The 230,686-nt window shown below is 41.5% G+C and carries 204 protein-coding genes, 1 tRNA gene, 4 pseudogenes and 2 other annotated features (2 of these 211 only partly in view); of the genes and pseudogenes, 94 read left to right on the top strand and 115 right to left on the bottom strand.

Features of this window, described 5'->3' with window-relative positions; translation table 11 throughout:
- The 3 genes in view from thrC to thrA are tightly spaced (at most 46 nt apart) and all read right to left on the bottom strand, a layout consistent with a single transcriptional unit that may run on beyond the window.
- Positions 1–1,226: the 5' portion of a threonine synthase gene (gene thrC, locus HNW13_RS01705; RefSeq protein WP_192114410.1), read on the bottom strand. It extends 58 nt beyond the left edge of the window; only the first 1,226 of its 1,284 coding nucleotides appear in the window; it begins with the start codon at positions 1,224–1,226; its stop codon lies off the left edge, out of view.
- A gap of 46 nt (positions 1,227–1,272) precedes the next feature.
- Positions 1,273–2,232, bottom strand: coding sequence for a homoserine kinase (gene thrB, locus HNW13_RS01700; protein ID WP_192114409.1), 960 nt, complete (start codon positions 2,230–2,232; stop codon positions 1,273–1,275).
- Positions 2,229–4,697, bottom strand: coding sequence for a bifunctional aspartate kinase/homoserine dehydrogenase I (gene thrA, locus HNW13_RS01695; protein ID WP_192114408.1), 2,469 nt, complete (start codon positions 4,695–4,697; stop codon positions 2,229–2,231). The genes thrB and thrA overlap by 4 nt, the downstream gene beginning before the upstream one ends.
- 62 nt (positions 4,698–4,759) lie before the next feature.
- Positions 4,760–4,882, bottom strand: a sequence feature (Thr leader region).
- Between the two features lie 543 nt (positions 4,883–5,425).
- On the opposite strand from thrA, the gene slyD reads away from it, so the two are divergent.
- Both slyD and HNW13_RS01685 read left to right on the top strand, forming a co-directional pair.
- Entirely contained in the window at positions 5,426–5,992 is a 567-nt protein-coding gene (gene slyD, locus HNW13_RS01690) for a peptidylprolyl isomerase (RefSeq protein WP_011638355.1), read from the top strand.
- Between the two features lie 247 nt (positions 5,993–6,239).
- Positions 6,240–6,617 (top strand): hypothetical protein, encoded by a 378-nt coding sequence (locus tag HNW13_RS01685; RefSeq protein WP_101086366.1) that lies wholly within the window; start codon positions 6,240–6,242, stop codon positions 6,615–6,617.
- Positions 6,618–6,890: 273 nt separating this feature from the next.
- Here HNW13_RS01685 and trpR read toward each other — a convergent pair whose 3' ends face one another.
- On the bottom strand, positions 6,891–7,169 hold the full coding sequence (gene trpR / locus HNW13_RS01680; RefSeq protein ID WP_101086365.1) for a trp operon repressor: 279 nt from the start codon (positions 7,167–7,169) through the stop codon (positions 6,891–6,893).
- 315 nt (positions 7,170–7,484) lie between these two features.
- Between trpR and HNW13_RS01675 the strand changes: the two genes are divergently transcribed.
- Complete coding sequence (locus tag HNW13_RS01675) at positions 7,485–7,934, top strand: cytochrome c (RefSeq protein ID WP_101086364.1); 450 nt, start codon at positions 7,485–7,487, stop codon at positions 7,932–7,934.
- A gap of 103 nt (positions 7,935–8,037) precedes the next feature.
- Here HNW13_RS01675 and HNW13_RS01670 read toward each other — a convergent pair whose 3' ends face one another.
- Positions 8,038–8,703 carry a cytochrome b/b6 domain-containing protein gene (locus tag HNW13_RS01670; RefSeq protein WP_192114407.1) on the bottom strand — a complete coding sequence of 222 codons (666 nt, stop codon included), beginning with the start codon at positions 8,701–8,703 and terminating at the stop codon, positions 8,038–8,040.
- A gap of 495 nt (positions 8,704–9,198) precedes the next feature.
- On the opposite strand from HNW13_RS01670, the gene raiA reads away from it, so the two are divergent.
- Together raiA and pheA are read left to right on the top strand one after the other, a co-directional pair.
- Positions 9,199–9,552: a ribosome-associated translation inhibitor RaiA gene (gene raiA / locus HNW13_RS01665; RefSeq protein ID WP_101086362.1), complete on the top strand. Its 354-nt coding sequence runs from the start codon at positions 9,199–9,201 to the stop codon at positions 9,550–9,552.
- A 123-nt stretch (positions 9,553–9,675) separates the two neighbouring features.
- Positions 9,676–9,797 (top strand) — a sequence feature (Phe leader region).
- A 58-nt stretch (positions 9,798–9,855) separates the two neighbouring features.
- Positions 9,856–11,802 carry a prephenate dehydratase gene (gene pheA / locus HNW13_RS01660; protein ID WP_192114406.1) on the top strand — a complete coding sequence of 649 codons (1,947 nt, stop codon included), beginning with the start codon at positions 9,856–9,858 and terminating at the stop codon, positions 11,800–11,802.
- 106 nt (positions 11,803–11,908) lie between these two features.
- On the opposite strand, the gene HNW13_RS01655 is transcribed toward pheA, so the two are convergent.
- From HNW13_RS01655 to ffh, 8 genes are all read right to left on the bottom strand, one after another.
- Positions 11,909–12,253: a hypothetical protein gene (locus tag HNW13_RS01655; protein WP_011638362.1), complete on the bottom strand. Its 345-nt coding sequence runs from the start codon at positions 12,251–12,253 to the stop codon at positions 11,909–11,911.
- Positions 12,254–12,383: 130 nt separating this feature from the next.
- Positions 12,384–13,523, bottom strand: coding sequence for a bifunctional chorismate mutase/prephenate dehydrogenase (gene tyrA / locus HNW13_RS01650; protein ID WP_162023684.1), 1,140 nt, complete (start codon positions 13,521–13,523; stop codon positions 12,384–12,386).
- Positions 13,524–13,534: 11 nt separating this feature from the next.
- On the bottom strand, positions 13,535–14,626 hold the full coding sequence (locus tag HNW13_RS01645; RefSeq protein ID WP_011638364.1) for a 3-deoxy-7-phosphoheptulonate synthase: 1,092 nt from the start codon (positions 14,624–14,626) through the stop codon (positions 13,535–13,537).
- 714 nt (positions 14,627–15,340) lie between these two features.
- Complete coding sequence (gene rplS / locus HNW13_RS01640; RefSeq protein ID WP_011638365.1) at positions 15,341–15,694, bottom strand: 50S ribosomal protein L19; 354 nt, start codon at positions 15,692–15,694, stop codon at positions 15,341–15,343.
- Between the two features lie 33 nt (positions 15,695–15,727).
- A complete protein-coding gene (trmD, locus tag HNW13_RS01635; protein ID WP_192114405.1) occupies positions 15,728–16,474 on the bottom strand; it encodes a tRNA (guanosine(37)-N1)-methyltransferase TrmD in 747 nt (248 codons plus the stop codon).
- 15 nt (positions 16,475–16,489) lie between these two features.
- Positions 16,490–17,020, bottom strand: a complete 531-nt coding sequence (gene rimM, locus HNW13_RS01630; RefSeq protein ID WP_011638367.1) for a ribosome maturation factor RimM — start codon at positions 17,018–17,020, stop codon at positions 16,490–16,492.
- Positions 17,021–17,041: 21 nt separating this feature from the next.
- Complete coding sequence (gene rpsP, locus HNW13_RS01625) at positions 17,042–17,293, bottom strand: 30S ribosomal protein S16 (protein WP_011638368.1); 252 nt, start codon at positions 17,291–17,293, stop codon at positions 17,042–17,044.
- A gap of 229 nt (positions 17,294–17,522) precedes the next feature.
- Positions 17,523–18,896: a signal recognition particle protein gene (gene ffh / locus HNW13_RS01620; RefSeq protein ID WP_101086359.1), complete on the bottom strand. Its 1,374-nt coding sequence runs from the start codon at positions 18,894–18,896 to the stop codon at positions 17,523–17,525.
- A 281-nt stretch (positions 18,897–19,177) separates the two neighbouring features.
- On the opposite strand from ffh, the gene ccsA reads away from it, so the two are divergent.
- The gene (ccsA, locus tag HNW13_RS01615; protein WP_101086358.1) at positions 19,178–19,966 is read left to right on the top strand and encodes a cytochrome c biogenesis protein CcsA; all 789 of its coding nucleotides are present in this window, start codon (positions 19,178–19,180) and stop codon (positions 19,964–19,966) included.
- Positions 19,967–20,118: 152 nt separating this feature from the next.
- A complete protein-coding gene (locus HNW13_RS01610) occupies positions 20,119–21,399 on the top strand; it encodes a CNNM domain-containing protein (protein ID WP_192114404.1) in 1,281 nt (426 codons plus the stop codon).
- A 61-nt stretch (positions 21,400–21,460) separates the two neighbouring features.
- Here HNW13_RS01610 and HNW13_RS01605 read toward each other — a convergent pair whose 3' ends face one another.
- The 12 genes from HNW13_RS01605 to rpoE all read right to left on the bottom strand — a co-directional run bounded on the left by HNW13_RS01605 (position 21,461) and on the right by rpoE (position 32,395).
- Complete coding sequence (locus tag HNW13_RS01605) at positions 21,461–21,985, bottom strand: Mpo1-like protein (RefSeq protein ID WP_162023685.1); 525 nt, start codon at positions 21,983–21,985, stop codon at positions 21,461–21,463.
- A 304-nt stretch (positions 21,986–22,289) separates the two neighbouring features.
- The gene (acpS, locus tag HNW13_RS01600; protein WP_192114403.1) at positions 22,290–22,670 is read right to left on the bottom strand and encodes a holo-ACP synthase; all 381 of its coding nucleotides are present in this window, start codon (positions 22,668–22,670) and stop codon (positions 22,290–22,292) included.
- On the bottom strand, positions 22,670–23,407 hold the full coding sequence (gene pdxJ / locus HNW13_RS01595; RefSeq protein WP_162023686.1) for a pyridoxine 5'-phosphate synthase: 738 nt from the start codon (positions 23,405–23,407) through the stop codon (positions 22,670–22,672). Before pdxJ ends, acpS begins: the two co-directional genes overlap by 1 nt.
- A gap of 109 nt (positions 23,408–23,516) precedes the next feature.
- On the bottom strand, positions 23,517–24,230 hold the full coding sequence (gene recO, locus HNW13_RS01590; protein WP_192114402.1) for a DNA repair protein RecO: 714 nt from the start codon (positions 24,228–24,230) through the stop codon (positions 23,517–23,519).
- A 45-nt stretch (positions 24,231–24,275) separates the two neighbouring features.
- Complete coding sequence (gene era / locus HNW13_RS01585; protein WP_101086352.1) at positions 24,276–25,280, bottom strand: GTPase Era; 1,005 nt, start codon at positions 25,278–25,280, stop codon at positions 24,276–24,278.
- On the bottom strand, positions 25,277–25,957 hold the full coding sequence (gene rnc / locus HNW13_RS01580) for a ribonuclease III (protein WP_101086351.1): 681 nt from the start codon (positions 25,955–25,957) through the stop codon (positions 25,277–25,279). The genes era and rnc overlap by 4 nt, the downstream gene beginning before the upstream one ends.
- Positions 25,957–26,871 (bottom strand): signal peptidase I, encoded by a 915-nt coding sequence (gene lepB / locus HNW13_RS01575; RefSeq protein WP_192114401.1) that lies wholly within the window; start codon positions 26,869–26,871, stop codon positions 25,957–25,959. Before lepB ends, rnc begins: the two co-directional genes overlap by 1 nt.
- A 450-nt stretch (positions 26,872–27,321) precedes the next feature.
- Positions 27,322–29,112 carry a translation elongation factor 4 gene (gene lepA / locus HNW13_RS01570; protein ID WP_101086349.1) on the bottom strand — a complete coding sequence of 597 codons (1,791 nt, stop codon included), beginning with the start codon at positions 29,110–29,112 and terminating at the stop codon, positions 27,322–27,324.
- Between the two features lie 417 nt (positions 29,113–29,529).
- Complete coding sequence (locus tag HNW13_RS01565; protein WP_192114455.1) at positions 29,530–30,000, bottom strand: SoxR reducing system RseC family protein; 471 nt, start codon at positions 29,998–30,000, stop codon at positions 29,530–29,532.
- A gap of 199 nt (positions 30,001–30,199) precedes the next feature.
- Entirely contained in the window at positions 30,200–31,132 is a 933-nt protein-coding gene (locus HNW13_RS01560) for a MucB/RseB C-terminal domain-containing protein (RefSeq protein ID WP_192114400.1), read from the bottom strand.
- Positions 31,133–31,172: 40 nt separating this feature from the next.
- Positions 31,173–31,790, bottom strand: coding sequence for an anti sigma-E factor RseA C-terminal domain-containing protein (locus HNW13_RS01555; RefSeq protein ID WP_162023688.1), 618 nt, complete (start codon positions 31,788–31,790; stop codon positions 31,173–31,175).
- A gap of 26 nt (positions 31,791–31,816) precedes the next feature.
- On the bottom strand, positions 31,817–32,395 hold the full coding sequence (rpoE, locus tag HNW13_RS01550) for an RNA polymerase sigma factor RpoE (RefSeq protein WP_011638383.1): 579 nt from the start codon (positions 32,393–32,395) through the stop codon (positions 31,817–31,819).
- Between the two features lie 234 nt (positions 32,396–32,629).
- On the opposite strand from rpoE, the gene nadB reads away from it, so the two are divergent.
- Positions 32,630–34,246: an L-aspartate oxidase gene (nadB, locus tag HNW13_RS01545; RefSeq protein ID WP_101086345.1), complete on the top strand. Its 1,617-nt coding sequence runs from the start codon at positions 32,630–32,632 to the stop codon at positions 34,244–34,246.
- A gap of 30 nt (positions 34,247–34,276) precedes the next feature.
- On the opposite strand, the gene HNW13_RS01540 is transcribed toward nadB, so the two are convergent.
- From HNW13_RS01540 to nhaA, 5 genes are all read right to left on the bottom strand, one after another.
- The gene (locus HNW13_RS01540) at positions 34,277–34,750 is read right to left on the bottom strand and encodes a protein YgfX (RefSeq protein ID WP_192114399.1); all 474 of its coding nucleotides are present in this window, start codon (positions 34,748–34,750) and stop codon (positions 34,277–34,279) included.
- Positions 34,731–34,979 carry a succinate dehydrogenase assembly factor 2 gene (locus HNW13_RS01535; protein WP_192114398.1) on the bottom strand — a complete coding sequence of 83 codons (249 nt, stop codon included), beginning with the start codon at positions 34,977–34,979 and terminating at the stop codon, positions 34,731–34,733. The genes HNW13_RS01540 and HNW13_RS01535 overlap by 20 nt, the downstream gene beginning before the upstream one ends.
- A gap of 29 nt (positions 34,980–35,008) precedes the next feature.
- Positions 35,009–35,932 carry a transcriptional activator NhaR gene (nhaR, locus tag HNW13_RS01530; protein ID WP_101087191.1) on the bottom strand — a complete coding sequence of 308 codons (924 nt, stop codon included), beginning with the start codon at positions 35,930–35,932 and terminating at the stop codon, positions 35,009–35,011.
- Positions 35,933–36,116: 184 nt separating this feature from the next.
- Entirely contained in the window at positions 36,117–36,503 is a 387-nt protein-coding gene (locus tag HNW13_RS01525; protein ID WP_101086342.1) for a hypothetical protein, read from the bottom strand.
- Positions 36,500–37,675, bottom strand: coding sequence for a Na+/H+ antiporter NhaA (nhaA, locus tag HNW13_RS01520; protein WP_101086341.1), 1,176 nt, complete (start codon positions 37,673–37,675; stop codon positions 36,500–36,502). The genes HNW13_RS01525 and nhaA overlap by 4 nt, the downstream gene beginning before the upstream one ends.
- 216 nt (positions 37,676–37,891) lie before the next feature.
- On the opposite strand from nhaA, the gene HNW13_RS01515 reads away from it, so the two are divergent.
- Positions 37,892–38,743, top strand: coding sequence for a thymidylate synthase (locus HNW13_RS01515; RefSeq protein WP_101086340.1), 852 nt, complete (start codon positions 37,892–37,894; stop codon positions 38,741–38,743).
- A gap of 81 nt (positions 38,744–38,824) precedes the next feature.
- Here HNW13_RS01515 and HNW13_RS01510 read toward each other — a convergent pair whose 3' ends face one another.
- The 3 genes from HNW13_RS01510 to rppH form a co-directional block, all read right to left on the bottom strand.
- On the bottom strand, positions 38,825–39,625 hold the full coding sequence (locus HNW13_RS01510) for a sulfite exporter TauE/SafE family protein (protein ID WP_101086339.1): 801 nt from the start codon (positions 39,623–39,625) through the stop codon (positions 38,825–38,827).
- Between the two features lie 87 nt (positions 39,626–39,712).
- Positions 39,713–41,953 (bottom strand): phosphoenolpyruvate--protein phosphotransferase, encoded by a 2,241-nt coding sequence (gene ptsP, locus HNW13_RS01505; RefSeq protein ID WP_162023690.1) that lies wholly within the window; start codon positions 41,951–41,953, stop codon positions 39,713–39,715.
- Positions 41,954–41,977: 24 nt separating this feature from the next.
- Positions 41,978–42,496, bottom strand: coding sequence for an RNA pyrophosphohydrolase (gene rppH / locus HNW13_RS01500; protein ID WP_192114454.1), 519 nt, complete (start codon positions 42,494–42,496; stop codon positions 41,978–41,980).
- Between the two features lie 762 nt (positions 42,497–43,258).
- Between rppH and mutH the strand changes: the two genes are divergently transcribed.
- Positions 43,259–43,927 carry a DNA mismatch repair endonuclease MutH gene (gene mutH / locus HNW13_RS01495; protein WP_192114397.1) on the top strand — a complete coding sequence of 223 codons (669 nt, stop codon included), beginning with the start codon at positions 43,259–43,261 and terminating at the stop codon, positions 43,925–43,927.
- 525 nt (positions 43,928–44,452) lie between these two features.
- Entirely contained in the window at positions 44,453–45,475 is a 1,023-nt protein-coding gene (locus HNW13_RS01490) for an adenylate/guanylate cyclase domain-containing protein (protein ID WP_174839649.1), read from the top strand.
- 201 nt (positions 45,476–45,676) lie between these two features.
- Here HNW13_RS01490 and oxyR read toward each other — a convergent pair whose 3' ends face one another.
- The 3 genes from oxyR to HNW13_RS01475 all read right to left on the bottom strand — a co-directional run bounded on the left by oxyR (position 45,677) and on the right by HNW13_RS01475 (position 48,419).
- Positions 45,677–46,594: a hydrogen peroxide-inducible genes transcriptional activator OxyR gene (gene oxyR / locus HNW13_RS01485; protein WP_101086335.1), complete on the bottom strand. Its 918-nt coding sequence runs from the start codon at positions 46,592–46,594 to the stop codon at positions 45,677–45,679.
- A gap of 194 nt (positions 46,595–46,788) precedes the next feature.
- Positions 46,789–47,154, bottom strand: coding sequence for an Hpt domain-containing protein (locus HNW13_RS01480; RefSeq protein ID WP_101088857.1), 366 nt, complete (start codon positions 47,152–47,154; stop codon positions 46,789–46,791).
- Positions 47,155–47,450: 296 nt separating this feature from the next.
- Complete coding sequence (locus tag HNW13_RS01475; protein ID WP_162023694.1) at positions 47,451–48,419, bottom strand: TIGR01212 family radical SAM protein; 969 nt, start codon at positions 48,417–48,419, stop codon at positions 47,451–47,453.
- A gap of 522 nt (positions 48,420–48,941) precedes the next feature.
- Between HNW13_RS01475 and gltB the strand changes: the two genes are divergently transcribed.
- Together gltB and HNW13_RS01465 are read left to right on the top strand one after the other, a co-directional pair.
- Positions 48,942–53,390 carry a glutamate synthase large subunit gene (gene gltB, locus HNW13_RS01470; protein WP_192114396.1) on the top strand — a complete coding sequence of 1,483 codons (4,449 nt, stop codon included), beginning with the start codon at positions 48,942–48,944 and terminating at the stop codon, positions 53,388–53,390.
- A gap of 5 nt (positions 53,391–53,395) precedes the next feature.
- On the top strand, positions 53,396–54,802 hold the full coding sequence (locus HNW13_RS01465) for an FAD-dependent oxidoreductase (protein WP_182744272.1): 1,407 nt from the start codon (positions 53,396–53,398) through the stop codon (positions 54,800–54,802).
- Positions 54,803–54,994: 192 nt separating this feature from the next.
- On the opposite strand, the gene HNW13_RS01460 is transcribed toward HNW13_RS01465, so the two are convergent.
- Positions 54,995–55,663: a flagellar brake protein gene (locus tag HNW13_RS01460; RefSeq protein ID WP_101088853.1), complete on the bottom strand. Its 669-nt coding sequence runs from the start codon at positions 55,661–55,663 to the stop codon at positions 54,995–54,997.
- A 726-nt stretch (positions 55,664–56,389) separates the two neighbouring features.
- Here HNW13_RS01460 and HNW13_RS01455 point away from each other — a divergent pair.
- Positions 56,390–58,318 (top strand): cytochrome c/FTR1 family iron permease, encoded by a 1,929-nt coding sequence (locus HNW13_RS01455; RefSeq protein WP_243756155.1) that lies wholly within the window; start codon positions 56,390–56,392, stop codon positions 58,316–58,318.
- Between the two features lie 128 nt (positions 58,319–58,446).
- Here HNW13_RS01455 and HNW13_RS01450 read toward each other — a convergent pair whose 3' ends face one another.
- Positions 58,447–58,860, bottom strand: a complete 414-nt coding sequence (locus HNW13_RS01450) for a hypothetical protein (RefSeq protein ID WP_101088851.1) — start codon at positions 58,858–58,860, stop codon at positions 58,447–58,449.
- A gap of 320 nt (positions 58,861–59,180) precedes the next feature.
- Here HNW13_RS01450 and HNW13_RS01445 point away from each other — a divergent pair, with 320 nt between their 5' ends.
- From HNW13_RS01445 to HNW13_RS01380, 14 genes are all read left to right on the top strand, one after another.
- Positions 59,181–61,472, top strand: coding sequence for a TonB-dependent receptor (locus HNW13_RS01445; RefSeq protein ID WP_243756203.1), 2,292 nt, complete (start codon positions 59,181–59,183; stop codon positions 61,470–61,472).
- A gap of 11 nt (positions 61,473–61,483) precedes the next feature.
- Positions 61,484–63,637 carry a bifunctional TVP38/TMEM64 family protein/FAD-dependent oxidoreductase gene (locus HNW13_RS01440; protein WP_192114393.1) on the top strand — a complete coding sequence of 718 codons (2,154 nt, stop codon included), beginning with the start codon at positions 61,484–61,486 and terminating at the stop codon, positions 63,635–63,637.
- 295 nt (positions 63,638–63,932) lie between these two features.
- Positions 63,933–64,679, top strand: coding sequence for a DUF547 domain-containing protein (locus tag HNW13_RS01435; protein ID WP_243756202.1), 747 nt, complete (start codon positions 63,933–63,935; stop codon positions 64,677–64,679).
- A gap of 115 nt (positions 64,680–64,794) precedes the next feature.
- Positions 64,795–66,087, top strand: a complete 1,293-nt coding sequence (locus tag HNW13_RS01430) for an ABC transporter substrate-binding protein (RefSeq protein ID WP_192114453.1) — start codon at positions 64,795–64,797, stop codon at positions 66,085–66,087.
- The gene (locus HNW13_RS01425; protein ID WP_192114391.1) at positions 66,084–67,796 is read left to right on the top strand and encodes an ABC transporter permease subunit; all 1,713 of its coding nucleotides are present in this window, start codon (positions 66,084–66,086) and stop codon (positions 67,794–67,796) included. Before HNW13_RS01430 ends, HNW13_RS01425 begins: the two co-directional genes overlap by 4 nt.
- A gap of 2 nt (positions 67,797–67,798) precedes the next feature.
- Positions 67,799–68,467: an ATP-binding cassette domain-containing protein gene (locus tag HNW13_RS01420; RefSeq protein ID WP_243756154.1), complete on the top strand. Its 669-nt coding sequence runs from the start codon at positions 67,799–67,801 to the stop codon at positions 68,465–68,467.
- 167 nt (positions 68,468–68,634) lie between these two features.
- Positions 68,635–69,300: a CDP-alcohol phosphatidyltransferase family protein gene (locus tag HNW13_RS01415; RefSeq protein ID WP_192114390.1), complete on the top strand. Its 666-nt coding sequence runs from the start codon at positions 68,635–68,637 to the stop codon at positions 69,298–69,300.
- A complete protein-coding gene (locus HNW13_RS01410; RefSeq protein ID WP_101088846.1) occupies positions 69,297–70,109 on the top strand; it encodes a sterol desaturase family protein in 813 nt (270 codons plus the stop codon). Before HNW13_RS01415 ends, HNW13_RS01410 begins: the two co-directional genes overlap by 4 nt.
- Positions 70,110–70,326: 217 nt before the next feature.
- Positions 70,327–71,412, top strand: a complete 1,086-nt coding sequence (locus tag HNW13_RS01405) for a methyl-accepting chemotaxis protein (RefSeq protein WP_192114389.1) — start codon at positions 70,327–70,329, stop codon at positions 71,410–71,412.
- Positions 71,413–71,744: 332 nt separating this feature from the next.
- A complete protein-coding gene (locus HNW13_RS01400) occupies positions 71,745–72,437 on the top strand; it encodes a 5'-methylthioadenosine/adenosylhomocysteine nucleosidase (RefSeq protein ID WP_101088844.1) in 693 nt (230 codons plus the stop codon).
- Positions 72,438–72,521: 84 nt separating this feature from the next.
- The gene (locus HNW13_RS01395; protein WP_182744261.1) at positions 72,522–73,529 is read left to right on the top strand and encodes a cobalamin biosynthesis protein; all 1,008 of its coding nucleotides are present in this window, start codon (positions 72,522–72,524) and stop codon (positions 73,527–73,529) included.
- 198 nt (positions 73,530–73,727) lie between these two features.
- Positions 73,728–74,117 (top strand): DUF2721 domain-containing protein, encoded by a 390-nt coding sequence (locus HNW13_RS01390; protein WP_101088842.1) that lies wholly within the window; start codon positions 73,728–73,730, stop codon positions 74,115–74,117.
- Positions 74,114–74,740: a trimeric intracellular cation channel family protein gene (locus HNW13_RS01385; protein WP_101088841.1), complete on the top strand. Its 627-nt coding sequence runs from the start codon at positions 74,114–74,116 to the stop codon at positions 74,738–74,740. Before HNW13_RS01390 ends, HNW13_RS01385 begins: the two co-directional genes overlap by 4 nt.
- A 67-nt stretch (positions 74,741–74,807) precedes the next feature.
- Positions 74,808–75,218, top strand: a complete 411-nt coding sequence (locus tag HNW13_RS01380; RefSeq protein ID WP_081430168.1) for a nuclear transport factor 2 family protein — start codon at positions 74,808–74,810, stop codon at positions 75,216–75,218.
- Between the two features lie 95 nt (positions 75,219–75,313).
- Here the strand turns inward: HNW13_RS01380 and tyrS are convergent, their stop codons facing one another.
- Positions 75,314–76,510 (bottom strand): tyrosine--tRNA ligase, encoded by a 1,197-nt coding sequence (tyrS, locus tag HNW13_RS01375; RefSeq protein ID WP_192114388.1) that lies wholly within the window; start codon positions 76,508–76,510, stop codon positions 75,314–75,316.
- A 125-nt stretch (positions 76,511–76,635) separates the two neighbouring features.
- On the opposite strand from tyrS, the gene HNW13_RS01370 reads away from it, so the two are divergent.
- From HNW13_RS01370 to HNW13_RS01355, 4 genes are all read left to right on the top strand, one after another.
- On the top strand, positions 76,636–78,174 hold the full coding sequence (locus HNW13_RS01370; protein WP_101088839.1) for a peptidoglycan DD-metalloendopeptidase family protein: 1,539 nt from the start codon (positions 76,636–76,638) through the stop codon (positions 78,172–78,174).
- A gap of 36 nt (positions 78,175–78,210) precedes the next feature.
- Positions 78,211–79,323 carry an anhydro-N-acetylmuramic acid kinase gene (locus HNW13_RS01365; protein ID WP_192114387.1) on the top strand — a complete coding sequence of 371 codons (1,113 nt, stop codon included), beginning with the start codon at positions 78,211–78,213 and terminating at the stop codon, positions 79,321–79,323.
- 114 nt (positions 79,324–79,437) lie between these two features.
- Entirely contained in the window at positions 79,438–79,824 is a 387-nt protein-coding gene (locus HNW13_RS01360) for a DUF2750 domain-containing protein (protein WP_162023702.1), read from the top strand.
- Positions 79,825–79,830: 6 nt separating this feature from the next.
- Positions 79,831–80,295, top strand: coding sequence for a hypothetical protein (locus tag HNW13_RS01355; protein WP_182744259.1), 465 nt, complete (start codon positions 79,831–79,833; stop codon positions 80,293–80,295).
- Positions 80,296–80,437: 142 nt separating this feature from the next.
- Here the strand turns inward: HNW13_RS01355 and erpA are convergent, their stop codons facing one another.
- Positions 80,438–80,788, bottom strand: a complete 351-nt coding sequence (erpA, locus tag HNW13_RS01350) for an iron-sulfur cluster insertion protein ErpA (protein WP_011638424.1) — start codon at positions 80,786–80,788, stop codon at positions 80,438–80,440.
- Positions 80,789–80,809: 21 nt separating this feature from the next.
- Positions 80,810–81,583: a DUF6776 family protein gene (locus HNW13_RS01345; RefSeq protein WP_101088835.1), complete on the bottom strand. Its 774-nt coding sequence runs from the start codon at positions 81,581–81,583 to the stop codon at positions 80,810–80,812.
- A 322-nt stretch (positions 81,584–81,905) separates the two neighbouring features.
- Here HNW13_RS01345 and HNW13_RS01340 point away from each other — a divergent pair, with 322 nt between their 5' ends.
- The 4 genes from HNW13_RS01340 (at position 81,906) to nhaD (ending at position 88,048) form a co-directional block, all read left to right on the top strand.
- Positions 81,906–83,630, top strand: a complete 1,725-nt coding sequence (locus HNW13_RS01340) for a chloride channel protein (RefSeq protein WP_101088834.1) — start codon at positions 81,906–81,908, stop codon at positions 83,628–83,630.
- A gap of 514 nt (positions 83,631–84,144) precedes the next feature.
- Positions 84,145–85,164: an aspartate carbamoyltransferase gene (locus HNW13_RS01335; protein ID WP_101088833.1), complete on the top strand. Its 1,020-nt coding sequence runs from the start codon at positions 84,145–84,147 to the stop codon at positions 85,162–85,164.
- A gap of 26 nt (positions 85,165–85,190) precedes the next feature.
- A complete protein-coding gene (gene hemL / locus HNW13_RS01330) occupies positions 85,191–86,477 on the top strand; it encodes a glutamate-1-semialdehyde 2,1-aminomutase (protein WP_192114386.1) in 1,287 nt (428 codons plus the stop codon).
- A 323-nt stretch (positions 86,478–86,800) separates the two neighbouring features.
- A complete protein-coding gene (nhaD, locus tag HNW13_RS01325; protein WP_192114385.1) occupies positions 86,801–88,048 on the top strand; it encodes a sodium:proton antiporter NhaD in 1,248 nt (415 codons plus the stop codon).
- Positions 88,049–88,127: 79 nt separating this feature from the next.
- Here nhaD and HNW13_RS01320 read toward each other — a convergent pair whose 3' ends face one another.
- Together HNW13_RS01320 and HNW13_RS01315 are read right to left on the bottom strand one after the other, a co-directional pair.
- Positions 88,128–89,297, bottom strand: coding sequence for a general secretion pathway protein GspB (locus HNW13_RS01320; protein ID WP_192114384.1), 1,170 nt, complete (start codon positions 89,295–89,297; stop codon positions 88,128–88,130).
- The gene (locus tag HNW13_RS01315; protein WP_192114383.1) at positions 89,297–90,964 is read right to left on the bottom strand and encodes an ExeA family protein; all 1,668 of its coding nucleotides are present in this window, start codon (positions 90,962–90,964) and stop codon (positions 89,297–89,299) included. The genes HNW13_RS01320 and HNW13_RS01315 overlap by 1 nt, the downstream gene beginning before the upstream one ends.
- Positions 90,965–91,094: 130 nt before the next feature.
- On the opposite strand from HNW13_RS01315, the gene HNW13_RS01310 reads away from it, so the two are divergent.
- Both HNW13_RS01310 and HNW13_RS01305 read left to right on the top strand, forming a co-directional pair.
- Positions 91,095–92,339, top strand: a complete 1,245-nt coding sequence (locus HNW13_RS01310) for a multifunctional CCA addition/repair protein (RefSeq protein WP_192114382.1) — start codon at positions 91,095–91,097, stop codon at positions 92,337–92,339.
- A gap of 268 nt (positions 92,340–92,607) precedes the next feature.
- A complete protein-coding gene (locus HNW13_RS01305) occupies positions 92,608–92,874 on the top strand; it encodes an Lpp/OprI family alanine-zipper lipoprotein (RefSeq protein ID WP_011638433.1) in 267 nt (88 codons plus the stop codon).
- A 586-nt stretch (positions 92,875–93,460) separates the two neighbouring features.
- Here HNW13_RS01305 and HNW13_RS01300 read toward each other — a convergent pair.
- The 4 genes from HNW13_RS01300 to folB all read right to left on the bottom strand — a co-directional run bounded on the left by HNW13_RS01300 (position 93,461) and on the right by folB (position 96,156).
- The gene (locus HNW13_RS01300) at positions 93,461–94,309 is read right to left on the bottom strand and encodes a putative RNA methyltransferase (protein WP_101088827.1); all 849 of its coding nucleotides are present in this window, start codon (positions 94,307–94,309) and stop codon (positions 93,461–93,463) included.
- Positions 94,310–94,414: 105 nt separating this feature from the next.
- Complete coding sequence (locus tag HNW13_RS01295; protein ID WP_101088826.1) at positions 94,415–95,215, bottom strand: undecaprenyl-diphosphate phosphatase; 801 nt, start codon at positions 95,213–95,215, stop codon at positions 94,415–94,417.
- 34 nt (positions 95,216–95,249) lie between these two features.
- The gene (gene folK / locus HNW13_RS01290) at positions 95,250–95,765 is read right to left on the bottom strand and encodes a 2-amino-4-hydroxy-6-hydroxymethyldihydropteridine diphosphokinase (protein WP_162023710.1); all 516 of its coding nucleotides are present in this window, start codon (positions 95,763–95,765) and stop codon (positions 95,250–95,252) included.
- 37 nt (positions 95,766–95,802) lie between these two features.
- Complete coding sequence (folB, locus tag HNW13_RS01285) at positions 95,803–96,156, bottom strand: dihydroneopterin aldolase (RefSeq protein ID WP_011638438.1); 354 nt, start codon at positions 96,154–96,156, stop codon at positions 95,803–95,805.
- 251 nt (positions 96,157–96,407) lie between these two features.
- Here folB and plsY point away from each other — a divergent pair, with 251 nt between their 5' ends.
- On the top strand, positions 96,408–97,028 hold the full coding sequence (gene plsY, locus HNW13_RS01280) for a glycerol-3-phosphate 1-O-acyltransferase PlsY (protein WP_192114381.1): 621 nt from the start codon (positions 96,408–96,410) through the stop codon (positions 97,026–97,028).
- A gap of 75 nt (positions 97,029–97,103) precedes the next feature.
- Here plsY and tsaD read toward each other — a convergent pair whose 3' ends face one another.
- A complete protein-coding gene (gene tsaD / locus HNW13_RS01275) occupies positions 97,104–98,120 on the bottom strand; it encodes a tRNA (adenosine(37)-N6)-threonylcarbamoyltransferase complex transferase subunit TsaD (RefSeq protein WP_101088822.1) in 1,017 nt (338 codons plus the stop codon).
- A 695-nt stretch (positions 98,121–98,815) separates the two neighbouring features.
- Between tsaD and rpsU the strand changes: the two genes are divergently transcribed.
- The 5 genes from rpsU to HNW13_RS01250 all read left to right on the top strand — a co-directional run bounded on the left by rpsU (position 98,816) and on the right by HNW13_RS01250 (position 103,546).
- Positions 98,816–99,031: a 30S ribosomal protein S21 gene (gene rpsU / locus HNW13_RS01270; protein ID WP_006080725.1), complete on the top strand. Its 216-nt coding sequence runs from the start codon at positions 98,816–98,818 to the stop codon at positions 99,029–99,031.
- A 7-nt stretch (positions 99,032–99,038) separates the two neighbouring features.
- On the top strand, positions 99,039–99,482 hold the full coding sequence (locus tag HNW13_RS01265; protein ID WP_192114380.1) for a GatB/YqeY domain-containing protein: 444 nt from the start codon (positions 99,039–99,041) through the stop codon (positions 99,480–99,482).
- Positions 99,483–99,571: 89 nt separating this feature from the next.
- Positions 99,572–101,299, top strand: coding sequence for a DNA primase (gene dnaG / locus HNW13_RS01260; RefSeq protein WP_192114379.1), 1,728 nt, complete (start codon positions 99,572–99,574; stop codon positions 101,297–101,299).
- A 150-nt stretch (positions 101,300–101,449) separates the two neighbouring features.
- Positions 101,450–103,285: an RNA polymerase sigma factor RpoD gene (gene rpoD / locus HNW13_RS01255; protein ID WP_101088819.1), complete on the top strand. Its 1,836-nt coding sequence runs from the start codon at positions 101,450–101,452 to the stop codon at positions 103,283–103,285.
- A 184-nt stretch (positions 103,286–103,469) separates the two neighbouring features.
- A tRNA-Ile gene (locus HNW13_RS01250) sits at positions 103,470–103,546 on the top strand.
- Positions 103,547–103,838: 292 nt separating this feature from the next.
- Here HNW13_RS01250 and HNW13_RS01245 read toward each other — a convergent pair.
- On the bottom strand, positions 103,839–105,497 hold the full coding sequence (locus HNW13_RS01245; RefSeq protein ID WP_192114378.1) for a sensor domain-containing diguanylate cyclase: 1,659 nt from the start codon (positions 105,495–105,497) through the stop codon (positions 103,839–103,841).
- A 393-nt stretch (positions 105,498–105,890) separates the two neighbouring features.
- Between HNW13_RS01245 and HNW13_RS01235 the strand changes: the two genes are divergently transcribed.
- Positions 105,891–106,922 carry an IS630 family transposase gene (locus HNW13_RS01235; protein ID WP_124013279.1) on the top strand — a complete coding sequence of 344 codons (1,032 nt, stop codon included), beginning with the start codon at positions 105,891–105,893 and terminating at the stop codon, positions 106,920–106,922.
- Positions 106,923–106,931: 9 nt separating this feature from the next.
- Here the strand turns inward: HNW13_RS01235 and HNW13_RS01230 are convergent.
- Positions 106,932–107,252 (bottom strand): annotated as a pseudogene (locus HNW13_RS01230) (DUF599 domain-containing protein); the annotation flags it as partial.
- Between the two features lie 55 nt (positions 107,253–107,307).
- On the opposite strand from HNW13_RS01230, the gene HNW13_RS01225 reads away from it, so the two are divergent.
- Positions 107,308–108,738, top strand: a complete 1,431-nt coding sequence (locus HNW13_RS01225) for an IS4 family transposase (protein ID WP_192114377.1) — start codon at positions 107,308–107,310, stop codon at positions 108,736–108,738.
- A gap of 5 nt (positions 108,739–108,743) precedes the next feature.
- Here the strand turns inward: HNW13_RS01225 and HNW13_RS01220 are convergent.
- The 14 genes and pseudogenes from HNW13_RS01220 to HNW13_RS01155 form a co-directional block, all read right to left on the bottom strand.
- Positions 108,744–109,103 (bottom strand): annotated as a pseudogene (locus HNW13_RS01220) (DUF599 domain-containing protein); the annotation flags it as partial.
- An 85-nt stretch (positions 109,104–109,188) separates the two neighbouring features.
- Complete coding sequence (locus HNW13_RS01215) at positions 109,189–109,848, bottom strand: RluA family pseudouridine synthase (RefSeq protein ID WP_101088815.1); 660 nt, start codon at positions 109,846–109,848, stop codon at positions 109,189–109,191.
- A gap of 94 nt (positions 109,849–109,942) precedes the next feature.
- Complete coding sequence (locus HNW13_RS01210; protein WP_192114376.1) at positions 109,943–112,060, bottom strand: methyl-accepting chemotaxis protein; 2,118 nt, start codon at positions 112,058–112,060, stop codon at positions 109,943–109,945.
- Between the two features lie 132 nt (positions 112,061–112,192).
- A complete protein-coding gene (gabT, locus tag HNW13_RS01205; RefSeq protein WP_192114375.1) occupies positions 112,193–113,467 on the bottom strand; it encodes a 4-aminobutyrate--2-oxoglutarate transaminase in 1,275 nt (424 codons plus the stop codon).
- An 11-nt stretch (positions 113,468–113,478) separates the two neighbouring features.
- Positions 113,479–114,927 (bottom strand): NADP-dependent succinate-semialdehyde dehydrogenase, encoded by a 1,449-nt coding sequence (gene gabD, locus HNW13_RS01200; protein WP_192114374.1) that lies wholly within the window; start codon positions 114,925–114,927, stop codon positions 113,479–113,481.
- 84 nt (positions 114,928–115,011) lie between these two features.
- The gene (locus HNW13_RS01195; RefSeq protein ID WP_192114373.1) at positions 115,012–116,298 is read right to left on the bottom strand and encodes an FAD-binding oxidoreductase; all 1,287 of its coding nucleotides are present in this window, start codon (positions 116,296–116,298) and stop codon (positions 115,012–115,014) included.
- 207 nt (positions 116,299–116,505) lie between these two features.
- A complete protein-coding gene (locus tag HNW13_RS01190) occupies positions 116,506–117,321 on the bottom strand; it encodes an ABC transporter permease subunit (RefSeq protein WP_101088810.1) in 816 nt (271 codons plus the stop codon).
- Positions 117,318–118,217 (bottom strand): ABC transporter permease subunit, encoded by a 900-nt coding sequence (locus HNW13_RS01185; RefSeq protein ID WP_101088809.1) that lies wholly within the window; start codon positions 118,215–118,217, stop codon positions 117,318–117,320. Before HNW13_RS01185 ends, HNW13_RS01190 begins: the two co-directional genes overlap by 4 nt.
- Positions 118,214–119,350 carry a polyamine ABC transporter ATP-binding protein gene (potA, locus tag HNW13_RS01180; RefSeq protein WP_101088808.1) on the bottom strand — a complete coding sequence of 379 codons (1,137 nt, stop codon included), beginning with the start codon at positions 119,348–119,350 and terminating at the stop codon, positions 118,214–118,216. Before potA ends, HNW13_RS01185 begins: the two co-directional genes overlap by 4 nt.
- 160 nt (positions 119,351–119,510) lie before the next feature.
- Complete coding sequence (locus HNW13_RS01175; protein WP_192114372.1) at positions 119,511–120,611, bottom strand: polyamine ABC transporter substrate-binding protein; 1,101 nt, start codon at positions 120,609–120,611, stop codon at positions 119,511–119,513.
- 257 nt (positions 120,612–120,868) lie between these two features.
- Positions 120,869–122,269: an aspartate aminotransferase family protein gene (locus tag HNW13_RS01170; RefSeq protein ID WP_208062785.1), complete on the bottom strand. Its 1,401-nt coding sequence runs from the start codon at positions 122,267–122,269 to the stop codon at positions 120,869–120,871.
- A gap of 97 nt (positions 122,270–122,366) precedes the next feature.
- Positions 122,367–123,722 (bottom strand): glutamine synthetase family protein, encoded by a 1,356-nt coding sequence (locus HNW13_RS01165; protein WP_101088806.1) that lies wholly within the window; start codon positions 123,720–123,722, stop codon positions 122,367–122,369.
- Positions 123,723–123,724: 2 nt separating this feature from the next.
- The gene (locus tag HNW13_RS01160; protein WP_192114371.1) at positions 123,725–124,489 is read right to left on the bottom strand and encodes a gamma-glutamyl-gamma-aminobutyrate hydrolase family protein; all 765 of its coding nucleotides are present in this window, start codon (positions 124,487–124,489) and stop codon (positions 123,725–123,727) included.
- Between the two features lie 445 nt (positions 124,490–124,934).
- Positions 124,935–125,483 (bottom strand): cupin domain-containing protein, encoded by a 549-nt coding sequence (locus HNW13_RS01155; protein ID WP_101088804.1) that lies wholly within the window; start codon positions 125,481–125,483, stop codon positions 124,935–124,937.
- 233 nt (positions 125,484–125,716) lie between these two features.
- Here HNW13_RS01155 and HNW13_RS01150 point away from each other — a divergent pair, with 233 nt between their 5' ends.
- Positions 125,717–127,024: an FAD-binding oxidoreductase gene (locus HNW13_RS01150; RefSeq protein WP_192114370.1), complete on the top strand. Its 1,308-nt coding sequence runs from the start codon at positions 125,717–125,719 to the stop codon at positions 127,022–127,024.
- A gap of 362 nt (positions 127,025–127,386) precedes the next feature.
- Here the strand turns inward: HNW13_RS01150 and HNW13_RS23605 are convergent, their stop codons facing one another.
- The 7 genes from HNW13_RS23605 to HNW13_RS01120 all read right to left on the bottom strand — a co-directional run bounded on the left by HNW13_RS23605 (position 127,387) and on the right by HNW13_RS01120 (position 134,568).
- Positions 127,387–127,509, bottom strand: coding sequence for a hypothetical protein (locus HNW13_RS23605; RefSeq protein WP_279575192.1), 123 nt, complete (start codon positions 127,507–127,509; stop codon positions 127,387–127,389).
- Positions 127,510–128,173: 664 nt separating this feature from the next.
- Positions 128,174–128,899 carry a hypothetical protein gene (locus HNW13_RS01145; protein ID WP_182744196.1) on the bottom strand — a complete coding sequence of 242 codons (726 nt, stop codon included), beginning with the start codon at positions 128,897–128,899 and terminating at the stop codon, positions 128,174–128,176.
- A gap of 258 nt (positions 128,900–129,157) precedes the next feature.
- Positions 129,158–129,487 (bottom strand): hypothetical protein, encoded by a 330-nt coding sequence (locus tag HNW13_RS01140; protein WP_182744195.1) that lies wholly within the window; start codon positions 129,485–129,487, stop codon positions 129,158–129,160.
- Between the two features lie 415 nt (positions 129,488–129,902).
- Positions 129,903–130,619, bottom strand: a complete 717-nt coding sequence (locus HNW13_RS01135) for a hypothetical protein (RefSeq protein ID WP_182744194.1) — start codon at positions 130,617–130,619, stop codon at positions 129,903–129,905.
- Positions 130,620–131,527: 908 nt separating this feature from the next.
- Positions 131,528–132,361 carry a sulfurtransferase gene (locus HNW13_RS01130; RefSeq protein ID WP_192114369.1) on the bottom strand — a complete coding sequence of 278 codons (834 nt, stop codon included), beginning with the start codon at positions 132,359–132,361 and terminating at the stop codon, positions 131,528–131,530.
- A 50-nt stretch (positions 132,362–132,411) separates the two neighbouring features.
- Positions 132,412–132,834, bottom strand: a complete 423-nt coding sequence (locus HNW13_RS01125) for a VanZ family protein (RefSeq protein WP_101088799.1) — start codon at positions 132,832–132,834, stop codon at positions 132,412–132,414.
- Positions 132,835–133,071: 237 nt separating this feature from the next.
- On the bottom strand, positions 133,072–134,568 hold the full coding sequence (locus HNW13_RS01120; RefSeq protein WP_101088798.1) for an aldehyde dehydrogenase: 1,497 nt from the start codon (positions 134,566–134,568) through the stop codon (positions 133,072–133,074).
- 312 nt (positions 134,569–134,880) lie between these two features.
- Here HNW13_RS01120 and HNW13_RS01115 point away from each other — a divergent pair, with 312 nt between their 5' ends.
- The 4 genes from HNW13_RS01115 to HNW13_RS01100 all read left to right on the top strand — a co-directional run bounded on the left by HNW13_RS01115 (position 134,881) and on the right by HNW13_RS01100 (position 139,016).
- Complete coding sequence (locus HNW13_RS01115; protein WP_182744192.1) at positions 134,881–136,233, top strand: aspartate aminotransferase family protein; 1,353 nt, start codon at positions 134,881–134,883, stop codon at positions 136,231–136,233.
- 53 nt (positions 136,234–136,286) lie between these two features.
- Complete coding sequence (locus HNW13_RS01110) at positions 136,287–137,786, top strand: CoA-acylating methylmalonate-semialdehyde dehydrogenase (protein WP_101088796.1); 1,500 nt, start codon at positions 136,287–136,289, stop codon at positions 137,784–137,786.
- A 12-nt stretch (positions 137,787–137,798) separates the two neighbouring features.
- Entirely contained in the window at positions 137,799–138,173 is a 375-nt protein-coding gene (locus HNW13_RS01105) for a cupin domain-containing protein (protein ID WP_101088795.1), read from the top strand.
- A 120-nt stretch (positions 138,174–138,293) separates the two neighbouring features.
- Positions 138,294–139,016, top strand: a complete 723-nt coding sequence (locus HNW13_RS01100) for a TorF family putative porin (protein ID WP_101088794.1) — start codon at positions 138,294–138,296, stop codon at positions 139,014–139,016.
- Between the two features lie 128 nt (positions 139,017–139,144).
- Here the strand turns inward: HNW13_RS01100 and HNW13_RS01095 are convergent, their stop codons facing one another.
- The gene (locus HNW13_RS01095; RefSeq protein ID WP_101088793.1) at positions 139,145–139,324 is read right to left on the bottom strand and encodes a hypothetical protein; all 180 of its coding nucleotides are present in this window, start codon (positions 139,322–139,324) and stop codon (positions 139,145–139,147) included.
- Between the two features lie 406 nt (positions 139,325–139,730).
- On the opposite strand from HNW13_RS01095, the gene HNW13_RS01090 reads away from it, so the two are divergent.
- Positions 139,731–140,075, top strand: coding sequence for a DUF3634 family protein (locus tag HNW13_RS01090; protein ID WP_011638471.1), 345 nt, complete (start codon positions 139,731–139,733; stop codon positions 140,073–140,075).
- 186 nt (positions 140,076–140,261) lie between these two features.
- Here the strand turns inward: HNW13_RS01090 and HNW13_RS01085 are convergent, their stop codons facing one another.
- The 13 genes from HNW13_RS01085 to HNW13_RS01025 form a co-directional block, all read right to left on the bottom strand.
- The gene (locus tag HNW13_RS01085; RefSeq protein WP_243756201.1) at positions 140,262–140,762 is read right to left on the bottom strand and encodes a DUF3833 domain-containing protein; all 501 of its coding nucleotides are present in this window, start codon (positions 140,760–140,762) and stop codon (positions 140,262–140,264) included.
- A gap of 143 nt (positions 140,763–140,905) precedes the next feature.
- Positions 140,906–141,598, bottom strand: coding sequence for a chalcone isomerase family protein (locus tag HNW13_RS01080; RefSeq protein WP_192114368.1), 693 nt, complete (start codon positions 141,596–141,598; stop codon positions 140,906–140,908).
- Entirely contained in the window at positions 141,595–142,125 is a 531-nt protein-coding gene (locus HNW13_RS01075; RefSeq protein WP_192114367.1) for a DUF2878 domain-containing protein, read from the bottom strand. The genes HNW13_RS01080 and HNW13_RS01075 overlap by 4 nt, the downstream gene beginning before the upstream one ends.
- Positions 142,126–142,205: 80 nt before the next feature.
- Positions 142,206–143,444 carry a cyclopropane-fatty-acyl-phospholipid synthase family protein gene (locus HNW13_RS01070; RefSeq protein WP_182744208.1) on the bottom strand — a complete coding sequence of 413 codons (1,239 nt, stop codon included), beginning with the start codon at positions 143,442–143,444 and terminating at the stop codon, positions 142,206–142,208.
- Between the two features lie 100 nt (positions 143,445–143,544).
- Positions 143,545–144,366 carry a DUF1365 domain-containing protein gene (locus HNW13_RS01065; RefSeq protein WP_192114366.1) on the bottom strand — a complete coding sequence of 274 codons (822 nt, stop codon included), beginning with the start codon at positions 144,364–144,366 and terminating at the stop codon, positions 143,545–143,547.
- A complete protein-coding gene (locus HNW13_RS01060) occupies positions 144,363–145,631 on the bottom strand; it encodes an FAD-dependent oxidoreductase (RefSeq protein ID WP_192114365.1) in 1,269 nt (422 codons plus the stop codon). The genes HNW13_RS01065 and HNW13_RS01060 overlap by 4 nt, the downstream gene beginning before the upstream one ends.
- A 54-nt stretch (positions 145,632–145,685) precedes the next feature.
- Positions 145,686–146,435, bottom strand: coding sequence for an SDR family NAD(P)-dependent oxidoreductase (locus tag HNW13_RS01055; protein ID WP_192114364.1), 750 nt, complete (start codon positions 146,433–146,435; stop codon positions 145,686–145,688).
- Positions 146,435–146,833, bottom strand: a complete 399-nt coding sequence (locus tag HNW13_RS01050) for a nuclear transport factor 2 family protein (RefSeq protein WP_192114450.1) — start codon at positions 146,831–146,833, stop codon at positions 146,435–146,437. Before HNW13_RS01050 ends, HNW13_RS01055 begins: the two co-directional genes overlap by 1 nt.
- Positions 146,834–147,164: 331 nt before the next feature.
- Positions 147,165–148,490 carry an ammonia-forming cytochrome c nitrite reductase subunit c552 gene (locus tag HNW13_RS01045; protein WP_243756200.1) on the bottom strand — a complete coding sequence of 442 codons (1,326 nt, stop codon included), beginning with the start codon at positions 148,488–148,490 and terminating at the stop codon, positions 147,165–147,167.
- 190 nt (positions 148,491–148,680) lie between these two features.
- Entirely contained in the window at positions 148,681–149,892 is a 1,212-nt protein-coding gene (locus HNW13_RS01040; RefSeq protein ID WP_192114362.1) for an NnrS family protein, read from the bottom strand.
- A 313-nt stretch (positions 149,893–150,205) separates the two neighbouring features.
- Complete coding sequence (gene phrB, locus HNW13_RS01035; RefSeq protein ID WP_192114361.1) at positions 150,206–151,639, bottom strand: deoxyribodipyrimidine photo-lyase; 1,434 nt, start codon at positions 151,637–151,639, stop codon at positions 150,206–150,208.
- 11 nt (positions 151,640–151,650) lie between these two features.
- Complete coding sequence (locus tag HNW13_RS01030) at positions 151,651–152,604, bottom strand: DUF523 and DUF1722 domain-containing protein (protein WP_192114449.1); 954 nt, start codon at positions 152,602–152,604, stop codon at positions 151,651–151,653.
- A 269-nt stretch (positions 152,605–152,873) separates the two neighbouring features.
- Positions 152,874–153,764, bottom strand: coding sequence for a DUF368 domain-containing protein (locus HNW13_RS01025; RefSeq protein WP_101088862.1), 891 nt, complete (start codon positions 153,762–153,764; stop codon positions 152,874–152,876).
- A 178-nt stretch (positions 153,765–153,942) separates the two neighbouring features.
- On the opposite strand from HNW13_RS01025, the gene HNW13_RS01020 reads away from it, so the two are divergent.
- From HNW13_RS01020 to HNW13_RS00990, 7 genes and pseudogenes are all read left to right on the top strand, one after another.
- The gene (locus HNW13_RS01020; RefSeq protein WP_101088780.1) at positions 153,943–154,419 is read left to right on the top strand and encodes a hotdog fold domain-containing protein; all 477 of its coding nucleotides are present in this window, start codon (positions 153,943–153,945) and stop codon (positions 154,417–154,419) included.
- 45 nt (positions 154,420–154,464) lie between these two features.
- Positions 154,465–155,352: an SPFH domain-containing protein gene (locus HNW13_RS01015; protein WP_101088779.1), complete on the top strand. Its 888-nt coding sequence runs from the start codon at positions 154,465–154,467 to the stop codon at positions 155,350–155,352.
- A gap of 217 nt (positions 155,353–155,569) precedes the next feature.
- Positions 155,570–156,718 (top strand): DUF418 domain-containing protein, encoded by a 1,149-nt coding sequence (locus HNW13_RS01010; protein WP_192114360.1) that lies wholly within the window; start codon positions 155,570–155,572, stop codon positions 156,716–156,718.
- Between the two features lie 119 nt (positions 156,719–156,837).
- Positions 156,838–157,188, top strand: a complete 351-nt coding sequence (locus HNW13_RS01005; protein WP_192114359.1) for a DUF1294 domain-containing protein — start codon at positions 156,838–156,840, stop codon at positions 157,186–157,188.
- Between the two features lie 102 nt (positions 157,189–157,290).
- Positions 157,291–157,761 carry an FKBP-type peptidyl-prolyl cis-trans isomerase gene (locus HNW13_RS01000; RefSeq protein ID WP_192114358.1) on the top strand — a complete coding sequence of 157 codons (471 nt, stop codon included), beginning with the start codon at positions 157,291–157,293 and terminating at the stop codon, positions 157,759–157,761.
- A gap of 165 nt (positions 157,762–157,926) precedes the next feature.
- Entirely contained in the window at positions 157,927–158,958 is a 1,032-nt protein-coding gene (locus HNW13_RS00995) for a DUF4062 domain-containing protein (protein ID WP_192114357.1), read from the top strand.
- Positions 158,959–159,009: 51 nt separating this feature from the next.
- A pseudogene (locus tag HNW13_RS00990) lies at positions 159,010–159,252 on the top strand (FKBP-type peptidyl-prolyl cis-trans isomerase); the annotation flags it as partial.
- A gap of 431 nt (positions 159,253–159,683) precedes the next feature.
- Here HNW13_RS00990 and HNW13_RS00985 read toward each other — a convergent pair.
- Positions 159,684–160,898 carry a Xaa-Pro peptidase family protein gene (locus HNW13_RS00985; RefSeq protein ID WP_192114356.1) on the bottom strand — a complete coding sequence of 405 codons (1,215 nt, stop codon included), beginning with the start codon at positions 160,896–160,898 and terminating at the stop codon, positions 159,684–159,686.
- Positions 160,899–161,169: 271 nt separating this feature from the next.
- Here HNW13_RS00985 and HNW13_RS00980 point away from each other — a divergent pair, with 271 nt between their 5' ends.
- Positions 161,170–162,957: an aminopeptidase P family protein gene (locus HNW13_RS00980; RefSeq protein ID WP_192114355.1), complete on the top strand. Its 1,788-nt coding sequence runs from the start codon at positions 161,170–161,172 to the stop codon at positions 162,955–162,957.
- Positions 162,958–163,516: 559 nt separating this feature from the next.
- Positions 163,517–164,875, top strand: coding sequence for an NCS2 family permease (locus tag HNW13_RS00975; protein ID WP_192114354.1), 1,359 nt, complete (start codon positions 163,517–163,519; stop codon positions 164,873–164,875).
- Positions 164,876–164,943: 68 nt separating this feature from the next.
- On the opposite strand, the pseudogene HNW13_RS00970 reads toward HNW13_RS00975, so the two are convergent.
- Positions 164,944–165,087 (bottom strand): annotated as a pseudogene (locus HNW13_RS00970) (transposase family protein); the annotation flags it as partial.
- Between the two features lie 466 nt (positions 165,088–165,553).
- On the opposite strand from HNW13_RS00970, the gene HNW13_RS00965 reads away from it, so the two are divergent.
- The 5 genes from HNW13_RS00965 to purT all read left to right on the top strand — a co-directional run bounded on the left by HNW13_RS00965 (position 165,554) and on the right by purT (position 171,051).
- Positions 165,554–166,048, top strand: coding sequence for a type VI secretion system amidase effector protein Tae4 (locus HNW13_RS00965; protein WP_182744178.1), 495 nt, complete (start codon positions 165,554–165,556; stop codon positions 166,046–166,048).
- Positions 166,041–166,403, top strand: coding sequence for a hypothetical protein (locus HNW13_RS00960; protein ID WP_182744177.1), 363 nt, complete (start codon positions 166,041–166,043; stop codon positions 166,401–166,403). The genes HNW13_RS00965 and HNW13_RS00960 overlap by 8 nt, the downstream gene beginning before the upstream one ends.
- A gap of 1,069 nt (positions 166,404–167,472) precedes the next feature.
- Positions 167,473–168,774: a DEAD/DEAH box helicase gene (locus tag HNW13_RS00955; protein ID WP_059744719.1), complete on the top strand. Its 1,302-nt coding sequence runs from the start codon at positions 167,473–167,475 to the stop codon at positions 168,772–168,774.
- Positions 168,775–168,899: 125 nt separating this feature from the next.
- Positions 168,900–169,535 (top strand): peroxiredoxin-like family protein, encoded by a 636-nt coding sequence (locus HNW13_RS00950; protein ID WP_192114353.1) that lies wholly within the window; start codon positions 168,900–168,902, stop codon positions 169,533–169,535.
- A 325-nt stretch (positions 169,536–169,860) separates the two neighbouring features.
- On the top strand, positions 169,861–171,051 hold the full coding sequence (gene purT, locus HNW13_RS00945; protein WP_192114352.1) for a formate-dependent phosphoribosylglycinamide formyltransferase: 1,191 nt from the start codon (positions 169,861–169,863) through the stop codon (positions 171,049–171,051).
- Between the two features lie 71 nt (positions 171,052–171,122).
- On the opposite strand, the gene HNW13_RS00940 is transcribed toward purT, so the two are convergent.
- The 5 genes from HNW13_RS00940 to HNW13_RS00920 all read right to left on the bottom strand — a co-directional run bounded on the left by HNW13_RS00940 (position 171,123) and on the right by HNW13_RS00920 (position 175,327).
- Positions 171,123–171,581 carry a hypothetical protein gene (locus HNW13_RS00940; RefSeq protein ID WP_192114351.1) on the bottom strand — a complete coding sequence of 153 codons (459 nt, stop codon included), beginning with the start codon at positions 171,579–171,581 and terminating at the stop codon, positions 171,123–171,125.
- 190 nt (positions 171,582–171,771) lie between these two features.
- On the bottom strand, positions 171,772–172,725 hold the full coding sequence (locus HNW13_RS00935) for a D-2-hydroxyacid dehydrogenase (RefSeq protein WP_192114350.1): 954 nt from the start codon (positions 172,723–172,725) through the stop codon (positions 171,772–171,774).
- 46 nt (positions 172,726–172,771) lie between these two features.
- The gene (gene djlA / locus HNW13_RS00930; protein WP_011638516.1) at positions 172,772–173,545 is read right to left on the bottom strand and encodes a co-chaperone DjlA; all 774 of its coding nucleotides are present in this window, start codon (positions 173,543–173,545) and stop codon (positions 172,772–172,774) included.
- Between the two features lie 58 nt (positions 173,546–173,603).
- Positions 173,604–174,302 carry an N-acetylmuramate alpha-1-phosphate uridylyltransferase MurU gene (murU, locus tag HNW13_RS00925; RefSeq protein ID WP_192114349.1) on the bottom strand — a complete coding sequence of 233 codons (699 nt, stop codon included), beginning with the start codon at positions 174,300–174,302 and terminating at the stop codon, positions 173,604–173,606.
- On the bottom strand, positions 174,299–175,327 hold the full coding sequence (locus HNW13_RS00920) for a phosphotransferase (RefSeq protein WP_192114348.1): 1,029 nt from the start codon (positions 175,325–175,327) through the stop codon (positions 174,299–174,301). Before HNW13_RS00920 ends, murU begins: the two co-directional genes overlap by 4 nt.
- Before the next feature lie 143 nt (positions 175,328–175,470).
- On the opposite strand from HNW13_RS00920, the gene lptD reads away from it, so the two are divergent.
- The 7 genes from lptD (at position 175,471) to HNW13_RS00885 (ending at position 184,455) form a co-directional block, all read left to right on the top strand.
- Positions 175,471–177,771: an LPS assembly protein LptD gene (lptD, locus tag HNW13_RS00915; protein WP_101088758.1), complete on the top strand. Its 2,301-nt coding sequence runs from the start codon at positions 175,471–175,473 to the stop codon at positions 177,769–177,771.
- A gap of 144 nt (positions 177,772–177,915) precedes the next feature.
- Entirely contained in the window at positions 177,916–179,220 is a 1,305-nt protein-coding gene (gene surA, locus HNW13_RS00910; protein ID WP_101088757.1) for a peptidylprolyl isomerase SurA, read from the top strand.
- A gap of 9 nt (positions 179,221–179,229) precedes the next feature.
- Positions 179,230–180,213: a 4-hydroxythreonine-4-phosphate dehydrogenase PdxA gene (gene pdxA, locus HNW13_RS00905; protein ID WP_162023751.1), complete on the top strand. Its 984-nt coding sequence runs from the start codon at positions 179,230–179,232 to the stop codon at positions 180,211–180,213.
- Between the two features lie 9 nt (positions 180,214–180,222).
- Positions 180,223–181,029 carry a 16S rRNA (adenine(1518)-N(6)/adenine(1519)-N(6))-dimethyltransferase RsmA gene (gene rsmA, locus HNW13_RS00900; RefSeq protein WP_182744170.1) on the top strand — a complete coding sequence of 269 codons (807 nt, stop codon included), beginning with the start codon at positions 180,223–180,225 and terminating at the stop codon, positions 181,027–181,029.
- A 48-nt stretch (positions 181,030–181,077) separates the two neighbouring features.
- Positions 181,078–181,458 carry a Co2+/Mg2+ efflux protein ApaG gene (gene apaG / locus HNW13_RS00895; RefSeq protein ID WP_101088754.1) on the top strand — a complete coding sequence of 127 codons (381 nt, stop codon included), beginning with the start codon at positions 181,078–181,080 and terminating at the stop codon, positions 181,456–181,458.
- A 3-nt stretch (positions 181,459–181,461) separates the two neighbouring features.
- Positions 181,462–182,280 (top strand): symmetrical bis(5'-nucleosyl)-tetraphosphatase, encoded by an 819-nt coding sequence (locus tag HNW13_RS00890; RefSeq protein WP_192114347.1) that lies wholly within the window; start codon positions 181,462–181,464, stop codon positions 182,278–182,280.
- A 153-nt stretch (positions 182,281–182,433) separates the two neighbouring features.
- On the top strand, positions 182,434–184,455 hold the full coding sequence (locus tag HNW13_RS00885; protein WP_192114346.1) for a methyl-accepting chemotaxis protein: 2,022 nt from the start codon (positions 182,434–182,436) through the stop codon (positions 184,453–184,455).
- Positions 184,456–184,936: 481 nt separating this feature from the next.
- On the opposite strand, the gene HNW13_RS00880 is transcribed toward HNW13_RS00885, so the two are convergent.
- The 7 genes from HNW13_RS00880 to rplU form a co-directional block, all read right to left on the bottom strand.
- Positions 184,937–185,323, bottom strand: a complete 387-nt coding sequence (locus HNW13_RS00880; RefSeq protein ID WP_101088751.1) for a DUF3718 domain-containing protein — start codon at positions 185,321–185,323, stop codon at positions 184,937–184,939.
- 97 nt (positions 185,324–185,420) lie between these two features.
- A complete protein-coding gene (gene folA / locus HNW13_RS00875) occupies positions 185,421–185,903 on the bottom strand; it encodes a type 3 dihydrofolate reductase (RefSeq protein ID WP_192114345.1) in 483 nt (160 codons plus the stop codon).
- Positions 185,904–185,922: 19 nt separating this feature from the next.
- Positions 185,923–186,393: a threonine/serine exporter family protein gene (locus HNW13_RS00870; RefSeq protein ID WP_101088749.1), complete on the bottom strand. Its 471-nt coding sequence runs from the start codon at positions 186,391–186,393 to the stop codon at positions 185,923–185,925.
- A complete protein-coding gene (locus HNW13_RS00865) occupies positions 186,393–187,151 on the bottom strand; it encodes a threonine/serine exporter family protein (protein ID WP_101088748.1) in 759 nt (252 codons plus the stop codon). Before HNW13_RS00865 ends, HNW13_RS00870 begins: the two co-directional genes overlap by 1 nt.
- A gap of 20 nt (positions 187,152–187,171) precedes the next feature.
- Complete coding sequence (cgtA, locus tag HNW13_RS00860) at positions 187,172–188,338, bottom strand: Obg family GTPase CgtA (protein WP_011638530.1); 1,167 nt, start codon at positions 188,336–188,338, stop codon at positions 187,172–187,174.
- A 200-nt stretch (positions 188,339–188,538) separates the two neighbouring features.
- Positions 188,539–188,793, bottom strand: a complete 255-nt coding sequence (gene rpmA, locus HNW13_RS00855; protein ID WP_011638531.1) for a 50S ribosomal protein L27 — start codon at positions 188,791–188,793, stop codon at positions 188,539–188,541.
- A gap of 16 nt (positions 188,794–188,809) precedes the next feature.
- Positions 188,810–189,121: a 50S ribosomal protein L21 gene (gene rplU / locus HNW13_RS00850; RefSeq protein ID WP_101088747.1), complete on the bottom strand. Its 312-nt coding sequence runs from the start codon at positions 189,119–189,121 to the stop codon at positions 188,810–188,812.
- Between the two features lie 403 nt (positions 189,122–189,524).
- Here rplU and ispB point away from each other — a divergent pair, with 403 nt between their 5' ends.
- Positions 189,525–190,496 carry an octaprenyl diphosphate synthase gene (gene ispB, locus HNW13_RS00845; protein WP_101088746.1) on the top strand — a complete coding sequence of 324 codons (972 nt, stop codon included), beginning with the start codon at positions 189,525–189,527 and terminating at the stop codon, positions 190,494–190,496.
- Between the two features lie 159 nt (positions 190,497–190,655).
- On the opposite strand, the gene ung is transcribed toward ispB, so the two are convergent.
- On the bottom strand, positions 190,656–191,318 hold the full coding sequence (gene ung / locus HNW13_RS00840) for a uracil-DNA glycosylase (protein ID WP_101088745.1): 663 nt from the start codon (positions 191,316–191,318) through the stop codon (positions 190,656–190,658).
- Between the two features lie 80 nt (positions 191,319–191,398).
- On the opposite strand from ung, the gene HNW13_RS00835 reads away from it, so the two are divergent.
- Positions 191,399–191,959 (top strand): prepilin-type N-terminal cleavage/methylation domain-containing protein, encoded by a 561-nt coding sequence (locus HNW13_RS00835; RefSeq protein WP_101088744.1) that lies wholly within the window; start codon positions 191,399–191,401, stop codon positions 191,957–191,959.
- Between the two features lie 71 nt (positions 191,960–192,030).
- Positions 192,031–192,357: a DUF3144 domain-containing protein gene (locus tag HNW13_RS00830; protein WP_101088743.1), complete on the top strand. Its 327-nt coding sequence runs from the start codon at positions 192,031–192,033 to the stop codon at positions 192,355–192,357.
- Between the two features lie 195 nt (positions 192,358–192,552).
- Here HNW13_RS00830 and HNW13_RS00825 read toward each other — a convergent pair whose 3' ends face one another.
- Positions 192,553–193,170, bottom strand: coding sequence for a LysE family translocator (locus tag HNW13_RS00825; RefSeq protein ID WP_101088742.1), 618 nt, complete (start codon positions 193,168–193,170; stop codon positions 192,553–192,555).
- Positions 193,171–193,304: 134 nt separating this feature from the next.
- Here HNW13_RS00825 and HNW13_RS00820 point away from each other — a divergent pair, with 134 nt between their 5' ends.
- Positions 193,305–193,838, top strand: a complete 534-nt coding sequence (locus HNW13_RS00820) for a thioredoxin family protein (RefSeq protein WP_101088741.1) — start codon at positions 193,305–193,307, stop codon at positions 193,836–193,838.
- A gap of 125 nt (positions 193,839–193,963) precedes the next feature.
- On the opposite strand, the gene HNW13_RS00815 is transcribed toward HNW13_RS00820, so the two are convergent.
- The gene (locus HNW13_RS00815) at positions 193,964–196,570 is read right to left on the bottom strand and encodes a TonB-dependent receptor (protein ID WP_192114344.1); all 2,607 of its coding nucleotides are present in this window, start codon (positions 196,568–196,570) and stop codon (positions 193,964–193,966) included.
- Positions 196,571–197,029: 459 nt separating this feature from the next.
- Between HNW13_RS00815 and HNW13_RS00810 the strand changes: the two genes are divergently transcribed.
- Entirely contained in the window at positions 197,030–198,628 is a 1,599-nt protein-coding gene (locus HNW13_RS00810; RefSeq protein ID WP_162023758.1) for an AMP-binding protein, read from the top strand.
- A gap of 221 nt (positions 198,629–198,849) precedes the next feature.
- Here HNW13_RS00810 and HNW13_RS00805 read toward each other — a convergent pair whose 3' ends face one another.
- Positions 198,850–200,670: an ABC transporter transmembrane domain-containing protein gene (locus tag HNW13_RS00805; RefSeq protein ID WP_192114343.1), complete on the bottom strand. Its 1,821-nt coding sequence runs from the start codon at positions 200,668–200,670 to the stop codon at positions 198,850–198,852.
- A 172-nt stretch (positions 200,671–200,842) separates the two neighbouring features.
- Here HNW13_RS00805 and HNW13_RS00800 point away from each other — a divergent pair, with 172 nt between their 5' ends.
- Positions 200,843–201,325, top strand: coding sequence for a prepilin-type N-terminal cleavage/methylation domain-containing protein (locus HNW13_RS00800; RefSeq protein ID WP_192114342.1), 483 nt, complete (start codon positions 200,843–200,845; stop codon positions 201,323–201,325).
- 28 nt (positions 201,326–201,353) lie between these two features.
- Here the strand turns inward: HNW13_RS00800 and HNW13_RS00795 are convergent, their stop codons facing one another.
- Positions 201,354–201,764 carry a hypothetical protein gene (locus tag HNW13_RS00795; RefSeq protein WP_101088737.1) on the bottom strand — a complete coding sequence of 137 codons (411 nt, stop codon included), beginning with the start codon at positions 201,762–201,764 and terminating at the stop codon, positions 201,354–201,356.
- A 332-nt stretch (positions 201,765–202,096) separates the two neighbouring features.
- Here HNW13_RS00795 and HNW13_RS00790 point away from each other — a divergent pair, with 332 nt between their 5' ends.
- A complete protein-coding gene (locus HNW13_RS00790; protein WP_192114341.1) occupies positions 202,097–203,275 on the top strand; it encodes a methyltransferase in 1,179 nt (392 codons plus the stop codon).
- A gap of 1,010 nt (positions 203,276–204,285) precedes the next feature.
- Here HNW13_RS00790 and HNW13_RS00785 read toward each other — a convergent pair.
- Positions 204,286–205,026 carry a FadR/GntR family transcriptional regulator gene (locus HNW13_RS00785; RefSeq protein WP_101088735.1) on the bottom strand — a complete coding sequence of 247 codons (741 nt, stop codon included), beginning with the start codon at positions 205,024–205,026 and terminating at the stop codon, positions 204,286–204,288.
- 847 nt (positions 205,027–205,873) lie between these two features.
- Between HNW13_RS00785 and HNW13_RS00780 the strand changes: the two genes are divergently transcribed.
- The 6 genes from HNW13_RS00780 (at position 205,874) to HNW13_RS00755 (ending at position 214,011) form a co-directional block, all read left to right on the top strand.
- Positions 205,874–208,165, top strand: coding sequence for a polysaccharide lyase 6 family protein (locus tag HNW13_RS00780; RefSeq protein WP_192114340.1), 2,292 nt, complete (start codon positions 205,874–205,876; stop codon positions 208,163–208,165).
- Between the two features lie 32 nt (positions 208,166–208,197).
- The gene (locus tag HNW13_RS00775) at positions 208,198–210,444 is read left to right on the top strand and encodes a heparinase II/III family protein (RefSeq protein WP_243756199.1); all 2,247 of its coding nucleotides are present in this window, start codon (positions 208,198–208,200) and stop codon (positions 210,442–210,444) included.
- Positions 210,445–210,475: 31 nt separating this feature from the next.
- On the top strand, positions 210,476–210,823 hold the full coding sequence (locus HNW13_RS00770) for a cupin domain-containing protein (protein WP_162023764.1): 348 nt from the start codon (positions 210,476–210,478) through the stop codon (positions 210,821–210,823).
- Entirely contained in the window at positions 210,820–212,106 is a 1,287-nt protein-coding gene (locus HNW13_RS00765; protein ID WP_101088732.1) for an MFS transporter, read from the top strand. Before HNW13_RS00770 ends, HNW13_RS00765 begins: the two co-directional genes overlap by 4 nt.
- Positions 212,107–212,108: 2 nt before the next feature.
- Positions 212,109–213,050: a sugar kinase gene (locus HNW13_RS00760; RefSeq protein ID WP_192114338.1), complete on the top strand. Its 942-nt coding sequence runs from the start codon at positions 212,109–212,111 to the stop codon at positions 213,048–213,050.
- Positions 213,051–213,237: 187 nt separating this feature from the next.
- The gene (locus tag HNW13_RS00755; RefSeq protein ID WP_192114337.1) at positions 213,238–214,011 is read left to right on the top strand and encodes a class I SAM-dependent methyltransferase; all 774 of its coding nucleotides are present in this window, start codon (positions 213,238–213,240) and stop codon (positions 214,009–214,011) included.
- A gap of 30 nt (positions 214,012–214,041) precedes the next feature.
- Here HNW13_RS00755 and HNW13_RS00750 read toward each other — a convergent pair whose 3' ends face one another.
- Together HNW13_RS00750 and HNW13_RS00745 are read right to left on the bottom strand one after the other, a co-directional pair.
- Positions 214,042–214,920 carry a sterol desaturase family protein gene (locus HNW13_RS00750; protein WP_101088729.1) on the bottom strand — a complete coding sequence of 293 codons (879 nt, stop codon included), beginning with the start codon at positions 214,918–214,920 and terminating at the stop codon, positions 214,042–214,044.
- Positions 214,921–215,143: 223 nt separating this feature from the next.
- Positions 215,144–216,169: a DUF2804 domain-containing protein gene (locus HNW13_RS00745; RefSeq protein ID WP_192114336.1), complete on the bottom strand. Its 1,026-nt coding sequence runs from the start codon at positions 216,167–216,169 to the stop codon at positions 215,144–215,146.
- A 281-nt stretch (positions 216,170–216,450) separates the two neighbouring features.
- On the opposite strand from HNW13_RS00745, the gene HNW13_RS00740 reads away from it, so the two are divergent.
- The 6 genes from HNW13_RS00740 (at position 216,451) to HNW13_RS00715 (ending at position 222,600) form a co-directional block, all read left to right on the top strand.
- Complete coding sequence (locus HNW13_RS00740; RefSeq protein ID WP_011638554.1) at positions 216,451–217,017, top strand: YajG family lipoprotein; 567 nt, start codon at positions 216,451–216,453, stop codon at positions 217,015–217,017.
- Positions 217,018–217,077: 60 nt separating this feature from the next.
- A complete protein-coding gene (locus HNW13_RS00735; RefSeq protein ID WP_192114335.1) occupies positions 217,078–217,662 on the top strand; it encodes a peptidylprolyl isomerase in 585 nt (194 codons plus the stop codon).
- Between the two features lie 405 nt (positions 217,663–218,067).
- Positions 218,068–218,400 (top strand): hypothetical protein, encoded by a 333-nt coding sequence (locus HNW13_RS00730; RefSeq protein WP_162024390.1) that lies wholly within the window; start codon positions 218,068–218,070, stop codon positions 218,398–218,400.
- Between the two features lie 128 nt (positions 218,401–218,528).
- On the top strand, positions 218,529–219,893 hold the full coding sequence (locus HNW13_RS00725) for an MFS transporter (protein ID WP_101088725.1): 1,365 nt from the start codon (positions 218,529–218,531) through the stop codon (positions 219,891–219,893).
- Between the two features lie 412 nt (positions 219,894–220,305).
- A complete protein-coding gene (locus HNW13_RS00720; RefSeq protein WP_192114334.1) occupies positions 220,306–221,577 on the top strand; it encodes a GGDEF domain-containing protein in 1,272 nt (423 codons plus the stop codon).
- Between the two features lie 135 nt (positions 221,578–221,712).
- Positions 221,713–222,600: an IS982 family transposase gene (locus tag HNW13_RS00715; protein WP_192116090.1), complete on the top strand. Its 888-nt coding sequence runs from the start codon at positions 221,713–221,715 to the stop codon at positions 222,598–222,600.
- A gap of 243 nt (positions 222,601–222,843) precedes the next feature.
- On the opposite strand, the gene HNW13_RS00710 is transcribed toward HNW13_RS00715, so the two are convergent.
- Entirely contained in the window at positions 222,844–223,329 is a 486-nt protein-coding gene (locus HNW13_RS00710) for a YajQ family cyclic di-GMP-binding protein (RefSeq protein WP_101088723.1), read from the bottom strand.
- Between the two features lie 336 nt (positions 223,330–223,665).
- Between HNW13_RS00710 and HNW13_RS00705 the strand changes: the two genes are divergently transcribed.
- Positions 223,666–224,022, top strand: coding sequence for a VanZ family protein (locus HNW13_RS00705; protein WP_101088722.1), 357 nt, complete (start codon positions 223,666–223,668; stop codon positions 224,020–224,022).
- A gap of 6 nt (positions 224,023–224,028) precedes the next feature.
- Positions 224,029–225,006 carry a 2-dehydropantoate 2-reductase gene (locus HNW13_RS00700; protein ID WP_192114332.1) on the top strand — a complete coding sequence of 326 codons (978 nt, stop codon included), beginning with the start codon at positions 224,029–224,031 and terminating at the stop codon, positions 225,004–225,006.
- Between the two features lie 94 nt (positions 225,007–225,100).
- On the opposite strand, the gene HNW13_RS00695 is transcribed toward HNW13_RS00700, so the two are convergent.
- From HNW13_RS00695 to prfA, 7 genes are all read right to left on the bottom strand, one after another.
- Entirely contained in the window at positions 225,101–225,973 is an 873-nt protein-coding gene (locus HNW13_RS00695) for a DMT family transporter (protein WP_101088720.1), read from the bottom strand.
- A gap of 169 nt (positions 225,974–226,142) precedes the next feature.
- Positions 226,143–226,994, bottom strand: a complete 852-nt coding sequence (gene kdsA, locus HNW13_RS00690; RefSeq protein ID WP_011636211.1) for a 3-deoxy-8-phosphooctulonate synthase — start codon at positions 226,992–226,994, stop codon at positions 226,143–226,145.
- Positions 226,995–227,011: 17 nt separating this feature from the next.
- A complete protein-coding gene (locus HNW13_RS00685; protein ID WP_101088719.1) occupies positions 227,012–228,259 on the bottom strand; it encodes a DUF819 family protein in 1,248 nt (415 codons plus the stop codon).
- Positions 228,260–228,452: 193 nt separating this feature from the next.
- Positions 228,453–229,241, bottom strand: a complete 789-nt coding sequence (locus HNW13_RS00680; protein ID WP_101088718.1) for a tetratricopeptide repeat protein — start codon at positions 229,239–229,241, stop codon at positions 228,453–228,455.
- A 10-nt stretch (positions 229,242–229,251) separates the two neighbouring features.
- The gene (locus tag HNW13_RS00675) at positions 229,252–229,647 is read right to left on the bottom strand and encodes a SirB2 family protein (protein WP_011636208.1); all 396 of its coding nucleotides are present in this window, start codon (positions 229,645–229,647) and stop codon (positions 229,252–229,254) included.
- 124 nt (positions 229,648–229,771) lie between these two features.
- Positions 229,772–230,626, bottom strand: a complete 855-nt coding sequence (gene prmC, locus HNW13_RS00670) for a peptide chain release factor N(5)-glutamine methyltransferase (protein WP_059744790.1) — start codon at positions 230,624–230,626, stop codon at positions 229,772–229,774.
- Between the two features lie 9 nt (positions 230,627–230,635).
- A protein-coding gene (prfA, locus tag HNW13_RS00665; RefSeq protein ID WP_101088717.1) for a peptide chain release factor 1 crosses the window boundary here: on the bottom strand, positions 230,636–230,686 show its end. The gene runs 1,035 nt beyond the window's last position; 51 of the gene's 1,086 nt are visible here — the last part of the coding sequence; the start codon falls outside the window, past its right edge; it ends in the stop codon at positions 230,636–230,638.

The raw sequence follows: 230,686 nt of genomic DNA, 5'->3' as shown, positions 1-230,686 counted from the left end.
GCTGACAGAATCGTTTTGTGTGCCACTGCAGCTAATTCAGGAGGTAACGGCAAATTAATGGCCAACTCACGGTCAACCACATCTTTAAACTTCGCAGGATGCGCTGTACCTAGAAATACACCAGTTTCGTTACCTGTTAGGCCAAGCGTTAATGCATGAGCTGCAATCGCCGCATGAGGCTCTGATTGATAACCCAACTGATAAAGTTCTGCTAAAGCGCCAGCGGTATCATCTTCAGAAAGAGCCACGCCAGCTACCAATGATAACGGCCAGCCCATTTGCTCACAAATCGCTTCAACACGAGGCCAATTACTTGGCTCTGACACATCCATAGCATTTGACATAGTCGCTACCGTTTTATGTGGCTGCCATTCTCCACCAGTGAGATAACGCGGTACAGTGTCATTGCTATTGGTTGCTGCAATAAAACGTTTAATAGGTAACCCCATGGCTTTAGCAAATAACCCGGCCGTTAAGTTACCAAAATTACCGCTGGGTACAGACATCACAAGCTCATTATGTCCAGCTTGCTTTGCTTGCGCTACCGCTTCAAAGTAATAACATATCTGAGCTAATAAACGGCTGATATTAATCGAATTAGCAGAATTTAACGCTAAGCCATCGCGAACATCACTGTCATCAAAAGCTTGTTTTACCAGATGCTGACACGCATCAAAGTCAGACGTTACTGCCACAGTATGAATATTTTTACCTAAGGTGGTAAACATCTTCTCTTGTAGTTCGCTAATTTTACCTTTTGGGTATAACACCATTACATTAACGTTATCTAAACCGTAGAATGCATCCGCTACTGCAGCGCCAGTATCACCCGATGTTGCGGTTAAAATGGTCAGTTTTTTATTGCCAGCAAGTAAATCAACACATTGGGCCATAAACCGTGCGCCAAAATCTTTAAACGCTAATGTAGGGCCATGAAAAAGCTCTAAACAAGCGCGTTTATCATCAACCTTAACGAGTGGTACATCGAAGGTAAATGCTTTATCAACAAGCTTATCAACATTCTCCTGCCCGAGTTCATCCGCTAACCAAGCACCCAAGACTTTTTTACTTCGCTCAGCAAAGGGTAATGCCAGTAATGCATCAATATTGGATAGTACTGGAATGGACTTTGGGAAAAACAATCCTCTATCTTTACCTAAACCCAGCTGAACCGCTTGACTGAAGTTAACTACCTGCGATGGGTGTTTTAAATTATATAATTCCATTGCGACTGCCTTTTAAATTTCAATATCAATAATGTGAAAGAGAGCGTTACACGCAGCGCGTGCCAAGTTTATCTAATTTACAAACGTGAGCAAAACCACCTTGCTCCGAAATATAATGTTGCATCAGCCAGTTTTTGGCTTTTTCTGCGGTGGCTAAATCGTCGGTTACACTAAACAATGTTGGGCCGCTGCCAGAAATACCACTAGTCAGCATGCCTAATTCAGCTAATGCTGATCGCGCTTCGGTATAACCAGGAATTGCGGATGCACGATAAGGTTCAGCCAAAACATCTTTTAGCATCTCAATCGCTAATGCGGCATCTTGCTGATAACTAGCGTGAACAAATGCACTTAAGTAACGTCCAAAATCGATGGCAACAGACTTATCATATTGCTGCGGCAGTAATTCGCGCATTTTGGCTGTAGATAATGAAATCCCAGGATAAGCGACTACCCAGTACCAGTTATCAAAACTTGGAATAGCAGCACATGCTTGGTCACGAGAGTTGAGCATTAGCTGCATGCCGCCTAAATAGCATGGCGCTACATTGTCATAATGCACGCTGCCAGATATCTTCCCTTCAAACTCGCCCATCAATGCTAATAAAGCTTGCTGGTTAAAAGGCTGTCCAAAATGTTCATTTAAAGCATATAACGCGGCGACAACTGAACTGGCACTAGAGCCTAAACCACTGCCGACTGGCAGGTTTTTCTCTAGACAAACAGTGACACCATCTTGTCGTTGTAATTTATCTAAAAAAAACTCAGCGCATTGGTAAACAATATTGTCCTTACCATCACTTGGTAATTTATGTGCCCATTCACCTGTTTGGCTATATTCAACCCCGCGGGCAGCAGCGCTAATCATCACTCTATCGCCCAATAATGAGCCGTCAATCGGCGCCAATGCAGCGCCTAGCAAATCAAAGCCAACACCAACATTACCCATAGACGCTGGAGCATACACAGTAAGCGTGTCTTGGCTTACTTTTAACGTTTGATTCATAACCCAACCTCACGAGTCCAGTTTAAGGTTCTTAATACGTCAGCAAAAGCCCCGGCAGCAGTAACATCGGTACCAGCACCATAGCCTCTTAATACAAAGGGAATTGGTTGATAATAACGGCTATAAAATGCCAGCGCATTCTCGCCACCTTTAACACTGTATAATGGATCCGTTGCATCGACTTCAACAATTCTGACATGGCATTGCCCATCTTCAATTTGGCCAACATAACGCAGCACTTTACCTTCGGTTTTAGCCGCCGCGACTCGAGCAGAGATAAGGTCATCTAATGAAGCAAGATTGGCCATAAATTGATTAACATCGCCTGAGTCATCAAAATCAGCAGGCAATACAGATTCAATATTAATGTCTTCAAGCTCTAATGGCAGGCCAACTTCACGAGCAAGAATGAGTACTTTACGAGCGACATCCATACCACTTAAATCATCACGAGGATCGGGTTCAGTAAAACACTTGTCACGCGCAATCGCAGTCGCTTGCGATAAGCTCATACCGTCATCTAACATACCAAAAATGTAGGATAATGACCCAGACAAAATACCATTAAACTTATGTAGCTTATCACCGGCGTACATGAGTTTTTTCAAGTTATCGATAACCGGTAAACCAGCTCCTACCGTCGTTTCATACAAAAACTGTCGACGCTGAGTTAAAGCCGTTTTACGCAATGCTTGATAGTAAGCATAATCACGAGTGTTCGATTTTTTGTTTGGGGTAACAACATGGAAACCGGCATTCATCACATCAAGGTAACGGTCTGACACTAACTCGCTTGATGTACAATCAACCAGTACAGGATTAAGTAATTGCTGCTCTTGTCCCCACTCAAGTAGCTTAGCTAAATCATACGTTTGGCCCTTCTCGGCCAGTAATGACTGCCACTCGCCAAGTTCAATACCTTCACTATTCAACAACATTTGGCTCGAATTAGCGATCCCACATACACGAATACTAATGTGTTGTTCTTTTAACATCGCACTTTGCTGCTTGATTTGATCGAGTAATCCAGCCCCCACATTACCGCTACCGACTAAAAAAACATCAAGATACTGCTGAACATCGAAAAATGCTTGATGGCATGCTCCAATAGCATGTTTGGTTTTTTTCTGTTGAATAACAGTAGAAATAGAACGCTCAGATGACCCCTGCGCAATAGCAACGATGTTGACACTGGCTTTAGCTAGTGCTGTAAAAAATTTAGCCGCTACGCCCTTATGGGTTTTCATACCATCACCAATCAAAGACACTATCGCCAAATCTTGACGCAATTCAATCGGCTCAAGTAATTCACTTTTTAATTCAAGCTCAAATTCTTGTTCTAGTGCCCATTTGGCTTTATTTGCTTGAGAAGTAGAGACACAAAAACTGATACTGTATTCAGATGAGCTTTGGGTAATAAGCGATACCGAGATGCCACTGCGAGAGATAACCGCTAAAGTCCTGCTTGCCATGCCGACCATGCCTTTCATTCCTGGGCCAGAGACGTTAAACATGGTTTGATTATCAAGATTGGAAATTGCTTTAACTTGTAGCCCTGTTTTATCATCATCATTAGACACCAATGTACCGGGAGCTGACGGATTAAAACTGTTTTTGATGTAACAAGGAATTTGATATTGAGCAATTGGCGCAATCGTTTTAGGGTGCAACACTTTGGCGCCAAAGTACGAGAGCTCCATCGCTTCTTGATAGCTTAATTGTGACAATAATTTAGCATCAGCAACCACTCGAGGATCTGTGTTATAAACCCCATCAACGTCAGTCCAAATTTCACAACTTGAGGCATCTAAACATGCCGCCAGTACCGCAGCTGAATAATCAGAACCATTGCGGCCTAATGTGACGATCTTGCCCTGAGCATCTGCAGCAGTAAAACCAGGCATCACCCACACTCGATATTGATCAAGCGGTAATAAGGTAAAGCGAGGTTTGCTCACCGCAATATCAACGACCGACTCCAACGGCTGACCATGCGCTAAAAATAACGCCACTGGATCTAATTGTGCTGAAGTGATGTCTTTCGCCAACATAACTTGTTCCATTAATGCCGCAGATAAACGCTCACCCGTCACAACTATTTCAGCACGAACACTATCAGGGCATTCGCCTAGCAGTTTAATACCGTAAAGTTTATCTTTCCAAACTTGCATTTGTGCCGTTAATTTTCCAATCAGCAGCTCATGTTGAAGAGCCGTAATAAGTGATGCCGCCGCGTCAGAAAACAGCCCGCTATAGACCAAATGAATATGATCTAATACCGGTTGATAATCATGTTGTTCAACTGCTATATCTACCATTTCTAAAAGCGCATTGGTCACTGTAGCAGGAGCTGAAAGCACTGTAGCAACAGATTCTGTCAAAGCCGTATCAGCAATAATATCTGCCGCCATCGAAAAACGAGGCCAATTCGCTAGCGATGTTCCACCAAATTTCATTACTTTCATGTCGCTCTCCTTGTCACTCATAAAGTGACAACATTAAATTAAAATCAAATGATTAGAATAAAAACAAAAAAGCCCGCTTCAGTTGTTAGAAGCGGGCTTTTTATGCAAAATCTTTTAGGGTGTAATCAGCCCGCCCCCACTATGGTAATAGTGGTGGTTGTAATGGTTGTAATTACAACGAGCATGAGGGTAAACATTTGATGATTCTCTTCGTTAAGTTAAATGTTAACTGCCGATAATATTTAATTAGATTAAATAGCTGATCCACGTTGGCTAACAGAATTGCTTTTTTAACCTAAGGTTGTCAACCCCTCATTACAGTTTATTTACTAGTTATTTTTTAAGTTGAGTTGATTTTTTTAATAATTAAGTTATTAAAAATCAATAATGAGTAGTGATAACCATTATTGATTGCCTTATCCAACGTTAACGTAGACGTAAGAGTAATAAATAAAGTTAAGTAAATACAACAATTTCATAATGATAGAAGTAGTAACTTAATATGTATTCATAAAAAGATTGCCAATAAATGTGTAACCAAGATGATTTATCCGCCTTAGCTATTTCCTACACCAATTAAATGATTTATTTTCACCATCAGTCGATGTAAAACATGCAGCATAAGACAAAACAAAAAAAGCTCTGATTCAATAACCAAAAACTGATGTTAGTCATCGCAGCCTTATATCAAAATACGGTATGATACTCACATCACAATTGGAGGCGATATGAAAATTACAAAACATGCGGCGGTCACTATTCATTACCGCTTATCTGATGAGCAAGGTCTATTAGTAGAAAGTTCATTTGAAAGTGAACCAATGGTTTACTTACATGGCACTGAAAATTTAATTCCTGGACTTGAATCAGTTTTGGAAGGTAAAACTGTTGGTGAAAATATCGAGGCAAAGATCCCTGCGGAACAAGCCTATGGCGAATATCACCCAGGTTTAAAGCAAGAAGTTCCTGTCAGTGCATTTGGTGATGTCGAAGATATCGTTCCAGGTATGCGTTTTATCGCTGAAACTGAAATGGGTCAACGCCCTGTTCAAGTAATTGAAGTGAAAGATGATGTCATCGTTGTTGATGGTAATCACCCTCTAGCGGGTCAGTCACTGCATTTTAGTGTCGAAGTTATTGCTGTAAGAGAAGCAACAGCAGAAGAGCTATCTCATGGACATATCCATGCAGAAGGTGGCTGTGGTAGCCATGGACACGATCACGGACACGACCATGAATCATGTGGCACAGAGAAACCTGGCTGTGATGGAAATGGCGGCTGTGGCTGTCGTTAATTCATTATTGATTAAATAGATAAGTGACTCATTCTATCTTTCATGTCTATTTGTCAGTAGAAAGGTTGAAATATCATAAGGTATTGTCTATTCACTAGGCGATACCTTTTTCTTTAGGTTAATCTTAACCAGTTAATTACATCAATTAGTCAGATTTATTGTATCGACCGTTAAGGATAACTTGGGTGATGCAATCCTCACTAATTGACACCCAATATAATAATTAATAACTAGCGACGGAGTGCTTATGTTAATTAAACCGCTGTATGAATTACTGCCGTTCACTTACATGCTTGTAGGCAGTGTCAGTATTTTTCTTCTTGAACCTAATTATGCACTTATTGCTTCAATTGTAGTGTATTTATATGGTGCACATATTTACAACTTACGTTCCAAGAACCGTAGAACCGATCCCAAACGTAAACGCAAATCAGGATTAATCCCCGAAACGATTTATGGTCTATTACCCTTTATTTACGTATTAAGTGCCGTGAGCCTTTATCGTTTTTACCCTAGAGATTCGAGCACACTTTTTGCTCTGTGCCTAACCACGTATGGTGGATACCTATTTTTAAGACGTTTAAGTTATCGTCATCACAGATTACCGCGGGGAGTTAGCCAATAGTCAGATTTATTATTGCAATGAGGATCAAAAAGGTTAACTGAACAAAACAGCATAATGAATTGATTAGCAAGTGTTAATAGTGAACCTAATGTAATTAAAATCGATGGGTGTCTATTTGATTTTATGAGCAATGCTTTAGGCTCGATAGGTAATAAAAGACACCTATCGAGTCAGTTATATTGGTGATTTATCAGCACTGAATTATCAGCATTGAGGACTGAAATATTGTGTCGATGCGAATCGATGACCAATTACTTAGCTTAGAATCAATTGTTAATCTAGAATCAATTTTTTAACTAAGTCTCTTTGATTTACTGGCATATTTTTTAAATAATTTGAACACCGTGTAATCGTTGCAATACTCACTTGATGTTCTGCAGCAATTTGTCTCTGACTCAATTCCCCTGCTAATAACGTTTGGAACACCTGTAAACGCCCAGAAACTGCACTTCGCTCTTCTTCGGTTAATAATAAATGAAACAACACCGACAAATCATCTTCATTTGCATGGGTTAATATTTTTTCTACCACTAAATTCCAATTGGCACGCATTGTTTTTTCTCTTTTTAGTAATGCCCAGACATTACAAGTGTACCAAGGAAAGACGTCGATTAGCAAAATTGCTACCGATAAACTTGTAATGAAAAATGAAAAATAACTGCGGGATGCTATTGATGAAAGATATCGCAAAATGCTTATAAAATTGTGTAGAATGAGATGTAATACCCTCATAACTAAGCGCTAAAAACTCGACTAAGCAGTAGGCTGAACACTTAATGGTTAGCACTTTAGTTAAAATTTAGCATAATTATGTGGATATCTGTGCTTATGGAACCGGTACCACCCACAAAAAAGTGAAGGATGACGATGAAAAAGATATTACTAACGGTTGCGGCAACCGCAATGATGATCCCTGCTGTGTTTGCGAATAATTTTGAAGAACCTGCAGATGCCATTGAATACCGCCAAGCTGCTTTCGGCTTAATTGCTTATAACTTTGGTGATATGGGCGCTATGCTAAAAGGTAAAAAACCTTTTGATGCTGCTGTATTTAGTGCTCGTGCAGATAATGTTGCAGCGCTATCAAAAATACCACATGAAGGTTTTATTGCTGGTTCAGATAAAGGCGATACCGAAGCACTAGCTAAAATTTGGCAAGATAAAGCCGATTTTGATAGCAAAATGACTGCATTTCAAGATAATGCCGCGGCATTAGCTGTTGCAGCTAAATCAAGCGATAAAAATAGCATTAAACAAGCTTTTGCTAACACTGGTAAAAGCTGTAAAGGTTGTCACGACGTTTACAAAAAAGACTAATTTGATTAGTTAGCTCTGGTGAGTATAAGTAGCTCTACTCAATAGTGAAAATGATAAAAGCCCATCTTTATGGGCTTTTTTATTGGCTTTAATTAACCTGAAATTATAAAAAACTGACCACAGGTTCGAGTAACAACCACCAAATAGCAGCAAAAATAACTGACACGATAACTAACGCCATCCAAGGCGAACGCAATGTAGGTGAAGTGACCTGCTCGGTAACTTGTTTATAACCGCTGAACATGGCTTTAAGTACATTGTCGCCCTTAAAAACATGCACTAACACGGCAATAATATGTACCGTAGCCAAAGCCAAAATAAGATTGAAATTAGTTTTATGCAGCCAGGTTAGCCACCCCGCAGTATCTGACGAAACTAGATATATCAGCGGACCTTCAGTAAAAATATCATCTGTTGCAAATAAACCGGTACTTAACTGCAACACAAGTGATCCCAGCAACACAATCACCATATAACCACCTAGTGGATTATGCCCAAGTGACGAAGGTTTAGGCTGGGCTTTCGCGTAAGCGATAACTTTTTTAGGTGCAACAAAAAAATGTGTAAACTTAGCGGTGTCACTTCCGATAAAGCCCCAAATTAATCTAAATGTAATCAGAGTCATCAATAGATACGCCAATATCTGATGCCACTGCATTTCACCTATTTCGGCTGTCCACCATAATCCGCCAATTAAACACACCATAGCCCAATGGAAAAAACGTGTTGGAAAATCCCATACCTTTATTTTTTGTTGTTCTATACTCATTAATAACCTGCTTATTACTATTCTTTACTGACAAATTATAAACTCATCAGTAATAAATAAAACAAGAAGGTTTACAAACTAATACAAATAAACATGCTTACGCAGCTAAAAAAGACAACCAAAGAAGCTTTGCTTTATAAAGAGGATGAACCTAACGAGAAATAATAAATCAATGTCAGCTAAGTAACCAGTAACATAGGATAAAGGAGCATGCTTGTAGAGCGTTTATGAATAAGACAACCCCATACAAAACCGTGCTTGAAATTGTATGAAAAAACCTCAGCAAAGCTAATTAAGTATTAACTTATCCATACAAATATGAGCCTATATTGACAGCATTACAAGCATATTTAATGGCTTTTTTGTTCAAAACGTCTAAGAGATCAAATATGCAGCACTCGACATATAAAGCCGGTAAAAGTGTGATGTAGATCACGAATTTTATGGTTAACCTTGGTAATCTGGAGTTAAGCAAACAACAAGAAGGTTCTAAATATGCTGAAAATCACTAGCAAACAACTTGAAGTCACTGCCCTTATCCGTGAACGTATTGAAGGACGATTAGAAAAATTAAGTCGACATGATATTCAATTAATTAACCCGCACGTCATTATTACTCAAGAAAAGCAGTTGTTTAAAATAGAGGCATCAGTTGGATTACCTAGTGGAGATTTATTCGCCCAGGCAAAAAGTGAAAACCTATACGCAGCAATTACTGCAATGGGACAAAAGCTGGAAAAACAGCTAAATCGCCTGACCCACAAACCCCAGGCTCAACGCCATGTATCATTACCAAATGACACAGAAAGCGAATTTGAGTATGTTTATAAGGAGGAAAACGCCGCTTGATATTATTTATCTCTCACCAGCGCACCTTCGGGTGCGCTTTCTTTTGTCTATAATCCAATACTCAAGCCTTGATGAGTAAATTTACGTTGACAGTCGCCTGTCAGAGCTTTAGTTTTACTCCATGAACAAAAAAATATTCAGCCTTTTTATTTTCTTTTTTATTCAGCCCACCTCTGGAGGCGGATTTTCTGTGTAAAAACGAAAATGAAAATTCTAAAGCCTCCCAACTGGGAGGCTTTTTTGTCTTATAAACTCTGCCGTATCTAGTCATGCGCCAGTATGTAGCGTCACATTGAGGTCAATATGCAAAAAACACCTGAGTTAAGTCAAACTCGTGAACAGATAACTGCCTTGGATAAATCCTTATTAGCGTTATTATCTCAGCGCCGCCAATTGAGCCTAAATGTTGCACGCAGCAAAGAAGTTGATGTTAGACCTATACGAGATACACAACGAGAAAAAGAACTACTTGAAAGACTGGTACAGCAAGGGCGCGACCAAGGACTTGATGCACATTTTGTGATATCACTTTATCAAAGCATTATTGAAGACTCGGTTTTATTTCAACAAACGTATCTTCATGGTAGAGCTAACCCAGACACTCAAAAGCAGCAATATACTGTGGCTTATTTGGGTGCTAGGGGTTCTTACTCTTACTTAGCTGCAAGCCGTTACTGTTCACGCCGTCAAGTCGAAATGCTTGATTTCGGGTGCAAAAGTTTTGATGAAATTGTTAATGCCGTTGAATCTGGTCATGCCGATTATGGTTTTTTACCGATTGAAAATACCTCTTCAGGATCTATCAATGAAGTGTATGACGTACTGCAACATACAACGCTGTCAATTGTTGGCGAAACAACTATTGAAGTGAGTCATTGTTTACTCACTAAACCCAACAGTAAACTATCTGATATCAAGACTATTTACGCTCACCCGCAGCCGATCAGTCAATGCAGTCGCTATTTAAGTCAACATCCTCATATCAAACTTGAATATTGTTCTAGTAGTGCTGAAGCCATGACAAAAGTTGTCGAGGCGGACAGCAATACTGTCGCAGCCATAGGCAGTGCAGAAGGCGGAGCCCTGTATCAGTTAATTGCAATGGAGCAAGGCTTAGCGAACCAAAAAATCAATCAGAGTCGATTTATTGTTGTCGCTCGAAAAGCCTCTGCGGTGCCTTCTCAGCTGCCAGCAAAAACCACCTTGATCATGGCGACAGGACAGAAGCCAGGAGCATTAGTAGAAGCATTATTGGTACTTAAAGCTCATAATTTGAATATGAGTAAGTTAGAATCTCGTCCAATACCAGGAACACCATGGGAGGAGATGTTTTACCTCGATATTGATGGCAACTTGGCTACTACCGAAGTACAACAAGCGATTAAAGAGTTAGAGCGCCTTACTCGTTTTATCAAAGTATTAGGCTGTTATCCATGTGAAACCGTTAAACCTACACAACTATCGCAAGCTCAATTATTAATTGAACCCGGTAGCTCTAAACAAGAGCCAATCAAATCTATACCAAATAGCCAAGCTAAGCATTCACGCGACTATAAATCACAAGATACTCAATTGTTCTGTCAGCACTTACAAATAGGCGCCGGACAATTTAGCGCATTACAGCAAATTAACTTACCGATAGATAATACCGAACTGGCTACGCAAGCAAAGCACATCAAAGAATCAGGCTTTCAAGCCATTGTGCTCAATGATTTAAAACAACAACTCAATGAACAACAATTAAAACAGCATGCACAGGTCATCGAACAAGCTGGTTTATTATGTGTAATGCAAATAGATCAAGAACAAGAGTTTATCGTTGCTAGCCAATTAGCAGATATGCTGATATTAAGTGGTAAACAAATGTACAACCCGGACATGTTAACCTTAATTGGTTCCGTCAATTTGCCGGTAATATTAGAAAGAAACACCATGGCTAGTATCGATGATTGGCTACAAGCTGCCGATGCAGTCCTTAGTCACGGTAATCAACAACTCGGGCTATGCGAATCAGGTGTACGTAGTTTCACGCACCCAGAGCAGTTAAGCCTCGATTTAGCCGGATTGGTTGAAGTGAAATCCCGCAGTCATTTACCTGTAATCGTTAACACGAGCTTCTGTATTAATGCTGCACTGTTAACTACTCATGCAAATGCCGTTAAGCAACTTAATGCTGACGGAATTATATTGTTACATCAAGATGGTGTATCGCAAGCTGATATTATTCATGGTTTATACCAAGCAAAGTAACGATTAAATAACCGGGAATGACACACATAAAAATGCCGAGAATATTCTCGGCATTTTATTACTCGTAATTGTAAAAGGTAATTAGTTATTCAAGGCTATTCAATAATCATACTGCTAGGCCATCATTTAAACTTATCCAGCCTTTAAAAATACGATAACTGAACCAACTAACACCCAGTAAGTACATGGGTAAACTCAGCCATAAAGGACTAAGCCAATATCCTGCAATAAAAAATGGACATAGGCCAATAATACTCATACGTTGCCAACGTAGATGACTACCCAACACAGAGTCTGGGTTGACGTTCTTTTGGATCAAATTAAGCCAAAAACTCAATAATACAGGCACAAAAAATAATGGAAAAGCACTCATTAAGCCGTAAAGAAAATGCCCTAAGGAATTATCTTCAACCTGTTGAACAGGTAGCATATTCGATGGCATCATCGACATGGGGTATCCTCCAAAGGTAACTAAGTTTACTGAGCTAACACAGCGTTATTTGGCTACCGTATTAACTAAACATAAGCTTTGTGTCACTATTTCGCAATAATTAGTTCAATTAATAATGCTTCATTTAGCGTTATCCAGCTTTCATATCATTAACAGATTGCAACATGGCGCGACTTTCATGTTGGAACTGCGGCGCAAAGTCACCAAACCATTTAGCGACACGCTGGAACTGCTCCACAAAGGCTTGCCTATTACCGGTTTGCAACATTGTTAATGCATCACGATAATTATCTAGATAATCACTAATCGCGTGTTGGCTGCCAGGTTGGGCAAAAATAATATCGGCATAAAGCTCGGGATCTTGAGCAAATAAACGACCAACCATGGCTAACTCTAAACGATAAATCGGTGAGCTAAACTGTAATAAGTTACCAATATCAGCTTCTTCTTTGCACAAGTTGACGCCATATACGAATGTTGAAAAGTGACGCATAGCCTGTACAAGTTGCATCGCTTTATCATGACGCTCTGCTTCAGCTTCAACTATTCGCGCCCCCCAAATTTCAATCTGTTGTAGTAACCATTGATACGCTTCTTGATGACGGCCATGACACACCACCACCACCTGTTTAGCGAGACTACCAACATCTGGGCCAAACATAGGATGCAGACCCACTACAGGGCCTTTATGCGCAGCTAACATTGCCGCTAAAGGTGCTTCTTTAATCGAGGTGAGATCAGCTAAAATACAATTTTCAGGTAGCTGGGTTAACTTGTCACGGATCACTTCGCAGGTCACATTTATGGGTACGGTAACAATCACTAATCCTGCACCATCAAAAATGGCAGCGGCATCTTGCCAATCATTTTTATCTATACTTTTAACTTCATAGCCAGAAAGAACCAACATTTGACTAAATAACTGTCCCAGTTTGCCCTGACCACCCACAACGACCACATGACCCAGATCTTGCTTAATCTGCTTAAACCCAACATCTTTTTCATTTAGGTAAGATTCGCGCATAAGTCGACGTAAAATATCTTCGATTAGCTGTGGTGAGACATTCATTTTTTGTGCTTCGTCTCGACGTTTAGCTAACATCGATGCTTCACGTTGTGGGGCATAAATAGGTACACCAGCCGCATGTTTTACGGCACCAACTTGCGCCACTAAATCGAGACGTTTACGTAATAAATGCAGTAATTGTTGATCCACGCCATCAATTAAATCACGAAGATGCTCTAAGCCTGCTGTGGTTTTTTCATTCATCTGTTTATCCATTAACCGTTAACAACCTGCAGCGTCTCAAAACGCGTTGGTAATACTGCAGACAACTGGTTAGCGCCTTGTCTTAAAATGGTTTCAGTAGTTTCCCAATCAATGCATGCGTCAGTGACAGAAACACCATATTTTAGCTCCGCTAACGGTTTATCTGAACTCTGATTACCTTCATTGAGGTTACTTTCAAGCATAACACCGATGATAGATTTATTACCTGCTTCAATTTGGTTAAATACATCTTCGCAAACGTTTTTTTGACGTTGATGATCTTTTGATGAATTACCATGACTGCAGTCGACGACTAAACGAGCACTGAGTTTCGCCTTATGAATTTGGGCTTCACTCTGAGCAACACTGTCTGCATCATAGTTAGGTGCTAAACCGCCACGTAAAATAATGTGTCCATCTGGATTACCGGCCGTTTGCAACAAAGAAACTTGACCTTCTTGGTTAATGCCCATAAAGCGGTGGCTGCTGGCAGCTGATTTTAATGCATTAATAGCCACTTCCAACTTACCATCTGTGCCATTTTTAAAACCAACAGGCATCGACAAACCTGAAGCCATTTCTCGATGAGTTTGCGATTCTGTGGTTCTTGCGCCAATTGCAGACCAAGTAACTAGCTCGGACAAATATTGTGGACTGATCGGATCCAGCGCTTCTGTGGCGATAGGTAATTCAAGTTCAGCAAGCCAAATCATGAGTTCTCGAGCCATTCTGAGTCCTTTCTCGACATCAAATGACTCATCCATATCAGGGTCATTAATCAACCCTTTCCAACCGACAGTTGTGCGAGGCTTTTCAAAATACACGCGCATTAAAATGTAGAAATCATCACTGAGTTCATCATGTAACTTTTTCAGCTTTAATGCATACTCTTTTGCCGCGGCAATATCATGAATAGAACATGGCCCCGTCACCACAAGCACCCGATTATCACGTTTATGGACTATATCTGAGACTTGCTTACGAGCATTTAGAATATATTGATAAGCATGAGTTGATAATGGAAGTTCTTGCTTTAACTCTGCAGGAGTCACTAGCACTTGTTCTGAACTGATGTGCACATTATTAATGGTATCTTGTTGCATACTTATCACTCTCTTTTGACGACAGACCAAAGGTCACTAATAGATTTATTTTTTAGGTATTGGATAGTACAATCTGTATTTTTGTAACGCTACACCATTACACCTTAAAAGCAACTATGCCTGCGCAAAGGTCCTAGAGCAAGGCTTATTTACACAAAGTGTAAAAAATCATATAACCGATGATATTTCGTACAAAAAAATAACCCCAGTCATACATCTTGTACGCGCTCTACTCGCTGTTACCGCTCTACTCATTGTTACCACTCTATTCGCTATTACCGCTATACTTGTCGTTACCGCTATACTAGTCGTTACCGCTATACTCGTCGTTACCGCTCTATTCGCTATTACCGCTATACTCGTCGTTACCGCTCTGCTCGCTGTTACCGCTCTACTCGTCGTTATCGCTCTGCTCGCTGTTACCGCTCTACTCGTCGTTATCGCTCTACTCGTCGTTATCGCTCTACTCGTCGTTATCGCTCTACTCGTCGTTACCACTCTATTCGCTGTTACCGCTCTATTCGCTGTTACCGCTCTATTCGCTGTTACCGCTCTATTCGCTATTACCGCTCTATTCGCTGTTACCGCTCTACTCGCTATTACCGCTCTATTCGCTGTTATCCCTTTATTATTTTTAAAAGCCCCACAAACAAAAACCCGCCTTTCGGCGGGTTGTTGTGCGAACACTGCATCTTTATTCTGTATTGGTAACTATTACTTAGTTGCCAATTTTTCACGGATACGTGCAGACTTACCTGAACGCTCACGTAAATAGTACAGTTTAGCACGACGTACACGACCGCGACGCTTAACTTCGATGCTAGCAATTAGCGGGCTATGCGTCTGGAAAGCACGCTCAACACCTTCGCCATTAGAGATTTTACGTACTGTGAATGCAGAATGCAGACCACGGTTACGCTTAGCAATTACCAAACCTTCAAAAGCTTGAAGACGCTCTTTTTCGCCTTCCTTAACACGTACTTGAACTACTACTGTATCACCAGCACCAAAATCAGGCACATCTGTTTTCATTTGCTCATCGTTGAGCATTTTAATGATGTTGTTCATAATTACTCCATCCTAGTAATAACTGAGCGTTGACTATGCGGACTTGTCCGTTTCATTCACGAACTGCGCTAATAAAGTCGTTTGTTCGTCAGTCAGAGCTAGATATTCAAATAATTCTGGTCGTCTCAAAAAAGTTCTTCCGATACTTTGTTGTAAACGCCAGAGTCTAATTTTTTCGTGGTCACCGCTTAGCAGCACTGCGGGTACGTCAAGACCATCCAATTGTTCAGGGCGCGTATAATGAGGACAATCCAGTAAACCATCAGAGAAAGAATCTTGCTCTGCTGACGCTTGCTTGCCCAGTACACCAGGTACTAAACGAGCCACTGAATCGATTAACGTCATTGCCGGTAACTCACCACCCGAAAGTACGTAATCACCGATAGACCATTCTTCATCAACTTCTGTTTGAATAATGCGTTCATCAACACCTTCGTATCGACCACACACTAAAATCAAACACTCTGATTTAGCTAACTCAGTAACGCCATGCTGATCCAGCTTGCGTCCCTGAGGAGATAGATAAATCACTTTTGCCCTATCACCTGCAGCTGCTTTAGCTGCATGGATAGCATCACGCAGAGGTTGCACCATCATTAACATACCGGGCCCACCACCATAAGGTCGGTCGTCCACAGTATTATGTCTATCATGGGTGAAATCTCGAGGATTCCACGTTTGCACCTCTAGCAGGCCGTTTTTCACGGCTCGACCCGTAACCCCAAAGTCTGTAACAGCACGAAACATCTCTGGAAACAGGGTGATTACCCCTAACCACATATGTTGTACCTCGACTTAGAAGTCAGGATCCCAATCCACTAAAATCTGTTTCCCTTGCAAGTCCACCTGTTTGATGAACTGCTCAGGGACAAAGGGGATCATACGTTCCGCTTTGCCGAAGGCATCTTTGGCATTAGCTTTAATCAGTAGTACGTCGTTTGATCCTGTTTCCACGATCTGGTCAACAATACCCATGTTATAGCCGTTTATATTGGTCACTTCGCAGCCGATAAGATCACGATGATAGAATTCACTATCATCCAAATCTTTCATTTGCTCAGGCATGATCGCAATTTCACAATTTGTGAGCATTTGCGCATGTTCTCTGGTAGCGACACCTTCTAGTTCAGCCACGACAGCTTTACCTTGAAAACGCCACTGAGCGACCTTAACTTCACGCCAAACGCCTTGTTCTTTTATAAGCCAAGGCGAATAATCGAAAATACCTTCAACAGAATCGGTATAGGAAGTGATTTTTAGCCAACCTTTAATACCATGACTGGAACCTAACTTACCCAGTACAACTAGCTCTTGGTTACTACTCATCTATCTATACCTTATACGCAATTAAGCAACAGCTTTACGCGCGTCTTTAATCAGTTTTGCAACACGCTCAGATGTTGCAGCGCCAGTAGCAACCCAGTGCTCAACACGATCAAGATCTAAACGTAAAGTTTCTTCTTGGCCACGAGCCAATGGATTGAAGAAACCTACACGTTCGATGAAACGACCGTCACGAGCATTGCGGCTATCAGCAACAACGATATTGTAAAATGGACGCTTTTTTGCGCCGCCACGAGCTAAACGAATGGTAACCATGCGTTTTATTCCTCTAATGATTTGCTAGAAGCAAAAATAAAAACTGGAACTCCGTGTTCGCGAAGAGTCCCAGAAAGAAAGCCGGAAGATTTTACCTGACTTTTGAACTATTGCAACCAAATCTGATGATTTTTAGCTCACCCATTTTGTTGCAATAAAGTCAAAAATATAACCTAACCAACTGATTGAATTTAAAAATTACTAGTTTTTCTCTTGAAAGATGCTGTTATTATCGACCAGGAAACTTCATTCCTGGTGGTAACATTCCGCCCATTCCGCGCATCATCTTCTTCATTCCACCCTTGCCAGACATCTTTTTCATCATTTTCTGCATTTGGGTAAATTGCTTCAATAAACGGTTTACATCTTGAATTTGGGTACCTGAACCGCCAGCGATTCTACGTTTACGAGATCCTTTAATCAAATCTGGATTCTTACGTTCTTTAGAGGTCATTGAATTAATAATGGCTTCCATTTGTCCGGTCATTTTACCGTCTTGAACCTGGGCCAATGCTTCTGGTGGTAATTGTCCTACACCTGGAAGCTTCTCAAGCATGTTCATCATTCCGCCCATGTTTTTCATTTGCTGCAATTGCTCACGAAAATCTTCTAGGTCGAAACTGCCGCCGGATTTAACTTTTGAAGCCAGCTTCATCGCTTTGTCTTTATCGACGCCACGTTCAACTTCTTCAATTAATGACAACACATCACCCATACCGAGGATACGCGAAGCAATACGGTCTGGATGGAAAGGCTCTAACGCATCGGTTTTCTCACCAACACCTAAAAATTTAATTGGCTTACCTGTGATACTGCGAATCGATAACGCAGCACCACCGCGAGCATCACCATCAACTTTGGTTAAAATAACACCAGTCAAAGGTAAAGCTTCATTGAATGCTTTAGCGGTGTTGGCCGCATCTTGCCCCGTCATCGCGTCAACAACGAATAAGGTCTCAATCGGATTTACAGTAGCATGCAGCTGCTTGATTTCATCCATCATAGCTTCATCAACGTGCAGGCGACCTGCTGTATCGACAATCACCACATCAATGAATTTTAATTTTGCATAGCTTATTGCGGCTTTAGCAATATCAACTGGCTTTTGGCTCACGTCAGACGGAAAGAATTCAACCTCAACTTCTGCAGCCAATGTTTCAAGTTGTTTAATTGCCGCAGGACGGTATACATCAGCACTGACGACAAGGACTGATTTTTTATGACGTGTGCGTAAAAATTTACCTAATTTGGCTACCGAGGTTGTTTTACCCGCGCCTTGAAGACCCGCCATCATGATCACAGCCGGAGGTATTGCCGCTAAGTCGAGGGCTTCATTCGCCTCACCCATGGCTTTTTCAAGTTCGTTTTGGACAATTTTGATAAAGGCTTGCCCTGGGCTTAAGCTTTTTGACACCTCTTGACCCACAGCGCGTTCTTTTACGCTGTTAACGAAGTCTCTAACAACAGGTAAAGCTACATCCGCCTCAAGCAGCGCCATACGCACTTCACGCAGGGTTTCTTTAATGTTGTCTTCTGTTAAGCGACCACGGCCACTAATGTTTTTTAGTGTGCGTGAAAGTCTGTCAGATAAATTTTCAAACATTGAGCGGCTCTTTTAAGCATATCGATAATTGAGCCCATTATACCCAAGCCACTCTAAATTACGATACTTGCAACGCGAAGAACTTAAACACTGACTCATTTTGAGTAAATTATTGTAGCTAAAGGTAGGAAACTGTTAAATTTTGGGTCTTAGGTCACTGCCATATTAGGCCCTGATCATGTTAATCTAATAAAATAATGAAAATATGATGCTTTGATAGTATTGTTCAACACTCACAGCGCAGTTTTTCAGCATTAATTACTATGATAGGTTGAGTCTCAATGGTTATTTTTTCAGCGGCAGCCATGCTGTTTTATTGTTTAGCTTTGGTTTTAGTAACAAGCAGACTTTTTCATGTTGAAGGGCCTAATCGTAAGGCCGTTATGCTGGCTTCTGGTATTGCCGTCATCATGCACGGGTTTGCACTTTCGAATGCGGTTTTTACTGTCGATGGACAAAACTTTAGTTTAACCAACGTAATTTCATTGGTTAACTGGATTATTGCATTAACGTTCACGATTACAATGCCTCGACTTAAAGTCATCATTGTAGTGCCCGTTGTGTATGCCTGCTCAATATTGTCAGTAGCTCTTCTATGGTTAGTGCCGCCGCAGTTTATTACTCATTTTGAAATACACCCTGAACTTCTGGCACATGTAGTGTTATCACTCATGGCCTATAGCGCATTGATGATAGCGGCTATGTACGCCATTCAATTATGGTTTATCCAGAATAAACTGAAGAAAAAGCAAATGATGATGAGCCCAGCAATGCCGCCATTAATGACGGTTGAAAAGCAACTTTATCACCTCATCATTATTGGATTTATTTTACTGAGTTTATCGCTAGTAACTGGATTTGTATTTTTAGAAGATATGTTTGGTGACGGTAAAGGCCATAAGGCAATATTATCAATAATAGCTTGGGTGGTTTACGCTGCGATGTTGTGGCAACAATATACTGTTGGCTGTAGAATCCGTACCGCAGTGATTTATAGCTTATCGGGTGCGGGCTTACTATCTCTCGCATATTTTGGTGCTAGAGTTGTTAAAGAATTGATATTAAACTAATTTTAATATCTTTACGCTGAATATGCTTTTCTATTCTGTTGAAAAATAACCAAGATTACTTGACACTAACGGCCAATAATAAATAATGGCCGTTAAATTTATGACAATTTGGCCAATAGGTCAATTTCACACCACTTTATGGGGCCCCTTTTTTGGACGCTATATCTACCAGCGCACTCCTTATTTTCCTTTTGGTTTTAATCGTGATTTCTGCTTATTTTTCTGGTTCAGAAACCGCAATGATGAGCCTCAATCGATACCGCTTACGACATCTTGCATCCAATGACCACAAAGGTGCACAGCGCGCCTTAAAGTTACTCGACCGCCCAGATCGACTCATTGGCTTGATTCTCATCGGTAATAATCTGGTTAACATTCTTGCATCTGCAATTGCGACTATTATCGGTATGCGCTTGTTTGGTGATATGGGTGTTGCTATTGCAACCGGTGTTCTGACTATAGTGGTGTTAGTGTTTGCTGAGGTCACACCAAAAACGTTTGCGGCTTTGCACCCTGAACGTATTGCATTTCCATCGAGTATTTTATTAGGTTGGTTATTAATATTGCTGTCGCCATTAGTGAAAGCAATCAACTTAATTACCTCAATATTTTTACGTTTAATGGGCATTAAAACGGTCAAAACAAGTGACGCGTTAAGCCAAGAAGAACTGCGCACAGTTGTGCATGAAGCTGGAGCACTAATCCCACAGCGTCACCAAGAAATGTTATTGTCGATTTTAGATTTAGAAAAAGTCACAGTCGAAGACATTATGATTTCGCGCTCAGATATTTATGCTATTAACGTCAATGACGATTTTAAATTGATAAATAAGCAAGTGGTTCAAAGTCCTCATACTCGAGTGTTAGTCTATCGCGACAACATCGATGATGCTGTCGGGTTTATTCACTTACGTGATGCTTTGCGCTTACAATCCAAAGAGCAATTCAGTAAGTCATCATTATTAAGGGCTGTTAAGGAGTTATACTTTATTCCTGAAGGCACACCACTAAACGTTCAATTGACTAATTTCCAGCAAAATAAAGAACGCATAGGGTTAGTTGTTGATGAGTACGGTGATATTCAGGGCTTAGTCACACTTGAAGATATTTTAGAAGAGATTGTTGGTGACTTCACAACCTCAATGCTGACCACGGCAAGTGAAGACATTAATATCCAACAAGATGGTAGTTTCTTAATTGATGCCACGATTAACATTCGTGACCTTAATAAAGAAATGAAATGGAATCTTCCGATTGATGGCCCTAAAACCTTAAATGGCCTGATCATTGAATTTCTGGAAGATATTCCTGCAGCAAACACCAGCTTACGCATCGTTGATTATCAAATAGAAGTCATCGATGTTGCAGATAATATGATTAAAACAGTCAGAGTTTTACCCAGCAATTTAACGTTAATTGATGATAACGAGTAAATTTTTACACATAAAAAAGGCGCTGCAAGCGCCTTTTTTATTGCCATGAATTAGTCATTCATTACGATGCACGACGCTTAGCCTCTAAAGCACGTCGTTTATCACGTGCTATTGGGGTAATTTCTGCGGCTAAGTCTTTTTCCAAACCTAATATGAAATACAACTCTGCCATCAAGAAGAATGGCCCAATCAGAAGCTGATTGAGATCATCCATAAAAGCAGGTTTGGCCTTTTCATATTTATGGCCAATAAACTGAATAACCCAGCCAATAATAAAAATACTAATGGCAATGATAAAAGGATGTGAGGTATGAACAACCAGCTCTGTGGTGTATAACACCGGCACAATGAACAATACTAATCCAAACGCTAGGCGCATATGAAGTGCCATATAGTAGCCCAATACCACCACAGCTAATATCATTGCAACACTCACTTGATAATCTTGCCATGCAAAGCGAAGAGTCCCCAGCATCAAAAATGCCGACCAAATAATCATAGGAACGCCGACAAAATGCGTCTTTATATTTTGTGGATTTAAGTGCACGCTTTTATAAGTTGAAAGTTGTTCTACTGCCGATTTCATTTTAGATTCTCTCTAGTTAACCTCAGCTCAAAAGAAGGAATGAGGTAGGTAAACTGGCATCATGATATTCAATCTAATTCATATCTAATGGATCATTTTGGCTAACAATCCGTATTGATTTACCAATATTAATCTAGTGTGATGTCGTCGTATTAGTATAGAAAAAGACTTTTTGATGTCAGTTATCATCTCGTTCTGAGATGAGTTGTTGATATCTTGTTAATCTACCTCACTTACGGCCATTTTAAAAGCTCACAAAAAAGGCGCTAATGCGCCTTTAATAAATAGCCTAATATGGTTCACATCAACTTTCTAACACCACAGTGGCTACAGCATAATGTTTTTCATCTGCAATACTGATAAAACCATGCTTGCCCGCTAATTGTTCAAGCCGTGCTAGCGCGCCATCGGTAAAACGTACCTGGGGCGCGCCATTATCATCATTGTCGATATGGATATGTTGAAACGACACACCTCTGCCAATTCCTGTTCCTAAGGCTTTTGCTGCAGCTTCTTTGGCGGCAAAACGCTTAGCTAAAAATCGCTCAGGCTGTTTTGATTGCAAGTAAGTAGTAAGCTCAAACTCGGTCAGCACTCTTCTGGCTAACCTGTCACCTAGGCGCTCTCGCTGCTCACTGATGCGGGCAATCTCAACAATGTCTGTTCCTATCCCTACAATCGCCATTATTCGCCTCTGCGGCCTTCAAGCATCAGTTTCTTCATATCCCGTACTGCAGTGTCCAAACCATCAATAGCGGCTCGAGCAATCACAGCATGACCAATATTAAGCTCATAAAGCTCAGGAATAGCCGCGATAGCCTTAACATTGTGATAATGCAATCCATGCCCAGCATTAACCACTAAACCTTTACTGTGAGCATATTGTGCCATTTCAGTAATACGAGCTAATTCATTTGCCTGCTCAGCATCGGTGATGGCATCAGCATAACAACCAGTATGGATCTCAATATAAGGTGCGCCAGATAACACTGCGGCATCAATTTGAGTTTTATCTGCATCAATAAACAATGACACTTTAATACCTTCTGCAGCCAAACGTGTGACGGCTGAGCGGATTTTTTCTAACTGACCTGCGACATCAAGACCGCCTTCAGTTGTTAGCTCTTCACGCTTCTCTGGGACTAAACATGCATACGCTGGTTTGATATCACAGGCGATAGCGATCATTTCTTCAGTGACAGCAAACTCGAAGTTCATTCTGGTCTTCAATGTCTTTGCCAATAAATACACATCACGATCTTGAATGTGGCGACGATCTTCACGTAAATGTATGGTGATACCATCGGCGCCGGCATGCTCTGCTACTGCAGCTGCGTGTACGGGATCAGGATAATGAGTACCGCGGGCCTGACGCAATGTCGCGATATGATCGATGTTAATGCCTAATAGTATTCCGCTCACATCGAGCTCCTTAAGATAATAAATAACACAATGAGGCACACGATAACCAAAGTTATGCACTAATTTACAAGTGTTTGGTCCATGTGTTGGGTTTAAAATAGATTATATGCTAATCCGATTTGTTACTGAATAACTGCCTACTTAATAACGGCTTATTACCCAACAATGGTGTGAGTAAATAACGCATTAATCCTTTAGCTTGATTGAACTGTTCAGGTTGCAGGTTTTGTGATGCCAATGCTAGCAACATTGCCCCAGATAAACAGCCTTTACTATGAGAAAAAGAGCTTTCTTGAGTGGTTGCTATAGGGATAAAACCACTCTCTGCAATAAACCGATAGTGGCAACTGTCATCTAACGAGTCACCTTGGGTGTCATAAGCAAGAGACGGCAACGCACCTAACTCGAGTAATAAAGCCATTTCAAAATAACGCAGGTGGCTTGAACAAAACTGTTTAGCTAACGCCAGTAGTGCACGATGATAATCGAGAAAGAGACCTTCAGCTTGGTGATCGACTGACAATAGGCGTACTAATATTTCGTTTAGGTAAAAACCAGAATAAAGACTATTACCGCTCAGCGGCATAGCAGGTGCAGCGGCTTCAATTTGGGTAATATTTTTCAATCCTAAATTTCTGGCTTCGGATTGGGCACTAAATTGGATAATTAGCGGCTGAAAAGGTTGTAAGATACTTTTAATCGACCGTTTACCAGAACCGACTCGAGTAATGGCATCAACACGTCCAACACCCTCTACCAGCAAATTAACGATTACGCTCGATTCACGAAATTGTCGATGATGAAGCACATAGCCACGTTTCATAGTGGCCATGCCTATAAATACATAATCAGTAACGCTAAAGCCAATTTAGCTTTCGCCATAGCCTAAACTTCTCAATGCACGTTCATCATCAGCCCAACCTGATTTCACTTTGACCCACACTTCAAGAAATACTTTATTGTCAAATAAGGTTTCCATATCCAAACGGGATTGCGTTGCAATCGTTCGAATTCGCTCACCTTTATTGCCAATCACCATCCGTTTTTGGCCTTCACGCTCAACCAGAATTAACGCATTAATTTGATAGACGCCATTTTCCATCATTTTAAACTGTTCAATCTCAACCGTTGCGTCGTAAGGAAGTTCATCCCCAAGGAAGCGCATTAGCTTTTCACGGACAATTTCAGATGCCATAAATCGTTGTGAGCGATCGGTAACATAATCTTCTGGGAAATAAAATGGGGCTTCTGGCAATGATTCACGTGCCATATCCAAAATGCGTTGCACATTGGTGCCTTTACTGGCTGATATTGGCAAAATTTCATCAAAATCAAACTTTTTAGCCAATTCAGTTAGATAAGGAAATAATGATTCTTTATCTTTAATATTATCAACTTTATTAATGGCTAAAATGATTTTTCGATCGTCATTTCGATGTTGAATTTTTTGAAGCACCATCTCATCATCGGCAGTCCACGTCATACCATCAACAACAAAAATAACCATAGCAACATCAGCTAATGAACTGGCAGCCGCACGGTTCATCAAGCGGTTTATCGCACGCTTTTCTTCAATATGCAGACCAGGGGTATCAATAAATATAATCTGACTTGGGCCATCGGTATGAATACCCATGATACGGTGACGAGTTGTTTGCGGTTTTTTTGAGGTAATACTCACCTTTTGACCAAGTAACTTGTTCAAAAGTGTTGATTTACCCACATTGGGACGACCGACAATAGCCACCATGCCACAATAAGTTACATCGTATTTGGCTGTAGCCGTTGGTGCTGCTTGGTTCATCCTTGCCAGCAGTTCATCTAAGCTAGGCTCTTGGTTATCACCTGCTGGCAAGTCTGTTTTTTTGGTCATTTATTCAGTAGCTCCAATACCTGAGCAGCGGCAAGCTGTTCAGCTTTTCTTCTTGAACTTGCCACACCGGTGACAACTTTATCTAATTCACTAATTTTACATTCTACGGTGAAGGTTTGATCATGCGCTTCACCTTCTACCGCAACAACTTGGTAATCTGGCAATGGCTTTTTAAAACCTTGCAGGTATTCTTGCAAAATTGTCTTCGGATCTTTTTGATTAATACCCGGTTTTATCTCAGCTAAACGCTCTTGATACCATGATAATAATAGCTTACGGCACACTTCAATATCGGCATCAAGGTAAACTGCACCAATAATAGCCTCTACGGCATCCGCTAAAATAGATTCGCGTCTAAAGCCACCGCTTTTGAGTTCACCAGGGCCTAAATACAAATAATCACCTAGCTTGAACTCTTGAGCGATGATTGTCAGTGTGTCACCTTTGACTAAAGTAGCGCGCATACGGCTTAAATCACCTTCAGTCGCCTTTGGAAACTGATGATATAAGGCATCTGAAATAGCTATCGATAAAATCGAATCGCCTAAAAACTCTAAACGCTCATTATGTTTATTTGCTGCGCTGCGATGTGTTAAGGCCTGAATGAGTAATTCAATATTATTAAACTCATACCCTAAAGTACGGCACAAACGCGGCAAATTTTTAATGGGTTCCATCAATGTATTCCACCTACTCTATCAAAACGTACTCCGGTCGGTACCCACGTTGGTAACACATCACTCGGTTTACGATCAAATTCAAAACTAATCCAAATTGCAACGGCTTTACCGACAAGATTCTCTTCCGGGACAAAGCCCCAGAATCGACTATCGGTACTATTATCACGGTTATCACCCATGGCAAAATACATTCCTTGAGGGATAACGAACTCACCAGCAGGAAGACCCGCTTGAGGATAAAAGTGCTGTCTGAAATCAGGGCGCGATGGATTAAGCAAAATATCGTGTTCTACATCGCCTAATTGCTCACTCAAACGAATTAATGGCACGTCATTTTGGCTAAACTCACCACGATTAATTTCTACATGCTCAATAGTATGAGCAGCTGGGCAGTCAGATTTATTGACACACGCTTCTTGGATCATCAGTTGTTTATTACGATAAAATATCTTGTCACCTGGTAAACCAACCACACGCTTTATATAGTCAATTTTTGGGTTTTCAGGGTATTTAAATACAAATACGTCTCCGCGCTCAGGTTCACCGGTTTCAACTAGTTTGCTGCGCCATACAGGATCGCGTAACCCGTAACTAAACTTTTCAACCAGAATGAAATCACCCACTAAGAGTGTCGGCATCATCGAACCAGATGGAATTTGAAATGGCTCATAGATAAAAGATCGTAAAATCATCACAAAGGCGATAACCGGAAAAATCGAATGTGCAGTTTCAACTAACACGGGCTCACGAATGATTTTATCTATCGCATCTGCACTTAACTGAGTTGAGTTAGCTTGTGCTGCTAATAAGCTTTCACGGCGTTTAGGCGCAAAAAATACCACATCAATTAACCAAATAAGTCCACTGACTAAGGTTACGAGTACTAAAATGAGCGAAAAATAGGCTGCCATTACTGATTTATCTCCTGCTAGGTGTGTTGGATCCATATGGCTTGAGCAAAGGCTCAGAATAACTCAATCCAGTATGGTGATTAACGAATAAACATTCACCCAGTTGAGTGTTACAAAATATATAGTAAAAATAACGATAACGCCGCAATACGCGGCGTTTAGTGTCGGTTAATCTTTCAAGGTTGTTTTGGCAGCGAATTGTTGGTCATTTATACAAGGCAGAGGCTTTGTAGTGTAGTTATTCTACATAAAAAGCCGATAACGCAGTAAAAATGGCCAACAAACGCTGCCCGAAGGGTTCGGCTAAAAACGTTTTACTCTTTGTTGAGTGAATTTAGCTTAGATTACTAGGCAGCAATCCACTCGCCTCGATTAAAACGTTTTTATCTCGAACAAAATTTAACCAGCAAAGATCAACAGGCACTAGCAAACTAAAACAATTAATTATAATTAATCGTTAAGTTTCAATACCGCTAAGAATGCCTCTTGTGGCACTTCAACGTTACCGACTTGCTTCATGCGTTTTTTACCTTCTTTCTGCTTGTTAAGTAGTTTCTTCTTACGTGAAACGTCACCACCATAACACTTAGCGGTTACATCTTTACGTAATGCTTTAATACTTGAACGAGCAATAATCTGACTACCAACAGCAGCCTGAATAGCAATATCAAACATTTGGCGAGGGATCAGTTCTTTCATCTTTTCAACCAATGCCAAACCACGATGACGAATATTACTGCGATGAATAATCATCGCTAATGCATCAACTCTGTCGCCATTGATTAAAATGTCCAGTCGCACCATATCTGCAGGATCAAAACGAATAAAGTTATACTCTAATGACGCATAACCACGACTCGTTGACTTAAGACGGTCAAAGAAATCCATGACCACTTCAGCCATCGGCAAATGATAAGTCACGGCCACTTGATTACCGTGATAAACCATATTGGTTTGCGAACCGCGCTTTTCAATACACAAGGTAATCACGTTACCTAAGTATTCTTTTGGCACTAATATATTGGCTTCAACAATCGGTTCACGAATTTCTTCGATATTATTCAGCGCAGGTAGGCCTGAAGGATTATCGACATAAATCGTTTCACCATTGTTCATGATAACTTCGTACACCACTGTGGGTGCCGTCGTGATCAAATCTAGATTATATTCGCGCTCTAAACGCTCCTGGACAATCTCCATGTGCAGAAGGCCGAGAAAACCTATACGGAAACCAAAACCTAACGCTGATGAAGTTTCAGGTTCAAAAAACAGTGATGCATCATTCAAACTTAATTTATTTAACGCATCACGGAAGCTTTCATATTCATCGGTAGAAATTGGGAATACACCGGCATAAACCTGAGGCTTAACACGTTTAAAGCCTGGAAGAGGTTTGTCCGCGCCATTTTTTGCATGGGTCAAGGTATCACCTACTGGCGCACCGTGAATTTCTTTAATACCAGAAATCACATAACCCACTTCACCTGCACGAAGCTCTGTTTTGTCTTTTTCTTTTGGGGTAAAAATGCCTACGCGATCGGCGTTATAGTTTTGTCCAGTGGACATCACTTTAAATTTTTCACCTTTCTTAAGTATGCCATTCTTAATACGTACTAAAGAAACAACACCAAGGTATGCATCAAACCATGAGTCAATAATCAACGCTTGTAAAGGCGCAGACTCATCGCCCACTGGCGGAGGAATTTTTGCGATAATTTCCTCTAGTACTAAATCAACGCCAACACCTGTCTTTGCTGAACAACGCACAGCATCCATGGCATCAATGCCAACGATATCTTCAATCTCTGCTGCTACACGGTCTGGTTCAGCCTGAGGTAAGTCAATTTTATTTAATACAGGAACTACATCTAAATTCATTTCTAGTGCGGTATAGCAGTTTGCTAATGTCTGAGCTTCTACGCCTTGACCAGCATCAACTACTAATAGTGCACCTTCACATGCAGCCAAAGAACGTGATACTTCATAAGAGAAGTCAACGTGGCCTGGTGTATCAATGAAGTTGAGTAGATAAGTGTTACCATCTTTTGCATGGTAATCTAAGGTGACACTTTGGGCTTTGATCGTAATGCCACGCTCACGTTCTAGATCCATTGAATCTAAAACCTGTGCAGCCATTTCACGGTCAGTTAAGCCGCCACATACCTGAATCAGGCGATCGGATAAAGTTGATTTACCATGGTCGATATGGGCAATAATCGAGAAGTTTCTAATGTGTTTCATTATGCTGCAATGACTACTACTAAAATGATGAAAATTAAGGTGGCAAATTGTACCTGATTGGGGGGGTAATACCAATCAGATTAAACAATAGTATCCATTTTGGGGCGATTATTAACCATTACAGGAGGTTTTCGAGGCTCTGTACACACATTTTCAGGTTAAAAGAGATGGTTAAACATGTTACACGGCATCATAGGTCATCAGCATAAATGTGGAAAATATTCACTAACCTGAATTCGGGATAAGAGATGAGAATATGATTATAAAGATCATAAACTTAGAAGTTAACCATTATCAAAATTGTCATTTTTTACTAACAAGGCCAATTGACGCGCGTATATCTGGCCTATTGCAAGTTCATTCAACGCAGTTAGTAAAACAAAGGGCGAGCAGTTTGTTATCCCGAGATCAGGCTAACTAATGACTGGCACTGATAATGCCCACTTCTTGGCCTAAATAGGTAATGATAACGGGTGTGGCGTGAGCCTCTAGTTCAGTGGCGAAGTGCTTACCAATAAACCAGGCAACCAATGCGCCTAATGCACCAAAAGCCATAGCAAAACCATTGGTACTCAATCCTATTCCAGCAGCCAGCATATGCCCTATCATTGCCGATAAAAACAACCCAATTAACGGCAATAAATACACCAATGCAGCCGCTTTAATGATGACGCTTTCAGGTAAACCTATTTTAAGCAAATCACCGCTATGGCAAGGTCTTTCACTCGGTAATGAAAAACGTTGTGTATGAACCGAAAAAGCTTTAGCGATCGTCGATGTGCCACAATTTTCACTGCTGGCACAATGGTTACATGCACTTTTTAATTCAACCTCAACAGTTACCCAGCCTTGTTGATAATCAACCACGCGGGCAATTTCTTCCATCATAGTGGATGTGGATGACTCGGACATGTGGCTATTCATTTAATCAGCTCAAACCATAAATAAGGATTCAATTTTAGCACAATGCCGCTCATTGGCTAAGCAAGTTTACCGCTAAGCTATATCATTTCTAATTTGCCACTAGAAACACGAAAGCCGTGACACAAAATATTGTTGTCACGGCTTGCTTGTTAACGAGCATTGTTTATTTTAATACTAAACTATTGGCTATCCTGTCTAACGTTTCAGAAGGAACCTTACCGATAGCTACAACCTCAAGCGTACCCACTTTAACAACTACCATAGATAAACCATTACGAATAAGCAGTTCATTGGGCATCGGATTTTCTCCCGCTCGCGCGACATAAACAGAAATATTGGCTAATCCATCCGTTAACGCCACATATTCAACTGGCTCGTGAATACCTATCAAGCGATGATGATCGCGAACAACCACATCAAATCCTTCTGGTAACCAAGTAAATTGCCAGTTTTTACCATCCGTGCGTTCCGCTTGGTTCATCACTGCTGGCCACTCTTGCTTTGCGGCTTCAATTAAAATGTTCGCAGGTTCGGTTAATTCAATCAGCTCAATGACCATGGTTTGTTCAAGTAATTGTTTTTCTTTATTGAGGGAGTCAAAACGTAATGGCAAATAAGTGTCCATATCAATCCACACTTGAGCATCATAACGATTGTCATCATTGGCGAGTAAACGGATCATTTGCCCAGGGCGTCCAGCAATACGTCCGCGGCCACCTTTTACAAACTGATAGCCTTTTTCAAGCTGGCTTAAATCTCCCGCTAAAGCTGCTGGCCAAATTCCCTGAATACGAGGCGCTACCACACTGTAAGCCGGTTGGTCATGTTCTATAAACGTAACCGTATTACCCACTCGCACTGCATTTTTCGGCGGACCATTAAGGTATTCAAGTAAAGCGACTTCTTTATTATCGACAATGCCATGAATGTAAACAAGCGGACGGATATGGTCGGCTTGTAGCTGAATAATAGAGGTTTTGTATTGTTTATCGTGCATTGCTTGGCTCATATTCTTAAGCCAAGCTTTAGCAGATAAATCTTCTTCAGCGTGTGTTGGAAAGGTTAACACTAACAGTGCTAGCAGGATAAGGCGCAAGCTAACTCCTAACATGGTAAGACAAGGTTCTGCCGGCGGATTATGGATTTACCGCGGCATCTTGCACGCTATTATCATCAACAGCAACACCTGGATTCAAGCGTTGTTGTAACATGTGATCTTGGATATAAGCATTAATACGGCGACGCTGTTCTATAACTTGCTCATTAGAATAGCTTTGTTGATTTTGTACCGCACCAGTCTGATAGCTTACCGGTGACACACTCCCCACTAAAGGACGAGTCATTAATACCGGTAACGGTGACTCTGCATCACTGGTTTGGTTATAATTTTGCACCCCAACAATGGCCACCATAGCAACTGTTGCTGCAATAGCATATTGGCCAAACTGTTTGAAAAATGGCACCACGTTTGAACCCACTGCAACTTGCTGTGGAGTGCTAATTGGCTCGACTAATTCACTTTGCTTGACTTGAGGCATAATAATTGTCGGTTCAAGCTCAATTGCTGCAGTGATGCTAGCAAAAAGGTCTAAGTCAATGGCTGTCGGCAACTCGCCGCGCATTGCATCGCCTATCATGTGATAGCGTTGCCATTCATCATGTGAATCAACGTCGGCAGAAAGCTGCGCCAATGTTTTATCATCGGCTTCACCATCAACTGCTGCAGATACCCACTCTTGACTTGATTTAAGCATTATTCACCTATCTAAGGTTAAGGCTGTTACTTTTCCAGCAAAGGCTGGAGCTGTTTGTCGATTGCTTCTCGAGCACGAAAGATACGCGATCTTACCGTGCCAACAGGGCAATCCATTATATTAGCAATATCTTCATAACTCATTCCTTCTAGCTCTCTGAGCGATATTGCCATTTTTAACTCTTCAGGCAGAGTGTCGAGCGTATCAAAGATCACTTTACTCATTTGATCTTTCATTAATAATCGCTCTGGTGATGCAAACTCTTTTAACGCATCACTGCCTTCATAATATTCTGCATCTTCTATATCAACATCGTTTGCAGGTGCTCTGCGCCCTTGCGATGTAAGATGGTTTTTTGCGGTGTTTACCGCAATACGATACAACCAAGTATAAAATGCACTTTCACCACGAAAATTTGCTAACGCTCTATACGCTTTAATAAAGGCTTCTTGTGTCACATCCGCTACATCCGCTTGATTGCGTACATACCTAGAAATCAAACTCATCACTTTATTTTGATACTTCAGCACTAACAGGTTAAATGCATTTTTATCGCCTTGCTGTACTCGCTCAACTAATTGTTGATCACTATATTGTCCACTCATCCGAGCCGACTACTCCTAAATCTGTAATACTGATTTCTCAGTCGCTCGAATCCTGTTCATATAAGTAGACCTACTGATATGAAAAAAGTTCGATATTGAATTAAAAAAAATTAATTTATTTTACATATAAACAAAATATCTAAGCAAAATCACAATAAAATACGCTGTAAAAGTACCCTGTCGTAGTAATTTGATTTACTATGATCAAACCACATAGCCACACCATGATACCTGATGAAACAAGCAGTTGAACACCAATCTGACATTTTGGTCATCGGCAGCGGTGCTGCAGGACTAACTTTAGCACTACATCTTGCTGAAAAATCAAAAGTAATTCTTCTTTCTAAAGGCCCATTATCAGAAGGGTCAACATTATACGCTCAAGGTGGAATCGCCTCTGTTTTCGATGAAGGCGACACAATTGAGTCCCACGTCAACGATACCTTAATCGCTGGCGCCGGATTATGCGATAAATCAGTTGTGACCTACACCGCAGAAAATGCCAAAAGTGCAATGCAATGGTTAATTAATTGTGGCGTGGCATTTGATAAAGAAGAAACCTTAGCTGGAGTCGATAATAGTACAGCCCCCTACCACCTAACCCGTGAAGGAGGGCATAGCCATCGTCGTATTCTGCATTCTGCCGATGCTACCGGTAAAGCGGTACAAACTACATTACAAGAACGTGCAATCGCTCACCCAAACATACAAGTGCTTGAACGTTACAATGCGATTGATTTAATCACCACGCGTAAATTGCATCGACCGGGTAACCGTGTGCTTGGTGCTTATGTGTGGAATCGCGATGAGGAACATGTAGAAACCGTCAGAGCCAAATTTGTTGCGTTAGCAACTGGCGGCAGCTCAAAAGTGTACCAATACACCTCGAACCCTGATATTGCCAGTGGCGATGGTATTGCAATGGCATGGCGCGCAGGTTGTCGAATTGCCAATATGGAATTTAATCAATTCCATCCAACGTGTTTATTTCACCCTAATGCCAGAAACTTCTTGTTAACGGAAGCATTACGCGGTGAAGGAGCTTATTTACGTCGTCCTGATGGCAGCCGTTTTATGCCAGATTTCGACGAAAGAGCTGAACTCGCTCCTCGCGATATTGTTGCTCGCGCCATTGATTATGAAATGAAACGTTTAGGTGTTGATTGTGTGTATTTAGATATCAGCCATAAACCTGCTGACTTTATCATTAAACACTTTCCAACCATTTATCAACGTTGTCTTGAATTGGGTATTGATATCACCAAAGACCCAATTCCAGCGGTTCCAGCGGCACACTATACATGTGGTGGTGTGATGACTGACCTTCATGGTCAAACCGATATTAATGGCTTATATGCTATTGGCGAAGTGGCTTACACAGGCTTACATGGCGCTAATAGACTGGCGAGCAATTCACTACTGGAGTGTTTAGTCTTTGCCCGTGCGGCCTCACAAGATATTGAAGGTTTGTTGCATAAAATACCGATGCCTTGCCCAATACCTTTATGGGACGAGAGCAAAGTAACTAACTCTGATGAAGAAGTCGTTATTGCCCATAATTGGCACGAACTGCGCCTATTTATGTGGGATTACGTCGGTATTGTCAGAACAGATAAACGATTAGAACGAGCACTACGAAGATGTTTGATGCTTCAACAAGAGATTGAAGAGTACTATTCAAACTTCCGTGTCAGTAACAATTTATTAGAGCTGCGTAATTTGGTGCAAGTTGCAGAATTAATTATTCGATGTGCAATGGAACGTAAAGAAAGTCGAGGCCTTCATTATAATATTGATTATCCTGAACAAATCGACAATCCTAAACCAACCATTTTACAACCGAGCAGTTAAACGCTGTCAACGTCACTCAACTTCACGTCATTAATGGCTTAATAATAGACGACACAGATTACGATATGCTGTGTCGTCTAACATATCACTCCACACCAGCAATACTCTGTTCTCGCCCGTTTGAAGATGTTGTAAATAAATAATGCACAGTAATGGACTGATAAACGGTTTTTTAGTGAGTGTTATTTTACTGAGACTTCCATTTTCACCTTGCAATAATGTACCAGCCCCCTTGTCACCTAAAGTAAGCAAACAACGCCAACTAGATACTCTGCGCCAGCTGTAAAAAAAAATGAAGATAATGGTAACGAATAACAACATTTGAATGGTGTGGTATATCAAGGAAGGATAATAAGGCCAAGCTAAAAAGCTCGTTAATACAACAGCAAACGATACCACTAAGGCACCACGCTGCAAAAATGAAGCACTCAATGCAAATTGTTGCATATGAGTGCTAGTACTGACCAATACATCAACAGGCGGGTTAAGGTGCTGCTCTTCCACGGACTTTGATTATCATATTGGCGAACAATGGATCTGAACATTGTTCATGGCCCATAAACCAAGCAAATAACTCCGGATCTTCACACTCTAATAAACGAATAAAAGTGTTTTTATCATCATCGCTCATGGCTTCGTATTGGGCTTCGACAAAGGGTTGAAACAATATATCTAATTCTAACATTCCGCGGCGGCATGCCCAGCGTACACGAGCTATATTCATTAATTCCAACACAAATCTCCTGATGTCTATATCACAAGCTAGCTTATACGGTTTTCAAAATCTTGTACTTGTAGATCTCGTCCTGCAAATAAATCACTAAAATCCGTTGCCAGTAATGATTTTACCGCCGGATGTTGGATCATTCGCTCAGCGAACATCACATGGTACTCTTCTTTAATATCGGTGGTTTCACCAAGTAACACCATACCTTGAGAGAGTATATCATGACGATAAATAGACGGTGCGACAAAAATTCCCTGATTAAAATAGCCGAATGCTTTCATCATTTCGGCATCGTCAAATTCACCCAAGATACTAACATTAAGACTTTTTTCAGCAAACCAACCGTGTAACTGTTGTCCTAATGATGTCCGCTTACCCGGTATGAGTAATTTACGCTGCTCAAGACAAGCGGGAAAAGGGACTGGAATCGCTTCAGCCGAGAAGAAACTGACACCACATTCACCAAGCTTTTTCGATAAAATTTCAGGGAATTTCAACGAGCCGCCAGCGCAATCAGATAAAATCATGTCAAGCTTATGCTCACGTAAACGCTCAATAAGGCTATCATGGGTTGATTCATAACACGCCAAATGAACCGAACCATCATCTGGAATAACAGTTAACAACACTCTACTCACTAAAGCTTTAGATAAAGCATCAGCAATACCTACCTCAAACAGCAGTGAATCATCTTTTTGATAATTAAGTATATCGAGCATTTCATAGCTCAAGCTAAACATTTTATCGGCATAACGAAATACTAATTCGCCCAACTCTGTAGCAACTAAATTACGACCGACACGCTTAAATAACGTGCCTTTTAATCGCTCTTCTAATGCACGAATTTGCCCCGTTATGGTTTGCGGGGCCAAACACAATGCTTCAGCCGCTTTAGTCACTGAGCCTTTTTTTTGTACCATCCAAAAATAATATAAATGGTTATAATTTAAATGCTGCATATCAATCATTAACCTAACAAAATTTACTCACACTACTATAGCAAATAAACCGCTACTTCTATTGCTCATTAATCTATACCAATCAACGACAATATTAGTTCACCATAGATAGTTCACCATATTGATTAGCCAAGATTAGTCATAAAAAAACGCAGCCAAATGGCTGCGTTAAGTAAAGACGTAGTTACTGACTCCGTCGGCAATCCATCAAACTAGTGATCACTGACTCAAGCTCATCACTGTTATTGACATTGTTCAACGACACCTGCTCTGTGAGTGCTGATACAATTTCAGATTTCACCGGTATATGACTAGCGCAATAATTCAAATTCGCCGATTGATAACGTTTTCCTGCTCGGTATTTTAGTGCTCTTGACTCGTAATCGTTAGGATCTATTCTTTTCTTTGCCAAATCATCACGATACATTAGCGCACCATCTACCACACCTTCTAGATAACTTTGGCAAGTCGGTGAATCAGATGATTCTAAACAAACATTAAATGATTCAGCCGATACAGGAATAACAAAACTGGTCAGTAGTATTCCAAAGGTTAATTTATTCAATTTCATGATTTTACTCCATTTTCAGGCAGTACCTTGGCCAACCAAAAGTAGCCAATCACAGCCGCAAATAACGATCCTGTTAAAATACCTAGTCTTGCATAATCACCAAATGCAGCGGGTGAGTTCTCAAATGCTAACGAAGCAATAAACACCGACATGGTAAAGCCGATACCACACATAACAGCAACCGGTATGATATGCCTCCAACCAATCCCTGGTGGTAGTTCAGCTAACTTAAGTTTTACTGCTAAATAACTGAATAACAGCACCCCGATCGGCTTACCCAACAACAGACCCATGATGATACCTAGGGTGATAGGTTCAGCAAATGTATCAAATGACATATTAGTTAATGACAGACCAGCGTTGGCAAAAGCAAATACCGGCAGGATCATAAAGGTGCTCCAAGGGTGCAACTTATGCTCTAAATGCTCAGATGGCGAGGAACCATCTTTTGCTCTAAGTGGAATACAAAATGCAATAATCACTCCGGCCAATGTCGCATGTACTCCAGACTTCAATACAGCAACCCAAAGAATAAAACCGAGTAAACCGTAAGGCAGAATTGAACTGACTCCTTTCCTGTTCAGTGCGACCATCAGCACGATCGATACCGCGGCAATAACCAAACTAAGCATTGATAAATCAGTGCTGTAAAACAGAGCAATAATAACAATGACTCCTAGATCGTCAATAATTGCCAGTGCTAACAAAAACACTTTTAACGCCACGGGCACACGACTACCGAGCAGTGCCATAATACCTAGCGCAAAGGCGATATCAGTAGCAGCAGGAATAGCCCATCCGATCTGAGTTTCTGGGTTTGAGTAATTAAATGCTAAGTAAAATAATGCCGGAAACACCATGCCACCAATCGCAGCAAAGCTGGGCAATGATGCCTTAGCTACGCTCGATAGCGCACCTTCAAGTAATTCACGCTTTACTTCTAAACCGATTAATAAAAAGAATAATGCCATCAAGCCATCATTGATCCACAGTAAAAGCGGCTTATCGATATCAAGATCACCTACTCTAAGCTGCACTTCGGTGCCTAAGAAATCTTGATATACACCCGCTAACGGTGAATTGGCTAAAATCATCGCCAATGCGACGGCAACGATTAATAAAATGCCACCCGCAGACTCTTGGCTTAAGAAGTTCTTAATTGCTCGTTCCATATAACACTCCTAAAAAAACAATGGGATCAGTCTATCTGATATATTCAAACAATAATAATCGATTGTTTCTTGATGTTAACTCGGCTTAACCGAGGTGTCGATCGTGAAGTTAGCTCTAAAAGTAAAAATAATTAATTGAACCTGCATTTCATTTGGCAATGATTTGCCGGCCTTGATTAGGTATAATCGATAAAAGCAAAAAAGGAATTGGGACCAATGAAACAGTATTTAGACCTGTGTAAACGCATTGTCGAAGAAGGCGAATGGGTTAATAATGCACGAACAAACAAAAAGTGCCTAACTGTCATTAATGCCGACTTAGTTTATGATGTTGGTAACAATCAATTCCCTTTGGTGACCACACGTAAAAGCTTCTGGAAGTCTGCCATAGCGGAGATCCTCGGTTATTTACGTGGCTACCAAAATGCGGCCGATTTTAGGGCATTAGGCACTAAAACATGGGACGCTAACGCCAATGAAAACCAAGCATGGCTAGATAACCCAAACCGTAAAGGGCCCGATGATATGGGACTGATATACGGAGCGTTAGGACGTGCATTTCCAAAGCCTGATGGTGGTCATGTCGATTTACTGCAACAAATCGTCGATGATCTCAGTAACGGTATAGATAATCGTGGTGAAATTTTAACCTTCTTGCACCCTGGCGCATTTGACTTAGGCTGCTTACGACCATGTATGTACGAGCACCATTTTTCATTACTCGGTGATACTTTATACCTTAACAGCACACAACGCAGTTGTGATGTTCCGCTAGGGTTAAACTTTAATATGGTACAAGTATATGTATTGCTTGCGTTAATGGCTCAGATTACTGGCCATAAACCGGGCAAGGCATACCATAAGATAGTCAATGCTCATATTTACGAAGATCAACTCGAACCAATGCGAGATGTTCAGCTCGCGCGTGAACCCTTTGCATCGCCTAAGTTAATCATCAATCCAAAGATTAAAACCCTAAAAGACATCGAAACCTGGGTAACCTTGGATGACTTTAGCGTTGAAGACTATCAACATCACGATGCGATTAAGTATCCTTTCGCTGTGTAATAGCTGTTAGGTTAACTAAAAACGCCTTTGTTCAACTACTTGAACAAAGGCGTTTTTGTAATCATTTAGAACAATTTAGAATTAACTTAATAGTAGTTTTAGCCCTACTACGACAAGCAAACAAGCAAATATTTTTTTCAATACTGGTGTCGGCCAAGAACTCGCCGCTTTTACGCCAATAGGCGCACACAACATGGAACTAATGATAATGCCGATTAATGCCGGCAAATAAATAAACCCAACCGAGCCCTCGGGTAAATTGGGTACATCGAAACCTGCGATAATATAACCAATGGTACCGGATACTGCGATAAGCATCCCGGTTGCCGACGAAAACCCAACAGCTTGACGCATTTGCAAACCGCAATAACTTAAAAATGGCACCAGCAAAACCCCGCCACCAATGCCCATTAAACCAGCAATTAACGCTATCGCTGTCGATATCACCAGTAACACGGCAAAATTTGGCATACTGCCACCCGTTTTGACTTTAAACGGAAATGCCATTTGTACAGCCATTAACACCACAAAAATAGCAAAAGCCTGTTGCAAATCATCTGATGCAATTTGCTCAGACACAAAAGCTGATGCTAACGACCCTATTACAATACCCGGAAATATAGGCTTAAATAGCTCCCAAGGTATATTTCCACGTTTGTGATGTGCGGTGGCTGATGACATAGACGTTAAAATAATCGATGCCAGTGACGTAGCGATAGCGACATGAGTAATTTGGGTTGAACTGATACCTACTGAAGGTAAAATATACAATAGCGCAGGGACGATAATTAACCCACCACCAATACCTAACAGCCCAGCCAAAAAACCCACGACAGAACCTAAAACAAGGCAAATTAAAAATACCTGCAGTAAACTATCCACGATGACATCCTTAAAATGACGCTTGATTATGTTACGAACCACTAGGGAAATCATTTAAGATTTTCCGTAGCAGATTCAATCGTACTGCTAATCGATGTTGATTAAATCTAAAAGGTTATGTTTTCGCAAGAAACTGGCTAACAAGCCGCGAACCTGGTTTCCATTTGACTGTTGTAAAATAGATCCTAATAACTCAGTGAGCTCTTGCTTTGATACACGCCTGAGTAAAAAATTGATTCTGGCTAAGCTGCCTTGGTTCATACTAAGTTTGTTATAGCCCATTGCGACTAAAAGCAGTGCACCATAAGGTTCACCCGCAAGTTCACCACAAACACTCACATCTAAATCATACAATTTACACTCATCGACAGCTCGTTTAAGTGCTCGAAGAATACCTGGATGATAACTATCAAATAACGAACTCACACTCGGATTATTACGATCGACGGCCAGTAAATATTGCGTTAAATCGTTACTGCCCACCGACACAAAGTCGACCCGTTTTGCCACATCTTGCAATTGATACAACAATGCAGGAACTTCAAGCATAACGCCGACCTTCGGCCTCACTAAAATAGTCTTTAGTTCTTGGCTTAGTTCGGTAAACGCTTGCTCTAAATATTTTAATGTTTGATCTATCTCATCCAGATTACTCACCATTGGTAGTAATATTTGCAATTGATTGCCGTTTCCAGCAGCTTGCAGCATCGCGCGCAATTGCACTAAAAACAACTCAGGATGATCAAGCGATAAACGAATGCCACGCCAACCTAAAAACGGATTGTCTTCTTTAATTGGAAAATACGGTAACGGTTTGTCGCCGCCAACATCCAATGTACGCATGACAACAGGTCTATCACCAGCGGCACTCAATACCTGACGATATACATTGATTTGTTCACTCTCGCTCGGAAAGCGTTGATGGAGCATAAAGGGAATTTCAGTTCGATACAGCCCAATACCATCTGCGCATTCAGCAATTTCAGAAGCGATACCACTCAATAAACCTGCATTTAAATACAAATGGATCCGCTGACCATCAGTAGTCACTGATGGTAGGTTTAATTCGGCAGAAAATTGCTTTTGCTTTTCAACATCGGCATCAATCAGTAATTGGTACTCTTCAATCACTGCTGGCGATGGCGATACCAATAGCTGGCCACGATTAGCATTGAGGACTAATAGTTTTTGATCGATGTCGATTGATAACACATCATCAACGCCAACAATGGCAGGTACACCCAGGGCTCGCGCTAAAATAGCCGCATGAGCATTAACCCCACCACGCTCAGTGACAATACCAGCGAGCTTTTGCCGTGGAAACTCAGCCAATAAAGTGGCATCCACTTCTTTAGCGACTAAAATAACCGGTTTATCTGGCTCTAACTCTAACCGACCCGGTTCAATAAGCTGTCGAAGTAGTTTTTGCCCAAGCTCACGAATATCACTGGCGCGCTCTTTTAGATATGGATCTTCCATTTCTAAAAACTGTTTGATATAGCGCAATGACACTCGGCTTACCGCAGACTCAGCCTGCCAGCCTAAAGCGACTTCACGGGCATATTCACCACCAAGGCTAGAGTCGTCTAGCAATAATTGAAATGCGGTAAAGATAGAGGCCACATCAGCAGACTTTTCACGCTCAAAACGTTGCGATATAGACGACAACATGTCTTTACAACGCTGCATGGCCAACTTTAAGCGCTGAATTTCAACATCTATATCGAAGCAGCTGACCTCGGGTTGTTCCAGAGAAATAACACCGCCTAATACCAGGCCATGAGCAATCGCAATACCACTTGATGCATTAACACCACTGAAAACCACTTGCTGTTGCACATTAGTAACAGCCGCTTTGTGTTTCAAGCTGCGCACAACCACCGCCAACTGAGCGGCTAAGGTCATTAAAAATGCTTCCTCACTTTCGCTGAACTGACGGGCTTCTGGCTGTTGCACCACAATAACGCCCACAACCTGTTTTTGAAAAATAATCGGCACAGCCAAAAATGCACGATATTCTTCTTCTTCAGCTTCGGGAAATAATTTAAAACGAGGATGAATACGGGCATCGGCAAGATTAACTGCTTCTTCACGCTCAGCAACTAAGCCTACTAAACCTTGCGATAATGGCATGCTCACTCGGCCAACGGCAGATTGCTGTAAACCTTCGGTAGCGGATAACACTAGATGTTGTTGTTCAAGGATATAAATAGAACAGCAATGAGTAGCCATCGCTAATCGAGTTTGTGACACTAATATATTTAATGCACTTTCAAGGCTGCTGGCTCTGGCAACAGCTTGAGTGATATCCCTGAGCATATTTAACACTGTTTCAATCCTCTTTGAAATCAGTTAACTCCGTTGTTTGCTTCGTTTTTTACTAAACTCGCGCGTTTGCAGCGCTAATGTCGTCGATGCGAACTCTTTCATTACCTTTCTATATACGTCGCGCTTAAAAGACACAACCTGACGAACAGGATACCAATAACTCACCCAACGCCAATCATCAAACTCAGGATGACCAGAAGAATTCAAGTTAATAGTATTATCGTGACTTTTCAATTGTAGTAAAAACCATTTCTGTTTTTGGCCAATGCAAACAGGTTTGCTTTCTTGGCGTACCAAACGCTTGGGTAACCGATAACGTAACCAAGATCGAGTGGATGTTAAAATTTGAACATGCTCAGGTCTGAGTCCCACTTCTTCGTAAAGTTCGCGATACATGGCTTCTTCTACTGATTCGCCATCATCTAACCCACCTTGTGGAAACTGCCATGAATGTTGACCAAAACGTCTGGCCCACATAACTTGTCCAAATTTATTACAGATAATGATGCCCACATTTGCGCGAAAGCCGTCGCTATCAATCACATGGACTCCAAAAATAACAAATTTTATATCGTCTGATTGTTTCACAAAGCATGCCTATCGGCAAACCTCTATTTACTGTGGATAATTGAATAACAATGTTAATAAATCAAAATTATCAACAATTAAACCAAGCTACCCTGTGGATTATCCACAAAATCTGTGGATATCTCTGTTCGAAACTTTGCTAAAGCTTGATAACAGGCTAAAATTTAGTTGCACCCTTTCTAAGGTAAACTGCTTTTTATTATAATATACTCTAATATAATTAGTAACTTAAAAAAAATTGTAAATTAACATTATAGCAAATCGCCGCTATCGTACAAAAAACAAACAACACCAATTAAGATAGCCAATCACTCATTTAGCAACTTAAGTTATACACAAATAACAAGGCTTATTTTAAATTAAACCCGCTAAAAAGCTGTTTTATTGCGTTGACTTGGTGTTTTTAATCAGTTAAAGACAGGTTTTATTACACTTATCCATTAAATCTGTGGATAAGTATGTGTGAAATGTAGGGGAAAAACGAGTGTAACTCGGGACAAGTATAATATAAAAACAACTACAACCGAAAAAGAACTTTTAAAACAACAAATTACAAAGGAATTTAATCAAATAACTTTAACCAACTAAAACATGGTCGTTTTTCAACCACATCGCAAATAACTAACTAAACTTGTTCTCGACGAATATTACTTGATAGCATAGCCTGTTGATTTTGATCGTCTATTCATTCTTTTTTCCAGAGGAAAATACTCATCCATGGCTAAATCATCGCCATTAGATATAAGCGAATTAATGCAAAGAGCGCACAATATGGCTGGCATTCGTTTAGCTGATATTGCGGCCGATAATGACATCATTGTACCAGCCGATTTACGCCGAGATAAAGGTTGGGTAGGCCAACTGATTGAATCTGAATTAGGCGCGCTGGCAGGATCAAAGCCTGAACAAGACTTTTTACATTTAGGGGTTGAACTCAAAACGATCCCGATTGATGGCAAAGGCAAACCGCTTGAGACCACTTATGTCACCGTGGCACCGCTGACAAACATTCAGGGTATGATTTGGGAAAACAGTTTGGTTTATCATAAATTGCAGAGAGTGTTATGGGTTCCTATTGAAGGCGAACGTAGTATCCCAGTCGGTGATCGTCGTATAGGCACCCCCATATTGTGGCAACCGAATACGGCACAAGCCAGACAGTTGCAACAAGATTGGGAAGAGATAATGGAGTTAATTGCACTAGGTCAAGTTGATAAAATTACTGCACGTCATGGTGAAGTACTGCAATTACGTCCAAAAGCAGCTAATAGCAAAATACTCACCGAAAGCATCGCCGAAGACGGCAGCATTCAGTTATCTAATCCCCGAGGCTTTTACCTTAAAATTGATTTTACTCAACAGATATTAACCAATGCCTTTTCATAATCTGCCATTGTTACATTGCTTGCTATCTAGGGTCTGTTGATCATTAACATCAATTTTTTTAGTGGTACATGGCAATGTTTTACAAGGCAGAGCTAACGACATATCGTGATACAACATGAGTAAGCGATAACACACAGAAACAAACCAAAAATGCAGCTCAAACGAACCGGCTAAAAGGTATTTTTAATCTTTATCGAATAAATTGGTGACAAACCGTTAGCCTAATTGGAAGTTTCGTCTCTAATATTTATGCCGCCTTATTAAATAAATAACAAGCCGTTTATCTCGAACAAATTTCAGCCACTAAAGTTCAACAAGCCCTAGTAATGTTGAAAAAACTTTGCGTTAGTGCACATATTTCTTCACTTCTATTGATCTAAATCACAAATAAACTATCACATGTAAGCAAATTTTCTATAGACTACCCCTCTTATATACTAAGTCATTTGGGCAACCACATCCTCCGTGAAAGCACGCCGTCAAACTCAAAAATTATTGTTCGCTATTTTTGCCTGGTGTGTAGCAATGGCTTCTTTCGTTTTTTTTCGCTACTCACAATCATCGCAACTGCCTGAATGGGCTGTTGGCAATGCCGATCTCGCCACGCTTGCCATAATGATGGGTGTTGTATTTGGCGGCTTGCATTGGATGTCCAATCTCATTGCAGATTTTAGCGCCATCAGCCGTTTACCTTACTTATTTTCAGTGGTGTTTAAAGGATTGTTTTTGCTCCTTGGGGCAACAACCTTGGCGTATGTGACACAATTTTTAAACATGTGGGCCATAGAGAACCACATGGTGACATTACGACAAATGCTCACAGTGCAGATTATTTATAGCCCATCGTTTCAGGCATTAGTGGTTTATCTTGTTGTGGTAAGGGTCAGCTTAGCTTTTATCGAACAAATGTCGCTGTTGGTTGGCCCTAAAGTCTTGCTCAATATAGGCCTTGGCAAATACCACAAACCACGTTACGAGCAACAATTATTCTTATTTATCGATATGGTCTCATCAACAGCTCATGCAGAAACCTTAGGTGATTATCGCTTTAGCCGCCTAATTCAAGATAGCTTTAGCATGTTAGCGGACACAGTAACCGATAATGAAGCTGAAATTTATCGTTACATGGGTGATGCCGTACTTATCCACTGGCCATTAGAGCAAGGTATTAAACAAGACCGTTGTATGAATATCTATTTCGAATTTTGCCAGCAATTGCAGTGGCAAAGGCAATACTTTGAACAGCAATATGGTTTTGTGCCAAAATTCAAAGCTGCAGCGCATTGTGGCCAAGTTGTAGCCGCGGTAGTCGGTGTACATAAGCAAGAGATTAGTTTTTTCAGTGATGTATTAAATACCTTGGCACGGCTACAAGACCAATGTAATCCGCTCGGTCAACGAATGTTGCTGTCTGGAGATGTGGTACATCGACTTGAGCAACAAAATAGTCAATATGACCTGACTGATTTAGGCCCAATCATGCTTAAAGGTAAAAAACATCCGACTGAAGTGTATGGTGTTGCCCCAAGAAAATTGACCAACGCCTAAAACTGAGGTTAATTGAGTTTAGTTAAGCTCAATTTCAATCATAAACATGCCTGATACGCACAGTGCTATGCGACAGATAACAAAAAGGCTATTGACGCTTCAATAGCCTTATTAACGACACTAATCGCACCTTTGATATTGCTAACCTGAAATAAACCATTTTATCGATTCATCCCATCTCTCATTTATCCCAAGTTGCGGTTAACCTGGTAACGATTGTGCTAGCAGCTTTTGTTGAATCGCTAAGCCTAAGGTTCTAAACGTTGAAATACGGCTGGTAGTTTGACGCCAAACTAAGCCAATATCACGATAAGGAGCTTCACCCGGCGGATCCATTGCAACAAGATCAGTATCAGTTAAAATACCGGTATCAATGGCCATTTGGGGTAAAAATGTGGTGCCTAGTTTACTGTTTACCATCTGCACCAAGGTATGCAAACTGGTTGCAGCAAATGGATTGATTTTGGCACTATCACCCAATTGGCATGCTGTTATCGCGTGACCGGTAATGCAATGTTCAGCTTGGAGTAAAAAGATGCTTTCGTCTGGCATTTTTTGATAGTCAATGGGTTGCAAAAATTGTTGCGATACCTCTTTATGCATCACCATTTTAAACGGATCGATGCCGACTTTCATACTATGAAAACCACTGGTGTCGACAGGTAACGCTAATATTAATAAATCCAACTCACCTTTTGCTAAGGCATCTAATAGACGCTCGGTCGTGTCTTCTTTTAATAACAAACTGAGTTTGGGGTAGTCTTGCTGGCATAACTTAACGACTCGGCTAAGTAAGAAAGGCGCGATAGTGGGAATACAGCCTAAACGAATTTCTCCGGTCATCGGTTCGCCTTGATTTTTCACTAATTCAACTAAGTCATCAACATTAGTTAAAATATTTCGAGCACGCTCAACCACTTCTTCACCGATAGCGGTAAACATAAATGATTTATGATCACGTTCAATCAACTGATAACCCAGTTGTTCTTCAAGGTTTTGGATACCACTAGATAAAGTCGATTGACTCACAAAGCACATCTTAGCAGCACGATTAAAATTTTGCTCTTGATGTAAATGAACCAAATAATAAAGGTTCTTGAGGCTAGGAAGATTTTTCATATAAACGATTACCCTTATCCATATTAATTCAAATAATGAATTAATTTAGCCAAAATAACAAGACACTGATGGTCAATATTGAACAAACGGCCATAAAAAATGCCTCTTCAATAAAGAGGCATTTCAACAAACCGATTGTAGGCACTAATGTAGATGTTAATCTAAACTGATTATGCTGCCTACTCTACTCGTAATTACGCTTTCGCTTCTAAGTAAACTTTCAGTTGTTGTAAATCTTGTGCAGCATGCGCAACGATTTCAGCAAGCCATACTTTATGTTCTGTTTCCCATTTAGCTTCTTCACCGTGTTGTAGTAACTGTGAAAATTGCTGAATGCGTTTAAGGCCAACAGATCCTGCTGCACCTTTAAATTTATGAGCTTCTGCACATAACGTTTCTTTATCATTTGCATCGCCAGCTTTCACTAGGCTACTGACATACTCAGGCATTAACTGCTCGAATAACACTACGCTTTTCAATAACGTTCCAGCACCAATGGCACTGATATATTGCTCAAGCGTATTGAGATCCAATATTGAGTCTAACTGCGTTGTGGCCATAAAGGCACCTCTATCAAAATCTAACTCTATAAAATTACAAATATGATACCGAGTAAAATACCCTATGCAAGGCTTGCCAATATTTAGCCGCTATTTAATGGTAAAAAATCACATTTTTACAACATAACTACTCAACTGGTATTACCAATGTTTAAAAAACACTCACTTTGGTAATGTTTCGTCCAATTTATAACTAATAATAGCGATTAGTCTGATACATCTTCACAAAACCTAGCGCTATCTTTACTTTGTCCATATTCAGCAGAGACATAATATATCTGCCTAAATACACCACACTAGGCCGTTTTACTTTGGCTAAACATTAATGCACTGCCTTGGCCACCGTATTCTTTAAGCTCATCCACAATGGCCACTAGTCCGTCCCATCTAAATGCGCACCAATCAGGGGCGAGTAACATTGGTTTTTTGGCATAGGCGGTTACGCGGTGAAAGATAATCTCTTTTGGGGTGTGGCGGATAAGTTTTGCCGCCTCATAGGCATACTCTTCAAGACTCATTAGCGGCATAGGATGATAGCGCCATTGTTTCGCCATAATACTGCCTTCTACAATATGCAAAGGGTGCAGTTTTAGTCCGTCAACACCAATTCCTAATACGGTTTGTAAACTATTAAAATAGTCAGCAGATGTTTCACCCGGCAGCCCTAATATTAGATGGGTACACACCTTAATACCTTTAGCGCGAGCCTTTTTAACTGTCTGACGATACTCACACAATTGGTGACCACGATTAATCCGTTTTAACGTGTGATTATTGGCCGTTTGTAGGCCAAGTTCCAACCACACCTCAATACCTCTTTGTTGATACTCAACGAGTAAATCAAGTACTTCATCGGGTACACAGTCAGGACGAGTGCCTATATGAAGCCCGACAATATCGGCATCTTCAAGTGCTTGATCATACTTTTGCTTTAGCACTTTATACTCGTCGTAAGTACTGGTATAAGCTTGAAAATAAGCGATGTATTTAGCGGTAAGAATAGAATTAACATCCGCAGAGGTAGTACATTTTTTTGCAGATTGGGCGCGTACTTTACCTTCGGTTAACTGCATCGCAATCGGCTGTTCTCTACCTTGTTCGCCACTAAATGAAACAACATTACAAAAAGTACAACCGCCCACCCCTAACGTGCCATCTCGATTGGGACAGGTAAATTGGCCATCAATAGTTAATTTTTTTACTCTTTGGCCATATAAATGTTTGCAATGTGCCCCAAACGTATTAACGTAATCATCTAAACCCACAACTTACTCTCATCATCATTCCAAAGTTCGCCAGTGTAGTCAGACGGTAAACATCTGTCTTGGTGCTAAATCAATAAATGCTCTATCAATTCAAGCGCTCGTTAAAGTTGTGCACAAACTCAAAAAACGTTTAAAACAATTTAAGTAATTTATACATCACCTAAAATGAATATTTAGTCATTTAGAATAATTTTTTACCCAAAGACTGTATTTGAAATAAAATTCACTATTTTTATTTCAAAAATAATTCCCTGCTGTTGTTACAAAAAGGTAAACAATTGTTTGAATGTTTTCTAAAATTCTTTTTATTCAGAACGTTATAGGTGATATATCACAGTTTACGTTAACGTAAGGTTGGTGGCTTATAACGATTTTTTAGTAATAATATTTCAGTTTGTTGCATTTTTTTGGTTTGACCTTTATTCATTCTCAGTTTAATTTGAATGGTTCGGGTGCATATCTATGGATATTCTTCAAATTTACCCCGAGTCGTATCAAGTAGAGGTTTAGGGGGTTTTTTGTATGAGCTTGTATCATCCCAGTTTTGAGCGTGACAATTGCGGATTTGGTTTGATTGCACAAATGGACGGCGACGCGAGTCACCGCATTGTGCGTACCGCGATTCATGGTCTCGATCGAATGAAGCATCGTGGTGGTATTGCAGCTGACGGACGCACAGGTGATGGCTGTGGTTTATTAATGCAAATGCCTACAGATTTTTTTGAAGCTATTGCGGCAGAAAACGATTGGCATTTAAGCCGAAAGTTTGCCGTAGGTATGCTATTTCTCAGCCAAGATGAGCAACGCGCTGATGAAGCGAAGTTTATCTTAGAAAAAGAACTACAACGAGAAACACTCAGTGTCGCTGGCTGGCGTAAAGTACCGATTAATCCGGATGTCTTGGGGGAGATTGGCCGGGAAAGCTTGCCACAAATTTATCAAGTATTGATCAACGCGCCGGTAGGCTGGCGGGAAAAAGATCTTGAGCGTCGCCTATATATGGCTCGTCGCCGTCTTGAACAACAGATCACCGATGACAAAGACTTTTATGTCGCCAGCCTTTCTGGACAAGTCATTGTCTATAAAGGCTTAATGATGCCAGCAGATCTGCCATCATTTTATACCGACCTAGCAGATATTCGTTTGAAAAGTGCGATTTGCTTATTCCACCAGCGCTTTTCAACTAACACATCGCCAAAGTGGCCATTAGCTCAACCGTTTCGATACCTCGCTCATAACGGCGAAATCAATACCATTACCGGTAACCGCCAATGGGCAAGAGCGCGCGCCTATAAGTTTAATTCGCCTTTACTACCAGATTTACAACAAGCCGCCCCTTTTGTTAACGAAACAGGTTCAGACTCGTCTTCTTTAGACAATATGCTTGAAATGTTGTTATCTGGAGGGATGGATTTATATCGAGCCATGCGCTTGCTTATTCCACCTGCATGGCAATCAAATCCTGAAATGGATGACGAGTTAAAAGCCTTTTATGATTTTAACTCAATGCACATGGAGCCGTGGGACGGCCCTGCAGGCATTGTAATGACCAATGGTCGCCATGCTGCCTGTGCGGTAGATCGTAACGGTCTACGCCCTTCTCGTTACGTTATAACCAAGGATCGTATCCTCACCTTAGCGTCTGAAGTCGGTATTTGGGATTATTCCGCCGATGAAGTGATTGAAAAAGGCCGCGTTGGGCCCGGTGAGTTACTAGTACTCGATACCTTGAATGGTCGTTTGTATCATTCATTTGAAATTGATAATGACTTAAAGCGTCGTCATCCTTACAAAGAGTGGATGGCTAAAAACAGTCAGACATTGATCCCTGCTGAGGATATGGCTCCAACCAAACAAGGTTCAAGTGGTTTTGATAGTAAAACATTACTGCAATATCAAAAACAGTTTGGTTTTACCCGTGAAGAATTAGAACAAGTTATTTGGGTACTTGCGAGCAAAGGTGAAGAAGCCATTGGTTCAATGGGTGATGATACGCCTATGGCAGTATTGTCGAAAAAGTCGCGTTCACTATACGACTATTTCCGTCAAAAATTTGCTCAGGTAACCAACCCGCCTATTGATCCATTACGTGAAAAACACGTGATGTCGTTAGCCACTTGCGTCGGTCGCGAGCAAAATCTATTTAGCGAAACCACCGGTAATGCTTACCGAGTGATGTTCAATTCACCGATTTTGTTATTCAGTGATTTTAATCAGTTACTGGGATTAGACAGCACTAACTATCGCGCCAACACAGTTGATTTAAACTATGATGCCAATGAAACACTAGAGCAGGCTATTCGCCGTATTACCGACGAAGCTGAACGCTTAGCTCGCAGCGGCACAACATTGTTAGTATTGTCTGACCGTGCAGTAGCGAAAAGTGCTCAAGTTATCCCTGCCGCTATGGCTGTGGGTTCTGTGCAAACTCGATTAGTCGATAAAAGCCTACGTTGCGACACTAACATTATTGTTGAAACCGCTTCAGCACGCGATCCGCATCATTTTGCGGTATTAATTGGTTTTGGTGCCACGGCTATCTACCCTTACCTCGCCTATGAATCTATTTCAGCGATGGCAAAACTGCATCAAGTCGATGATGTAACCCATTTAATGCTTAACTTCCGTTACGGCATTGAAAAAGGCTTACGTAAAATCATGTCTAAAATGGGCATTAGTACCGTAGGTTCATATCGTTGTAGCCAACAATTTGAAGCTGTGGGTTTAGCCAGTGATGTGATTGAGTTATGTTTTAAAGGCGTGATAAGCCGTATTGAAGGTGTCAGTTTTAACCATATTGCCGATGACCAGAAAATACTCCATACCGCCGCCTATCGAGCCCATGTACCGTTACCACAAGGTGGTTTATTAAAGTACGTTGAAGGTGGTGAATATCACTGCTTTAATCCAGACGTGGTGAATACCTTACAAGCATCATTAAAAGATAAAAACTACGCTGAGTACAAAAAGTTTACTCACTTAGTTGATGATCGCCCAGTGGCCACTTTACGTGATTTAATTGGTATTAAAGGTCAACTTAACGCCATTGAAATAGACACGGTAGAAGGCGCTGAAAAGCTTTACTCTCGCTTTGATAGCGCAGCCATGAGTATCGGTGCATTAAGCCCTGAAGCTCATGAAGCGTTAGCGGTTGCGATGAACCGTCTTGGTGGACGCTCAAACTCAGGTGAAGGTGGCGAAGATGCACGTCGTTTCAATAGCGAACGTAACTCGGCCATCAAGCAAATTGCATCGGGTCGCTTTGGCGTGACCGCGCATTACTTAGTTAACGCTGATGTACTGCAAATTAAAGTAGCTCAAGGTGCAAAACCGGGTGAAGGTGGGCAATTACCTGGCCATAAAGTTAGCGTTGAAATCGCAGGACTTCGTCATGCTCGTCCAGGTGTGACCTTGATTTCACCGCCGCCACACCACGATATTTACTCAATTGAAGATTTAGCTCAGCTGATTTTCGATTTAAAACAAATCAATCCAAAAGCCTTAGTGTCGGTCAAGCTAGTATCAGAACCCGGTGTTGGCACCATTGCAACCGGTGTTGCAAAAGCCTATGCCGATATGATCACCATATCAGGTTACGACGGTGGCACTGGCGCAAGCCCTATCACCTCGGTGAAATACGCCGGTTCTCCTTGGGAGCTTGGTTTAGCGGAAGTGCATCAGTCGCTAGTAGAAAATGGTTTACGTCATAAAATCCGCCTGCAAGTGGATGGCGGCTTAAAAACCGGTACCGATGTTATTAAAGCAGCCTTATTGGGTGCCGAAAGCTTTGGCTTTGGTACAGTGCCGATGATTGCGCTTGGGTGTAAATACTTACGTATTTGTCATCTTAATAACTGTGCAACAGGTGTCGCAACCCAAGATAAAAACTTACGCGAAAACCATTATCACGGCTTACCAGAACGTGTCATGACCTACTTTGAATTTGTGGCTCAAGAAGTGCGTGAATGGATGGCTGCATTAGGGGTAACTCAGTTCGAAGATTTAGTCGGACGAAGCGACTGGTTATATACACTTGAAGGCCAAACAGACAAGCAACGTGGTCTTGACCTTGCGCCAATTTTATATAAACCCAAAGTGCAGGCAAACTCGTCACTCACATGGAAAGAAATTAACCCTCCATCTGATATTGGCAAGTTAAACCAAACATTGGTTGCAGATTGCAGTGCTGCAGTTGATGCAGGTGAACCGTATTCAGGTCAATATGCAATCAACAATACCGACCGTTCAGTTGGCGCGGCATTATCTGGTTATATTGCAACTAAAATTGGTGTCGCAGGCGCAAAACAACCAATCAAAATTGGCTTTAGCGGTAGTGCAGGCCAAAGCTTTGGCGTATGGAATAGCCCTGGCCTTGAACTTAAGCTGTGCGGCGATGCTAATGATTATGTCGGCAAAGGTATGTCTGGCGGTAAGATCGTTATTCATCCACCTATTGGTAGCCCGTTCCAAAGTGAACGCAGTGCCATTATGGGGAACACCTGTTTGTATGGTGCTACTGGCGGCAAACTGTTTGCCGCGGGTCAAGCGGGTGAGCGTTTTGCTGTGCGTAACTCAGGGGCCATCGCGGTCGTTGAAGGAACGGGTGACAATGGTTGCGAATACATGACCAGTGGTATCGTGGTTATCCTAGGCAAAACGGGGGTCAACTTTGGTGCGGGGATGACTGGCGGATTTGCCTATGTATTTGATCAGTTTGGTCGCTTTAATCGCCGAGTAAACACCGAAATGGTCGATACTCAAAAATTAGAATCGACCATCCACCAGCAACACTTAAAAGGCCTGATTGAAACTCACTATGCTGAAACCGGCAGTGAACATGCTCATATGATTTTAAGTGATTTTGAAAACTGGTTGGATTGTTTCGTATTAGTTAAACCAAAGAATATTGCCGTTGCTGACCTGCTAAAAATTGAGCAGAAGAGTCCGGAATTAGTAGTAAAGGCAGGGTAATTATTATGAGCAATGACTTTCAATTTATAGAAGTGGGTCGAGTAGACCCCATTAAACTTGAAGCGAAAAAACGTGCTACACAATTTATTGAAATTTATCAGCCGTTTACGCAACCAGAAGTAAAACAACAAGCCGATCGCTGTCTTGACTGCGGTAACCCGTATTGCGAATGGAAGTGCCCACTGCATAACTACATTCCAAACTGGTTAAAACTGGCAGAAGAAGGTCGCATTATGGAAGCGGCAGACTTGGTGCATGAAACCAATACTCTGCCAGAAATATGTGGCCGGGTGTGCCCACAAGACCGTTTATGCGAAGGTGCTTGTACCTTAAACGACGACTTTGGTGCGGTCACCATTGGCAGTGTTGAAAAATACATTACCGATACTGCAATTGCCCAAGGCTGGCGCCCAAACATGAAGGATGTGACGCCACGTAAAGAGCGTGTTGCCATTATTGGAGCGGGTCCTGCGGGTCTTGGCTGTGCTGATGTGTTGGCTCGTAATGGTGTGCAAGCCGTGGTGTATGATAAATACCCACAAATTGGTGGTTTACTCACTTATGGCATCCCTTCTTTCAAGCTTGATAAAGATGTTATGGCCACTCGCCGTTCAGTGCTTGAAGGCATGGGCATTCAATTCAAAATGGGTGTGACTGTCGGCAAGGATGTGAGTTTTCAAAGCCTATTAGACGAGTACGATTCTGTCTTTCTGGGTATGGGTACTTACACGGCCATGAAAGCTAAACTGCCCAATGAAGACGCTCAAGGCGTGATTCAAGCGTTACCGTATCTTATTGGCAATACTCATCACATTATGGGTACTCACGACGATGCAACACCGTATTTAAGCCTTGAAGGTAAAGATGTGGTGGTGTTGGGCGGCGGTGATACTGCAATGGATTGTGTGCGTACAGCCATTCGTCAAGGCGCGAAGAGCGTGACATGTGCTTATCGTCGTGACGAAGCCAACATGCCGGGCTCTCGCCGTGAAGTGCAAAATGCGCGCGAAGAAGGCGTTAACTTCTTATTTAATCGTCAACCAGTGGCAATTAAAGCTGAAAACGGTCAAGTAGTCGGGATTGAATGTGTTGAAACTCAAATGGGTGAAGCTGATGCTAGTGGACGTCAACGCGCCGAAATCATTGCTGGTAGTGAGCAAGTATTAGCAACCGATGCGCTGATTATCGCCTTTGGTTTCCAAGCGAGCCCTGCTGCTTGGTTTAGTGATTTTGGCATTGAAACCAACGAATGGGGATTAGTTAAGGCCAAGAAAACCGACGACAACCCTTTTCAAACCACTAACCCTAAAGTGTTTGCCGGTGGTGATATGGTGCGAGGTTCTGATCTCGTTGTAACGGCTATAGCAGAAGGACGAGATGCTGCATTAGGCATTTTAAACTATTTAGATTAACAGCTTGCTAGCCTATATAGGGCTAAAGACAGGCTAAAGGTAGCTTACCTTTAGCCTACTTTCAGACTAACAATAAAAGCTGTAATACCGTGTTTGCTTGTGAATTTTCGCGCATCTTTTGATGCGTTTTTTTTTATCTTTTTTAAGGACGATAATTCACACTGATAGTCCACAACTAGGATTCACTTAGGGTCATGATTTTGTAGTTGAACTGACTAAAAAATAGCTGAAAATATTATCTTTTAATTGTGGATGCTCATCTGAAAATTTCACCCCAATATTCAATACACCTTCAATGTTTTGAACTTTGACCATGCTACCCGTTAAGATCCCTGAAAGATCAGTGTTAATAGAGATAGCCACATGTATCTCTTCGCCTTGTTCAATATTCACCGTTTTGGCGTCTACCGTCAGTAAACAGCCAGTAGAAGAAAAGTCGAGCATTTTTGCACTGATTTTATTGTCATTGTGCATAATAAACACTTCTTGCTCGATATTAACTCGCAACTGCTCTCTGACTTTTTTCTTGATGATGGTTTTAGGCACACTAAGGCACAGCATTCTAATCGGTTGATTAACCACAGAGAATATAGTCGACTTAAAAGCAATAATGTCTTTAAAACCACTATTCGTCATCGCCCTTACCACAATTTCAGCATTCACTAGCATATGTTGATAAGCCTCAGAAAAACCTTTATTGGGATACTCAATCAAGATAAACCGCCCAACCTGATAACCAATTAAGCTCGAACGTGACTGCACTGTTTTACCATTGGCAAAATGAATTTCAATAAACAATTCCATACCTATGTCAATTAGGCGAAGATCAGCATACAACGAAGCACTTACTGGCGTTGTCATTGGTTATTTACCATAGTGTTACTCATCATAATGGACCTCATTTCTATCAATCTATCGACTCCAATAACACTTAATAACATTAACATATCAGGTTTAGTTTGTTAGTAACTAGCGTAGTGCTAATCCTAGCTAACCTCAAGCCTGAGCAATCGATACAAAAATCATTAGCGGCCATGGATAATTATTTCGAGACTGGCTGATGTCGAAATTATGATAGCAAATTTGGCATGTATTTTATTAATAATACGTATTGGCACATCAATCGTTAACCTACAGTAAGTCCATAAAATGCAGATAACAGCACAAAGGCTGTTTCATAACCTTCAGTTATAAACATCTAAGGTCACTTATACCAAACAGCAATAATTAATACTGACTATTGTATATCAGCAAGGCACAAGGCTAATGCTTATATGGTACCAATATAAAAACTATCTAATTGTTATAAATAGAAAATATCTATTTAAATGCTGTCTCGACATAATTATCCATGGCCAACAATCTCACCTCAAACCGCTTTTTACACTGACAGTATTATCTAACAAGCCTTCAGAGTGATTGATTAGCCTCAAGCAAGAAAGTAGAATAGAAATCATTATCATTTATTTAATTTAGTTTAAAGAATAATTCCTTCATTCCTATTAAGGCAATACCTTGAATACTTTCTTAAGCAGCTTCACGTTATGGCGACAACAGCTCACATCTTCGGTCTTCAATAGATGCCTATTGATTGTCATTACTTCGGTGTTTTCAACTTCTTTATGGGCACAGAGCCCGGCAGTCTCGTCACAAGAGATATCACCAGAGACATCGCAAGATCTCTTAAAACAAACACGACAAATTCTTCAATTAGCTGAATACATTGGTGTTGATTACTCAGAAGCGGTGACCGAAGGTCGTATCTCTAATCCTGATGAATTTGCTGAAATGCAGCAATTTGCTAGCATCATTATCGAAAAAACTAACCTGCTCGCCAATGATGTGCCAAATTCATTAACAGCCGATGCATTGCAATTACAGCAAGCCATTGCAGAAAAAACATCACTGGATGTTATTCAAGGGCTTAGCCAAAAAATACGTAACCAGTTATTAAGCCAGTCTCCAGCATTAGTGTTACCAACACAGCTATTAGCCAAAAACCATGTTAAACAGCTGTTTATCGAAAATTGTTCGACCTGTCATGGTGATTTAGGCCAAGGCGATGGGCCTCTGGCAAAATCATTGTCACCAGAGCCAACCAATTTCACCGATCACGATCGAGCAATGAATCGTTCATTATTGGGACTTTACGATGCGATTTCCGACGGTTTAGATGGCAGTGCTATGCGTGCTTTTAGTGAGTTAAATGATCAACAGCGTTGGTCACTGGCTTTCTATGTAGGTAGTTTAGCTTTTGAGCCAACAGCTACTGCCACGGAGCACATCAAGCATGATGCGAATATTGAATTACAACAGTGGGTCAATAGCAATCCAACCCAGTTAATTCAGCAAAATGTCGGAATTGATAAAACCCAATTATCATTACTACGCTCACAACCTGAGCGACTGTTTCAACATGCTGACTCACCTATTTCAGTCGCGCGTACTAACTTGCAGGCTGCTGTAAAAGCATATAAAGCCAATGAGTTTGCTCAAGCACAAACCTTAGCAGTGAGCGCCTATCTCGACGGTTTTGAATTAATTGAAAACAATTTAGATGCTCATGACAGTAGTTTACGTAAATCAATCGAAAGCCAGCTGCTTAATTTTAGAAACATCCTAAAAACAGCAGGACAGGACAGCCAGGTAAATCAACAGTTGACCAGCATATTGGCTCAACTAGACCAAGCCGACACCCTATTAACAGGGCAATCACTATCGAATAACGCCATGTTTTCGGCTGCATTAATCATCCTGCTACGCGAAGGATTAGAAGCACTGCTCGTTATCATTGCTTTAATGACAGTGTTAATTAAAACCGAACGTCAAGATGCGATTAAATTTGTTCACTTTGGTTGGATATCAGCACTCGCTGCTGGCGTATTAACCTGGTGGGCAGCAGATAACCTAATTAGCATTAGCGGAGCCTCAAGGGAGTTAATGGAAGGCGGCGCGGCATTGCTAGCCGCTTTGGTGTTGTTTTATGTTGGTTATTGGATGCACAGTAAAACCCAAGGTTCTAAATGGCAAAGTTACATTAAAAATAATGTCGACCGCCATTTAAACACTGGCACCTTATGGGGTCTCACTGGGCTGGCATTTATTTCGGTCTATCGTGAAGTTTTTGAAACGATTTTGTTCTATCAATCATTACTGACACAAGCCATAGGCTCTGCCAGCAGCAATGAACAAGTCAGTTACTTGGTTTACGGCTTGCTAGCAGGTATGGCTATTTTAGCGGTGATTGCTTGGTTAATGATGCGCTACTCAGTTAAATTACCATTAGCCCGCTTCTTTGCGGTGAGTTCTTACTTCATGCTTATTTTAGCGTTTATCTTGGCAGGAAAAGGGATTTCAGCGCTACAAGAAGCAGCAGTAATTAGCCTTACTCCCTTCCCTATAGATGTGTCGATTAGCTGGTTAGGTATAGCATCAACATGGCAAGGCTTGAGTACGCAAATGGTGATTGTAGTGTTATTTAGCTTTTTGGTTATCCGTAATCGTGACACAAAATAATGTTTAGCTTTGACAACTAAACCTTGAGTGCTTAACGCTTAGCATTAGCGTTTAACATTGAGCGTCTAATAAAAAGGCCGGCTAAATATATTTAGCTGGCCTTTTTGTGTCGATAAATCGTTAGTAATTTATTTCACTGTAAACTTAGTGTCTTCATCTCTTAACATGTACAACGCAAAACACGCGGCCCACATTGGCCATGCTGCAAAAAACAATAAATTATTAAATGCATCAAAATATAGATTAAATGCCGATAATGTTGAAGCGCCATGCATCAGAAAGATAACCCCGTAAGTAATACGCTTTTTAATACCTAATACAAACGCAAATACTAAGGCTAATTGCAGTGCGCCCATAACATAAGCAGCAACCTCACTCATTCCGCCGATGCCATAAAACTTTTCGAAAATCTTCATACTATGGCCAGGATTGACAAACTTATCTAATGTCCATACCAGCATCACCACAAACACGCCTAAGCGTAAAGAAAGTAACGACCACTGCAGTTTTTTCTGAGTATCATTGCTAATTGATGTTTGCATCTTAATTCCTTAAAAAATATATAAAATAACATCATCTAGGGTCTGTTGACCGTCTAAATAAGCTAAACTGACTATTACTGAAAATCATCAGCCGTTAATTGACCGAGTAAAACGCAACTATGTTGCACTAGCAGTTATGCCATTTAGATCTAACACAATGAAAATTGGCATAACATGATTGAAATAAACTTGTTAACAACAAGGTCTCTTTCACCAAGTTCATTACAGCAGAAAAAATTATGCCTATTTATCGTTATCCTAATCGTTCACTTACCGCACTCGCTATTAGCCTAGCCCTGTACTCATCAATAACGTCATCAATGGCTACAGCAGCCGAAAACCCTGAATCTATTGAAGTCATTCAAGTATCAGGTAAAGCGATTAACGATAAAGGCATGTCACCTAAAAACAGCACTGTAGATGGCCCATTTGGTGATGGAATAGCATTGAAAGATATCGCACGTTCGGTTACGCCTATCACCAGTGAAATGATTGAACAGCTCAACATCACTGATTTATCTGACATACAAAAAGTCAGCCCAAACAGTTATTCAGCCAGCGGCTTTGGCGCATCAAGCCTACCCACTATTCGTGGTCAGTTAGGTGAGTTATATCAAGACGGTGTGCGTCGCCAAGCGGGCAACAATGGCTTTGGTGTACCCATGTCATTTAACGCTGTCGAGCAAATTGATGTGGTAAAAGGTGCGCCGCCAGTGCTATTAGGCACCAGCCAACGTAACGGTGGATTTGTTAACATACATTCTAAAGTCGCACCTACTGACGAGCAATTTAATAAGCTCACCCTATCTGGCGGCAGTTGGGATCATTACCGAGCTCAAATAGATGTTGGCACTGACATTGTCGCCAATCAAAGCGGTGTTCGCTTAAGTGCAGAACATATCGATAATGGCAGCTACTACGATTATTCAGGCTTTAAAAGCGACAGTATTTTTGTGGCATTTCGTTTACTGCCAGACGATGCCAGCACCTGGGACATTAATGTCGAATACTATGATGTTGAGTTTACCGACAACGCGGGGATTAACCGTCCAACTCAAGCATTAATCGACAACGGTTTATACGTTACAGGTCAAGGTGTACAACCTAACGGCAGTACTATTGCTGGCGCCAATGCTATCGTATCGCCAACAGGGTTAGTTGAGATAGATCGCAGCCAAGTATTAACCGACCCCGACAATATCAATAACGCCCAAACCTTCTTACTTCACAGTACTTATGTGCGTGAGTTAAGCGATAAAGCGACCTTTAAAAATATTACCTATTATCAGCATTTAGAACGTGAAGAAATTGCTCAAAATAGTTTTGTTGAAATTATTGATGGTGCAGATACTGCACAAAACAGAGTTGAATTAGCCTATAAATGGAGCGATGCTCAAAGCACCATTACTGCGGTGGATATCCGCTACAACAAAGTGTTAGGTTACAGTCAATTTACCACCGAAGCTGACTTACCTATCGACTTAACTGGCCCCATTGAAAACCGCCGTATTCCGCTTACTGCAGAGCAACAAGGTCGATTAGTTGAACTGCGCCCTGGTGTGTTTGTGTCACCTGGCGCCCAATACGATACCAATGCCGATGGCAGCGGCGATTTTTCATTATCTGACACCACTGACTCAACCAGTTGGCAAACCGGTCTAGCCATTCAACATAATAGCCAATGGACAGATAAGTTTTCCACCAGCGTAGGTTATCGTGCCGATTTTTATAATGTAGATGCGCGCGATGCTATTGCCCCACAAGGACAAGTTGCTGCTAGCGATTCGATAAGTGAAATGCTTGAATCTGGTCAAGTCAGTTTGAGCTATCGCCTTAGTGACGATATCACTACCTATGCCAGTGCCAGTTATAACGAATCAACTTCAAACAGCATGGCTGGCGGCACCACGTTAGGCGCCAACAACCAAATTAGTAGCCAAAACTTTGCCACCGAAAATACCTTAACCGAAGTGGGCATTAAATATTCACCCACGGACAGTGCTTGGTATGTTGACGCTGCAGTGTTTGACCAAAAACGCAGTCTACGTAACCGTGATGGCAGCAATACCGGCATTCGCACTAAAGGCTTTGAAGCCCAAGCTTTTTATGATGCCGATCCGTTTTGGTTAAGCGCGGGCTACAGTTATTTAGACGCTCGCTATGATGATTCAGCCAGTAGCCAAGATACGGTACAAGTTGCCGATACATTTGATAACTCAAGACCCGATATCATTCAAGGCACAGGTATTGGCGCACCAAACTTCGCTTCATTTGCACCGTCGGACCGCCGTGTACAAGGCTTACCTGAACAAACGTTCACAATTAATGGCGGAATGTCGATTACTGAGAAATGGAAAGCCGGTTTCTCCGGTCTATATACCAAGAGTTACCCATTGGACTATTTAGCGACTGTGTATATTCGCGATCAATACACGCTTAACATTAACACTCGCTATGATTTTACCGAGCAAACAAGTTTAAGGCTTGACGTCAATAACGTGACTAACCAAAAGAACTGGCGTCCGGTGTTTGAAGGCGGTTATTTCGGATCAACATTGGTTTTTCCTGAACTACCGGTTAACGCTACCCTTACCTTACAGCACTCATTTTAAGGCTATAAATTATGTTTAAAAAAATTGTGTTATTACTGATTGCTGCATCATTAGTGGGATTATTTTTCCACTTTAACTTGCATCAATTACTGACCTTAGAGGGCTTAAAAAGCTCGATGAATGACTTTAGTCAATTACGTGAAGAGTCACCTTTGTTGGTTATTGGCGGGTTCTTTTTATTGTATGTGGCAGTAACAGCATTGTCCTTACCTGGTGCCGCGATTCTTACCATTGCATCGGGTGCCTTATTTGGCATCGTCGAAGGATTAATTATTGCGTCGTTTGCCTCGAGCATCGGCGCAACACTAGCATTTTTAGTGTCGCGTTATTTATTGAGGGATTCAATTAAACAACGTTTTCCTGAGCGCTTAGCGGCTATTGATGCCGGCATTGAAAAAGAAGGTGGCTTTTACTTATTTACCTTACGTTTGGTACCAATATTCCCGTTCTTTTTAATCAACATGCTGATGGGCGTAACCGCCTTTAAATCGTGGACTTTTTACTGGGTAAGCCAAGTTGGTATGTTTTTAGGCACCTTTGTTTACGTTAATGCCGGTACCCAGCTGGCACAAATTGACAGCTTATCGAACATTTTATCGTTTAACCTTATTGTGTCATTTGCACTATTAGGTTTATTCCCCATTATTGCAAAAGGTATTGTTAACATGATCAAAAAACGTCGCGTATACAGCAAATGGACCAAGCCAGCTAAATTTGATCGCAACATGATTGTGATTGGCGCAGGTGCTGGTGGCCTAGTAACCAGTTATATTGCTGCCGCAGTAAAAGCTAAAGTGACCTTAATTGAAGCCGGCGAAATGGGCGGCGACTGTTTAAACTATGGCTGTGTGCCGAGTAAAGCGATTATTAAGAGCGCTAAAATTGCTCAGCAAATAAGAAACGCCCATCATTACGGCTTAGAAGACAGTACTCCTGAATTTTCATTTAAAAAAGTCATGGCCCGCGTGCATCAAGTGGTTGCCGATATTGCTCCTCACGACAGTGTTGAGCGTTACACCAACTTAGGTGTCGACGTAGTTAAAGGCTATGCCAAATTAGTTGACCCATGGACAGTTGAAATTAGCCACCCAGACGGTCACACCAGCCGCTTAACCGCGCGCAGCATTGTTATCGCCACAGGTGCTCGTCCGTTTGTGCCACCGTTACCAGGCATAGAAGAAGTTGGTTATGTCACCAGTGATACCTTGTGGGACGAGTTTGCAAAACTCGATACAGCACCACAAAAATTAGTGGTACTAGGCGGCGGCCCAATTGGCTCAGAACTGGCACAAAGCTTTGCCCGTTTAGGCTCACAAGTGACTCAAGTTGAAATGGCTGAGCGCATCATGATCAAAGAAGATCTTGAAGTGTCTGAGTTTGCGACCCAAGCCTTGCAAAAAAGTGGTGTGAATATTTTAACCTCACACCAAGCACTGCGCTGCGAACTCCGTGACGGTAAAAAATATCTTATCGTTAAACATCAAGAGCAAGAGTTAGCGTTAGAATACGACCAACTATTATGTGCAGTCGGTCGTAGTGCTCGCTTAAGCGGTTACGGGTTAGAAGAGTTAGGCATTGAAACAAACCGCACTATCGTCACCAATGAATACTTAGAAACCTTATACCCAAATATCTATGCGGCAGGTGACATTGTTGGGCCTTATCAATTTACTCACGTAGCAGCACATCAAGGCTGGTACGCAGCAGTCAATGGACTGTTTGGCCATTTGAAAAAGTTCAAAGTGGATTACCGCGTTATCCCATGGACTACGTTTATCGATCCAGAAGTGGCTCGTGTAGGTATTAATGAATATGAAGCCAAACAGCAAGGTATTGATTACGAAGTGACTCGCTTTGATTTTGCCGAGCTTGATCGCGCCATTACCGACAGTGCTACCGAAGGGTTTATTAAAGTGATTACCCCTAAAGGTAAAGATAAAATATTAGGTGTGACCGTGGTGTCTGAACACGCTGGTGATTTAATTGCTGAATTTGTGCTGGCAATGAAACACGGCTTAGGGCTTAACAAGATTCTAGGCACCATACACAGTTACCCAACATGGGCTGAAGGCAACAAGTACGCTGCGGGTGAATGGAAGCGTAACCACGCTCCGGAAACCGTATTGCGCTGGTTAGAAAAATACCACACTTGGCGTCGTGGCTAACCCTACAGAGTAATCGCTAAGGCTCGTGAACATGGGCCTTAGATTATTGCTCCTAAAAAGATGAAACTTAAGTAAATGCTCTTGATTATGACGCTTAGAAAATAACTCGAGATAACGGTTCTTACAAACTCAAAGTAGGTCTCAGATAATGAAAAAATTAACGCGATGTACTCAATCGTTTGTACTGACAGTCGGTCTATTGCTGAGCTTGCTTGGCAGTAATGCGGCTATTGCTGCAGTGGATGAGTCTGAAGCGCTTTCTGATGCGAATCATCTTGTGCAGAGCCAGACAAAAATGGTGCTACATGATGAGTGGAACACCTTACTCAACCGTCATGTTAAACCGATTAATTCAGGCCACAGTAGCGCGATAGATTACGCAGCAATACAACAAGATCGAGCCATATTGACCAGGTATCTCAACCAACTGAGTCAGATAACCCAAGCTGAATTTGATGCTTGGGACAAAGAATCGCAATTGGCATTTTTAATCAATGCTTACAACGCGTGGACCGTTGAACTTATCTTAACTAAATACCCTGATATAGACTCAATCAAAGAGTTAGGCGGGTTATTTAGCTCACCTTGGGATAAAAGTTTTATTCCATTATTAGGTAAAACCCGCAGCCTTAATGATATTGAGCACACACTCATTCGTGGTAGCGATCGTTACAACGACCCAAGGATCCACTTCGCGGTAAACTGTGCCAGCATTGGTTGCCCTGCACTGCGTGAAGAAGCCTACACAGGCGCTAAACTCGAACTGCAATTAACTGAGCAAACTGAACGTTTTCTTGCCGATAATAGCCGAAATTATGCCAAGGGAGACAGCTTGTATTTGTCTTCTATCTTTAAATGGTATAGCGATGACTTTACCAAAGGGTTTCGTAACACTCATTCGATTGAAGCGTTTTTACTGCTTTATTCTAATAGTGATAAAGGTGTTCTGACACTTACGCCAGCACAGCGTCAAGCGGCAGAAAAACAACAACTTGATATTGAATTTTTAGATTATGACTGGTCACTTAATGTTGCTGGCTAATTTACGCTGGCAGCATATCGTTAGCACAGCCTTTTACTGCAACCTTATAAAATCTAAGGTTGCAGTAAGCTTTGGGCTTAGTGCTTTTTTGCTTACTGCTAGTCTTTGGGCTGGTATGGCTAATGCATCTAGCAACGGTGTTGTAAATGTTGCAGACAAGCCGTCAGCACGAATTCAAACATCAACATCAATCCGCGAGTCTGCTCAAACATCAGTTCAAGCATCAGTTAAAACAGCACAAACATCAAAGTCATCATGGCCAGAGGTTGAATCTCGAGGCGCTAATCAAGATGTGTACTTTCATGCTTGGGGTGGCGATCCGCAAATAAATCGTTATATTCAATGGGCCGCGAAACAAGTTAAGCAGCAATATCAGATCAATTTACACCATGTAAAACTCACCGACACCAGCGAAGCGGTCAGCCGAGTATTAGCCGAAAAATCAGCAAGCAATGATCATCAAGGCCAAGTCGATTTAGTGTGGATTAACGGTGAAAATTTTGCCGCCATGGCCAAGCATCAACTGCTAGCGCCAAATTGGGTTACGCAATTACCCAACTTTGGTTTAACCGATCCAGATAACAATCCCGCGATGACCCGTGACTTTGGCGTGCCAACACAAGGGATGGAAGCACCATGGGGTAAAGCTGCGCTGACGTTTTACTACGACAGCATAGTGACTACATCACCACCGCAAACTTTGCAACAACTAAGCCTATGGGCCAAACAACACCCAGGCAGATTCACCTACCCTAAGCCACCTGACTTTTTAGCCACCAGCTTTTTAAAGTACGCCTTAATTGTACTGAACAACTCACAACCTGGGGCGATTAAAAATCTGCTTTATCAACCCGCAACAACGCAAAGCCAGGCTTTGTTATTACCGGTATTGTGGCAATATTTAGATGAGCTACATCCGCATCTATGGCGCAAAGGTCAACACTTTATGTCCAGTGGCATGGAGCTACGTCGCTTAATCGGCGATGGTGAAATTGCCCTAGCGTTTACCTTTTCAGCCGCCGAAATTCCCGCGGCCGTTGCACGTTTTGAATTACCCGACAGCAGTCGTAGTTATCGTATGCAAGATGGCAGTTTGAGTAATATTCACTTTATCGCCATTCCCTATAATGCCGCTCACCTGGACAGCGCTAAATTGGTAGTCAATTTTTTACTGAGTCCACAAGCTCAAGCACACAAACAGCAAGCGAATATATGGGGCGACACCAGCGTGTTAGCACTATCAAAGCTGACAGCCGAACAGCAAACTTGGTTTGAGCCACCCGCTCAGTCACATCCCAGTGCCACTATTGCTAACCAAGCAATCAGCCCAGCGTTAAGTGAGCCAGATCCAAGTTGGAGTAAGGTTATTACAAAGCTATGGTTACAACGCTATGGAGTGATGCAATGAACACGGTAGCCAAGCTGTTCAATCCAATTGTGCGCTTCAGTCCATTTATGATGATGGCTTTGTTACTGATCCCGGTATTGGGTGGGTTAATTGGCGTTATTCTGCCTGCATTTGGTTGGATCCCAGCACTGGATCAAACCTATTTTAGCCTGAATGGTTTTAGCCAATTATGGCAAACACCAGGCATTGGCCACATGGCGTTATTGAGTATCACCACCAGCTTTGTTAGCACCTTGTTGGCCTTTTTAATCACAATATTGATCCTAGCAAGTTACTTTACCAGCCCGTGGCTGGGTTATATTCAACGCCTTTTAGGGCCAATTCTGGTTATCCCTCATGCTGCCGCGGCCATTGCTATTGGATTTCTGATTACCCCGTCGGGCATGTTGTCTCGCTTGGTATCGCCTTGGTTAAGTGGTTGGGATGCACCACCCGATTGGCTATATCCACACGATGCGATGGGACTGAGTATTATTCTAGGCGTGACCTTAAAAGAACTGCCTTTTTTATTGCTGATGGCGCTAGGCGTATTAGCACAACCCGACCTTGGGCAAACACTACGGGCGCAACATAAAGTGGCATTGAGTTTAGGTTATTGCCCAATGACAGCATTTTTAAAAGTGGTGTTGCCAAGCCTGTATCCTCACTTACGCTTGCCAATATTGGCAGTATTGGCTTACGCCAGTGCCAGTGTAGAAATCCCCTTAATTTTAGGCCCCAACAATCCGCCGACATTGGCTGTAGCGATTATGCAGTGGTTTCATGACGTGGATTTAAGTTTACGGATCAAAGCGTCTGCGGGGGCGATATTACAAATTCAACTGACGTTATTCGTATTAGCCTGCTGGTGGTTACTGGAACGCTTGGTGAGTCGATTCGCTCAATCGATGTTAACCAATGGCCAGCGCGAATACGGCGGCGCTATCATCCAAAAGATAACCCATGTCATCACCGCCTTAATGTTGACCATCATAGGTTTGGCATTAGTGGGAATGCTGCTGTGGTCTTTTGCTGGCTTTTGGCATTTCCCTGATGCCTTGCCGCAACAATTTGTAATGCTGCACTGGCAAACGGCATTGCAACAAATGCACACGCCACTTATCGACACGGTACTGATTGCCCTCTGCGCAACCGCCCTAGCGATAACCTTAACCTTACTCACTTTAGAAGCGGAGCAGCACAGCGGAAAACCGCTATCGCTGCTGGGCAGTGTATTAATTTATCTGCCCTTGCTTATTCCAAGTATCGCGTTTTTATTTGGTTTGGTGTGGTTACTTGAGCAAGTAAACAGTCAACATACCTTTATCAATGTGGTACTGGCCCATTTGTTATTTGTATTACCCTATGTGTTTTTATCGTTGGCCAGTAGCTATCGTCGTTTAGACCCACGCTTTAGTATTGTTGCGGCCAGTCTTGGGGCCACCAAAGCAAAAATATTTTTCCGGATTAAACTGCCCATGCTAATTGGGCCGATATTCATTGCTTGCGCATTAGGTTTAGCCATTAGCTTTAGCCAATACTTACCAACCTTACTCACTGGTGGTGGACGCATCAACACCATTACCACTGAAGCTGTTTCGCTCGCCAATGGAGGAAGCCGCAGGATCAGTGCAGTATATGCGTTAATGCAAATGATCCTCCCAGCTTTAGGTTTTTTACTGGCTTGGCTATTGCCTAAAATGTTAGTCAAACACCACCAACAAGGATAATAATGCAAACATTCGCGAGTACAGCCAACGGCTCAAATACCACCTCAACATCAGAACTCACCATTGATGGGCTGATCTTGCGTCGTCAGCAACAAAACTTATTATCATTAAGCGCGACCATTCGTGGCGGTGAAATATTGACTATTATGGGCCCATCTGGCAGCGGCAAATCAACGCTATTAAACTGGTTAACTGGCATGTTGCCAGCGGGATTTAGTGCTGAAGGTCAGTTACATTTAAACGGCCAAAATATCACCACAACAGCCAGTCATCTACGCCATATTGGTTTGCTCTACCAAGACCCATTATTATTTCCGCATTTATCCGTGGCAGGAAACATCGGCTTTGCCATGCCGCCAAGCCCCAAAGCACAGCGACAAGCCGCAATTAGTGAAGCGTTAACCCAAGTGGGTCTGGGTGGATTAGAACAACGTGACCCGCAAAGTTTATCTGGCGGTCAGCAAGCTAGGGTGGCATTGCTGCGGGTATTGCTTAGCCAACCCAAAGCCATATTATTAGACGAGCCCTTTAGTAAGCTAGACAGTCAGTTACGTCAAGAAACCCGACAATTAGTATTTGATCAAATACGCCAGCATCAGCTACCTGCCATTATGGTGACTCACGATCAAACAGATGCTGATGCAGCTCAAGGTAAAGTCATCTCACTTTGAGTTGTGGTACTAAATGACTAAAACCCTACTCAAATAGAAAGTACTGTAATCAACTGTACTGATGTAGGTAATACACAGATAGCTAAAAAATAGATAAGTCGTGACATAACAAACTCGCGACTTTAAAAAATTGAACAGATAATCAAGAGATTAATTGGAATGACATCATGTTAGATAGATTTATCACCCCAGTAATAAAGCCACTGTTAGCCCCAGTTGTGCTGCTACTAGACAAAAAGAATGTCCATCCCGATCAGCTCACATTGGTCGGTTTCGGTTTAGGCATGTTGGCAGTACCGTTACTGGCATTACAACTTTGGTATGGCGCCTTGTTTTTTATCGCACTGAATCGGATTATCGACGGACTCGATGGCGCCCTTGCCCGTCACCAAAAACACACCAGTGCCGCAGGTGGCTATTTAGATATTTGTGTCGACTTTCTGTTTTATGCGGCCATTCCGCTAGGATTCGCCTTGGCCAACCCTAATGAAAATGCCTTAGCCGCGGCAGTATTGTTAACCGTATTCATTGGCACAGGCTCAAGCTTTTTAGCCTTTGCCATACCGGCCGAAAAGCTGAATCTGCCTCGACCACAATTTGCCAATAAGAGCTTTTACTTTTTAAACGGCTTAACTGAAGGCACCGAAACCATCGCCTTCTTTGTCGCATTTTGTTTGTGGCCGGCTTATTTCCCAGAACTTGCCTATAGCTTTGCATTTTTAGGCGCAATTACCATTTTCACCCGTATACATGGTGGCTATCACACTCTGAAAAATCATACGTTGAAAAAAAACACTTCAGTTAATCAATCTCAACGAGGTAAATCAACATGATGGACGATATTTCATCCATTCGACTCGGGGCATTTTTAACGATATTGATAATCATGCTTTTACTGGAGTTTTGGTTGCCTGCTAGGCATTTGCCCAATAGAGCCAACGCACCGAAACCAGCTACGCGTTGGGTAGGCAATATCGGTATATTGGTTATTTCAGCAATAGCAGCCCGAATGGTATTACCAATAGGATTAGCAGGTATTGCACTGTACTGTCAGCAACAACAATGGGGACTGTTCAATTATATTGCATTACCTGATTGGGCTAGCATCACCATAAGCTTATTGTTATTAGACCTGCTTATTTATTGGCAACACAGGCTGTTTCATCGTGTCCCATTATTGTGGCGATTACATAAAGTTCATCATGCTGACGTTCATGTCGACAGTACGACTGCGTTGCGATTTCACCCACTAGAAATTATCGCCAGCATTGGGGTTAAAGCATTAGCGATCATCCTACTAGGGGTACCAGCCAGTGCAGTGATCTTATTTGAGATTTTATTAAATGGTTTAGCCATATTTAACCATGCCAATATCCGACTATCACCAAGGCTAGAACGCGTCGTCAGAACCGTATTAGTAACTCAAATATTGCACCGAATTCATCACAGCCAAATAATGTGCGAAACCAACAGCAACTTTGGTTTTAGTATTGTGTGGTGGGATCGTCTATTTGGTACTTATTCTGCTAAGGCCAGTAAAGCAGACGAGGATATCGACATAGGATTAATTGAATACCAAAACGCGAAACAAAACGCTTGGTTAACAGGGTTGCTATGGATGCCGTTTACCCATAAAAAATAACGGTTTACGTTGTTCTTGACCAGCACTAATGATTAAGCAATAAACAGAATAATACTACGATCTTATTTAATTTATAAATAGGACTTGGTACGGTTAAAGGTCAAAGATTAGAAGTATTTATTATGCATTTTTGTGATATGTGACTGCTGAAGCACTTGATTAATCGATGATAGTTTATCAAAATATTATTAATATATTGCTAAAGGATAAAGATACTATGATCGGTTTTACCCAAAGTTTGAAAACTAAAATAGCCGACTTAGAACACCAATTAGTCACTCATAAACAGCAACATTCAGATGAATTAAATCAATTACAACAGACTATTACGCAATTAAGCCAGCAATTAAACCATTCTAATAGCCAATCTGAATACGATACCGCACGCGCTAATTTACAATTGCTGGGCGCAACAATGCTCAATGATATTCGCGACACCACCTTGGCAAACTCAATTAAGTTAGACGAAGAAAAACAAATGCTATCTGAATTAGATAAGTTATTTAATCAAACACATGTCGCGATTGGCAACTTAAAAAAACGAGCTGGGCATCTAAATGACCATGCAGAAAAAAGCATGGCTACTGCCGCAGAATTAAGTCTTTCGGCTAATGGAATAAGTAGTTTAGTTTCATCTATCCAGCAAATTTCAGAACAAACCAATCTACTTGCTCTTAATGCAGCCATTGAAGCAGCACGAGCTGGTGATGCAGGCCGTGGCTTTGCAGTGGTGGCAAGCGAAGTGCGCCAACTGGCCAGTAATGCTCATGATGCCAGCGCTAATATTGAAAAATTAGTCGCCACAGTTATTGAACAAACTGAACAAATTAAGAATGTAGTCATTACCAACCAAACTTGCTCTAGGGATATTGCTGTATCTTCAGAACAAATTGATCAAGTGGTGACTGATGTATTACAAAGCTCAGGCGTGATGAAACGAGTCATTGGAGAAGCCTCTATGACTGCTTTCTTAACCACGGTAAAACTAGATCACAGCGTATGGAAAAGTAATGTATACAGCGTGTTGGCAAATAAAGATCTAAATGCCAGTGTTAATAGCCACACTGAATGCAGACTTGGTAAATGGTATTACAAAGGCGAAGGTCAAAATTTTGCCAGTTTATCCAGTTTTAAAACTATCGAACAACCACATACAACCGTACACAGTGCAGGTAAAGCAGCTGTTATAGCCATGCAGTCGGGTAATGAGTCGACTATTTTGGCTCATCTTGAAACCATGGAACAGGCCAGTATCAATGTGGTTCGCGCAATCGATCATTTGCTCACGCAAAGCCAGCAGTAAAATTAACCTCACAACTTCATGAGCCTACAAAATAAATAATATCGTGTTGCATGATTTCCCCTCTAAATAACGTCAATGACACTTTAATCTGCAATCCTGAGGCTAGCGCCTTGGATTGAGGTTATTGTGCTGTCATTAATTAAGGTTAAAAAGAACAATCACTTCCAATTACTATGGATTAAATTAGCCATAATAGAATAATATCAACACGAGGTTTAGCCACAAATAACCAATTAATGGGTCAATAAAATCACTGTCAGTTTTCACTAATTTATCGAGCTCATGGTATATTAGCGCCCATTCGAATTTGCTTATTCAGTTAAGGTTTACACATGAAAATCGGTATTATTGGCGCAATGGAGCCAGAAGTTGTTCATTTAGTTCAAGCTATTGTAGAACCAGTACATACAACAATTGCTGGCATCGAATTTATTAGCGGCACCATTGCCGGTAAAGACGTGGTTGTGACCCGCTCAGGTATTGGTAAAGTAGCAGCCAGTATTGCAACCACATTATTAATCGAAAAGTTTGCCGCAACCCATGTGATTAACACCGGTTCTGCTGGCGGTTTTGTCGATTCATTGGCAATTGGCGATATTGTCATTTCATCAGAAGTGCGTCATCACGATGTAGACGTCACAGCATTTGGTTATGAAATTGGCCAAATGGCTCAGCAACCTGCGGCATTTATGCCAGATAGCATCTTAGTCAATGCGGCCAAAAGTGCTGTCGCTGAATTAGGTGAAGTTAAGGCAATTGAAGGGTTAATTTGTACTGGCGACAGCTTTATTTGCGATCCTGTACGCACAAAAATTATGCGTGAAAACTTTCCAACGATGGCAGCTTGTGAGATGGAAGGCGCAGCGATTGCACAAGTATGTCACCAGTTTAACGTGCCATTTGTGGTTATTCGCTCGCTATCAGACAATGCAAACAATGACTCACCCGTTGATTTTGACTCGTACATTATCAAAGCAGGTATGCATTCAGCAATGATGGTTATCGCGCTATTACAACAGCTGTAATCGGTCTACACTTAGCTCGGACCCGCTATGGGGCCGAGCTAAGCAGGCTTCATTAACAATACAACAGCACATTATTGAGTCTCTATGGTCAATCAATTATTCAATCCTCAATTACTGAGCCAAGACGGCGGATTACTTCAGAGCTGTTGTATTTTATTTTGCGCATTAATATTGGCTCGGTTTGCTCCTATTCCTAGAGAGCTGCAACCATTATTATGGTTTAACCGTTTAGCGGTATTAATTTCCAGTAAGGTTAACCACCCAGACCGAGCTGTGAGCCAACAACTTATCGCTGGGATTTTAGCCACACTTATTTTGATAGTACCTAGCGGGATTATCGTCAGTTTTTTACTCAGCCTTGCCGCCTACCCATGGTTTTTTGAGCTAATCATCTTGTATTTTTGTTTATGCGACTCAGCATTTAAACCCGTGGCTGAAAAGGTCGTTACAGCAATAAAAACCGGTAATAAGCAAGACGCAAAACAACTACTCACCCCATGGGTACGTCAAAATACTCAAGTGTTATCTGAAGTCGGTTTAAGTAAAACCACCATTGAAAAACTTTTTACCACTCCCATTTACGGCACCTTAGCGACTATATTGTTTTTTAGCTTAGGCGGCGCTACCATGGCATTAGTGGTGCGGATGTTAAGACAACTAGAACATTGCTGGCCACCATATCATCCACATTTTCACATTTTTTCGAGTTTTGTAGGCCAATTCAATCGGGTAATTTTTTTCATACCAACCTTATTATGGCATTGCTCGTTAGCGATTCAGTTTGGGCAACTGGGTATTAGGTCTATTTTTTCGCAGCCAATATCAGCTCAAGCCAATAAAAATCAATTGAATAATCATTACAGCAGTTATGCGTTAGCGGCTAAGTTATTGAAGATAGAGCTTGGTGGCCCCCAGCAATTTATCGAAAATGGTAAGACAATTCGGGTCGATTTACCGAAAGTAAAAGCGGGTCCCTTGCCAGATCATCGCTACATAAGCCAAGCAATCACAGTGACACAAACCGCGAACCTATTTTGGATAAGCTTAACGTTATTATTACCATTAATATGGACAGGATTAAGATTACTTTAAACGTATAAATCTTGTTTTAAACAGGCTATTATTTAGCAATTATGAATCAATATTTGTCTATTTTGTCTGTGCGTCATATTCGCTTGTTAATATAAGAATATTACATCACAAGCTCATTGCATTTTTACAACATATTAACCTTTTAAATAACAAAAAATTGATTATTGTCTGCTTAAAAACCTGTTTAGGAATATCGCTTTGTTGAACAACTTACATGTATCGTTAACGACTCCGGCATTATTATTCCCGGCAATTTCCTTATTGCTATTGGCCTACACAAATCGATTTTTTTCATTAGCGGCATTAATCCGCCAACTCAGTAACGACAAAAAACCAGTGCAAGGCGAGCAAATTAAAAATTTACGCCAACGCATCATTATCATCCGAAAAATGCAAGAAGCCGGTGTCAGCAGCTTTGCCCTATGTGTGTTTTGTATGATTTTGATTTATGTTGGTTTTAACCAAATTGGTTCGATAGTTTTTGGGTTAAGTTTATTGTTGTTATTGTATTCGTTAATTTTATCTGTAATCGAGATCCGTATTTCAGTAGATGCTCTGACTATTCACCTTGAAGAGTTAAGTAAATGAGTCAGTGGATTTACTTTTTTGATTTATGTGGTACTGCGGTATTTGCCCTTTCGGGAGCATTAGCCGCGGGTAAACATCGTATGGATCCCTTTGGCGTTATCGTGTTGGCTTCTGTTACAGCAATTGGCGGTGGCAGTATTCGCGATGCGCTAATAGGTGCTACACCGGTTTTTTGGATCCGCGATCCTAACTATATTCTTGTCATTCTTGCGACCGTAATAACCTGCTTAGTGTTAGTGCGAAAACCGCATAAATTACCGCCACGCTCATTATCTATTGCCGATGCACTCGGTTTAGCACTATTTACCGTAATTGGTGCGGAAAAAGCCTTATTACTCGGGTTATCTGGTATGGTCGCGGTGGTAATGGGATTAATAACCGGTGTCGGTGGTGGTATTATCCGAGATTTGTTATGTAGGCAAATTCCAATGGTGTTGCGAACGGAAATTTACGCAACCGCTTCCATCGTTGGAGGGATCTGTTATACCTTAAGCATATTTGTCGGCATGGATAGCATGACATCGATGTTGATCGCTATGTTCAGCACGCTAATCATCCGTCTGAGTGCTATCCGCTGGCACTTATCTTTACCGGCTTTTGATTTGAAAACAAAGAGAATTTAATGTGCGAATAATCTTCATATTATGCTGTTTGCTATTGAGCTTTCCGAGCAAAGCCAATATTGGTGATATGCCACGAGAACAACAACTCGCGATGCAATACATGGAAGCGCTTACGGATCATGACTATACCGTCCTGCGTCGTTTCTACTCTCGCGACACGGTATTTTACGATAAAACAGCCAATACTACTTACACTGGCGGTCGGCATATTATTGCGTTTTTACAGCGGGCTCATGAAGGTGTATTAGAATACCGTTTAAACGTAGAACACATGTTTAATACCGGCTCTCTCGTGGTGATAATAGGCAGTTATCGATTACGAGGCCCCGGCGATCAATATGGTAAACCCGGTAAAATTATCGACCTTGCGGTACCAGGTGTCACCACACTAAAATTTGATAACAATACTGAGCGTTTAATTGAGCAAATGGACTTAATGGACTATCAAACCATGTCTGATCAACTTGAGTCTCAGTAGTGTTGCAAATATAAATTAGCCATAAATTAACCATGGTTCAGACATAAAAAAACGGCTTACATTATAAGCCGTTTTTTATTCGCTAACATCCGTGATTACTTTAAAATCACTTTAGCAAATTTGCGTTTACCCACTTGGAATACCGCTTCAAGACCTGCATTAAAAATTTGGCGACTGTCTTCAACTTTCTCGCCGTCCATTTTAACTGCGCCTTGCTTAATCATCCGCATACCGTCAGAGGTTGAACCCACAAGGCCTGCATCTTTAAGTAAGTTAGCAATAGCTAACCCGTCGCCCGCTTCTAATACCACTTCTTCGATGTCATCAGGGATGGCACCTTTTTGGAAACGGTCGATAAAAGCTTGATGCGCCGCTTGTGCTTGCTCTTCATCATGAAAACGAGCAATGATTTCTTTGGCTAACAAAATCTTGATGTCGCGTGGATTTGTGCCATTTTCAACGTCTAACTTGAATTGGGCTAACTCAGTTAACGGACGGAATGACAACAGTTCAAGATAACGCCACATTAAGTCATCAGAAATCGACATCAGTTTGCCAAACATTTCGTTGGCAGGCTCGCTCACACCAATATAATTATGCGCCGATTTAGACATTTTCTTAACGCCATCTAACCCTTCAAGTAATGGCATCATGATGACAGTCTGCGGCTTTTGGCCTTCAGATTTTTGCAGTTCACGACCCATAAGCAGGTTAAACTTTTGGTCTGTACCGCCTAATTCAACATCGGCTTTCAATGCAACCGAATCGTAACCTTGTAATAAAGGGTACATAAATTCATGAATCGCAATCGATTGACCTGATGCATAACGCTTTTTAAAGTCATCGCGTTCCATCATTCGGGCAACAGTTTGCTGTGATGCTAAGCGGATCATGCCAGCAGCGCCTAATGGCTCTAACCAGCTAGAATTAAATTCGATGCGGGTTTTTGCAGGGTCCAAAATTTTATAGACCTGCTCTTTATAGGTTTCGGCGTTAGCAAGCACTTGTTCACGAGTCAGTGGCGGACGGGTGCTGTTTTTACCACTAGGATCACCGACCATACCGGTAAAATCACCAATCAAGAAAATCACTTCGTGACCAAGCTCTTGAAAAGTACGCATTTTATTCAAGATGACCGTGTGACCTAAGTGAATATCTGGAGCGGTAGGATCTGCACCTAACTTGATGCGTAAGGGACGCCCTTCTTTCAGTTTCTCAAGCAAATCCGCTTCAAGTAATATCTCATCGGTACCGCGCTTAATCTCTGCCAATACTTGATCTAAATTCGCCATCTCTACTGCAACTCCCAGGGCTTGCACAAAAAATAAAGAGGTCTATGTTACTTGTTAGCCACAGCAAATGAAAGAGTGTACACTTAGCCGATAATAACGAAAGAGAGAAATTGGTAACAGAGTCAATGGCAAAGCTTCTTACTTTATTCACATTGCTGCCAAAAGCACATCAAATCACATTATCTTTATTGGTGATTCTAACGACAATTATTCTGATGTTTCCATCGGAAGACGCTCAAGCATCTAAACAAACCCAACTGGTAAGTCAATCTGCTGACAAATCAGACATAGAAACCAATAAACGTTATGATATTCCATTAGCCTTTCGCAGCCCAACACCACCGGGTAATAATGACAGTGTCGCTGAAGATGAATCGATTGATTTCATATCAAATGATGCCCTTGCATCACGAGATAATAGCGAAGAGGTAAACAGCGGCGAAACCCCTGACGATGAAGCGTTTGCCCATCATCTTGCCATGTTGCAAACAAGTACCTCTGATATTGATGGCATGATCAATGATATCGATCAGCAAGTTGCCACTCAAAAAGCTAAATTAAAACAACAAGCGGCTAATGATGATTATAGCGTTGAATACTATGAAGTGGCTAAAGGCGATACCTTAGGCGGTTTATTTAGCCGTGCAGGACTCAGCGCGAAAGATGTTTATGACATTACCCAATTACCCTTAGCGAAAAAGAATCTACTAAAAATAATGCCGGGCGAAGAAATCGCCATCAGTAAAAATGCTCAAGGTGAATTACAAGAATTAACCTATCGCATGGATAAAGTGTCGACATTAATTATCAGTCAACACAATGAGCAATACAAAGAAACGGTTAACACTAAAGAAGTCGTTAATCGCACCTCGTTTATTAGCGCCAATATCAAAAGTAACTTTTGGAATGCCGCTGCCGATGCAGGCTTGTCTGGTAACCACATTATGGAATTGGCCAATATTTTTGGTTGGGATGTCGACTTTGCTCTAGATATTCGTAAAGGCGATCACTTTTCGTTGTTGTTTGAACAAGAATACGCCGACGGTCAATTTTTGCGTAATGGCAATATTCTCGCAGCAGAGTTTATTAACCAAGGTGAACGCTACACCGCAGTACGTTATACCGACGGTGAATACTATTCAGAAAATGGCAGTAGCATGCGCAAAGCTTTTTTGCGTTCGCCAGTAGACTTTAAATACGTCAGTTCTAATTTTAACCCCCGTCGCTTACATCCGGTAACAGGCCAAGTTAAAGCCCACCGCGGTGTCGATTATGTTGCTGCCATTGGCACGCCGATTAAAGCGGCAGGTAAAGGTAAAGTGGTTGAGGCCGGTTATAACCAGTTTAATGGCAACTATGTCTTCATTAAGCACAACGAAACCTACACCACTAAGTATTTGCATTTAACTAAGCGCAAAGTAAACCGTGGTGAAACGGTTAAACAAGGCCAAATAATCGGTACTCTGGGTAAAACAGGCCGAGTCACTGGCGCTCACTTACATTACGAATTTATTGTAAATGGGGTTCACCGCAATCCACGAACCATCGATTTACCTAAATCAATGCCAATTGATAGCAGAGAGAAGAACAAATTCGCTGCACTCAGCAAGCAATTGATGACGCAACTAAAATCAAATCAACAACAGCAATTGGCAAGTAATTAATAAGCGGTTTTATTGCTGTTAACAGAGAGTCACTTCATGTCTAAGCCAGAGTATTTTATCGGTCTAATGTCAGGCACAAGCATGGATGGTGTAGATGCAGTATTGGTTGATTTTTCGGCCGAACATCCTGTGCTAATCGCCAGCCATACAGAAGCCATTCCTGCGCATTTATTAAAAGGCTTACAGCGTTTATGTCAACCCGAAACAGATGAAATTAACCGCTTAGGTAGGCTCGATCGCAGTGTCGGCAAACTGTTTGCTCAGGCAGTAAATCACTTATTGGCAAAATCAACAGTGACTGCCGCTGAGGTGATCGCGATTGGTTCACATGGACAAACCGTGCGTCACATGCCCAATTTAGAAATGGGTTTTACCTTGCAAATTGGCGATCCAAACACCATTGCCATTGAAACCAATATCGATGTTATTGCTGATTTTAGACGTAAAGATATCGCCCTTGGCGGCCAAGGCGCACCGTTAGTTCCGGCGTTTCATCAACAAGTGTTTGCTCAGTCTGGTCATTCAAGAGTTATTTTAAACATTGGCGGCATTGCCAATGTTACTTATTTACCCGGCAATAGTGAGCAAGTATTAGGCTTTGATACTGGCCCAGGTAACAATTTAATCGATGCCTTTATTCAACAAAACTTAAACCAACCTTTTGATGAAGATGGTGCCTGGGCAGATTCTGGCACCACCCACCCAGACTTACTCAAGCAGCTATTATCACACTCTTATTTTTCACTAGCCTATCCAAAAAGCACTGGCAGAGAGTTATTTAATCAAGCTTGGCTTGAACAACAACTCGCTGACTATAGCCATTTAGATCAACAAGACATTCAATCCACTTTACTTGACCTTACCTGTCACAGTATTGCCAATGACATTAATAAATTGTCACCGACTGGCGAATTGTTTGTTTGCGGCGGTGGTGCGTTAAATAAAGCCTTAATGCAGCGACTAGCCACTTTAGTTCCCGGTTATAAAGTCGATACTACCAGCGCCTTAGGTGTTGATGCTAAGTGGGTTGAGGGAATTGCTTTTGCATGGTTAGCAATGCGTTATCACCATGATTTACCCGCCAACTTACCGGCCGTCACAGGTGCGTCACGTGCTGCTATATTAGGTGGTCGCTTTAAAGCAAGATAAATACACCAATATGTGCGGTTTACTTTTGCAATTGTGGCCTCAATGTTATGATGCCCACAAATTTGCTCAATCGTTTGAAATTGGGCAAAGCCGTAACTTAAGATGAGAGTCAATATGAGCAACAAAACCAAAAGTGTGTCTGAACTGATGAATCTAACGCCAGAAGGCCGTTACGATTATATGGTTGAGCAAATTAAAGCAGAAAAAATCATTTGGACACTTCAAGACCAAGATGGTTGCGTCATGCTAACTACAGAAGATGAAGATTGCATTCCAATGTGGCCTTCTGAAGAAACAGCTGCACTTTGGGCAGTTGATGAATGGAAAGACTGTGAACCATTAGCCATTCCACTAGACGAGTTTCAAGAACGTTGGGTGAGCGGCATGGAAGATGATGATTTATTTATCGCTGTGTTCCCAGTACAAGAAGACTTAGGTGTCGTTGTGCCACCGTTTGAAATGAACGAACGTATTTCGCCAAAGAAACAACAAAAGCATTAATGTGTTATGACAATAATCAGCTCGGAATCAAACCAAATAGATAAAGTAACGGTCAAACCACGTTTACCAAAACGACTTATCGGTTTAATGGTTATTTATACATTATCGTCTGTCAGTGGATTAATGGCCGCCAGCTCACTATCAGAGTTAAGTGCAATGTTATGCATTTTGACCTTGATGATGGTATTGGCAATTATCGGTCGCCAGAAAGCAGGTTTATATCTACTGCGGGTTTATTGTCTGTTGCAACTGCTGTTGTATAGCCTATTACCGATCATAATGTATGACCCAGATAATTTGGTTGCCGGACCAACGACATTTGATTTTGGTTTATTTCAAGCCGTAGTGCCTGATTGGCTTATATACTCAGTGCTGATTACCCTAGGTATTATACAAGTGTGGATTAGCTTTAATGCCAAAGTGAAAGCGTGGTTTAAACCGCGGATGAACCTCAACATTATGAGTAGCTAATCATCTCATCGATTGTATTATTTAGAGATGTTGTCCAGAAATCAAAAAAGCCGTCGAAAGACGGCTTTTTATTATATAAATCCATTCTACAGTGAGATTGTTATCTCATTTATCGCGTGGTTTATCGCTGCTGTAAGACTCATTACACCGAGAAACTAGCCCCGCAGCCACATGTGGTGGTCGCATTAGGGTTTTTAACAAAAAAGCGTGAACCTTCAAGACCCGATGTATAATCCACTTCACCACCAACAAGGTACTGAAGACTCATTGGATCAACAACCAACTGCACACCTTGCTTTTCAATGGTGAAATCACCTTCGTTGACTTTTTCATCGAATGTAAAGCCATACTGGAAACCAGAGCAACCGCCACCTGTTACATATACACGTAGCTTTAATTCAGGATTCTGTTCTTCTTCTAACAGACCTTTTACTTTTATCGCCGCCGCATCGGTAAATTGGATCGGCATTGTTGCATCAACTTGTTCAGTCATTACTACCTCTTACTTCGGTGTCTACTGAGAATTATCCTTTACCTGACTATTTTGTTCAAGTATTACCCGCAGTTCTTTTTCACCCATCAACAGCTCTGGCACATTAAAGACTTGTTCAATCTCCCCGCCTTTCACCCCACGACTCGCAGCGACCTTCACTTTAACCATAATTCGTTGTAAATTAAAACCACTTGGCAGCACAAAATCGCTGTCCATTATTTGAAAATAATTAAACTCAAAATCCAGCTTTTTATTAATTAACTCGCTCAAAGACAGTTCGGCCGGCTGGTTATTTAGTGTGCCAAGCAACAATACAGTGGCGTTGGTTTTCACTTTTACTTTGCGTTTTTGCAACTGAGTTAAGATTAGTCGTAACTGATATTGCTCGGGAGCTACACCTTGAGATAATTCCACGCCATGAATTGCCACCCCTTCAACATCAGCATCGGTAACCATAACACTACGATAAAATGCTAATTCTTTTTCTAATGCTTTCTGTGCAGATAATTGCTGACTAAACATTTCTTGCATTTCTTTATTGGCATTATCAGCAATACTTAAGGCTAAATTACGACTGGCAAGCGCTTGCGCTTGCGTCTCTAGTTCTTGTAATAATTTACGCTTACCACTGGCGCTATTTGGTGTAGCCTCTGGTGCAAATGAAAGCCATAGGTTAAAACTTATCGCTCCCAGCAAAAAACACACTACCATTAACCCTATTAAGTATATGCTTGATGTCCGGTTTTTGCGTTCTAAAACTTGCAGTCTGTCTAACCAGCGGTGATAATTTAACATTACGTTACAACCTTTTAATAAAATACAGTATGCTTGATGAAGCTTATTTGCTTAGGGCTTATATTTCTGTAGAGCTTAACATCTTGTTCAAATCCAATGCATTGTAAATAAGGTTCTAATGATAATAATTTGCTTGCCAAATAAAGCTTTGCCAGCCAACGTAAAGAGCTAAATAAACATGCGCAGGCAGTACTTTGACCTGTTAAAAGGCGTTAGTGCAAATTGATGGAGAGTCATAACATGACACATACGCGTTATCGGTCAATCAATAAAAAATTGTCAAACACAACCCTAAAATATCAACAGACTTTAGAGTCAAACCGTGCAATTTAAGATAAATAAAGCCGCTATTATTCACGCCAAAAGAACTACGCGCAAATATCTACGTAACGAATTTAGAGATAAGTTATCTCAGGCTAAAATTAGTGTGCAACTTTGTGCACTCGCACTGTTATTTGCCATCATCGCCTCATTAGTGATTATCTTATTCCGGTTAAGCTTGGTGTGGGCAGAACAATACCTGCATGCAGATTCCATGAGCCTTAGCTCAACCTTAAGCGATTGGCGCTCTTACTTACCTTTAATCGGCGCGCTGCTTATTTGGTTGCTGTCATTGTTGGGGTCAAAGCGTTACCGACGCATGGGCATTGCTTATGTATTGCATCGATTTAAATTGCACTACGGTAAGGTACCGCTTCAATCAGCTGCTGGACAGTTTTTTCAAGCATTAATCGCACTGATGACCAATTTTTCTGTCGGAAAAGAAGGCCCAGCGATTCACTTAGGTGCGGTGAGCGCAAGTGTTATGGCTGAGAAGTTCTCGCTACCAGACAATAGCGTGCGCATTATGTGTGCTAGTGGTATTGCCGCGGGTATTGCTGCCACCTTTAACGCACCGCTGGCTGCGGTTTTGTTTGTATTTGAAGTCATTGTACGAGAGTACAAAATTCATTATTTTTTCCCTATTATGCTATCTGCTATTTGCGGCGCGGTATCAAGCCAACTTGTATTTGGTAATATTCACGAATACGATTTGATCAATGTGATCCACATTCCACTCGATCATTATCCTATTTTACTCATTGGCGGGCTTGCGCTGGGATGTGTCGCTGCCCTGTTTAACTTTTCACTGATGAAAGTCACTGCCACTGGCCAGCACTGGCCATTAATTTATCGTCTGCTCATTGCTGCAGCAGTCACCACTCTAGTTGGTTTAGTCATGCCACAGGCATTAGGCTCAGGTGATTTTGCCATCAATGAAGCCATTAGTGAGCATCCTAGTTTGTTGTTTTTAATCGCGCTGTTATTAGCAAAAATGTTGGCGACCATTGCTGCTATTGGCTTTGGCGTACCAGGCGGACTTATCGGTCCGCTCTATGGTATTGGCGCCTTAATTGGGGCAATTCTAGCGTTAATCAGTAGCCTAATATTCCCGTCAATTGCGCCTTATGTTGGCTTATATACCGTGATTGGGATGACGGCGATGATGGGGGTTTGCCTGAGTGCGCCCCTAGCAGCATTAGTTGCATTACTTGAATTAACCAACGATGCTTCGATTATTTTACCGGCCATGTTTGTCACCATCCCAGCATTTTTGGTGGCGTATCAGGGATTTAATACCAATTCTATCTTGCTAAAACAACTTGATATTATGGGGCTTGGTTACAAAATTGCTCCGCTTAACCAAGGGCTGCAAAAGAAAGGTGTGAGGGTACTGATGGATAAACGCTTTGTCATTGTTAATGATGATGACGAACTGCTACTTGAAGTACTCAAACGGGCAGCAGGCCGCCCAGTACTAGTGCGTAATGCTGAAGGAGAAATTGAAATGCTGCGTCTTGAAATGCAGTCATTTGAAGATTCAACCACGCTATCACGCCTCCCTATGCCAGGGTTACCAGACACGGCCACCTTAAATGAAGCCTATGAAGCGCTGGTCGCGAAACGCTCCGGTGAAGTGTATATCTATCGAGGCACTAATCAGAAAGTGGTTGGGGTAATAAGTTGGGCTAATTTACTTCAAGAAATCCGCTCCGGGCAGGTATAGTCCCAGCCTATCCTCGGTATAAGCTCTCACCGAGTGAAAAAGGAATATACCTATCCAATCAACCTATTTTCAAAATAGGTCTATTGGCTAACAAGACGTATTAACACCTTGAAAGCGGTCATTTTATTAGCAAGTTAGACAGCTTAAATAGTGAGACGAAATGCTTTAACAAACATTCATTAACCCATACAGGGGCTGCTATAGCACAATGAAATTTGAGGTAGCTCGGTCAGTATGCCGCTCATTCAGTGCTGAATGAGTCATAAAGGCGCGCAACTTAATTCCATTAAAAAGTAAACTAAAGCCCTGCGAATGTTCTTCATAGCAGCAAGTGAATCTCAAAGTTCAGCACGGTTATTATATTTATCTGGCGGTTCTTTTCTGCTACAATTTTGCCTCAGCCACTCTACACATAACCTATATAACACTCTATATAATGCCCTATATAATAATACGGTAAAATAGCATGCTGTTCTGGTGAATATTTTGCCCCTAAACTTTGGAAATCAGGCTGATGACACAGTTCGAAGGTTCACATATCCTTTCAGTAAGCCAGTTAGATCTGGATTCGATTAACACTATTTTTAATGTTGCTAACAAAATGACCCCTTATGCTTTGCGTGAAAAACGCACCAAAGTGTTGGAAGGTGCCATTTTAGGCAATCTTTTTTTTGAACCTAGCACCCGTACTCGTGTCAGCTTTGGCTGCGCTTTCAATTTGCTTGGCGGACATGTACGAGAAACCACCGGAATGGCATCATCGTCATTATCAAAAGGCGAGTCCTTGTATGACACGGCTAGAGTACTATCAACTTACTCAGATGTGATTGCCATGCGTCACCCAGATGCCTACTCCGTCAAAGAGTTTGCTGAAGGCAGCCGAGTGCCAGTGATCAATGGCGGTGATGGACCAAATGAACATCCAACTCAAGCCTTGCTGGACTTATTTACCATCAAAAAAGAATTAAGCCATTCAGGTATGGGTATCGATGGTATGCATATTGCCATGGTAGGTGACTTAAAATATGGTCGCACAGTGCATTCACTTTCGCGCTTACTTTGTATGCATAAGGACATTAAGTTCACATTGATATCGCCAAGTGAGCTAGCAATGCCTGACTATGTGATCGCCGACATTGAAAATGCTGGCCATAAGATCACAATAACCGAACAACTTGAAGGTAATTTACATAACGCGGATATTTTATATCTTACCCGTATTCAAGAAGAGCGCTTTCCGTCACAGGAAGAAGCCAATAAATACCGGGGTAAGTTTCGCTTAAATCACAATATTTATACGCAACATTGCAAATCAAATACGGTGATTATGCATCCATTACCTCGTGATTCACGCGCGCAAGCAAATGAACTCGACAATGATTTAAACAGCCATCCAAGTTTGGCTATTTTTAGACAAGCCGACAACGGCTTACTTATACGTATGGCACTTTTTGCATTAACACTTGGAGTTGAAAACCAACTCGAAAAGTATGAGTGCCCAGTAAACTGGTATTCACGTAAAGCCGATAGATAATTGGCACACAATATTAAGGATTAGACATGACCCGTTCCGAAGTTTTATTTGAACAGGCTAAAAAAACCATTCCTGGTGGCGTTAACTCACCTGTACGTGCCTTTAATGGTGTCGGTGGTTCACCTTTGTTCATTGAAAAAGCTGATGGCGCTTATATTTTTGATGCCGATGGCAAAAAGTATGTCGACTATGTGGGTTCATGGGGACCGATGATTTTAGGCCATAATCATCCTAAAATTCGTCAAGCAGTGTTAGCTGCTGTCGAAAACGGCTTATCATTTGGCGCACCGACTGAACTTGAAGTAAAAATGGCTGAAAAAGTCATTTCAATGGTGCCATCGATGGAACAAGTTCGTATGGTAAGTTCGGGCACCGAAGCTACCATGAGTGCAATCCGTTTAGCCCGTGGATTTACTAACCGTGATGATATTTTAAAGTTTGAAGGTTGCTACCACGGTCATGCTGACTGCTTGTTGGTTAAAGCGGGATCAGGCGCATTAACGTTAGGCCAGCCAAGTTCACCTGGTATTCCAGAAGACTTTGCCAAGCACACTTTAACCGCGACGTATAACGACCTTGATTCTGTGCGCGCTATATTTGAACAGAACCCAGACAATATCGCTTGTATCATCCTTGAACCTGTTGCGGGCAACATGAACTGTATCCCGCCAGTAGAAGGTTTTTTACAAGGCTTACGTACAATTTGTGACGAATTCGGTGCATTATTGATTATCGATGAAGTGATGACGGGCTTTCGTGTCTCTATGAGTGGCGCACAAGGTCACTATGGCGTAACGCCAGACTTAACCACACTTGGTAAGGTCATTGGCGGTGGCATGCCTGTAGGCGCATTTGGTGGCCGTAAAGACGTTATGCAATTTATCGCACCAACAGGTCCAGTCTATCAAGCGGGTACATTATCCGGTAACCCAATTGCAATGACTGCCGGTTTAGCGCAAATGGACGCTTTGTGTGAACCCGGTTTGTATGACGCCCTTGCAGACAAAACTAAACGTGTTGCTGAAGGCTTTAAAGCCGCAGCAGACAAACATGGTATTCCATTAAATATTACTTATGTGGGCGGCATGTTTGGTTTCTTCTTTACTGAAGATAACACGCCAATGACGTCATTTGCCCAAGTCACAAAATGCAACATGGAGCATTTCCGTCATTTCTACCATGCCATGTTAGATGAAGGTATTTATTTAGCGCCAAGTGCTTATGAAGCAGGCTTCATGTCTATGGCTCATGGTGATGCTGAAATTGAATATACTTTAGCTGCTGTTGATCGCGTTTTTGCGGCAATGAAATAGCTCAACTTCATCAGTTAACCTCTTTTTAGGTTAAGCAAACTGTTGGTAACAAAAATAGGATAAATAACTACGTTGTTTATCCTATTTTTATTTATGTTAACAAATTCCTATTACCTTTCTCTGTGTTAATTATTTTATCCACGACTTTGGTCGATAATTGACGAAAAAACTGTGATCTATATTGCGAAAATGCCCGTGGTGTGATGTGATCGCCCCGCCAAACGGAAAGCTTAATTGAACCTTAAAAAAAAGGCTGAATTAGGTTAGCAAAAATTCATGGTAATGATGTTGATTACCTACAACACAAAGTTGGAATTGCAGTCATGCTACATACCTTTCTTATCTCACTTGCAGTGCTTGCGCTGTTAAGTATCGTGCTCGAAGAAGTTACCCATATTAATAAAGCCAAAACCACCCTGTTCCTTGGCTGTATTGCTTGGATCACCTTATTTATTGCCTCTGGTAGCCCAGAGAAAAGTAAACTGGTCGGTGAAGAACTCAATGAAAACTTATTAGAAATTGCCACCTTATGGCTGTTTTTAATGTCTACTATGACCTTTGTTGCTTACCTTAACGCTAAAGGTATGATCCAAGTACTGGTGCAAAAAATATTTCCGCAGCAAGTATCTGTTCGCATGTTGATGATACAAGTTGGGATGTTTTCGTTAGTACTGTCGACTTTTTGTGACAACGTGACAGCCACATTGGTGTCGTTAGGTTTACTGACCACCTTTAATTTAGACAAACAAATGCGTCGCCGTATGGCAGTGCTCATTATCTTTGCGGTGAACTCTGGTGGGGTTGCATTAATCACCGGCGATGTAACGACTCTGATGATTTTTCTTGCCGGTAAAGTGCATATTTCTGAATTATTAATTCTGTTCATTCCTGCCAGCATCAGCGTTATGATCCTAGCAATATTGTTCTCACTCAAAGCCGAAGGGCAAGTGAGCACATCGCCAATTGAGCAAAACTACAATACCGTTGATATCGTCATTGGCTTGATTTTCTTCACCACCATCGTATTAACCATGGTACTTAACGTGCTGTTTGGTATTCCACCGGTATTGACCTTTTTATTCGGTTTATCAGTAATGTTCTTAGTCGGCACTACCCATAAGAGTAAAACCGAAGAAGTTCAGGTATTAGAATACATTCGCCAAGTTGAGTTCGATACCCTGCTGTTCTTCTTAGGTATCTTGTTACTGGTTGGTATGCTTAAAGAAATTGGTACGCTTAACCTATTAACAGAAGTCTATGGCATGTATAACCCAAGCATTTCTAACTTCTTTACCGGTGTCGGTTCTGCATTATTAGACAACGTGCCACTAACTGCAGCATTATTAAAAGCAGATCCCGTACTGACAACAGCACAATGGTTAGGCTTAACTTATTCGGTTGGTGTAGGCGGATCGTTATTAATCATCGGTTCGGCATCTGGCATTATCGCGATGAGTAAAGTTGAAGAACTGACATTCGTAAGCTACTTAAAATATGTTCCAGCATTACTATTATGCTACTGCATAGGTTATGGATTAACGCTGTTTTTAGCCAATAACATTCACGGCTAATATTTAGTACGAGAGTTTTTCAGATAAAACAAAGGCGCTAATAGCGCCTTTGTTTTATGCCTAACATCCCAACATCGCCTTAAATTGCTGGCACTCTAAATTGCTCACCATCAATTTCTAATACGATATCTCGAGGCCGAATTTCTACAATCGTCAGCTTATTCTTGATCATATCGCCCTGCTGTAATTCAACCCCATCGACATTTAACCAACGATTACTGGGTGTTGATGAGTACACATGAGCATTAATATTAAACTCCGGTACTTGCAACTGCACACTCGCGGGTAAGTCACCATACTTAGGAATTTGCTGATTGGAAGGTCGAGGGATAGGATCTAATTTTGCTGACGTCACTTGCTGATTCGCCGACTGTTCATATTCAACGTCTTTAAGCGCAGTTTCAAACGCAGCAATCAAATTACTCTGCTCTTTAATTGATGGTGCTTTAACAGAGGCAAAATCGACGTCTTCTGCGGCAGCATTTACTTGCAAGCGCAATGCCTCAAGCTCTGCTAAACCTCGGCGATTAGCCTTAGCACCCAATGCAATGGCTTCTTGCTGCTGCGCCTGTTGACGATTGCTCTCTTGTGTCTGATATTCATCAACGCTGCTATCTTGCCCGCTTTGATAATTATCCTGTTCATAACCTGCTTGCTGCTGATAGCTTGGTTGCTGAAAATTGGCTTGTTGAGCGTTGGTTTGTTGAGAGTTAAATTGCTGAGAGTTGAATTGCTGGGAGCTAGCTTGTTGAAAACTGCGCTGGCCATCATTTGCTTGCAGATATGGTTCATTCACACCAGAAGACTCAGCGTAACCATTGTTATTATAACTTGCCGCTTGCGTGTTCATTGCATTCGTATTGAAAGGTTTGGCAATAGGTAATGCCACCTTACCCGCTAAACGAATATCATCGTTATTTTGTACCGCAGATTCATTTTTGTTACCGGCTAATGCTTCAGGTGTTTTATGTGGTGTAACAACAGCAACTGGCGCCGTGACAGTTTGTTGTGCATTAACGCCATTATGCTGGATAGTTGATAACGATGCAGACGGTGACTGTAATAGCACACTCATGCCCCATGCAGCGCCAATGCCCAAAGCAATGGCTACAGCCAATACACTATACTTATTCAACTTATTTGAGCTGTTAGATTGCGATGTATATTGAGGCGGCTGCGTCGACATAATATCGACAACATCACCTTGTTGCTGCTTTTTACGGTTAACCGCATCCAATAGAATTGACATTAACTGCGCACCTCAGAGGTACTTAAACGAGGGCCTTGCTGGCTCAGATATAAGTTAAGCTGCACCAAAGTCTGATTGCCTGCTATACCGTCTGGCTTTAACCCATGCTGACGTTGAAAATTCATTAATTGTTGTTCTAAATCACTATCAAACTGCGTCAGTAGCCGTGCACGTCGCTTGTTGACTAACGCTAAGCTATTTTCGAGCCATTGCACTTGTGCCAAGCTAGAGGACTGACCAATCTCACGCGGCAAGACACTGTCTGGTTGCCACAAAATTTCAAAAGTGCCGCTAAAGTGGCGGTCAAACCAATCTTTATTCACCCAAAATTGTTGCTCGCCCAGTTGCAATAAAATCTGTTCGGCTTGACGCTCAACAATTACGCCATAAAACACGTTCGTTTGCGTATCTTGCAAGTAAACAACTGCGGGGTAATTAAGACGCATAATACTGTGCCAATTACCTTGTTGCTGATAACAGGCTAAATCTTGTTGCTGCGCAGCTTGGCAGGCAGACAAGCCGATAATAGGCTGTTTATTCCACAAGCCAAATAATCCGGCAAAGGCATTATCAATGCTACTGCTTTGTAGCATTGCTTGGCGCATAATTTGTTGTTGTGCATTGGCAACTGGAGTTGCTGCTTGTACTTGTTGAGTTTGTGCTGCTTGGTTTATCTGGCTAGGCATAACTGCAGGCGTTTGATTGGCTAAGCTAGATTGCGCTTGAACATCTGCTATCGCCGCATTCGCATTCATATTGTTTTCAATGGCTGAACGATTAAACAGATAAAATGATAAACCAAAAGCGAGCACCAACGCAGTAGCGGCAATAAATGGCCAGCGTTTATCGCCTGGTACATCAATATCACCCAATACTTCGACCGCAGCTTGATTAACCATTTTGTGATCAATCGGAACCTTAGCTTGTCCATAACCAGCCATTAATGCACGTTCACATAATAAGTTGGTTAAACGCGGAATACCGCCAGAATGTTTATGTAACGCGGTTATCGCCTTACGTGTAAATAGCGGCTCATGCCTACCGGCAACCTGCAAACGGTGCAACACATATAGAGCAATTTCATCTTTATTTAGCGGTAATAAATGATAGCGAGCGGTGATCCGCTGTGCTAACTGACGTAAGTCTTGACGTTTTAGCAGTTGTTGTAATTCTGGCTGGCCAATCAAAATCACTTGCAGCAGTTTTTTGGTGTTGGTTTCTAGATTGGTCAATAAACGCAGCTGCTCTAATACTTCCGAACGCAAATGCTGTGCTTCATCAATAATCAGCACCGTATTACGACCATTTTTGTGATTATTCAGTAAGTACATGCTGATTAAATCAGTCAACTGCTTTAACGTCGGATTTTCACCGTATTTAATTTCCAGCTCATCACATAGGGTGGCTAAGAGTTCAAGCTCTGTTAACGATGGGTTTAGAATAAACGCGGTGTCGGTATTATCGGGTATTTGTTGTAATAGACAGCGAGAAACAGTGGTTTTTCCAGTGCCGACTTCACCCGTTAATAATACAAAGCCACCGGTTTCACCTAGGCCGTAGGTTAAATGAGCCAACGCCTCACGATGACGGTCACTTAAGAACATATAATGAGGGTTAGGCGCGATAGAAAATGGATTATCGTTTAATCCATAGAAGGCTTTATACATTCGACCAAAAATCCTTATTTGAAACTGACGGCTCACGTTAATGCTTGTATGACAGCTTGTCAAAAGTTAGCCGTAAAAATCTAACTCTGATAAGATTTAAGCAACTTATTATTACACGTTGTGGTACGCCATGAAGATTTATTTAGTAGGCGGGGCCGTACGCGATACCCTTCTTAAACAAACTGTCGTTGATAAAGATTATGTGGTTGTTGGCAGCAGCGTAGAAGAAATGCTCACATTGGGTTATCAGCAAGTCGGTAAAGACTTTCCTGTTTTTTTGCACCCTAAAACTCAGCAAGAATATGCGTTAGCCAGAACAGAACGAAAAACCGGTAAGGGTTATCAAGGTTTCAGTTGTGATGCCAATAAAGATGTCACTCTCGCCGAAGACTTATTGCGCCGTGATTTAACCATTAATGCCATCGCGCAAGATGAGCACGGCACACTGACGGACCCGTTCCACGGTATTGCAGACATTAACGCTAAAATACTTCGCCATGTGTCAGATGCCTTTATTGAAGATCCCTTGCGTGTATTACGAGTGGCTCGTTTTGCCGCTCGATTTCACCACTTAGGGTTTACTATTGCACCTGAAACCTTACAGTTAATGACCGACATAGCTAATAGTGGTGAATTAGATCACCTCACCCCAGAACGCGTATGGCAAGAATGTGATAAAGCATTAAGCAGCCAAAGTCCGCAGGTTTTTTTCAATGTATTAAAGCAATGCCAAGCATTAACAGTGTTATTTCCTGAAATTGATGCGTTGTTTGGCGTGCCACAACCTGAAAAGTGGCATCCTGAAATAGACACCGGCATTCATACCCTCATGGTTCTCGAGCAAACGAGTCTGTTAAGTGACAACAAAGCAGTACGTTTTGCCGCTCTAGTTCACGATCTAGGTAAAGCGTTGACCCCAAAACAAGATTGGCCGAAGCATTATGGCCACGGGCAGAAAGGTTTGCCGGTCATTAAAAAGCTTTGTGAACGAATTAGAGTGCCAAACGAATACCGTGATTTAGCATTATTAGTCAGCGATCAACACCAAAACATTCATAACGCGTTTGAACTAAGAGCAGAAACCATCGTCAAATTATTTGATAAAGGTGATTTTTGGCGAAAACCTCAACGCTTAACAGAGCTACTATTATGTTGTCATGGCGACTTAAGAGGACGAACTGGATTTGAACAATCTTCCTATCCACAAGCCGAATATTTACTACATTGCTATGAGTTAGCGAGCAACGTCGATGTGCAATCGATTATTGCCGCGGGTTACCAAGGATCACAGATTAAAAGTCAACTTCAGCTAAATCGAGCCGAAACGATTAATAACTATAAAATACAATACATTGAAAGCAAGCAGCTACATTAGCTATTGCCTATTTAGGGTTTTATGAAAAAAAGCGGAAAAAAGCATTTTTTAACAGGGAATAAGCAATAAATCACTAAGATTTATATAAATTCGGCAATTAATGATGCTTTTGGCCCGGTAGACTTGCAATTTTCATTTATTTCGCTATTTTAAATGAACAATCTTATATTTGCCTATAGCAAATAAAAAAATCTGTGACATAATTACGCCGTTGCAAAGGCACATGCCGTTGCACTATTTAACAACCTATATATTAAGGGATTTACCCATGAACAAGAAAGTACTGATGATTGCTGGTGTTGCGATGACTGCTTTATTAGGTGGTTGTGCTAACACTACTGCTTTAGAAGAAAGCGTAGCAAACCTAGGTAACAAAGTTGATCAACTATCAGCACAAGTTGGTTCTTTAAAGTCTGAGCAAAGCAAGCTATCTGCTGATGTTAAAGGCGCTAAAGCTGCTTCTATGGACGCACAAGCCGAAGCTAAACGTGCTAACGACCGTTTAGACAACATGGCTTCTTCTTACAAAAAGTAAGAATAGTTATTAAAAATTAGCTTATTTACATAGGTTGATTATTAGGGCTTGATTGTTGATACCACTACTCTAAGTAGTACTTCAACATCAAGCCTTAATTATTTGTGCTTCGCGTAGAAAAGTAATAGTAAGCGGTATCAAGCGGTATCAAGCGGTATCAAGCGGTATCAAGCGGTATCAAGCGGTATCAAGCGGTATCAAGCGGTATCAAGCGGTATCAAGCGAAAAATCTAAACACCTACAGCTTCTCCACACCAGCTTTTTCGCTATTAATCTATACATTGTTCAACCAGTTAATCTTTCTAAACAATCTCACAGATATCATCTGGATTGACCATTAACACAAAGTTCAATCCTAGCATTAGCTCTTATAGCATCTAGCAGCGAAGCGCTCTAGCCCCTAGGCTTGTAAACGCGCTCACCGTTCGTTATAGCTTGTCATCACAGAAATCTTAGCACCAGCTCTTATAGCATCTAGCCGCGAAGCGTCCTAGCCCTTAGGCTCTAACGCTCTCACCGCACTTTCATCTTATCGCTTGTTATCGCTTTCCATCAGCTTTCACGTTTGTTACCTATTTTGCCATTTTTATAAACGTTTTTTGAGCGTTATAATCTGCCAGTCAAACTCTAGTTCACTAATTGCAGTAGATTTAACTTGATGCTTTAGCTGATCATTAGCACGCCAACCAAATACCGACATATCAAGCAATGTTAATGCCTGCTCACCGGTAACTGACTGAGTAAACACCACTTGTTGCTGTGCATCAATTTCCACATCATTGGGTAAATTTAACTGTAGCGGCTTTTCGACTAAGTCTGGATAAACTTGTTGTTTAATTTGCCATAAATGCCTAATACCAGGCTGCAACAATACAATTCGACCGTCATCTTTTAAAATCCGAATGCATTCTTTCCCTTTTAACGGTGAATCAAGAACCGTCACAATATCGACTGATTGCGAGGCAAAGGGCAATTTTTTTAACGCCAACAACAATAAATTCGCCGGTGTTTCAGATTTTGCCGCGGCAAAGATAGCATTTTCAGCATCGGTAATGCCCCAATGCTGACACGATACATTGGCTTCCACTAACGCAGGCACAAGCTGACGTAAATAATAACCATCAGCACATTGGTAATCGATATGCTGTAATTGTGTGTCACCATTAGAGGTAGAGGCACATAAGTCCAGCAATACTGTTTGAAGTTGTTTAATTAACGGTGCAAACAAGCCTGTTTCTAATAAAAAATGTCGCCCGCGCATTTGTTGGCGAGACTCCACTTGCGGCTTACTCTTGCCCTTTACGTTGCTCAGCAGTGGCCAGTAACCATTAGGGTGTTTATCAAAATGATGTTTGTTATCGCAATAAAATCCCGCTGAAGCTTGATGTTGATTTAGTGGAGCTGAACACACTGGACATAATAAAGATAAAGTCATAATTACACTGATAGTTAATTGAAAGACGGTAAAACAAACGGGTAGAAATACCTAGTGTGGTAAGCCTACCCGCTATGCAAATAAAAAGTCGCTTAAATGCTTATATTAAAGATAGAGTAATCCAAGCAATAACGCACCAAGAGCAAGGCGATATAATACAAACGGCGTCATGCCTATTTTGCTAATAAATTTTAAAAAGAAATGAATACATAAATACGCAGCAACAAATGATACAACAATCCCTAAACCAAGCGCTTGGTAATCGATAGGTGCAGGACTACTGACTAAGTCTTTGGTCACCAGTAACGCGGCACCAAAGCTAACAGGAACAGACATAAGGAATGAAAAGCGAGCCGCGGCTTCACGGGTTAGCCCTAACATCAGTGCTGCTGTCATCGTGGCGCCAGAGCGCGACGTGCCAGGTATTAATGCCATAGCCTGTGCTAAACCGATAAGCAAAGCCTTTTTCCAACCCATTTGAAATTCAGTTAACTGTGCTTTTGACATTCTATCTGCCGCCCACAACAGCAAACCAAAAACAATCGTAGTTATTGCAATCACTAAAGTATTTCTGAAATGGGTTTCAATAAAGTCTTTGGCAGTAAATCCGACAATAACAGCAGGAATAGTCGCTAAGATAATCCACCAAGCGAGTTTACTTTCTTGAGTTTGTTGCTTGCTAGCTAAACTGGTAAACCAAGCTTTTGCCAGTACAACAATCTCATGGCGAAAATAAATGACCACGGCAAATAAAGAGCCTGTATTAACTGCGACATCAAATGATAAACCTTGATCTGCCCAACCTAATATTTGTGATGGTAAAATTAAATGTGCCGAGCTAGAAATAGGCAAAAACTCCGTAAGCCCTTGGATTAATGCCAGCAGAATAACTTGAAACGTTTCCATATTTGTCCTTGTTAGAGATTAACTTATCGATTAGTTATAACGTGTTAATGGGTAATAGTTCTGGTGGGAACTCAAATACAATAGGCCACAATTGTTGACACTGTTTGTCATAATTCTGCCAAAGTGTTTGATAGCTTTGTAACGTCACCGGATGAGACAGATTAGGGACTAATTCTGCCAGAGGCCACAATACAAACGCATTAAACAAAATTTCGCCACGAGGCAATTCAACGGGGATGTCACAAATAACATCGTCATACAGCAATAAGTCAATATCAAGGCTCCTCGGGCTGAATTTTTTCTCACCTCGAATACGGCCATTGTCTTGTTCAATTTGCTTAAATGTCGCCACAACCTGTGCAATTGATAAATCGGTATCAGCCGCAGCCACCATATTTAAAAAATTAGTGCCTTTAAACCCTACCGATTCACTCTCAAAAACCCGTGATAATTGTAATGGGCCAAAATATTGTTGTAAATCAACCAAACCGGCTTTCAGGTGTTTCTCTGGCGAAATATTAGTGCCCAAACTTATGTAAATACGTGCCATTGACTGACCTAATGCTAAACAGTAAAAAAAATAACAGTTAAATGCTACCGCGTTCGATCTCGACACCGACAGAAACAGCATGAGGTATTGCACCTGGCTTCATCACAACCACTTTAACCCAAGGCACATTAAATTCGTCTTGCAAACAATGCGCAATCATTTCAGCAACAGTTTCAATCAGCTCTATCGGATTCTCAGTAATCAATGCCGTTAAACGATTTGATACCGTTTCATAACACAATGCATTTTCGTAACTATCACTAGCGGCCGCAAGACGATTATCCCATGCCATATCTAAATCGATAAGCAATGTTTGATGAAGTTTTTTTTCCCACTCATAGATACCAATAATGGTCTCTATCGCTAACTGGCGAATGAGTACTTTATCCATATAAATTCCTACCTTAACCGATGTAAAAAGACGTTAAGTTCATCCTAATCAAACTTTATTACCGATTATATGCCTAATATGCACATTTAAGCTTTTTCCTAATGAATTAAAGCAGTAGGATAGGCGCTGTTGTTCAATTAACATCAATTAAATGGTTAATGTTAACGCGAAGACAGCTTTAGTGGATACTAAAATGACTTGTCTTACAAATGAATGCGCGATGATACCCTAAGAAGAGTAAGGAAACCAATTTGAACGCCGTTACAGTCACCATTTTGATGATCATTACCGCCTACCTAGCGGGTTCGATCTCAAGTGCCGTACTGGTTTGTAAATTAAGAGGTTTACCTGATCCAAGAACCAGCGGCTCCGGCAATCCCGGTGCCACTAATGTGCTACGCATTGGTGGAGTTAGTTCTGCAGCGCTTGTGTTATTTTTTGACATGCTCAAAGGCGCCCTGCCTTCTTATCTGGGCTATAAAATGGGACTTGATGCCGCATCATTAGGTTTTATTGCTGTCAGCGCTTGCTTAGGGCATATATTCCCAATATTTTTTGCTTTTAAAGGCGGAAAAGGTGTTGCAACGGCCTTTGGTGCAATGGCCCCCATTGGCGGTGATTTAGCAATATGCCTAATCCTCACTTGGATTGTGTTTTTACTATTAACGCGTTATTCCTCTGTAGCCGCTATGGCAACCGCAACTTTAGCGCCCTTTTTTACTTGGTGGTTAGACGAACGTTTTATTCTGCCTGTTGCGATGCTATCAACCCTTATTTTAATCCGCCACAAAGACAATATTGGCCGTTTGCGCCATGGCGAAGAAAGTAAGGTCACACGAAAAAAATCCATAAAAAAACCCAACACCAAATAGTATTAGGTTTTCTTGGCGGCTTGAAAGTAAATCATTACTTTTAAGCTTACCGACTCAAACACGCTAACTCATCAATTAGTCTACTGCAGGCAGCGTATCCAAAGGCCATCTAGGCTGACCTTTAACCTCAAGCCCCTCTATATGCCCTGCACGTAAACGCTGTAATCCAGCGTAAGCAATCATGGCACCATTGTCAGTACAAAACTCCCCACGAGGATAAAACACTTGACCGCCTAACTTGGTCATCATCTCTGCCAATGTCTCACGTAAGCGAGTATTAGCACTTACACCACCGGCAATCACCAAACGTGTATAACCTGTTTGCTTCAAGGCTCGTTTACATTTTATCGCAAGGGTATCAACAACCGCTTCTTCAAATGCACGGGCAATATTGGCACGAGTCTGTTCATCATTTGGTTCTGCAGCAATCGTATTTGCGGTAAATGTTTTCAATCCAGAAAAACTAAAATCTAAACCTGGCCTGTCCGTCATTGGACGTGGAAATTTATACCCCGCAGGCAAGCCTTTCTGGGCTAATTTGGCTAAACGAGGGCCACCAGGATAATCTAATCCCATGAGCTTGGCGGTCTTATCAAACGCTTCGCCTGCAGCATCATCGACAGATTCACCTAACACTTGATATCGTCCAATGCCTTCAACTTGCACTAACATTGAATGGCCGCCAGACACTAACAAGGCTAAAAAAGGAAATTCAGGTGCATTTTCTTCCAGCATGGGTGCCAATAAATGTCCTTCCATATGATGCACACCGATCGCTGGTTTATTCCATGCATACGCTAAAGAGCGTCCCACACAAGCGCCAACAAGTAATGCACCTATTAGCCCAGGACCTTTGGTGTAAGCAACACCGTCGATATTATCTAGGCTTGAATTAGCCTCTGATAAAGCCTGCTTAATCAATGGCACAATTTTGCGAACATGATCACGAGAGGCAAGCTCAGGCACAACACCACCATAATCGGCGTGCAATTTAACTTGGCTGTATAGCACATGCGACAATAAGCCTAATTTATCGTCATACACTGCAACCCCAGTCTCGTCACAGGATGTCTCAATACCAATAACCCGCATAATCTCTCGTCTTCATTAAAAATAAGGCCGCCAATTCTACCCGTCTCAGCGTAAATACTCCAATGTTTAACGATTAAATACCTATCCTTATAAGTAAGCTTATAAGTAAGAGATCAACTCAAGACTCTGAACCAGCAAAACATAGATAACAAACCGATTTTAAACAGTCACAATTAGTGTTAAATACACTTACCAAGGGGCAACCATGATATTGTCCATGCGCGTTACCTAACAAAACAGGCACTGCAGTACAACTAACGGCTTAAACGAATAGACATATAACGGCTACTTTTTCTTAAATAACCTGAACTTAAGATAACAAATTCCTCCCAAACAGCCCTTTGCCTTGCTAACGTCGAGATTATTTACACAAGAAGACTTGCAATAATCCCGCTATTTGACGCGTCATTTCGCCTTGTTAGTAAAAAATGACAAGTTTGATAGAGGTTAATTACTAAAATTATGATATTTATAATTATATTCTCAACTCTATATCCCGAGTTCAGGTTAAATATTAAAAAAATGAAACAGTGGGCTATTTCCCCGAAGAGAAAATCAATCAGGGGTTTACAAATGGTCGCCGCTCGGTGTAAAATTCCGCACCATTTTAAATAGCCTTTGGTTTGAGTGAAGTCACTAAAAATGTTTAGTCGATTTAATCATCCAACATAACTACACCTAAGGGGTGATGGCGTATGCCAATTATTAAAGTACGTGAAAACGAACCATTCGACGTAGCTCTTCGTCGTTTCAAGCGCTCTTGTGAAAAAGCTGGTATTTTAGCTGACGTGCGTGCTCGTGAATTTTACGAGAAGCCAACTACTGCCCGTAAGCGTGCAAAAGCAGCTGCAGTTAAGCGTCTAGCTAAGAAGCTTTCTCGCGAAAACGCACGTCGCGTACGTTTATATTAATCTCATTATGAACTTAACCGATCAGCTAAAAGACCAAATGAAAGATGCCATGCGCGCTAAAGATAAAGTGCGCTTAGGAACAATTCGTATGGCACTTTCTGCCATCAAACAGATTGAAGTGGATACCCGCGAAACTCTGACTGATGAACAGACAATAGCTGTATTAACCAAAATGGTTAAACAACGCCGTGATTCGATTGCTCAATATGAAGCAGCGAATCGTCCGGAGTTGGCAGCCGTAGAAGCAGATGAAATTCGAGTTATCGAAAATTTTCTGCCTACACCGCTAACAGAAGATGAAGTAGCAGCGATTATCGATGCTACTATTATTGATGTTGGTGCTGCATCCATGGCGGATATGGGTAAAGTAATGGGAGCATTAAAAACTAAAGTTCAAGGCCGTGCAGATATGAGTGCTATTGGTGCAATGATCCGCGCTAAATTGAAGTAATCAATTTTTAATGTTGAATAAGCCGTGCACTTGCACGGCTTGTTTGTTTACATCAGTTGATAAAGTAAATTCGAGAACAACAGCAATCAATGGCGATACCTCGTGATTTTATCAATGAGCTAATAGCTCGAATAGACATAGTCGATCTCATTGACCGTAAAGTGCCGTTGAAAAAAGCCGGTAAGAACCATTCGGCTTGTTGTCCTTTTCATAGCGAAAAATCACCCTCTTTTACCGTCAGCAGAGACAAACAGTTTTACCACTGTTTTGGTTGCGGTGCCCATGGCAATGCTATTGATTTTGTCATGGAATATGATCGCCTAGAATTTGTTGATGCCATTGAAGAACTTGCAGGTCAACTTGGTCTTGCCGTACCACGAGAGCAAGGCACAGGAAAAAGGCCAGATCAAGGATTAAGTCGAGACTTATACGAACTGATGGAAGAAGCTAACCTCTTCTATCAAAGCCAACTTAGGCAGCATACAGACAAACAAAAAGTTGTCGATTATCTTGAATTTCGCGGATTATCGAGTGACGTTGTTGAGCAGTTCGGCATTGGGTTTGCACCCGATGGTTGGGATGGTTTACTGGGTCGTTACAGGCAAAATTTGCCCGCCCAAGATAAATTACTGACCGCAGGCATGTTAATTGCCAATGATAGCGGTAAACGCTATGACCGTTTTCGCGACAGATTAATGTTCCCAATACGCGATCGTCGTGGTCGTGTGGTTGGATTTGGAGGAAGAGTTTTGGGTGACGGCACCCCAAAGTACTTGAATTCTCCAGAAACGCCCATATTTCATAAGGGTAATGAGCTTTATGGTTTATATGAGCTAAAGCAAAAACACCGTGACCCACAACATGTGTTAATTGTTGAAGGGTATATGGATGTCGTCGCACTCGCCCAATTTGGGATTGATTATGCGGTTGCATCGTTAGGTACATCGACTACAGCTGAACAATTTCAGCTTTCAGTGCGTAGTGCAAAACAAGTGGTCTGTTGTTATGACGGTGACCGCGCCGGCCGCGAAGCAGCTTGGCGTGCACTAGAAACAGCGCTACCACTGTTAAAACCGGGTGACCAAGTCAAGTTTATGTTTCTACCGCAAGGTGAAGACCCTGACACTATGGTCCGCAAAATTGGCAAAGAAGCATTCGAAGCATTAATGCAAAAAGCCATGTTACTGCCCGAGTTTTTGTTTGACACATTAAGTGCTAACCACGGTACCGATAAAGGGGCATTAGCCAAGCAAGCCATTGCGCTAATCGAAAAGGTACAAGATACCGTCCTACAGAATTTACTGTTAGAAAATTTAGCACACAAATTAGGTATGAACAGTAGCGAAGATTTAAAGAAAAAATTAGGTTTTACTGTAAAACAGCCAAAACCGTTAAATGCGAAAGGCTTACAAGGTCGTGGTACGCCATTAAGATTGGCCATTGCCCTACTGGTCCAAAACCCAAGTTTAGGCTTTGGTTTGGCAAAACAGCCTGCACTAGATCGATTACAGATGACCGGCATAGAATTGCTCAATCATTTGTTAGATATAACTCGAGAGCAAACGTTAAACAGCGCACAACTACTTGAAATGCATAGAGAGCATAATCAAAAGAGCACTCTAATAAAGCTAGCCCAATGGGAACATCAAGTGGCGGATGAAAACGTATTGCCAGAGTTTAAGCAAACCCTGATTTGGTTAAACAACCAATATATTGAACAACGATATCAGGAATTAAGCCTAAAACAGGCTTTAACGAAAGTTGAAAAAATGCAGCTAACAAAGCTGATTTCTATAATGAAAGGCATAGCGAAGTAATACGCAATTTATTCGTGAAGAATATGCGTACAAACATTGCCATGGACTAGCTAAGGTTAGTCCACACAGCTATAATTGACGATTTGCGCGCCACTTAGCACAGCTAACTGGCCTATCGTTTTATCAGTTACCCAAAATTGGATGATATCTATGGATCACACTCCGCAGTCGCAACTCAAACTGTTGCTCGCTAAAGGTAAAGAGCAAGGTTACTTAACCTATGCAGAAGTGAACGACCACTTACCTGCAGACATGGTCGATTCCGATCAGATTGAAGATATTATCCAGATGATAAATGACATGGGTATCCGCGTTTTTGAAGAAGCGCCAGATGCCGATGACATGATGATGTCGGAAGACAACACAGACGAAGATGCTGCAGAAGAAGCAGCGGCAGCTCTCGCAACCGTAGAAAGTGAGTTAGGCCGAACCACAGACCCTGTCCGCATGTATATGCGCGAAATGGGCACGGTAGAGCTACTTACTCGCGAAGGCGAAATTGTTATTGCTAAACGTATCGAAGAAGGTATCAACACAGTACAGAGTTCTGTCAGTGAGTACCCTCAAGCGATCGCAATGATCTTAGAGCAATTCGATAAGTATGAAGCTGAAGAATTGCGCTTGTCTGATATTATCTCTGGATTTATCAATCCTGACGACGATGACGTCGCACCAACTGCCACCAATGTTGGTTCAGAATTAGCTGACTCTAAAAATGATGATGATGACGATGACGACGATGATGACGATGAGGAAGAGGAAGAAGGCAACAAAGGGCCAGACCCTGAAGAAGCCAAAGAAAAATTCACTCAACTCAGAGAAGCCTACGAAAAAAGCTTAGGAATTATTGCCGAAAAAGGCCGTGACCACCCTGAAGCGATTGGCTCATTATTTGTTATTGGCGAATTATTCAAAGAATTCCGTTTAGTACCTAAACAGTTTGACCGTTTAGTGAAAAGCATGCGCAACATGATGGACCGCGTACGAATTCAAGAACGTCTAGTCATTAAGCTTTGTGTTGAACACGCTAAGATGCCAAAGAAAAACTTTATTAAGGCTTTCACTGGCAACGAAACAAACTTAGATTGGTTTAACAAAGAAAAAGAAAGCACTAAGCCTTACGCTGAAGGTTTGCGTATGATCACCGATGACGTAACGCGTTGTGTGACCAAGCTAGGTGCTATTGAAGTTGAAACAGATTTAACCATCGCAGGCATTAAAGACATTAACCGTCGTATGTCTATCGGTGAAGCGAAAGCTCGTCGTGCGAAAAAAGAAATGGTTGAAGCTAACTTACGTTTGGTTATTTCTATTGCCAAAAAGTACACCAACCGTGGTTTACAGTTCTTGGATTTAATCCAAGAAGGTAACATTGGTTTGATGAAAGCAGTAGATAAGTTTGAATACCGCCGTGGTTACAAGTTCTCGACTTATGCAACGTGGTGGATCCGTCAGGCAATCACTCGTTCAATCGCCGACCAAGCACGTACGATCCGTATTCCAGTACACATGATCGAAACGATTAACAAGCTGAACCGTATTTCTCGTCAAATGCTTCAAGAAATGGGCCGTGAGCCGTCTCCTGAAGAATTGGCAGAACGTATGATGATGCCTGAAGATAAGATTCGTAAGGTACTGAAAATCGCTAAAGAGCCAATCTCAATGGAAACCCCAATCGGTGACGATGAAGATTCGCATTTAGGTGATTTTATCGAGGATACTACCCTCGAGCTACCACTTGACTCAGCAACTAGCGAAAGTCTAAAGAACGCCACACACGAAGTGTTAGCTGGCCTAACAGCCCGTGAAGCAAAAGTACTGCGTATGCGTTTTGGTATCGATATGAATACTGACCACACGTTAGAAGAAGTGGGTAAGCAATTTGATGTTACACGTGAACGTATTCGTCAAATTGAAGCTAAAGCGTTACGTAAATTACGTCACCCTTCTCGCTCAGAAATCTTAAAGTCGTTCTTAGACGAATAAGCTCACTGAAAAAATAGTATAAAAACCTGCTTCGGCAGGTTTTTTTATGTCCAAAAACGCAATAATTGCTTAACAGATAACCAATTGAAACAAGATAAGTAAATACAACTAAAAACACGGGTGACAAGTGCCAACAAACTTCGTATACTTTCCCCGCTTTCGATAGTGACGACTATCTTAAGTCGGCCCCTTAGCTCAGTTGGTTAGAGCATACGACTCATAATCGTCAGGTCCCCAGTTCGAGTCTGGGAGGGGCCACCAATTCTGATAAGCCGTAGTAGGTTAATACCTACTACGGCTTTTTCATATCTGGCGTTCTGTGTTGTAGCAAATGTGTAGCAGATACTTAAATAAAAGTCAGTAATTGAAGGAATTTGAATCCGCTTGCCATTTTAATAGTTATGCAAATCACCAACCATCAAATAACTCCACAATAAGCGCTTATAACGCTCTTGATTAATCTGCGTGATGCATTAGAGGATAGCCATTCGGCTTAAGTAAAAACCAAGGTAACTAATTTAAGCTTCGCTATCGTATATGCCTCAGCTGCTTTCTAGCCAATAATGTCATCTACTACTATCTTGTTTCGACCCGAACCTTTGGCTTTGTACAAAGCGCTATCAGCTCGTTGGAACCACTCTTTAAAAGGCTCTTCAATACGCAGAGTTGCCATGCCGGCACTAAAGGTTAACTTGTCAATTGGCGCAAAGTCCATCTGTGAGATTTTTTGACGTAGCTCTTCAATATGTTTAAAGACCATAGCCGAGGTCGCTTCTGGTATTAAAATCACAAACTCTTCTCCTCCCCAACGACAGATGAGATTTTCTTTGCGCATATTTATAGACAGTTCATCCGCAAAACGGCACAAAATATCATCACCAACATTGTGGCCAAACTCATCATTAATCTTTTTGAAATAATCTATGTCTAATATGACTAGAGTAACAGGGAAATGATGTCGCTTAGCGCGGGAGATCTCTTTATCAACCAGAGCGCTAAAAGCTCGACGATTATAAAGCAAGGTTAACGGGTCTTTAGAGGCAAGCTGTTCAAGCTTTTCATTTTGCTGATTAAGCAGTAAGTTTTTGTCGGTGATTTCTTGAGTTCGATGATTGACCATTTGTTCTAAATGGATAGTGTGTAAATGTATTTTTTGAAGACTATCGTGGAAAGCTTTAGACAGTTGACCTATTTCATCATCTGAATCGATTATTTTTAGATAACTTTTTTTATCTTTAACAGAGGCTTTTACATCTTTGGTCAGTTGCACGATTGGTTTTGTTATTCTATTGGATAGTTCACTGATGAGTAATAAAAATATCACCATCAAAATGATCGAAGTGACTAAAACGTCGTACATAATTGTATATATAGCGTGAAAAATTTCAGACTCTTTAGTTGTGACAAACAAGGTCCAGCCAGGCAGATAATCAACTTTTGAAAATGTGACTATCTTCGATTCATTTAATTTGGCATCCCTATAACGACCGTAGCCATCATTTTGTAATTTAGTTTGTCGGACTATTTTATAAAATCCTGGATAATCAGCACTTTCTGTCATTGAAAGTTTATTCTTCATTATAAAACTTTTATTCGGATGAGAAACCATTAAGCCATTCGAGTCAGTTAACCAAGCGTAACTCTCTTTTGCGAGCTTAATTTCTGCTAATTTAGCGGAGATGATGGTGAGAGGCACCGCCACTGCAAGTGTTCCTATCCAGTTATTTTGCGTGTCTAAAATAGGTACTCCCACCATGATAACGGGGGCCTTTTCAAACCGAGTGATTACTGGCGTGCTAATATTATATTCTTTGCCCACCCATTGTTCAGCACGTATAAATGAAGAATGAGTGACTTTATTTGTATTACCTAACACATCAGTTAAATTTAAATTTTTGTCTACATAAATAGCATTAATGAAATTACCACGCCCCATTGTCATCAGCCTTTGCAGCTGTCGAGCGATAGTCGCTTTATCACCTAGCTTTGTCTTTGGGTTATTGCTGAGCATTTTTAACATAACCACATATCGAGCAAACTCTTGGCTGAGGAGGTTTGCGTGCATTTTCGAAATTTTGGTAGAGTTTTCTAATGCTAAATCCAGTACACGATCACGCTCATTGATAAATATAGTGATTAAAAGCACAGACGTGAAAGCTATCATGACTAAAGAGAAGATAGTGATAACCTTGGCTTTTATACTATGAAACATATCACCCCTGAAAACGTTTGCTTAACACACTAAAATATATATAAATCACAAAAAATTGATGACTCTTAATGGTATAGACTGGTGGTTAGCATTATGTCGTACTGATGCAATACCATTAAATAATGATTGCATAGACTTTGAATTGAACACATAAACTCACTCAAATCATCTTGCATTAAGTCATGTTATTACGCCATATCCGTTAATGTTAACAAACAATGCATGTTTTTTGGGGTTAATCTCGACGAATATAACTCGGATTTTGTTCTAAATAAGCCTGTGCTGCAGTGATAGCAACCACGGCTTTAGAATTAAATTCACGTTGGTACAAGGTATATACCCGTGATCATTGAAAATGCTTGATTTTGTCCCAAATGGGATCATCATAGCCCCATGAAACAAATTACACTCTCGCCAGAACAAAAAGTAGCATTGGAAACTCGACATAAAAGCTCGAGTGATAGGCGTGAGTGTGATCGCATTAAAGCCATTTTACTACGCGATGAAAATTGGCCAACGCCAATGATTGCCCAAGCGTTACGTATTCACGAAACGACCGTAGTTCGATACATTGATGCCTATGCTCACGACCAAAAACTCACGTGTAATAGTGGCGGCTCCTTAAGTTATCTGAGTCAAGAGCAAACTGAACTATTGATTGCACACCTGTGTGAGGTGACCTACTTGCATAGCCATCAAATAGTCGCTTATATCTCAGAACAATTTCAGATTAAGTACACAGTGTCAGGCCTCAATAAATGGCTGCATAAACATCAGTTCAGCTATAAAAACCCTAAAGGGGTTCCTCACAAATTTGATGAAGACAAACAAACGGCTTTCATTGAATATTATGAGCAACTAAAATCCTCGTTAACCCCTGATGAACCGTTATTATTTATGGATGCGGTTCATCCGACCCAAGCCACAAAAATCACCGCAGGCTGGATAAAAAAAGGCGTTGATAAACCGATAGAAACGACGGGAAGCCGAACCCGTATTAACGTGGTTGGTGCAATCCGACTTGGTCACTTAACAGAAGCGGTCATTGAGCAATATAGCAAAACGGTTAACGGTGCATCCATCATCGATTTTTTAAACCAAATTAGAGCGCGTTACTCAACAAGTGGTGTTATCCATTTGGTGCTTGATGGCGCTGGATACCATCGAAATGCCTTAGTAGTTAAAGAGGCTAAAAATCTGAATATAACATTGCATTACCTGCCGCCTTATAGTCCAAATTTAAACCCAATAGAACGATTGTGGAAGGTAATGAATAAACATGCGAGGAATGGGCAATACTTCGCAACGACAAAAGAATTCCGACGAAAAATCACTGACTTTTTTAGCATCACCCTCCCCGATATTGCCGATACACTCGGTGATACAATTAATGATAACTTTCAGAAATTAAAACCTGCAGTTTGAATTCACTTGAGTATATACCACAAATAAACTGGCTAAAATGAACATTCCTGGATGCATAAACCAGCACAGCGCCGCCATAGAGTAGTAATAAGAACGTAAGCCATAGTTATATGAATGCGCCGCTTGATCTTGTACCACGGCCATTTGCCTTGCATAGCCCAATGCATTTTTATCGCTACCGGTTTTATCTAATGGTGCCGCGCCAATCATAATATTCACAAAACCATATTGACGCATTGACCAGGTAAATTGGAAAAATGCTAGCACGAAAATCCCAGCTAAAAGAGCCAGTTTGATCCTGACTCTTCTACACAAATCTGAAGCAAAAATGAACTTTGTGACAAATCGATGATCAGATCTGGTAACTCAATCAACTTGCAGATTAATGATGTCAATTTTTAACCCAGAGCAATGGTCATACAATCACTTTAAAAACGGTTCATTTGGTGACTCACGTCGCACTGACCGTGTCATCGAAGTCGCTGCCGACATGGCGCGTTGTAGCGGTAAGTCAATCGCTTTATCATGTCGAGGTAATGAAGCTAAACTTGAAGGGGCTTATCGATTGATCCGTAATGACAACATTTCTCCAGAAGTGATTAGAGCTTCTGGTTTTCAACATACTGCAGAGCTTGCCCAGCCCTATGCTGAGATATTAGCCATTGATGACACCACTGCGTTGAGTTACAAACATCAAGTAGCAGAAGAGCTTGGCAAACTGGGGACAACAACAGATAAATCACGTGGTTGGTGGGTTCATTCAACCCTGCTATTAGACAGCTTCACGACTCAGACTATCGGGCTCATTCATCAAGAATACTGGCTTCGTCCTAATAATCCTGAAGATGCTGACGAAAAAGAAAGTGGTAAGTGGTCAGAAGCCTCCTATTTCTGCCGTCAACGCTTGGGAGACATCATGTCACGGGTAATTTCAGTGTGTGATAGAGAAGCAGACATACTGAGTTATATTCAAGATAAACAGCAGCATAATGAACGTTTCGTTGTTCGAGCGAAACATTCTAGAGCGCTGATAGAGACTGACGCTACGTTATTTGAACATCTTGAATCACAAGCCGAACTGGGTGAATACACTATCGATATCGCCCAGAAAGGGACAAAAAATAGTAAAGGGAAGCCTGTAAACCGCGTGGCAAGAAAAGCCAAGCTAACAATTAAAGTGGCACAGGTTACGTTCAAAACGAAAGGTGAGACTAAGCCAGTAAACGTGGTGTACGCTCAAGAAAAAACATCAAAAAGCGTTACTGAGCCGTTGCGCTGGGTGCTATTAACAACAGAGCCAATCGATACGTTAATTCAAGCACTTCATATTATTGATATTTACACCGCAAGATGGCGAATTGAGGATTTTCATAAAGCATGGAAAACGGGTGCAGGAGCTGAGCGCCAAAGAATGACAGAGCCTAAGAACTTAGAAAGAGCGGTTTCAATCTTAGCTTTTATCGGCGTCCGTTTACTGCAACTCAGAGAAGCCATCACCATCCCTTATTATTTACGTAAAAAAGGGCTGGTTGAGGAGGCCAAAGCAGTGGAGGCTCAACGCTGTGACACGGTACTCGAAGAAGATGAATGGAAGGTGCTAATGCGGTTTAATAAGCCTAGAGGGCATAAAGATAAAGGAGCGCCGAGTCTGAAATGGGCGTATCAATCAATCGCAAAGCTGGGTGGTTTCACCGATACCAAACGAACAGGGATCGCAAGCTGGACGGCGGTTTGGGAAGGTTGGAGTACATTACAGTCTCATGTTGTAGGCTACCGAGTCGCGAAAGAAATGATTGCTGATGGCGAGAGCTTATGAGATCTGATCAAGAGACAGAGTTTGATCTGTACCAGCGCGTGATTAGGCGACGAGGTGAAGGGAATTGAACCAATCACGGTTTCAAGCTTTTCAACCTGCGAAAATAACGTCAACACACCCGCCAGGATCAGTAAAGTTGTTGAAGCAAAGAAGGCAATATTGCGTTCTAAATTAGCCAATAATGCCGCTTCCGCTACGCGTATCTCTTTGGCTATTACCTGCGACATCCAATGAATACGTTGCTGATGCATTACTCGTGCAATGCAATTAGAGGTTTTGGCTTTACGACGGGCAAAACCGGTATACCCTATCCAACTAACTAAAAATACAATTAAAGCCAGCGAATCTAACCATGAAATCACCATGCTGATTAACCTATGTAAGAATAAATAATAGATTGATTATGCATCAGTTTTCACCATGCTTACATCAGTTTGTTACTAGAAGTGGTTAAAATGGACTTGGGCAAACAAAATCAATCCGTTGTTCTGTTACTGGATGAGTGAACGATAATGAAGTGGCATGCAACATTAATCGGTCCGACATCGCTTGCGAATAGTCATTACCATATAAGTCACAACCTAAAATAGGATGGCCTATTTGCTGGCTGTGTATGCGTAGCTGATGAGTCCTGCCGGTAATAGGGGTAAAGGTGACCCGTGTTGATAGCCCTTGTTGATGGCGTTCAATTACTTGATATTGACTGTGAGCGGGTTTACCAGTTTGCTGACAAATTTTCATAAATGGGAAATTATCACTATCTTTGGCGATCGGTAATTCAATATCACCATGTTGCTCAACCAAATCACCATATAACACTGCGGTGTAGGTTTTTGTGACAGTGCGTAGCTGAAATTGTTTAGTTAATAATCCATTAATCTCTTTGTTTAGCGCCACTAACATAATACCTGACGTACCGAAATCGAGACGGTGAACTAACGTAGCCGTTGGATAATCTTGCACTAAACGATGATGTACTGAATCCTTGTTTAATGGATTCTTCCCCGAGAGACTTAATAATCCCGTCGGTTTATTGATCAACAACAAATGTTCATCTTGGTATAAAACCTCAATGTTGCCATCGCAGGGTGGAGCAATAAATTCAGCCATAATATCTTAGTGGTAACTATCTAAGCGGGAATAATAATAGAAAAGGTGGCTTGTAAGCCACCTTTCATACTGTTCGCGCTAGGTTAAAGCAGGGTTAAGTTCGTAATCGTCCCAATTGCTGATGCTGCTGCTGAACTAAATCAGCTAGGCTGTCACTGCTCTGCTGAGCACTGTCAGCCAGCTGTGATAACTCAGCAGCCGAGTCTGAAATGCCAGTAATGTTACGATTGACCTCTTCGGTTACCGCACTCTGCTCTTCAGCTGCGGTAGCGATGTGGGTCACTTGACCTGACACTTGGTTAATTTGTTCAACGATGGCATTCAGCGATTGTAATGCTAGCTGAGTTTGCTCAACCGCTTTTTGTGCGCCTTGGGCACCTTTATCAATAATGCTCGAGGCATTTTTAACTTCTTTTTGTAACGACTCAATCAAGGTACTAATTTCATTAGTCGACGTTTGAGTTCGAGACGCAAGGGTTCTGACTTCATCAGCAACAACAGCAAAGCCTCGGCCTTGTTCCCCCGCTCTGGCAGCCTCAATAGCCGCATTTAACGCTAATAGGTTAGTCTGCTCTGCAATGGAACTGATCACCTCTAAAATACGGCTAATATTGGCGCTGCTTTGCGACACCATACCTACCGCTTGCTGAGCTTGTGCTGAATCACTCGAGACTCCCTCAACAAATACCATTGCTTGAGTTAACCGCGACTGACCGTCTTTCACATTAACCGTCATAGATTCGGTTTCCATTGCGGTTTGCTCAGAGGCTTTAGCCACTTCAAGCGCGGTGGCGCTCATTTGATTAACCGCTGTTACCACACTTTCAATTTCACCATATTGGCGATTAACACTTTCGCGTGTGTGCTTAGCAATGTCTGCCGATTTTATGCTTTCTTGTTGCGAACGGTCGGCAAGAATTTTGAGCTCGGAAATGAGATGGCGCAATTTAGCAATAAAGGCATTAATACCACTGCCTAATGCAATTAACTCCGCATGGGCATCGACTTCTATCGCTTGAGTTAAGTCGCCTTCGGCGCTGGCAAGGTTTTCGACGCGAGCTTGGATCATATTAAGCGGCGCAATAATGCTGCGAATAACCAAACTGATAATAAGCACCGCAATAACCGTGACAATAATACCGATGGTTAATAGCAAGCTGCCCAGAGACATCGCCATGTCATTCATGGCAGTATTCATATGATCTACCGCCATAAACGCTTGGGTTTTCGGCACTTCAATAATCAATGACCAAGTTGCATTAGCAATAGGGATGTTAATAGGATATGCCACGGCAATGGTGGTTGGTTCATTTACAAACCCCGATGAACTATTTAATGCCAACAGCTTTTTAGCTAATTCTGGCCCGACAGATTCACTAAAAGGTCGTGCAAATTTTTTATAATGGCTAGCAGCCACCACAAACCCTTTCTGGCTCACCAAGGTCACCTTAGCTTGTCCACCATACAAACTTTTAGATAATTGCATAATCATGGTTTGAAATATCGGCAAGTTGATGTCCACGCCAACGAGACCTTTAAATTGGTTATCCACTATAACGGGCACGGTTAACGAGGTCATGAGTGCAGTATTGCCTGGAGTGATTTCGTACAAATATGGTTCCATTAAGCACGGCTTTTTACTGTCTTTGGCACACAAGTACCACTCAGCCTCGCGAACGCCAAACTCATTTAACGTGGTAACGTATTTTTCAGCCGCTTCATCAACTTGATTCTGCTCTACTGTGCCGTCATCATTGCGGGTGTAGTAAATTTCTAATGTGCCCGCATTCGGTACACTGTGGCTTTCACCTTGAAGATAACTGTCATCGAGACCATCATAGCCATTAGGTTCAAATTGCGCATACATCGATGATATGATGTTATTTTTCTGCAATATTGCCGCAAGCGATAACTCCACCCGCTCACGACTTAAAGGATCTTTTTTTGAGGTTTGTTCCAGTAAGCCTGCAAACGAAAAGGGAACCCGATAAGCTTCATTGATAAATCCAGCAATACGCTCACCATACTCACCCGCTCTTGCTGAGAGTTTGTCATTAATCTCTTGTTGTAACGCAACCTCAACCTCTGCGGCCAGACTGGTATTCTTATCTTTTAACCCTAGCCATAAACTTAAAGAGAGTGTAATTACTGTGGCAATAAATAACGCCGAGGTGATCCATAACAACTTTGACTTAATGGATAATGCCTTCATTCAATTGAGCTCCCGCTTTAGTATTAATTTTCAGATACAATAAAGTGTAGTCAGCTTTAAAAATTAAGTAAGTATGAGATATAAAAAATCCCGTAAAAACGGGATTCTATTGATTATTTTGACAAAAAGCCGCTATTTAAACACGGTCTGAAATGTAGAGTCCATAATCGCAAGACCAGTATCAATTTGTGCATCTGGCGCAGTTAATGGTACCAGCACTCGGATAACGTTGCCGTAAGTACCACAAGACAATAAAATCAGCCCACGGTTACGTGCTTCAGCTAAAATCTTACCACTGTACTGTGGAGCAGGTTGCCCATCTTCCATTAACTCAATGGCGATCATTGCACCCAATCCACGCACATCAGCAATTTGCGGATACTTAGCTTGCATATCAGTGAGTGCCGACTTAAGCCGATGACCAACTTCATTAGCTCGGGCCAATAATTGTTCTTCTTCAAACACTTCAATAACCGCTAACGCAGCAGCGCAGGCAATCGGGCTACCACCATAAGTACCACCTAAGCCACCAGCGGTAACAGCATCCATGACTTCTGCTTTACCGGTAATACCCGACAGTGGGAAACCACCGGCTATAGACTTGGCAAAGGTAGTAATGTCTGCGGCTACGCCCATTTGCTCCATCGCAAAGAAAGTACCAGTACGACCTGCGCCGGTTTGTACTTCATCGGCAATTAACACAATGCCATGGTTGTCGCACAATTCACGTAAGCGCTTCATAAATGATGGCGTAACCGCGTAAAAGCCACCCTCACCTTGTACCGGCTCTAAAATAATTGCGGCAATATCGGCAGGCTCAGCATCATTCTTAAAAATACGTTCAATTGATGCCATAGCATCATCTTCAGACACGCCATGCATTTCACACGGAAATTCAGCTCGGAACACGTTGGCAGACATTAAGCCCATGCCTTTACTGTACGGTGCTACTTTGCCAGTTAATGCTAACGCAGCGATGGTTCGACCATGATAGCCAGAGGTAAATGCAATAACGCCTGCTCGTTTTGTATAAGCACGAGCTACTTTTACTGCGTTTTCTACCGCCTCAGAACCACTGGTAAATAAGGCGGTTTTTTTAGCAAAATCACCCGGTACCAAATGGTTAAGTTTTTCACATACCGCAATGTAACTTTCGTAACCCAACACCATAAAACATGTGTGAGAAAATGCATCTAACTGCGCTGCCACTGCCGCTTTAACTTTAGGGTGTAAATGACCAGTATTGAGTACCGCAATACCACCGGCAAAGTCGATATATTCACGACCTTCAACATCCCATACTGTGGCGTTTTCAGCACGTTCAGTAAAAATTGGGTGAATTTGCCCTACACCTTGAGCCACTGCCGCTTGGCGACGAGCCATCAATCCATCATTTGTTTTAGTCATAGCCCGCTCTCTTAAACTGACATGCAGATATATTTCATTTCAAGGTATTCTTCGATACCAAATTTTGAGCCTTCGCGGCCTAATCCAGACGATTTAACGCCACCAAATGGCGCGACTTCGGTCGAGATTAATCCGGTGTTAACGCCCACCATACCGTATTCAAGTGCTTCTGCTACTTTGTAAACCAGCGAAATATCACGGCCATAAAAGTAAGCGGCTAGGCCAAATTCAGTGTCATTAGCTTGTTTAATCACATCATCTACTGAGTCGAATTTGAATAGCGGTGCTAATGGGCCAAAAGTCTCTTCTTTGGCAACTAACATCGATTTATCAACGTCACGTAAAATAGTAGGTTCAAAGAAAAAGCCACCTAAGCTATGTGTTTTACCGCCAGTGACGATACTTGCGCCTTTAGCAACCGCATCGGCTAAATGACGCTGTACTTTAGTCACTGCATCAGCATTGATTAACGGGCCGATATTCACCCCAGTATCCACACCATTACCGACGCTTAATTTAGCCACTGCTGCAGCAAATTTTTGGGTGAATTGCTCATACACCCCTGCTTGGACATAAATACGGTTGGCACACACACAGGTTTGACCGGCATTACGGTATTTAGCAATCATTGCGCCATCAACTGCGGCATCAATATCGGCATCATTAAAAACGATAAACGGTGCGTTACCACCTAGCTCCAATGACAGTTTTTTAAGTGTTGGAGCACATTGCTCCATTAACTTAATTCCTACCGCAGTTGAACCAGTAAAAGATAATTTACGCACAATAGGGCTTTCACATAAGGCATTACCTATCGCAATCGCATCACCAGTGATAACACTAAACACACCAGCAGGAATGCCCGCACGATGTGCAAGCTCAGCTAATGCTAATGCGGTAAATGGAGTTTGCGGCGCAGGCTTAACCACCATAGTACAACCGGCTGCTAGTGCAGGCCCGGCTTTACGGGTGATCATCGCAGCAGGGAAATTCCACGGGGTAATCGCCGCAGTCACGCCAACAGGCTGTTTAATCACCGTCAGTCTTTTATCTGCTTGATGACCAGGAATGGTATCGCCATAGATACGCTTAGCTTCTTCGGCAAACCATTCGATAAACGAGGCAGCATAGGTTACTTCACCTCTTGATTCTGCCAGCGGTTTACCTTGCTCGGTCGTCATCATCAACGCTAGGTCTTCAGCATTTTCATGCATTAACTCAAACCAACGGCGTAACTTCTGGCTACGCTCTTTTGCAGTCAGCGCGCGCCATGCAGGTAAGGCATTATTGGCTGCTGTAATGGCTGCTTCGGTTTCTGCTTTGCCCATAACAGGCACATTACCGATGATTTCTTGGGTAGCAGGGTTAGCTATAGCAACCGTTTCGCCGCTGTTAGCACCCAACCATAGGCCATCGATATAACATTGTTCATGCAATAAGCTTGGATCATTTAAAATCACAATGCGCTCCTACTAAATTCTAATAAAACTCAGTTAATCATTGATTAATCAATCGTTAACAGACAGCTGATAATCAACTGATGGTTATATGCCAAACTTGTCACGTAACGTGTAATACCACGCACCTAAGGCACTAAACGGCACTCGAAGTGCATGCCCGCCAGGGAATGGATAATGCGGCAATGCGGCAAAAGCATCAAAACGTGTGGCTTGGCCATTAAGCATTTCGGCAATTAACTTACCGGCTAAATGAGTATAGGTAACCCCATGACCACTACAGCCTTGTGAGTAATAAATATTATCGCCAATACGGCCCACTTGTGGCAGGCGCGATAACGTCATTAAAAAGTTACCCGTCCAAGCATAGTCAACTTTAACCCCTTTTAACTGCGGAAAGGTCTTTAATAGTTTAGGCATAATCAAGGCTTCAACGTTGGCCGGATCGCGTGCACCATAAACCACGCCACCACCAAAAATAAGGCGTTTATCGCCAGTAAGACGGTAATAATCTAATAGGTAGTTACAGTCTTCAACGCAATAGTCTTGCGGTAGTAAACTCGCAGCCATTTCATCTGACAATGGTTCAGTGGTAATCACTTGAGTACCACAAGGCATGGATTTAGCTTGTAGCTCTGGCAATAATTTACCTAAATAAGCATTACCAGCTACCACTACAAATTTACATTTAACCTGGCCTTGTGCTGTGTGCACAACCGGTGATGCGCCATCGTCCACTTTAATGACAGCTGAATCTTCAAAAATCAATCCACCAAGTGATTCCACCGCACGGGCTTCACCTAATGCAAGGTTTAGAGGATGAATATGGCCACCGCTTTTATCGAGTAAACCACCGACATATAAATCGGTATTAACCACTTTGCGAATGCCATCCTGGTCGAGTAACTCTAATTGATTATTATGACCATGAGCTTCCCATAATGATTTTTGACTCTGTAAATGGCCCATTTGCTTGGCGTTCATGGCGGCAAAAACACCACCCTCTTTTAAGTCGCAATCAATGTTGTATTTGGCAATACGGTCACGAATAATCTGACCACCTTCGAACGCCATTTGACCAAATAGTTTAGCTTGTTCTTTGCCGACAACGCCTTCGATAGAATCAATGTCACGACTAAAAGAATTGACAATTTGACCGCCGTTTCGACCTGATGCTCCCCAGCCAATTCTTGCCGCTTCAAGCACCACAACTTTCATGCCGCTTTCTAATAAATGTAACGCAGAAGACAAACCAGTATAGCCCGCGCCAATAACACAAACATCTGTTTCAATTGTAGATTCTAAGCGAGGACGTTCGACTTTATCATTAGCCGATGCAGCATAATATGAACTAGCATGAGGTGTGGCGGACATAGCACTTCCTTTATAGGTTCAAAACGTAATTCAACTCACTCATCCTACACTTATGCAAATTTAAAAACTAGCATTAATCGCGTAATTTTTGACACTTTGTTGAATATATTAAACACCTGTGTCAGTAGAATATAGCAAATAGATTATCGAAAATAAAAAGCCACACTGACATCAGCGTGGCTTTTACATTGTGTTTATTGAGTATTGTTATTCCATCGCAATTTTAGCTTTTTTCTCTGCTCGGCGTGCAAAATACCAAGATAAGAAAGCCACTAAAGAAACCGCTAAAATAATAATCGTCGCCAGCGCGTTAATCTTAGGTGAAACCCCTAAGCGTACTGACGAAAACACCACCATAGGCAAGGTTGTAGAACCAGGACCAGAGGTAAAGCTGGCAATCACTAAGTCATCTAACGACAAGCTAAATGATAACAACCAACCGGCAATAAGTGATGGCGCTATCATTGGTATGGTGATTAAAAAGAAGGTTTTTAATCGCGTTGCACCTAAGTCCATCGCCGCTTCTTCTATCGACAAATCCAGTTCACGCAGTCTTGACGATACCACTACCGCAACATAAGCAGCACAGAAAGTAGAGTGGGCAATCCATACCGTAAACATGCCGCGCTCAGTGGGCCAGCCAAAGGTTTCTGACATTTGTACAAATAACAGTAGCAACGACAAACCAGTGATAACTTCAGGCATAACCAAAGGTGCGGTGATCATGTTAGACAAGGTTAACTTAGCCCATGAGCGTCTAAAACGGGTCATCACAAACGCTGCCATCGTTCCAATAATCACTGCCATGGTGGAGCTATAAAAGGCAATGCGTAAACTGGTCCAGACTGCATTTAATATTTGCTGGTCCTCAAATAGCTCGCCATACCATTTAGGCGAAAATCCTCCCCACACGGTAACCAGTTTTGAGTCGTTAAATGAATAGATGACCAAAATAAGCATTGGCGCATATAAAAAGATTAACCCCACCCACAACATCACTTTAGAGAAACTTAACTTCTTCATACGTCGCTCTCCATGTTGCGTGACTGATAACGGTGGAACAAAGTAATTGGGACAATCAATAACGCTAGCATAACAATCGCTAATGATGACGCTACCGGCCAGTCGCGGTTATTAAAGAACTCTTGCCACAACACCTTACCAATCATTAATGAGTCAGGACCACCCAGCAGCTCAGGAATAACAAACTCACCCACGGCAGGGATAAATACCAACATCGAGCCAGCGATTACACCGCCCATTGATAATGGCAGAGTAATTTTCCAGAAAGTATTGATACTGCTAGACCCTAAATCTGAAGCTGCTTCTAGTAAGCTTAAATCTAATTTAACAAGGGTGGCGTATAGCGGCAGAATCATAAACGGTAAGTAGGCATAAATAATACCAATGTATACTGCAAAATTAGTATTCAGCATTTGTATTGGTTCAGAAATAATACCTAACCAAGTCAAGGCGTTATTGATTAAACCGTTGTTACTTAAAATACCCATCCATGCGTATACCCGAATCAAAAAGGAGGTCCACGACGGCAACATCACCAGTAGCAGCAATACCGCCTGCATTCTTACTGGGGCGCGGGCAATGGCATAAGCCATCGGAAAACCAAGCACCAAACAGCCAAGTGTGGCAACAAAAGCCATTTTTAATGAGGTTAAGTACGCCATGTAATACATTGAATCTTGCAGCAACAATAAATAGTTACCCAGATTAACGAATATATTTAGCGCCTCATCAACATAATTAAACGTTGGCTCGTACGGTGGAATGGCAATCGCAGCAGTAGAAAAGCTCAGCTTTAATACTATGGCGAACGGTAAGGCGAAAAACAGTAACAACCATAGGTATGGAATCCCCATGGTGAGATGTCGGCCTTTGAATATTTTCAATGGATTCTTCATGAGTTTAATACAACCCCGCTGGTGTCTTCCCAACTGATGTAAACCTCATCTTCCCACGTTGGGTGATCGGCGCGGCGTTCACGGTTAATCATTGAGCATTGAACGATTTGGTTGTTTTTCAACTTAATGTAATACACCGACAAACCACCTAGATAGGCGATGTCATGCACTACGCCGTGAGCCCAGTTATATTCACTTTCGGGCTTCTGACGGCTAATAATGGTTTTTTCTGGTCGTAGGGCTAAAAATACATTTTTGTTTTCTAGACTGGTTGAAATACCGTGACCAATGTAAAACTGTTGCGATAAAGTTGGCGATTTAATAATTGCGTGGTCAACTTCATCTTTAATGATTTCACCTTCGAATAAGTTAACCGTACCAATAAACTCAGCAACCATACGGCTAGCTGGCGACTCGTAAATGTCCATTGGGCTGCCGGTTTGGGCAATCCAACCTTCATGCATAATCGAAATACGTCCGGCCATGGTCATGGCTTCTTCTTGGTCATGGGTTACCATCACGCAGGTCACACCTACCGCTTCTAAAATATCGACCACTTCTAACTGCATTTGAGTACGCAGTTTTTTATCTAATGCGCCCATTGGCTCATCAAGTAATAATAATTTAGGTCGCTTAGCTAATGAACGAGCTAAGGCGACACGCTGACGTTGGCCACCCGATAACTGATGCGGTTTACGTTTACCGTATTTGTCCATGTGCACCAGTTTAAGCATTTCTTTAACCCGCACAGCAATATCAGCCTTAGGCATCTTGTCTTGCTTCAATCCAAAAGCAATATTTTGTTCAACCGTCATGTGCGGAAATAAAGCATACGATTGGAACATCATATTAATAGGGCGTTCGTACGGTGGCATATCAGTAATGTCGACACCATCAAGAAAAATACGCCCTTCAGTTGGCTTTTCAAAACCCGCGAGCATGCGTAACAAGGTTGATTTACCAGAACCTGAACCACCCAAAAGCGCAAATATTTCGCCACGGTTAATGGTTAACGAGACGTCGTCTACTGCACGCACATCATCGAAAAGTTTGCTGACACGCTCAATTTTGAGCAGCACTTTATCTTGCGTCTTTGTGGTTGGTTTATTAGTGACGCTCGAGGTGTTTACCATAATACTGCTCCGCCTTTTGGAGTATGCGTACCGCAACAGAACAGCCTGTTTCTGGGCACACGTAACAATCTGTTAAAGTGGCAAAATTAGCCAATAAATACATCAATACTGCTATAAAAACAGGGCGAGAGGGCTCGCCCTGAGTGCTAGTGAGGTTAGGTTATTGACCTGACTTCACTTTGGTCCATGCACGCGTTACTACACGTTGAATTTTTAATGGACGAATATCGCCAATGTACAACTTATCAATTACCGACTGTGGTGGGTAAATGGCTGGGTCATTACGAATCGCTTCGTCAACTAAGGCTTGTGCTGGAGAGTTAGGGTTAGCGTAAGCAACATAGTTACTGATAGGTGCAATCACTTCAGGGCGAAGTAAATAGTTAATCAGTTTATGGGCGTTATCTACGTTAGTGGCATCTTGTGGGATGGCTAACATATCAAACCATAAGTTGGCGCCTTCTTTTGGAATAGAATAGCCAATCTTATTACCGTTACCGGCTTCATCAGCACGTGCAGCAGCCTGGAATACATCACCAGAGAAACCAAACGCGACACAGATATCGCCGTTAGCTAAGTCTGAAATGTAGCGCGATGAGTGGAAGTAAGTGACGTAAGGACGTACTTTTTCCAACACTGCGGCGGCTTTTTCATAATCAGCAGCATTTTTACTGTTTGGATCTAAGCCTAAGTAAATCAGGGCTTGAGGTAACATGTCGTCGGCAGAATCAAGCATCGAGAAACCACATGAGCCAATTTTTTCAGCATACTTAGGGTTAAAGATAAGCTCTAAAGAATCAAATGGCGCATCTTCACCTAATACCGCTTTCACTTTTTCGATATTATATCCAATACCGTTAGTGCCCCATAAATACGGAATTGCGTGCTCATTGGCCGGATCAGCTTTTTGTAGTTGTTTCATTAAATCAGGCTTTAAGTTGGCATAATTAGTCAACTTAGCGCGATCAAGCTTTTGAAATGCACCCGCTTTAATTTGCTTAGCTAAAAAGTGATTAGACGGAACAACAATGTCATAACCGCTGTGGCCAGAAAGTAATTTCGCTTCAAGTACTTCATTACTGTCAAACACGTCATAAATAACATGAATACCGGTTTCTTTCTCAAAATTGGCTAAGGTATCTTCGGCAATATAATCCGACCAGTTGTACATTTTAACCACTTCCTGAGCCTGAATAGCAGTGCTTGAAAACACACCCGCAGTAATTAAGGCCAATGTGGATAGTTTGTTTAATAGCTTCATACTTTCTCCCTGTTGGATAATGGTCAGAATGGTACTGACATTTGTTTTTTTCGCTAGGTCTTACCAGCGTGTAAAATCTTCTTTCTAATGAAAGAAATTATCCAATGCTACAACTTAACTATGCATCGGTATGGTTAACGCGACATTACTTGTTTCCTTCAGCGCGATTCTATCAAAAACACTTTCGATTACTAGATCGTGTAAATGCAATTGGTTAAAAAATCACTATATTGCAATAATCATTCAGTAACGGGACATCACTCCATGGTTTTTACGTGTTGATAAGTATCATTTAACGCTTGCGTCGCTTTCGCGACTAACTCGTCAATCTCACTATGACTAATGGTTAATGGCGGTGAAATAATCATGGTGTCGCCAACGGAGCGCATCACCAAACCATGGGTGATACACGCATCGCGGCAATATGTTCCAACGCCGACGTTGGCATCAAATCGTTGTCGTAACGATTTATCTTTGACTAACTCTATAGCTGCAACTAACCCAACACCACGCACCTCACCCACTAATGGATGTTCGGCCAATTGTTGTAAGCACGACTGTAAATACGGCGAGGTATCGTTAGCCACACGTTCAACTAATTTTTCTTGTTCAATAATACGAATATTTTCTAATGCAGCTGCTGCGGCAACCGGATGACCAGAATAAGTAAAACCGTGGGTAAATTCGCCGCAGTCTTGCTTAATAACCTCGGCCACTTTGTCTGACACAATCACCCCGCCCATTGGCACATAACCGGACGTCATGCCTTTGGCGATCGTGATAAGGTCTGGCTGCAAATCAAAATACTCAGCGGCAAACCACTTTCCGGTACGGCCAAAACCGCTGATCACTTCATCAAGAATAAATAAAATATCGTATTTGGCTAAAATGCGGTTTATTTCAGGCCAATACGTTGATGGAGGAATAATCACCCCACCTGCGCCTTGAAAAGGTTCGGCAATAAAAGCGGCAACATTGTCTTCGCCTAGCTCAATAATTTTGGCTTCAAGTGCTTGCGCAGTTTTCAAACCAAATTCTTCTGGGGATAAATCTTTACCTTCGGCATACCAATAAGGTTGCGCAATATGCACCACGCCAGGAATAGGTAAATCGCCTTGTTCATGCATGCCCGACATACCACCTAAACTGGCACCCGCGACAGTAGAACCATGGTAAGCATTAACTCGACTGATAATGGTTTTCTTGCTTGGTTTGCCTTTTAAATCCCAGTAACGTCGCACCATACGTAAGTTGGTGTCATTTGACTCAGAACCCGACCCGGTAAAAAACACATTGTTCATGTGCGCAGGGGCAAGAGAAGCAATTTTTTGCGCTAATTCAATCGCTGGAGGATGAGAGCATTGGAAAAAACTATTATAAAAGGGCAGCTTTTGCATTTGTTTGCTGACAGCATCCACAATTGACTGCCGACCATAGCCCACATTGACACACCATAAGCCTGCCATGCCATCCAACAGTTTATGACCCATTACATCCCACAGATATACTCCATCAGCCCGTTCGATCACCCGAGTGCCCTTTTCAGCTAACCCCTTTGAATCGGTAAATGGGTGAATAAAATGCTGTTTGTCTGCTGTTTGCAGACGTTCAAGCTTTTGCTGTTGGATCATCGCATCTGTCGATAATGGTTTTGTCATACTTGTATCCTTTCAAACAGATAGCAAATCCGTTGGTATTTGCTATCTGCTGCTATCCACACACATTAATAATGTAAGCCAATACGCTCAGCTATCATTACACTGTTAGTAATAAGAACTCACGTTCCCACGAACTCACAACGCGTCTAAAGTTTTCAAGTTCAGCTTGTTTTACCGCCACAAAACCAGTGGTAAAAGATTGGCCTAAATACTCAATACAAGCATCACTGCTTTGCATCGCCACTAACGCTTCTTCTAAGGTCAAAGGTAAGCAGTTTTCGTTATTAGTACGGCTTTCGTTCGACTTTCCTGTCACAGGTGTAGAAGGTTTTAAGTCGTCAACCATACCGATATAACCACATAATAAGCTGGCAGCAATCGCAAGATAACAGTTAGCATCAGCACCCGGAATACGGTTTTCAATACGACGATTTTGTGGCGATGATTCAGGAATACGAAGACCACAAGTACGATTTTCCACGCCCCATTCTAAGTTTACTGGAGCAGAAGTGCCCGGTAAGAAGCGGCGGAACGAGTTAGCACTTGGCGCCATTAACGGTAACAATTCAGGAATGTACTGTTGTAAACCCGCAATATAGCTGAGGAATAATTTACTTTGAGTGCCATCTTCTTTAGTGAAAATGTTTTTACCGGTTTTAATGTCCAGTACGCTCTGGTGAATGTGCATCGCGCTGCCAGGTTCATCGGTAACAGGCTTAGCCATAAAGGTGGCACACACATCATGCTTTAATGCGGCTTCTTTTAAGGTGCGCTTAAAAATGAACACCTGATCGGCTAATGACAATGCATTACCGTGGCTGAAGTTAATCTCCATTTGTGCTGGACCGTCTTCATGAATCAAAGTATCAATATCTAACCCTTGGATTTCACACCAATCATACATATCTTCAAACAATGGATCGTATTCGTTAGCAGCATCGATAGAGAAAGACTGACGGCCTGCTTCTGGGCGGCCAGAGCGCCCAATAGGTGGCTTAAGCGGTAAATCATGATCATCAGAACGTTTGGTGAGGTAAAATTCCATTTCAGGAGCAATCACCGGTTCCCAACCTTTATCTTCATAAAGCTTAAGTACTTTCTTCAACACGTTACGCGGTGACAATTCAATTGGATTACCCATACGATCATAACAATCATGGATAACCTGAGCCGTGGCTTCAACGGTCCATGGCAACATAAATACTGCATTTTCGTCTGGAACACAGACAAAATCGATATCGGCATCATCGAGAAGTTGATAATAAATTTCTTCGTTAATGAAATCACCGGTGACCGTTTGCAACAGCACGCTCTCAGGTAAACGCATGCCTTTTTCGGATACAAACTTATCTACTGGGGCAATTTTGCCTCGTGCAATGCCAGTCATATCACTGATAACACATTCTACTTCGGTAATTTTTTTGTCTTTTAAAAAAGCGATTAACTTATCCATTTTTATCTCACTTGTGTTGCCGCATGTTGTCTACAGGCTTGTCCGAATGCTTCGAAAATTGCAGTATAGAATGCATTTTCGGTTACTTTCCATTCTGGATGCCATTGGACTCCCAATGCAAAATTTTTAGCATTTTTAACAGAAAATGCTTCCACTAAACCGTCTGGAGCGAATGCTTCTGGCTGTAACCCCTCACCAAGACGTTCAACGCCTTGAGTATGAACAGAGTTAACCTCTGCGGTGTCACAGCCCCATGCATCGTGAAGAAGCCCGCCAGCAACCAGATTAACTGGATGCGAAATACCATATTGCACATCTAATGGGGCTTTCTTATCTTCACGATGTTCAATATACGTGCCAACTTCATGTAGCTTCTGATACAAACTGCCACCAAAAACAACGTTCATTTCTTGAAAACCACGACAAATACCTAATACAGGGATCCCTGCATCAATAGCGGCTTTTATCAGTGGTAAGGTTAATGCGTCACGCTTGGGATCATGATGGGTTCCATCATCACTAGCAGGACCTTGGTAATGATGAGGTTCAACATTCGATGGAGAACCTGTAAAAAGGATTCCGTCGAGACGAGCAAGAATAGCGTCAATAGGCGTATCTACGCCCAGTGATGGGATGACTAAGGGGAACCCTTTAGCGCCATTAACTACACTTAACAAGTATTTCTCACCCACAATGTTAAATGGATGAAAACCAATTTGCTGGTTGCACGCTACTACCCCTATGAGGGGAAGACCTGACAGAGACATATCTCACCTTTAGCAAAGAATGTGACGAACTTAATGTTTTGCGTGTTCGTTTTTTCACACACTACACGGATTTTTTTAGCTAGGCAAGAGGATAACTGATGATAAAAACAACTTTTAACAAAAATAAATTAAAACACTTTAAAAACATAACAGTAACTTTAAATTAACCGTAATGCATAAAAAAATATTCCCAGTAACGTTGATGAAATATCATAAAGAAATGCGCCAAAATGGGGAGGGCAATGCACGAAAAAAGGGAATTTGTTGCTTAATATTCTTTACACAAGCCAATAATCTCATGCTAGGAAGTAACACGACAACGGCTAAAAGTGAGTTAGGAATTAGCTTTTTGAGAAGTAGGAATAGCAAGATTAATTGATAATCTTGGGCTATTCCCTTGAACAAACGTAGTAGATATAAGCAGAAAAAGTTGAATAATAAATCATTAAAAATCAGCTGGTGTTGTGGCGCTAGTTAGCTTGCAAGGTTCATCAAATGGGTTACGAAATCGATGAGGTTGTTCACTATTAAAATAGTAACTGTCGCCTTTTTCGAGGATAAAAACCTCTTCGCCAACAGTAAGCTCAAGCTTACCTTCTATAATGATGCCACCTTCCTCACCCTTATGTTGCAGCATTTCAGCGCCTGTATCAGCATTGACAGGATATGTTTCACTCATTAGCGACATCGCACGGTTTGGGTAATCACGGCCAATAAGCTTATAGACTAATTCACCCGTACCTATATCCAGCAACTCATTACCCCGATAAACCACTTTTTGGTCACCGATAGAGCCATCATCAATAGAGAAAAAATCCACTAATGACATCGGGATCCCGGCTAAAACCTTTTTAAGTGAACTCACCGAAGGGCTAACACTGTTTTTCTCAATCATTGAAATTGTACTGTTGGTAACCCCTGCACGCTTGGCTAACTCACGCTGAGATAACCCTTTCAATTTACGAACAGCTTTTAGGCTTGTACCAATATCCAAATTCGTTCTCCTAGTAAATGTTGACCAATATCCTGCTGCTAAAGTGTTGCAGATTATTAACACTTTACCAAAAATCTGTATTCATTAAGCATGATATCTTACTTAAATCAAAGCAATTGTATTTTACACCAAATAAGTGTTAAATAAAATGCACACCGCAGATGGCTTAGATTGCATCTAACTATTCATTTAAAAGTTATTATTACAACTATAATCAATAGCTTGGAGAATTTATGTCGCATAAATCCCCGATTCATAGCCAACACTACCCAGACTCCTTTTATGTCGCGACCGCCAAAGAGCTTTATCAGCACCCCAAGCTAACCGAAAACATTACTGTCGATGTGTGTATTGTCGGCGGTGGATTTAGCGGGATCAATACTGCAATTGAACTCAGACAACGCGGCTACAGTGTCGCATTGCTCGAAGCCAAACGGATTGGTTGGGGCGCATCTGGCCGAAATGGTGGTGAACTTATCCGTGGGATCGGTCATGACGCTAGCCAATTTCGAAATGAAATTGGTGACGAAGGTGTAAAATCTATTCAACAAATGGGTTTTGAAGCCGTTGATATTGTCACCGAGCGTATTGCCGAGCACAAAATCGATTGCGACTTACACATGGGTTATTGTGATTTAGCCGTAAAGCCACGGCACATGGATGATTTAGCGGCAGAATACCAAGATCTGCAAGACCAAGGTTATCAAAAAACAACCAAGCTGCTTGATCGTTCACAAATTGGTGAAGTTATCGGTTCAGACTTTTATCAAGGCGCCTTGGTCGATATGGGCAGCGGACATTTACACCCACTTAATTTAGCCCTAGGCGAAGCGCGTGTCGCCCGCGAACTTGGTGCACAATTATTTGAATACAGCGCCGCAGAAAAAATTATTAAAGGCCCTAAACCCAAAGTCATTACTGCAGAAGGCGAAGTGACTTGTGACTATCTAGTCATGGCCGGTAATGGTTATATCGGCAATAAATTAAGCCCTTTCCTTGGCGGAAAAGTGCTACCCACTGGTACTTATTTATTAGCTACAGAGCCATTAACTGAGCAACAATGTGCCAGTATCATCCCGCAAAACATGGCATTTGCCGATATGCGCGTGGCGTTAGATTACTTCCACTTATCAGCAGACCGCCGTTTATTGTTTGGTGGTTTATGCACTTATTCAGGTAAAGACCCAAAAGACATTGAAGCCGAGTTAAGACCTAATCTTGAAAAAGTGTTCCCACAATTAAAAGGTATCAAAATTGATTATGAATGGGGCGGCATGATGGGTATCGGCGCCAACCGCATGCCGCAAATAGGCCGTTTACCTGATGCAGCCAACATCTACTTTGCTCAAGCCTATGCCGGACATGGGGTAAATGCTACGCATATGGCAGCAAGATTAATTGCTGAAGCCATTAGCCAGCAATCACAACGTATTGATGTGTTTAATGACATTAAACACATGACCTTCCCAGGCGGACCCATGTTGCGATCGCCATTGCTTGCAGCAGGAATGTTTTATCATAGGATGAAGGATTTGCTATAGGTTGATGGATTTGCTGCGGGTTGGCAAAAGGGTCAACCTTTGTTCTTTTTATGGCCTACGGCCACTAACGCTTAAGATCGCAAGGTTCCACCCTGCACAGGCCAAATATGGCGTCATTCCGGCAATGCTTTTGAGCCGGAATCCAGGTATTATTTTTGCTTTGTACTTTTGTACTTTTGTACTTTTGTACTTTATGGCCTGCGGCCACTAACGTCGTGGCGCTTCGCCCACACCAGACCAAGAGGAAACCAACGGCTGTTCCCTCTTGGAACTCCCAGCCGCCCCGCAACATTTTCAAACAGCGAAAAGGTCGCCATGGTGATTGATCCAGCTTTTAACTTCATCTGTAACCGTCTTCGGCCTTATTCGAAAATGCTAACGCTTCCGATCGGCCATCCATGGCCACCGAAAGCTAACCAGACATCCATGTCTGGACTCACGCCATTTTCTTCAACGGCCTCAAGTTCAGAGTTGAATTTGGGCATTTGAAAGCTAAGAACAACTCGTTTTTGGACATAAACGTTTTAGAAAAGCCAGTGTTTCAATTTACTTTTATAAAAGTTTACCCTGACCCCACTAAATTACACTAAATTCTAAGATCGCAAGGTTCCACCCTGCACAGGCCAAATATGGCGTCATTCCGGCAATGCTTTTGAGCCGGAATCCAGGTGTTATTTTTGCTTTGTACTTTTGTACTTTATGGCCTGCGGCCACTAACGTCGTGGCGCTTCACCCACACCAGACCAAGAGGAAATTAACGGCTATTCCCTCTTGGAACTCCCAGCCGCCCCGCAACATTTTCAAACAGCGAAAAGGTCGCCATGGGGATTGATCCAGCTTTGGACTTCATTTGTAGCATGCCTCGGCCTTATTCGAAAATGCTAACGCTTCCAATGGGGCGTCCCTTCCCCTCGAAAGCTAGCCAGACATCCATGTCTGGACTCACGCCATTTTCTTGAGCGGCTTCAAGTTCAAAGTTGAATTTGGGCATTTGAAAGCTAAGAACAACTCGTTTTTGGACATAAACGTTTTAGAAAAGCCAGTGTTTCAATTTACTTTTTATAAAAGTTTACCCTGACCCCACTAAATTTAATGTGTAGTAAAAAAACCTAACCAACTGTTTTAGTTTCGTTTAAAGCACTTCCTATGCTACTTTTTACCCACAACATAATAGCCCACATTTGATAATGAGTAACTAGCAACACCTTCTTCCATTGATGGAGTAAAATATATGAACTTAGGTGATATTAGCTTTAATTTTCCTTTAGTTATTATGCCAGATTGGGCATTTGTGATCGTGATTGGTAAGTCTCCACCAGACCCAAAAGCCTGCAAACCAATTGAGATTACTTTAGATGATTGTGTTGGCCAATTGAGTGACATAAAGACTATACAAAAAGTAATAGCACCCAAACTAATAAATTGAGCTTTAGCTTTAAAAAACATCAACACTGAAATGTGCGCAATAATAACTGCGCACATACCCAAAATAAATAAAACCTTAGGAATATCACCACCAGAAAAAGCCTTAACGATAAGTAAAAGCCATGTGATTATTGTAAAAAAGAAACTGATAACATAGAACTGTTTGTCTATTTTTTTTTGTTTAATTTTACCAACTATCAATAAAACAGGACTAAAAACAGCTAAAGATGTAATAACTAGAAAGAAAGCTGTTGTTACGAAAAACAATTTCATTCCAAATACTCCTTCGGTAAAGAAGTCGTAAGAGAAAAAGTCATATTCTCCCATATAAATAAGAAACATTATCATTGTTATATTTGGGACAAGAAAAAAGGCAGACAAAATATATGAAAGAGTTCTCCACCAAACTTCTGTTGGAACACTTTTTATTTTGGTTATGAGAATGTCCATGCTCGATAATTCCTTTAGTAGCATAACGTTTTAGTGCTTGTGCGTTTCGCCGTTTACATGGCATAAACCGCTTGTTGGACTTGGCCGGTGCCTAGTCCAAATTAATTGGCATGCTTCATGTTATAGGAGTTTTCTTTTTTGATGCTGGCTATGGGCTACAGAACAGTTTTGAGTCAATTGGTATCGAGTTGAGGGTAAGTCTTTCATTGAAATTCCTTTTCATCGTATTTTTATATCATACATTGATCTTCCTCTAAATCAGTAGACTTTGGTTACTTGCCGCCAGCAACGCTTGATTTCTTTGATAATTGAGGTGTCGCCGTCTATAGCAATTAGGCGAACCGGTGCCGGTAGGTTTTGAACCAACCAAGAATCCGACCAGCCCTCCCATACACCCGCAACACTTCTAAGATTACCCTCCAACACAGGATAAACCTCGTACCACAGGATTTCTTCTGCTTCAGATAAGGACAACCCGCATTCTGAAACTGTACGAGCAATATTCTTAAAAACATAATCTTCGATTTCAGTGTCAAGAAATAGATCAGACAGCGCTCGCCATATTTTGAGTCGATCTTCGTTGCTCATACTGATGATACCTAACGTTTTAGTATTTTTGCGTAGCGTTGTTTGCACTGCATAAATCGCTTGTTGAACTTGGCCTATGCCGAATCCAGATTAATTAGTACACTTTATGCTATAGGAATTTGATTTTTTTGATGCTGGATCTGGGCTGTAGAGCAGTTTTGAACTGATTAATTGGATTGATTTGTACATATTTCATTGAAATTCCCTTGTCATTGTAGTGTTCCATCACATTTTTTAAGTCTAGCTGATTCAATGAGAATAATACACTCGATTGAGTCCTGATTTATTTACTTGTTATAGCTGACGTTAATCTGAACGTAAACATGAGAACACGTTGAGGCCTTTGCTCTAGTGTGGGCGAGGCGCCACGACATTAGTGCCTGTAGGCCATCGCTTAAAAGACAAGCTAACTTAATTACAATTGCTGTAACCTTTGTGCATGCTGCATCAGTAAAGTGTCTAATACTTCAGGGCTTAAGCTAAATATTTGTACAATTTCTTCGCCAGTTTTAGAAACCGTTGCTTGCTTGTCTTCAAAAGTGATATGTAAACCTAACGCCTTTAACGTTTGCTGGTCATAACTATATAATGGCGTGTTTCGTTTACCTTTTAAGCCTGGCATCATCCCCAATACCGTGACAGCTTGATTAACCTTAACCATGTCAAAAAAGACGCGCTCGGCCTCTGCCCACGCCATAATATATTCAACCATACTTTTGTTGTACTTATGGAAGTCTTCCGAGCCGTATAATAGTGGTTGTAACACCCCACCATGCCAACCTAACAGGGCATCTTGTTTTATAGTCACCTCATCACTGGCCGTTACAACATAATTAGCACACGATGATGCACAGACTTTATCAACTGTAACCTTTAATTTGTGCTGATATACCAACTCACCTAATCGTATGCCAGCAAGTACATCTCCCCCACCACTGTTAATAACCAATGAGGTTATTTGAGTTGGACTATTTGCTATGCCTTGTTCAAAAGCGGCAACATTATCTGGATCAATTTCACCACTATAATTAATGACAGAGGGCAATAAGGGGTCGATAACAAGACTAAAAGAGGGTTGTTTACTTGCGCAACCTGTTAAGGTTAGCAGCATGGCTATTAGTAGATAACGCATTCATATTCCATCATGATGTTGAGTTCGCAAAAAATTAGCATAACAAGCTCATTATTCACAAGTAAATAATTTCAATTCCTCGATGATATTGATTAATCAGACTCTAACTGAACATTATCGCCAGAGACTTCTCATTGCAGGTAGTTGGACTATATAGCTTTACGATTATTTTGCTACTTTAACCATCCGGTTTCAGCTTGATTGAGGACGTTGAGGACTCTTTATAAAAGAATGCGTGTTATAAAAGAATGCGTGAGCCTAACATGGCCTTTCTCGCACATCTGACCTATATGGATATTGGAAATGTCATTATGATGTAGGGAACATCATTGACCATGCCATCACGACATTTGTGAATCCAATCACATCAGACTCCCTATGTGAAGCGTTAGCATTTTCATTATTTATCATAAAGAGTTGGCCGAAGAACACTCAGACGAAGTTAAAAGCTGGGAATTTAATTGGGTCCGCATAAACTTTTATAAAAAGATAAGTTTTAAGCCACTTTTGTGTCCGAAACGAATTAGTCATGCCCAAATTTAACTCTGAACTTGAGGACGTTGAAGACTCTTTATAAAAGAATGCGTGAGCCTGACAGGACGTCAGGCTAGCTTTCGGTGGCCATGGATGGCCTATCTGAAGCGTTAGCATTTTCGAATAAGGCCGAGGCTGACTAAAAATAAAGTTAAAAGCTGGATCTGACCGCGTCGCGAAATTATCGCTTTTCAGATGATTTTGATGTGGCGGCTGGGAGATCCAAGAGGGAACAGCCGTTGGTTTCCTCTTGGTCTGGTGTGGGTGAAGCGCCACGACGTTAGTGGCAGTAGGCCATAATCTAATAGCCCGTGCAGGGTGGAACCTTGCGATCTTAAGCGTTAGTGGCCACAGGCCATAAAAAATTAAGCCTATTATTCAATAGGAAGCGCAGCATCGCCACCCCATACCGCCCAAGAACCATCATATAAAGCCGCTTGATGATGCCCTGCTACATACGAAGCCAGAATCAAAATACAGGCGGTAATTCCTGAACCACAGCTAAACACCCGTTGAGCATTATTACTGGTATCTAAGCTAGCAAAAATTGTATGCAATTCACGGATAGGTTTCATTTTAAAACCGTTTAATACTTGTGCAAAAGGCAAGTTGAGTGACCCGGGTATATGACCACTGCGCATGCCAACACGAGGTTCTGGTGACGTACCGTTAAACCGTCCTGCTGCTCGCGCATCAATAATATCAACTTTTGCATGACCAAGATGGGTTAACACAAACTCAGTGTCACACACCTTATATTGCTGCAAGCGGCCTTTAATATCACCAGAGTCAGTTGCTGTCGCAAACTGACGCACTGTGTCTCGCCCTTCACTGCGCCACTGTGGTAAACCACCATCGAGTACAAATACTTTATCAAATCCCATTGCTTTAAAGGTCCACCACGCACGCGGTGCAGAATAAATACCTTGGTCATCGTAAATAATTACGGTGCTATTATGGCTTATTCCTAATGATTTAGTTGCAACAGTAAATTGATCTTCCGTGGGCATAGCGTGAGTTTGTGGAGATTGATGATTGAAAAAAAGTTTATCTATTTGGCACGATAATGCACCAGGAATAACGTAAAGCTCATCATAAACAAGTGGTTCTTTTCCCAGCACAATCTCTATGCTGGCATCTAGTAATACAAGGTCTGGGTCTTCTAAGTGTTGCGCTAACCAATCGGTGGTCACTAAAGGAAAATTCACATTAAACCTCTCTTACAATTGATGGCAAATATTGATTGAAAATATTGATGCTAACTCACACGAGTACTCTCATGATGATTGTCTATATAACGCTGAGTTAACCCACTTAAATAACTGAATAAAATTATACCTACAGCATCGGCAACTAAATCGATGATGTCTAATGTTCTTGATGGGATAAAACCCTGGCTGATTTCTTCACTCAGGACGAATATCGACACTAACACAGTGCCGTAATAAAGCGGAAGACGCCCGATACAAAAATGACGACTCTGCAGCGCTAAATTGGCCACAAAAGTTAATAACCCGAATAACAACATGTGACAAATCTTGTCACCATAGGGAACATGTTTTATTACGTCGAAAAACACACTTTGACTGCCAGTATTGGCGAGGTAAATAATCCACAAAATAAAACCAAAAAAGCCACCAGCAGCAATAATAGCTAAACGAGAGAAGGTCTTATGGGTCATCTGCATTCATCCGTGTATGACATGTTGAGGTAAATAATGCCTTTGAGTCTACAGCGAATAGCTGACATTTTAGCGTTAATTTTGCTTAACCTCCGCTCGCATTAAGGCGTCAGCAATATAGATTCACTTGTTAAACAAAATTTGAGTGGTTGCTATGAATTATCCAGCGCGGAGATGACCAATAAAAAAGCCCTTTATTGCTAAAGGGCTTGCTATTAATCTACATTAAAATGCCTGTTATAGGGCTATCCAAGTTGCTTTGATTTCGGTGTACTTATCAAACGCATGTAATGATTTATCTCGGCCATTACCTGACTGTTTATAACCACCAAACGGTGCAGTCATGTCGCCGCCATCATAATGGTTAATCCACACCATACCGCTGCGCAGCGCTTTGGCCGTTTTGTGAGCTTTACTTAAGTTTGATGTCCACACACCTGCCGCTAAACCATACATAGTGTCGTTGGCAATCTTGACGGCTTGTTCCATGCCATCAAACTCGATTACCGATAACACTGGGCCAAAAATCTCTTCGCTGGCAATGGTCATGTCATTTCTAACATTGCTAAAAATGGTAGGTTGTACATACATGCCGCCAGTTTCTGCCATCACTTGTTTACCACCATCAACCAAGGTAGCACCTTGCTCACTACCGGCTTTAATGTAATTAAGCACGTTAGTCAGTTGCTGTTGATCAACCATTGCACCGCAGGTTGTTTTAGGATCAAGTGGATGCCCTGGTTGCCACCCTTGCATTTCTTCAACAATAAGCTTGATTAACTCATCTTTTACGCCTGACTCAACCAATAAACGAGAACCGGCAGTGCACACTTCGCCTTGGTTAAAAGCAATGGCGACTGCGGCGGCTTCTGCAGCTGCTTTTAAATCTGGTGCGTCATTAAACACAATATTAGGGCTCTTACCGCCCGCTTCTAACCACACGCGCTTCATGTTTGACTCGCCTGCGTAAATCATTAACTGCTTAGCAATTTTAGTTGAACCAGTGAATACTAAAGTATCGACATCCATGTGCAGTGCCAACGCTTTACCAACTGTATGACCAAAACCAGGTAATACGTTGAGTACCCCTGCAGGAATACCCGCTTCAATCGCTAATTGCGCCATGCGAATAGCCGTAAGTGGTGATTTTTCAGATGGCTTTAAAATCACACTATTACCCGTGGCGAGTGAAGGCCCAAGCTTCCAGCATGCCATAATCATTGGGAAATTCCATGGCACAATGGCTGCAACCACACCAACGGGTTCGCGAGTGATCATGCCTATTTCATTATGAGCAGTAGGAGCAATTTCATCATAAATTTTATCTATCGCTTCACCATACCAACGTATAGCACGGGCAGCGCCGACCACATCAACGCCTTTGGAGTGTTGAATTGGTTTACCCATATCAAGCGTTTCAAGTAACGCCAATTCATCGGCATTTTCTTCGAGTAAATCAGCAAACTTAATCATGACTTGCTTGCGCTTTACTGGCGGTAACATTGACCAAGTACCCGCTTCAAACACTTCACGCGCGTTCGCGACAGCAAGGTTAGCATCGGCTAAATCACAACTAGCCACTTTAGCCAATACTTGGCCATCAATAGGGCTGATACAGTCAAATGTGTCACCAGAAGCGGCACCTTGATATTGACCATTAATGAAAGCTTGCCCAGTGATTTTTAGACTTGCTGCTAGTGCTTCCCAATCGCTACGACTTGTTGGAGTACTCATTGTGACCTCGAAATAATAAATGGATTGATAAGCACCAAACTGCGCTAAAAAGCAGGTGCTAAACCTAAAATTTGTGCCACATAAAATGGATTATCGACACAATAACCTTGATGAATATTGTCACCTGATTATGCTCAACAGCAAGATATTTTCAATATATTTTACAAAATAGGCACATTTAGTTTAAATAAATGCACAAAACACTTTAACGTTCATTATTTTTGACATAGCATAGCGAATATTCGTCACTCATTATTTAATCAATTTGAGATGAATCCCTAGTAATTGTAGCTATCAATGTAGAGTCAATTTATGAGCGAATATCAGCAAAATGGAACTGGCGATTCATCGCAAACATTGCCGAACATGGCACATTTTTGGATGCCGTTTACTGCCAATAAGCAATTTAAGACTAATCCTAGGCTTTTGGTTTCGGCACAAGGAATGTATTACACCGATATTGAAGGCAATAAAGTACTCGATGCTACTGCCGGTTTATGGTGTTGCAATGCTGGCCACGGCCGCCAAGAAATCTCCCAAGCGGTAAGCCAACAAATTAGCCAAATGGATTATGCACCGTCTTTTCAAATGGGCCATCCGCTCGCCTTTGAATTAGCGCATAAACTCAGTCAGCTGAGCCCTGACGGATTGGATAAGGTGTTTTTTACCAATTCCGGTTCAGAATCGGTAGATACCGCCCTAAAAATGGCGCTTTGTTATCATCGCGCTAATGGTCAAGCCACGCGTACTCGGTTTATCGGCCGCGAGCTTGGTTATCATGGTGTCGGTTTTGGCGGGATTTCAGTCGGTGGGATCAGTAATAATCGCAAAACCTTTAGTCAGCAATTACTCCAGGGGATCGATCACCTGCCTCATACACTCGATATTGCCAATAATGCCTTTAGCCACGGTTTACCGCCACACGGTTTGGATAAAGCCGAAGTGCTTGAGCAACTGATTACCTTACATGGCGCCGAGAACATTGCCGCGGTCATTGTTGAGCCTATGTCTGGTTCTGCTGGGGTTATTTTACCGCCAGATGGATACTTAACGCGGTTACGCGAAATCACCCAAAAGCACGGCATTTTATTAATATTCGATGAAGTGATCACCGGCTTTGGCCGAGTCGGTGCCGCCTTTGCCAGCGAGCGCTGGCAAGTTACCCCAGACATGATCACCACAGCCAAAGCCATTAATAATGGTGCAATTCCAATGGGGGCGGTATTTGTTAGCAATACCATTCACGACACCTGCATGCATGGCCCTGATGAATTAATAGAATTTTTCCATGGTTATACCTATTCCGGTCATCCGGTCGCGGCTGCCTCAGCACTTGCGACCTTATCCATATATGAAGATGAGCAATTATTTGAACGCGCAAAAGGGCTTGAGTCTTATTTCGAGCAAGCGGTTCACAGCCTTAAAGGTTTACCAAACGTGATTGATATTCGTAATACCGGTTTAGTTGCAGGTATTCAATTAGCACCAAGTGATAAAGGCGTGGGTAAACGAGGTTATGACATTTTTGATCATTGCTTTAGGCATGGCGCGTTAGTACGGGCAACGGCTGACATTATTGCAATATCTCCGCCACTTATAGTGGAAAAGTCACAAATCGACGACATGGTTAATCACATTACCGATGCAATTAACGCTGTTGGTTAACGCTGTTAGTTAATATTTTCTGAATACATATTTTGCTTAAAAGGATCCCGTTCATGCTTAACATCACTCATTTTGTCGATGGGCAACACACCCCAGCCAGTCAACGTAATCAAACCATCTATGATCCTGCTACGGGGGAAACTCGTGGCCAAGTATCATTGGCGAGTCACGATGAAGTAAGCTTGGCGGTAACGGTTGCCAGAAATGCCTATCAGACTTGGTCACAAGTGACGCCACTTAATCGTGCTCGGGTATTATTTAAGTTTAAAGCGTTAGTAGAGCAAAATATTGATAAATTGGCCCAACTCATCACTCTTGAACATGGCAAAGTGTTGGATGATGCTAAAGGTGAAATTACCCGAGGGCTTGAAGTTGTTGAGTTTGCTTGCGGCATTCCGCATTTACTCAAAGGTGAACATACTCAACAAGTGGGTGGTGGCGTTGACTCATGGTCTGTTAACCAATCGTTGGGTGTCGTCGCAGGTATTTCACCGTTTAACTTTCCTGTCATGGTGCCAATGTGGATGTTCCCTATCGCAATAGCCTGCGGTAATACCTTTATCATGAAGCCGTCTGAAAAAGACCCCAGTGCAGTAATGTTTATTGCCGAATTACTGACACAAGCAGGCCTGCCAAATGGCGTGTTTAACGTGATTAATGGCGATAAAGAAGCCGTTGATGCTTTATTAACTCATCCCGATGTTCACGCAATTAGTTTTGTTGGCTCAACCCCGATTGCCGAATACATTTACAGCACCGCCTCTGCTCACGGTAAACGAGTGCAAGCATTGGGCGGGGCTAAAAATCACATGTTATTAATGCCAGATGCTGACTTAGATCAAGCGGTCAATGCATTAATGGGTGCAGCATATGGTAGTGCAGGTGAACGCTGTATGGCTATTTCGGTGGTACTCGCGGTCGGCGATGTGGGCGAAAAATTAGTCGAGGCATTATTACCGCAAATTAGTGCCTTAAAAATTGGCAGCGGTATTACCCCTGAAATGGACATGGGACCGTTAATTTCGGCCCAGCATTTAGCTAAAGTACGCGATTATGTCGAAGCGGGTGTTAAGGAAGGTGCAACATTAGTCGTTGATGGCCGAGACATCAGTATTCAAGACCACCAGCAAGGTTACTTTTTAGGTGCGTGCTTATTTGACCATGTCACGCCAACGATGAGCATTTACCAACAGGAAATTTTTGGTCCTGTGTTAGCCATCGTCCGCGTCGATAACTATGCCGATGCATTGACGCTGATTAACCAACACGAATTTGGTAATGGCACCGCTATTTTTACTCAAAGTGGCCAAGTAGCTCGTCACTTTTGTCACCATGTTGAAGTGGGCATGGTCGGCGTTAATGTGCCGATTCCGGTGCCGATGGCATTTCATAGCTTTGGCGGTTGGAAACGATCGCTATTTGGGCCGCTGCACATGCACGGACCCGATGGCGTTCGTTTTTATACCAAGCGCAAAGCCATTACCGCTCGCTGGCCACAAGCTAAAACCGACACTAATGAACCTTCGGCATTTATTATGCCGACCATGAAATAAGTGAAGCCAACGATGAAGCATATTAACGATATTACGCTTTTTAGTAGTCAATCAACTGCGGTTGAGTCGTATCACTTAACGGATGAAAAACTGCTTACTGGTGATCCACTGCAGTCAGTGCAAAACCATTTCGAAAGCCCGTGCAAGCAGTTTAATGTTGGCATTTGGCAAAGTGAACCAGGCAGTTGGAATATCAATTATAGCGAATATGAGTATTGCGATATTCTCGAAGGCTGTAGCATTATCACCGACAGCCAAGGCAAAAGCTTAACCGTCAATGCTGGTGATAAATTTGTTATTCCTGCTGGCTTTACCGGCACATGGGAAGTCGTCAATCATTGTAAAAAAATCTACGTTATGTTTGAACAACAGCTTGAACAAACATAGTGTTTAACCGCCATGCGGTACAGACTAAATCGTTACGGTTTTAGGTCTGATAAGTGGCATTCGCAGCCGTTGTGTACCTAAATACCAACAACTGTATTTTATGTAAATGGAGATAATATCGTGTCGAACACATTAAAAAGAACGCGAATTGCACTGTTAACTGGATTAACATTATCAGCTACCCTACTGGCTCCACTCGCTACGGCAGAAGTCTCTGGTGCAATCACTGTAACCAACGACTACCGCTTCCGAGGTGTGTCACAAAGTGCAGCAGATCCCGCACTACAAGGTAATATTGACTGGAGCCATGATAGCGGATTTTTCGTCGGTGCTTGGGCAAGTACCATTGATTTTGATGAGCCTGAATACAATGGCCCAGATGTAGAGATTGATTTGTATGCTGGTTATTACGGTGAAATTAACGATGACACTAGCTATGACTTAACCTTGTACCGTTATAACTACCCTGGAGAAAGTGATTTAGACTATCTAGAAGTCAGCGCAGGTATCGACTTTAGTGGTTTTAGAGCCGCTTACTGGTTTACTAATGATTATGGTGGCAGCGATCTTGACCTACATTACACCGAAATCAATTATGGCTGGGAGTTTGCTGATAACTGGAGCCTAGATTTGCATTATGGTTACAATTTTGGCGACGCCATTGATGACGGAGAAGGCTTTGACAGCTATTCAGACTACTCTATTGGTGTATCAACAGAAGTGTCAGGTTTTGGCATCTCGGTTGCGTATTTAGACACCGACATTGATGGTGATAATGAAGTAAGTTCTGATCTATATAAAAACACCGGTACTTTATTAGCGAGCGTTAGTTACGCGTTCTAAGCCGAGTGAGTTAATCAGTACCCATGATTACAAGTCAGTCTTAAAAACAAAAAACCGCCAATGGCGGTTTTTTTATGACAAATATTTAACGAAAAACAGTAGCGATACAACAAAAGAAAAAACAGAAATTACTTAGTATTCAAACCTGTTAGCGGCTGCCCTAGGGCTTGTTTTTTAACGCATTGCCAACCATCTGCAAGATTTTGTAATTGCTCGTTTCGTTGCGGAAACTGGCTGGCTAAATTACGCATCAGTGATGATTGAATCTCACAAATTTCGGCCCAACGATCAGCATTAGATAATGGCATTTTTCAATCCTTAAATAAGTTGTACATCCGTTTACATGCGTTCATGTATGTACATTAATGTAGCACAGCCCACTTTTTTAGAAAGCTATATTTACACCGTAAATCAGCTTAAAAAAACGCCACACACATACCAATTAAGCTTTTAGCTGATTTAAAAGAAATTTTGTTTCATAAAAAAGAAACACGCATTCAATTAATATGAGTCAAACAATGAACTGCTAATCTAAAGCACTTATATGAAAAAATGATATGACAACATTTGATGGATTCATAAATGAGGTTTTATTGATGCGATATAATTTAGATCTTGCGCATAGATTTCAATAAAATAGCATTGCATCCATGGCATACCAGAGTATCTTATTGTTATAGCAACCGTTGAATATACGGCACAAAGGAGCGAACTATGGCTGATACCATCATAAAAATACTGATAATTGCAGGATTATTTTTTCTGGCCTATAAACTGATTTTTAGTGGTAGCCGTGGGTTAACACTTTTTGAGATGCATTTTAAAGATGGCAAGCTCAACAAGCATAAAGGCAAAATACCAGAGAAGTTTGAACGTGATTGTCGTGCCATAGCCAAATCTAATAAACTGACTTGCACGGTCAGAGCTGAAAAATCTGGTGACGTACGTTTACACGTGTCGGCCAATATTGGCGATAATTTAATCCAGCAAATTCGTAACCAGTTTCCGTTTGAGTATTACGATAAGAAACAGTCTGACGCGTCTAAACTTAAAGGCTAACATGGCCTGTTGAGCAAACGAAAAATGGACTCTAATGAGTCCATTTTTGTGTCTGTTTTCATGTCTATTTAGATTTAGTAAAAGTGACTGTACGCTCTAACTTAGTGCCCGACTATTGCTTAACACTTTCAGGGCTCAGCTTTTATGCTTAGTCGATTTAACTATTCAATGACTTAGCGATACCACTTAGTCAGGCTGTTTAGAAATCACCAAGGTGACTTGAGCGACTGTGATACCAAATTTAATAATATCGCTTTTATTGATAATGGTTTGCTCATCGACCAGAAACATCCAGTCATCAAAAAGAACTTCATATTCACTGCCATCAACTGGCAATATCATGTCATAACGCCATCGCAATGCACTACCGCGAGACTCACCTTGAGCAATGCCTAATATGTCATTGGCGGTTCCCTCATAGAGCCCATTTCCTTTATCAGTAATGTTCCACACTCGGGTTTGCTTTTCGCCATCATCGTAAATAAACCATTCGTTTATCACACCCTGCTTACCTTCAGGCGAATCAACCCAGTGCGCTTCCATGGTGACGGTAAATTTGCGGGTCACCTTGCCTGAAAAATCTTGTACTACTCCAGCTGCCGTTAATTTACCATCAAAAAACGTGGCTAAATCTAACGTTGGAGTCGTTTGTTGATAATCTTCAATCGATGCTGATGAACATGACATAACGCCTAATGCGAGTCCAACATATAAGCTAGTTTGAGCCAGCTTTCGCGCTAATTGCTTAGTTAATTGTTGAGTTAACCGTTGAGTTAGCGTTCGGGCGCAAAAATGTCGCTGCTTACGGATGAATAATAAAATCGCGTGCATTAGTTAACTCCAATCAGTTGGTTACGTAACTCAGGACGGCTGGTTTTCTCAGACAACCAAATGCCGAGAAACGCCTCAGGGAATTGGGCATTACTGACTTGATAATAAGGGGTGTCGTTGAGTAAAAATGCCGCATCTTCAGGTGTGTTAACCTTAAAGGTCAGCCTGTCGCCCTGTTTAACATCTGGCCAGGCATTAACTAACTGCTGCCTGTACAATTCAATATTGGCTTCGGTAAAACCTAAGTGCTGCCATTGTTCAATAGTGGCATCAACCAAATCAATAGCATCGATGTCGCGATGGTATTGAATGTCGAGAATCATTGGAAAGCGATTAGCTTGGTATTTACCGTCAATAGAGAATAACTTCGCACTATAAATATCAAGCCATAACAGACTCATATCAGCAGTGCCAACTTGAATCAATGTCGCATCGCTTATACCGTTCTTGTCGCTTATACCGCTTATATCGTTTTTATCACTTATACCGTTCTTGTCGTTCTTGTCGCTTATATCACTTTTTTCGCCCTTATCGTTGATATCATTTGCAGACGCATCGTTAATGCTCACCGCAACAATCAACGTTAACACTAATGCGCCCACCACACCGAACAGCAGTTCGACCAACCAATGTGATGATTGATGTAGCTTAATGTGTGGTTGCGACTTGACGCCATTATGTAAAGTTTTCATCTACGATTCTCCAAAGCAAGATCCACCGTTGTGATTCGAGAGCTAACAGCTAGCAATACGGGAAATAAGCAACTCCAGATCAATGCCAGTATAAACGCGCTCCACATCTCGCCTAAGGGCAACATTACTGCGTTAAATTTAGCTCCTGCGAGATAACTTAAACAGCCAAATACACCACCAAATAAGGCTTGTAACCAAATAGGAAACTTTCTAAAAAAAACTAAGCTGTAATCCAAACAAAGCGCAAAGTAGAGCCACAACAATCCCAACCAGTAAGGAATATTGGCGAACTCAAATACGCCAAACCACACCAATAGACTGTCAACCGCGATGCCAATCACACCACAGACACACATTACCAGTGCATCATGACGAACTGATGTTGATAACAAAAAATGGCCAATGAGCAATAAAATAGACAGTAAGATAAGTTGGTTATGAGCTAATACGCCTGCCCACCACACCAATTGAAAGCACAAAGCATTAATTAAAATATATAATTTTGGAGGAATACCGTAAGAAGACATAACACCTCACACTAACAGGATGAGACGTCCCGGCAACGTATTACCGGGGAATATAATGGCTATTGGGCTGTAGAACTATATTATAGTGGGCGGTATTGCGGTCGAACGGCAACGAGGTGAACCGTGCTAGTAGTGCGCTCTAAAAACCCACCTTCGCAGTAGCTCAAATAAAACTTCCACATACGGATAAAGTCATCGCCGTAATTTAAGGCTTTTATTTTATCGTAGGCAGCATCAAAATTTTCATGCCAGTGTTTTAGGGTACGCGCATAGTCTTTGCCCATATCGTCGATAGACCAGGTTACCATGTCGGTTTTCTTGGCAATATGTTTGGTCATTTCACTCACCGACGGTAAACAACCACCGGGAAAAATATAACGCTGAATAAAGTCAACACTCTTACGATAACTGTCGTAACGTTGATCGGCAATTGTAATAGCTTGAATGAGCATGCGACCGCTTGGCTTAAGCAGATGTTGTAGCTTTTCAAAAAATCCTGCTAAATATTCGTGTCCCACAGCTTCGATCATTTCAATTGAAACCACGCGATCATATTCACCAGTCAGTAAACGATAATCTTGTTTTAGCAAGGTAATCCTGTCTTCAAGCCCTTCTTGCTTTACTCGCGCCTGTGCATAATCGAACTGGGCATCAGAAATGGTAGTAGTGGTCACATGTACGCCATAATGTTTTGCAGCATAAATGGCCAACGCGCCCCAACCAGTTCCCACTTCAAGCAAGGTTTGACCTGGGGTTAACTCTAAGCGCTCGCAAATGGTCTGCAATTTATGTAATTGCGCTTCATTCAAGCTGCTGTCATCTGCCGGATAAAGTGCACTTGAATACATCATTTCTGGGTCAAGAAACTCCTTATACATGTCATTACCTAAGTCGTAATGAGCCAGAATATTGCGTTTTGAACCCGTTTCAGAATTACGATTAAATATATGCTTAATGCGATTAACGCCGTTGCTCAACCATGAAAAATAACGTTCTATGTTGTCTAGTAATGTTAAATTTTGCGCAAAAACCTGCACCACTTTAGTTAAGTCAGGGCTACACCAATGGCCTTGAATATAAGCTTCGCCAGCCCCAATTGAACCACCAAACACCACTTGACGATAAAAGTTGGCATGCTGAACTTGCATAGTTGCGTGAACTTCGCTTTTAGGATCGCCAAACTCTGATGTTTGATTACCATCGACAATGGTTAAATGACCTTCTGCAAGATGTGCTAATGCACGAAGAAGAATTTTCCTTGCTAGGCTGTCAGACAAACTCGCTTGAGTCATGCTGCTTTCTGTCGCCGTATTTTCCATGTCATCTCTCCAGTTCATACACTGTCTAATTCGTTCGCTTTATTGGCGTAATTAAAGATTAATACGTGATAAGCATCTATTTGGTTTACATTTTGTAAAATTAGTTAGCTTTAATCGTTTGCTTGCCTACAAAAGGGATTCGTTTAATAAATAGCTTCATTGCCTGCCAATAAATACCCAGCATAATTTTGCTAGTCATCAAGGGATAATTCAGCATAAATCGACGCATAGATCGCGAATTTATCGATTGGCGTTTTAACACTAAACCGGCATCAAATAATTTATCGTTATTGGCATTTCGATTTTCGATGGTCACTTTCAAGTTTTTGGCCGGAGGCGTAATACGCCACAAGTAATGCATGTCTAAATTCATAAACGGAGACACATGAAAGACTTTGTCTGTTTGAACGGTATTCGCAATATCAACCAGATAACAATGGCGCTCATTCCAAGGGGTATTACTGACCTCGGCAAGCATATAAACCATGTCATTTTGATGATAACAAAAGTAAAAATTGACCGGACTAAAATAAAAACCAAAATGGCGTATCTGCCCAGAAAATATCACTTTATCGCATGTTTGTGTGGCACCTAAATGCTTAATGGTTGCCAACACGCGTTGCTTTAATGCAGCAGCATCATCCCCCTTGCTCGCCCCGCTCAGCACGAGTTGCTCACCAAATTGTTGCTTTAGGGAATTGAGGTAATCGCCAGGGATAAATTTAAGCGGGGTAAACTTGTCTGTGGAAAACAATTTACTGACCGCCGTTAATGCCGGCAGTTCATCTAAATCAATTGCCATCATCGCAATGTTATAACCAAAACTGTGCAACTTAGGCGTATGACGGCGATGGTTTATCTTGCCGCAATAAATGCCACTGTTTAATTGATCATGTTCCATTATCGATGTGGTTTGATTCATAGACTAATCCCAAACAGATCGCATACATCAACTGCGCTACGAACGCCGTCTTCATGAAATCCATTATGCCAGTAAGCACCAGCAAAATAGGTATTATTTTTACCATTAATGAGTGATTTTTTCGCTTGCGACTTCATGCTGGCATCATTAAATACTGGGTGAGCATAATTAAACTTTCGCAAAATTTTACTTTCATCAATCGATGCAGTTTGATTTAGGGTGACACAAAATGTAGGTGCACTACTCGGTAAACACTGCAAAATATTCATATTATACGTCACGCTAGCCGGACGCTGAGCAATATCTTGCTGATTAACACCATCTAAACGATAGTTCCAACTTGCCCATGCCGCTTTACGCTTAGGCAATAAATTAATATCTGTGTGCAGCACCACTTCATTATTCTGATATTCCATTGCGCCTAACACGTCGATCTCATCTTGAGTGGCATCGGTTAACATCGCTAACGCTTGATCGCTATGGCAACTCAACACTACATCGTCAAAGTGCTGCCATTCACCGTTAGCAACTTGAACATACACACCATCATCGCTACGTTTGATACCACTCACTGGAGAATTAAGCTGGATACGTTCTTTAAACGGTGCGGTTAAGGCTGGGATATAACTGCGCGATCCACCTTCAAGTACATACCATTGCGGGCGATCATTAATATTTAATAAACCATGATGCTGGAAAAAACGAATAAAGAATCGCAATGAAAAGCCGCGCATATCATCAATACTGGCAGACCAAATCGCCGCGCCCATAGGCAAAATGTAATGCTCACAGAAAAAGGCTGAGAAACCTTGTTGATCAAGATACTCACCTAGTGAAGACGTTGGGTATTTGTCAGCCTCATAAATAACTTTACAACCATTGTTGAAACGAACAATTTCACCTAAAAACCGATAAAAACTTGGGCGTAACAAATTACGACGTTGGGCAAATAAGCTCCACAAATTATGACCATTATATTCAAGTCCTGTGAGTGCATTATTCACACTAAAACTCATTTCAGTCGGTAAAGACTTAATATTAAGTTGTGCCATTAATGTTTCAAATAGCGGATAAGTCCGGTCATTAAACACAATAAAACCAGAGTCAATTGCGTATTGCTGCCCTGCTACTTCCACATCAATGGTCGCTGTATGGCCACCAATATAATCATTAGCCTCAAACACGGTTACCGTGTGTTCACGGCTTAATAGGTGGGCACACGTTAACCCCGAAATCCCAGTACCAATTACAGCAATATTTTTCATTTAGTTAATCCTTGACGCTAATACTTGTTCTTGTGGTGAATTGACTTGGGTTTACTATTTAGGTGCCAGCAAAAATACTAGTAATTTTTCTGGCAATAAAGAGGCTAATTTAAGTAACCAAGTAAATTTAGTTGGGAAATGGATTTCACGGCGTTGACGCTGCATACCATTATAAATAGCCTCAGCCGCTTGCTTAGCGGTGATTTGCATTGGCATAGCAAAGTCGTTTTTGGCGGTTAACGGGGTTTTAACAAAGCCCGGACAAATAACGCTCACCCCAATACCATGCTGAGCAAGGTCAACTCGTAAACTACGGCCTAAATAACCAATAGCCGCTTTTGATGAACCATAAGCTTCGGCACGCGGAAACGGTAAATAAGTGGCACTTGAGCTCATTAACCCCAGTTGTGCACCACGGCTCAATAAAGGTAAAAAATGCTCAAGGCAGTAACCCATGGCAACCACATTAGTATTGATGACTCTGGCAAATAACGCTGAGTCGAAATGCAATGCATCGTCAATGTATTCACAGCTGCCAGCATTAAGAATCACCTGCTGCAACTGCCAGTGATTATCGTGTAACAGTTGCTTAAGTTTGGCGGCGGCGGCTTGTACCTGAGAACTATCGGTAATATCAAATTCAAGCGGAGTGGCACCAGTTATGGCTTGTAAGGCTTGGGCATTTCGACCACAGGCTATAACGGCCACGCCTTTGGCCAGATAATGCTCCGCTAAAGCTAAACCAATACCAGAACTTGCACCGGTTATCAAAACCGCTGTTGTATTTGCGGAAACGGTTGCCATTACTTAGTCACCCTATTTTTGAGTAAGCCAATTAACCCACCTAAAAACGGCACTTGCTCGTACAGCATTTGGCCCAGATCAAAATAATCACGGTGAGAAAAAATCTTCTCAGAGAATTTAAGTTGCGACATGCCTTCAACATTAATCAGCTGTCCCTTACTTAATTTAGGGTGTGAATAGCTCATAGTCCAATACAATGCTGCTTGTTGCTTATCAGCACTGATCACCACTTCTTTAATATCAAATTCAATGTGGGTGACATTTTGATACATGTTGGCAAAGTATTCGGTTAATGCTTCGATTCCCTCAACATGATGCATGGGATCTCGAAAGCAAATATCATCTCGATAAACTTGACGTAGTAAAAATAGATTATCTTTATTAAGCTTTTGATACATATCAATAAAAGCATCAACAATAATTGGATGACCATTAACGGACGCAGAACGGTCAGCATTTAATGATTCGGATTGAGTATCAACTGTCGACTGTGCACCTTGCATTAACGGACTCCTATTACACGACCAAGAAAGAATACACGTAACCAGATATAACAATGCCTTATATGACAATAAGATAAAAGTATTTCATGGCCGTGCAGTAAATAAAAACTAACTTGGTATTTATACGAGATAGCGCAGGAAGTAGATCACCCTTTAAACGAATCACAAAGTAATACGCCTAAGCATGGCTTAGGCGTTAATAACGTTTATAAATTGAAACTGTTCTTTAGTAACCCTTTTTGGCTACCGGCTGCCAGTACTTATCAACTTCTTGTTTAATAAAAGCTTGTTTGGCTTTAATGGCATCAGCTTCAATAAATCCAATAGCGGCATGGGCTTTTTGTTTGGTACTGTAATCTGGATACTCAACCTTGGTCACTGACATTTGACTCAATATGCGGGCTAATGCTTCACGGGCATACGTAACCTGTTCAGTTGATTTATCCAGTAACTCAATCCCTTCTTTAGGATTATGAGCGTACATACCATGCGATGCGGTGGCAAAATCCCAGCGCCATTGTGAATGACGAATAGCCATAATCGCATCATTCATTTGCGGCCATGTGGCTCCGGCATCCCATGCTGCTTTGGCTTCGTAATGTGCTTTAATCAGCAATGACTCTACATTTCGTGATTTAGCATCAATATTAGCTTTGGTTTTATCAAGCTTTTTGGTGATGGCCGCTTTACTGCTATGACAATTTGCACAACTACGATCAAAATTGTCTAATGCGCCACCCACCTTATGGTCAGTAAATGTAGCGCCTTTTTCATCGGTCGCAGGCGGCATATGACAAGTTATACACGTCACGCCTTGCTTAGCATGAGCCGAACGGCTCCAATGCTCAAACTCTGGATGACGCGCTTTTAATATTGGGGTTTTAGAAATGGGGTGGATCCATTCGTAAAAGCGACGAGTGTCGTAATACTTTTCAATTTCATCAGCAGTGCTGCCAAAAATCCATGGAATATTAACTTTGTTATTATTTTCAGGCTGGAAATAGTAACTCACATGACATTGACCACAAACCTGAGCGCCTTGCATGCTGCGGTCTTGCTTATCAAAAGGCAGTTTAATTTTTTCCATCGCATTTTGCGCATGAGGGCGTGGTAATGCGAGTTTAGCACTGCCATCAACATGACAATCACTGCAGTAAACAACGGATTTGATTTCACGGCCTAAATCGACAAAATTAGCACCTGAAAAACCTTGCATACCCATTTCTTTAATCAATCTAGGGGCATCAGGTGTTTTACAGGTCCAGCAACTGGCAGATAAACCTTTGTCGCCTTCAGCTATTGCAACACCAGTACGCAAGGTATGCGTCACGTCAGCAACAGCAAACTGATGCCCTCGAGGGCTATGGTATTCTTTGGCAAATGACGAACCCGCCCATAAAATGATATTGGCAGGATATTGCGCCAGTATATCGTCTCGTTCGACTTGTTCTTCTGTTGCTTGCCAAGAGTCATATTGTTGTGGAAACTTAAGTTGATTAGGATCCACTTCAGCACTTTGAAGCGACCAAGACGTTAGACTCAGCAATGCCATTGCGCTAATAATAATGCTTAACCCTACCTTGCTTCGCATTGGCCGAGTCGCTTTCATTATTACATCGATAAGTAGATCCATCATATTGCTAACCTTTCTCCAATCTCTTAATTTACAGCGCTACATTGTTCGATAAGTCTGTAGCACTACTTTTGAACTGTTTAGTATAGCGTCATCAATTTAGCTCACGTTATCCAGGACGACCATCAAGACGTGGACGCAGTAAAATCGGCGCGTAAAACCACACAAATAAACCAAAACCGATAAACCAACATGCTCCTGCGGCCCATAACCAAATTTGGGTGTATTCAGGCATCAACAAAGGCATTCCTGCACGTAAAATAGCGGCGAGAGGCAAACATAAAAATGCCCACGTCATATTAGGGCCTTGATAGATATTGCGACTAGTATGCCCAAGTGAAACGCGTGAAATCATTGATAAACATAATGATGCGATGCCGCCAATAGCAAATAAATGCAATAAGGTACGATAGGCATATTCGTTATCAATGTTGATTGCCATCAATAACAATGTGATTGGCAACGATAGATACGAAATATGCAATGACCACAGCATCGGCTCTTTTAGGGTTTTATGTGCTTGCCAACGAGCAAAACGGACTAAATGTAATATACCTGCTACTGCAAGCAGTGCTTGTTCAATCCCCTTTGGAAACCAATGACTTATTGCTTGAATAAACAGTAAACCCATTGCTAATAATAATGTATTTTCTAACACATTAATGGGATCAGGCTTGGGTTGTTGAATTTTCATTGCGGTAAAAAATGGTATAACTCGACCGCCAACAATGGTAATAACCATGGCAAGCCACCAAATCATTCCTTGCCATAATTGGGTCGACAACGAAAAGTTACGTTCGGACAAGGCGTAATAACTGGCTAAATTAACCAACAATGCGACCACCAGCATGATAGGAAAACCTATATTGCGCCATTGTTTAACCGGATAAATACAGCGCCACAATGCCAACGCACTTAACCCTAAAAATAAGCTGTCAAATATTGCAGGTAATATCAAAGGAATGTTCATTGGTAATAGCAACATTAAGCGGGCAATGAGCCAACAACCAAAGGTGACCATTAACGCGCGCCCCGTAATAGTGGGTTGATTGGTCCACGCTTGCACTGCTGTGAGTAAAAAACCGCACACAATAGCCATAGCGAAACCAAATAACATTTCGTGAGGATGCCACCATAGCGGCACAACGTTGGCCCAAAACTCACTGTTAAATAAGCTATATTGCGGAGTAAACCAGCCCATTAACCACAACGGGATGTATAACGCTGCGACACTTGCTCCACCTAAAAAAAACGGTCTAAAACCCAAACGCCATATTGCAGGAGTGTTATCAATTTCAGCAGGATCATCAATATTCAGCATAAGCAGTGCACTCACTTAGTGGATTAACATCAACAAGATTTAAACATGTATAATATATAAATCTTTAATATAGCCATTCTATGCTGTTAATTGATGTGCTTCAATCAATACTCATCAATCCACTCACCAGCCAAGCTCATAGTGTGATCTAACGCAAAAAAAGCCGCTATTATCATAAGAGATAATAGCGGCTTAATTGTGTTGTTGCTGATTTCTCGAACTAAAATGGACTCAGTAACCTGAGTTCAAGATAAAAAACGGCTCTCAAACAGCCCTTTGTCTTGCTAACTGCGTTAAATGTTGATCGAAACAATTAACCACGCTTTAGCGCACTTAGTACTTCTATCGCCCGCAAGCGTGCCATCTTGTGTTCAACAATAGGTTGTGGGTATCGGTCATCCTGGCGTTGTGCAAATAAGTCATTCACATTGATGGTTTTGGGTTGATGAATATCGGCCAAAGACCAAGTAGACAATTCGGGAACATAATGCTTTATGAAACTGGCATCAGGGTCGAACTTACTACTTTGCGTCATTGGGTTAAATACGCGAAAATAAGGTTGCGCATCGCAGCCTGTTCCTGCTGACCATTGCCAACCACCATTATTGGCGGCTAAGTCACCATCAATTAGTTTTTGCCTAAAATATCGCTCGCCCCAACGCCAATCCACCAATAGGTGTTTAGTTAAAAAGCTGGCTACCACCATGCGTAATCGATTATGCATCCAACCGGTTTGATTTAATTGACGCATAGCAGCATCAATAATTGGATAGCCTGTTTGGCCATCACACCAGGCGGTAAACTCAGCAAGATTATTGCGCCACACAATGCCGTCGCCTAACTCATTAAAGTTATGGTTCATGGATAGGCGTGGAAATGCCACCAGTAAATGGCGATAAAACTCACGCCAAATCAATTCATTTAACCACGTTTTTGCGGGGCAAGTATCATCAACTAAGGCTTGAGGATAACGCGCTAATATCGCTGCGACACATTGACGTGAACTAATAACCCCAATAGCTAAAAAAGGCGATAATCGACTGGTTCCTTCAAGGGCTGGAAAATCCCTCTCAGCTTGATAATCTGCAACTTGGTTTGCTAGAAATTGATCCAGTATTCGCTTTGCAGCGCCTTCTCCAGCAGACCATTGCTCACTAGACATTTTATCGCAGTTAAATACCACTTCACTGGGAGTTGCCAGTACTGCAGCGATTGGCGCAGGCACCGCGACCGGAACAATCGCGCGCTGGCCAGCAATGCTTTTCCACTTTTTAGCAAAAGGGCTAAATACTTTGTACATATCACCAGCCAAGTTTTTCACTTGCCCAGCTGCTAATACACAATCTTGGTCGATTAACGTTAATGGTACACCGCTATCGATTAAAGCGCGGTCTCGACGACGTTCATTTATTTCAGGCTCATTGGCAGCATACACAGCGGCAATATCATGCTGTGCGATATAAGCGGCTAACAGGGTTTGTACTTCATCGAAGTCTTGTGCGTGCAACACATCTAGATGAATACCTAACACCGCCAATGCCTGCGCTAACAAATTGACATGTCGCTGGATAAAATCAATTTGTATCGGTGCAACATCATGCTGCGCCCATTGTGCTGGTGTGACAAAATACACAGCTCGAACATGACTATGATTACTGGCAGCAAACTCACACGCAGCCACTAAAGCAGGGTTATCCGCCAAGCGTAAATCTTGCCTAAACCACATTAAACTATTCATAGAAGTCATTCACAATCGACCTAATAAGCATAACGAAGCTTAAGCGCTTCTGGATGTGGATTTAAATACACTTGGTCTTGAATATACGGGGTATGAAACTCACGCACATAATGGTTAATCAAGGTAATTGGCACTAGCAAAGGCAGCAGCCCTTGGCGATATTTTAAAATTGACTCACTCAACTCTTCTTTTTGTTCAGCGGTTAACTGCTTCTTAAAATAGCCTTGAATATGCTGCAAAGTACTGGTGTGATTTTTACGGGTGGCAATAATTTTAAGTGCCGTCATAAAGCCTTCAAAATATTGTTGCGCAGTTTGCTCAACATCTTGAATATCGGCCAATATAGGCCCTAAATCACGATACCACTTTGGGCTGTGAGCCATTAATAAATACTTATAACGCGAATGGAACTGCATTAGCTTATGTTTAGTGATGCCCGATTTAGTCATTTGCTTCCAATCGTTATAAGCAAATACACGGGTAAAAAAGTTTTCTCTTAATGGCAAGTCATGTAAACGGCCTTCTTCTTCTACTGGCAGAAATGGGTAGCGTTCCATTAATTTTTTTGCAAAAACACCGATGCCGGTTTTAGTGCCATGATTGGTACCAATTTTGTACTCGGTAACCCTTTCCATGCCACAGGTTGGTGATTTGGCACATAAAATATAACCGCCAAGGTAATCAAGCTCTTCCACTTTGGCTTGGGAGTATTCATTAAGCTTGTCTGTCACATCGAGCGTTCCATCAGCACTGCGAATATGCACTACATCGCCATCTCGTATTTGACGGATACTTTTGCGTGGTGCGCCCATGCCAATCGCCATTTCAGGGCAAACAGTGGTGTATTCAAAAAATGGTTCTATTTCTTGTCTACAGTAATAAGAGTTTTTGTGTCCGCCATCAAAGCGGACTTGGTTACCCAATAAGCAACTGCTGATCCCAATTTGGATTTTTTCTGGCACAAATGTATCGATATTTGGCATATTATGCACTCCTGTGGCAACTGTAATATTCCCAAAGTGGGATAAAAAAAGATGTCATGCTAACTACATATACTATTAAGCAAAAATACGAATAAAACACCCATTAAGTTCATTATTTATAGGGTTATTTATCGTTTTTGCAATATGAGCCTACATATTAGTCAAATAACGCACACAAAAAAACAGAACCTAAGTTCTGCTTCATTATTCATCTTTTACTTGTCTTCCACCTGAACGGCCCAGATTAAGCTTCAACAGGATTAACTATTCGCTTTGTTGCCGACGCGTTCTAATCCCCACACCAAACCAATCCCCACCAGCAGACACACTATGGCAATGATAATTTGTGATGATTCGCCAGTGATTTGCTCAAACTGAAACGGAGATAAATTTTGCTCAACCAAAGGCACTAATTCACCCTTAGAATTCTCGCGCCAACTGATCACTTGTTTCCATGGCCAAATTTTACCTAGCGTCCCGAGCATTAATCCCGTTAAAAATAATAACGTCGTGTCATGGAATTTACGTAACAAGGCCGATAACACATGACTAAAACTTAATAATCCAACCACAGCACCAATCGCAAAACAGGCTAAATAAACAATATCAAAGCCTTTAGCTGCCGCTAATACCGCTGGATACATCCCTAAAAGCAACAAAATAAAGCTGCCTGAAATCCCAGGTAATATCATGGCGCAAATAGCAATAGCACCACAAAAGAAGAAATTAAGGTAACTCACCTGCATTTCAATAGGATGTAACACTGTAATAGCCCACGCAAAGGCGACACCGACAATGAACATGGCAATCCGCATAGCAGTGAATTTGTTCACTTGCTTAAGCATATGAACCACTGAAAATAAAATTAATCCAAAAAAGAACGACCACACAGGAATGGGGTGAGTGACCAATAGCCAAGAAATCAATTTAGCTAAGGTAAAAATACTGGTGAGGATCCCACCAAATACACACACGAGAAAAGGACCGTTAATGTGTAAAAAGGCGGCTTTAATGCCTTTTTGTTTGATAATGCCCACTAACGACCAGTTTATTTTGCGAATGCCATCCAATAATGGGTCTAAAATACCGGTAATAAACGCAATAGTGCCACCCGACACGCCCGGCACAACATCTGCAGCGCCCATGGCCATACCTTTGAAATAATTCAATAACAGTGAGTCAGTTTTCAAAATTCATCCTTAATGTGTCTAATCACGTAAATTATACCTGTGCCCTTTGCAATGAGCGATGGAAAATATTCAACGGGGCTTTTCCGCAGGTTACAACAATGTTAATCTCGTCCGACCAGATAACGATTAGAGTTCATTTATGATCCCAACTAAACCCAATAAAGTCATGTCGCTATATAAGAAAGTCACTGCTTATCCATTTGGTAAACAGATTTTTTCTAAAATGGTGTCTCGAATGGCGCCCTATTTTGGCACAGTACACCCTTACATAAGTGATTTACGCGTTAACCGCTGCGAATGTTTAATCAAAAAGCGCAAGAAAGTCCAAAATCATATTGGAACCGTGCATGTGATTGCCATTTGTAATGGTCTGGAAATGGCCATGGGTACGATGGCAGAAGCATCTATCCCGGCTCATTTACGCTGGATCCCTAAAGGCATGAGCGTTGATTACACCGCAAAAGCGGGCAGCGACATTTTATGTGTGGCAGAGGTAAAACCAGAACAATGGCAAGTGGGTGATATGTTAGTCGACGTAAAAGCCTATGACACTAACGGTGTTGTGGTGGTCCAAGGGCATATTAAGCTATGGATTTCAGAAAAACCTCAAAAATAACTAAGTAATTTAATCACCTTTATTCACTTTTGCTAGGGAAGCATAATGTTAAAAAATGGTCTGGCGCAAGCTAACACAAATCATCTCGGTAAAATCATTCCTGTCGCAGTTTTACTGCTAATGCTGATCAGTTTATATGGTAGCTGGTATACCATTGATCAGGGCGAACGTGGGGTATTACTGCGTAACGGTAAAATTATTGATACTGCAGAACCCGGTCTTGGATTTAAAATTCCACTGATGGATACCGTGGTTAAAATATCAACCCAAACTCACACCGCAAACTACCAAGGTTTACAGGCGTATAGCCGCGATCAACAACCAGCCACCTTACGCGCATCTGTCACATTTAGCATACCGCCAGATCGTGTTGAAGAAGTATATGCTAATTTCAAAAGTATCGACTTAATGGTGTCACGCTTACTCGACCGCCAAGTGCCAACCCAAATTGAGAATATTTTTGGTAAGTATACGGCTATTTCTGCGGTCCAAGAACGTATCAAGTTTGGTATTGATGTGACTGACGCCATTACTAAATCAATTAAAGGCCCGGTGACCATTAATTCGGTACAGATTGAAAATATCGACTTTAGCAACGCATACGAGAAATCAGTAGAAGACAGAATGCGTGCAGAAGTAGAAGTACAAACCCAATTACAGAATCTTGAAAAAGAGCGTGTTAGTGCCCAAATTGCTGTCACTCAAGCACAAGCGGAAGCGGACTCACAATTGGCACGAGCAATTGCCGAAGCTGAAAGTATCCGTATTAAAGGTAATGCAGAAGCATCAGCCATTAAAATTCGTGCTGAAGCGCTAGCGCAAAATCAAAATTTAGTTGAATTGACTAAAGCGGAACGTTGGGATGGGCGCTTACCAACAACTATGCTACCTACAGGTACGATCCCGTTCCTTGAAGTACAAACAACCAAATAAGCCTGCCGACTTACTTCACAAAATACTTAACAAACCAAGCGTGCGGCATTAAGCTAATCGCTTGGTTTTTTTATAATCGTTCCCCTTCCCTAAACGCATTATCTAGTTGCATTACCGTATTTGGCTGGTAATCTCTAACAGCGCCTCTTTAATGAATAAAGAGGGTTTATAAACAGCTAAAAGTAAAAGGAATTAAGCGATTAACACTGCAACGAACATGGATGAGCATAGCGCTCCAATCAAACAAGCACGTTTGGCTAATCTTGACGCTATCAGAGGGCTTGGCGTATTAGGTATTTTCTTCCTTAATATCTATTTTATGGGCAATAGTTTTTTCGGTTACGCTCCTCATGAGGTTCAACCCACCAGCGACATTATCCTACTCATTTTTAGCAATTTCTTTTTAGAAGGTCGTTTCTTTAGCCTATTTGCGATGATTTTTGGGGTGGGAATGCTAATCCAATACCAACGCCAGCAAATGAGAATGGAGACAGCCACCACTACTCAGCAGAATAAACGCATAAAAAGCCGTCTGTATTGGTTAATTGCCTTTGGCGTAATACACGCTATTTTCATCTTTCCTGGCGATATATTATTGTCTTATGGTGTCAGTGGATTATTGGCTTTTCGCTACATTAGCCTCAATGCCGATGAACTAATCCGTAAAGCTAAATGGTTTATCTTTTTATCATTTATACCCATCGCACTTATTTCGCTCATGCCAGACGATCAAGTTTATTCACGAGATTCAGCTTTCTTCATCGAGCAACTTGCTGCTTGGACCGGTAGCTACCAACAACAACTGACCCTGCACCTAACCATGTTTGCGTACATGCTGGCGGTTATTCCATTAACGTTAATGTGGTATATCACCGGCTTAATGCTTTTAGGGATGGCGTTATATAAACGCAATATCTTTGTTGATGGATTGGATAATAAAACCCTGTGGCAATGTGTATTTTGGGCCATCACATTAGCATCATTAGACTCGATATTAAGTCTAAGTGGCAATCAGATGTTGGAGTCGATGTCTGATCTTTTATTGTGGTTCAGCGCTATTGCGACAGCTTTGATTTATATCCACATTATTGTTAAATTCTGCCAAAATACGCCACATAGACTGAAACTACTGCAAAACGTCGGGCGGATGGCGTTTAGTTTGTACATTCTCCAGTCAATAGTCGGTATTTTACTGTTACGTTATATCGCACCAGACTGGCTGTACTCACTAGACAGGATAGGTTACGTCTCAATTGCGATTATCTACAGTGTATTTCAACTGTTGTTAGCGGATGTCTATTTACGAAAATTCAATCAAGGCCCATTAGAAAAGCTTTGGCGTGTGTTAGTCTCCCGCACAAGCTAATGAAAAATATACATTTAAAAGAAGAATCTATGCAACTACCATTGTGTGCAATGCTGATTGGTCTCATCAGTATGACGAAATCAATATGATAAAGTTAATCTCACAGAGCAGGCACTAAAATGAATAAGTTTGCTTGGTTGATGTTGCTGCTCATTGGCGCTATTTTTGCCACTATTCAGCCCTGGTTAGCTGGGGTATATGGCCTAATTAATCTGGTCACTTATAGTTTGTATTATCGTGATAAATCTGCCGCTAAACAGGGGCAATGGCGCATAAAAGAAAGCACCTTACAGTTTTTTTCTTTAATTGGCGGCTGGCCAGCAGCGCTACTCGGCCAGTATCACTTACGTCATAAAACCCAAAAATCGTCTTTTAAACGGATATTGTGGTGTTGCATCATACTCAACTCAGTTGGAGTCAGCTTATTGTGTTATCAGCTGTGGCATCCGTTATTAGACGCATACCGTTAAGCTGTTGGTTCAATTGTCGCTTCAATCGTGTTGATGAGTATTAGCTCAGCAATTTTTACGCTAAACTAGCCACACTATCTACCCAACAATTCGAGATCAATTATGCGTATGATTTTGGCCGTGCTGGTCATTGCGGGCGTTATTTTTTATTTTTTCACTCAATCTAACAATTCTAAAGCCGCTAAAGAAAATATTGAGAAAGGTAAGATTTTTTTAGCTGAAAATGCCAAACGCGAAGGCGTCAGCCAAACCTTATCTGGCTTACAATATGAAGTACTCGTTAAAAGCGAGAATACTGAACACCCTAGCGCAAAAAGTAAGGTTACCGTGCATTATCACGGCACACTCATTGACGGTAGCGTATTCGACAGCTCTGTTGATCGCGGCGAAACAATCAGCTTTGGTTTAAATCAAGTGATAGCCGGTTGGACCGAAGGTGTACAACTCATGAGTATTGGCGACAAATTCCGTTTTTATATTCCAAGCCAATTGGCTTACGGCAATCGCTCAACAGGTAAAATTGAAGGTGGTTCAGTACTGATTTTTGATGTTGAGTTATTTGAAATCAACTAATTGTCTGTTCCGTAGATGAAAGCCTCCTTCGGGAGGCTTTTGCATTTTCTGAGTTACTAAGTACTTTATTAATTTTAAACTGTTGTTGACAGTTCTAACCAACAGGTTAAACATAACAATAATAACCCGATATTTTTCAACTATCGCCCAGTAAAGGATTACACATTGGCTATCCCTAGAGTCTTTATCAGTTCCACTTGTTACGACTTAAAACATATCAGAGAAAACCTGAAATACTTTGTTAAAACCATAGGTTACGAGCCAGTACTTTCTGACGATGGTGATGTTTACTACGGTGTAGATACACATACACATGACGCTTGCCTGAGTGAAGTTGCTACTTGCCAATTGTTCATCTTGATCATTGGCGGGCGATACGGTGGTGAACATAAAGACAAAGAAGGGTCTATTACTAATAATGAGTATCGAGAAGCTGTCAAAAATAAGATTCCTATTTTTGCGTTAGTTGAGAATGCAGTTTATTCAGACCATCATACTTATCTTTCAAACAAGAAAAGTAATCCTGATTTTTTTGAGCAAATAACATATCCAAGTATCGACAACATTAAGATTTTTAGCTTCATTGATGAAGTAAGAAAAAACATTATTAACAATGCCTTAGTTTCATTTAACAACTTTGCAGATATGGAAAGCTATCTAAAGAAGCAATGGGCAGGAATGATGTATGACTTGTTAGCTGAAAGAACAAGAAATGACCATGCAAAGATAACCAATAGATTGATAGATGACCTCACTATTGCATCAAAAAAATCTGAAGAGTTAATCAAGATACTACTTCGTTCAACCGATGCTGAGCATGCAGAGGAAAAAATCAGTGAAGTTGAATTAAAAGCCAAAGCAGAAAGCTTTTTAGGGTGGATGTATGAATATTTTGGGACCAGCGAGTTCATAATGATTAATGCAACCGTGCTTCCAAATATCCAAGATTACGATAAATGGTATGAATATTTAGAAGCCACTACGGCATTTAATATTGATGTTTTCGAAGAACAAAATGGGCTCGCAGCTTACCTACATTCTCACAATGCAACTAAAGCAAAACTGTTATGGGAAATTTATAAAGACATGAAAAAAAATGTTATTCATACAGGTATTCAAGAAGCATTCGAAGCTCTGAAGGAAGTGGATGAAACAACTCAAAAAAACATTCTTGAACAACTTTTCACAATACTATGAATAAAAAAATTAATTAGTATAAACAGTATTATACACTAAAACTGTAGTTGTTATTACAACGGCACACTCATTGACGGTAGCGTATTCGACAGCTCGGTTGATCGCGGCGAAACAATCAGCTTTGGTTTAAATCAAGTGATAGCCGGTTGGACCGAAGGTGTACAACTCATGAGTATTGGCGATAAATTCCGTTTTTATATTCCAAGCCAATTGGCTTACGGCAATCGCTCAACCGGTAAAATTGAAGGTGGTTCAGTATTGATTTTTGATGTTGAGTTATTTGAAATTAACTAAAAATTAAATAATAGATGACATAGTTTTCACACTAAGAACTACACCAAAAACCCAAAGCCTCCATAGCGGAGGCTTTTTGCTATTGCTTGACTCATACCACTTAGCTAATTTTTCTTAATCCTCCAGTTCCCCGAAAACAACTTAATAAAAACTCATAAATCTGCAGCTTCAAGGATTCTCCGTCCGAAGTGTCCGAAATAGCGTGATAAAAATGCCGTAGTGACATCATGGATGATGACACAGACTCAGGGGTACATGGATGTACCATCTGAGCCGTTAGGCGATTTTTGTTATGCTATGAGGATCAACACTTTGTCGGAGCTGCTGGGGTGATCCAAGAGGGGAAAGCAGTGTTTCCCTTCTTGGTCGGGTGTGGGCGAAGCGCCACGACGTTAAGCTGACTATATTTGTCAGTGATAATTAAAAAAATATCATGCTAGATAAAACGGATCATCAATCGACTTCGCAGGCGCTGTAAACCATTTAGGCCCTTGCGCTGTCATGTAAAAATGGTCTTCATGACGGATCCCAAATTCCCCAGGTACACATAACATTGGCTCGTTGCTAAAACACATGCCCACTGCCAGCGGGGTAACATCATTACGCACCAAATATGGCCATTCATGAATATCTAAACCGATACCATGACCAGTACGATGAGGTAAACCTGGCACGTTGTAATCTGGACCAAAGCCTGCGGCTTCTAACACGACACGAGCAGCTGCATCCACGTCACTACACAGAGTCCCTAACGTAGCAGCATCAAAAGCAGCAATTTGTGCATCTTGCTCAAGTTGCCATAATTGACGCTGACGAGCATTAGGCTCACCAAATACATAAGTGCGAGTAATATCAGAGTTATAGCCTTGTAACTGGCAACCGGTGTCAATCAATACCGTGTCATTTTTCTCAAGCGCTTTAGGTGATTTAACCCCATGCGGATAAGCGGTATCTTCACCAAATAGCACGATGCAAAAATACGAACCTTTGGCTGCGCCCACGGCATAGTGAGCTTGGTTAATAAAGTCTTCCACTTCTGCAGTGGTGATGCCCTCACGTAAGATACTGGCGGTGGCTTTATGCACTTCAAGGGTCATGTCTTTAGCGCGTTGCATTAAGGCAATTTCAGCAACCGACTTAATCATCCGACACCCTGCCGTTACTGTTGTCGCACTTACAAATCGATGCTGAGGAGCTGCTTGGGCAATGCCATCGCTAATAAAAAAGGCGGTTGATTCATCAATACCGATTTTTGCTTGGTTCAAGCCGATGTTATCCAGCACGTCGGCAAATAACTGATATGGGCTTTCATCTTCATGCCACGTATTTACTTGACCTTTTATGGTCATATAACCCTGTAACGTGTCGAGTTCAAATGCAGGTGCAATATACTGAACCTCACCCACAGCGGGGATAATAGCACCCACCATACGTTCGCTAGAAAACCAACGAGTACCCGTAAAATAGTACAAATTAGTACCAGCATTCACATAGATTGCTTCTAAACCATGTTGCGCCATCAATCGTTGTGCATGTTGAATTCGTTGATTAAATTCATCATCACTTATCGCTGCTACACCGTGAGTCATATTCGTGAGTGTGGCTAATGCTTGTTGCGGGCTAACGCCGCCGACACCGATTGTCATAGGTTTTCCTTTGGTTATTTTTATTGTTATTTATTTAGAGTCTGTGGAAATCAAATCATCTTACCTTGTTTAAATATACAAGATAATCAATATCAACAAGGATACCGTCTGTATCGCTTTGTTACCATTGTATACAATATAAGTTTACAATTTTAATCAGTCTGCTCCACATTATGTCAGCGACTTCACTTGCCAGTTTGCCGTCACGCTTGCGATAATCGCAGTTCATTCTACAGAGCTGAGTTCATCAGTCGCCTCCAACGGAGAAACCATGTCCAATATTATTGCTACGCGTCTTAACGCCATTCGCCAACAGCTTGAAGTAAACCAAATAGATGCATTCATCATTCCTCGAGCTGACGAATATTTAGGTGAGTATGTCCCTGCTCGTAATGAACGTTTACATTGGGCCACTGGTTTTACGGGTTCTGCTGGCATGGCAATCGTGTTAAAAGACCGCGCAGCAATATTTACCGACGGCCGTTACACAGTGCAAGTACGCCAACAAGTAGACGGTAACTTATTTGAATATTTAAGCCTGTATGACGACCCGCAAATTGACTGGTTAATTGATACATTAGCTGCAGGCGCTAACGTCGGCATCGACAGTCGCTTACATACCCTTGCTTGGTATCAACAAACCAAAGCGCAATTTGATAAAGCCCAAATCAATTTAGTTGAAGTAGATAGCAACCCGATTGATGTGAGTTGGTTAGACCGCCCTGCACCGTCAGCATCCACCATGACGTTATTTAGCCACCAAGGTGCAGGACGTAATAGCGTCGACAAACGTCAACAAATTGGTCAGCTGGTTAACAAGCAAGGCGCCGATGTTGCCCTTGTTGCCGCATTAGATTCATGTTGTTGGTTACTGAATATCCGTGGTAATGACGTTCCACGCTTCCCCGTCATACTTGGCTGCGGATTATTATCTAGTAATGGCGATATGACATTTTTTACCGATTTAGCTAAAGTGCCGCAAAATATTGAACAACACGTAGGTGCTGGGGTGAGCTTTAAAGATGAAGCAGAACTGGCAACCGTATTAGCGCAAATGAATGGCGTTAAGCTATTGGCCGACCCTCATTCTGCCAACGCCTATTCGCAATTACTGGCACAAAAAGGCGGTGCTAAACTGATTGTGGGTACCGACCCGGTTGCATTACCTAAAGCACAAAAAAATAACGCCGAATTAGCTGGTATACGAGCGTGTCATATTCGTGATGGTGTTGCCGTCAGCCGCTTTTTAGCCTGGTTAGACAGCCAAGTTGAACAGAACATTATGCACGATGAAGCACAACTTGCTGACAAATTAGAGAGCTTTAGATTGCAAGACTCGCTGTATCGCGAGCCAAGCTTTGACACTATTTCAGCCACTGGTGCCAATGCCGCTATGTGCCATTACAACCATAATAATGGCACCCCAAGCACCATGACCATGAACAGTATTTACTTGGTCGATTCTGGCGCTCAGTACATAGACGGCACCACCGACGTCACCCGCACCATCGCCATTGGCAAGGTGACAGACGAGCAGAGAAAAATGGTCACGCTGGTATTAAAAGGCCACATAGCCCTTGATACAGCCCGCTTCCCTAAAGGCACCTCTGGTGTGCAACTCGATGCATTTGCTCGTCAGTATTTATGGCAGCATGGTTTTGATTATGACCACGGAACGGGCCATGGTGTCGGTCACTTTCTAAGTGTTCACGAAGGCCCGCAGCGCATTGGTAAAAACGTCAATGGCGTGGCATTACTACCAGGAATGGTATTGTCGAATGAGCCTGGTTATTACCGCGCCGATGGTTTTGGTATTCGCATCGAAAACCTAGTCACAGTGCAACATTGCCAAGCATTGGCAGGTGCAGAGCGTGAAATGTATGAGTTTGATGTATTAACCCATATTCCAATGGATGCACGCTTAATCGATAAGTCATTGTTAACTGATTTTGAAGTGAACTGGTTTAATCAATATCAGCAAAAAGTTCGTCAAACCTTAGCGCCATTAATGCAAGGTGACGAGTTAGCATGGCTCAATAAAGTGACTGTCGCGATTTAAGCGCCATCCAGTTCAACATAACGCGTAAGCACTGAATATAGGGCTTTGGAGCAATAACATGTCCAAAGCCCTTTGAATTAAAGCACCATCAAGTGCAAACTAAAGCGCCAGTGAATCTACCGACTCACAGCAAACATTATAATTCCTAAAAAATGGTATTAATTGCCATGCCAAGACGGTAATCAGTTATTAGTGTTGAATACTCAAAGGCAGTGATTACAACAGCGAGTGACTTTTATGGTGAGATATACGAGCAATCTGTTTTTTGGGTACGTTTTTTACCCACATAGCAAAAAAATGTTAGCCGCTTCCTATTTCCCCATTGTCGATTGTTGTAAACTCCGCGCCAACAAAGGCTGTGTTGGTAAGAGTAAATTTTACCAGACATGTGTATAACAAATTTGTTTACCACAATACTCGCAGGTCACTAACGCTATATGCGCCAAGTGGATCTCTCACCTAAGTCGTTCTCGTTTGGGGCTCTACCTGCCATAGCCGTGTCGCCAATGAATAACCATTGGTTAACTGATAATTTAAGAGATCAAAAGGTATCATCACTATGAAGTCTGAACAGACTCTCTCTAATTCTGCTGCTGTTTCTGATTCGTTTTTGGATCGCTATTTCAATATTTCTGCCCGTGGAAGTACCTTAAAACGTGAAGTCATTGCTGGCTTAACGACGTTTTTGGCTATGGTTTATTCGGTGATTGTGGTGCCAAACATGTTGGGCACTGCGGGGTTTGATCCTGCGGCGGTATTTATCGCTACCTGTTTAATTGCCGCGTTTGGTTCGTTGCTCATGGGATTATGGGCTAATTTGCCGATGGCCATCGGTTGCGCAATTTCACTCACTGCATTTACTGCATTTAGCATGGTGCTAGGCCAGGGAATATCGATTCCTGTCACCCTTGGCGCTATTTTCCTAATGGGTATCGTATTTACACTTGTAAGTGTCACCGGTATTCGTCAATGGGTACTCACTAACTTGCCAACCGGTATCGCTCACGGTACAGGTATTGGTATTGGTTTGTTTTTACTGCTTATCGCGACCAATAGCGTGAAATTGATTGTATCAAACGATGCCGGTTTACCCGTAAAGCTTGGTGATATTAATAGTTTACCGGTTATAGCAACAATAATTGGTCTTGCTATGACAATTGGGCTTGAGCGCCGAGGCACGCCGGGTGGCATATTGCTGGTCATCGTCGGGCTATCGATCTTTGGGTTAATATTTGATCCTAGCGTAACTTATCAAGGCCTATTTGCTTTGCCTGATTTGATGTCTGAAACGTCGCTTATTGGCCAGCTCGATATTATGGGCGCACTGAATCCAGTGGTACTGCCTATTGTGTTGGCATTAGTGATGACCGCTATCTTCGATGCAACAGGCACAATTAGAGCGGTTGCAGGACAAGCGGAACTTCTCGATGATAAAGACAATATTGTTGGTGGTGGAAAAGCACTGACATCAGACTCTGTCAGCAGTATTTTTGCTGGCGTAGTCGGCGGCGCTCCAGCCGCTGTTTATATTGAGTCCGCAGCGGGAACTGCAGCAGGTGGCAAAACCGGCCTGACCGCGACCATCGTCGGCTTACTATTTTTGATAATGATGTTTTTAGCGCCGTTAAGCTTTTTAGTACCTGTTTATGCGACAGCTCCAGCGCTAATGTATGTTGGATTACTGATGCTAAGTAACGTCACCAAGCTTAATTTTGACGATAAAGTGGATGCAATGGCAGGCTTAACCTGCGCGGTATTTATTATTTTAAGCTGTAATATCGTTACTGGGATTATGCTTGGGTTTGTTACCTTGGTTATTGGCCGCATATGCAGTGGCGAGTGGCGTAAACTGCGACTTGGGGTTATCTTAATCACTCTCGGTTTAGTCGCCTTTTACATGGGTGGCTGGGCGATTTAACCCAATTGTAAATTCAATATTAAGGCCAGCCGTCGAGGCTGGCCTTTTTGTTATTGACGGAAATATTATCGAATATCAAACCAGCCTTTAGCTCCTGCAATAACGGCATATATAGAACCAAACAAAACCTCAAAAAGGCAATAGGTCACTTTAGCCCGTTGGCGTTAGTCAGTTATGGTTTGAAAAGTCTCTTTGAAGTGGTCAATATGCATGGTGAGCTCCCGGAAAAAGGGAGTATAAGATCATAGCTAAATGTTAACGTCAGATCGTCCATTAAATTGATTGAAAAACATTCACGATCTCGCCCTGGTTTCTTCATAGTTGAATTTCAGCATACATTCCCGTATTTGAGACAGAGAATATTAGAAAATAATGGTGTTACTTAAGCGTATGACATTGAACCTATTAGAACAACATATTCCCAAATTGAGTAAGCAGAAAAAATGATATTAAATGGTAAATTTAGAGCTTAAGTATTCACTAGTCCTGAATATAATGAATTGTAGTTCATCCCCCTCTAAATACACCCTAATGGATAATTTATTTAAATACATTCATCTGATATTCTGCTGGAATTATATAATAAAAATAATATATTAAAAATTTTGCTATATGCTAAATAATTTCACGCCAGAATAAATACTTATTTTTAGACGACTCATTGTTAAAGGAATGTTTATGAAAAAAATGCCCAATTGGGATATCTTGAAAAAAAACTACCCAGCATTTCCAGCCCCTGCTGTTTTTAAGCAGATTGGAGGTAAAGTTGAACTGAATTTTGATATTGGTGTGTTTGGAAATGCATGTGCAACGAGAGTATCTAAAGCTCTTAACGGTTCAGGAGGCTTACATAAAATCCCTTTTTACAAAGCCGTTGGTCCCAACGGAAAACTTGAGGGACAAGTGTCCTCTGGCAGAAATAAAGACTGGTACATTTTTAGAGTAAAAATATTAAAAAAATATTTAACTGAAAACTATGGTGCACCAGAATCCTTCACACCAGAGGAATATGAAAATAATATTAAAAACCGCAAGGGTATAATTATTTATGAAGTAAATGGATGGTCTGATGCGACCGGACATGCAGATCTTTGGGATGGATCAAACTGCGTTTACCAAGGTTATGGCGATGTATCACACAAAATTCATTTTTGGGAAGCATCTAATGATTAAATATAAATTAGCATCACTCTTTATTTGTAGTGCATTAATTTTGTTTGGGTGTTCTGAAGTAAAAAAAAATAAATATCATTCTGATGACTTACTCGATTTCGCTGAGTCTAATTGTATGTTTTGGTATTTTAAATCAAAAGACTATGATTTATCTGACATCAAAAAAATAACTTCTGGCATTGTAGAATTAAGTCATTATTCGGCTGAAAAATTCGAACAAACAGCAATATTAGTCAAAGAATACGCCCCTGACGTATCAAGTAAAGAAAATACAGATATTGAGCTTTTGAAGTGTTTTATCCTTAAAAAAGATCAACAATTCCTAAATAAGCTTAATGGTATAAGAAAATTATAGTGTTAAAATAAACACCTGCGATGACACTCTTAATCTGAGTGACATCGTGGTTTAAATTCACTAGAATAACGTTCAATAACCTTCAATAACGTTTTCTGCACCACCACAGCTCTCCCAGCGATGCTTTTAGGTATGTAGGGGCAGAGTAAAATTTATTTGATTACCATAGATGTCCTAATCCAGAGAAGCACCTTTAGACTCTCAGCTCTATCACGTTTGTGTCCAAAAACGAGTTAGTAACGCTTGCAAAAGTCTAAATTTAACTCTGAACTTGAAGCCGTTGAAGACTCTTTATAAAAAAATGCGTGAGCCTGACAGGACGTCAGGCTAGCTTTCGCGATACAGGTCGTTCTTTGGCGTCCTGCCACCACGACATTCGTGGATCCATTCACTTCAGACACCCCATCGGAGGCGATAGCATTTTTACTCTTTATTGCAAAATGGGCCGAAGCAGACTACAAACTAAGTAAAAAGCTGGATAAATCCCCATGGCGACCTTTTCGCTGTTTGAAAATGTTGCGGGGCGGCTGGGCCAATTTTTTTATAAATAGTAAAGAGGGAACAGCCGTTGGTTTCCTCTTGGTCTGGTGTGGGCGAAGCGCCACGACGTTAGTGGCCGCAGGCCATAAGTTATAAACCATAAGCTAAAATATAGCCGCATTTAGTGGAATCAGGGTAAACTTATATAAAAAGATAAGTTCTAATCCACTTCTGTCCAAAAACGAGTTAGCAGCCCCGCACTTAAGATGCTGTAATTGCCATGACTATCAATCCATATCATCTAAACAATTCTCCGCTAAAAAATCTTATCGTTAGGCACAGATAAAGTTCAGGATTTAAACAAAAGTTTGTTATACTCCGCGGCCGCTTATCGATGGCACTCAATGGGGGTGTATCATTCAAGCTTAACGTTTTTCAACTATCCTAAGACGTTAATCAACCCAGTTAAGCATGATATCTGCCATTAACAATGGCTATAGGCCCAAATACTCTAGATTGACCTTGTGCAGCTAACTTAGCTTGTTGCAACTAAATCGCTTTGTTTTGATGTACATACAGGAACCGCACCATGAAATTCGAATCTTTTAGCTTCGCCCCAGAAATATTACGCGCGATCGCTGAGTGCGGTTATCAATCTATGACGCCAATTCAACAACAAGCGATCCCGGCAATCCGTCGTGGTGAAGATGTCCTAGCAAGCGCTCAAACAGGCACAGGTAAAACAGCAGCATTTGCACTGCCTATATTACAAAGAATGTGTGATAACCCAAAAGAGACGATGCCGTCTAACACTCGTACCTTAATTCTGACTCCAACTCGTGAGCTTGCCGCACAGGTTGCAGACAACATTAGCGCTTACAGTAAGCATCTTAATTTAACGGTATTAACCATTTATGGTGGCGTTAAAATAGAGACCCAATCACAAAAACTTAAACGCGGTGCCGACGTTATTGTTGCTACACCAGGTCGTTTACTTGAACACATTGTGGCGTGTAACTTAAGTTTGTCGAATGTTGAGTTTTTAGTACTCGATGAAGCAGACCGTATGCTGGATATGGGCTTTAGTGCTGACATTAAAAAGATTCTCCAAGCAGTAAACAAAAAGCGTCAAAACATGTTGTTTTCTGCGACCTTCTCTTCTGAGGTTAAAAAGCTAGCGAATGACATGCTTGAAAAGCCTAAAGTGATTACTGTTGATAAACAAAACACTACTGCCGACACCGTTAGCCAGGTGGTATATCCAGTAGAGCAGCGCCGTAAACGTGAATTAATATCTGAACTTATTGGTACCAAAAACTGGCAACAAGTGTTGGTGTTTACCGCGACTCGTGACGCAGCAGACAAATTGGTCAAAGAGCTTAACTTAGATGGTATTCCATCGGGTGTGGTTCATGGCGAGAAAGCACAAGGCAGCCGTCGTCGTGCGTTACGTGAATTTGTTGAAGGTAAAATTCGCGTATTAGTGGCCACCGAAGTCGCCGCTCGTGGCCTTGATATTAAAAATCTTGAATACGTTGTTAACTACGATTTACCATTTTTAGCCGAAGATTACGTCCACCGTATTGGCCGTACAGGTCGTGCAGGTAAAACCGGTGTGGCAATTTCGTTTGTGAGCCGCGAAGAAGAACGCACCCTAGCTGATATTGAAAAGCTAATCGGTCAGCCAATTCGTCGAGTCACAGTACCGGGTTATGAAGTGGGTAGCCGTGAAGTACTGCTTAAGCAGATTGAAAAGCGCCGTAGTTTTGCTAAAAAACAACAACGTGGTGATAACGCTGGCGCCCAGATGATTGCTGAGAAAAACATGGACGGACGTCGTGTTAAAGTGGGTAAAGTCAGCAGCACGGTTAAATACAAAAAGATTAAATAACTCAACTCGAAAGAGTTAATGGTAATAGAAAAAAGCGCTTAGGCGCTTTTTTTGTGTTTGAATGAAATTAATTGTGTGGTTATGAGGTCTACTTTAGTCGGGACATTACTCTATAAGGACTTATCATGTTAAAAACTCTGCTTATTGCCACCGCACTTACGTTAACCAGTTTAGCCAGTGTGGCTAAGCCTATTGCCAGTGACGAGAACAATGTCATGCCACTGCTCAATGGCCACCAGATACCAGCAATAACCCTGCAAGATGTTGATGGTAAAGCGGTTGAACTCAGTAAGCTTGTGGCGAAAAAGCCGACGATATTCTTCTTTTACCGTGGCGGTTGGTGTCCATTTTGTAATTCGCAAATGGGTCAGCTAAAAGCAATTGAACCTAAATTGCTTGAAATGGGTTTCCAGTTAGTGGGTATTTCACCAGACACGCCAGAAAAGATGCGCGCGTCGATGAATAAACAAGAACTCGATTATTTATTGCTGTCTGACACCTCAATGGCGGCATCGCAAGCATTTGGTTTAGCCTATTACACCAGTGCAGATATCACTAAAAAATATACTGCCAGTTTAGCGGTAACCAATGAACTGTTTACTACCCCAGCAGGTGAAAAACGCTTAGTGTTACCCGTGCCAGCTGTCTATTTGGCAGATAAAAGTGGTTTAATTCATTTTCAATATGTGAATCCAAACTACAAGGTTCGCCCTGCGCCAGAGCTAATTTTAACCGCTGCTGAGTTACTCGTTAAACCTTAGTTAACGCCAAATTCAAATAGAATCTAGCCAACATTAATCCAATAATGTTGGCTTTTTTAACTTACTCTTTTGAGTCAGCACCCTCTAATACAACACTATAGTGTTATGACACTTACCCACTCACACTTGGTGCTTTCAACAACGACACTTCTACACACCGATACATCTAGACTTATCGTAATTAAATACAATCTTTCATCACAAAAAACCTCGAAATACAGGCGTTTTTAGCCAATTAGTGCATTTTATATTGGATTTTCAATACCTCATCTCGTTACACTGTTCGGTATATAAGAATATCCCTACACAGAGGCTGTAAAATACCATGTCTATTGCTACTACATTTGGCACAGCAAATACTTCTGGCACGATTAAGGCGATGCTATTAGGTTGCGGTGAACTCGGCAAAGAAGTTGCCATTGAGCTACAACGTTACGGAATTGAAGTTATCGGAGTTGATCGCTACCCCAATGCCCCAGCAATGCAAATTGCCCATCGTTTTCATGTGATTAACATGCTGGATGCAAAAGCATTAAAAGCAGTTATCGAGCTTGAAAAGCCGGATTTAGTGATCCCTGAGATTGAAGCTATTGCCACCCAAACGTTAGTGGAACTAGAACAGCAAGGTTTACATGTGGTGCCAACCGCTAACGCAGCCAAACTCACCATGGACCGTGAGGGCATACGCCGACTTGCGGCAGAAACCTTAGCGATACCAACATCAAAGTACTTTTTCTGTGACACTCTAGCTGAATTTGAACAGGCCGTTACCGACATTGGTATTCCATGCGTGGTTAAGCCAGTAATGAGTTCGTCTGGTAAAGGCCAGAGTGTGATTAAGTCAGCACAAACCATTCAGCAAGCATGGGCTTACGCCCAAGAAGGTGGTCGTGCAGGTAAAGGACGAGTAATTGTTGAAGCTTTTATTCCATTTGATTACGAAATTACCTTACTGACGATTAGCGCCGTAAATGGTATCCACTTTTGCGACCCTATTGGCCATAGACAAGAAGATGGCGATTATCGTGAATCGTGGCAACCGCAGGCGATGTCGGCTGAGGTATTACACAAGGCACAAGCCATGAGCCAACGAGTTGTTGAGGCATTAGGTGGATATGGACTCTTTGGTGTTGAGCTATTTATTCGTGGTGATGAAGTGTATTTTTCTGAAGTGTCGCCAAGGCCACATGATACAGGTTTAGTAACCTTAATCAGCCAGGATTTATCTGAGTTTGCCTTGCATGTACGTGCGATTTTAGGATTACCAATAAGCAATATTGTGCAGCATGGTCCTAGTGCTTCTGCGGTTATTCTTGCCGAGGGCACATCCACCAATATCCGTTACCAGGGCATGGCTGCAGCCTTAGCGCCCGCGGATACCCAATTACGCTTATTTGGTAAGCCAGACATTGATGGTCGTCGCCGCTTAGGTGTGGCGTTAGCCCGCGATAACTCGGTAGAACAAGCAGTCGAAAAAGCAAAAACCGTTGCCAGCCATATCAAGGTACTGTTTTAACGTCACTGGATATTGTTCTGTCACCTAGCTGAACTGAATATCGATGAACTAAGCCGTGGAGTATCTGCGGCTTAGTTTTTTACTATTGGCATTGGTTTAGGCAGTGGTTTATCTGCTAAGTGAAAGTGGACTAACATTAGCAAACGAAACAGCGCTTTAAGTTTAAGATCTTGATCAAGCTTACCCGCGTGAATCAGTTTTTTCAGTACCGTTATTTTTATGTACAGTTTTTTAATCAACACGCCGCTTGGCTCACCTAGGTATTTATCGAACTCTTTATAACCCTCAATAGTTCGCGGTACTAACTTAGCCTGACTAATATGTAATCCCGACAGTATCGCTTTATCGAACGCTTGGGTTTCTAGCCCCTTGATAATGTCGGCTGCACTGAGTTGTTGCGCCAAACCATCCACAATAAAATGAATATTTGATTCAATTTCAAATTGCAGCGCATGGGTATCGTGGCGCACATTATCAAATCTGCTACGTTCTTTATCAACAAAATCAAACAGGACTTTCCATAGTGACATGTGTCGTTATCCGCTCTAGTTGTGAGTGTTAATCGAACGCTATAAATGACAGATCTAAACACCCAGCACTATATCTAAGTTATAAGCTTTAAATTCTAAACTCGAGACTCTAAACTCGAGACTCTAAATTTTAATCTAAGCTTTAAACTCGAGACTAAACAGGTTAAAAGTGGTTGGTTTAGTGATAGCTTTAGCCGTTAATTCTATTCAACATTTTACCTTGTTGAAAATAGAGAACATTTTCAAGCGCAATATTAAGTAGATTTTGTCTAGCTTGTAATGTCGCCCATGCAATATGCGGCGTGATAGTAATGTTGGCTGCACTAAGTAACGGATTATTGCTACTTGGCGGCTCAGTGGATAACACGTCAACTGCCGCAAAGCCGTTACCATTGTTAAGCCATTGAGCGAGATCATTTTCATTAATCAAATCGCCACGGGCGGTATTCACTAATAAACAACCCGGTTTAAGTAAGCGTAAACTGTCGCTATTGATCATGTATTTGGTTGCTGTACTCAGCGGACAATGCAGCGAAATAATATCGGCTTGTTGAAGCAGGGTGTCGCGTTCACACCATTGAATAGCATCAGGTAAATTGGTTTTAGGTTTAGCACTGGTAATCAACACTTTCATGCCAAACGCGACACCTAAATTGGCAACCTGTTGGCCAATATCACCATAACCTACCACACCCAGCGTGAGGCCTTTTAATGAGGTTAAGGGTGATAAGGTAAAACAAAAATCTCGTTGCGTTACCCATTGTCCTTGTTTTACGGCTTGGTCATGTAAGGCAACTTGTTGCTTATGATGTAAAATATGGGCAAACACCATTTGTGCTACGGCATCAGGACCATAAGCAGGAATATTAGTGACAACAATACCCTGCGCTGTTGCTGCATCAACATCGACCACATTGGTTCCTGTGGCAAGAACACCAATATAGCTTAATGCGGGCAGTTGCTTTAAGGTCGCGGCACTCAATAGCGTTTTATTGGTCAGCACGATTTGCGCACCTTGGCAGCGACTGACGATTTGTTCGAGTGTGGTATGGTCGTAAATATCACATTCGCCTAAAGCCTCAAGCGCTTGCCAACTCAAATCACCAGGATTAAGTGTATAACCATCTAATACCACTATTTTCATTTATTACCCCATTCCATTGTTTACAAAAATACGTTACTGGCTTGCGCTAACGCATTCCTCTAGAGGTTTTAATGCGCTCGTAAGCGGCTTGAATATCTTGTGCTTTGGTGTTGGCTAATTCCATCATCTCTTCAGGTAAGCCTTTAGCCACAAGCTTGTCTGGATGATGTTCATTCATCAACTTACGGTAAGTTCGTTTTACGTCTTGATCACTAGCGGATTCTTGCACGCCAAGTAGCACATAGGCATCAGTAAGCGGCATTTTATTACCTTGTGGCGACTGATGATGACTAAATTCAGCTTGCCAACGAGCCAGTAAAGCATCCAGTTGTGCAGCAAGGCCAAGCTTAGTGGCAATAACCGACAATATTTGCTTTTCATTGGCATGTAACTCACCATCGGCCAAGGCAGTTTGAATTTGGATTTCCAAGAACATTTGTGCTAACTCGACTCGTCCTTGAGTGGCTTGTCGAAACAGTTCTAGCTGCTTTAGCAAATCAAAATCTGCTTGGCGACCTTGACGAAAAGCCGTTTGCGCATCGATACGAGACTGACCAGACAACTTCATTTGATCCATTAACATGGTCGCTATACGAATATCGGTTTCAGTCACTCGCCCTGACGCTTTAGCAACATGGCCCATTACGGCAAATGTTGAATTAAAAAACATCGCCTGACGTTCACTGCCTTTACGCATTATCGAGGTTAACCCTTGGCGCCTATCAAAAGCATGGCCTAACCATAATCCTAAAATTGCACCAAAGAAACGCCCGAACATATACCCAATGATAAATCCAAAAACTTTACCCCAAATTCGCATGTTGTTTTCCACTACGGTTAATAATTAATAAACAGCTAGCCATTATCAAAGGCGTAGCTTAAAGCGGTAACTGAGTCTCTATATCAACTAACCGGCGCTGTAATTTATCCAGGCGCTCAAGTGTGCCGACATCGCACCAATAAGCATCAAAATGCTCACCTTGTATTTGTTGCTGGCCAATGGCTTGTTTAAGCAAAGGACCCAAAGCCTGTTTACCTTCAGGCAACTGGCTAAATAATTGAGGATGATAAATCCCCAGTCCAGCAAACGTTAACCTTTGTTCATCGCTCAAGGTTAATTGACCTTGGGCATCAATAGCAAAATCGCCCTGTGGATGATGTTCTGGATTATCCACTAACCACAAATAAGCTTGTGCTTCACCTTGGTTAATGCGTTTATAAGCCAAGGTGATGTCGGGCAAGTGATCGATAAAAATATCACCATTGATAACCAAAAAAGGTTCGTCCCCCAACCAAGGTAATGCTTGCTTGATACCCCCCGCCGTTTCTAACGCCGTGGTTTCTTCACTGTAGTTAATCTGCAAACCCCATCGACTCCCATCGCCTAGCATTTCAGGTAACTTATGTCCTAACCAAGCTTGATTGATCACAACCTCAGTCACGCCAATTAACGCGAGCTTTTCTAAGTGATATTCAATTAAAGGTTTACCTGCAACGCTCACTAATGGTTTAGGTAAGGAGTCGGTTAACGGGCGCAAACGCTCCCCGCGTCCTGCAGCCAGTATCATCGCTTTCATGCTTCGCTTACCGCCTCATTAGTATTTTTGTGGTTTACTAACGGTAAAATCACCCTGTGAACCCACAGACTAAAATCGGTAGTTTGTGGGTATTTCATCCCAATATCAGCAACATATTGTAAGGTTAATGGAATATCAGCCAGATAACCGCGCTTGCCGTCACGATGATATAACCGCGCAAAAATACCCGCAGCTTTGATATGACGTTGTAATCCCATTAAATCAAACCACTGGGTATAAGTAGCGTAATCAACATTTTCATCCATTAATTGGTGATCTATAGCGAGCTGATAATAATATCTCATCAAGTGATTAACGATATCATCTGGCCAACGTACGTAACAATCGCGCAGCAATGATACCGCATCATAAGTCACTGGCCCATGCACTGCATCTTGAAAGTCAATCACCGCTAACGCTTGATCATTTATCAGTAAATTACGGCTATGGTAATCACGGTGCATGCCCACTTTTGGCTGCGCCAGTGCATTGTCGGTTAAGGCTGCAAACGTAGCCGCAATCATTTGTTGCTCATTATCCGTCAATGCGTAATCTAAATGCTCTTTTAGTAACCAATCGACAAAAATAGCTAATTCTCTTGCCACAAAAACGTCATCGTAATCAGCTAACGGTCCATCTTCGGTTTCCGTTACCGTGGCAATGACCGGCAATAAGTTTAATGCCTGCTTATAATAGTCGCTCACATTGTCTTTATTCAGCACCGACAAAAGTTGTAATTCGCCTACATCAGTTTGTAAGACAAAACCATAGTCTTCGCAGGTTGCAAGCACTTCGGGTACCAGTAAGCCTGCATGTTGATAAGCCTTGGCCATTGCCACAAATGGCGCGATGGGCACTAAGTCGATCGGTGAATCTGAAACAATGTAATCAATACCTTGATGATGAAGACGAAAATAGCGTCGAAAACTGGCGTCGCCGCAGATCAAGTTAATGGCAACTTTATCGCCGAAATATTGGTATAACCAGTTACTTAACGCGACAAATCTTGGGTCAGATAAAATCATCTCAATGGCTCTTAACGAAAAATTGCTTTATTATAGCCAGCATAACATTTGGAAACAGCTAAAGAATGGAATGTTTCATCTAGCTGAGTATCTTTTTCTCTCCAAAACTTTCCGGAATCAGAATTCATAAATTATTGACAACAATGCAGATCCGTTATTTTCTGGCACTAAGCCTACTCCCAAATATCGTGTTGGCCGATGAGCCTACAACGACAGAAGCGCCTTCATTGCAATGCGTTGTTGCTCCGCCTGTGTCTCGTTCATTCGAAGACCGTGCGGCATTAACCGGCATATCAGACGATCAAATTGTTATCATTAGCGATCACTCTGCCGTTGCTTACAATAACCAAGCTGAGTTTTCGGGTGATGTGAGTTTCAGCCAGGGACTTCGCCATATCGCTGCTGACAACGCGGTATTAGATCAAAAACAACAACGCTTAAATGCAGAAGGTAACCTTATCTTTAAAGATGAGTTATTTACCGTCACAGCAGATACCTTAGAAGCCCAAATGAGCACGAATAACGCCACCTTAAAAGGGGCTCAGTATTGGCTACATGGGCAACAAGTACATGGCGATGCAGAAAAACTACAGATAACTTCAGACAATAATCTATTGCTAACAAAAACCAACTTCACTACCTGCCCTCCTGGTGATGAATCATGGTTACTTGAAGCTGATATGATCAAAATTGACAGCAAAGAAGAATGGGGTGAAATTTGGAATGCCAAGCTGCGTATTGCCAACATCCCAGTATTATATATCCCGTATATGACAGTGCCTGTATCAGATAAACGTAAAACCGGCTTCTTATTCCCAAGTTTTAGTACCAGCACCACTAACGGTGTAGAAGTTAGCACCCCGTATTATTGGAATATCGCCCCAGAGTTTGACTTAACTTTCACCCCAGACTTCATGTCTTCGCGTGGGTTGTATACCAAAACGGAATTTCGCTATCTCGCTGGCGAACAGCAAAATGGCCAGTTCAATGTCGAATATTTAGGTAGCGACAGTAAGCTAACCTCTAATGCTGACCGTTATTTGTATCACTGGAGCCATCAAGGCGCAGTCAACAAAAACTGGCGAGTAAGATCGGACTATACCGATGTGTCTGATAACAATTATTTCAACGATTTAAATTCCGACGTTAATCAGTCAACCGACAACCAGTTATCACGGATCGGTGAAGCTAGTTATTTTGAACGCAACTGGGACTTCAACATGCGCGTGCAAGACATTAAAGTGCTCGGTGAAGATGAAAAACCGTATCAAGTGATGCCACAGCTAAACTTTAATTATCGTTCTGCAGACATTTTTAACTCTATCGACTTTAAATTTAATTCAGAACTGACCAATTTCCGTCATCAAGATAATGAATATAATACCGCTACCCGCTTACATTTAGTGCCTAGCTTAATTTGGCCAATACAAGGGCCAGCAGGTTCATTTACCAGTGAAGTTAAATTACTGCAAACTCAGTACTGGCAGCAAAACATCGACGAAGACTCAACATTAGACGACAGTATAAGCCGTACGATTCCTCAAGCGCGTTTACACGGTCAGGTGAATTTTGAGCGAGCAACCCAATTGTTTGATGAACAATACCGTCAAACCCTTGAACCTCAGATTCAATATCTTTATGTCGGCTATGAAGACCAATCCAATATTGGTATTTATGACACCGCACAATTACAAGAAGACTATTATGGTCTGTTCCGCGATCGCCAATACTCAGGCTTAGACCGTGTTGCTGATGCCAACCAATTTACCTTAGGTTTTACCACTCGTTTGTTTGATCAAACTAACCGCGAAAAACTCAAGTTTAGCGTGGGGCAAATCATGTATTTGGAAAACTCTAAAGTCAGTATTGACGATGCTTTCGAAGAAACAACCCAGTCAACATCGGTATTAGCGGCTGAATTAGATGCCCAGTTATACAACGATTGGTTTGTGAGTGGTTCAGTACAACACGACACTGAAACGGGTGAAAACAAAAAGAATGAAATCACTTTGGATTATCGCCCAAGTAGCGACCGATTATTGCAGTTAAGCTACCGTTATGTACCCGACTTATTAAATACCAACACCAATGATCAAGTTGATATTTCCCAAGCAGGCGTGCGCACATCGTGGCCTATTAGTGACAACTTATATTTTGTCGGTAACTACTATTACGACCTCAATGAATCTCGTAATATTGAAACTTACACTGGCGTACAATACGAGTCATGTTGCTGGGCATTGCGCTTAAGTTATCATTATCGTATCAAAACCAACTACGATGATGATTTATCAGAAAGCGTTGACGGACGCGAAGAGTTTGAAAGCGGTGTTTACCTAAACTTTGTCATTAAAGGCTTAGGCGGATCAGGTCCGTTAGGGGTAGACGACATGTTAAATGAAGGCTTATTTAACTACCGTAAACCACTTTACTTGAGGAATTAGCATTCTTTTGTGATAGATTGCTGAACCTAGCGACAAACTCATAGTCCAATAACAACAAACATGCTGTTGAGTATGAAGTAGTAACCTTATTTTGGCGATGTATTGCCAGTTTATATTGAATCGAATGTGCCAAGGATTTTGTGGATGAAACACAGTAAAAAAATAATTTTTGCATTACTAGCATTAGCTATGAGTAACACCAGTGTTGCTGCGCCAATGCCATTAGATCGCGTATCAGTACAAATTAATGATGGCATCATTCTTGAGAGTGAAATCACCAACATGGTTTCAACTGTTAAAGCCAATGCTAAAGCAGCTAAACAAACATTACCGTCTGATGATGCCTTACGTACCCAGGTTATCGAACGTCTCATTTTAACTCACTTGCAAATGCAAATGGCTGAACGTATCGGCTTGCAGATTGGTGATTTACAATTAGACCAAACGATTGAAAACATCGCTAAAGAACAAAAAGTCACCGTTGCGCAAATGCAACAAACTATTGAAAGCGAAGGTACGAGCTTTAGCCAATATCGCGAACAGTTACGTCAAGAAGTCACTCTAGGTGAAATTCAGCGTATTCAAGTGCAACGCCGTATTCAGGTTTCACCACAAGAAATTAGTGGCTTAGTGAAATTGATTCAAGAGCAAGGTTTAAAAGATGTTGAGTTTCAAATTGGTCACATTCTGATTGAAATACCAAGCAACCCAACGAGCGAACAACTTGAAAGTGCTAGCCGCCGTGCAGAAATCGTGCTTAAACGTTTAAACAATGGCGACGATTTCCGTAGTACCGCTATTGCGTCTTCATCAGGTCCTAAAGCGTTAGAAGGCGGGATTTGGGACTTTATGAACATTAACGAAATGCCAACCTTGTTTGCTGAAGTTATCAGTAACGCCAAAAAAGGTGACATAATCGGTCCGATTAAATCGGGTTCAGGCTTCCATATTATTAAAGTAGTCGACACTCGTGGTTTACAAACCCAAGAAGTTGAAGAAGTAAAATCACGCCATATCCTGTTAAAGCCATCGCCGATATTATCGGAAGATCGCGCAAAAGCGATGTTAGCTAACTTTTTGACTCAAGTTCGTGCAGGTGACGCAGATTTTGCTAAATTAGCCACTCAGTACTCTGAAGATCCAGGTTCTGCAGCTAAAGGTGGTGAGTTAGGTTGGGCAGACCCAAGCATGTATGTGCCAGAGTTTACGCAAACATTAGCCAGTCTTCAGGAAGGCCAATACAGTGAGCCTTTCCGAACAACTCATGGCTGGCATGTAGTGCAACTTGAATCGCGCCGTAAAACTGATGCAACCGAACAATTTAACAGTAACCGTGCTCATCAATTAATCTTCCGTCGTAAGTTTAATGAAGAGCTACAAAACTGGTTAGACGAAATGCGTTCAGAAGCGTATATCGAAATCGTTGAGCCAGAAAGCAAACGAGGCTAAGCAAAATTAATGACTAAACGTATTGCCATCACTCCCGGCGAACCAGCAAGTATTGGTCCCGACTTAGTCATCAAACTCGCTCAACAGGCCTGGCCTGTTGAGTTAGTTGTTTGTGCCGACCAAAATTTGCTCATGACACGAGCAAAAATGCTTGGACTGCCTTTACAACTCAGGCCTTATCAACCATCGCAACCACCGAAGCCGCAAACAGCAGGCACATTAACCATTGCTCCTTTTGCAGTAGCAGAAGAAGTTGAGTGTGGTGTACTGAATGAAGCTAACAGCGCTTATGTAGTAGAAACTTTGCGCTACGCCGGTGAAAAAAATATGTCGAATGAATTCGACGCGGTCGTTACCGGTCCTGTGCACAAAGGCATTATTAACCAAGCAGGTATTCCATTTAGCGGTCATACCGAATTTTTTGCACTACAAGCTAATTGTGCAGATGTCGTCATGATGCTTGCAGCCCCAGGGTTACAAGTGGCACTAATGACCACACATATTCCATTAGCTTACGTTGCAAAAGCCATTACCCGCGACAGACTACATCACATTATTAGCATTTTGCATCGTGAATTGGTCAGTAAATTTGGTTTAGGCTCACCCAAAATTTATGTGTGTGGACTCAATCCACACGCAGGAGAAGACGGCCATTTAGGCCGTGAAGAAATCGATACCATCATACCTGCGCTCAACGAGTTACGAGAACAAGGCATGGATATTGTTGGCCCGTTGCCAGCCGATACCTTATTCCAGCCTAAGTATCTCGAACAAGCTGACGTGGTATTAGCTATGTATCATGACCAAGGATTACCTGTGCTTAAATCATTAGGTTTTGGCAAGTCGGTCAATATCACCTTAGGTTTACCTTATATTCGCACCTCAGTCGATCACGGCACCGCGCTAGAATTGGCCGGCAGTGGTAAAGCGGATTGCGGCAGTTTTACCTGTGCATTAAACAAAGCCATCGAATTGGCCTCAAAAAGTAAGTAACCCATTTTAATGAGTAATAAAGTACATTTAGGCCACACGGCCAGAAAGCGTTTTGGACAAAACTTCTTAACCGACCAAGGCGTGATTAGCAGCATCGTAGGCGCTATTGCACCTGATAATGATCATGTAATGGTTGAAATTGGACCTGGTTTAGGTGCATTAACTGAACCTGTTGCAGATATGATTGATAACTTAACCGTTGTTGAATTAGATCGTGACTTGGTTAAACGCTTACAATATCACCCAATACTTAAAGACAAACTGACCATTCACCAAGGTGATGCATTACAGTTTGATTTTGGTCAGTTGCAACAGCCTGGCAAGAAAATGAAAGTGTTTGGTAACCTTCCTTACAATATTTCAACGCCACTGATGTTCCATTTGTTTGAGTTTGCTGAACAAATAGAAACGATGCATTTTATGTTGCAAAAAGAAGTGGTTTTGCGCTTATCAGCAAGTCCTGGCACCAAAGCTTATGGCCGTTTAACGGTGATGGCACAATATTATTGCCAAGTGGTACCCGTTTTAGAAGTGCCACCAACAAGCTTTACACCTGCTCCGAAAGTCGATTCTGCAGTGATAAGATTATTGCCTTTTGAAGTCAAACCTTGGCCGTGTAAAAATGTCGATGTATTAAGACACTTAGTCACGACAGCATTTAATATGCGCCGTAAGACTTTGCGTAATAATTTAAAAACCTTAATCTCAGACGAAGATTTTGCAACACTGCAAATTGACGCAAGTCTGCGGCCAGAACAAATTAGTGTCCCACAATATGTGGCAATGGCTAATATGCTGTGTGATAAAAAAGATTAATTATAAGGGCATGCATATTGAGCATGCCCTTTTGCTTTAGGACATAACATGACCCAAGTTGAATCGCCTATTAAGATTAAAGTCGACACCCAATATTTAGAACAACAATCCGATGCCGCCGATAATAAATACCTTTTTAGCTATACCATTACCATCATCAACTTAGGTGATAATAAGGTGACTCTTAAAGACCGTCATTGGATCATCACCGATGCTGACGGCGAACAGAATGAAGTAAAAGGCCCTGGCGTTGTTGGTGAAACCCCCACTATTGCACCCAATACTGCTTACCAGTATACCAGTGGCACTGTGATGGAAACGCCGGTGGGCTTTATGCAAGGATCTTATGGCATGGAAAATCATAAAGGCGAGCGCTTTTTAGCGACCATTCCACCTTTTCGCCTTGCTGTTCCTGGGATATTTCAATAACCCATGGCACACTATTTTGTCGGCGATGTTCAGGGATGTAACTCCGAGTTACAACTATTGCTACAAAAGGTGGCCTTTAACCCATCCAAAGATCAACTTTGGGCGGTTGGCGATCTTGTGGCCAGAGGTACTGAATCGTTAGCAACACTTCGCTTCTTCCAATCATTACAAGATTCAGCAAAAGTGGTACTGGGCAATCACGACTTACATCTTTTGGCTCTGCACGGGAAGCTAAAACGAGCCAATCCACAAGATCATCTTGATGAATTACTCAACGCTCCTGATATTGATAATTTAGTCAATTGGCTCCGCCAACAGCCTTTAGTCAGAACCTTACCTGAACATAATATCATCATGACCCATGCGGGAGTGCCTCCACAGTGGGATATAGCAACCCTTGAACATGAAGCAGAGCAAGTCAGCTTTGCATTACAGCAAAATGATTATCTAAGTGCATTAATTGCCAAAATGTACACAGAAGATTCTGAGCACTGGTCTCCATCTTTGCACGGTATTGACAGACTACGTTATTGTATCAATGCATTAACACGTATGCGTTTTTTACACCTTGATGGCCGTCTTGATTTTAAATGTAAATCACCACCCAGCGAACAGCATACTGCCGAGTTACGTCCATGGTTTGAATTTGAATCAAAAACAGTACCGCAAAACACCATCATATTTGGGCACTGGGCGGCCTTAATGGGCCAAACAAGTAATCCGCACGTTCTCGCATTAGATACTGGCTGCTGCTGGGGAGAGCATTTAACACTATGGCATCTTGAAAAGAATGAAAAAATTACCCAAAAAAAGTTAATTTAACGTTAAACTAAAGTACCATTTAGCCGATAGCTAAATGTAGAATTTATTACGCTTGCCTGAGAAACAATCGCCCTTTAATAAATTCCTATCGTGGTATGCGATAGCACATACAAGATAAAAATCAGGATCAAATAATAATAGCCGGAGTACTGTATGAAAATTAATGTAGCGACCAGGGTCATTGGCGGTTTTACCGTGGTGACACTGTTATTGATGGTCCTCGGTGGCGTGACCATGCTGAGCAACAACAGTATTAAAGACGGGACGACTATTCTTAAGACGATCAGCCTACCAGCACTTGAATCGACGAGTATTTTAAGTGAAAACTTAAGCACCCAGCAAATTGAAGCGTTACTCGCTTATTACAGTGCGCATTCATCAAAGATTCCAACGATAGAAAAGAAGCTCACTGATTTAGATAACGCATTTGAAAAAGATCTTACACGCTTAAATAATTTAGTAAGCAAACAGAATCAGCTTACTGCGCCATTAGCTGCGTTAACGAAAAGCTACGCTGTGTATAAAATGAGTGCAAAAAAAATGATCGTAGAGCGTGAGAGTGCTCTTAGCTTGCAAGAGAAGTTACTCAAAATGCGCAGTAACCTGGAAAATGCAGCAGATGACTCTTCATCTATTTTATTAGATATCATCGATCTAGAAACCAGCGAAGATGAAACTGAACGCAGTTTGGCTGCGTCAGCCAGTTTAGTTGATGGTACATTCATCAATATCATTACCACAATTTATGATTTGGTGGCCTCAACTGAACAAAGTAAATATGACCTTATCATCAAAGAACTCGATTACATGGTCAGCGAAGCTTCATCAAAATTAGATCATATTGGTCGTCAGGGCAGTGGTATTGTCAGCAGTTCAGTTTTAGAAGATTTAACCGCTGAAAGTGCAAAAGTATTTAAGTTGCTAAAAGGCAACGGTTCAATTCTCGAGCTAAAACAACAACAATTAAATCACGAGTTTGCGGCCGCTAAACAGTTAATCGATACACAAAGCGAAGCAAAAGACGTCAACAAGAAAATGGCTGTTTTGGCAAAAGCCATCGACACTTTCGCGAGTGATATCAGCACGACAGCCTTAGAAATCATTGATTCAGCAGCCATTAAAACGTTACTGGTAGTATTAACTGCCATTATCGTTGCCATTATTGTCAGTATTGCTGTTGTTAAACCATTGACCCGCTCGTTAGAGAAAGTCAATAAAGCGTTAAATGTGCTAGCGTCAGGTGATTTAACCCATAAATTAGATGACACTGGCCATGATGAATTCGCAGAATTAGCCAAAAACTGCAACCGGTTAGTCGACAGCCTACGAAGTCTTATTATTGGAATAGTTGATCGCTCAAATCAGTTAGCTGCTGCAGCAGAAGAAACCTCTGCAATTACCTCGCAAACCACTATCGGTATTCAAGAGCAAAAGAGCCAAGTGGACCAAGTTGCTGCTGCAACCACGGAACTGAGCTCGAGTGCACAACAGGTATCAATGAGCGCAGATCAAGCACTGAATGAGATTAAACAAGCTGACCAAGAAACACAGCATATGCGTACGCTTGCAGAAGAAAGCAAAAATACCATTATTGCCCTTGCTGAAGAAGTCGCTAAAGCCGGTATTGTTATTAATAAAGTCCATTCCGATAGTGCGTCAATCGGCTCTATTTTAGATGTGATCCGTGGGATTGCAGATCAAACTAACTTACTTGCGCTAAACGCGGCTATTGAAGCTGCAAGAGCTGGAGAACAAGGACGAGGCTTTGCTGTTGTGGCTGATGAGGTGCGTAACTTAGCATCACGTACCCAACACTCAACCAGTGAAATTCAGCAAATGATTGAAGTATTGCAACTTGGTACGCAAGAAGCCGTTGCAGTGATGGAATTGGGTCGTACTCAAGCACAGAGCTGTGTTGAAAAGAATGAACAATCAAATCTTGCCTTAGAGACCATTAGTAAGTCAGTTCACAGAGCCTTTGATTCTGGTAACCATATTGCCCAAGCAGCCCAAGAGCAAAATATCGTTAGCCAACAAGTTTCAGAAAAACTCGAACATATTGCCTCTATTTCAGAAGAAACCTCAATAGGTGCGGATCAAACGGCACAATCAAGTCAGCAAGTTGCGATGCTTGCTGAAGAACTACAAGCGTCGGTACGCGAGTTCAAGGTTTAATCTATACAATATAAGTTAGTATTCACAAAAGGCCCTTAGTGGGCCTTTTTTATTGCCTGTAATATTTGATTACGAGTAACTGACACTCTGATGGTAAATGAAATAAATCGATTTATAACAAGCAAAATATTATGCCTAAACTAGTCGCTGAACAGCCACAGAGCACGCTTTCAACTATCAACTCATGCGTGTGGTAACCTTGATTGTAATTGGTAACGCCAGCCAGAAACCAATGGCTTGTCTGGCATTAATAGAACATGGATTTTAGACTCAAATTGATGTGCAGATAGGTCGCAGTAAGTAGCAAGTTATCAGTAAGCAGGCTGAAAGTTGAAAGCAAACAACAAATAAATATAAGGCGAATGTAATCCGTCATTGCTAATCAACCTAATGGGTAAATTATCGACATAAAAAATGCCGATAATTACTTATCGGCATTTCTAATTACATTGACTGACTCAACGATGACACATCGCCAGAATTAGCCACCAACTCGGTCTTTAATCGCGGCAGTAATCGGGCTACCGTCATGACCATTAGCAGCTGCCCAATCTAGAATGGTTTTGCCATCAGCCTCAGGAATAGCTAAATCACTTGAAGGTAGACGCTTTGCGATAAACTCACCGACATCATTAGCATTTGAATTGTAGGCAGTACGCAATAAACTGCTGCCATCACAAGAAATGCCTGAATAAACATTACGTAATTTAACACGACTTTCTTTCATCTTCTTACGTAAACGGCTTTTGTCGTCTGATTTCACATAATCACAAATATTTGCAACTAATTGATCTGTATCGGCGATAGCAGGGGCTGACACAAAAGATGCTGCAATCAGGGCTGCAATAGCTACAGGCAATAGACGCATCTGACACTCCTTTATATTTTATAGTTATATAACTATGTATAGAGATCATGATTTAGATCACTTTTACATATTAATTTCAGGGGTAAACCCGACTAATTTAACACTTTTTAACTAAAGTGTTAAAGCTATATTGCAATCCTTTGTCGTTTGTTGCAGTTACTGAGTTCTGTAAATCCCAAGAACCATCATCCCAGGCAGGAAATACCGTGTCACCCTCTACATCGACATCAATTAACGTTAGATATAATACGTCAGCTTGAGGCAATAGTTGTTGATAAAGTTGACCACCACCAATCACCACCATTTCTTCACAATCACCCGCTGCAGTGATAGCTTCATCGAAACTTTTTACACAGGTAACACCTTCAATACTCAGCTGATTATTACGGCTAATCACTATATTGTGGCGCCCCGGCAATGGTCGACCAATTGACTCATAGGTTTTGCGCCCCATCACAACAGGTTTTGACAAGGTCATCGCTTTAAAGTGGCGTAAATCTTCAGGTAAATGCCAAGGCATTTTATTGTCTTTACCTATAACTCTATTGTTGGCCATTGCGGCAATCATTGCGATACGCATTGAAGCAAAATCCTTATGGTTAAATAATTGGTCTGTTACGGTAGTAAAGCAAACTTGGTAACGCTAACCCTACCGCCAGCGCACCTAAGATAAATACTGTTTTTAAACCGTTGACGATGACCTGAGCTGTGAGTTCGGGACTAACCTGACTCTGTGCTGTGAGTTGAATTAATGCAATGACAGTATTGAATGCATACGTTCCTGGTACCATTGGAATAATGGCAGCAACAGCGTACATCAATGGTGGAGCAAGGTGACGTTTAGCAAACTGAATAGTAATCAAGCCAACAATAGCTGCGGCGATAAATGTCGCCCATTCAATTGGCATTGAAAAATGTAATAAGAAAGTTCTTGAGCTGTGGCCAATAGCACCGGCGATAGCACAATAAATTAAATAGCGTTTAGGGACATTAAACACCATCGCAAAACCAACCGCAGGTATCGCCGAAAAAAAGGCATCATGCAGCAATAAACTTAGAAAGGATAACATTAAAATATCCCTCCCATTTGCATCGCAATGGTAATACCAATAACCGATGCTAAAGTTAATAGGGTTGCATGACCCCAGCGGGAAATACCCACATTCATGTGACCTTTGACCATATCCGAAATTGCATTAATCAACGGAAACCCTGGTACTAGCATCAACACGCTGGCCGCCATTGCTGCTTGAGGTGTTTCGGAGATAGATCCAAGATAGCCGATTTGAGCTATAGCCGTGATCACAAATGCAGTCAGTGAGAAGTTAACCAATAAATTGAAATGTCGAGATGCCAGAAAAAGGCGTACTATCATTCCAACCGCTGAGGCAAAAAATGTGATCAAGCATGCCATCATGTCGCCATCAAATAAATGACAGAAACTTGCGCACGACAAACCTATCATAGGAACTACGGCAATTGCGGGGTATGTTTTAGGAGAAATATGAGCGAGGCGTCTACGAACTTCATTGGCACCATAAATACCTTTTTCGGCTAGTATGCAAATTCGTTGAAGCTCACAAATCACCATCATATTAATGCCATGAGCACGAATACGACGGGTTGTGGTAATGCATCTACCGTGTACCAAGCTAGTTAATACTAATGCATTGGATGATATTGATAATTCAATGCTAGCAATACCGAGTGCTTTACCAAGGCGCTGACTAATCTCTTCAACGAGATCAGACTCAGCACCATATGCCAGTAGTAGCTGCGCACAGCGTACTACAAGGCGGGTAATTTCATTTTGGCTATCTTCGTACACGACGTCCTCAAATGAGCTCTTTAACGTTGATAGATGACTTCTACATCATAGTCATCATCATCAAAATCTTCGTCAAAGTCATCATCATAATTTTCATTAGCGTTTTCATCTTCAGCGCTATGGTAATTATCCCATTTAAACTCAACGTCAGCATCAGCGGTAATTTCTTCCACAATAGCCGGTAAACTTCTAATGTAGTCAAGCATCTTAATGCTTAGCTCTTCAGTACCAGTTCGATTGTAAGCTGACATAGTATAAACATCACCCTGCCAATCTAACTCTTTGACAATACGATCGATTTTAGCTTGTATCTCTTCATCTAGCAGTAAATCAGTTTTATTAAACACTAACCAACGCGGTTTTGCCGCTAGTTTTGGAGAGTATTTTTCAAGTTCACCGACAATTGCACGAGCAGAATACACTGGGTCTACGCCATCAATAGGTTCGATGTCGATAATGTGTAACAACATACGGCAACGTTCAAGATGCTTTAAGAAACGAATACCTAAGCCGGCACCTTCAGCAGCACCTTCAATTAGACCTGGGATATCGGCAATAACAAAGCTTTGGCCTGGACGCGGATTAACCACACCAAGGTTTGGCACTAAAGTCGTAAACGGATAATCCGCAACTTTAGGCGTCGCACGTGATACCGAACGGATAAAGGTTGATTTACCTGCGTTTGGCATCCCTAGTAAACCCACATCAGCAAGTAACAATAACTCAAGTTTAATTGAGCGTACTTCACCAGGGGTACCTAATGTCTTTTGGCGCGGAGCACGGTTAGTACTACTTTTAAAACGGGTGTTACCTAAACCGTGGAAACCACCTTTAGCAACAAGCAGCTTTTGTCCATTTACAGTAAGATCGCCAAGTGACTCTTCTGTTTCTTGATCGATAGCACGAGTACCTACTGGTACTTGCAGAACCAAATCACTACCACCATGCCCGGTACAATCACGGCCACGACCATTGGTGCCACGTTCAGCCATATGAAAACGAGTAAAACGATAATCAATCAGCGTGTTCAAGTTTTCGTTAGCTTGCAGATATACACTGCCGCCATCGCCACCGTCACCACCATCTGGACCACCATCTGGAACATATTTTTCGCGTCTAAAACTCACGCAACCGCTTCCGCCGTCACCTGCTTCTACGCGAATATTCGCTTCATCAACAAACTTCATACTGACTCCTGACGCCACTTAATCTGTAATTATAATCCCAAATCACTGGAATTTGCAGGAAAGCGCTGAAGATAGCATTCATCACGATATCGCCTACTGCATATAAACAAAATCATTAAACTATCAATAACAGTTTAATGATATAAAAAACACAAAAGCCCCACCATAGGCAGGGCTTTCGAGATCTAGCTTAGAAAGAATTAAGCTTCGATGCTAATAAACTTACGGTTATTAGGACCTTTAACTTGAAACTTTACTTTACCGTCTGTTAATGCAAACAAAGTATGGTCACGACCAATACCTACGTTTACACCAGCGTGGAACTTAGTACCACGTTGACGAACGATAATGTTACCAGCTAGAACTGATTCACCACCAAAACGCTTAACACCAAGACGTTTACTTTCCGAATCGCGGCCGTTACGAGTACTACCGCCAGCTTTTTTATGTGCCATGAGTTAGACTCCTAAATTATGCGCTAATCGCAGTGATTTTAACTTCGGTGAACCACTGACGGTGGCCCATCTTCTTATCGTGATGCTTACGACGACGGAACTTGATAATAGTTACCTTTTCGCCGCGACCGTGGCCAACTACTTCAGCTACGACTTTACCGCCAGCAACTAAAGGAGCTCCAACGTGTACTGTTTCACCATCAGCGATCAACAAAACTTGATCGAATTCTATGGTTTCACCAGTAGCAACTTCTAATTTTTCTAAACGAACTGTATGACCTTCAGCAACACGGTGTTGCTTTCCGCCACTTTGAAAAACAGCATACATGGCTATTTTACTCCAAATGACTAACACACTAACTCATATTATTGACGAGACTAGGTGCTAAAAAACTTTTAATGACAATGGGCGCGGATTCTACGCGAAGAATTATCATCAGGCAAGTCTTAATTCACTATCAAATAAAAAAGACCTCATCACTGCACACTATTCATTAATAGCTAATGTGCCTTCTTTAAAATTTAGTTAACATGACCATGTTAATTTATACCTAAGTTTTATAATTAAATTGGTCAGAATCCTACTAACTATCGTAAAATCAGGATTCTGTATGTTCAATTGTGGAAATACATACTTTGAAAAATAGCACTGATATCCTGTAAGATATGCGCTCTAATTCGATATGACTAATTAAGGGTGCAAGCCTGTCGCCCAACAACCAGAGACTATTATGGATTTAAACGCCATTCGTCAACTGGCTGACACTGATATGCAAGCAGTCAATCAGCTGATATATAAACAACTTGAATCTGATGTAGCCCTAATTAATCAATTAGGCTTTTACATTATCAATGGCGGTGGTAAGCGTTTACGTCCGTTATTATCAGTATTAGCCGCACGAACCGTTGACTACCAAGGTGAACATCACCTTAAACTCGCGGCGATCATCGAGTTTATCCATACTGCGTCTTTGCTACATGATGATGTTGTTGATGAGTCGACATTGCGTCGCGGCCGTGAAACCGCCAATGCCTTATTTGGTAATAGTGCTAGCGTACTAGTTGGTGACTTTTTATATACTCGTTCATTTCAAATGATGACCGAGCTCGATAACATGAAAGTACTGCAAGTCCTTGCTCATACCACTAACGTACTTGCCGAAGGTGAAGTTTTACAGTTGATGAACTGTAATGACCCTGATACCACCGAAGCAAACTACATGCGGGTGATCTACTGTAAAACCGCAAAATTGTTTGAAGCGGCAACTCAGTTAGCCGGTGTTTTAGCCAATGTGAGCGCTGAGCAAGAACAAGCATTAGCTGATTACGGTAAATACCTCGGCACAGCTTTTCAATTAACGGATGATTTACTGGATTACACTGCTAACGCTGACGAACTAGGTAAAAACATCGGTGATGACCTTGCTGAAGGCAAACCAACATTACCGCTAATTTATGCCATGGAAAACGGATCTGACACGGCTAAAAAACTCATTCGAGATGCAATTAAGCAAAGTGATGGCACCAAAGCAATTGATGAAATTTTGGTGGCGTTAGAGGAGTCTGGCGCATTAGTTTATACTCAGGATAAAGCTCAAGCAGAAGCACAGAAGGCCATAGATGCACTCAGTGTTTTTCCTGACAGTAACTACAAGCAAGCACTCATTTCGTTAGCTCATTTGTCAGTTAATCGCAGCAGTTAATCGCAGCAGTTAGTTGCAGCCGTTAATAGTAATTAACAGTAGTGAGTAACAATTAGTTAGTAACATTTAGTGAGTAACTACCACAATCAATCATGAATTCATTGTTGATGTTGATGCATAAAAAAGGTGTGAATACTCAATTCACACCTTTTTTTATGATCAAACTTGCCAATTTATGGCTGAATTGCCTTGTTCAATTAATAATTGATTAATGCTTGAAAAATGACCGCAACCAAAAAAGCCTCGGTAAGCAGATAATGGCGATGGATGTGGGCCGTTCAATACATGGTGATGCGCAGCCGTAATCAGATGACCTTTCTTGATAGCATGATTACCCCAACACACAAATATAATCGGCGAAGATTGTTGGTTTAATCGCTGCAATACATTATTAGTAAATGTCTCCCAGCCAGATTTAGCATGTGAATGAGCCAACCCCTGCTCTACCGTTAATACCGTATTCAATAATAAAACGCCTTGCTTAGCCCAAGAGGTTAAATTGCCATGTTCGGGAGTCACAAAGCCTTCAATATCATTGGTTAACTCTTTATAGATATTCGCTAGTGATGGTGGCGGTTTAATGCCATTTTTAACCGAAAAAGAAAGCCCATGAGCTTGATTAGGTCCATGGTAAGGGTCTTGCCCCAGTATCACGACTTTAACCTCTGACAGCGGTGTTAAATCAAAAGCCGCGAATACTTCATCATCAGGCGGATAAACAGTTTTATTATCGGCTCTTTGTGAGGCTATAAAGTGTTGCAAATGTTGATAATATGCCTGCGATTGTTGTTGCTCAAACAGCTCTTGCCAATGGGAAGTCATTCGATGTATTCCTTAAATGAAAACGACAAATTTGTGAACTGCTTAGTCTTTAGTTTACTATTAACAGATTAATCACCCTTATGAATAATATGATGCCATTACATAATAACAAAAGCACTGCTAATAACGGTTTTACCCTTATTGAACTTGTCGTTGTTATTATCATACTTGGGATCATCGCAATTATCGCTTTGCCTAAATTCATCGATTTAGGCCAAGACGCTAAAATAGCCAGTGTAAAAGCAACTGGCGGGGCATTTTCTTCAGCAATAACCTTGGCTCATTTAAAATGGGCCGCGATGGGGTATTCAGGCCCAGCAGATAATTTAGCAATTTTCAGTCAAGCCGGAACCGATGGCGAACTGGATATGAACCAATGGGGCTATCCTGCGCAAAATTATCCACCTTACGAAGCCTCTCCAAGGCTGAATAATGTTAATGACTGCCTTTCAGTCTGGCCGACTCTGTTGCAGGATGGTCCAAGCGTTTCTATCAGTACCGATAAAGGTTCATCTGATTACCAAGCCGAATATATCAATCCAGATCAATGCCGATATAACTACAACTTGCTATCACTTATGTCGATATATTATGACTCACGTAACGGCCAAGTCTTGGTAGATTCAGATCCCAATAGCTAATTTTTTACCTGATATTTTCCAATAAAGACGTTACACTCAATGGAAAATTAACTCACAAAAAAGTGGATCTGATGTCTGAAGCCAAAACAGAATTAACAATGTATCAAATAGCTGACCAATTTATTGCCCTAGCCAATCAACTAAGCCAACAAGAAAATGATATTGGTAAAGTGGGTACGGCAATGAGATTTGCTTCAGCACGCTTTAATGCGTTCGAAGCCTCAATTAAATCAGCTGATCTTGCCGCTGAAAAAGATCATGCATTAGCTTGGTTTTCTGATGAATTTAAAGCCATGTTAAAAGAAAACTTAGAAGATCATATTGCTAATCCTCCTGTAGCAGCACCGCAACAAGAGCAGAAAAGCGATGATAGCGTACAAATGTTCAAAGGTGCCTAGCATTCGCTAACAACGTCACTGATAATTAGCCGTTAATCAATAATCCCTACCGGACATCTGGTGGGGATTACTTTTTAAAATAAAGCACATTTAACACTCCCCGCTCACCGCATACTATTGTCGCTGTTCGCTTTAACAACTAGACCTATGCATAAACAACATAATTAATCACGGTTAACCGAGTAGATGCCAGTACTATAACAACGTGTAAATAACCCTAATAGAAAGCAAAATTAATACAATACCTGAGAGCCTATCAATCAGTTTTGCCTTTGCTCGTAACTTAGGTAATACAGCAGAATGTGATAACACGAATGCAATAACGGTATACCACAAGCCATCAATAATTAGCGGGGTAAATACAATCAATGCTTGGCCAGTGGTCGTTTGTGCTGCCAAGACAAACTGACTAAATAAGGCTAGAAAAAATAATAATATTTTAGGGTTAAGCAGTGAAATAGCGAGTCCATCACGAGCTGCAATCCATAAACTAGTGGCTTCCCCAGCGGCTAATTTTTGCTGCATCCCGCCTTTGGAACCAAGCGCTTGAATACCCATCCAAGCTAAGTAAATTGCTCCGATTATCGCAATGGCATTAAACATTAATGGTGATGCTTTTAATATTGCAGCCAAACCCAATAGAGTCACCAGCGCATACACACCGATACCAATTGAATGCGCCCAAGCACATACTATGCCGTGTAATCTTCCACCACTGAGTGTATGCCTCACTACCATGGCTAAACTCGGGCCTGGAGACATGGCACCCAAACAGCATATCGCTAATAATCCCAGCCAAGCACTTAACGTCATAACACTCCTTTATTTGCAACTATCCAGTTATTAATATTTTGCAAAAATACATTTTAACAACCAGTTAAGTATGCGTTGTTAATGTATCGTCACTTATATGGATGAGTATAATAACGTATTTACAGAGGAAACCTATGACGACATTAATGCTGATATTACTCTTGGTTATTTTTATTGCCGTAGTAATATTGATTTGGGCTAAAATAAAAGGTAAATCGATTCCGACCTTAGTGATAGTCATGCTCATTTTGATGGGGATCTGTTTTGCGGGGATCATTGCGTTTGTTAATAAAGGTGAAAACTATCAGGCATATCAAACATTGAATTGGCAACCACTTGAACCTGAAAAAATTGCCGCCTATGTTAAACAAGGCAATATTGTGTTTGTTGATATTACAGCCGACTGGTGTGTTCCCTGCCAAACAAATAAAGCCAACGTACTTCATCGCGAACAAGTCGTAAATAAATTAAACCAACCACACATTATTCTCATGCAAGGTAATTGGACTCAAGCCGATACCGTCATTGAACAGTATATGGGGCAACAGGCAGTTGCTGGTACGCCGTTTAATAAAATCTATGCCCCGTCCTACCCAGAAGGCATTGAGTTGCCCAAAGCGCTGATTATCGACGATGTGTATCGAGCATTAGCTTTAGTCGTCAAGTAAGATACTTAATCTTCAAAACAGAATATGTAATCTTCAAGCAAAAAGCCTAGAAAACTTTCACAATAAAAAAGACTGCCGAAGCAGTCTTTTTAGTTATTGATTTAGTTATTGAATGTCGCTAACGCTTAGAAGCGGTAATTAACACGGCCGTAGTAGAAACCACCGTTGTAATCAAATGGACCACTTTCGTAGTACACCGCACCTAATTCACCCAGAGTGCCATCTTTTAGCTTCTGCGCTTCTTGATCGAAGATATTGTTTGCGCCAACTGATACCGTTAAGTTATCAAGTACCGCATAGCTCACTTCAAGATCGATAGTCACAGCAGCATCTGCCACCTCAGAACCCCAATCAGAAGTATCATCAGCGTGTGTAGCGTAGTACTCACCAAACATATTACCACGAACTGACATGCTTAAATCATCCCAGCTTTGGCCCCAAGTAAGGGTTGCACGGTGTGCAGGAATACCATCTTCTAAACGACGAACTTTACCTGCATCAGTTGTTTCAGGGTCATATTTATCAACACTGGTATCAGTCCAACCGTAGGCTAAACTGAATTTCGCATCACCTGATAACATTTCTGTAGTATAAGACGCTACAACATCAACACCTTGAGTCGTTGTGTCAAAATCATTAGTGTAGAAGGTTACCGCAGAAATCAACTCAGGGAACTCAACACCAGCGGCACGTAATGCATCGTAGTCACTAGCTTCAACCGAAATTTGGCTAGATTGTGCAATACGACCAGTTACTTCAATGTTGTAGTAATCAACAGTTAAGAACAAGTTATCATATTGGTATACAAAACCTGCTGCATAGCTAACAGACTCTTCAGGATTAAGTACTTCACCACCATAGAAAGCCGCTAATGGGTTTGTTGGTGGAGCAATGAAGGTTTGAATCAAGTCACCGTTAACAATCGATGTTTGAGTGTTAACTACGTTTTCTTGACCAACGGTTGGCGCACGGAAACCAGTACTGTGCGATGCACGGAATGATAATTCATCGGTTGCAACATACTGCGCTGTTAACTTGTAGTTTAATGTGTCACCAAAAGTAGAGAAATTTTCATAACGAAGTGCAAAGCCTAATAATAAGTCTTCGGTTAAATACGCTTCAATATCGGTATAAACACCAATGTTGCTTCGGTCATTTTTACCGGCTGATTCTGGACCAAAACCTTTAAAGCCGTGTGAGCCAATGTTGAAGCCTTGATCAGCATAAGGACCTGCAATCCATGAAGCTTCATCACCTTGACCAATCTCAAATGACTCTTCACGCCATTCAAAACCAGTAGCAAAGCTAATGTCTTCTAAGCTACCAATAGTAACGAATCGACTAAAATCAGCATTAAAAGTTGTTTCTACTTGCTCGTATGAACCAGTATCAAAGTCAGTTGGTGTATCTAAACCCATTGATGGGTTTAATGAGTTCTTTAAACCAAAGCTGGCTTTGTTACTGCCCGTACCTGCGCTCACATCATACATCCACTCGCCAGACTCGCCTTTTACACCAGCGAAGAAAGACATATCTTCAATTTTACCGGTGAACTGAGGTGTATACCCGCCTGGACGAACTTGGTTCATAGAGAAACAATTAGGATCGGCAACCATTGCTTGATAAGCGTCAGTACCCAACACGTTTCCGTCTTGATCTGGAATGCCATCACCATCGATATCTATTTTAGGAATAGGGACATTCATGTTGTTACATGTTGCTACCCCATCGGTAGCCAAACCAACATCCCCGACTAATAAACTTTCGCCGCCATCTACAGAATAAACGTTACCGCGGTTATGCGGGTTACGATAATAGAAACCACCAGTTGCTTCACGTGATGACACGTTACCGAACGCATACAAATGGGTATTGTCGTTAATATCAAAACCGGAGTTTACGAATACAGTAAAATCATCATTGATCTCAGGGTTACCCCAAGTTTGTGCTGGATTAAGAATTGAGGTATTACCCGCATCAGCGATAGCTGCTGCATCTGGACGCTGTACACTGCGGCTAGTCGCATCTGCCGTTTTATATTGTGCACTGATGTTAACAAAGCCATCATCAGTCAAAGGTAAACCAATGTTACCGTCAATTGTGGTTGCTGCGCCGTCACCTTCGTAGTATTCACCTTGGCTGACAGTGATAGAACCACCTTCAGAAGCATCTTTTAATACGAAGTTCATTACACCAGCAATCGCATCCGAACCATACTGAGCAGCAGCTCCGTCACGTAATACTTCAACTTGCTTTAATGCCACACCAGGAATAACAGATATATCTGGACCTTGTGCACCATCGTTAATGCCACCACCTTGGAAAGCAATAACTGACGCACGATGACGGCGTTTGCCGTTAACCAAAATAAGCGTACTGTCAGACGGTAAACCACGTAAGTTAACCGGACGAACTAGCGTTGCAGCATCACTAATCGGTTGTGCACGAGAGTTAAAAGAAGGCACTGATGTTACTAACATGTCGATCATGTCAGTCGAACCGTTTTTCTTTAAATCATCACTGCTGATGATATCAATTGGAACTGGTGAGTCACCAATTGAACGAGGTGCCGCACGAGAACCCACGACTGCGATTTTTTCAACGTTTTCTTTCTTTGCAACTTCTTCATCGGCTGCGAATGCTTGAGTGCTAACTACAGATCCGGCAAGTGCAAATGAAATGGCTAAGCTCAAAGAGCTGATACCAAATTTAGATTTTTTTGATTGCATCATTATTATGTTCTCAACTGCTTATTATTGTTGTTTGTCGACGATGTTTCTCACAAAATGAATGAAAAACACGTCTATCCCTATCGAAATACTCCCTATCTCAACTACATTTTTATAACAATTGAAAAACAATTGCTAACACTTTTTGGGATAAATAAGTAAGCGCTAAATAGCAATTTACAAAAAAATACTCTAAGCAGTTGATTTTTAGTGATATAGGTCACATATCGAATTATTTACTAGAAGTAAACTTTTTTAACTAAATCAACACAAAACACAAGTGTAACCATTAGTTTACACAAGAAATCGTGTTTTGATGGTGATGTATTAAACGAGTAATCTAATATTGATTCAATTTCAGTGAACCTTTGCCAATTGATATTGACCCGTGTAGGTTAGTAAAAATAATCTAAACGGACGTTTGATTTATAATAATAACCAAAAATATCTAAGGTGGTATGCATGGCTTATGATGCAGATTCAGTACTTGATTTACACCAATACACATCCATAGTTGATTTGATCGAAAAAGCTTGTGACAAGTATGCAGACAATATTGCATATGCATGTCTTGGGAAAAGCACTAGTTTTCGTGAAATAGAACAAGGCTCGCGCCATTTTGCCAGTTATTTGCAACACAGCACTTCATTGCAACCTGGCGACAGAGTAGCAATACAGTTGCCTAATATTACTCAGTTTGTGATTGCGGCTTATGGGGTAATTAGAGCCGGTATGGTGCTAGTCAATACCAATCCGATGTACACCGAGCGTGAACTCATTCACCAATTTAACGACTCAGGGGCAAAAGCCTTAGTCGTATTGTCGGATTTACTACCCACATTAACTAACGTGATCGACAAAACAACAGTAGAGTTGGTGATTTCGACCCACGCAATGGATCTTATTCAACCGCAACCTCAACCAGAAACCCCGTTTAACAAAGTGGCATTTACCTCTGTGCTCGTTGAAGGTGCTAAGCATCCTTATCAGTCAATAAAACCTAACCATGATGATTTAATTGCTCTGCAATACACTGGCGGCACAACCGGTTTATCAAAAGGCGCTATGCTCAATCATGGCAACCTTTTGGCTAATTCTGGTCAAGTAAAATCACGAATTGCTAGCACCATGACCGAAGGACATGATGTATTTGTCGCGCCATTACCGATTTACCATATCTATGCATTTATGGTTAATTTGGTGCTGTATTTTGAGTCAGGTAGCTGTTCAGTATTAATTCCTAATCCTCGTGATATTGCAGGGCTAATCAATACCATGAAAGCCTATCCATTTACTGGGTTTGCGGGTTTAAACACTCTATTTGTTGGCTTATGTCATCAGCCGGAATTTAAAGCCTTAGATTTCAGTAAAATGAAAATAACCATTTCGGGTGGTACCGCATTAACGAGTGCAGCAGCTAACTTATGGCAACAAACCACCCAATGTATGATTTCAGAAGGCTATGGCTTGTCTGAAACATCTCCTGTTGTCAGCCTTAATGCACCAGGGTATCAACGCCTTGGTACTATTGGTAAACCGGTATTGGGCACTGAAGTTCATGTGCTCGATATGGATGATAATGAAGTGGCTATCGGTCAAGCTGGCGAACTTGCCGTGCGCGGTCCGCAAGTTATGCAAGGGTATTGGAATAAACCAGAGGAAACCGCTAACGTCATGACAAAAGACGGATTCTTTAAAACTGGCGATATTGGCATTGCCAGCGAAGATGGTTATCACACCATTGTCGATCGTAAAAAAGACATGATTATTGTTTCTGGTTTTAACGTCTATCCTAATGAAGTTGAAGACGTACTTTCAACTAATGAGTTAGTTTTAGAGTGTGCTGTTGTCGGGGTTGAAGATGAACGTTCTGGCGAAGCAGTAAAAGCCGTGATTGTATTAAAACAGCCGCCAGCAGATATCGAGGCCGTCAAACAGGCGATTAATGATTACTGCCGCAGCCAACTGACTGCGTATAAAGTGCCACGCATTATTGAGTTTACTGAACAATTACCGAAAAGTGCTGTAGGAAAAATTTTGCGTCGAGAACTACGTAAATAAGAGCTAGGTAAGTAAGTACTACACAAGCAAGAGATGAGCCAAGCAGGTAAATCTTAATGTGCTTAAAACGCTATGCAACTAACCTCAATGCAGAGCAATAACTGATTATCAAACTGCGATTAATGTCATTTGAAACAGTTAATTGATTCGAAAATAAAAAAGATGCTTCGGCATCTTTTTTTATTTCTCAACGACACGCTCACTGCACCAAGCAGTAACCATTATGACGGCTCGTTATCCATCAATAACTGTAAACTGGCAAATTCGCGATATAGCTCATTACTTGCCATTAATTCGTTGTGAGTACCACTGGCAATAAGTTGTCCTTTATCTATCACGAAAATCCGGTCTGCATTGATCACGGTAGCTAAACGATGGGCAATAATCACAGTGGTACGTTTGGCCATAAGTGAATCGAGGGCCTGTTTTACTTTGATCTCGCTTATCGCATCTAACGCACTCGTCGCTTCATCAAGTAGTAATATTGGTCTGTCAGCAAGAATCGCTCTTGCGATTGCAATACGTTGCTTTTGCCCACCCGACAAACGCACACCACGTTCACCTAAGTAAGTCGAATAACCATCAGTAAATTCGCGAATAAACTCATCCGCTTTAGCCGCAATGCAAGCCTGCTTCACCTCTTCATCGCTAGCATCTAAGCGACCATAGCGCACATTATCGAGTACGTTCATGGCAAAAATCACCGACTCTTGCGGCACAAGAGCATACTGTTGGCGTAAATCTGCCAACGACAGCGTCGAAATATCAATACCATCTAATAATATCCGCCCCTGTTTAGGCTGGTAAAAACGCATCATCAGTTCAAATAAGGTGCTTTTGCCTGCTCCGCTTGGGCCCACTAACGCGACTCGCTCTCCCGGTGCAATGTCCATCGACAATTGGCGGATCACGTCTTGACCCAGATCAGATGGATAAGCAAAGCACACATTATCAAAACTGAGCAAGCCATTAACAGGCAACAATAATTTATTTGGTACAACTTGCTGAGGTATATCAACGGGCGTTTTGACTAATTCAACTAAACGTTCAGCCGCACCAGAGGCGCGTTGTATTTCGCTAAACACTTCACTGATGGTCGCTACAGCACCTGCAACCATCACGGCATAAAACATAAATGCAGACAGCTCACCACCAGTGATACTGCCAGACATCACATCTTGCGCCCCAATCCATGTAACAAAAGCAATTGCTACAATGCTTAAAAACATTACCGTTGAAATAAGCCGCGCACGATACATAATACGGCCTTTAGCCACATCCATTACCGCCTCGACTCTGCCAGCAAATAGCTGGCGGTCTTTAGCCTCGTGGGTATACGCTTGCACGGTATGAATTTCATGTAAGGTTTCATCAATATAAGCACCAAGATCGCCTACCCTATCTTGACTTTTACGCGACAAGGTTCTGACTTTTCGGCCAAAAAAGATCACCGGGCCTAATACCAAAGGAACGGCTAACAACACTAATGCTGTCAACTTAACACTGGTAAACGCCATCATAACGATGCCACCAATCACGGTCACACTTGAACGCAACGCCATAGATAAACTTGAACCGACAACGCTTTGTAACAAGGTACTATCTGCCGTAAAACGTGAAATAACCTCACCGGTACGCTGAGTCGCAAAAAAAGCTGGCGATAACGATAATAAATGATTGTAAACCTGTAACCGAATATCCGCACTGACCCGCTCGCCAAGCCAAGTCATCAGATAAAAACGACAGAAAACCGCAGTTCCACTGATTGCTGTAATAGCAATAATAAACAACATGATCTCATTCAATCGCCCTGCATTATCGGCAATAAATCCTTCATCGACCATTAACCGAACACCTTGGCCAAGCGATAACCATGCCAGCGATCCAATAAACAGAAATACAATCGCCGCCACTACTTTCATACGATAAGGAGACAGAAATTGTAAAATCCAAGGTAGAACAGAATGTTTTAAAGGAGGTTTAGTAGCAGAAGTTGACTCAAATGAAGTCGTCGTTGGATTCGTCACAGTATTAACCAGCATATATAACTAAGATATTCTAATAGTACCAATAAAACACAACATTGTAGATGCCTTAACAATAAGGCGCCGGCCAGCAGGATTACGACCGCCGAAAAAATGATGCTAGTATCGACTAAAAAATAACATGAAAAATAGCATGAGCAATAAAATGAGAAATAGTATGAGAAATAGTATGAGAAATAATATAAGACCATCGCACGGTTTTACATTAATAGAGTTGGTTGTTGTGATTATTATTTTAGCCTTATTGGCCGTTGTCGCGAGCAGTAAATTCATTAGCTTACGCAAAGATGCAATTGTATCTACCATGGTAGGAATGGAAACAGCAATGCAATCAGCTGCAACGTTAACCTATTCAAAAGCCGCTATTGCTGGTGTAGAAAGACTTGCGACTACGACGCTTAATATTGATGGGGTCAATGTTAACTTAGCTTATGGCTATCCCGATGGAACTGCCGCTGGTATTGCAATGCTAATGAATATTCCCGAAGGTGATTGGCAACAACGCAAAAGTACGTTGCCTATAACTGCATGGGTATATTGGCATGGTGTCATTAAAGAGGATGCGGGCGTTGCTGCATGTTATTTACGTTACAGGCAAGTAACATCAGCCACCGCACGACCTGTTATAGATGTTCAAACAAGCGGATGTTAGACATCAATGGGTTTAAAAAACCATAACATTAAGACTCAGGGTAACGTTTTTCAATCGCTTTTAGCGAACGTAAAAACAACCCTATACCCCCCACACAAAGTACCAATATAACGATTAAATCAAATGCACTCATGTAAGAAAATCTAAAATTAATCGAGCTTATCACGCCAAAAATCAATGCCACTAACGAGCCAAATGTCAGTAACCACCCAAGTATGTTTCTGCCATTATAAAACATCAGTCCAACACCAAACATAAAGGGTATCATCACCATTCCACTGGTAAGCCCAAAGCCGCCCAGCTGATATAAATGGCTGCTAAAGCCAAATGAGCTTGTCACTTTAATGGCATTTAATAGCATATAAAAGCCACCGCACATCATCACTAGCCCAATAAAGAACTGACCCATTCCACCTGACGTTCCACCAGCACCTTTCATCAATATCCCTTGAAAACCATTATTTTAAGTCAATATATTGATGTTACTGAACCGTACAATTAATAGCAATCATCTCTGCAGTACAATCATGTTCGTGATATTAGGTTTTAGTTTCAAAGTTAACAATCAATATCATCTTGTTCTGTATCCTACATTCAACATGTCGTTGAACACGAGTTAAACAGAGAAACTTTGATATTCAATAAAACTAGCGCCACTCCACAAAATTCCCCTTATCAACTTGTTTAAGCCTAAGCCTCGCGCTGGTAAGTGATATCTGAGATAATATCGGGCTATTTTATCGATATTCTTTTTTATTAGGTAACACCGTTATGACAACCCAATTTGCTTGTTCAGGTATAGAGCTTGAGCTTTTTCGTTATCCAAGCCAACAAGCATCAAACTTACAAGCATGGGATGCCGCTGATGAACACCTAGTAAAGTACTTAATCGACACCGAAATAACAGCAACCACAACCGCCATTCTTAATGACAACTTTGGGGCACTCACGTGTGCATTAACCATGCAACATCCACACAGTGAATTGCTTGTCGAAACGGATGCTAAAACCAGCTTATTAGGTTATCAGCAAAATTTATTACACAACAAACTCGCACCAACCAACATACATTGGCTAAATAGCCGCGAAACGCTGCCACAAAATATTCAATTAGTGCTGATGAAGTTACCAAAAAATCTACACTATTTTGGCCAGCAGCTTGCGCGTTTATCAACGGTGCTTCCTGCGGGAACCCAAATACTGATAGGTGCTAAAGCCAAGTCAATCAATCCAGCATTATTGGCCAGTATTGAAAAAAATCTAGGTCCCGCATCCGCCAGTTTAGCGTGGAAAAAAACACGGGTAATTAGCTGTATTAGCGATGGTAAAAAACGGCCATTAGCAAAAGCCGTGAATTGGAATGTCGATGAGCTAAAACTCACTATCAGTAACCTTGCGAATGTATTTGCTGCCAATAAGCTCGATATTGGCGCAAGGATTATGCTCGACAACATGCCCAAAGGTGAATTCAACCACATTATAGACTTAGGCTGTGGTAACGGTATTTTAGGATTACACGCCAAGCAATGTTATCCCAATGCGCAAATCCACTTTGTGGATGATTCTGATATGGCCATCGCCTCGGCAAAGCATAATTGGCAAGCGAACGCGCTAGATACTCCATCTCAAGATCTTCAATCCCAAGATCCTCAAACAGAACAAACGCCACAAGCTTTTTTCCATTGGGACGATTGCCTGAGTAATTTACCAGCTGATGTTGAACCAGATTTAGTGATATGTAACCCTCCGTTTCATCAAGGTGAAGCCATTACCGACCATATCGCTTGGCAAATGTTTGTTGATGCACATAAGCGCCTAAAAAAAGGCGGTTTATTACATATCGTTGGTAATCGACATTTAGCCTACCACGTTAAAATAAACCGTATTTTTAAAAACTGCACCACTGTTGCCTCTAATGGTAAGTTTGTCATTTTACAAGCGATAAAATAATGCCATGAATGAGGCACCAAGGTCATGTTCCCCTAAATTGCCCTGCATGGCCCTGCATATAAAACTAAACCAATATTGATAGTAACGAGCGAGGGCCGACACAATTTATGTGCAGCCCTTCACTCGTATGTATTTGCAACTCGCTACACCTTGTTTATCTCGAACACTCACATTAACGGACACCAATAACCACTGAACATTCATCAGTGTAAACGGCGATACAGATCTGGTTTGTTGTGACTAAAAGCAAATCGCTTTTAGATGTGTATATCCCTTGAATAAATAACTATATGCCGCATTGATTTGAGCACTCGTTGGCAATAACGAGGCATCAATAGCCTCTATGATAAATGAACACAATGATAAATAGACACAATGATAAATAGACACAATGACCTTATGACGAACGCCAATCTGTGCCTTAACAATCCACATCAGGCATTACCAAGAAAACATAATTGGTTAACACGAAAGCATAAAATACGCCTCTAATAACATTACCAAACTGGGTATAAATGGCGTTAACAATAGAACTCAATCATATTTCCCTAGGCAGAATAGCCGCTGCAATAAACAATCAAGCTAATTTTCTGCAATAATATTAAAGTTAATAGTGGTTTTTTATGTTTTTTGAAAGACCAATTTAACAGCCTCTTTTCTTTGTAAGTTGACCATGAAGATCAGCGGCCCCTAAACAAGTTGCTTTAATTGGTCGCCATTTATGTGGAATGTTGCAACTCCATTAGCGCAAGAAACAAGTCACGTAACAAAATAGCTAAAGTGGCCGCTGAAAATGCGACACATCATTGCATTGGGGATAGGATTATTGATGGCGTTAACTAAATTGCTTGTTATCTCAAGCTGGCAGTTGAAATCATGAAGTCATCGTTACCGATATTATGGTCAACATCCCTCATAACATTACTCATAAAAAACCATAAAAAACGCGCTAACACTTAAGTGTCGGCACGTTAATTTTATAGCAATGAGCTAATCCGCTTTAAAAGCAATTAACCTTTTGTTTTTACTAAACTCTCAATTGAATACAAGTCGCGATTAGCACTATTTTTGCGGCGTACTTCTTCTAATGCCTGCTGTTCTAATTTATCAAACAATACATTGATTAAGCGATTAAAATGCTTATGCATTGCTAAACGAGCCTCAGCGGCATCGTGCAGTGATAATGCCTGATAAATTGCGGTATGCTCTGCTAAGGTTTTATTATTATCTGTGCTACAAACAATATTATAATCTTCAATGATTTCATTACTTGATGAACGCAGTGCCCACATGTTTTCAAACAAATTTATCAACGCGCCGTTACGAGTAGAATATGCGATGATCTGATGAAACAGCTCGTCTGCCTCTTCGACATTTTGCATATCTTTCATCATTACTAATGTGTCATGGAGTTTTTCAAGTTCTTCTGCAGTAATGGTTTTTGCTGCTAAAGCAGCTATTTCACCTTCAACTAAAGCACGTGCTTGGGTTAATTCAAATGCGTTAACATTATTCACCGCTACCGGTTTTTGCTGATGGTCAACCACGTACACGCCAGAACCCGTTTTTACTTCCACTTTTTCACGCACTTCTAGTGCAATAATAGCTTCACGAATGGTTGGCCTGCTTACTTCAAACTTTTCAGCAAGCTCACGCTCTGGGGGTAAACGACTGCCTACCGGATACTCGCCACTGGCGATAGCGGCTTCAATCGTATCGACTATTCGCCAAAATAAACGACGGTTTTTCATATACCTTCCTTCGAAAAGTAAAACCAATTTACTGGTTAATGCTGACATATTATCGGTTAATACCTTAGCAGCAAACAACTAAATTACATGTTATGTTAATCTCAATATAGAAATAATAGCACATTGTCATACCTTTAAAAATATTGGTAATAGACTAAAAATGTAAAATCATAGTAATTGGTAAAACAATTTATTGACATAATCTTAATGATTGGTTAGTTTCTATTCAAGCACAAATAATCCATTAACAGAATAATTTAAACTTTGTGTGTGTACGTAAAGAAAAGGAAATCAACTAATCTGGGGAGGTTAACGTGAAATTTATTAAGACAAGCAATACTTTGAGATTAACAGGACTAAAGTCGCAATCAAGATCAGCAATTTACGACGCGGCACTAATATCTCTATTAAGCAATCATGAACGTGCAACAGAGACAAACGAGTCAATACAAAAACAGCACGTCACAGTCTCTTAAATGCTAGGTAATTGGACTAGGCTACGCTTAATTACGGTTACGCTTACTTAGCAATACCGTGAGAGTGACACCCAGCCAAATAACTTACCATTTCCAGACAGCTCTTATCACGATGCGCATGACAGTGGACGACCTCAATTTGTTGGCTAACGTTACAGTGGCAGATTATTGGTCACGATGTTTCAAAGCCCTGAACATGTTGGGTAAACTCAAAATAATTCCCAATAAAAATAACACCACAGTTGCTGATTATTCACGTTATGGCGCTAACGAATTCTAAGGTGAAAAAGTAATTTTGAGCCTTTCCCCCTTGATAACTACTTAATGTAGCCATGGGGATATCATTTTAACAGTATTAAACGAGAGACTAGATGAATCATTCAAATAACAATACGTCATCGTCAAGGCATTGGTTATTCACGCAGTTGTTAGTCTTATTAATGCTTTGCATCCCATCAATCTATGTGCAGGCAAAAAATCGCTTAGTGACTACCCAGGCTGAGTACAAAAAAGCACTAAAGCTGGTTGAGCCTGGCGATAAAATCATTTTAAAAAATGGTACATGGCAAAATTTTGAAGTGTTGTTTATGGCGACAGGCACCGCCAATGCGCCTATTGAATTAACTGCCGAAACTAAAGGTAAAGTGATCCTGTCTGGCCAATCGAACCTTAAACTGGCTGGTGAATATTTACAGGTATCGGGGCTAGTATTTAAAAATGGCTCTACGCCAAGTAATGAAGTTATTGCTTTTCGTAAGAATAAAAATCAGTTAGCCAATCATTCACGAGTAACCGAAGTGGTTATCGATAACTACAGCAATCTAGATCGCCAAGAGTCTGATTATTGGGTCAGCTTATATGGACAAAATAACCGACTTGATCACAATCACTTTGTTGGTAAACGCAATGTAGGCGTAACTGTTGCTGTGCGTTTAGACAGTAAAAGCAGCCAGCAAAACCATCACCGAATTGATCATAACTATTTTGGTCCTCGCCCAATCTTAGGCTCTAATGGTGGCGAAACCCTCAGAATTGGCACCAGCCATTACTCGCTAACGGATTCTTTTACCGTGGTTGAAAATAATTATTTTGATCGCTGCGATGGCGAAGTCGAAATTATTTCAGTCAAATCGGGTAAAAACCGTATTCAAAATAACGTATTTTATGAATCAAGAGGCACATTAACCTTAAGGCACGGTAACGGTAATATTATCGATAGTAATGTGTTTTTGGGTAATGGCGTTGAACATACTGGCGGGATCCGCGTGATTAACCGCGATCAAACCATTACTAACAACTATCTAGAAGGCTTAACCGGCAATCGATTTGGCAGTGGTTTTACTATTATGAATGGCGTGCCAAATTCATCAATTAATCGCTATCATCAGGTGGTTAACGCCAATGTTAATAACAACAGCTTTATTAATCTTGACCATATTGAGCTGGCCGCGGGCAGTGACAGCGAACGTTCAGCAGTGCCACTAGACAGTAAATTAAACCACAATCTGTTTATTAGCCCAACCGCGCCATTTACTTTATACGATGATATTAGCGGACTTAGCTTTAACGACAACCTGAGTAATTTTGCGACCAAAACGTTAAGCCCATTCATGGCTAAAGGTATTCGTTCACAAGATATCACCATGAAACGCGCTGCTAATGGCTTGTTATACCCAAGTGATGAAAATTTTGCAGCATATGGTGCCAGTAAAAAACTGACCCCTACATTAAAGCAAGATACCGGCACACCTTGGTATCCAAAAGCAGAGCCTACTGTCGCATTTCAATCTGGCAACACCATCAAGGTTAGCGCCAGTGACGATGAATTAGCAAGCGCAGTTGAACGAGCTCAACCAGGCGATATTTTATTACTCAGTGATGGCAAATATAACATCAGCAGAATACTGGCGATCAACAAAACGTTAAGCTTTAAAGCCGCTAATGCTCACCAAGCAATAATCAACTTTGAACGCCCTAGTCTATTTGAAATTCAAGACAACGGTAGTTTGCAACTCGATGGTTTAGTCATTACGGGTTTAAATAGCCCTGACGCTGCCGGTAATAGCGTGGTAAGAACCCGCAAATGGGGCATGTTAACGAATTATCGTTTTGAAATGACAAACAGCATTGTTGAGCAACTCAATGTGAATCATTCATTTCACTTTTTCGATTCGGGCAGTCGCGCCTTTGCAGATAGTATTAATGTCAGCAATAGCCAGTTCCGCCATATTAGCGGGGATTTATTTCGCCTCGACAAAGAAACCGACGACCTAGGAATTTATAACACCGAATACCTCATATTGGACAATAACCAGTTTGACGATCTTGAAGGTGCTATTGCCTCGGTATACCGCGGTGGAACGGATGAGAGTACCTTTGGTCCCCATGTATCGGTAACCAACAATGTGTTCACTAAAGTCGGTCAAGGTAAGCGCAATAAAACAGGCGCGTCACTGAAGTTACATGGGGTTCAAATGAGCCAAATAGAGCACAATAAATTTAACGACAGTGCCGCTATTATTGTTGTTCACACCGTCGGTGAACCACAAACCCGCATTACGCATAATCAGTTTACTAATACAGCTAGCCCACAAGTAACGGAGTTAGTTGCAATAGGTAAACACACTGCAGATATCAACAATAATAAAGTGCAAAAATTATGAATAACTTCAATATAGCCGCAGGCGTAAGCCCGATGACGCGTGTCATTAAGCAAGTAGGAAAAATAGCGCTATTGGCGTCAATGACGTGCGCTATTTCATTACCCGTTATGGCTGCGCAACATCCAAACTTGGTCATAAACCAGCAAGATGTGGCCGCAATGAAACAGGCCATCACTCTACCTGGGACATTTCAAAATGCTTTCAATGCCACACAGAATAGTGTCGATAAAGGACTGGTTCAGCCAATTGAAGTACCAGTACCCAAAGATGCCGGTGGTGGTTATACCCACGAAAAACACAAAAGTAATTACCAACAAATGTATGACACGGGCATTATTTATCAGCTGACTGGTGATAAAAAATATGCCACATACGTTAAAGACATGCTGTTGCAATATGCCACACTTTACCCAACGCTACCTTTGCACCCTATGCGTAAAAGTAACAATGAAGGTAAACTTTTCTGGCAAGGACTCAATGAAGCAGTTTGGTTGGTACACACCATTCAGGCGTACGACTTTATCTATGATGCGTTAACACCTGCAGAACGTAATACCATCGAAACGGGTGCAATAATACCCGCTGCACTCTTTTTGTCAGAACAATCGCCGCACACCTTTAATAAAGTTCATAACCACGGCACTTGGGCCACTGCTGCGGTTGGCATGAGCGGATATGTACTCGATAAGCCACTTTGGGTTGAACGTGCTTTATACGACTTAAATCTCGCCAAAAAAGGCGGTTTTATGCGTCAGTTGGACGAATTGTTTTCACCAGACGGTTATTACAATGAAGGGCCATATTATCAACGTTATGCATTAATGCCATTTGTGACGTTTGCTAAAGCTATTGAGCAAAACGAACCGCAGCGTAAGATTTTTCAATACCGTGACGGTATTTTACTTAAAGCCATTACCAGCACAGTTGAACTCAGTTATAACCAGCTGTTTTTTCCCCTTAACGATGCGATTAAAAGCAAAGGCATCGACACTATTGAACTCGTCAACGGCGTCGCCATTGCTTATGGTCTCAACGGCGATCCACGTTTATTAGATATTGCACAGCAACAACACAATATTTTATTAACGGGTGATGGGCTTAAAGTTGCACAAGGGTTAGACAATAAACTACAACAGCCCTTTCCATTCGTTTCGACATTATTCCGTGATGGCCAACAAGGTGATGACGGTGCATTAGTGGTTATGCGTCAAGGTAAAGCAACCGACCAAGCCATTGTATTTAAAGCGACTGCGCAAGGTTTAGGTCATGGCCATTTTGATAAGTTAACCTGGCAGTTTTACGATGCTGGTAATGAAATCGTATCCGATTATGGCGCTGCACGTTTTCTAAATGTTGAGGCAAAATTTGGTGGCCGTTATTTACCTGAAAATGAATCATGGGCTAAACAAACCATTGCCCATAACACTTTAATTGTTGACGAGAAAAGTCATTTTAATGGCAAACTTAAAGCGGCTAACAAAAATAACCCTACATTACACTTCTACTCAGCAAAGCAAGACCTCACCATCGCGTCGGCTTCTATCGATACCGCTTATGATGATGTCGCATTTAAGCGCACTCTCGCCTTAGTCAACATCAAGCAACGTGATGCGGTAATTGGCATCGATATAATGCGTGTTACAGCTAACAAGCCACATCAATACGACTTACCCGTGCATTATCAAGGGCAATTAATCGATACCAACTTTGACAGACAGGCATCCTTGACTCAATTGTCTGCTTTGGGTACCGAAAATGGTTATCAACATCTATGGTTGTTAGCAACTGCTAACCTAGCCAAAGACAAAGCCGCTAATAAACTGGCTAAAGTCACTTGGTTAAATGATAACGGCCATTTTTATACCCTTAGCACGTTAGTTAATACTAACTTTAACAACGCCACTGACGAGCAAATGTTATTCACCCAATTGGGTGCCAACGATCCGGATATGAACTTACGCCAACAGCAGTCGTTCATTCACCGAGTGAATGCTACTAATCATACTTATGTCAGCGTGATGGAGCCACACGGCGAGTACAACCCATCAAAAGAATACACCTTAGAAGCCACCAGCAGTATTGCTGAGCTGATTCATCATCAACAAGCTGATCTAGAAGCGGTGCAAATACGCTTTACCGATGGACAACAATATCTATTAGCAATCAACCACGCAGATATCGCTGTGACTCAAGAAACTCAAAGTGTCATTAGCGTCAATGGGGTGCAATACCCATTTAGCGGACGCGCCGAATTATTAGACATTAAAGAATTCAAGTAACACAAAATTAAAATAAAAAGGAATAAACACCATGCAGCAAAGTGAACATTTTTCATTTGGGGAACAAACAGAAATCGAAGATATTGGCGGAGGTTTAAAGCGCCAAATGCTTGGATTTAATCATGAACTCATGGCAGTAAAGATTTGGTTTGATAAGGGAGCAGAAGGCTATGTGCATGCTCATCGCCATTCACAAGTATCTTATGTGGTAGAAGGTGAGTTTCATGTCAATGTCGATGGCGTGATTAAGGTGCTAACGGCTGGAGACAGCTTCTTTGTGCCACCTCATGTAGACCATGGTGCAGTTTGCCCAACTGGTGGCATTTTAATTGATACCTTTAGCCCGGCTAGAGAAGATTTTGTTGAGGGTTTAGCATGAAAAAAGTTCCCCTTAAATTGAAGCACCTACGTTGGCTTGTTGTCAGCTTAGTGGCACTCGCTACCGTCATTAACTACATCGACCGATCTGCCCTTGCCATTATGTGGCCAGGCATTGCAGAAGATTTAGGTTTAGATAAAAGTGATTATGCCAACATTATTACCGTGTTCATGATCTCATACGCAATTGGTCAGTCTCTATTTGGTAAGATATTTGATGCTATTGGTACACGCCTAGGTTTTTTATTATCCATTGTAGTGTGGTCGGTCTCAATCGCCCTCCATGCTGTTGCAGCAAGCGTTACCTCATTTGCTATTTTTAGAGCCATGCTCGGGCTAGGTGAAGCGGGTAACTGGCCTGGCGCAACCAAAGCGAATGCTGAATGGTTTCCGATTAAAGAACGCGCTCTAGCACAAGGCATCTTCAATGCTGGTGCGTCTTTAGGCTCGATTATCGCCCCACCATTAATTGCTTTTTTGTATGCCTTTTTAGGATGGCAGGCAACCTTTATCGTCATTGGTAGTTTGGGTATTCTTTGGATTTTACCTTGGTTGATTGTTTATAAATCATCACCAGACTCACATCCATGGATCACTGAAGAAGAACGCCAACATATCTTAACCGGACAACGATGCACTTCAGAAAAACAACAGGACAAAGAATACGTGCCCACTATGGGACAGTTATTACGCCACCGCCAAACTTGGGGAGTGATTGCAGCACGTTTCTTTATCGACCCTATCTGGTGGTTATTTGTTGCTTGGCTACCATTGTATTTAAACGAAAAATTTGGCTTTGATGTTAAACAAATTGGCGCATTTGCTTGGTTACCTTATGTCGGAGCTGCCATCGGAGCATTATTTGGTGGCTGGTTTAGTGGCCACTTGATGAGCCGAGGCTGGTCGGTGAATAAAGCCCGTCGTAGTGCAATTGTCTTAGGTTGTATGGTTATGCTGCCAGCACTGTTACTGACATCTCTTGCTGCAACGCCTTGGATGGCAATGGGCCTTATAGCACTTATCTTATTTGGTTTTCAAACCGCTATTGGCAACGTTCAAACATTACCAAGTGATTACTTCTCCGGTAAAACTGTCGGAACCTTAGCTGGTATTAGTGGTACATCGGCAGTATTAAGTGTAATTATCACCATCCAATTAGTGCCAATGATGACCAAAGGCGGTGACTATACGCCATTCTTTATTTTAGGTGCGGCGTTAGTTCCACTAGCATTAATTTCGTTGTGGTTAGGCGGAAAAATTGAACCGGTAAAAAGGAAGGCATAACCGTGAAGAGTCTGTATTTATTTGGTGAGTGTATGGTCGAATTACAGCGTGTAACGGCCACCAGTTTACAGCAATCTTTTGCTGGTGACGTGTATAACACTGGGGTTTACCTTAAACGCACCTTTAGCGATATTAGCACCCACCTAGTCACAGCTATTGGCCAAGATAGTTTTAGCCAGGCCATGTTGCAACGCTTTGACGATGAAAAAATTAATACTGATATGGTCTTTCAAAGCACCGACAAAATTGCCGGCCTGTATGCAATACAAACCGACAGTAAAGGCGAGCGCAGCTTTACATACTGGCGCAACGATTCAGCCGCCAAGCAAATCATGCAATTTATTGATGATGCAGCCATCAGTAAAATATCTCAGGCAGATATGGTGTTTTTTTCGGGCATTTCTTTAGCGGTTATTAATGAAGAAGATCGCGACGCATTTTGGTTACTGATTAAACAATGTAAGCAAGCAGGTGTCAGTATTGTATTTGACCCTAACTACCGCGCAAGAATGTGGCACAGTCCAGACCAAACAAAGGCGCAGTTTGATATTGCGTTTAGTGTGGCCGATGTCGTACTGCCAGGTGTTGATGACTTTAATCAACTTTACGGTATTAACTCCGTTGAAGACATTATTGCGTTCTGCCAGCCTTACGACATTAACGAGCTGGTGATAAAAAATGGTGAAAACGGCATTAACTATGTGATTAATGGCCAGCAACAGCATTTCTCAATCACACCAGTAACGAATGTTGTCGACACCACATCAGCGGGTGACTCATTTAACGGGGTGTATTTAGGCGCACGCTTAACTGGCGCAGATATCAGCACAGCGATAAAATTAGCCTCCCAAGCAGCAGGATTTGTGATCCAACATAAAGGCGCCATTGCACCTAAAATTGAGTTTCATCAATTTATTGAACGTCAAAAATTAATCATGCAATAACAGCTAAAGAGTCATCTTTTGTCGCTTTTAAAAAGGCTTGATAACACTGAGTTATCAAGCCTTTTTATTTGCTAAGAAAAAGTAATATATCGCCTTTTGAGCCATTCGTGTTTTAGCTTCAAACCAAGTAATATTACTGAATCATTTCGATAATTTACCCCATTAAAGCAATAAGAAGACATTGAACATGGACTATTTAGCCATCAATAAACACGCATGGAACCAGCGAACCCAAATCCACCTCGACTCAACATTTTACGACTTAGAGGCATTTATCCAAGGTAAGTCATCATTAAACCCCATTGAACTTGAACAAGTCGGTGATGTACACCACAAAAGCCTGTTGCACCTACAATGTCACTTTGGACAAGATAGCTTATCGTGGGCAAGGCTAGGCGCCAATGTCACTGGCGTAGATTTATCAAGCGAATCGATTGCAACTGCAAAAAAGCTGGCTGCTCAATTACACTTACCAGCAACATTCATCAACAATGACATCTATCAATTTGGTGATCACAATACAGAGCAATATGACATCGTATTCACCTCTTATGGGGTGTTAGCTTGGTTACCCGATTTAACTCGCTGGGCGCAAACCATTGCTGGCGCATTACGTCCAGGCGGTGAATTTCATTTGGTTGAGTTCCACCCTTTTAATGATGTGTTGTGTGGTTATGGCTACTTTCCACAGTCGCAACCGGATATCGAAGATGAAGTCACTTACACCGAAAACCACAATGACCAAATTGAAACGGTAGTCACTTGGCCACATCCGATAAGCGAAGTCATTAGCGCACTCATTAGTGCAGGACTCTGTATCGAAGCGTTTAACGAGCACCCTTACAGTCCCTACAACTGCGTCGAAGGTTTGGAGTTTGTGGTAGGCAAAGGTTACCAGCTGAAACATCAAGACCACCTCATCCCACTTATTTACTCTATTAAAGCAAGCAAAGTGGGATAAGTACTAGCCTGAAGCCTGTTTACAGCGGGCTCAAATATCGGATTTAGTGGATGACTGTTGATGTGTTGAAGGCGGTGCAAATAATATCCGTAAACGTTGTGTTAGCGATAATTGCGCTTGGGTAACATCACCCCACATGTCGCGCCATTCACTAAACGTTACCACTAACGGATTAAAACTGTTTACCGGTTTGGTAATACCGTACACCACAGTTTCATTTTCAGGCTCAAACGTACCAAACATTTTGTCCCATATAATCAGCACACCGGCATAATTTTTGTCGATATATTGTGGGTTGCGCCCATGATGAACACGATGATGGGACGGTGTATTGAAAATCAATTCTAACGGTCCTAACGATTTAATCGCTTGGGTGTGAACAAAGAACTGCAATCCAAGGTTGAGCAACACCGCAAACACCACCCAGTTAGGATCAAAGCCAATCACCACCAGCGGTAACCAAAACAACCACATGCCTGCCAACGGGTACATTAAGCTTTGTCTAAAGGCGGTGCTGAAGTTCATGTTTTCTGAGCTGTGATGCACCACATGTGCAGCCCACATCCAACGGATACGATGGCTAGCGCGATGAAACCAGTAATAACAAAAATCTTGCGCAATGAGCAATAAACCAAAAGTGAATAATGTCATTTCGATATCAAATAAGCGCCAGCCAAAAAAGTGTAAGTAGATCGTTGCAATCAATAAGCCCGCGATAATATCCGCCACTTGATGCATTCCAGCCAATACAAAATTACACAACACTTCGGCAGGGCGATATTGGGCATTACTCGGCAATCGCTGGGCACGAACACCAAACCACCACTCCAATAAAATGCAGCCAAAAAAAATCGGCGCTAACACCAGTAATAACCACTCTGGGTGAGCTATCAGTAAATCCATGTCCATATGTTATCCATTTCTATTTATTATTATGTTAACAACGTTTGTAATAACGCTTCGCTACTTCGCATTCCTAATCAAATAGCTCTTCCGGCACAACCCATTTTAGTAAACCGCTTTAATACTCCGTTTTTAATAGGCCGTTTTTAATAGGCCATTTTTAATAGGCCGTTTTTAATAAGCCATAGACTAAAAAGGTCACTAATCTAGTCGACACCGTTAATCGTCATCACCATTTGGCAAAATGATCTTCTGTTAATCCTAGCTGGTTAGTTAACTTATATTGATTACCATTGTTGTCGCAAATCACTCCGCTAAAGTAGCCAATGTATTGTCTAAAGTTGTTTTTTAACCAGATTAAATTGAGCTTTTCGCTGCGTTGATTTAACGGCCTAAAATGCAAATCGACATTGCCATCATTAGTGGTGATATGCCACACATCTTGTTGTGAGTGTCGATTAAAATCAAACTGTGCCCCGCCCAGTATATGGCGTTGGCCATTTATCCACATCACATTTTCTGTTTGACCCGTTTCATTAACGCCAGCGGCTAAATTCAACCCAATAATCCCGGCGTCAGTTTTGGCATTCATTGAAGCCCAGCGCCAACTGGTTTCGCGGCGCATAAACCCAGCCGAAAAGTCATAACCTGCAAGCGCATATTGTAAAGGCTGCGGTTCATGATGAATAGTTAATTGCCCTGTTACGGCTAAGCCATTGTGCTTTTGAGTATAGGTCCAACCGTTATAACCCGTAGGGGTACACAAGCTGATGGGTAAACTCAACGGCGCAGGTTGAATACGTAAATTGGCTTGTATGTCTGCAAGGTTAATCTCGACTTGCCATTGTCCGTCGACAATATTGATAACAATACCTTTGTGTTTACGGCCAATTTCGGCGCGCCCACGCTTAGGTGAGTAACTTAGCTGGCAGCCAAACCCGAATGGCGTTAGCCATTGCGTTTGGGTCAGCTTGTTAGTTTTAATGTCATAAAGGTAGCAAAAACCATTGGCGACATAACGAATATCGGCAATCGCCAGGGCGATAATATAATGAGGAGTAATAATACTAACGAATTGGAATTGTTTAAAATCAAAGTGCTTAGCCATTGCCGATGCAGGCTTGTCCATTACCGTCGAATAAGCAAACTGATTAACATTGAGTGAATCAACAATCCCATCAAATATGCCAAACACAGGCTGGCCGTTGACATTAATCAATTTATCAGGAGCAAATTGCGGCTGTTTATGTTGCATTACATTACCTACATCATGTTGTTTATCAAACTTAAGTTACATATCACTAACCTGAATTGATCAGTCATTAATGTCAATAACCAAGTATATGGTTGCCGTATAATCCCATTAAAATGACGTTAAAATGACGTTAAAACCAGATATTAATAAGTGATGACGCCTGCATAACTTGTAATGGGCATCACTCTAGTTCTCTTTATAACAACATAACCTTAGCGATACTGGAAACCCAGACAAATTCTGGTATCATTTATATACCTTTTACTGGTTATTGTTGTCTCATGAAGTTATTGATCCCTATTTTACTGTCTACATTATTGTTGTCGGCTTGCGCAAGTTATGAACCGACTCATGTTGGTCTTAATCCCACGCTGGGTCCGATTCAGTTACAAACTGAAGTCGATTTCCCTGTACTGGTCGACACCATCGATACTCGCGAAGCAAGCTTTGTGGTGCGCTTTAATGAAGAAGGCAAATCACCAAGATTAGTCAGCGCCAGTGAGCCCATCCGTCAACAGTTGGATACACTGTTCCGTAATGGCATGAACAAAGCCGGTTATGTTATTGACCCTGCCGCACGCAATTCAGTGCAGTTTCAGCTAAATTACTTGTTAGCTGACGTCACGGATACCACGTTCAGTTACGAATCAAAAACACGTTTAGTTATCAATGTATTGGCTAAAAACTCACAACAAGAGTTCACCAAATCCTATAACGCTAATGGCTATTTAAAAGGCCCGTTAAGCCCAGATTTTGCCACTCTTGAATTAGATATCACCAAACTCGTTGATAAGCTCACCACTGAAATTCTTAACGATGAAGAGTTACACCAATTTATTCAACGTTAATCCAACCCGCTTTATCAGGTATTGGCATCGAGAGATGCCAATAAAAAAGGACGTCACATTATGTTGAAATGGTTATCCACTTGCCTACTGTTATTGACCAGCTTAAGTTCCAACGCTGCAGTCGACATTCAAAAAGACACTTTATATCCGCAAGTAGAGTTGGACACCTCTATGGGGAAAATAGTGGTTGAGTTAGATCGCACTCGTGCACCGCTTACCGTAGATAACTTTTTAACCTATGTGGTTAAAGGCGAATATGACAATACTATTTTTCATCGTGTGATTGCCGAATTTGTGGTGCAAGGTGGCGGGTTAACCACTAAATTAGAAGAATGCCCTTCGCTAGAGCCGGTTGTAAATGAGTCCGGTAATGGTTTATCAAACTCCCTTGGCACAATTGCCATGGCTCGAGATAACGATCCTCATTCAGCAACACGTCAGTTTTACTTCAACCTAGGTGACAATAAAAAATTAGACCCTTCTAAACGTCGTTGGGGCTATACCGTTTTTGGTGAAGTGACTCAGGGGATGGATATATTAGAAGCCATTTCATTGGTACCAACTGAACATAACACCACCCTAAATTGGCCCGATTTTCCGGTTAATACTGTCATGTTGAAAAAAGCGACTCTACTGCCTCGCTAATATCCCACTAATCGCCTATACCTACCGATGGTCATGTTAATGCATGCCATCGGCATTTATGTTGTCTCCAACAATGTCATATTGGCCAGTCTTATCTCAGTCAGTCTTATCTCGGTCAATATTATCTCAACCAGTCTTATCTCGGTCAATATTATCTCAACCAGTTTTAGCTCGATTAATTGGTCCAAACTTGCTCAATATTGTGACGTCATGAATTGTTACCCTATACATTTTTACTAGCTGATAAATCAACTAAATAGCACTATTGAATGACTGAATCGACACTTTTTTAAGCTTTTGACTATCGACAGCTAAATTAACGTCTATACTCTATTTGACCCATTCACCTAGTTAGCTGCGCAATTGTTCGCAACCGCATTTCGAATATTCAAGGACGCAATTATGATGACGGCTAATGATTTTATTGAAACCAAAGCACCACAACTTGCCTATTTTGGTAAAGCCTTTTTAAATAATCAATTAGATTACAAAGAGATACAGATCTATATGTGGGATGTGCTGGAAGAGTGGCAATTTATATCAAATAATCCCATCCAATTAGCCGAACAACCTAGCGATACCGAGAAAGTGTTTTGGCACTTATTGTATTGCTTCGATCATTGGTCTGGTTGGGCAATTAAAGGCAATCAATACTTACGCCAGCAAGTTCATGAATGTTGCGACTACATTAATATTGGCGGCAATGTGCCACAAAGTTGTATTGGTATCAGACCTTAAGGCGATTATCTTAAATCTGCTCTGAATGCTAATTTAACCTCAAACTGACTGAATAATCTTTTAGAATGGCTTGAACCTAAACCCCTTGCAACATAAGCTAGAGCCATTCTCCTTTATCCAGTTGTCTTATGTCGGTTTTCTTGTCTCGTACCCGTGAAGCGTTATCGGTTTACTACCACAAACGAGTATTTATTTTACTCTTGCTGGGGTTTTCTGCCGGCTTACCATTAATGTTAGTCTTTTCGACCTTAAGTTTTTGGTTACGTGAAGCTGGCATCGACCGAGCGGCGATTGGTTATTTTAGCTGGATAGCACTAACGTATGCATTTAAATGGGCGTGGTCGCCATTAGTCGATCGTATGTCATTGCCCTTTTTTACCCGTTTTTTAGGACGACGACGCGGATGGATGCTGTTCGCACAACTGTGCTTAGTCGGCGCCATACTCGGTATGTCTGTTAGCGATCCAGTGGTCAATCTTGAACGTTTAGCCTTATGCGCCCTACTTTTGGCATTTGCCTCCGCCACCCAAGACATAGTCATTGATGCTTTTCGGATTGAATCCGCCCCTGAAAAAATGCAAGCAGCGCTTGCTGCAGCGTACCAAGTCGGTTATCGCAGTGCGATGATCATTGCCACAGCCGGTGCATTAACCATTGCAGCTTGGGTTTCTCCTGGCGATGATGCTTACAACTTAGAAGCTTGGCAAACAGCTTACTTTGCCATGGCGATGTTAATGGGCATTGGTATCATTACCACGTTATGTGCCAAAGAACCGCAGGTAGATACCAAACAGGCTGACGATAAAGAACGCCTATTAAGAGCCGAGTTTGCTGCCAAATACCCTGCTAAAGTCGCTGGGGCATTAGCCTGGTTATACAGCGCAAGCGTATTGCCTTTTATTGACTTTTTTAAGCGTTATGGCAAAAGTGCGATTCTGATTTTGTTGTTAATCTCGTGCTATCGCATTTCCGATATTGTCATGGGTATTATGGCAAATGTGTTTTATGTTGATATCGGGTTTAGCAAAGAAGAAATCGCTTTTATCAGTAAAGTCTATGGTTTGATCATGACCTTAGTCGGCGCCGCTTTTGGTGGTGTGTTGCTTATGCGTTATGGCACCATGAAAATTCTATTCTTGGGTGCCTTATTAGTCGCGGTCACTAATCTGTTGTTTGCTTGGCAGGCGTATATTGGTTATAACGTACCGTTTTTAACCTTGGCCATATCGGTAGATAATTTTAGTGCTGGTATCGCAACCGCAGCGTTTATCGCTTATTTGTCCAGCTTAACCAGTAGTGGATATAGTGCGACACAATATGCGTTATTGTCTTCGATAATGTTACTATTTCCTAAATTTATCGCAGGATTTTCGGGCTTGTATGTTGATGCTTTTGGTTACATCAATTTCTTTATTGCAGCGAGTTTGATTGGCTTTCCGGTGTTGCTATTAGTGGTGTTGGTGAATCGATCGCAAAACCAAAATTTAAAATAAAAGTGAGGTAATAGAAAAATTACTGATGTGGCAAAATCATCTTTTTAGCTAACCTAACTTGATTAAAATTAGCATAGCGACACCAACACAACCTTGTAATACTTTATCTGATGGCATTTTTAAATCACAGTTTTTATTAATCAAAAAGTGTTTCATCACAAAGCCGAAATGATAAACAGACTTGACAGTACTCTCTTCAAATCGGTCTTATCACTAAGCCTCACCCAACTGGCTGAAATGAAAAATATGTTTACCTTAAGACTATTTGTTGTATGGTAATATTCAGCAGATAAATATGTGTAGGGTTAAGAGATTTTTGACTGACTTGTGGAGGGCGTTCTACTAGGACACCAGCTTGGTTCAGACGATAAAACAACAAAGCGCTGCATCATAGTGTTTGAACGGATAAATAATGATTCAACTTTACTCCTTACCTTTAATTGTCTGCTCTAGCATCAGCTTTATTCTAAGCTTGTTTTTCATGCTGCTATATCATCGTCTGAAATCACGTCACGAAGAACAAGTGTACTATTACTTGATTTTTTCGCTATCAGCATTGTTAAGTAGTGTCTTTTTAGCAGCCTTTGCGATCCTCATTAATTCTTCTGAAAATCTCGATTATCTCAATATATCCAACCGAGTGACCATCATTACTGCAATGTTCACCATTGTGATTGGCCTGCATTTCTTTGTCGCATTCTTTGAATATAAAGCCCCTGTGCTACTCAAATTATGCTATGCCATATGTGGCGTCTTTTCTTTACTAGCCTTGGTACCAAATCAATATTTTCTAGCCAAAGAGTATTATGCCACCTCAACATATTACACCGGCCTGGTATTTGGTCCTTTATTCCAGCTGTGGGGGATCTGGATACTGTTATTAGCAGGATACTGTATCGTTATTCTTACTCGGATCTATGTGCGTCAATACAAAAAGAAAAATAATTCTCTTGGCACAGTGCAATTACTTTTAGGGGCTACGAGCATATGGATGGTAACTGGCGTAGCTGATACCTTAACAGGAATACAAGTTATTGATCTGCCGCCCTTAACATGGGTTGGTTCTTTTTTAGTAACATGCTGCAATGCTTGGATTCTAGTCCTTCATATTGACGATCTTTATGAGCAAAGGCGACAGTTAAATAATCGTCTTATGTATGATCATCTTACTCAGGCTTTCTCACGCAGCTACTTTGAATTCCGTTTGACCGAAGCCATTAATAAAATGTCGAGAAACCATTCAATTAAATTACACCTATGTATATTTGATATAGACAATTTTAAAACCATTAATGATAGTTATGGACATATAAACGGAGATGAATTACTCAAAGCAATCGCAACTATTGTCAAAGAGAACATTCGCCCCATTGATTGCTTTGCTCGTTTGGGCGGGGATGAATTCGTTCTTCTACTTATTGACTTAGATGATCAGCACGCTTATGAGATCGTTGCACGGATCAAAAAGAGTATATTTGAAACCACATTTGGGCTAAGCACACTGCAATTTAGTGCTTCATGTTCTTTTGGGATGGTGAGCTCAGGGGCTGAAAACTTAGTAAGTAAAAATCTATCAAAACAACTATTATCTAAAGCAGATGAAGCCCTCTATATCGCCAAAAATCAAGGAAAGAATACAATTAGAGTGTTAAATCTATCGGCATCAGAAGCACTAATGACCTAGCGTGCTGGCGCAAGAAACGATTGATAATATTTATTATGTATCTATTTAACCTGAACTCGGGATAAGAATTGAACTAAACGCCCTCTTTACGATCAGATCTTTCGACCAAGAAGGATTTAATCATGCAGAGGGCGTATGAATAATTTAGTGGATATATTTTGTGATGTCGATGATTTTTGTGCTGTATTCATTCCGCAATGGAAAACACAATGCCTGACTGACGGCACACGAAAACGTCAGCGCTCAAATCGAATGGACATGAGCGAAATAATGACCATTATCATACTCTTCCATACATCCCACCACCGTGACTTCAAGAACTTTTATACTGGTTATCTTGCTCGATTCTTTAAATCTGATTTTCCACATTTGCTCAGTTACAGTCGCTTTTTGGAACTAATGCCCACAACTGTCGTGCCATTGTGCAGCTATTTTTGTACCATAAGAAGTCAGCCAACAGGGATTGAGTTTGTTGATTCAACGAGTATCAAGGTCTGTCACAACTTACGAATTCCAAGGCATAAAAGTTTATCGGGCCTCGCTAGCCGAGGAAAAGGCACGATGGGATGGTTCTACGGGTTTAAACTTCACCTAATTGTTAATCACAAAGGCGGCATTGTAGCCGCCAAAATAACGCCCGCGAATGTGCATGACACTCAGCCTGTTTCGGGGATGGTGGTTAACTCAATGGATAAACTTTATGCCGACAAAGGCTACATTAGCAGAGCACTGGCGAGCGACTTACTCGAACAAGGTGTTACGATCGTCAATAATGTCCGTAAAAACATGAAAGCTAAAGCATTATCCCTATGGGATAGAGCGATGCTTTCACGTCGATTTATCATTGAAACCATCAATGACCAGCTAAAAAATATTTCACAAATAGAGCATACAAGACATCGAAGCGTGCATGGTTTTATGTTGAATATGATAGGCGGATTGATTGCCTATCAACTGAAAGAAACTAAGCCACAACTCAATATTACGAATGCTGAGTTTGGCGCTATTGTTGTTATGGCTTAAACCGATCTCAGGTTATTTAGTCATGGACTACTATCAATGCTAAGAAGCTATACAGAATCTGTTACAGAGTCGAACACATTGTCATTCATGATGTTGTCCCCCCATACAATGTACGCTAATAAAAATTGAATATAAGCAAAACAAACTAACGCAAACATTACTTCCCAAAAAAGCCGATAGGGTTTCCCTTATCGGCTTTTTTATCTCTGCGCACTTGCCTGTGCAGAATTTATCACTTCAGGATTAGTCTCTGAAGTTGTCGAACTGGAATGGTTGTCCGAGTTCTGATTCTTTGGCTAGACGCATGACCGCTTGTAGGTCATCGCGCTTTTTGCCAGTGATGCGTACTGAGTCGCCTTGAATAGCGGCTTGCACTTTAAGCTTGCTGTCTTTGATGGCTTTAACTAGCTTTTTAGCAATCAGTGAATCGATACCTTGCTTAAAATTAACTTTTAAACTGAAGGTTTTGCCACTGTGAACCGCTTTGTCATCGACTTCCATTGACGACGGATCGACGTTGCGTTTACTCAACTGAATACGCAAAATATCAACGAGCTGCTTACAAATAAAATCATCTTCCGCTTTTAGCGTGACAACGTTGTCTTTGTATTCAATTTCAATTTCTTTACCACGTAAATCAAATCGGCTAGCCACTTCACGGCGAGAGTTTTCTACCGCGTTACGTAATTCTTCTTCATCAACTTCCGACACAATATCCATAGATGGCATGTTGCTTTCCTCTTTGATTCATCACATTTATATACGGCTATTTTACACTAGGAGTCATTAACAGGATAGTGGAGTACACTTAGGCTCTATTAAACCGATTATCGTGCGCTAATATCCCATTGATTAACAAAATATCATTAACCAGCTATTTTAAATGATAATGTAGTTAAAACGCCCATTCTATTGAGTTTTACGACTATGGGTTTGTCATTATCAATAGTAAAAACGGCCCTTTTTGAACAATTGTTACTTTCTATAGAGGTTAATTAGTGACAATTTTAAACAGGTTTCTTATTATTAGCGATATTCTCATTTCACAAGGCTGATGTTACGCTCGTGATCACTTATAAAAACATTTTTAAACTTGCGTTAGTTGTTGCTGTGATAGTGACTAGCTATCTTGTTTTTTCAAAACCAAGTTACCCGCAAACGTTCGCCCATATGGATAAAGTGGGCCATTTAGGCAGTTTTTTAGCCCTTTCATATCTAGCACATTACGCTTTTAAACCGCGTTGGTATTTTTTGTGTACCTCTTTGGCAGCCTATGCAGTGTTAATTGAATTGATTCAATCTCGCTTACCTTACCGCAGTGCATCAGCTGCCGATGTCATTGCCGATTTTGTCGGGATTGCATTATTTTACTTATTGCACTTTTCTATCAATAAGTACCGTAAATTAAAAGCGAATCGTTAATACCTCATGGTAAGAACATCAGCGTTGCCAGCGTCATCCACACACGACAATAATGCTCTTATTGCCGTTTTAGGTGCAGGTGCGATTGGGCAATTGATGTATCATAAATTGAGTGTTAATACCCAAGAAACTCAAGTAAACGAGGTGATGTTGATTGGCAGAGATAAGCAGACTCGCCATCAACAATTGCGTTTTATTGACCACACCCAACACACCCATGAAGCCTTAGCGACTATATTGGGAACAGATGATAACCGCTTAGCGCGAGTTGAATTACTGTTTGTGTGTGTTAAAGCCTATCAAGTCGAGCAAGCGCTTTTACCTTTATTACCGAAACTGTCGCCTCAATGCCATATTGTATTACTCCATAATGGTTTAGGGCCGCACTTACCTGTTGCTGCAGCCCTTATGCGTTATAAGGATATGGGCTTAACCTTAGGCACCACTTCACAAGCGGCGTTGAAGTTAAGCCCGTGGCAGGTGAAGTACAGTGGTTTGGGTGTGACTCAGCTAGGTCATTATTGTGGCTCTGTTATGTCGGCAGCATTAAAGACATGCTTAACTCGTCTACATAGTGACAACCAACCGATTGAGTGGCATCAACCTGTATTACCAGTCTTGTGGCAAAAGCTGGCCATTAATGCAGTAATAAACCCGTTAACCGCGTTAAATCAGTGTGCGAATGGCCAATTGGCAGCAACAGAATATCAATCACAGATCAGTGCCATTATCGATGAGCTAGTAGAAGTGGCTAAATATGATGGCATCATATTAGATAAGGCGGCTGTCAAAGTGCGGGTTTATCAGGTGATTGAGTTAACCTCGGCAAACTTCTCATCTATGTATCAAGATGTCGCCCACAGCAGACCGACTGAAATTAATGAGATAAATGGCTACATTTGCCAGCAAGCCAAGGCGCTTCATCTTAATGTGCCCAATAATCAATATCTCGTCGACAAGGTTTGGCAATTGAGTAAATCTTGAATGCGATGCTATCACTCGCCTCAACTCAATTTAAATCATCGGGTAAGTCAGCCCAAATCAAAATATTTGGACTGATAACTATTCGCTACTGGATTTAGCTCCACATTACCAAAACAGCTGCTATCGCGATTAAAATCAAACCCGCTACATCGTTAATTTTAACTTTATCTTTAAGCCAAAAAACAGCGATCATCAAGGTAAAAAACACCTCAATCTGGCCGAGTGTTTTAACATAAGGCACAGCCTGCAACGACATTGCACTGAACCAACCAATTGAACCGATACAACTGGTGATACTAATTGATAAGGTTAATGTGGGTCGTTGCCATAACGCCGCTAAAGTCGATTTATCTTTTGCCAGCAAATAGCCTATTAGCACGATGGTTTGTAAGCCAATAACCCACAGTAATACCCATGCAGCACGATGCGTAAACGGCCCTTGTAGGGTTAAACTTGCTTCGCGCACCCATAGGGAAGTCAACGCAAAAGCACTGCCACACGCAAGCCCTAACAAGACTGTTTTAACTGAGAGCTGTTTAAAACCTTGTTTGCTGCTTAACAACATTATTGCTAAGCCGCCAATAACAACGCCTATCCAGCCTAATAGAGATAATTGAGTGCCGAAAAATAGCACCCCAAGTATTGCAGCGACTAATGCTTCACTTTTAGCCAGCCCGGCACCAATGGCAAAGTTTTGCATTTTAAACAGTTTAACCATCAAGCCTGTTGCTAGAATTTGCATCGATGATGCACCAATCACAAAGCCCCAAAATGTCCTCGTAAATTCAGGTAATGCACTAGGTTGATATTGATGTAAACCATACAGATAACACGCAGCAATGGGGCCGGCCCAAATGAATCGAGCCAAGGTAACACCTGCAACACTGACTTCTTTACTGAGTTTGCTTTGAAATGCATTGCGCCACGCCTGCATAAACGCAGCGAGGAAGGTAAACATGATCCACATAATTAACTATTGCTCATTACATAAAAAAGCCCTGAAACTTGGTAAAAAGTCAGGGCTTATACAAGGGCAATTAGATTACTGTTTACGACCATTAAAAGACACTGATTAAATGCCTAATTGATTAAAAATCAACTTACCGCTGTTTCAGTCATTCAATGTCATTGATGGCTTACTTGCTGGTATCAATAAACTCAAAAGATTTAACCAATTCATCAACCGCTTTCATCTGCGTTAGGTATTTCTCTAATAAATGCAGTGGTAGCGCACATGGGCCATCGCATTTTGCATTATCAGGATCGGGATGGGCTTCGATAAATAGACCCGCTAAACCTAATGCCATACCACTACGAGCAAGCTCGGTTGCTTGTGCACGACGTCCACCAGCAGAATCTGCTCGTCCACCAGGGCGTTGTAGTGCATGAGTGGCATCAAATATTACCGGATAACCGGTTTGTTTCATTTCGTCCATGCCTAGCATGTCTACAACGAGGTTGTTGTAACCAAAACTACTGCCACGTTCACATAAAATAATATTGTCATTACCGGCTTCGTTAAACTTGGTAATGATGTGACGCATTTCGTGTGGCGCTAGAAACTGCGGTTTTTTCACATTGATCACTGCACCGGTTTTCGCCATTGCCACTACAAGATCAGTTTGGCGTGCTAAAAATGCAGGCAACTGAATAATATCGACAACTTCTGCAACTGGCGCACACTGATGAATTTCATGCACATCGGTTATCATCGGTACGTTAAAGGTTGATTTTATTTCTTCAAAAATACGTAAACCTTCTTCCATACCAGGGCCACGGTATGAGTTAACCGATGAACGATTGGCTTTATCAAAAGACGCTTTAAACACATATGGAATGCCAAGCTTTTGGGTCACTTCCACATAATGCTCGGCAATCGACATCGCTAAATCGCGCGACTCAAGCACATTCATACCACCAAATAACACGAACGGCTTATCGTTAGCGACTTGAACGTTATTAGATAACTGAATAATTTTTTGATCCATTTGATCCTCTTAGCGCATTACGCTGCAACAATTTGTAATAACTGACCACATAGCCATGCCATGTAAGTACCTAATGCATAACCGAATACTGCCAACAACACCCCTACAGGTGCTAATGCTGGATGGAATGCAGCAGCCACCACAGGCGCCGATGCTGCTCCGCCCACGTTTGCCTGGCTGCCCACTGCCATATAAAACAATGGCGCTTTAATGAGTTTAGCAACCAATAACATTAATCCTGCATGCACTAACATCCACACGATACCGATTAAGAAATAAATCGGCGTATCCATGACTTTAGACACATCCATATGCAAACCTATGGTTGCAACGAGAATGTATAAAAATGCCGAGGCGATTTTAGATGCGCCAGAGGCTTCAAGATGACGCACAGGGCTAAATGAAAGTCCTAAGCCAATAGTAGTCACAATTACCACTAACCAGAAGAATTTAGAGGTTAAACTGTAATCTTCGGTCCACGGATAGTTGGCTTCAAAGAATGGCCCCAAGAAATCTGCCGCAAAATGGGCAAAACCTGTCACCCCAAACCCAACAGCCACAATTAACATGATGTCGCGAAGTGATGGAATACGTGAATTCTCGGCGTGGTACTTTTCTACTTTCTCTTTTAGTGCTTCAATTGCGGTGGTGTCTGCACCCGTTCTGGCATCAATCTCTTTAGCTTTTGATGCCATAAACAGCAGTACTGCCATCCAGATATTGGCCACGATGACATCTACCGTAACCATTACCGAGAATATCTCACCACCGACCGAATAAATCTCTTTCATCGCGGCTTGGTTTGCACCACCACCAATCCAACTTCCCGCTAAGGTTGTCATGCCGCGCCATACGGCATCTGGACCATTACCACCTAGTAGTGATGGATCTATCATTGATACGCTTAATAGCGCAATCGGTCCGCCAATAACAATACCCAGCGTGCCGGTTAAAAACATTATCACCGCTTTAGGGCCTAAACTAAGAATGGCTTTTAAATCGACACTTAAAATCAATAACACTAAACACGCAGGCAATAAATACCGCGAAGCAACAAAATACAGTTGTGACGCATGACCATCAATCACGCCAAAAGTGTTTAGTAATGAAGGTAAGAAATAGCACAGTAGTAATGCTGGGATGTATTTATAGAATTTTTGCCAAAACGGATGGGTAGATGAACTAGTGTAAAAAACAAAACCTAAAATAACGGCGAGTATACCCAGTGCGGTGGCATCATTGCTCACCATTGCTGACGTTGTCATGCAGTGTTCTCCCTTACAAATACATTATATTTTTTGTTGTTATTGTGATTGTTATTGCGAAAATCAATGGTGATTAAAATCGCATGATTTCGCAGCAGAGCTTTTAAAACTGAGCTTGCTGGCGCCCGACTTGCGAACTAAAGCCACTTTGAGTTAACCCAAAGCAGCCTGTTCGGCAGGTAATATCACATCATTAATGATAAACCTGCATATGTTGACTGAGTTCCTTTAATTGAATCTTAACCAGCTCAATCACCGGATCATGCGGACTCAAATCAATGAAGTGTTGTAAATCAGACATGGCCACTTTAATGCAACCTAATTGCTGCGCAATAAACGCTCGCTCGCGATTAAGATGTACATCATCTGGATGCCATTGTAATAATAAATTACAGCATTCCATTGCCTGTTCAAATTTATGACTGACAATACAACCCGCTTTTAGCTCATGTAACATGCGGCTAATTAATCGTTTTAGCGTAGCTGTTTTTAGATGACTCGGCTTTAATTTAGCCGCATTACCCAATTCACCGCGTACAAATGCATGCAACTGATGACGGCTAAGCTCTTCACCTGTAAGCGGATCATGATATCTAATAACATCATTCACTTGGCTTTTTAATACCGTATTACCGGGTAATAAAACCGCCTCGAGTGTTAAGTCGAGTTGCTTAGCCAATAAAATGAGTAATATTGATAACGTGGTGCTGTTACCTTGACGCTTTAACACGCAATAGCTTAAATCTGCCGCCTCAACACTAAAATAGTCATCGCGAGCACAAAAGCCTAAATCATTGTAAAACCACTTAAACAGACCTTCAAGCCGTGCTTGTTGGTCAACAACATAGTGACTCAATACCGAACCAGCCATTTCATACCATGCCCACATAGCAGGTTTAGAGGTTGAAAAGCCAAGATGTTCAGAGAGTTCAAATGCAGTTTCAGGTATCGAAACTGCATCATCAAGATGATATTTTGCCATTAAAAACCAATTAACCCATGAATACGACTTGTTTAAAATGAGCCAGTTTGGCCGCTAACACTACCCAACCTATTGCACCGATAAAAGCAAAAAACTTAAACAGTTTATTACGGTTAGATTTAAGTGCCATGATGCCTAAAGCAATGTATGCCGCAACACAGATGATTTTTTCTGTCATCCATGGATCAACAAAAGGATATTGTTTGATCATAAAGCAAAGAGTGAAGCCTGATAGTAATAAAAAGGTATCAATAACATGTGGCGCCACTTTAACAAACTTTTTTTCCATAATAGGAGACTGACGTAAATGCAAAACAAAACGCACGATAAAAAAGATCACACTCATGGCAACTAGCATCATGTGAGTATGCTTTACCGCTGGATATAAACTGTAAAATGTTTCCATTAATTAAGTCTCATTAAAAAGGTCAAAATAAAAGGTGGCTAGTCTACTCTATCAACCAGCCACATACCAATATCACGATGAGTGTTATTTACTTAGAAGGGAAACGCCGAGTAAGACAGGATTATCAATCAGCCCATTGTCCTAGCGTACATCGATCATTGCTGCCAAAGTCTCGCACTGTGGCGACATTTTGATAACCCAGCTCAATCAGTTTTTCACGAACTTTGATTGCCTGCTCATAGCCATGCTCAAGCAATAAGTAACCACCGGGAAGTAAATGAGCCCGTGCTTGCTCTGCAATGTAATACAAATCAGCATAACCTTCATTGCCTGCGGTGAGTGCACTTTGCGGTTCAAAGCGAACATCGCCTAAATGAAGATGCTCATCGGCTTCATCAATGTAAGGAGGATTAGACACAATTAAATCAAAATCGCGCTGCTCTACCGCTGAAAACCAGTCCGACTGGATAATTTCGACTTCGGTTAAATTAAGATTACCGCGATTAGCTTTAGCAAGCTCGACAGCCTCAGGCACATTATCAATGGCAGTAATTCGCCATTTTGGCCGCTCAGACGCTAGAGCCAATGCAATGGCCCCCGTTCCGGTACCTAAATCCAATACTTTGGCATTGTGACGCACAGATAAGTTCAGTGCAGTCTCTACTAAAATTTCAGTATCAGGTCGTGGAATAAGGGTGGAGTCGTTGACAATGAAGGGTAATGACCAAAACTCTCGCTCACCAATAATATGCGCAACCGGAGTACCACTTTGACGCTTAGTAATCATCTGACTATAAGCTTTAAATTGCTCACTGGTCAGCTGCCGCTCAGGCCAAGTGTATAAAAAACTGCGATTTTTATTCATACAATGCAATAGCAATGCCTCTGCATCCACATGTGCAGATTCAGAGGTTGCAGCTAATTGTGAATAAGCCCATTGCAGGGCTTCAGCAATTGTTGAATACGAAGACTGAGTCAAGAGCACTCCTTAATCGTCAGCTAACGCTGCAAGCATGTCTGCTTGATGTTCTAGCATGAT

The sequence above is a fragment of the Shewanella sp. BF02_Schw genome, assembly GCF_014596695.2.
Lineage (GTDB): Bacteria > Pseudomonadota > Gammaproteobacteria > Enterobacterales > Shewanellaceae > Shewanella.
The sequence above is the reverse complement of the archived record's forward strand: the minus strand, read 5'-3'. Positions and strand labels throughout refer to the sequence as shown.

Bases quoted from the DNA above. Each gene is read 5' to 3' on its own strand.
- thrB (WP_192114409.1), bottom strand. From the start codon at position 2,232: ATGAATCAAACGTTAAAAGTAAGCCAAGACACGCTTACTGTGTATGCT.
- thrA (WP_192114408.1), bottom strand. From the start codon at position 4,697: ATGAAAGTAATGAAATTTGGTGGAACATCGCTAGCGAATTGGCCTCGT.
- slyD (WP_011638355.1), top strand. From the start codon at position 5,426: ATGAAAATTACAAAACATGCGGCGGTCACTATTCATTACCGCTTATCT.
- HNW13_RS01685 (WP_101086366.1), top strand. From the start codon at position 6,240: ATGTTAATTAAACCGCTGTATGAATTACTGCCGTTCACTTACATGCTT.
- trpR (WP_101086365.1), bottom strand. From the start codon at position 7,169: ATGCGTGCCAATTGGAATTTAGTGGTAGAAAAAATATTAACCCATGCA.
- HNW13_RS01675 (WP_101086364.1), top strand. From the start codon at position 7,485: ATGAAAAAGATATTACTAACGGTTGCGGCAACCGCAATGATGATCCCT.
- HNW13_RS01670 (WP_192114407.1), bottom strand. From the start codon at position 8,703: ATGAGTATAGAACAACAAAAAATAAAGGTATGGGATTTTCCAACACGT.
- raiA (WP_101086362.1), top strand. From the start codon at position 9,199: ATGCTGAAAATCACTAGCAAACAACTTGAAGTCACTGCCCTTATCCGT.
- pheA (WP_192114406.1), top strand. From the start codon at position 9,856: ATGCAAAAAACACCTGAGTTAAGTCAAACTCGTGAACAGATAACTGCC.
- HNW13_RS01655 (WP_011638362.1), bottom strand. From the start codon at position 12,253: ATGTCGATGATGCCATCGAATATGCTACCTGTTCAACAGGTTGAAGAT.
- tyrA (WP_162023684.1), bottom strand. From the start codon at position 13,523: ATGAATGAAAAAACCACAGCAGGCTTAGAGCATCTTCGTGATTTAATT.
- HNW13_RS01645 (WP_011638364.1), bottom strand. From the start codon at position 14,626: ATGCAACAAGATACCATTAATAATGTGCACATCAGTTCAGAACAAGTG.
- rplS (WP_011638365.1), bottom strand. From the start codon at position 15,694: ATGAACAACATCATTAAAATGCTCAACGATGAGCAAATGAAAACAGAT.
- trmD (WP_192114405.1), bottom strand. From the start codon at position 16,474: ATGTGGTTAGGGGTAATCACCCTGTTTCCAGAGATGTTTCGTGCTGTT.
- rimM (WP_011638367.1), bottom strand. From the start codon at position 17,020: ATGAGTAGTAACCAAGAGCTAGTTGTACTGGGTAAGTTAGGTTCCAGT.
- rpsP (WP_011638368.1), bottom strand. From the start codon at position 17,293: ATGGTTACCATTCGTTTAGCTCGTGGCGGCGCAAAAAAGCGTCCATTT.
- ffh (WP_101086359.1), bottom strand. From the start codon at position 18,896: ATGTTTGAAAATTTATCTGACAGACTTTCACGCACACTAAAAAACATT.
- ccsA (WP_101086358.1), top strand. From the start codon at position 19,178: ATGGTTATTTTTTCAGCGGCAGCCATGCTGTTTTATTGTTTAGCTTTG.
- HNW13_RS01605 (WP_162023685.1), bottom strand. From the start codon at position 21,985: ATGAAATCGGCAGTAGAACAACTTTCAACTTATAAAAGCGTGCACTTA.
- acpS (WP_192114403.1), bottom strand. From the start codon at position 22,670: ATGGCGATTGTAGGGATAGGAACAGACATTGTTGAGATTGCCCGCATC.
- recO (WP_192114402.1), bottom strand. From the start codon at position 24,230: ATGAAACGTGGCTATGTGCTTCATCATCGACAATTTCGTGAATCGAGC.
- era (WP_101086352.1), bottom strand. From the start codon at position 25,280: ATGACCAAAAAAACAGACTTGCCAGCAGGTGATAACCAAGAGCCTAGC.
- rnc (WP_101086351.1), bottom strand. From the start codon at position 25,957: ATGGAACCCATTAAAAATTTGCCGCGTTTGTGCCGTACTTTAGGGTAT.
- lepB (WP_192114401.1), bottom strand. From the start codon at position 26,871: ATGGCAGCCTATTTTTCGCTCATTTTAGTACTCGTAACCTTAGTCAGT.
- lepA (WP_101086349.1), bottom strand. From the start codon at position 29,112: ATGAAACACATTAGAAACTTCTCGATTATTGCCCATATCGACCATGGT.
- HNW13_RS01565 (WP_192114455.1), bottom strand. From the start codon at position 30,000: ATGATGGAAGAAATTGCCCGCGTGGTTGATTATCAACAAGGCTGGGTA.
- HNW13_RS01555 (WP_162023688.1), bottom strand. From the start codon at position 31,790: ATGCTTAAATCAAGTCAAGAGTGGGTATCTGCAGCAGTTGATGGTGAA.
- rpoE (WP_011638383.1), bottom strand. From the start codon at position 32,395: ATGAGTGGACAATATAGTGATCAACAATTAGTTGAGCGAGTACAGCAA.
- nadB (WP_101086345.1), top strand. From the start codon at position 32,630: ATGAAACAAGCAGTTGAACACCAATCTGACATTTTGGTCATCGGCAGC.
- nhaR (WP_101087191.1), bottom strand. From the start codon at position 35,932: ATGCAGCATTTAAATTATAACCATTTATATTATTTTTGGATGGTACAA.
- HNW13_RS01525 (WP_101086342.1), bottom strand. From the start codon at position 36,503: ATGAAATTGAATAAATTAACCTTTGGAATACTACTGACCAGTTTTGTT.
- nhaA (WP_101086341.1), bottom strand. From the start codon at position 37,675: ATGGAACGAGCAATTAAGAACTTCTTAAGCCAAGAGTCTGCGGGTGGC.
- HNW13_RS01515 (WP_101086340.1), top strand. From the start codon at position 37,892: ATGAAACAGTATTTAGACCTGTGTAAACGCATTGTCGAAGAAGGCGAA.
- mutH (WP_192114397.1), top strand. From the start codon at position 43,259: ATGGCTAAATCATCGCCATTAGATATAAGCGAATTAATGCAAAGAGCG.
- HNW13_RS01490 (WP_174839649.1), top strand. From the start codon at position 44,453: ATGGCTTCTTTCGTTTTTTTTCGCTACTCACAATCATCGCAACTGCCT.
- oxyR (WP_101086335.1), bottom strand. From the start codon at position 46,594: ATGAAAAATCTTCCTAGCCTCAAGAACCTTTATTATTTGGTTCATTTA.
- HNW13_RS01480 (WP_101088857.1), bottom strand. From the start codon at position 47,154: ATGGCCACAACGCAGTTAGACTCAATATTGGATCTCAATACGCTTGAG.
- gltB (WP_192114396.1), top strand. From the start codon at position 48,942: ATGAGCTTGTATCATCCCAGTTTTGAGCGTGACAATTGCGGATTTGGT.
- HNW13_RS01465 (WP_182744272.1), top strand. From the start codon at position 53,396: ATGAGCAATGACTTTCAATTTATAGAAGTGGGTCGAGTAGACCCCATT.
- HNW13_RS01460 (WP_101088853.1), bottom strand. From the start codon at position 55,663: ATGACAACGCCAGTAAGTGCTTCGTTGTATGCTGATCTTCGCCTAATT.
- HNW13_RS01450 (WP_101088851.1), bottom strand. From the start codon at position 58,860: ATGCAAACATCAATTAGCAATGATACTCAGAAAAAACTGCAGTGGTCG.
- HNW13_RS01445 (WP_243756203.1), top strand. From the start codon at position 59,181: ATGGCTACAGCAGCCGAAAACCCTGAATCTATTGAAGTCATTCAAGTA.
- HNW13_RS01440 (WP_192114393.1), top strand. From the start codon at position 61,484: ATGTTTAAAAAAATTGTGTTATTACTGATTGCTGCATCATTAGTGGGA.
- HNW13_RS01435 (WP_243756202.1), top strand. From the start codon at position 63,933: ATGGTGCTACATGATGAGTGGAACACCTTACTCAACCGTCATGTTAAA.
- HNW13_RS01430 (WP_192114453.1), top strand. From the start codon at position 64,795: ATGGCTAATGCATCTAGCAACGGTGTTGTAAATGTTGCAGACAAGCCG.
- HNW13_RS01425 (WP_192114391.1), top strand. From the start codon at position 66,084: ATGAACACGGTAGCCAAGCTGTTCAATCCAATTGTGCGCTTCAGTCCA.
- HNW13_RS01420 (WP_243756154.1), top strand. From the start codon at position 67,799: ATGCAAACATTCGCGAGTACAGCCAACGGCTCAAATACCACCTCAACA.
- HNW13_RS01415 (WP_192114390.1), top strand. From the start codon at position 68,635: ATGTTAGATAGATTTATCACCCCAGTAATAAAGCCACTGTTAGCCCCA.
- HNW13_RS01410 (WP_101088846.1), top strand. From the start codon at position 69,297: ATGATGGACGATATTTCATCCATTCGACTCGGGGCATTTTTAACGATA.
- HNW13_RS01405 (WP_192114389.1), top strand. From the start codon at position 70,327: ATGATCGGTTTTACCCAAAGTTTGAAAACTAAAATAGCCGACTTAGAA.
- HNW13_RS01400 (WP_101088844.1), top strand. From the start codon at position 71,745: ATGAAAATCGGTATTATTGGCGCAATGGAGCCAGAAGTTGTTCATTTA.
- HNW13_RS01395 (WP_182744261.1), top strand. From the start codon at position 72,522: ATGGTCAATCAATTATTCAATCCTCAATTACTGAGCCAAGACGGCGGA.
- HNW13_RS01385 (WP_101088841.1), top strand. From the start codon at position 74,114: ATGAGTCAGTGGATTTACTTTTTTGATTTATGTGGTACTGCGGTATTT.
- HNW13_RS01380 (WP_081430168.1), top strand. From the start codon at position 74,808: ATGCCACGAGAACAACAACTCGCGATGCAATACATGGAAGCGCTTACG.
- tyrS (WP_192114388.1), bottom strand. From the start codon at position 76,510: ATGGCGAATTTAGATCAAGTATTGGCAGAGATTAAGCGCGGTACCGAT.
- HNW13_RS01370 (WP_101088839.1), top strand. From the start codon at position 76,636: ATGGCAAAGCTTCTTACTTTATTCACATTGCTGCCAAAAGCACATCAA.
- HNW13_RS01365 (WP_192114387.1), top strand. From the start codon at position 78,211: ATGTCTAAGCCAGAGTATTTTATCGGTCTAATGTCAGGCACAAGCATG.
- HNW13_RS01360 (WP_162023702.1), top strand. From the start codon at position 79,438: ATGAGCAACAAAACCAAAAGTGTGTCTGAACTGATGAATCTAACGCCA.
- HNW13_RS01355 (WP_182744259.1), top strand. From the start codon at position 79,831: ATGACAATAATCAGCTCGGAATCAAACCAAATAGATAAAGTAACGGTC.
- erpA (WP_011638424.1), bottom strand. From the start codon at position 80,788: ATGACTGAACAAGTTGATGCAACAATGCCGATCCAATTTACCGATGCG.
- HNW13_RS01345 (WP_101088835.1), bottom strand. From the start codon at position 81,583: ATGTTAAATTATCACCGCTGGTTAGACAGACTGCAAGTTTTAGAACGC.
- HNW13_RS01335 (WP_101088833.1), top strand. From the start codon at position 84,145: ATGACACAGTTCGAAGGTTCACATATCCTTTCAGTAAGCCAGTTAGAT.
- hemL (WP_192114386.1), top strand. From the start codon at position 85,191: ATGACCCGTTCCGAAGTTTTATTTGAACAGGCTAAAAAAACCATTCCT.
- nhaD (WP_192114385.1), top strand. From the start codon at position 86,801: ATGCTACATACCTTTCTTATCTCACTTGCAGTGCTTGCGCTGTTAAGT.
- HNW13_RS01320 (WP_192114384.1), bottom strand. From the start codon at position 89,297: ATGTCAATTCTATTGGATGCGGTTAACCGTAAAAAGCAGCAACAAGGT.
- HNW13_RS01315 (WP_192114383.1), bottom strand. From the start codon at position 90,964: ATGTATAAAGCCTTCTATGGATTAAACGATAATCCATTTTCTATCGCG.
- HNW13_RS01310 (WP_192114382.1), top strand. From the start codon at position 91,095: ATGAAGATTTATTTAGTAGGCGGGGCCGTACGCGATACCCTTCTTAAA.
- HNW13_RS01305 (WP_011638433.1), top strand. From the start codon at position 92,608: ATGAACAAGAAAGTACTGATGATTGCTGGTGTTGCGATGACTGCTTTA.
- HNW13_RS01300 (WP_101088827.1), bottom strand. From the start codon at position 94,309: ATGACTTTATCTTTATTATGTCCAGTGTGTTCAGCTCCACTAAATCAA.
- HNW13_RS01295 (WP_101088826.1), bottom strand. From the start codon at position 95,215: ATGGAAACGTTTCAAGTTATTCTGCTGGCATTAATCCAAGGGCTTACG.
- folK (WP_162023710.1), bottom strand. From the start codon at position 95,765: ATGGCACGTATTTACATAAGTTTGGGCACTAATATTTCGCCAGAGAAA.
- folB (WP_011638438.1), bottom strand. From the start codon at position 96,156: ATGGATAAAGTACTCATTCGCCAGTTAGCGATAGAGACCATTATTGGT.
- tsaD (WP_101088822.1), bottom strand. From the start codon at position 98,120: ATGCGGGTTATTGGTATTGAGACATCCTGTGACGAGACTGGGGTTGCA.
- rpsU (WP_006080725.1), top strand. From the start codon at position 98,816: ATGCCAATTATTAAAGTACGTGAAAACGAACCATTCGACGTAGCTCTT.
- HNW13_RS01265 (WP_192114380.1), top strand. From the start codon at position 99,039: ATGAACTTAACCGATCAGCTAAAAGACCAAATGAAAGATGCCATGCGC.
- dnaG (WP_192114379.1), top strand. From the start codon at position 99,572: ATGGCGATACCTCGTGATTTTATCAATGAGCTAATAGCTCGAATAGAC.
- rpoD (WP_101088819.1), top strand. From the start codon at position 101,450: ATGGATCACACTCCGCAGTCGCAACTCAAACTGTTGCTCGCTAAAGGT.
- HNW13_RS01245 (WP_192114378.1), bottom strand. From the start codon at position 105,497: ATGTTTCATAGTATAAAAGCCAAGGTTATCACTATCTTCTCTTTAGTC.
- HNW13_RS01235 (WP_124013279.1), top strand. From the start codon at position 105,891: ATGAAACAAATTACACTCTCGCCAGAACAAAAAGTAGCATTGGAAACT.
- HNW13_RS01225 (WP_192114377.1), top strand. From the start codon at position 107,308: ATGATGTCAATTTTTAACCCAGAGCAATGGTCATACAATCACTTTAAA.
- HNW13_RS01215 (WP_101088815.1), bottom strand. From the start codon at position 109,848: ATGGCTGAATTTATTGCTCCACCCTGCGATGGCAACATTGAGGTTTTA.
- HNW13_RS01210 (WP_192114376.1), bottom strand. From the start codon at position 112,060: ATGAAGGCATTATCCATTAAGTCAAAGTTGTTATGGATCACCTCGGCG.
- gabT (WP_192114375.1), bottom strand. From the start codon at position 113,467: ATGACTAAAACAAATGATGGATTGATGGCTCGTCGCCAAGCGGCAGTG.
- HNW13_RS01195 (WP_192114373.1), bottom strand. From the start codon at position 116,298: ATGTCCGCCACACCTCATGCTAGTTCATATTATGCTGCATCGGCTAAT.
- HNW13_RS01190 (WP_101088810.1), bottom strand. From the start codon at position 117,321: ATGAAGAAGTTAAGTTTCTCTAAAGTGATGTTGTGGGTGGGGTTAATC.
- HNW13_RS01185 (WP_101088809.1), bottom strand. From the start codon at position 118,217: ATGAAGAATCCATTGAAAATATTCAAAGGCCGACATCTCACCATGGGG.
- potA (WP_101088808.1), bottom strand. From the start codon at position 119,350: ATGGTAAACACCTCGAGCGTCACTAATAAACCAACCACAAAGACGCAA.
- HNW13_RS01175 (WP_192114372.1), bottom strand. From the start codon at position 120,611: ATGAAGCTATTAAACAAACTATCCACATTGGCCTTAATTACTGCGGGT.
- HNW13_RS01170 (WP_208062785.1), bottom strand. From the start codon at position 122,269: ATGACAAAACCATTATCGACAGATGCGATGATCCAACAGCAAAAGCTT.
- HNW13_RS01165 (WP_101088806.1), bottom strand. From the start codon at position 123,722: ATGGATAAGTTAATCGCTTTTTTAAAAGACAAAAAAATTACCGAAGTA.
- HNW13_RS01160 (WP_192114371.1), bottom strand. From the start codon at position 124,489: ATGTCTCTGTCAGGTCTTCCCCTCATAGGGGTAGTAGCGTGCAACCAG.
- HNW13_RS01150 (WP_192114370.1), top strand. From the start codon at position 125,717: ATGTCGCATAAATCCCCGATTCATAGCCAACACTACCCAGACTCCTTT.
- HNW13_RS23605 (WP_279575192.1), bottom strand. From the start codon at position 127,509: ATGCCCAAATTCAACTCTGAACTTGAGGCCGTTGAAGAAAATGGCGTG.
- HNW13_RS01145 (WP_182744196.1), bottom strand. From the start codon at position 128,899: ATGGACATTCTCATAACCAAAATAAAAAGTGTTCCAACAGAAGTTTGG.
- HNW13_RS01140 (WP_182744195.1), bottom strand. From the start codon at position 129,487: ATGAGCAACGAAGATCGACTCAAAATATGGCGAGCGCTGTCTGATCTA.
- HNW13_RS01135 (WP_182744194.1), bottom strand. From the start codon at position 130,619: ATGCGTTATCTACTAATAGCCATGCTGCTAACCTTAACAGGTTGCGCA.
- HNW13_RS01125 (WP_101088799.1), bottom strand. From the start codon at position 132,834: ATGACCCATAAGACCTTCTCTCGTTTAGCTATTATTGCTGCTGGTGGC.
- HNW13_RS01120 (WP_101088798.1), bottom strand. From the start codon at position 134,568: ATGAGTACTCCAACAAGTCGTAGCGATTGGGAAGCACTAGCAGCAAGT.
- HNW13_RS01115 (WP_182744192.1), top strand. From the start codon at position 134,881: ATGAGCGAATATCAGCAAAATGGAACTGGCGATTCATCGCAAACATTG.
- HNW13_RS01110 (WP_101088796.1), top strand. From the start codon at position 136,287: ATGCTTAACATCACTCATTTTGTCGATGGGCAACACACCCCAGCCAGT.
- HNW13_RS01105 (WP_101088795.1), top strand. From the start codon at position 137,799: ATGAAGCATATTAACGATATTACGCTTTTTAGTAGTCAATCAACTGCG.
- HNW13_RS01095 (WP_101088793.1), bottom strand. From the start codon at position 139,324: ATGCCATTATCTAATGCTGATCGTTGGGCCGAAATTTGTGAGATTCAA.
- HNW13_RS01090 (WP_011638471.1), top strand. From the start codon at position 139,731: ATGGCTGATACCATCATAAAAATACTGATAATTGCAGGATTATTTTTT.
- HNW13_RS01085 (WP_243756201.1), bottom strand. From the start codon at position 140,762: ATGTCATGTTCATCAGCATCGATTGAAGATTATCAACAAACGACTCCA.
- HNW13_RS01080 (WP_192114368.1), bottom strand. From the start codon at position 141,598: ATGAAAACTTTACATAATGGCGTCAAGTCGCAACCACACATTAAGCTA.
- HNW13_RS01075 (WP_192114367.1), bottom strand. From the start codon at position 142,125: ATGTCTTCTTACGGTATTCCTCCAAAATTATATATTTTAATTAATGCT.
- HNW13_RS01070 (WP_182744208.1), bottom strand. From the start codon at position 143,444: ATGGAAAATACGGCGACAGAAAGCAGCATGACTCAAGCGAGTTTGTCT.
- HNW13_RS01065 (WP_192114366.1), bottom strand. From the start codon at position 144,366: ATGAATCAAACCACATCGATAATGGAACATGATCAATTAAACAGTGGC.
- HNW13_RS01060 (WP_192114365.1), bottom strand. From the start codon at position 145,631: ATGAAAAATATTGCTGTAATTGGTACTGGGATTTCGGGGTTAACGTGT.
- HNW13_RS01055 (WP_192114364.1), bottom strand. From the start codon at position 146,435: ATGGCAACCGTTTCCGCAAATACAACAGCGGTTTTGATAACCGGTGCA.
- HNW13_RS01050 (WP_192114450.1), bottom strand. From the start codon at position 146,833: ATGTATCAAAAGCTTAATAAAGATAATCTATTTTTACTACGTCAAGTT.
- HNW13_RS01045 (WP_243756200.1), bottom strand. From the start codon at position 148,490: ATGGCATTGCTGAGTCTAACGTCTTGGTCGCTTCAAAGTGCTGAAGTG.
- HNW13_RS01040 (WP_192114362.1), bottom strand. From the start codon at position 149,892: ATGCTGAATATTGATGATCCTGCTGAAATTGATAACACTCCTGCAATA.
- phrB (WP_192114361.1), bottom strand. From the start codon at position 151,639: ATGACTTCTATGAATAGTTTAATGTGGTTTAGGCAAGATTTACGCTTG.
- HNW13_RS01025 (WP_101088862.1), bottom strand. From the start codon at position 153,764: ATGGCCATGGGCGCTGCAGATGTTGTGCCGGGCGTGTCGGGTGGCACT.
- HNW13_RS01020 (WP_101088780.1), top strand. From the start codon at position 153,943: ATGATCCCAACTAAACCCAATAAAGTCATGTCGCTATATAAGAAAGTC.
- HNW13_RS01015 (WP_101088779.1), top strand. From the start codon at position 154,465: ATGTTAAAAAATGGTCTGGCGCAAGCTAACACAAATCATCTCGGTAAA.
- HNW13_RS01010 (WP_192114360.1), top strand. From the start codon at position 155,570: ATGGATGAGCATAGCGCTCCAATCAAACAAGCACGTTTGGCTAATCTT.
- HNW13_RS01005 (WP_192114359.1), top strand. From the start codon at position 156,838: ATGAATAAGTTTGCTTGGTTGATGTTGCTGCTCATTGGCGCTATTTTT.
- HNW13_RS01000 (WP_192114358.1), top strand. From the start codon at position 157,291: ATGCGTATGATTTTGGCCGTGCTGGTCATTGCGGGCGTTATTTTTTAT.
- HNW13_RS00985 (WP_192114356.1), bottom strand. From the start codon at position 160,898: ATGACAATCGGTGTCGGCGGCGTTAGCCCGCAACAAGCATTAGCCACA.
- HNW13_RS00980 (WP_192114355.1), top strand. From the start codon at position 161,170: ATGTCCAATATTATTGCTACGCGTCTTAACGCCATTCGCCAACAGCTT.
- HNW13_RS00975 (WP_192114354.1), top strand. From the start codon at position 163,517: ATGAAGTCTGAACAGACTCTCTCTAATTCTGCTGCTGTTTCTGATTCG.
- HNW13_RS00965 (WP_182744178.1), top strand. From the start codon at position 165,554: ATGAAAAAAATGCCCAATTGGGATATCTTGAAAAAAAACTACCCAGCA.
- HNW13_RS00960 (WP_182744177.1), top strand. From the start codon at position 166,041: ATGATTAAATATAAATTAGCATCACTCTTTATTTGTAGTGCATTAATT.
- HNW13_RS00955 (WP_059744719.1), top strand. From the start codon at position 167,473: ATGAAATTCGAATCTTTTAGCTTCGCCCCAGAAATATTACGCGCGATC.
- HNW13_RS00950 (WP_192114353.1), top strand. From the start codon at position 168,900: ATGTTAAAAACTCTGCTTATTGCCACCGCACTTACGTTAACCAGTTTA.
- purT (WP_192114352.1), top strand. From the start codon at position 169,861: ATGTCTATTGCTACTACATTTGGCACAGCAAATACTTCTGGCACGATT.
- HNW13_RS00940 (WP_192114351.1), bottom strand. From the start codon at position 171,581: ATGTCACTATGGAAAGTCCTGTTTGATTTTGTTGATAAAGAACGTAGC.
- HNW13_RS00935 (WP_192114350.1), bottom strand. From the start codon at position 172,725: ATGAAAATAGTGGTATTAGATGGTTATACACTTAATCCTGGTGATTTG.
- djlA (WP_011638516.1), bottom strand. From the start codon at position 173,545: ATGCGAATTTGGGGTAAAGTTTTTGGATTTATCATTGGGTATATGTTC.
- murU (WP_192114349.1), bottom strand. From the start codon at position 174,302: ATGAAAGCGATGATACTGGCTGCAGGACGCGGGGAGCGTTTGCGCCCG.
- HNW13_RS00920 (WP_192114348.1), bottom strand. From the start codon at position 175,327: ATGATTTTATCTGACCCAAGATTTGTCGCGTTAAGTAACTGGTTATAC.
- lptD (WP_101088758.1), top strand. From the start codon at position 175,471: ATGCAGATCCGTTATTTTCTGGCACTAAGCCTACTCCCAAATATCGTG.
- surA (WP_101088757.1), top strand. From the start codon at position 177,916: ATGAAACACAGTAAAAAAATAATTTTTGCATTACTAGCATTAGCTATG.
- pdxA (WP_162023751.1), top strand. From the start codon at position 179,230: ATGACTAAACGTATTGCCATCACTCCCGGCGAACCAGCAAGTATTGGT.
- rsmA (WP_182744170.1), top strand. From the start codon at position 180,223: ATGAGTAATAAAGTACATTTAGGCCACACGGCCAGAAAGCGTTTTGGA.
- apaG (WP_101088754.1), top strand. From the start codon at position 181,078: ATGACCCAAGTTGAATCGCCTATTAAGATTAAAGTCGACACCCAATAT.
- HNW13_RS00890 (WP_192114347.1), top strand. From the start codon at position 181,462: ATGGCACACTATTTTGTCGGCGATGTTCAGGGATGTAACTCCGAGTTA.
- HNW13_RS00885 (WP_192114346.1), top strand. From the start codon at position 182,434: ATGAAAATTAATGTAGCGACCAGGGTCATTGGCGGTTTTACCGTGGTG.
- HNW13_RS00880 (WP_101088751.1), bottom strand. From the start codon at position 185,323: ATGCGTCTATTGCCTGTAGCTATTGCAGCCCTGATTGCAGCATCTTTT.
- folA (WP_192114345.1), bottom strand. From the start codon at position 185,903: ATGCGTATCGCAATGATTGCCGCAATGGCCAACAATAGAGTTATAGGT.
- HNW13_RS00870 (WP_101088749.1), bottom strand. From the start codon at position 186,393: ATGTTATCCTTTCTAAGTTTATTGCTGCATGATGCCTTTTTTTCGGCG.
- cgtA (WP_011638530.1), bottom strand. From the start codon at position 188,338: ATGAAGTTTGTTGATGAAGCGAATATTCGCGTAGAAGCAGGTGACGGC.
- rpmA (WP_011638531.1), bottom strand. From the start codon at position 188,793: ATGGCACATAAAAAAGCTGGCGGTAGTACTCGTAACGGCCGCGATTCG.
- rplU (WP_101088747.1), bottom strand. From the start codon at position 189,121: ATGTATGCTGTTTTTCAAAGTGGCGGAAAGCAACACCGTGTTGCTGAA.
- ispB (WP_101088746.1), top strand. From the start codon at position 189,525: ATGGATTTAAACGCCATTCGTCAACTGGCTGACACTGATATGCAAGCA.
- ung (WP_101088745.1), bottom strand. From the start codon at position 191,318: ATGACTTCCCATTGGCAAGAGCTGTTTGAGCAACAACAATCGCAGGCA.
- HNW13_RS00835 (WP_101088744.1), top strand. From the start codon at position 191,399: ATGAATAATATGATGCCATTACATAATAACAAAAGCACTGCTAATAAC.
- HNW13_RS00830 (WP_101088743.1), top strand. From the start codon at position 192,031: ATGTCTGAAGCCAAAACAGAATTAACAATGTATCAAATAGCTGACCAA.
- HNW13_RS00825 (WP_101088742.1), bottom strand. From the start codon at position 193,170: ATGACGTTAAGTGCTTGGCTGGGATTATTAGCGATATGCTGTTTGGGT.
- HNW13_RS00820 (WP_101088741.1), top strand. From the start codon at position 193,305: ATGACGACATTAATGCTGATATTACTCTTGGTTATTTTTATTGCCGTA.
- HNW13_RS00815 (WP_192114344.1), bottom strand. From the start codon at position 196,570: ATGATGCAATCAAAAAAATCTAAATTTGGTATCAGCTCTTTGAGCTTA.
- HNW13_RS00810 (WP_162023758.1), top strand. From the start codon at position 197,030: ATGGCTTATGATGCAGATTCAGTACTTGATTTACACCAATACACATCC.
- HNW13_RS00805 (WP_192114343.1), bottom strand. From the start codon at position 200,670: ATGCTGGTTAATACTGTGACGAATCCAACGACGACTTCATTTGAGTCA.
- HNW13_RS00800 (WP_192114342.1), top strand. From the start codon at position 200,843: ATGAGAAATAATATAAGACCATCGCACGGTTTTACATTAATAGAGTTG.
- HNW13_RS00795 (WP_101088737.1), bottom strand. From the start codon at position 201,764: ATGAAAGGTGCTGGTGGAACGTCAGGTGGAATGGGTCAGTTCTTTATT.
- HNW13_RS00790 (WP_192114341.1), top strand. From the start codon at position 202,097: ATGACAACCCAATTTGCTTGTTCAGGTATAGAGCTTGAGCTTTTTCGT.
- HNW13_RS00785 (WP_101088735.1), bottom strand. From the start codon at position 205,026: ATGAAAAACCGTCGTTTATTTTGGCGAATAGTCGATACGATTGAAGCC.
- HNW13_RS00780 (WP_192114340.1), top strand. From the start codon at position 205,874: ATGAATCATTCAAATAACAATACGTCATCGTCAAGGCATTGGTTATTC.
- HNW13_RS00775 (WP_243756199.1), top strand. From the start codon at position 208,198: ATGACGCGTGTCATTAAGCAAGTAGGAAAAATAGCGCTATTGGCGTCA.
- HNW13_RS00770 (WP_162023764.1), top strand. From the start codon at position 210,476: ATGCAGCAAAGTGAACATTTTTCATTTGGGGAACAAACAGAAATCGAA.
- HNW13_RS00765 (WP_101088732.1), top strand. From the start codon at position 210,820: ATGAAAAAAGTTCCCCTTAAATTGAAGCACCTACGTTGGCTTGTTGTC.
- HNW13_RS00755 (WP_192114337.1), top strand. From the start codon at position 213,238: ATGGACTATTTAGCCATCAATAAACACGCATGGAACCAGCGAACCCAA.
- HNW13_RS00750 (WP_101088729.1), bottom strand. From the start codon at position 214,920: ATGGACATGGATTTACTGATAGCTCACCCAGAGTGGTTATTACTGGTG.
- HNW13_RS00745 (WP_192114336.1), bottom strand. From the start codon at position 216,169: ATGCAACATAAACAGCCGCAATTTGCTCCTGATAAATTGATTAATGTC.
- HNW13_RS00740 (WP_011638554.1), top strand. From the start codon at position 216,451: ATGAAGTTATTGATCCCTATTTTACTGTCTACATTATTGTTGTCGGCT.
- HNW13_RS00735 (WP_192114335.1), top strand. From the start codon at position 217,078: ATGTTGAAATGGTTATCCACTTGCCTACTGTTATTGACCAGCTTAAGT.
- HNW13_RS00730 (WP_162024390.1), top strand. From the start codon at position 218,068: ATGACGGCTAATGATTTTATTGAAACCAAAGCACCACAACTTGCCTAT.
- HNW13_RS00725 (WP_101088725.1), top strand. From the start codon at position 218,529: ATGTCGGTTTTCTTGTCTCGTACCCGTGAAGCGTTATCGGTTTACTAC.
- HNW13_RS00720 (WP_192114334.1), top strand. From the start codon at position 220,306: ATGATTCAACTTTACTCCTTACCTTTAATTGTCTGCTCTAGCATCAGC.
- HNW13_RS00715 (WP_192116090.1), top strand. From the start codon at position 221,713: ATGAATAATTTAGTGGATATATTTTGTGATGTCGATGATTTTTGTGCT.
- HNW13_RS00710 (WP_101088723.1), bottom strand. From the start codon at position 223,329: ATGCCATCTATGGATATTGTGTCGGAAGTTGATGAAGAAGAATTACGT.
- HNW13_RS00700 (WP_192114332.1), top strand. From the start codon at position 224,029: ATGGTAAGAACATCAGCGTTGCCAGCGTCATCCACACACGACAATAAT.
- HNW13_RS00695 (WP_101088720.1), bottom strand. From the start codon at position 225,973: ATGTGGATCATGTTTACCTTCCTCGCTGCGTTTATGCAGGCGTGGCGC.
- kdsA (WP_011636211.1), bottom strand. From the start codon at position 226,994: ATGGATCAAAAAATTATTCAGTTATCTAATAACGTTCAAGTCGCTAAC.
- HNW13_RS00685 (WP_101088719.1), bottom strand. From the start codon at position 228,259: ATGACAACGTCAGCAATGGTGAGCAATGATGCCACCGCACTGGGTATA.
- HNW13_RS00680 (WP_101088718.1), bottom strand. From the start codon at position 229,241: ATGGCAAAATATCATCTTGATGATGCAGTTTCGATACCTGAAACTGCA.
- HNW13_RS00675 (WP_011636208.1), bottom strand. From the start codon at position 229,647: ATGGAAACATTTTACAGTTTATATCCAGCGGTAAAGCATACTCACATG.